Here is a 221,891-nt window from a genome sequence, read left to right as displayed (position 1 = left end):
CTGACCTGAATTCCTCACGCGTCGGCCGCCTTGGCGTGACGTCGACCATTTCCGGACTGTCGAGATCACTGTTGAACGGCACGCCCATGAACAGGCCGGGCGCCGCCACGTTGGCGAAGGCGCGAACCGCGGTGTAGCAAATCTGCTGGCTCGGCCTCAGCGCCCAGAGCGTCGAGTTACGCGGAAAGCATTCGCGCATGTAGACCGTCAGTTCGCGAGGCTCCGGCTCGTTCTTGACCTTGGCCGAAACGACGACGCCCAGCCCTTCCTCGTCGGCATCTGTCCAGTCCTGAGCCGCGAAATCCCTGCCGCGGTCACCTTTCATTTTCTTCCACTTTCCGCGAATGCGATCCCAGTCACCGAAGTGGTTGAACTTGACGCCGCCCTCCAGATAGCCGCTGTTTTCAAGGATGGCCTGGACGAGCTTTCCCTCATATCCGATCTTGCCGCCCGGAGCGGCGTAGGTGCTCTGCCCCACCGCGAGCGGATCGAGCTTCCATGTGATGGCGCGCGTCACAACCGCGAAACATGCCTCGGTCTTTCCCAGCAGGTGTTCAGGTGTAAACCCCTGGGCGCGGGCCATGACTGTGGCGATCTGCTTGCAGCGCTCATAGAGCGCGTCGTTGAACATGATCGCCAGTCCCGGCGCCATGCCGGATGTTGAAATTCCGTAGCTCTTGCTTGCCTCGACAATTGCATTCATGGGCTTGATCTCCTCAGGCCACGCGGGTTTCGGTGATGGTGTAGAATTCAACGCCGCGCAGCAGGCCGTCGCGGTCGCGGCCCTTACCCAGTTCCGGGCGATGCGCATTCATGAATCGCGTCACGGCGGCGTCGATGGCGTCGGGATGCATGTAGGCGCGGAGGGCCTCGAGCGGCACGGCGTCACGATCCAGAATTCGATACGTCCAGCGCGTGGCGCGCGATCCGACGCTGCCGTATTCGCCTCTGCCGCGTGACAGGTCGGCTTCGCTCTGCTGGGCCGCGCCATCCAGCTTGTCGGCACGGCGCTCAAGGCGAACCGCGTCTTCAAGCTGCGTATTGGCTGTCTTCTCTGCGGTCTTCTCCTCCCGCTTCGCGAGGCGGGCGGCTTCCTCGGCGGCGCGGCGCTCTTCAAGAGCCTTGGCTGACGCTTCCCGTGCCACGCGGGCCTCTTCCTCGGCTTTCGCGCGCTCGGCGCGCGCTGCCTCGATGCGCTTGCGGGTATCTTCCTCCTCCGCCTTGCGGCGCGCATCGGCTTCGGCGTCGCGCTGGGCCTTGAGCTTTCGATCCTCCTCATCCCGCCTGGCGCGCTCGCGCCGTTCGGCTTCAAGACGGGCCGCTTCCTCGGCAGCGCGTTTGGCGCGCTCCTGCGCCTCGCGAGCGTCGCGCTCGGCTCGTTCGCGCTCTTCCTGGGCCTTGCGGGCGCGTTGCTCTTCGGCACGGCGCAGCGCTTCGGCCTCCTGCCGCTTGCGCTCCGCCTCCTGCGCCTGGCGCGCCAGTTCTTCGGCCCGTTCACGTTCAAGGCGTGCTTGTTCCTCGCGCCTGCGGCGTTCCTCGGCGGCCTTCTTTTCCTTGTAGACGTCGAGCCGCTCCATGATGGCCTTGGCGACCTTCTCCACTCGCTCCATGGGGATGGCGAAGGCGGCCTTGATTTCCTTCACCTTCTTGTCGAAGGGTTCCTTCTCGACGTCATGGACGCCCTTGGCCATCTTGATGACCTTCTTGCATTTCAGGGCCAGATCCTGTGCGGCGCCTTCGTCGTCGTCATTGGCGATGACGGCAGGCACCAGATCGAGCGCATCGGCGAGCGCGTCCATCTGCTGGAAAATCTCGGGGTTTCGCTCGCGCAATTCCTCCGCCATCGGAGGATTGTTGCCGCCGATCATTTCACGCGGATTCATGACGTTCATTGCTTTCGTCTCCTTTTGAGAATGTCGGCAGCGGGGCTGCGAGCCAGTCGACGGGACGGCGCGGGTTTGCTGCGGGATGATCGGGTTCGTTGGCCTGCGCGTGGGCGCGCAGGGCCGTCATGTAGAGAAACTCGTCCTCACTGATCGGCTCATTGCAGAGCCACTGCCATTCTTCCTGCGCATCGCGGCGCACGCCGTCGACCTCGCAGAGCATGACTTCCTGGCTGAGAAGTTCGCCCGTGCCGATATCAATGTCAGCGTCGATCCATATCCGCGCGGGGACGAAGACGCCGCCTTTGACAAGCTTGCGCTTGAACCAGCCGCACTCCGGCGTGTCAGGGTGGACGGGGGCGTCATTGCCCATGACGCCGCGCATGGCATTGTCATGCCAGCGGTAGAGCACATCGCGCGGTGTCGGCGTTCTCATGGCGCGTTGTCCTCGCCCGACACGGCCGCTGCAGCATGATCTTCGGCAAGCGCCGCAACGGCCGGCTCGGAGGACAACCGCTCCTGATGCGCAGGAGCCACGCCATCCGCCACCGCGGCGGAATTCTGCATGGTGCCCCGGATCACACGGGGCTGACGGCCGGTGACAGGCGCACCGTCTCGCGCGCTGAGGTATTCCAAAACTGGGTTTTGATCCGGTGCTGGCGCTACTTCATGGCAACCTCCTGTGTTGGCACGCCCCACGGCACGGCCATTCAGCGTGGCCAGACGCAAGCGGGGCGGGCTGGGAAATCGGTGCGGCGGCACGAGCGGCATGCGGCTGCGCAACGCGGCCAGTTCGAGGGCCAGTTCGCGCGCCGTGCCCTTGAACACGAGGTCGACGCCGGGGCTGGAAAGATTGATGCCGATGGTCACAGCGGCTTCCTCCAAGCAATCATGAAAAGACGGATGAGAACTCCGAACACTGTCAGCGGCCACAACAGGGCCAGAAGGCCGATGGAAATGGCCTGCACGTTGGTTTCCGGCTCACGCATTTCTGCGAGGACGTGCACGGCCAGCAGGAAACCCGAGGCGTAGGACATGAGGAGCAGGAAGGCGGTCATGCTCACACCTAGTGATGAATGATGGCCTGATCGACGCCGCGGCTGTTCTCCGCCCGAGCGGTGACATCAGCATCAAGGCTGACGTCATCCTCTGATGCTCGCGGCTTAGCCCGCCCATCGAAGCCGGGCTTGTTCGTGACAGCCTCCACGTAATCGCGGGTGTGGATGTAGCCGCTCTCGGCATAGGCCGCTGCAACATCGGGCATCGCCTTGGCCGCACGATCAACCACGCGAGCCGCGACAACGCCGATGGGCTCAAGGCTGGGGACCACTGCCCTGTCTGAACAAAGGGACTCAGGGCGACGGGCGACGGGCTTCTGTGGTGTGAATTTCGGCACCCGCGAGGACGGCACGCAACGCACCTCCTTGATCGAAAGGCTCCGCGTCGAGCCAGCGGCTTCGATCATCGCCAACACGTCATCCGCGTCGTCCTTGTTCTCGAAGGCGCAGATGACCACGGGATCGCCGTAGCCGGGCGCGGCGAACAGAAGGAACACCTTGTCCATTAGAGTGACTCCTTGCTGCCGACGTGCTTGGCTTCAGGCCCGCGACCTGCTGGTGAAGGCAGAGAGCCATCCGGCGGCGATTGCTCAGGTTGACGATGTGCTTGAGGCTCTGGACCCCACGCCGGGCTCCACCGGGCCATCTTCGCAGCGGCAGTAGCGCGCCGGTCCCACAATTCTTGAAGAGGAAGCATGTGCGTCTCCGTTGATGGAGATTATGAAAGCACAGCTTTCTTTTTAACGCAAGCAAAAAGAAAGACCAGCTTTCATATTTCTTGCGGACGATATATACCCCCTCCCAGCCAAGCCAAGCAGGAGGTTCGAAATGGACTACGCCGTTTTATGTCTGGAACTGTTCAGGGCGATTCTGGCCGCTGACCCGACGCTCACGCCCGAGGAGGCGGCAAAGAAGGCTGTCGCGGCGGCGAAGATTATTCTCACCTAGGGCGGGAGGGTGCGGGAGATGGGCGAGGTGGTTCAGGCTTTCAGGATGTTAGCCGGGGAGCTTGCAAAAGCTCGCTGGGGCCGCGACTGCGGCGACGGTGATGCGGAAACCGCATATTGCGCCGCCATGGATAATGTGCGCGAGGCGGTCAATACCGTTCTATTTATGATCGATGTTCATCCGCAGAACAATGCACTCGGGAAGATAGAACCCATTGAAGGTCGATCCGCTGATGTACACCGAGGCGATGCCATCGACGCGGGCGAAGGTTCCTAGCTGTTGAATTGCGGGGCTACTTGCTTGACGCAACTCTAGATCGCCAGCATCGAGTAGGGAAAAATCCTTTTGATTATCAATGATGATCGAAGATAGTTTGGCGTAAAATTGTTGTTTGTCCTCAAGAGGCTTGGGCGGAACAATCCACAAGCGCCATCCATCCGTTTCGGTGTTGCGGACAAGAACAGCGCCTAACGGAGCGACGCCCTTGGCGTCCATGAGCTTTATGAGCTGCTGCGCTTCGCTTACCAGTGCAGACGTATCCATCGCAAAACTCCTGAATTTGTGTCTCTCGTCGCCTGAACCATCAGTTGTGCCGTCGCGGCGTCCGTGGCGGTGTATCTGGCGGCCTCGTTCCATTCGCCAACAGCCCCCCAGTACGTGGCGAACAGACGGTCCCGCTTTTGTTCGTCCTGAAGTTCTTGCGCGAGCCCGGCGAGGCCAATCAGCGCCTTGAATTCGTGCGTGTATAGCTTGTCCACAAACTGTTTTGACGGAATCATCTGCGCTATTATTTGCTTTGAAATGCAGGCTTTAAGGCCAATCTCAATGGCGTAACCGGCGAGATAGAACGCATTGCCAAAGCGATTATTGGCCAGCAAGAGGGATGCATCCTCTATTTTCTGCTCCGCCAACTTTTGCAGATCAGCGCGCTTCATCCATCCCCTCCCAGGTGGTCAGTTGTCAGCCTTGCCGAAATGCCGGTCATCATCGTCAACCATCGCCATTGCCAGCCGGGCCAACATGGCATTGACCCGGTAGTGGCCGTCCTCGTTGCGCTGCATGACGATGGCCTTCAGGTTGCGGGAAATGCGGAGCCTGTCCTCTTCATCGCGGGCCATGCACTTGAGGGCGACGATGAGAAAGGCGGACAGGTCGCTGTCGGACAGAGTGCTGCTCATAGTGTCTCCTTCATGTCTTAGCGGCCGGCACAGAGATACCGGAGCGCCCAGCCCAGGGCGACCCAGAGAGACAGGCAGGCGGAGGCGAACGCCGCTATGCCGGGGTCAAAGCCGTTGGACGATGCCCCGTATCCCAGAACAAGAACCGCCAGACCGGCCACGACAAGAAACGTCCACCATATCACCTGCCCAAGCCTGACTGAAAAAGGCGGAGGAGGACGGGGTAGATTTTCCATAAATGCAGCCGATTCTTGCTGCCCTACCGTGTTGAGTGGCCCGGCGCTGCGGATGCGAAGAAGGTCACCTACGCATAATAGCAACCCGACGACTGCTCGGGGAAAGGCCATTTGGAAGTCCGGCGGGCCCCCGTTGGCGTTACCAAAAGCGTCGCCCAAAATTGATAGCAACGTGACAAACACCCCGACGGTCATTGCTTTTCGATATGGGGCATCGGTATTTCCCGTTCCCCAGTAAAGCAGCGAGGCGAGCAGTGCCTGCCCTAAGGCTGCTCCGATAAAAAAACCAAACATAATAGGAGGTGCCAATCGTCAATCCTCCGGTCCCAGATGCTCAAACGAGCGACACTAACGCCTCGCGATCACACCACAAACGCGGCCAATGATATGTATATCGGACAAAAAGTGCTCTTCAGGCTCATAGGCTGCATTGTCTGAAATGATGCGAACACGCTTCGGTGTAGAGCGAAAAACGTGATGAAGCCGTTTGATTTGCGGGGCAGACGTACCGTCGCTGATTGCGTAAACTGCATCTTGTAGAAACTCGTTCTGGGCAAGATCTACAAGCACTCGGTCCCCGTAATTGTAGCTTGGGAACATCGAATCGCCGACAACCGGCATAATGATTGTCCGGCTTTTGGTGGCTCGAGCTTCGGATGTGATGAATTGGTCAGGTATGAGCCACTCTGCTGTTACTCGATGACCAGAATAAGCACTATCGCCAATCGGAAATAGCACCATTTCACCAACCTGTCCCTCACCGGCGCCAAGTGCGCCATCAACCTCAGGACGGGCGCCGGGGACTTTTGCCTGATATTTCTCAACAAAAAACGCCGAGTCCTCGCCACCGTCTGACGTGTTGTTGTTGGCCGACTCCGGCACATAAAAGCGGCCGGGCACAACATCTCCAGGAACTGGCGCTTCGCCGGTCCCATTGGCCAGCCAATCCAGAGAAACCCTGAACGCCATGGCGATGCGCTGAAGGGCTTCACGGCCCACGCCCTGCCCAAGTTCCCAATTTCCCACTGCACCACGGCTCACGCCAACGGCGACTGCAAATTCAGTCTGGTTCATATCCAGCACATCGTTGCGCAAACGCTTGATGCGCTCGCCTATTAGCTTATCGAGATCAGTGGGTGCCTTTTTCATTCGCAAAAGTATGCTTTATGAAAGTGTGCCTTTCATCGAAAGAATTGCTTTCTTTTTTTGGCAAGCTATGCTTTCATGCGTCGCATGGAAAATGTGACTGCCAGAGCCAAGGGTCTTGCTGGGGGTGCGTCTGCGTTAGCGCAGGCTCTCGGCAACATTTCATCGCAAGCCGTTTCACAGTGGGAGAAAATCCCGGCCTCCCGCGTCCTCGACGTGGAACGCATCACTGGCATTTCCCGTCATGAGCTCCGCCCTGACATTTTCGGCGCCGCCCCCCACGACAAGGCGTCCGCGTGATGGGATCAGTTCGCCTTTTCGTTGGCCGGTGGAGAGAGGACCGCGAGGCCATGGTTCAGCGCGTCGCGGAGTATCTTCGCCATGTCGTTATCGAAGCGGAGGCGGGCGACGATTGCACATTGGCCCTGCAGTTTTCCGTCGGGACCGGCGCCGTAACGGTTGGTGCCCAGGAGAATGACGTGCTGGGAGCCGTAAAAGCCGCCCGAAACGATGCGGTTTATGACCAGTTCACGGCCTTCAGTCAGATCGATAAGGGGGTCTTGTTCTTCGGCCATGGTCAGGTTCCTTCTGGTTGGCATGGAAAGGTAACGGCGCGCCGGGCTACGGAGTCAACCCCGTGACCGCGCTAATCCTCCTCATCAAGATCGCCGCTGTTGTCGGCTACGTCGGGGGTTTCATCGCCTGCTGGCGCGACTTCGGCGATCAGCTCGGTGACGACCTTCTCTATCACCCCGCCGCGCATGTGCTCGTCGCTATGTTGTGGCCGCTGATCTCGCTCTACGCCCACGCCATGGCGCTGCGGGACATCCTGCTTCGGAGGGTTCTCTAATGGCATTCCATGTCGGGCAGATGGTGGTGTGTGTATTGGGCGGGAACCCCGATGGAGACGGATATGGCTGGGAAGAATACCCGGTTAAAGGGCGCTTCTATACGGTCCGGAGTGTCTTGACCGGGTTCACCGGAGAGGCGGTGCGTCTCGAGGAAATACGCAACAAAGAAGCCCTTTACGAGGTGCCGGGCGGCGTAGACCAGCATGAGATGGCGTTCTATTCCATGCGCTTCCGCCCTGTCCGCACGACTTCCATTGACCGGTTCACATCGCTCCTGAACCCCCAGCCTGACACGGTGAGTGCGTGATGGATATGGAGGTTTTGTCCTGGCTGGTGCTTTTCATCCCATTGGTGGTGGGGTGCCTTGTGATCATCATAGGCGCATGCGCCATTGTTGACGGGGCCCGCAAATGACAAGGGCCGAGACCACACGCACATATGGCCCCGGCCCCTCGACGCTGGGGGGGTCAGCGCCGTTTGATATTCATCACAATCCCATCCGCCACTTTTCCGACGGGCTGAAAGCCTGCGCGGCCTGTCCAGCGCCGCTTTCTCCGTTCCGCGTTCAGGTCGATCAGGCGTTCGCACATTTCCAAATCTCCAAAGCAAAATCCATTCGTCGCGGTTTGGAAAATAGTTTTGGAGCATTCCACCGTGCTGGAAAAATCTTCCTTCCCTACGTCAAGGCAGAAAGCCATGGCCGCGTTAGTTGAAAAGCTGAGTGTCATCGCTGGCCCTGGAAAGCTGGCAGAACGTGAGTGGCGTATCCGTTGCCGGTTGAACTGGCACACGAAACCCAAGTCGGCGGTTCGCCATCTTCTCTACGGAGAACGGCAGCCTTCGCTTGAAGAAGCAAAGCAAATCGAAGCGGCGCACATCAAGCACTGTGCGCAGAAGATCGAGGCCAACCGTGATGAAAACCGGCGACTTTACGACGCCATGCGAGAGGCTCTGTCAGCGATGGAGGCAACGGACCCGGATTTCTACCGCCCGCACATTGAAGCGGTTGGCGAGATGCTGCTTCGAGGCCGGAACGCGGCTGGTCAAGCTGGCACTGAAGATTGAGCGCCGCCCCGACTGATCCAGCTTATCGGACAGATGACCATAGAAAAGAGGAAAGCCGTCAATGGAAGCAATCAAGGCCAAGCCGTCATCGAAGAAAATCCTGCCGGACCAGACGCAGGAGCCGTTGCGCAACGATGACGCGCCGGACGGCGAGACGATTTTGTTCTTTGCCGGCCAAATCCGCCAGAAGCAGGCGCTGGTGAAGCTGGCGCAGAAAGCGTTGTCACGCACGCGCAAGCAGGCGCTGAACAGCGGCCTCGTGATGAAGGAACTTCTCGAGGTCATGGCGGACGCCGATATGGAGCCGGAAGCCGTGGCCGCGAAATACGCACGGCGCAAAGCCTATTCCGAAGCGCTGGCGGTGCCCATCGGCAAGCAGTTCTCGCTCTTCGATGCTCCGCCGCGCGGCGGCATTCCCACGTTCAAGGAGCGGGGTGAGAAGGCCTATCAGGACGGTTTGGCGCGCGGGATCATGGGCGAGAACCCCGACGATCAGGCTTATGGCGCGGGCCATGAGCACCACACCTCGCACAATGAGGGCTGGCGCGCGGGCCAGGACAAGCTTCTGGAAAAGATCGGCTGGCTCGATGCGCAGGAAGCCGCTGCGGAACAGGCCAAGGCCGACAAGGCCAAAGCAAAAACCAAACAGAGGGATGACGGCGATGACGACAGTGGTGACGGACGTAATGCCGGACACGGGGACGCCGACGGGGAAATGCCTCCAGTTCGACATTGAGGGCTGCCGCTCCTGCAATGTGGTGCATATCCGCATGAGCCAGGAGGGACAGGGCGAATATGCCTTCAGTCTTGCCGGAAATCAGGTCGATCAGCTTGTGGCCGATCTCACCGCCGAACGGCTGAAGCTGGGAGGCGTGGTGCGGAAATGGATCGTCTTTCCCCGGCCCGTCATTCTGGTGAAAGGGGGTGTCCGGCATGTGCCGGGCGCCATCGTGATCTGTCATGCGCCCGAAGCCATGACGGGCCGGGGAAAGACGATCCATTTCCGCACCAAGTTCCTCAATGAGAAGCCGCTCATGTTTCGCGTCGCCGCTCCCCTGATCGCATGCCGGGGATTGCCGGTGCACTACGACGACCTCATCATGCACTGTTACAGCGAAGACCGTGAGGAGCCTGAATTTGCCCAGCGCATTCTTCATGTCACAGTGTTCAAACTCCGGCGCGTCCTGCCCGACATCGGCGTCACGATCCAGACGCGCTGGGGATGGGGATTGCAGGCCGTCGCGCTCCCCATGGAAGCGAGGGCTGCGGCATGAGCGAGATCGCTACCGATACCGGCCTGCTCCGTGGCCCATTGCGCAAGAGGGAATCATCCCTGTGGGCGCGCCATCCCGAGGACTGGTACGTCGAACCGTCATGGTGCTCGGAACGCTTGTTCGACATTGAGCGATTCGAAGGCAATATCTGCGACCCCGCCATGGGGCAGGGGCACATCACATTGGCCGCCTTCAATCGCGGTCATGAGACCCACGGCCTCGACGTGGTGGCGCGCAATCCGCATTGGCCGCCGCTGCATGTCATGGACTGGCTCGCCTATGACGGCCAGCCCTTCGACAACATCGTGTCGAACCCGCCCTTCAAACTCTGCGATGACCGCAAGGCCGGGCGCTATCCCTTCGTCGAGCAGTGCCTGAAATATTCCCGGCGCAAGGTGGCGCTTCTCATGCCTGCCAATTGGGTGCAGGGCGATGATCGCTCTCGCTGGCTCGAAACCACGCCGCTCCGCAAGGTGCTGTTCATCACGCCCCGGCCCTCGATGCCGCCCGGTGATGCGCTCGCCGCAGGCATGAAGCCCGGCAACGGCACCACGGACTACGCCTGGTTCATCTGGCTGCACGGCTTCGACGGGCGCGCGGAAATCGGCTGGCTGAGGAGGAAGCCGTGACCTTCCGCACTGAAACCATCGGCGACTGCACGCTGTATCTCGGTGACTGCCGTGAGGTGCTGCCGACGCTTGGCAAGGTGGGCGCCGTGGTGACGGACCCGCCTTATGGGATCGCATATCAGAAGGGGGCTGGCGGCAAGGGCAAACACAAGCGCCGCAACACGGAGGCAATCCAAGGCGACACTGAACCTTTTGATCCTTCGCCGTGGCTTGCTTGGCCCTGCATCCTGTGGGGGGCCAACCACTATTCTTCCCGCCTCCCACATGGACGCTGGTTGGCGTGGAACAAGCTCGGAGAAAAGGAGCCATGGGCCGCGCGCGAAGTCGCGAAATGGAATGCGCTCAGTATTTTGAAGCCGCTGTGGCACGAGCGCAAACTTCGCAGGCATGCGTCACGGGTTTACGCCCTCGATATCGATCTGGTGTCGATGCGATCTATGTCGCTGGCGGCCCGCGTGGCTATCCAGAAGGAACGCAACTTCAGCCGCATGGAGGGTGAGACACGGCAAGACTACATCGACCAACATGCGGAGGGCGTGTTCAATGAAGCCTTCCATGGTTGACTGGGAGCATGGCGGGTGCGGCTGCGCCACGTGCGCCTCATCGCGCATGCTTGAAGACGGAATTTCGGCGCCGCGCCTCATTTGTGGGGTGTTGGGCGCCATCTCATGCTGCTTCGCCCGCGATGACCGGGGCGCATGCGGTCCCGGCGGCAAACTCTATCGCAACAAGACAGGAGCGACGTCATGACCAGCATCAACGCCATCGAACGCGCCATGAAGAAGGCCCTGGACGGCACTTTCATGCGATACAATCGCAACTTCGATGTTTTCGTGCTCGAGGATGTGCCGAAGTCTTTCATGGGGGATTATTTCACCGGGACGGGCTCCGCAGAGGACAAGCATCTGGAATGCGTATCGCGCGACGATCCGGAAGGGCTGGCGCGGGTTGCACGTGTCGTCCAGGCCGTGACGGGCATCACCGTGGACCAGATGCGGGGCCGCACCTGCGATGGAACGGTCTCGTTCGCGCGCCGCCTGTTCTGCTACATGGCCCGGCGGCACGCCGCAGCCTCCAATCTCTCCATCGCACGCTACATCGACCGCTACTCCGACTTCGTGTCGAACGCCTGCACCTCCATGGATGCGCGGCACGCCAAGAGCGTGCCTGTTCTCAGGGCAGAGGAATTGCTCACGAAGGTCCTGGCATGAGCGAACCCGAATTGACCGTGCTGGCGCTCGACATCGCCAAGAACCGCTCCGGCTGGGCCGTGGGCGCCCCTTCCTGGCGCCGGCCGCTGTGGGGCTCGCATGAGTTGCCCGTCAAATGGGACGGCAACGAGGGCCGCTGCCTCCATGCCTGGCGGCGGTTTCTCTGCGACACCATGGACCGGCACGCCATCACCTATCTCGCTGTCGAGGCCCTGTTCGTCGACATGAAGGATTTCAATTTCAACGGCACGGTTCCGATTGCCCAGCTGCACGGCATCGCCATTGAACTGGCCGAGGAGCGCAGGATCCGCGTCGGCGACGCCGCCATCGCATCGTGGCGCAAGCATTTCGTGGGCACCGGCATTCCGCCGAAATTCATTGAGCGCAAGGACCGCACCGATTGGTGGAAGCGCACCGCCATCAAGGCCTGCGTCGACCGCAACTGGTTCGTGGAGTACCACGACGAGGCCGAAGCGCTGGGGATCATGGACTACACCTTGAGCTGCTTCGACGAGGACTACCGTCACCGCAACGTGCGGTTCACCAATCGGGCCGCGCAACGGATTTCTCTGGCCAATTTCCGGGGCGACGAATCCGAAACCGTCCCGACGCATCATTCTCACCTGAAACGCGTGGTGCGGCGATGAACAGCGTTGCGCACCACTACGAACCATCTGCGGACCATCTGCCGCAGAATCTGGAAGCCGAGCAGGGGCTTCTCGGCGCCATCCTGTGCAACAATGACGCCTTCAACACGGCCTGTGCCGAGCTTGAGCCGGAGCATTTCGCCGAACCGCTGCATGCCCGCCTCTATGAAGCGGCGCGGGCCGAAATCCTGGACGGAAAGCGGGTATCGCCCGTCACCCTGCACCATCGCTTTGCCGCCGACGAAGCGATGAAGGCTATCGGCGGCACGGTGTACATGGCGCGGCTCGCTGCTTCGGCCGTGACCATTCTCAACGCGCCATCCTATGCTGCGGCGATCCGCGAGTGCTGGCTGCGCCGGCAGATCATCATGCACGCCCAGGACGCCATTGCGCGGGCCTCCGGTGCCCTTGGCGCCACGCCGGATGACACCGGGACGTCCATCGCCACCGGCTTGGCTTCGGCCGTTCTGGAGATGACGACGGCGACACAGGGGAGTGGCAGAAAGGCCCAGACAGCGGCGCATATCGCCGACACCATCATTGCCGATCTTAACGACGCCTACCGCACAGGGGCTGAGCCTGCCGCTGTCATTCCGACGGGCTATACCGATCTGCAGCGCACCCTGGGCGGCTTCCGCCGCGCGTCGATGGTGATCATCGCGGCCCGCCCGTCGATGGGCAAGACCACATTCGCGACATCCACGCTGCGCCGCATTGCAGGCTCGCAAAAGCATGGCGTGGCGTTTTTCTCCCTCGAGATGGCGGCCCGCAACATTGAGGAAATGATGCTCACGGACCTGGCGTACAGCGCGAGCAACCGACTGGAATACCGCGACATTCAGCCCTCCGAGGCGCAACACCCCGACTTTGCCAAGAGGCTGGAGCAACTCATGGAGGTCCGCCCGCTGCTGGAACATATGCCGCTCATCATCGATGACAGGGGCGGGCTCACGCTGTCCCAGATCCGCATCGCCGCGATGCAATACAAGCAGCGATTCGAGGCGCAATTCGGCTGCCCGCTTTCGGTGATCGCCGTCGACCACATGGGCAAGGTCAAGCCCTCGCAACGCTATTATGGCGACTCCACCGCAGAGATGACAGAGGTGGCGCGCGGCCTCAAGGACATCGCCAAGGAACTGGATGTCTGCGTGCTGGCGCTGTGCCAGCTGAACCGCGGCGTCGAGGGCCGGGAGGACAAGCGCCCCATGCTCTCCGATCTCCGGCAGGCCGGAACCATCGAGGAAGAAGGCGACGTCATCGGGTTTGTCTACCGCGAGGCCTATTACCTCGAGCGCCGCAAGTATGACGATATCTCGCTCGAGGACCAGCGCATGGCGCGCCTCGACAAGAAACGCAACTGCATGGAGGTGTTGATCAGCAAGAACCGCTTCGGCCCGTGCCAGCCCGTCGAATTTTTCTGCGACATGGGCGCGGGACGTGTGCAGGACATGGAGCACTGGGACAGGTACCGGTGATCATCATGGCAGGCACGATCTGGACAAAATTTTTCTGGGCGGACTGGGAGAGCGATGCCTCTCTCCGGCTCTGCTCCCTCGCTGCGCATGGGCTGTGGATGAAAATGCTCTGCATCGCGGCAAAAGCCGACCCGACTGGCTACCTCACGATCAATGGCCGATCACTTGGAGTAACGGACATCGCCCGCCTGGCCGGTGTGACCGAAACCGAGTGTAAATCCCTGCTCGGCGAGTTGGACCGGAACGGCGTCTTTTCTCGCGACCGCAACGGCACGATCTTTTCCCGCCGCATGGTCCGCGACGAAAAACGGAGCCGCGAAGCCCAGAAAAACGGCAAGAAAGGAGGAAACCCAAGCCTTGGAAAAGTCACGGAAAAATCATCGACCCTTAACCCCCCGCTTAACCCTCATCTTAAGCCACCGGATAACGGGGGGGATAAAACCCATAAGCCAATAGCCAATAGCCATAAGCCAGAAGCAGCAGCCCCCTTACCCCCAAATCTGCACGAACAGGTCTCCGCTGCGCTGCGCCAAATCCCGGAGGTCAGAAAACACCCCATCTTCGCCGATGATTTCGTCTACCCCATCACCCAACTCATCCAGCAGGGCTACGATTTGCGATCCCAGATCATCCCCATCGTCGCCAAGCGCGCCGCGACGGCCAAATTCCCCATCAAGGGCTGGTCCTATTTCGTTTCCGCCATCCAGGAGGCAACGGGGCAAAACACCCCGCCGCCACCCGTACCGGAGGACGAAACCGTCTGGGACAATCGCCTCGATGTGGCCCGCCGCCGCCGCGCCTGGGACGTCCGATGGGGCCCCATGCCGCATGCCGAGGGGTGCAGGGTGCCGCCGCAACTGCTGCTCGACAGCGATGGCGTGGACTGGACAGCATGGAGGCCGGGCGATGCCCTCTCGGCGTAGATCGATCCGCACGCCGGAAAAGCGCTCGGCGATGGCGCCCTCGCGGCGGCCGCAGCCCGACGCCGGGCCAACGGATTTTGCCCTGCTGCGCAAGGCGGAACTGATCGGTGAAACCATCGTCTGCGACGTCAGTACACGGACGGTTCGCATGACGGGGCGCAACAACGGGCAGGCGGCATTCTCGGCCCTGTCGCGGTTGCACTGGCGCGACCGGATCACGCTGCCGCAGTTCAGGGCGGGGCTGCAGTACGCGCACCTCCGCGCCGTGCTGTGGGGCAGGGCACACCCCAAGCCGGCCAGCTTCTACCGGCTGATCCACGAGCACATTTCGAGCGACATGCACCTGCCGGACGAAGAGCTGGCGGAAGAGCGCGAGGAGCGGATGGATGCAATGCGCCTGGCCTACCGGCGCGGTGATGATCATCTTCGCCGCATGCCGCATTCGACCGGTGTTCGTGTGGCGCTGCGGGCCACATGCGTGGATGATTTGTACCCCGCGAATGACGGCTGGATGGCGCGGCTGCGGCACGGTCTGCATGCCCTCGCAGATGTTTGGGAGACGGACCAGTGGTGAGGAATTCACGGCGATGACGACGATTGCATGGGACGGCAAGGAACTGGCGGCCGATTCGCGGATGACGCAGGGCGACACCATGCGGCAGAGCGCGGCGCAAAAACTCTCGCTTTCGCCCGATGCCGCTATATCGGGACGAACACCGGATCCATCACGCAGGAGACGCAGAGGTTTATCTCCTGGGTGCGGGATGGATCGATCATCGAACGCATGGTGAAAGCCGACGGAACGCCGCTCAGGATCAACAAGGACGACGAGTCGCGATGCCTGTTGTTCGACGCCCGCGACATGGCCGTCTTCGAGATCGACCACTACGGTGCGATCAGCCTTCTGATGGACGCACCGCTCGCTTACGGCTCGGGACGAGAGCATGCCATGGGTGCCATGTTGGCCGGAGCAAGCGCCTCCGAAGCCGTTGCAATCTCGGCACGGCTGGACGTCTGGACCGGACTGCCGGTCATGAGATACCGGCGTAGCGCTGATGGGCTGTGGGCAGATACCCCCTTGACGGGTCCCCTTCACGGCGGGTAATCACAAATTCCATGGTGCCAGAAGGCCCCATCATTCCCGAACCCCGGATCGCTGCCCCCAGCTCCGGGGTTTTGCCGTTTCAGGGACATCTCTCGCCATGACAGACGAAACCCAGGCCACACCGGCCAAGCGCACCGGCCAGGCCTCGCATCTCGACGCCCGCGTCGATCTCCATCCCGACAACGCGTTTTCGATGTGGATGGAGATGGACTGCCCGTCCTACGCCATTTTCGAGGCGCATCTGCGCGGCAAGGGCTTCAGCGTCTCGCGCTCCACGCTGCGCCGCTGGGCCATCCGCTACCAGTGGATCGCGGTCAAGGGTACGCCCGAGGCTATCAATTCATCGTCGCGTGTCATGCGCATCTGCGAAACCCTCAAGCGTGAGTCCGAGCGTGCGGGGCCGGAGGTTTACAGCGGCCTGCAGGCGCGCATCCTGACCACGCTGGGCGAGGCCATCCCGCGCGTCCGCCTCGACACGCCGGACGACATTTCCCGCATGATCGAGGCCGCAGAGCGGCTGCGCTCGCTGATCCACAATATGCGGGGCGACAAGTTCACCGGCCCCGCGGAATCCGGAACGGGGGCCACGCGCGACACCGACAAGGTCGGCAAGGTGCATGGCACGCTCACCGACATGCTCAAGCGCGCCGGAGTGCCGGACGGAACGCCCGTGGTCGAGATCGGCTCGTTTCGCAAGCCCAATGGCGCCAATGGCGCCAATGGCTGAGGGATACACCCCCGCCGATGCGCGCCGCGTCGAGGCTGTTTTTGCCCGAGCGCTTCCCATCGGCGCCAGCCTCGAGGTTGAACGCTATTCCGATGGCGCGGCCATCGCAGTCCGGCTCTACCGCCCCGACAGCGCCGACGTCATGAGTTCCGTCATGTTCGGCTATCAGCCGGAGCGCGCCGCTACGCTGGGCGTCCAGCCCGTGCCGGCCGACGTGGAGCGCATCGCCGCGCGTTTCGCAGAAATCTGGCGGGACGCTGCCTGATGCCATGCGGGGCACGCGATACATCACGGGCGCGTCCCGTGTCCCCGATCTGCCGCACTACATCGCGGAGATTCTGCCGACATACGATCTTGAAGAAACGCTCACGTTCTACGACGCCCTGCGCGAGATGAACCCGGCGCCGGAGGACTACGCGCTTCTGGCCTGCAACGACCGGTTCTTTCTGCTCACCGCGCTCCTGAACCGGCGCGACATGATCCACCCTTGGCTGTTCTCGCGCTGCCGGGAAGTGGAGTCCGCACCCGATGGCTATCTCGATCTCTGGAGCCGCGGTCACTACAAGTCGAGCACGATCACTTATGGCGGCACGATCCAGGAGGTGCTTTGCAATCCCGAAATCACCGTCGGGATTTTTTCGTACTCGCGGCAGACGGCGCAGAAATTCCTGGCGCAGATCGCCCACGACCTCGAGCACAACGAAACGCTGAAGACCTGCTTTCCCGACGTGCTCTACTGGAAGCCATCGTCGGAGGCGCCGCGCTGGTCCATCGACAAGGGCCTTGTCGTCAAGCGGCTCGGCAACCCGAAGGAAGCAACCATCGAGGCATGGGGCCTCGTCGAAGGCCAGCCCACGGGCGTGCATTTCCAGTTGCTTGTGTTTGACGACATGATCGAACAGCGCAACGTCACCAACCCGGAGCAGATCCGCAAGGCGACGGAGGCATGGGAGCTCTCCGACAATCTCGGCGTCGGCGACGGGACGCGTAAGTGGTACATCGGCACGCGCTACCTCATCGGCGACACCTACGAAACGATGATTGACCGCAAGGCGGTGAAGCCCAGGCTCTATCCCGCCACGCACAATGGGAGACCGGAGGGCAAGCCGGTGTTCTGGTCGCCCGAAACATGGGCGAAGAAAAAGATCGAACAGCGCTCCACCATGGCGGCGCAGTTGCTGCAGAACCCCGCCGCAGGCAAGCAGGCGATGTTCGAGGCAGCATGGTTCCGGCCCTATGAAATCAGGCCCGCCACGCTCAACGTGTACATCATGGGCGATCCGTCACGCGGCCGCACGGCGCGCAGCGACCGCACCGCATTTGCCGTCATCGGCATCGACGCACAGGGCAACAAGTATCTTCTCGATGGCGCCAGGCACCGCATGAAGCTCTCGGAGCGCTGGCAGATGCTGCTGATGCTGCACCGGAAGTGGCGGCAGGCATTCGGCGTGCAGATGGTGCGCGTGGGCTATGAGCGCTTCGGCCAGCAGAGTGATGACGAGTATTTCGCCGAGCAGATGCTGCTCATGAAGGACGACGATGACCGCTTCGCCATCGAGGAACTGGCGTGGCCCAATGAGGGCAGGGCGTCAAAGGAAGACCGTGTGCAACGCCTGCAGCCCGATTTCGAGGGCGGCAAGTTCTTCCTGCCTTGCGTGCTGCGCCACCCCGACTTCGGCGACAGTTACTGGAAATACGCCGCAGAGGACTTCAAGCTCGACTACCAGCCCGTGCGCGGCCCGACGCGGCTGCAGCGCGCCATGGAAACGCAGGGCCAGAAATGGCGCATCCCGAACGCGCTCACCAGGCGCGACGAGAACGGCGACATCTACGACCTCACCAAGGCGCTCATGGACGAAATGCTGATCTTCCCGTTCGGCTCGCATGACGACATGGCCGACGTGACGAGCCGCATCTACGACATGCAGCCCATGCCCGCGATCTCGATTGATCGCGTGAAGCCCATCGAACAGCACTACTTCGACAGCTAGGACCCAATGGCAAAAGTTGACCAGTTCATATCGGAGCTTGACCAGGCTCCGATGGCGGCGGCTGACGCCTATGCCTTGCCTGTGGAGCAGGCGTCGCAGAAGGCCAACTATCAGGTCCCGCTCTCGGGATTCATGGCCGCGCTGCAGTCATCGGCAAATACCATCGACCTGATGACGCGCAATGGCGTCGACAGCATCGCTAACGCCGTGACTGACCTGGCCGAGGCCGTCGCGTCTAACCCAAACAACATCCTGCCCATCGTGCAGTCCGCGATGTCGGGCAGCAATGGTGTAGCGGTCAACGGCAATGGCGCCGTCATCAGCGTCACGGAAGGCCCAGTGCGGGCCAGCAGTGACCAGCCCTATCCGTCGACTTCGGGAAAAGCGTTCGGAGACCTGACGGCCAATCTTGGCCTGACTGGTGTGTTCAACGGTGCGACCGCTGTAGGCAACGCTGCCTGCGGAGCAAAGGGTATCTCCGCATTTGCCTATGCCGGGCAGGATTGCACTGCGCTGCCCATGACGTTTTCCTATGCCGTGATCTATGGTTCGAACAGCGGTGGCTTCAGCTTCGGGTCCGGCGCAACCGTCACCGCGACGATCTACGGCAAGAACGGCTCACCGCCTGCAAGTGCGACCGACGGAACGGCAATCGGATCGACGACGTTCACTGACACAGCAGACGAAAGCGGCGGCCGTCTCATCCGCAGCACCGATATTCTCTCCAAGTGGGACTATGTCTGGTGCCGGTGGTCTTCGAGTGTAAATACCGCATGGCGTGTCGCTGAACTATCGCTGTTCTACATCGACACCAGTACGCTCTCTCCGCGCCTCCCGTCGCTGCGCTACCGCGACAGCATGAGCGTCAGGGAAATCGACCGCCTCGCCTTCTCCGGCCTCATTGACGATACCGCCACGCTCTCGACGATGATCGATGACATCAACTCCGGGTTCCAGAAATCGTGGAGGCTACCGGCTGGGGCGTCCTCGCTGGTATCCGGTTCATTGCCAGTCATCACGGCGAGCTACTGGTCGATCCATGGCGGCGGCTATGACACTCGCATCATTATTCCGGCCTACGCCGGAGACCTCTCCAACATCCTGACGATTGGCAATAGTGCCTCCCAGATACAGGCATGGACTATCGACGGCCTTACGTTCGAGTTCTCGAACAGCAGCAGCATCGTTACACCAAATCCGACCATTGACGTGGTCGCCGCTTCCCGAGCGTCCATTCGCAACATCCGCATTTTCAACGGCGGCGGCGGCATCAAGATTGGCGACAGCATCAAGGCTGGCGTCGTCCAAATGTTGAACCTCTTCCGCAACAATATCGTTCTCGATGCATCGCGCGGAGGCCGCACAATCGACATGCAGTCTTGGGCCGGGCTGCACATGGGCTTCTGCAATTATGGAGCCTCTGGAGTTGCGACCGCTGATTTCCGGGGGCTTATAGCGCACCCGCTCGAAGCGGACACCACAGACGCGGTCAAGATCATCAACTGCGAGTGGAACTACCCCGGACCCAACCCGCCGCACAACATCGAACTGGACGCCACGCACAATCACATTTCGTCGTGGCAGGTAACAAACGCCGTGATGGATCAGGCGGTTGGCGGTGAGAACATCTGGATACACGCCGATGCGGGTGCCTATGTCGGCAGTTACATAAACAGCATCAACTTCACTAACCTGATCTCGAACGGTTCGACAAACTCGAAAACAATTCGCCTCGATAATACAGGCGGCATTTCGTTCGATGCGTCATTCATCGGTGGGCAGGTCAGCACAGTCGGTAACGGTGTGCTGCCTGCCGTGTACATCACCGGCGGCAAGGTCGAAGCGAATTTCCGTGGAATGGGCTTCATCCGCCGCTCCACCGCAAGCACTGCAACTTCTGCTGTCGCCATTGGCGATGGTGTGTCCGGGGTTCGCCTCGACGGATGCTACATCAAGACGCGCAAGAACGACGATGGAATCTCCGACTTCGTTCCCTACGACTACCTCGTAAACTTCGAGGGACAAGCGACGGACTGCTCGATCATCAACTGCAACGCCAAGTCGGCGCGTGTTGGTTTTGTGAACGAGGGATCGAATAGCGCCGCCAACAGGGCGACAATCCTCGTGGACAATAACATTGGTCCATCTGGCCTAATCAAAGGCCGCGGTCCCATCGCCGTTGCAAGCCTCCCGTCTCCGAGCGTGAAGGGGCAGCGCGAGTTCGTGACCGACGCCAATGCCACGACTTTCATGTCAACCGTTGCTGGCGGCGGAAGCAACAACGTCCCTGTCGTTGCTGACGGCACGAACTGGAAGATCGGCTAGGCTCGTGAGCGCCTATTTCATCCTCCGCAACGGCGGCCGCATTCTGCTGAACGACGCCAGCGGCGGCGCGCTGATCATCGCGGAGAACGTTATTCCGGAGCCGCCCGTCAAAGCGATCCCTGTCCGCGTCAGGCAGCGCCCGTTCCGCAGCCTCGTCACTGAAGCCGATCCCGACTTCACGACCGAAGACTCCAACCCCATCGAATACGAATTCGGCAAGCGCATCTTCAGGGGGCGCTACCGCCAGCGCTTCCCCTACAGCGAATAGGACAGATCACCACCATGGACCGCGCCTTCAAACTCGGCGAGATCGAACATGCCCGCAGCAGTTTCGATCCCGACGGCCGGCTGCGCGCCGCCAATGAGCGGCTGATGCGCCACGTCGCCGATGTCCTGCTGCGCCACTATCCCGGGCATCCATGGGGCGTCGCCAGCGAGATCGAGCATGGCATCGTCAAGGTGTCACTGATGGGTTTCGTTCAATGGCCCTATGTCATCCACATCGCCACGCTGAAATCTGATCCCGGCATGCGCTCCGTCATCGAGGCTGGGGGACATCTCCTGGAGCGATTCCGCATGCCGCGGCAAGGGTTCTCAATGGCCGACTGGCAGAGCGCGATGCAACGCACGCCGTGGCATTTCAACCGCAACAAGAAGGCTCCGGTGTAGCCCGATGCCAGGACCGGTCAACGAAATCTGGGACACCCGCAACAACATGGAGGCTGATCCTTCATGGGCGGGCGGTGGCCAGAAGCGCGCCATGGACGTGTCCTCGCTCTATGACACCGATCCGGATCAGAGCGAGGACATGCCCGGCGATGAGGCGGACGCGGATGACGCTCTTGAGCCGGGTGCCATGAGCCTCAGTGATGCGCAACTGAAGGCTCTGGCCGTTTCGTCCTTCAATCAGGGCAAGGAGTATCAGGACCGGCTTCGCTCGGTGTGGAAGGGCGCCTATGATGCCTTCAATTCCAAGCATCCCAGCGACTCGAAATACAGCGGCTCGCGCTTTCGTGGCCGATCTCGCCTTTACCGCCCCAAGACAAGAGCCACGGCGAGGAAGAAGCAGGCGGAAGCGGCGGCGGCGCTGTTCTCGACATCCGATGTCGTCATCGTCTCGGCGCAGAATGACTCGGTGAAGGAGCAGCAGGCTTCCGCTGCGATCATTCAGGAACTTCTTAACTTCCGCCTGACGCGCGGCAACGAAAACGCCTCCATCCCATGGTTTCAGATTTCCATGGGCGCGCACCACTCCGCGCTGATGACTGGCATTTGCGGGTCGAAGCAATATTGGGACTACGCCACGGAGGATTATCCCGTCCCGGCGCAGACCGTTTCGACGCCAAATCCCGTCGATCCCGCGGGCGAGCCGATCACAGTAACGATACCCGCCACTGTGGCGCAGAAGGTGAAGCGCGACCGGCCCCGCGTGCGTCTCTATCCACCGGAAGACATCATCCGCGACCCTGCGGGAGCATGGGAAGACCAGGCGCAGGACTCGTCATACGTCATCCTGCGCAACCCCATGTCGGTTGCGGATGCCTATGAGTTCGTGACGGCGAGCAACCCAAAATCCCCGGTGCAGTTTCACGACGGCCTGACGTTCAACATGATCTCGGCCCGCGCAGGGCAGGGAACGACAGACACCAATGCGCAAGGCACACGTGCCGCGCGTGAAAGTGATAGCAGGGACCGCTATAGCGACACTTCGGCGGCGAAGGAATTTCAGACCGTCTGGCTGCATGAGGTCTTCATGCGCATCGAAGGCCGGGACTGGGTGTTCTGGACCTTCTCGGACCACACCATCATTTCCAACTGCGTCCCTGTTTCGGATGCCTACCCCGAGCAGGGCGGCTCGCGTCCCATCGTCATCGGAACGGGCGCTCTGGAGCCGTTCAAGATTGATCCCATGTCGCCCGTTTCCGCGTGGCAACCGCTGCAGCAGGAAATCAACGACGTCGTCAATCTCCGCCTCGACGCGGTGAAGCAGACCATTGCGCCACTTGCAATCGTGCGACGCGGCCGGAGCGTCGACGTCAAGGCGATTCAGAACCGCACCGCCGACAGCGTGGTCTATGTCCAGGAGGACGGCGATCTCCGGTTCGACCGCCCCGGCGATGTGGGGCAGAGCGCCTATGTCGAAATGGAGCGGCTCAACGCCGATTTCGACGATCAGGCCGGGAATTTCTCTATCGGCTCGGTCCAGACCAACCGCCAGTTGGGTGACACCGTCGGCGGCATGAAGATGATGAGCGCCAACGCCAATGCGCTCGGAGAGTTCGACCTCCGCGTATGGATCGAGACATGGGTTGAGCCCGTGCTGCGACAGATCGTCAAGTTGGAGCAGTATTACGAAAACGATCAGAACGTCCTCGCCATCGCGGCGGATCGCGCCAAGCTGTTTCAGAAATTCGGACAGCAGCAGGTCACTGATGATCTGCTGCAGGAGCAGATCACCCTCACGGTGAACGTCGGCATCGGTGCCGCCGATCCGCTCCAGAGCCTGCAGAAGTTCGGCATGGCCACGGAAATGGTCCTCAAGACCTTGGGGCCGATGGCGGCGCAGCGCGCCAAGCAGGATGAGATCATCAACGAGGTCTTTGGCAAGGCGGGGTACAAGAACGCGGCAGAGCGGTTCTTCAATCCCGAAGCGCAGCAGGATCCGCGCCTGATGCAGGCGCAGAAAATCATCCAGCAGATGCAGCAGGCCATGGCCGAGATGAAGAAGCAACTCGACGACAAGAGCGCTGATCGCCAGGCGAAGATTGAGACGGCGAAGATCAGTGCGCTGACCACCTTGGCGGCAAAGGAAATGGATCACCAGCAGGGAACGACTGCGGCATTCCGTGACGCCGCGATTGGTGCCGTCGCTGCCGATGCGGATCGAAATTTCCAGCGCGAGCAGGACCAGACGGCCCAAGGGCAGGAACGCATGCGCCAGATGCGCGACATGCTTGGCATGCAGCGGCCGCCGATGGCGCCGCCCGTGCTGCAGTAAACACAGGAGAGCAGAGACATGGCCTATTCTGGATTGAGCGACGTTCTCGCGCGGTGGGGGTTTTCAAAGCCCTCTCCGGACAAGTTCGGTGGCGTCGGCAGGATCGTGCCGACGAGCGACAGCACAGACCTAACGGCACCTTATCCCAAGAGCGTCGTCACACTCGCGGCCGGCAATATCAGCGTCATTCCGGCGCGGCAGGCGGATGATACGCCCATTCCCTTTGTCGGCGTTGCTGCGGGCTACACCGTGCCCTACACCGTTCGCCGCGTGCTGGCGACAGGAACGTCCGTCGCAGTGGCGACAATCGAAGACTGATGAGCCTTTCGCTCGCGCTCGACCTTACGGTTGGTTCACGGACAGTGAACGCTGGAGGTGGGGCAGGCGGCGGCACTGCGCCTGACGCGCCGACATCGCTTGCGCTGGCCACGCCTACCTACAATCGCACTCCGGGCTTTGATGTCTGGTTGGCCCTGCCGCAGGTTGGTGACGTGCTTCGCTGGAAGCGTGTATCCGTGACCGACGGCACGGTCACAGTCGACCACACCATCACGCAAGACGAGATAGCCGCGAACGTTTTCGCCACCGGCTTCGGCACGCTTCCGAACGAAACCTATGACTTCAGCGTGGCGCATGGGCGAGGCGGAAACTTCTCGGCCTATTCTAATGTCGTCACCACCGTCATCACCGACGCGCAAGCCGCGTTCACCTTCGGCAGCACGAGCGGGACGCAGAGCGGAACAAACCCGGCCAGCCCCTACAGCGTGGCCGGGCGAGCACTGCCCAACGGGCACAAAGCCGTTGTCCCCGTCATCTTCTACAGCGTAACCGCCGCGAACGCCGCTGTGATGACGGTCGATGGTCGCCCCTGCACCAAGATCGTGGAGCACTTCTCTTCGCATCTTCTGGCCGTCTTCATTACCAATGACGTTTGCATCAGTTCCTCGGGCACAATTGCCCTCACCTACACCGGCACGCCCTTCGTCATCATCATAGGCGATCCCATCCAGGCGGACCACGTTGGCGGACTCGGCGGCTCGGTAAGTTATTTCGCGGGGTCCGGATCGAACGTCAGCAACATCACCACGCAGCCCTCCGGCGCAGGCATGATCCTGAGTCTCGTTGCCGGGGGTACGCCTTCCATCACATGGACTGGCTCGACGGCAGGCACGTTCACCAACGGACTCAAGGTCTCGATCAAGAACTCGGGCAACACCACGGATAGCGTCACGCTCAATCCCGGCGCCTACCACTTCGACTGGTTCGTTCCATGGAGTAACTGGCTATGAGCCGAGGCAACGCAGTCGTGGGCATGGACTGGGCCGATTTCGGCTCGTGTCCCTATCCCATCAACATCGCGAAGATGTCCTACAGCCATCAGGCTCCAGCAGCACCCGCGAGCTTTGCGTGGACGCAGGAGCTTGATCAGTACGGCTTCCCGAATGTCGCGCTGCCTACCTATCGCATTGATCGTTACCTTCAGACCTTCAACACCGAAAGCGGCTATGTCGGCAAGCATCGCCTGAAATGGGACAATCAGCTCGGTCAGACCACGGTCAGCTTTTCCGGGGGCATCACCAACCTTCAGGTTTTTTCCGGCACGATCACTCAGGCGGGTGGCGACCTTCAATGCTCCGGCTCGAATGGTTACGCCGAGTTCAACATCGGGCCCACACAGCAGGCCACGATCAAATTTGAAACCGCTGGTGCGACATGGAACGGCACAGCGAGAAATTTCCGCATTTTCCGCTCCGACGACGCGACGGATGAAGCGGCGGAAAAATTGGTTCGTCAGGAATTCATCGACAAGGCTGTCGCCTTGGGCATCACCGCCCTGCGTTTCATGGACGGCAACGGCGTGAATAACGGATGTCAGGCCCTGTGGAAATATCGTCGCAAGACCACGGACTTTGCTTGGTTTGGCGACAACCGCATTCCTGCAGGGGTCTATTCCGGCGCGGTCAGCGGCACGAACAATTACACCGCGAACCTTGCTCCGGACAACAATTCCACAACATGGACGGACGGCGAAAGCAACTTCGGCATCTACGCCAATCAGCAATCCAACAATACGCAGGCTACATTCAAAGAGGGCACCAAGTCTCAGAAGAACGTCGTCTCCATCGGCGGCGGCCTGATGAACAATGCATCCGGCGCCGCTTCCGATACCATCAAGGCCAACATCAACGGAATGCAGTATTGCGCCAAGCTCGACGCCTGCATCTGGCTTGCCACCAACTTTCAGCAGGGCTTCGGCATGGTGGAGAGCATGCCCTATGAGGTGTGCGCCGAAATCTGCATCCGCGCTGGGATTGACTGCTACATCTGCATTCCCACGCTTTACACCTCGGCCTCAATCCAATCTCTTGGCGCGCTCATGGGCGGCCTGTTCGCGGGCACGGGCATTCGTTGCTTCATCGAGTTGGGCAACGAACTGTGGAACGGTCTCTTCGGCCAAGCACAGCTTATGTACGCGATTGCGACAGCGCTGGGCTTCACCGCTGCAGCTCCGGCCAATGGCGATGTGAACCTCGCCCGCTTCTCGGCGCAGGGCCTCATGCACCGGCAGGCCATGGAAGCCTTTGCCACGGGCTGGGTCGGCGCAGGGGCGTCGATGAACTATCTCAAGCGTGTCCTCGGCGTGCAGAACGCCGGGTCTGTCTCTGCGCTCAAGACCTACTGCTTTGAGGGCGTGCAGCTCGGCAGCTATGGCTACAACACTGTCGGCAACCGCCCCATCGACTACACCGACATCGTGGCAACCGCTCCCTACGATTGGGGCGGCACCATGCTCGCAGACTACCATTGGACCGCCACCAACCTTAACTCCACCATGCTCACCGCCGTTTGCGCGGCGGCGGACGCTTATGCTGGTGGAGACACAACGACAGGCATCAGCTATGTCGATGGGCAGATGCGGAATGGCAACGCCATCGGCGGCAGCATCGATACCAACTCCCTCGATTACGTCATCCCCACGCAGATGAAACTTTGGGATGACCTCATCAAAACATACAATCCCACGCGGACGAGCCCGCTGCGGATTGGCTGCTACGAGGGCTTCACCCAAATCCGGTGGCCCAGTGTCGATCAGCTTTCCAACCTCGGCGTGGCCCCGGGCTACGGTACCGGCACGGGCACGGCGCAGACCATCTGGGAAACCGGGAAGGTTGTTGGGATCGGGGCCTATCGCACTAATGCCAGCAAGGTCTACATCTCCACCACCTCGGGCACCACGGGACCGACGGCCCCGACGCACACGAGTGGCACGGCCAATGACGGTGCGGTCACGTGGCAGTACATCGGCCCCGCCAACATCGGCACCGTGGGCGGAGACAAGATCAAAAACATGGTCTTGGGCTGGCGCGCTTCTTCCCTCGCAAAGGATTTTGCCAAAGCCTACTACGACCGCCTTATGGCGCTACCCAACATGGTGCTCCCCGGCCAGTACACCCACTTCATCGGCGTAGGCGGATCAAACTGGTACAATCAGGCCGGCTTTTATTCCGCCGTCAGTCCATTCACCCAAGCCCTCATGGACTTCAACGCGAAGCCCAAGCGGCTATTCCGCGCCAACGGATCATAGGAGACAGCGATGCGCTATCAGAATGAAGGCCACTTTGTCGAGGCGTGGAAAACCGGATCAACCCCGGACTATCCCGAGTGGATGGCACAGTTCCAAGAGGGCAAGCACTACATCATCGCCTCGGACGGCAGCATTGACTTGCTTGGCGGGCCGAACGTCACCGCCGCCGATCTCGATCCCGGCGACTGGCTCATCTACGACAACGGCTATCTCACATGGATGCCGGATGTGAAGTTCCGATCGGTGTACGTGCCGGTAGGTTGATGACCATGAAAATCGTCACCGAAGCCACGCACCTGCCGGAGGACTATGATCCTCTCATCGGGATGGTCGTGCTGGGCGACAATATTGAGCGCGCCCTCATGGACGAGACCAGCCCTCTTGCGGCTTTGCTCTCGCATGCGCGGGAACAGATGATTGCGGCCATTCATGGGCTGCTCTCCGCCGACTTCTCAAGTCAAAACGGAATTTCGGATGCGCGCCGCTGGCAAGCCGACGCGCTCCGCTATCGCGACACGTGCAACTGGCTCGGACAAGCCTTGGACAACCGTGACCGCGCGGAAGAAACCGCCGCCGATGATGAATTGGACGGCGAATCCTCCGTGCAGGAACTCAGGGAACAGATGAATGGTACTCAACGCCAGCAATACCCAGACGCCTGATCAGATCGTCGACGAGGCGCCGGACAGCCCCGTCGCGGAAGATACCACGGCGTCAATTGATCAGCAGTCCTCGTCCGGCGTCGACCTCCAACCCGCCAAGAAGGAGCTCGACCTTGAGGACGGCGAGGGGAAATCACAAGCGTGGCGCGACGACAAGCGCAACGCCATCTTTGCCAAGGCCAAGGCGAAGCGCGAGGAGTCGGTCATCCCGTTCGAGGGCAACAACAACGACCCAAACGTCCTTTATGGCTCGACGGCGGATCAGAGCGAACTGAGCGACCTTGAGCGCCAGGCCGTTGACCGCGCAAAGCAGGTGCGCCAGCGCGAGATCGACTCTGCCACGGGCCAGCAGTCGCGTGATGATCAACAGCAGGACAACACTGAACCCGCGCGCGCCAAGCGCCTCGCGGACATGGACCCCAATTTCGCACGCCAGCGCGTCACCGTCGTCATCGACGGGCAGGAGCGTGAGGCGACAATCGAGGAATTGGTTCGCAGCGCCCAGATGAATGGCGCAGCGGACAAAAGACTGACGGCCGCCGAGGAAGTTCTTCGGCGCGCCCAGGAACTCCGGCACGCAGCGGAAAACCAGCGCCGCGACGCCGGACAGCACGAGCAGCATCAGGATCAGGCCCAGCAGCAGTTGCAGGAGCGGCAAACCAGCGCCCCTGACTTCCGCACGCTGGCGGAGAAGATCCAGCTCGGAACCGCCGAAGAGGCGGCAGAGGCCATGGAGCAGTTCGCAACAGCGACGCGCGCCAGTGCCCAGCCGTCCCCGTCACATGGCGAGGACGACTCCCAGCGCTTGCGCCGCGTGCTTGAAGAGCAGGCTTCGGAAGAGGCCTTGATGAAATTCGGGAACGAAAACCCCGATGTCGCGCAAGACCCGATGTTCCAAAGTGTCGTCGCCAACTTTACCCACCGGGCGATGATCGAGGACCTGGCTCGCGCGGGAGTGCCGCAGGACACCTTGAGGACCATCGTTCAGGACCCCGTAACCCTGACCGATACCCACAAGAAGGCCCGTGCGATGCGCATCCCAGGCATCAGGGGAGCCGGAGAATTGCTGCAAGCGGGCCTTGCAGGCGCCCGCGACTGGCGCTCCGGCCAGAGAGGCCAGCCGCAGGCGCAAAACCAGCGCCCAGCGCCGCAGGCCCCGATGTCCCAGCCGTCGCGCGAAGAACGCCGCGCGGCGATCCAGACCCAGCCCGCGGCTCGCCGGATGATCCAGCCCCAGGGACAAGGCGCGGTCTCGCAGGAGCAGAACCGCTCCCGCTCCGTCGCCGAAATCCGCAAGGCGCGCGGACAGCCGGCTTAACCCCCAACCACCACTTTCTCAGGAGAAACGACAATGCCAGGCCAGATTTGGTCGGTGGCCGCCGAGGGCGGCTATCTGTGGAGCCCCGAACTGAGCGACTACCTGCGTATCCAGGTGCAGCCGCTCTGCAAGATGCGTCAGTTCTGCGATGCCGAGGACGGCACCGAAAAGGGAACCGGCGCGGGTGATACCTTCACGTGGGACATCATCTCGAACGTCCAGCGTCAGGGCCGCCGCCTTTCCGAAACCATGCCGATCCCCGAGACCAACTTCACGATCTCGCAGGGCTCGCTCACGGTTGTCGAATGGGGACAGTCCGTTCCCTACACCGGCAAGTTGGAGACGCTGGGCAAGCACAAGGTCCAGAACATCATCGACAAGGCTCTGAAGCATGACGCGCGCAAGAGCTACGACATCGAAGCGTGGATGCAGTTCAACACAACCCCGCTGCGTGTCGAACCCGCTGGCGGCAACTCCGCCACGGCGGTCAACCTTGATACCAACGGCACGGCCTCCGTCACCAACAATGCGGCGCTGGGCACGGGCCATATCAAGGCGGTGTCCGACACCATGAAGGAGCGCAATATCCCGCCATATGAGAACGATTCCTACTTCTCGATCTCTCATCCGTCGACCTATCGCACCTTCAAGAACAGCATGGAGTCGATTCATCAGTATACCCAGGAAGGGTTGCAGATGATCCGCTTCGGCGAAGTTGGCCGCTACGAGGACTTCCGGTTCATCGAGCAGAACAACATCCCGAAAGGCGGCGCCGCGAACTCCACCACCTTCGACCCCGTCGAAGGCGTGGCTTCGGCGTGGGCCAACGGCGTTTCCTCCTGGGCATTCTTCTTCGGCGCCGATACGGTGACGGAGGCGATCATCATCCCCGAGGAAATCCGCGCCAAACTGCCCGGCGACTACGGCCGCTCCAAGGGCATCGCGTGGTACGGGCTGGGCGGCTTCGGCGCCATCCACACCACTGCCGCCAATGCGCGCATCCTGAAGTGGGACAGCGCCACCTAGGCGCTGTTCTCTCAATCATCACCCTGAAACCCTGAACAGGAGAGCATTCCAATGCCCACCTATGACGATCCGGTCCTTGAGACCTATATCCAGCCGTCCTCGGCCTTCGGCGCGACGACGGAAATCCAGACCTATGTCGGGCCGAAAGGCAAGCGCGGCATGGTCCTCGACATCGATCTCGACATCACAGCGGACATGGTCGGCACCACGACCGTCCCCGAGATCGATGTCGGCACCGCGTCCGGCGACACCACCTATGGCCGTTTCCGTCTCGGAACCACAGCCACGGCGGGTTACACCGTAGCGCAGGGCGCGGCCCGGCGCGCATCGCAGGTCGGCGGCAATACTGTGACGGACGATACGCCGTCCTTCCAGGATTATGTCGGCCACGTGATGCTGCGCACCGCCTACATCCCGGCCGACACCCCGTTCGTGATCACGCGAAAGGCGGGCGTTGGCGGTACCCCGGCAGGCACGGCCCGCAGCCGTGTTGTCATCGGCTGGTTCTGATCTGATGCCGGGCAACTTCGACAACACGATCAAGTGCGAGCCGCAGAACGAGCGGCAGGCCAAGCGCACACCGTATGAACGGGCTGGATCCGGCGAGGAGGGTGCCCATGCGGGCTATACCACGCTCGATCTCGCCTCGACGTCTCCCTACGGAGACAAGGAGCGCAAGGGCCTCGCTCCCAACGCCAACTATCCCCGCCGCTACAGCTAACCCCCGGCGGGGTCCTCCCTTCACCCTGAACCCACGTTCCATTGAAAGGACTGACCCCCATGGAACTTTCCAAAAAGAACCACGGCGTCGTGAAGACGACCGTTGATGGCACCAAGTTTCTCGAGAGCTATGGCAAGGACGATTCCGACGTGACCGGATCGGCCCGCGACGAGCGCAAGATGAACATTGGCGGCGGCATCAACGACCTCTCCCGCTCCCTGATCGGCGCGACTGCCAATCAGAAGGGCGGCGAGTAAGCCGTTTCACATGAAACACAGGGCCCGGCTTCACCGCCGGGCCTTTTCCATTTCAACAGGAGAACAGAGCCATGGCATTGGCACCGCGATTCAACCGCCAGAAATATTTCTCGACCGTCCACGGCATGCCGGGCGCCGAGTTCTACCAGAACGACACGTTCTACAACTCCGAAGGGCTTGCCGTTTCGGAGCATGGACAATTACTCGAAATGGAGCCTGATACCGCACCGAAGAAATCGAAGCCAGCGCCGACGCCCGCGGCTCCGCAGCCGGACGATGACGCGCTCGATGCCCAGGCCGACGCATCCGATGATGTCGATCTCCGGGCCTATGCCGACGGGGCCAAGTCATACCCGTTCCAGGCGGTTGTGGCCGCCATCGCGCGCCAGTTCGATGAGCAGGTGACGTCGAAGAAACAGGCCATCGACATCATCAACGCCAAGATCCCCGCTGCACCGGCGCAGTGATCAAGAAAGAGCCGGGATAAAGCGCGATGGCGATGTCCTTCACCACCCTCATGGGCGACAAGTCCACCGAGGGGTCGATCAAGTATTATGTCCGCCATTCCGAGGTGCCCTCGGCGTCCATTCTCGAATCTGCGCAGGGGTATATCTATTCCAAGCTGCGCACCCGAGAGATGAAGAAGCTGCTTGCGGGTGTGACCATTGCCTCCGGCGATACCGCCATCGCGCTTCCCGCCGATTTCCAGGACCCGATCTCGCTCTGGCTCGACAGGGATTACAAGCAAGCGCTTTCAATCCTGGACGAAGAGCATTTCGAAGAGCGCGTCGACAGGGACAGCAGCGGCAATCTCTATCAGGGGACGCCATGCCAATGCACCATGGACGCCACCACCATCTATCTCGATGTCGCGGCTGACCAGACCTACTACTATCGCATGTGGTACTACGCCACGCCTGCAGCGCTCTCGGTGAGCAACGAGACCAACTGGCTCACGGCGCGCTATCCCCAGCTTCTGGAAGCGATCTGCAAGGCATACGCCTATCGCCACCGCGAGGACGATGCCAGCGCCGATAAATGGCTGCAGATCGGCGTCGCCACGATTGAAGACGCCAATGCGCAATACGACCAATTCCAGCAGACCATCCGGCAAGAAGCCTATTGGAGCCGTCCATGACGACGACAAGCTATCTCGAACTCGAAGATCAGGCCACGGGCGCCAACAACAATACGTGGGGCGACGTGGCCGATGCCAATTTCGCGGCGCTGGAAGAGGCCATTGCGCGGTTCGTCGCCATCTCGACCACCGGCGGAACGACGGTCCTGACATCCTCTCAGAACCGCCGCGCCATCGTCATCGTATCAGGAGCGCTGACGTCTAATGCCATCATTCAGGTCCGCACGGCGGAAAAGAACTGGGTCTTCATCAATCAGACCACAGGCGCTTTCTCCGTCACTGTGAAGCCTGCCAGCGGCAGCGGCAAGACGATCCCGCGCGGCCTTGCGGTGCAGCTTTATTGCGACGGAACCAACGTCCTGACCGCCCGGCGCGGCGTTCCGCATGCCACGGCGACGGGGACCGCCGATGTGATGGTGGCGGCCTTCGACCCCGCCTTCACCGCCTCCGATCTGATTGACGGAACGCTCTTCATTGTCGAGGCCATGGGTGCCAATACCATCACTGGCGTCACCTTGGCCATCGATGGCATGGCGGCCAAGACAGTGACCAAGGGCGGCGGGCAGGCGCTGGCCGTGGGCGATATCCGCGCTGCGGGGCAGAAACTGCTCATGAGCTACGACGCCGACAACAGTCGCGTCGAATTGCTGACGCCATACATCAATTTTTCGACCCTTGCCGTCCTTGCCACGAGCAACGTCTTCACAGCACTTCAAACCGTGGCGGTCACGGATGCGGTGACAAATGCCCTTACCAACCTGATGATCCTCCGGCACCTTTCTTCGGCAACAGTGGCTGCGGGATTCGGACTTTCCATCCTGGGCCAGTTGCACAACGCAGCCGGCACGCAGAAGAACGCCGCGTCCATCGACATGGACTGGGTGACAGCGACGGACGCCGCCGAGGATTCCCGGGTCACGTTCCGCACCATGATTGCGGGCGCCGCAAAGGCCATCCGGGGGTACTTCGCCAAGGGATTTGTCGTCGGCGCGCCAACCGGAGGCGACAAGGGCACCGGGACCATCAATGCCGAAGCCCTCTTTACGAATGGAAATGGCGTGCCGCCCGGGACAAGGCTCCAGCGCAATTCCACAAACAACATCACGTCAAACACGACACTCACATCAGACAGTACGCTCACCTTTGCCATGGCGGCGAACACCAATTACGCCATTCGGGCCAAGATCATCGCCCGCGCTACCAGCGCGGGCGGCCTCAAGATGGCCATTGATGGCCCGGCATCGCCTGGACTTGTCGTGGGATCAACCATCGGCCCCCAACTGTGGGGCAGCAACAATGAATCGCTAGACAACAGCATCACGGCCTATGGCTCCGTGGTGTCTTTCACTCCCGGCAGTTCCGGTACGGCGGTCATCACGCTCGACCTTGTCATTCAGAACGGGGCCACGGCCGGAGCATTTGCGCTGCAATTCGCGCAGGCCACGTCTTCCGCGACGCCGACACCGATTTATCTCGGATCCTATCTCGACTACTGGACGTTCTAGCGATGGCGTCGCAGGCAAGAAAAATCCCCATTCCCCTGGCCAGCGGCGTTACGCTGGCTGCGACGGAATATGAGGCCCAGGGACGGTATATCAGCACGGACAAGGTGCGTTTCGTGCAGGGCAAGCCCGAGAAGATCGGCGGCTGGCAGCAATGGAACTTGAGCGGAGACGATCTTGACCGCATCTGCAGGTCAATCCTGTGCTGGCAGGATTTCAACTACAATTTCTGGCACGCCTTCGGCACATCGGGGCGCCTGTGGGTCTTCAATCAGGAGAAGGTGAAGACCAACATCACACCATGGGAGACGACGGGCACGATCTCAAATCCGTTCTCGACTACGAGCGGAAGCGCCGTCGTGACAGTGTCCCACACCGCGCATGGCGTTGTTGTGGGGCAGTATGTGAATTTCTCTGGGGCCACCGTAGTAGGCGGCGTCACGATCAACGGCGAATACGCCGTCGCCGCTGTCATTGATGCCAATAGTTACACCATCGTTCATTCCGCCCCTGCGGCTTCGACAGCAGGGCCAGGCGGCGGCGCTTCGGTGGCATTTTCCTATGAGCTCGAGGAAGGCTTTGTCAATCTCACCCTTGGCGGAGGTTGGGGCATCGGCACATGGGGCACCGGAACATGGGGCACGATCCGCTCCTCGCCGACCTATGCCCAGTTCCCGCGCCTCTGGAGCCTTGATACCTACGGCCAGTATCTTCTCACCATGCCGTCGGGCGGCAAGCTTTACCAATGGGCGCTAAATCCCGCCAATCGGGCCGAAGCCGTTGCCAATGCGCCCTACGGCAACTTCATGTTCGTCACATCGGAGCGCATGGTCGTGGTGCTCGGTGCCAATGGCGCTCTCATGGATGTAGCGTGGTGCGACGATGATGACCCGACGGACTGGACCCCCACGGCGCTCAACACCGCCAACCTGCGCCGACTCCAGGAAGGCGCGCGCCTCGTCGCCGGAGCACGTCTCGCGCAGCAGGTTAACCTGATCTGGACCGATACCGCCGTCTATCTCATGCAGTTTCTCGGGACCAATGAAGTTTATTCCACACGTGTTGTGGGAACCAATTGCGGCCTGATTGCTCCCACTGCCTTCATCACCGTTGACGGCGCGGCCTTCTGGATGGGGCCAACCGCATTCTATATGTACAACGGCGCGGTGCAGAAGGCGCCGAACATGGATGACATCGCGGATGTATTCCTTGATCTGTCGCCCACTCAGCGCGTCAAGGTTCAGGCGACATACAATTCGATCTTCCGTGAGGTGTGGTGGTTCTATCCCTCACTCAATGCCGAGGAATGTGACCGCTATGTCATCCTCAATCTGGATGATCTCCGGTGGACACCAGGAAGCATGGCGCGCACGGCGTGGGGCGGTCGCACGCTCACCGGAATTACCAGCCTGTTCGCCACTGGACTTGATGGTATCATCTATGAACACGAAACCGGGAAAGATGCTGATGGCGCCGCGCTGGATTGGCACATCGAGAGCGGTTACTTCGACATCGACAGCGGCAATGAAGGCGTCAATGTCGATGGATACATCCCGGACTTCAAGCGGCAGACGGGCGAGATCAGCCTGACATTTGTCTCACGGGATTACCCCGAAGACGACGCGGCAATTGACACCGTGATCAAGAGCATCGCCGAACGCCAGTCTATGGTTGATGTGCGCCACTTTGGCAGGCAGTCCAAATTCCGGCTCTCGCAGGAAGGTGTTCTCGGCGGAGATTTCCGCGCCGGGGCGCAGCGTCTTGAGGTCGGCACCACGGGCAAGCGGCGGTAAAGACATGCGCCCGGTCTCTCTTGGCCAGCCGCCGCTCAATGACAAGGCGGCGATGAACAGATGGATGCTGGCTGCTCTGCAGGAGATCGAGCGTTCGTCGCACGACGATATCCCGCAAATGTTCAGCGGATATGCCGTCACCAATTACACCGAAACGCGCACTCTCGATGCAGGTTCAGCCACTACGGCGGATATCGCAAACGTGCTTTGCACCCTGATCACCGATCTCAAGGCCCGCGGGCCGAAACGCACACGATAGGAGGACAGACATGGCAGCGACCTATGAGCAGATCGCTTCGCTTTGGAACCAGATTTTCCCGGGCCAGAACGTGCCGACGAGTGGAACGGGAACGGACGCCATCAAGGCGCTGCTCGAGGGTCTGAAGGACTACTCAAAGAACAAGAAGAACAGCGACACCGTAGGCAACCCATTGCCGACATGGGCGACGCGTCAGCCCGTCGATACGACTGAGCTGTTGCGGCAGTTGTCGGGAAACGTGGGGCAGTCCGCGATGCCGGGTGGATACGTGGGCGCGGTCCAGATTCCGGCATGGAATTCCGGTGGCGTCGCCTCTCAGGGCATAGATCCGCTCACATATGGCCAGACAGGAACGGGGCAGCCTAACGGAGCGGCCACGTTCTTCCAGCAGACCGTGAATGGAGGCATGGCGCCGGTCTCTGCGCTGTCGCCGCTTGGCGTCACCAAGGGCTGGAACCCCTTTGGCCTATCCACTGAGAAGACCAAAGACAAGGACGATGGCAAAAACTCGAATTCAACAACTCATGCTAATCTACGGTAAGGAGGCTTAGCCATGGGAATTCTTGACAGCCTGTTCGGCTCTGGCAGCAGCAAGAGCACGACGGAGGTCAAATATCCGGACTGGGTAAACTCGGCTGCGCAGGGAAACTATGATCTCGCCTCGCAGATCGCATCACGCCCCTATACGCCATATCCTTATGCGCGCATCGCCGGATTCACAAATGACCAGGACAGCGCGCGCGACCTGCTGCGCGGCTACATGCCAAATGTCGAGGCCAACACCTCCGACATATCCCTGCCGCGCCTGATCGACAATATCGGCGGATCGGGCGGTGGCATCAGCGACTATATGAGCCCGTATCTGGACGATGTGCTGGGGTCGACGCAGAAGCAGATCGGCCGCGCCTCCGACATGGCCAAGCAGTGGCAATCGAACATGGGCGCGCATAGCGCGGGTGCTTTCGGCGACAGCAGGCATGGCGTAGCCGACTCCGAGATCGACAAGTCGGCCACCGATGCGATGAGCAGTGCCGCGTCGACCCTCACCAACCAGGCCTATAGCACGGCAATGTCGGAGCGGGATTCGGATATCAACCGCCTTTTCGACACGGCGCAATTCAACAGGGAAGGGCTGAATAGCCTTTTGAGCTATGCTGACAGCCTCTATCGCTCCGGATCGAATGAACAGAACCTCAATCAGCAGAGTGCCAATCTCGGATATCAGGATTTCCTCGACCAGCTGAATTATCCGATCACGCAATACAACCTGCTGACGTCGGCTTTGACGCAATCTCCGTATGGAAACTCCACGACGTCTTCGCAGCCCACGTCATCAACTGCCGGGTCTATTCTTGGCTCGCTAGGAAGCCTCGCTTCCCTGTTCATCTAAAAGGAGGACACCATGCCAGATACCGATATGGGCGGGGGCAACAACAACAACGGCGCCGGCACAGGCGGCACCAAGTCGAACTCGACATCGACATCGAACGCCGGAGGCGAGGGCCGTGGTGGGAAAGGCAGCGGCAGCGGCGGTTCGCAAACCTCGAATGCAGCGGGCAAGAGCGATCTGGGCGGATCGTCGGCTTCGAAATCCACCGCGTCGGCATCGTCCCAGACATCGAATTCTGCGGGGAAAAGCTCTGCTCCTGCTGGATCAATCACCGGCGGCAGTGCCAAGGCCACGACGCCACAGGGAACGAGCGCGGGCGTCGCACGTGCCGCTGCCAGCAAGGCGCAGACATCAAATACCGCAGCCAAGGGCGATTTGGGAGCCCAGCAGTCGTCCACCCAGCAGACCGTCAACGCGGTTGGAAAAACCTCTCTGCCAATGGGTGGCATGGCACAGAAAAGCCTGCAATCCGACGTTAATGCAGCATCAGCGCCTGGCCTCGCATCCGGTGTGAACTCCTCTCCGATCCGGAGTGCGATGTCAGATCCTCTTGGCAGCACACCCGGCACTTCGTCACTTGCTGGAATCGTTGGAGGCACTTCGCCGTATGCCTCATCCGTCGACAGCATTGCAGCGGTAAATCAGGCTCTCAGCAACCTTGCGGGACCTGCCGCGCCTGTCGGCAAAACAGAGACGGCTCGCCTGGGCCACCCGAAGGATCAATCCTCCATATCCGGCGTCGGTTCACCCATGGCAGGTCAGGGCACGATAAGCCCCGCCGCAGCTGCCGCGACCGTCGCTTCGCTCAGTCCTCTTCGCTCCGTTCTTGGCGCGCCTACACCCCCGAATATGACAATAGGGGCGGGTCAGGACGATGCCTTTCAGGCGTTGCCGAGCGCTCCGCCTGTACGCACAGCGTCCTTGCCGAATACGAACATCAGCGACCAGCCTGAAGGTGGAATTGTTACCAATGGCGGCAGCACATATAGCAGCCCGTCGAGCGGCGTCGGGACGGGAACCAGCCAGTCTCCCTCTCAAGTCGCAGGCCAGCCCGATTCGCTGCGCTCCCTCGCCAACCGGGTCAGCTATGAGGCCAATCAGGCAAAACTCGGCCTCAAGGGCCTTGGCGGCCGTCTCGCCGATGCTGTGGCCAATGGAGACTTTCGCTCCCCGACGGGCCGATCCGAAAGCCATAACGACGACAATTCGCGTTACCAGCGGCAGCAGCAGCAACAGCAGGAGCAGGCCGATGCGCTTCTGGCCCAGATCAAGTTGATGCAGGCCTTGGGGCAGGCCGACCCGAGCGGCGATCAGCTGCGTCTTATCTTGTCCACCTTCGTTTGAGGACCGCGCCATGGCTATAAATTTGCAACCGCTCTACCAGGCCCTGATCGGTACGCAGGGCGGCGGCGCGTCTCCCGATGCTGCGCCGTCACAGGCAACGCCCTCGTGGCAGGACGAGCTTCTGAAATCCGTCAATCCGCAGGAGCAGCGCCGCCAGAACATCCGCACCGCCCTTGCAAAGGCGAGCGCGGCTCTCGCAACCACACCTGGGAATTTCCTGCAAGGCATCGCCGCCGCATCTTCCACGGGCGCGAATTCTTACCTCACCGGACAGCAGCAGGGGCAGGATGACCGCGTGAAGGTGCTACAGGCCATCCAGCAGGCGAACCAGCTTCAGCAGGACAACCGCATGAAGCAATTGTCCATGCTGATCGGTGCCGGCCGCGACATCAATGCCGATGAGCGGCAGGTGTCACTCGACAAGCAGAACCAGTCGAATGCGGATCGCACCTACGCGCTGCAGAAGCAGATCGCCGACCAGAAGGCCGAGACCGTTGGCGATGCCGTGCGCCAGCGTCAAGATGCTGCGGCGCAGATGGGTTTGAAGCCTGATGATCCTGCATATCGCTCCTACGTCCTCACCGGGAAAATGCCGCGCGAGGATCAGGCCCCCCTTACCGCCATCGACAAAAAGGCAATTCTGGAGGCCGAGGAAAACGCCCAAGCGGCCGAGATTTCCGCGCAGCAGCTCCAGTCTCTCATCACACCAGATGAGAGCGGAAAGTCTTTGAATGACAAGGCCGGGTATGGCGCGACTGCCGGGGTGCAGGCCTTTGCCGCGCGCAACGACCCATTCGGCGTCTTCGATGACGCAAAGGGCGAGGCTACCACGAATTTCCAGAACGTCGTCTTGGGGCAGGCGCTCGCCAATCTGAAGGCGACGTTCGGCGCCGCGCCGACGGAAGGCGAGCGGCAAATCCTTCTCGAAATGCAGGCATCAGTCGACAAGACACCTAAAGAACGGGAAGACATTATCAAGCGGGCCATTAAACTGGCCCAAGCGCGTGTGAAATTCAATCAGTCGCGCGCCGATGAATTGCGCGGTGGCGACTACTACAAGCCTGGAGGCGGCGCGGCAGGAAGTGCTGCGAATTCATTGTCGGGCGTTCCACAGGCCGCAATCGACTTCCTCAAGGCCAATCCCGACGCTGCTGCCCAGTTCGATCAGAAATATGGCGCCGGTCTTTCGCAAAGTGTTCTCGGAGGCCAGTAATGGCAAATGTGTTTGACCAGTTTGACGCCCCGCCGACGCGAAGCGCGACGCAGCCCGCAGCAAACAGCGGAAACGTTTTCGATCAGTTCGATTCGCATCAGACCACTGATGTTGCTTCGCCCAAGCCCAACGTCTCGCAGTTTGATCTCATGTCCTCACCGGAGGCCAAGGTCGAAGCTCCAACCCAAGGCATTTCGGCCTTTCCAGACAGGCTGGCGCACGCCGAGGCGCAGGTGAACACGGACCCCACCCCGGCGCAGAAAGAAGATGGCAACTACCGCAAGGGCCACGTTTCATGGAACGGCATCGACCTCTCGATTGAAAACCCCAAGGGTTCGGTGCGCAGCGGCACCAATGCCGATGGCACGGCCTGGCAGAGCGAAATGCCCGCGACATACGGCTATGTTCGCCGCACACAAGGCGCTGACGGCGATCAGGTCGATTTCTACATGGGCGGCAACCCGGACAGCAAGCGGGTCTATGTCATCGACCAACAAGATCCGAAAACTGGCAAGTTCGATGAGCACAAGATCGTTGCGGGCGTGAACTCGAAGGAGGAAGCCGAGGCAATCTATAACGCATCGTTCTCCGACGGCAGCGGCTCTGATCGCCGCCGCTCCGTCAAGGAAATGGACGTCGGGCAGTTGAAGCAGTGGCTTGCTGACGGGGATAAGTCAAAGCCTGCATCGTTCCGCCGCTCTGCCTTGAATGCCGGAGAGACTGCGCCGCAGATGATGGATCGCCTTCAACAGGCGCATGACCAATTCGGCGAGGCCCGCGAATATCAGGACGCGGATGCTCTGCATCAGGAGGTGAAGGCGGATCGCCGCGTCGCCGATGAATCCGGCGTTGTCCAGTCCGTGGATGACCGGGTGCGCGCCGTCGCGCGCGGCGTGCCAGTCATCGGTCCCTACATGGACGAACTCGCCGCCAATGTGAACACGCTGGGCGGCCTTGCCGGGGACTATGATCAGGCGCTCGCTTATGAGCGTGCCCGCGACCGTAACTATGACAAGAACCACCCCACGGAATCGACTGTGGAACAGATCGGCGGCGGTGTTGCCGGTGCCGTCGCGGCGACGCCCGCGAAAGTCGTTCAGGCATTCGGTGCCATGGGGCCGGTCGCCAAGGTTCTGACAGGCGCAGCCACGGGCGGCGCGCTTGGCGCGGTCGAGGGCTATGGGCGTGGCGAAGGGGGGGCTGATCAGAGGCTGCAGCAGGCCGCTTCGGACGCCAAGTTCGGCGGGGCCATTGGTGGTGCAGCCCCCGTGCTCGCCCCGGTCGTTGGCGCTGCGGGCCGCAAGGTTGCCGATTTTATCAATCTCAGGAGCGCGATTTCCGAACTTGGAATCTCAAAGCCTGCTGCAAAGCGGCTTCTGACCGCCATTCAGGACGATATGTCGACGGGTCAACTGGCGGACGCCACGCCAGGAGACATGCTGTTGAACAGGGGGCCGCGGCTCAATGCAGCGGCTGAGGTCATCGCCAATTCGCCAGGACCGGCCGGAAATGTGATCTCAAGCGCCGTGCGGTCTCAGAGTGAGGCAGAGGGCGGTCGCATCAAAAGTGTCATCAACTCCGTACTGGGGCGCGATGCTGGCCGCGTTCAGAACTCGGCTCTGATCGACGGAGAGAAGAAGGCCGTCGGCCGTATGTATGAGGCAGCCAAGAAGTTCGACGGCCGCTTCGATGTTTCTCCGGTCAAGGCAGAACTCGACGCCATGGTGGCGGATGCCGATGGGCCGGTGCAGTCCGCCCTGAAACAGGTTGCCGATCTTCGTGTTTTTCGTGGCGGCCCGGTCACAGCGTCTCAACTGCATGCCTCCCGCATGGCGCTGGATGACATGATCGAAAAATCCGGGATGCCTGGCACATCGGCGGGCAGAAATGCCATCGGCGCCATGCGTGACGTGCGATCCATGCTCGACGATATGCTCAAAAAAGACGTGCCGGGATGGAAAGATGCCGATGCTGCATTCAAGATTGTGGCGCAGAAAAAGGATGCTCTGATCGAGGGCCGCGCTGTGTTCCAGCGATCCTACGGCTCTCCGGATGAACTTGCGGCTGAGGTGAAGGCCATGGACCCCGAAGTGCGCAAGGCGTTTCTGTTCGGGGCCCGAGATGCGATTTCCCAATTGATGGGGACGGCGCGCAAGGAATCATCCGCCGTCACGCGCGAACTGCTCGATAAGGGCTGGAACCGTGAAAAGCTGCAAGTCCTCTTGGGCAATGAGAAGGCGTCTCAGATCGGTGCCGCTCTGGAGGCGGCCTCACGGCGCAATGCGCAGGCGGATCGTGTCCTGCAAAACTCGCGCACGGCCAAGCGCACCGCCGAAATGAAGTCTTATCCCATCGGGGAGTCGACGGACGTAAAACTGGATCGTATCGCGCAACGAGGTCTTGCTGGAAACGCCATTCATCTCCTCGGCCGCATCGTCAATTCGGTGACGGGAGACGCCCTGACAAAGCGCCAGCAGAAAGTCGCACTTGACGCGGCGCGCATGCTGACGCGCTCCGGTATCGATCAGCAAAAGCTTCTGGACATTCTGGGGGCTGAGGCAAAGAGGCGGGGAAGGGCGCTGAACGCCAAAGAGGAGGTGAAGGCGATTATCTCAGGCGTGTCCGCCCTCGCAGCCACGCGAGGGCGCGCCGCGCTTGAGCAAAGGTAGGCCAGCCAATGCGGCTCTCTTGGTAGATGGCAACGACGAGGCAGGACGCGAATACCAGAACCAGCGTGGCGTCGCCGAATGAAGACACGGCGCGGTGCAGCAGAAAGCTTAAAACCTTCATGACCAAGAGGAATGCAACGACCACGCTGATCATTTCGAGGAGGCTGGGGCGGCGAGACGTCACGGGGTAATCCTGTCGCTGATTTCCTTCACCGAACCAGGCGCCAGTCTTTCGTGTATTTCCTTCACGGAATATGGCGGGATCTGATCGTAGAATGTCTTTGTCTGCGCTGCCCTTGGCCCAAGGTGTGTCTCTCCGGATTCCCATTGCCGGATCACTTTCATGGCGTCGTCGCCGGCTGGCAGGGCGGGGTCAATGACGACAGAAGGAAGGGCCGGGTATCTTATCGCTTCCATAGGCGCAGGAGGCGTTGTGCCGATATCCCAGTATGTCTGTTCTCCACGCGTCGAGAGCATTTGACCCGGTTCGACCAAGATAATGACAGTTTCACGATGGCCATAGTTGTACGTGCCGGACGGCCACCAAAAATATGGGTCGCCGGGGACGCGGAGATTTGTTTTGGATTGAGGTGAGAAAAGGTCCGACTTTTGAGTGATTATGTCATGCAGATGTTTGTTTTCCGTCGGAACGGCTGGGTCTTGTTCGGTCTTCATGTCCATGGCGGCTGCATTGGCCGCAGCCATCAAGACGGCATCTGGTTTCTGTCGTGGACGAGGAATGATCTCTTGCCCGCGCGGTGGTGCCTCAAAAGAAACGGCTATACCAAGTCGTAGAGTATTTTGTTTCGTCAGGTAAAACAGGCGCTTGGGCGGCTCGGATGTCAGAGCAATGACCGCATCGTAGTTGAGGCCGAGACCGGCATAGTAGGCCCCGACAATTGCATTGGCGACGCCGCTTTCGGGCCTCCCGCGTGTCGCATTGTATGCGGCGTGAAAACCAACGCTGCCACCTGGCTCAATGTAGCGCTCAATACCGCCAAGCCACGCTATGGCGCACGCAGAGAAACATTTGCTGCGGCGGGCAACGACGGATTTGAGTCCGTGTTTGCGAATTGATTGGCCGATCAAGACGGCATCACCGACGGTGCCGCCTTCACTGTTGAGGCTAACAATTCCGTTTTCAACGCCCCATGTCGCGGATTCGAACCGGGACGCATCACCAGGGGTTATCTCGCCGGTGAGGGTGATAGACCATAATCCCGTCGAGGAATCTCGAGAGGCAAAAATATGGGCAGCACGGGCTTCGGAGTCCGAGAGCAAGGCCCCGCCGCACACCGCCGCCACTATCGCCCAGAACCGCCATCCGCGCATGGGGGCACCCTACGCCTGCCGCCGTATCGCCGTCCAGACCCGTCCCAACCCGCCCGCCGCAAGGCGGGTTTTTTATTGGAGTGCCGCCTGATGAACCCGCCGCGGAAGCATCGCTACGAGGACGACGAAGAAGATTCCCATGCGCCTCGCCCCCAGACCATGGGGGAATTCATCCGCGAAATGGTTTCCCTGAAAAGCCTCGTCGAGCAAGGAGTGAGCATCGTGGTTGCCCTGGGCGCGATTGTCAGTTTTGCATGGATTTTCGCCGATCCCGTCATCGAGAAGTACGTCGACAAGGTGATCGAGCAACATCAGCTCTCGACGCGGCGGGAAACACAGGACCTCAAGGACGACACCGTAGCGGCGACGGCGGCGCTGGAGCGCCGTGTCAACCGCGTCGAGGACGTGACGGAGCGGGACAACGCCGCGATCATCAAGCTGCAGAGCCAGATGGAGACGCTTGAGGATCTGGCCCGCGAGCAGCGGCAGGACACCAAGATCATCCTCCAGCGCCTTCCCCCGTCGAAATAGGAGCGCACACCGTGAGCCGCCATGCCGCCGTCCTGGCTCTGCTGATCGCGGGCGCCGCGCTCTGCCTTGTCGTCATTTTTGCCCTGACCACACCGTGAAAGGACCGAACCCATGAAAGTGAATGCTGCAGGCCTTGCCATCATCAAGACGTACGAGGGCTGCGAAGTGAACGCCTATCCCGATCCCGCAACAGATGGCGATCCATGGACCATCGGCTACGGCCACACCAGCGAGGCAGGGCCGCCCAACGTCAGGAAGGGCATGAAGATCAGCAAGGCCCGCGCCGATGAGATCCTGACTGCCGATATCGGGACTTTCTCGCGCAGCGTGATGCGTTATGTCGGCCGCGAACTGACGGACAACCAGTTTTCGGCGCTCGTGTCTTTCGCCTTCAATGTCGGGACGGGGAATTTCGCCAAGTCATCCGTTCTCAAAGCGGTGAACAGGGGGGATTTCAAGTCGGTTCCGTGGCGCATCCAGTTGTGGACCAAGGCCAATGGGCGCACCTTGCCCGGCCTGGTGAAGCGCCGCGCCGCTGAATCTCACCTCTTCGAAAGCATGGAGGACGCCCATACGCTGTTCGCCGCGCCGCCGGCACAGCCAACGCAGGCGGAATTGCTCGAGATGCGCGAGGCGCGCGGGCTGATTGGCCCCGATCTCGGAAAGCCCATTGCGAAGACCGGGACCTTCTGGGGCGGGCTCGCTGCGGGCGCAGCTGGCATCTTCGGCGCCATGAAGGACACGCTTTACCAGATTGGCGATCTCCGCGCCTATCTGCCGTTCGATGACCCGACATGGCTCTCCATCACCCTTGCGGCCATTGTCGGCACGGCGGTGGTCTGGATCATCCATGCGCGCATGAAGCGGAGCCGGGAAGATGGCGTTTAGCTTTCTCGCCTTCGCATGGGAGTGGCGGAAGCCGTTGGCCGTCCTGGCGCTCGCCATTGCGATCTGGAGCCACGGCTACCACACCGCATCCCGCCACTGCCACGACGCCGAACTGCGGGTGGAGATTGCAAGCCTGAAACGCGATCTCGCCGCGGCGGAGGCCGCGAAGGACGTGGCGGACGTCATGATCAAAAACATCAATGCGGAAAATGAACAGTTGGAGCGCGAGAATGCCGACGCCGAAAAAGCACGTCCTGCCGATCCTCAGTGCCGTTACGATCCTGCTGATCTTGAATGGCTGCACAAGCACGGGCGCTAGATTGCAACCCGTGAACCTTCCTGCGGCGCCCGCCTGCATGGATCCAGTGCCGTTGCCGCCCGTCAAGACCGACCCGCGCGATGATGCGCGAGCCGTGACGGCCGCGCTCATCCACGCCAACGGCAATCTCAAATGCTCCGCTGCCTGGTACGCCAAGGTGCGGGCGGGATATGCGAAGCGATGACCACAAAGCCCGCCGACACGGACAGGGATCATTCAAGAGAGGGGCATCGGTAGTGGCCAAGATCGAAGGCATGATCGAACAGACCGTGGGCTGGCTTCGGGAGCATCGCGCGGAACGCCGCCGGGAAGAAATGTTCGCCTGCGGAATTCGTCTCCATGCCCTGTGTGACGCCTATGTCGCCGTTGGTGGCAACGACAAGCGCTGGCGCAAAGACTGCAAGGTGCTTCGAAAGGATTTGTGAGTTTCCTGATCCTCAGGAAAGCGTCCCGGCGCTTCCGGGCTTTCTCCATGTGTCAACTGGCCCTGCCTTAACCGGCGGGGCCTTTTTGCGTTATACCGTTCAGCATGGACGACGATCTCATCAGCTTCCGGGACATGTTTGCGCAAGGCAACAAGTGGGCGTGGCTCTATTGCATAGGATGCAATCGTGGCGTTCCGGTAGCGTTTGCTCCGTTTGCGATCCGCTGGGGCATGGATGCTTCGGCGGGGCTGCTACAGCGGAATTTCAGATGCACGGCCTGCGGGCGCAAGCGGGGAATGCTGAGGCTCCCAACGAACCACCATATTGACGGGCCTCCTGGGTGGCCGAAATAGGGTCAGGAGGGAGAGGAAGGGCTGGCCGGAAACTCCGCGCCGAACAGGCCCAGCAACTGGTTCACCGTCAATTCGGGATAACCGTGCACGTTGAACAGGCCCGGAATGTCGGCGTGGCTCGCGGGAATGCCCTTGGCATTAAGACCACGGAGTATTCTGTTGATTGCTTCCATCTTGCTCATATCGTCTCCGTGAAGGGCTGGCGGGCCGGGCTCCGGTTTTCTCCAGATCGTCGCACGTGCACATGCGATGGAACCAGATAGCGGCCTTGCACCGCTGAAACCGGAAAATCTTGCCAGCGAGTGGGGCCTGCCTGTGAACCCCACAATGCGGACCGCCTTTCGGCGACCTACGGCAGGCAGAATTTCACCGTGTCATCGCCAGCATCCCCTTCTACCACAGATCAGGGTAGAGGGGGAGTTCTTTGCACTTTTTACAAACAAGTCACTCCTTCTGTTCGGGGAGTGCGGGGAGGGGACGCCAGTGGGTGGGACGGTTGTAGCCGTCGGGTTCGTTGTCATGGTCATCAAGGGTGTATCGGGTTGTGTTCCAAGCTCCGACACTCTTGTTGTAAGAGGCAATGTCAATTTCGACGCCGAGGCCGCCTCCTACTGCCAGAAACCATTCCCCATCCCTCGGCGCGCTCTCCATCGTCTGCCATCCCGGCTCGATGCTATACCCCGCCTTCTCAAGGGCGGTGAGGACGTTGGCCACGTCTTTCCGGGCGGCATTGCGCACGTGGTCTGTTGTCGCGCCCCATGCGCTGGAGCCAAAAGCACCGTTGATAGAGGCTTCTGCCATCACCTCCACGATCTCATCCCTTGTCATCGGTGATCTCCTTCAAGGTGGCGGCGGCGTTGAGAACGGGAATGCGATCCCGCGATTTACGAAAATTGCCCAAGCTGAATGCTGCCGAGTTGAGCAATGCGGTGGCGTGGCCATCCTTCATTCCGGCGGCGTATTCGTGCAGCCAAGTGATGGCGTCCTTCCATGCCATGGAATAACCCTGCTTGAATGGCTCGCTCCTATCCATTCGCTGCGCTTTCCAGCCGGGCACGGAACAAGGTCCGGAAGGCTTCCGGCGGGAATGCCCCGCCCGTGCGTTTCATTGCCTGTGCTGTGAACCATTCGAGCATCTGCGGCTTGGCAATTACCTGTTGCCACTTATCGCCGTGATCTTCGATCAGGCTGGCCACTACCGCCTCCACCGCTTTCGCAAGCTGCGCGCGGAGAGCGGTTTCAATTTCCGCCCTCGTGGCGTGGACTCCTTCTTTAGAGATTTTCTTCGGGCCTTCTTCGTAATGTTTGTGATTAAATACCTTGGTGTTTTTTCTAGTTTCACACATCTTTAGTCCTCCAGTTTGATGATGAGGGCGTTAGAGTATGGCTTGCCGATCTGCTGCGCGCCCCAGCAGCCAGTTTGTGATTGGATCAGCGCAGCTTCCCGCGCCGCCCCGCTATCCAGAAGCGCGGAGAGGAAGCCAGAATAGCTTCGACAAGCATCTTCGATGATGCTTTCCTGTGTCATGCGATCCAGTGTGTTCCACTGAGCTTCGGCAGGGAAATGAAAATTCCAATCAGCCATCGCCGCTTTTTCCGCCGCTTCGCGCATGGCCTTGGTTAAGTGGATGGTCATTAGTTAGTGATCTTCGTTGGCTGAAGCATGTTCGGGTCCAGTAGGTGAACTGGCAGTGCCCCGTGCTTGTTCAAGTGCTCCGCGAGGGCCTCCGCTGTCAGGTCGCGGATAATGACAAGACCATCACGGAGCGAAACGAGGGCCAGATTGCCGTCCGCTGCGTCTCGGATCAAATCATAGCCGATGATACTGCGTTCGGTTCGATTGCTAGTATCTACCAAGCGACCCACAATAATGTCATCGCGTTCCCACGTATATTTCATCATTTCTCTCCTTCCGGCAGCGTAGGTTTCATGATCTTGACAATTTCCCGCTCGGCCTCGAAACCAATGCTGCGCACGGTGTCGTGCATCTTGTGGGCCGTGGCATAAAGCCCGCACTCGACAAGCCGGTGATGGATCATCGGAAGTTCAACGCACAGGGCTTGAATAGCGGCCAATCGGGCTTTGGGCGTTAGCTTCATCTTCCCTCTCCTTCCGGCAGCAGATACTTGAGGCAGTTGTCGCGGGGCGGATTCATCGGTGGATCATCCTTTGTCACCTGTAATGTTCCGTAGGGCATCGAGCGCAAGTTGACGTGGGTCGTTATGCCCGCGCGAGATTTTCAAGAGCGCTTCAAAGAACTTCTCGCCCTGCCATTTCAGGTCAGAGAAATGGCGCTCTTGAGCGTAATCCAACTGCTGGCGCTTGCATTCCTCGGCCCGCCGGTCCGGAGAGTGCTGCTTGCAGTAACCCTTGCCTTCGATGGTAAGGACGGCCTTTCGGGCGCACTGGTGGGACTGCCAGTAGCCGCGCGTGGATACCTCAACGCTGCAACGCTCCATCCTCACGCCCCTCCCTGTGCGGTGGGGGAGATGTTCGGGTGGCAACTTTTGAAGGCGGAGTAGTCGTCGCCGTTGTGTGCCGGTTCCAACCGCCTCAGCCAGTCAAGGCACTCATCCAGGCATTGAGCGGCCATGTCCGGCGTAACGGGAATATTGCTTGACGTGCCGCGCCCGCAATGCTTGTACCAGCTGATCCGCAAATCCCGCCAAGCGAAGTTATAGGGCTGCTCATCATCGTTCCATGAATAGGCGCAGACCTCGAAGATCGGGCTTTTGAAGTTGGCGCGTGACCCGCTGTTGCTGAATGGCGAGGGACATTCTCCCTGCATGCAGTTCCACCATATCCGGTCATGTTCCTCCCGGATGGCTGCAAGCGCCGCCTCCATGATTGCGGGGACGGCGTGGGCCTGCCACGGCTGGCCGAACGCCGCCTGTCCGATTTCTGGCTGATATGCTTCCATCATCCCCTCCCACAGGCGGGGCGGGGGAGGGTGCGGGGAGCGCTGAAAATTCCCTTTACTTTCCAAAGGTGCGTATTTGCCCGCACCTTTGGGCAAGGTATTGATTTAACGATTATTTCGCAGAACTGGCGGGCCCACCAACATATTTCTTGGGCTGGCGGTCAGCCCATGCACGGATTGCAGGTTATGACGAAAGATGGCCGCCCTTCCCGGATTCAGGACATCCGGTACTTTCATGGGGATATAGATAGCTATCTCAAAGGCAATGAAGAGGCCGTCGCATTTGGCAGACGCCTCGCATTGTATTTGAATGGAGATGGATTCAGCCTGGGCGCATATACGGCTCTCTATATTTTCCTCACGCCATCATTGGAGCCTGGAGCGATCAGGATCACCGATACAGGCGGAGACTGGTGGCAACGTTACGCGCATGTCGGAGTTTCTAAGGACTTTCCAAACCTGAGCAACGCATTCGAACTTGTGATGGATGCGACGGTCGCAGTTTTGAAAACAATCCGCCCTGATCTGGCGGCAACGGTTGAGGCTGCCGACCGCATTGTAAGAGCCCATGGCGAAGAGTTGAGATTTCTCCTCAAGTCTCGCAAAACGAGGCGTTTTAACGTCGAAGTCTCTTTCAACGTTGCGGTCTGGCCGCAAACCTCAAGTGTTATTACGTCCCTGACCGATCTTTCCAGCGGAGAATTTTTCGACGCCCCGCCGCTACCGGTAGGCTCCCACTATGACGCCTTCCATTATAACGGCCCGATCAGAACTCTCAGACATAGAAGACAGGCCGGATTTTGTCAGCAAAGCGAGACCTCCAATGTCAAAATTGATAAAGCGGCGTGGTTGATCTGCGAAGGTCTCTTCAATCCGGGCGATTTAAAACCCTGCCTTAGGGTTCACCATTTTCTCTGTGGACTGAAAGATCACTCCAGCCAGTTTTCGAGGCGGAGTTTGGGAATACGCGAAAATTCGTTGATATTCGCAGTGACCAACACTGCACCCATGGCGCGGGCGTGCGCGGCAATCAGGAGATCATTCGGTCCGATTGGCTTTCCTGCCCTTTCCAGTTCGGCGCGGATGCTGGCATATTCGGTGTCGGCTGGAACATCCAGCGCAAGAATCTCAAGACCTTCAAGAATCGCATCAATTTGACGGCGCAGCTTTTCCGATCCGCGCTTGGCGCAACCGTAGCGCAGCTCGGTAGCCGTGATGATGCTGACACATACGGCTTCCGCTCCGGTCCTGCCTATTCCGTCGAACACTTTTCCTTGTGGATTCCGAACAAGGTCCGACACGATGTTCGTGTCGAGCATGTAACGGATGGTCAAAGTTCGGCATCCCTAAGCGGGAGCAGGCCCGCGTCGATATCTTCAGGAAAGGAGTCTTCCGGTCCCAGTGGCTTCAGGCCGGACAGGATTTCGAGAAGGCCTTTCCGTCGGACAGGTTCGATGATCAGACGGTCGCCTTCACGATGGATCAGCACACGGTCGCCCGGAAACTCGAATTCGACGGGAATACGCACAGCCTGACTTCGATTGTTTCGAAACAGCTTGGCTTCTTTCGCCTGAACAATGCCTTGTTTTGGGGCCATGACTACCTCTTGTATATGCCATTGTATATGTCAAACAAGAGGGAAAGTCAATTGCCTGTGATTCCTACTCATCCTTCTCAATCGCCGTCACATTCACCTTCGGCTTTTTGCGCTCCTTGGCGCGGTGCTTGCCTGCGAGTGTCACGAAGGTCTTGCGGATTTCGTCCAGTTCGCCCTCGGGCAGGCTTTCGAGGTCGAGCATGCTGTTCCTCGCGCCGGAGACGGCGCGGATCAGTTCGTCGAGCTTGATCTGCAGCGCCGCGCCATCGCGGTTCTGGCTGTTCTGAATGATGAACACCATGAGGAACGTGCAGATCGTGGTGCCGGTGTTGATCACCATCTGCCAGGTGTCGGAGAAGTGAAACATCGGGCCTGTCACGGCCCAGACGATGACCGAGAGCGTGGCGATCGCGAAAGCCGCCGGGCTGCCGCACAGCCTCGCGACTTCGGATGCGAAACTTGAGAACCAGCCCGATATGCCGCCGCTTTTGCCCATAACCATCCTCCCTGAGACGTTTGCGGCTCAACGCAAAGTCACGTGTGATGTTCCACTTTTCGACATTACATCGGAACTTTCAGCCCAAGCCCGCATTGCATCTACAGAAAACCGCGAGGGCACATGGTTCAAACCCGCTTGATCTATACGCTGATTTGCCTCGGCCTGTCGGCGGCAACGGCGATCGCGGCGAGCGAGACGGCCAATGCGGCGCTCGTCGTTTATAAAATACTCTGACGTAAAGGAGGGAACAAACATGGCGGCGGCGTTCCCATCGGTCAGCCCGGCAATAGGGATGTCAGATCACAGGCCTGCTTTCTCCAATAATCTGCTGAATTACCTGCGTATGGACGACGCGGAGCTGTTACAGCCCTATCTCAAGCCATTCACCGCCAAGCCTAATGCGGTGCTCTATCATCACGGTGATCATGTGGGCACCGTCTATTTTCCTTGTGGTGCGACGCTTGTTTCATTCCTCATTTCCATGGAAGACGGTGGCGCAGTCGAAACCACCATGGTTGGCCGCGAAGGTGCGGTGGGCGGCATCGTCAGCCAGGGCAAGCTTCCAGCATTTTCGCAGATCATGGTTCAGTTCGGCGGGGAGTTCCTGGCGATGCCGGTTGATGCGCTGGATGCCGCCAAGGCGAAATCGCGCTCGCTCGACAATCTGTTCTCGCGCTACGCCGATTGCCTGATGGCGCAAATGTTCCAGTCCACCGCCTGCAATGCCGCGCATGGCATCGAGCAGCGCGCCGCGAAATGGATTTTGGCGGCGGTTGACCGCACGGGCGAACTCGAAGTGCCGCTCACCCAGGAGCGCCTCGCCTCCATGCTGGGCGTCGGGCGCAGCTACATCAGCCGCATCATCCAGCGCATGAAACGCGACGGCATTCTGAGCGTCAGGCGCGGCAAGCTGAAGATCCATGATCCCAAGCTGCTGGCCGGCAAATCATGCGGCTGCAACGATGCGGTCAAGGCGCATTTCGAATCGATCCTGCAAGGCATTTATCCGGCGGAGCTGGAGCAGGTTCCGCATCGCGTAACAGGTGGAACCTGAATCTCCTGCCGGCGTTATCGCAACGCCAATCAAACGAAAGGGCACATCCATGAAGTCATTCCTCGCAGCAGCCGCATTGGCTTTGCCTTTGGCTTTCACATCTGTTGTCGCGACCGCTCCCGCAGCAGATGCAAAGACGAAGGTCAGAATCTATCTGGGCGTTCCCTATTACGCCTATAATCCCGGCCCCGGCTATTATTACCGCCATGGCTATGGCTGGTATCGCCCGGGGAAGCCGAAGCCCGGCCCGGTTTATGGTAAGATGTCATGCGGGCAGGCGGCGAGTGTGGTGCGCAGCAAGGGCTACCGCAATGTGCAGGCCAGGAACTGCAACGGCTCGACCTACGTGTTTCGCGCCACCCGCAATGGCAACGTCGTGCAGGTGCTGGTGAACTCCAGGACCGGTGCCGTGTGGCGCGGCTAAAAACACAACATCATTCAGGAGGAAAATATGCGAGGCGTTTTACTTTGGCTGATCGGCCTTCCAATCCCGGTCATCATCCTCTTGTATGTGTTCCACGTCATCTGACGAAACATCAAAATAAAAGGCCGGGAAATCCCCGGCCTTTTATTTTGCGTGGAAGAGAAAGATCATGCCGCCTTGCGCGACCGCATGTCGAAGAACAGGGCCTGCGCGATAAGCGCCTTCACCATGTCGGGGGAGAACGGCTTGGTGATGAGGAAGGCAGGTTCGGGGCGTTCGCCGGTCAGCAGGCGTTCCGGGAAAGCGGTGATGAAAATGACGGGCACGTCGATTTGCTTCAGGATGTCGTTTACCGCCTCAATCCCCGAGCTACCGTCGGCAAGCTGGATATCGGAGAGAACGAGCTGCGGCGCGTGCTCACGCACCATTTTCACGGCTTCCTGATGGGTGCGGGCAACGCCAATGGGGCGATGGCCCAGAGATGAAACAATGTCTTCCAGATCGATGGCGATCAGCGGCTCATCCTCGATGATCAGGATGTCGCTGGAGATCATCTCGGAAATCTGGCGGCTCGCTTCATCATGAAGGGTCGCGACATCAACTTCCGACCGATCGAGGATTTCGGCGGTTTCCTGCCGGTTGAACCCTTCAACGGCCTGAAGCAGGAAGACCTGACGGGCAGGACCGGGAATGCTGCTCAGCCGGCCCTGCACGGTCGTTTCCCAGCCGGGCTGGGCGGTTTCCCCATGCCGGTTGATGCCGATCGAGCCCCACAGCTTGCTCAGGGACCGGTAGAGGGCAATGCGCGGGTTAGCATTGTCGCGGATGGCAGCAGGATCGGCAATCAACGCCTCCAGAACCGCCGCGACATAGCTGTCGCCGCTCGCCTGGGACCCGGTGAGGGCTCTCGCATAGCGGCGGAGAAAGGGAAGATAAGGCGCAACGTTCTTGGAAAGACTCATATAAATCAATGGCCTGGCTTTAACCCGGCCTCTCCCTGCAGCTACAATTTGGTCAATAAACGTCTAATGCTCATTGCAGTTCCAAAGTTTCGAAAAATTTTTTGGAACAAAGCCTTTCCGGGCACGTTACCAAGGCGCGGCAGGGGTAGCAGATGAGCGAAGCGAAGAATGATTAGTCACCACGACAAGGGCAAGCGCCCGATACCGGCAACACGAAAATCCACAAAAATCGTCGAAGCCGCGGTCAGCGGAAAGCTGAAAGCCTATTATGACGACATCAGCAGTCAAGACGTGCCGGACCGGTTTCTCGACCTGCTGAAGCAGCTTGATGAAAGCGCCACGCAGGACAATGTGTAATGGGCCAGGCGCAGCAGCCCGACACATCGCACGCGGATGACCGGCAATTCAAAAGCGATCTGGTCGCTTCGATTCAGTCGCTCCGCGCCTTTGCCATTTCGCTGGTGGGGCGTACTGACCGTGCCGATGATCTCGTGCAGGAAACGCTCACCAAGGCGTGGCAGCACCGGCGCAGCTACCAGATGGGCACCAACATGGCGGCCTGGCTGTTCACCATCCTCCGCAATGAATTCTATACGCAAATCCGCAAGCGCAAGCGCGAAGTGGAAGACGCGGATGGCGCCATCGCCGCCAAGGTCGCCTCGCATCCCGAACAGCACGGTCACATGGATCTGACCGACATGCAGACGGCATTGCAAAAACTCCCCGTCGATCAGCGTGAAGCCGTGCTCCTCGTCAGCGCGTCGGACATGTCCTACGAAGAAGCTGCGGCGATCTGCGGCGTGGCGGTGGGCACCATCAAGAGCAGGGTCAATCGCGGCCGGTCGAAGCTGGCGGAACTTTTGAAACTGGGATCGGGCGGCGAGTTCGGCCCGGACGCCGATTTTCAGGCGGCAGTCGCGGCCAGCGCCGCGGAATAGAATTTGATGCCGCGCCGGAACCGGGCCGGGGGACCGCCGTTTCCCCTGTGCTTTACATTTCTGGAAGGATATCATCATGCGCAGCAATACCGTTTCCAATATCTCCGATACCGCTCACCGCGCGGCATCCGTCTCTGTCGAACATCTCCGCGCGGCAGGGCAATCTGCTCTCGATGGGTTCCGTGATGTGCGAGACCAGGCCGCCGAAGCGGCACAGGGCAAGTTCGATGATGCCAGCCGGGCAGGGAAGGCCGCATATCGGCAGGCCGTCGCTGCGAAAGACCAGTCTCTCTCATCCCTTGAAGATACGGTGACCCGCAATCCAGTCGGCTCCGTTGTCGCAGCTTTTGGCCTCGGCATTGTGCTGGGCTTCATGGCGCGCCGGTAACGCCGCCCCACCCTAAGTAAAATTTTTTTATTGTAAGCAAGGCGGCAGGAACCATTGGGTTTCTGCCGCATTGTTGACACAGGGGTGGTCATCGCCCTGTTTCAAGGGAGTGTGAAATGAACTTCTCGAATCTGCTGCACTGGGCGGTGATTTTTCTGATCGTCGCAATCGTTGCCGCGCTGCTGGGCTTCGGCGGCGTTGCGGGCACGGCGATGGCCGGCGCCAAGATCGTTTTCTGGGTCGCCATTGTCCTGGCGGTGCTGGGCTTCATTTTCGGCGCCATGCGGCGCGCGTGAACGCAAACGCCTGAAAACAAAAAGAGCGGGCATGGCCCGCTCTTTTTTTATTTTGTATTTCTCAACCGCCTTACATCCGCTCTTCCAGCTTGTCGATCGCCTTGCGCACATCCTCGAGGCGGGAGGGTTCGCCGCCCGACATGCTTTCTTCGGTGGCGGTTTGGAGTTGATGCGCTTCGTCTTCCCAGCTTTTCAGGATCGACAGCTTTTCCGCGTCGGTCAGATCGGCGCGCAAAACGTCAGCGGGCGAATCGAAAGTCCTGGTGGGATTAGCCTGCACTTTCTTCACTTCCGAAATGGTCGCCATTGCTCTCTCCATTGCACATGAAAACCGGGCGGCGAGGGGAGCGCCGCCCGGGCTGGCTTCAGCTCTTTCAGAACCCGTTCAGCCAGGTATCCACCTCGGCCTTCGCCTTGTCCTTGCCGTAGCCGTAATTCTTCTGGAGACGGCCTTCCAATTCCTCACGCCGCCCCTTGATGACCGTCAGGTCGTCATCGGTCAGCTTGCCCCACTGGGCCTTGGCCTTGCCGCTGAATTCCTTCCAGTTACCTTCGATGCGATCCCAGTTCATGATTCACCTCTTTGGCATTGATAAAGCGAGGGATTTCCCGCTCTTTTTAGAAGCCATAACGGGCCGGAAAGTTCCCCGGTTTCATGCTGCGGAAATCGCTTCAGGCTGTGCCGCGGCCGCTTCTTCCGCAGCAGGTTTGGGAGGCATGGGGAAACGCGCCGCCGCCTCTGGCGCCGAGAGGATGTGCTCGTGTTCGGACGATCCGCTCCACGACATGGTGTAGAATTTTCCCTGTCCGGCCTGCGCCAGAATGCGGCGCTTCAGATAGGCATGCTGCGCTTCGCTTGGAACGGAGAGATAGCACAGGCACAGCGCGGCATCGGGGGCATCCGGCACATCATGGAGCTTACCCGGCTGGATGGCGTCTTCCGGCAGCAGCCGGTGCGCGATGCCCATGTCCGTCAGATAGGCGGAGAATGCCAGCGCCGCCGCAAAATTGAGAGCGCCGTTGCCGGCGATCAGCGTCACTTTGGGTGCGGCGGCAGTTTCGGGCTGTTCATCCCAGATTTCATCGAGGGTTTCCGAGAAGGTGTGCGCAATGGCGGTCTGGTTTTCTTTCGTCAGAACGCCGCGCCGCTGGTCATGCTGCGCCAGCAGCAGGGCAGGCACCGCCACATCGGTCAGGAATGTGCCCAGCGTTCCGGCCTTTTCGTCCTCATGCGCCTGTTCTGCCGCCTCCAGCGGATCGCCCGCCAGCATGCGCTGGTAGAACACATGATCGGGCGTTAGCACGGGCTCGCTGCCCAGCATGACTTCGAGGAACTGAAGCTGTTCGATATGCCGCCCCACCACAAGCACGGCGATGGTCAGCGGCGTTGCCAGCACCAGCCCGATAGGCCCCCAAAGCGCCGTCCAGAAGGTGGCGGCGGCCACCACGGCAACAGGCGACAGGCCGCTCGATTTCCCGAAGAACAGCGGCTCCAGCACCTGGCCGACGATCAGCTCCGTCGTCAGCACCACCGCAATGGTGGCGATGGCCAGTGTCCAGCCGTCGCCCACCGCGGCGGCGATGATCAACGGCACCACCGACGACATGAGCGTGCCGATATAGGGCACGAAGCGCAGCACGGCTGTGAGCGCGCCCCACAATATGCCGCCCGGCACACCGATCAGCGTCAGCGCCGTGCCGATGAAGGCGCCGGTCAGCACATTGATCATCAATTGCGTGGTGAAGAGCTTACTCAGGCGGCGCACCGCCTCATCGATGGCAATCGTCGTGCGGTGAATGTCGCTCGTCCCCGCCAGGCGCAAGAACCGGTTCCGCAAATCCTCGCGGTTGAACAGGATGAAAAACACCATGATGATCACGATGCCAAGCTGCGCTACCGGAAAGGCCAGAATGCCCAGCACCGAAATGATCGGCTCCAGCGGCCCGAAGGACGAGTCCCGCATTTCCACCAGAATGGGCTTCTGCTCCGCGGACTGGGGTGTTGCCACGGCCGGCTTGTCGGCAAGTTCGATCTGCAGGTCCTTCAGCACATTGGCGGCCTTTTCCATGGTGCCGCCGCCTGACGTGAAGACCCGCAGCGTCTTGGCCTTCTCGCGCAGGTTGGTTTCATATTGCGGAAGATCGGCCGCCAGCCGCGTCAGCGCGGTGGCGATCATGGCGGCACCCGCCAGCAGCAGCACCAGCGTCAAGCCGACCACCATGCTGATAGCGAGCGATTTCGGTATGCTCCAGCGTTGCAGCGCGCGTACGCCAGGGGCAAGCAGGAGCGACAGGAGGACAGCCAGCACCACCGGAATGATGATTTCCCGGCCAAAATAAAGGATGACGCAGATGGCCAGAAAGACCACCAGCCCCACCATCAATTGCTGGCCGGGCACAGGCCTCAGCACGTTTTCCCCGAATACCTTGGGTGGCAATGGCCGCATCGAACAACTCCCTTGGGTTTCCGCGCCTGGCAACACCATGGCATTTGCGGCTTGTGCAAACGTCCCGGACAAGCCCGGGTTCCGCCATTTTCCGCGGGGATTGCAAATTATGCCGATTTGAAGGGAACTTACCGGGTTGGCGGGTGTTCTCCGCTCGCCTGTATCAGGTGCAGTGACGTTTTTCGTTTGTGGGCATGAATGCTTGTCTCGCTTTATAAAACCGCATGGACGGCAGGCGCGGGCCTTGCGGCCACCGTATTTTTGGCGGGCGCTGCCTATTATCTCGAAGCGCGGGACCTCGAAATGGCCTCCCGGCAGGCTGCTGACCAGCAGATTGACCTTGTTGAGCGCTCCCTGCGCGGGGCCCGGACCGAAAGCTATGCCGCCGGCGCTTTGATTGGCGGCGGGTCGCCCACCATTTCCGTCGTCAGCGACTTCCTCACCCGCCTCGCCGGGCCACGGGAAACGGATGCGCGGTGGATCTGGGCGCGCGTCATACCGGCGGGCGATGTCATGTCGCTTGAAAAGGATATCCAGGCCGAAAGTGGAAACGCCGATTATCGTGTCCATGGCCTTCCGGCTGAAAGCCCCTTTGCAGCCCCGGTCATTTTCATGTCCGGCAAGCAGCCTCCGGGCGTCCTCGGCCTCGACCTTGGCGGGATCACCAGCATGTCCGGCGTCCTGAAAGAGGAAGGCAAACAGAGCGAGTTTGTGATCTCCGCCAAGGATGGCCCGTTGGACGAGCCAGCCCTGCTGATCGGCGTCCGCACGGCAAATCTCACGCCCGGCACTGAAACCGTGTCGCGCAACCTGCTGTTCAAGGCGATCCCCTACAGCGACTTGCTGCGCGGCGCATCGCTGATGCCGGATCAGAGTTTTGTGCTGTCGGAGATCAATAATGGGCAAAGCACATCGCTCTACACGGCAGGCCCGCAGCTGACCGCAGACCCGTCTCTGGTGCAGCGGCGAAGCATGTCCATCGGGCCTTACGCGCTGGGGGTATCTCTCACCCCGTCAAACGATGGGCCAGGCCCCCGCAGCTGGCTGATCGTGGCGCTGGCCGGCATTCTGGCTACCGGTCTTGCCTGGGTGGCGCGCGCATGGGCAAATCTCGGAGGCCGGGCCAATACGCTCTCGCATGAACTGTCCTACACCGCCGCCGAACTCAGCACCGTGCGCGTCAGGCAGGAGGCGTTCTTTGAAAATTCCGGCACGGCCAATTGCGAGGCTGACGTAACGAACGGGCGCATCCTGCGGGCCAATGACGAAATGGCCTCGCTCCTCGGATACACGCCGGAAGAGCTGGAAACGAAGACCGTCGCTGGCCTTACCCATCCCGATGATATCGCCAGAAGCGCCGCACTCCTGCGCGGTGGTGACGGCACGCCGCGCGAACAGGTGCAGTTTGAAACGCGTTTCATCCGCAAGGATGGCAAGCCGGTGTGGTGTCTTGTCAATGGCAAGCTGATCGAGAGCCAGCCCGGGGAACCGGCAGCCTATGCCATCGTGGTGATCGACATCTCCAAGCGCAAGCAGGATGAGGAAACGCAGTCCATGCTTTTGTCGGAACTCGCGCACCGGGTGCGCAACTCCGTGCAGCTCACCTCAAGCCTGGCGCGGCAGAGCGCCAGCACCGCGCGCAGCGTGGAGGATTACGAGCGGAAATTCCACGGACGGCTGATGGCGCTCAAGGCCGCGCAGGATTTGCTGTTCGATACCGGCTGGACGTTTGCGTCCCTCCAGGCCCTCGCACAAAGCACGCTCCGGCCCTACATGCCGCTGCAGGATGATCTGGCGCGCATCCGCATCGACCTGCCGCATGTGGAACTGCCAACCCAGCATGCCCAGACGCTCGGCATTGCCTTTAATGAACTTGGCGCCAATTCGGCGCGCCATGGCGCGCTTGCGCATGGCGGCACCGTCAGTCTGAGCGGCAGGCTCGAGCGGGAGGATGCGGGTGCCTTGCTTTATCTGCGGTGGGAAGAAAGCGGGCTTCGCAATGTGCGGCCGCCGCGGCGGTCGGGATTTGGCCTGACCATGCTGGAAAAAGCGGTCCCCGACCAGTTTCAGGGGCGGGCAAAACTCTCCTGGCAGCGCACCGGCCTGATTTACGAGGCATGGCTGCCGATAAACGCCATTACATCCTGAAAGCTGTTCCATGAATGTGCTGTTGTGGACAGACATAAGCGCCCGTGTGTGTCACGGTGCACATATTCCCGGCTGGATGCTTGCGTGATTTATGCCGGTCGCTGCGGGCCATCCGGCTGCAGGTAACTGGTCTTGCCCGGCCTTGGCCGGGCTAAGACCACATTCTTGGCGGTATGCGGATCATGGCGGGGCAAAGGCTTTCTGACGAGATTCTCGAACGGCTTCAGCCTTGCCTGGTTCTCGAAGACAATTCGATCGTGCTTCTCGACCTTGAACAGTCGCTGATCGAGTCCGGTTTTACGCGCTTGCATACGGTATCCACCATCGCTCAGGCAGAGCGGACCGTTGCGGCGCATCCCATCCGGTCGGCCATTCTGGATTTCCGCATCAATACAGCAACCAGTGTGGAGATCGCTCTGCGGCTGGCGGAAACGGGTGCGGTGCTGGTGTTTCTCACGGGATATGGAGCTCATCTCAATGTGCCGAAAGCTCTGGCGCATGTGCAGATCCTCTCCAAGCCTGCCGATGCGGCCGCCGTCATCCAGGCGCTCGCGGCGGCCCTCGGAGACTGAGCTTCGTCTCTTGCTTGATTGTGACAATCGAACTCCCCAATCTGCCCGGGGAGCAAGGGCATGGCAGCCCCGGGGGGCGTCGAAACAGAGGTGAAGTTCAGGGCCAGCGCGCAAAGCTTGCGCGATCTTCTGGCCTTGCCTCTCTTCGCGGGGCTTGCAGCCGGCCCCTCAGCGCTGCTCAAAACCACTTACTACGATACGGCGGACGGCGATCTCATCGCCCGCAAGATCGTCCTCAGGGTGCGCCGCGAGGGGCGGGGCAGGCCGGTGCTGTGCGTGAAGCTGCCGCCCAAGGACAATCCGTTCAAGCGCGGCGAGATCGAAGTGCCGTCGCCCAAGGGCCTGGCCGACATCCTGTTGTTTGACGATGAGGTTTCGCAGAAGCTGGCGGACATCCTCAACGGCAAGCCGCTTGTCAGCCAGTTCGACACGGTGGTGCGGCGCCAGCTTCTGCATGCCGGAACGGACGCCGCCGCCATCGAAATGGCGCTGGACGAGGGCGAGGTGGTGGCAGGGCGGAAACGCCAGCCGCTGGCCGAAGTGGAACTCGAGCTGAAGTCGGGTGAAGAGGCCAGCCTCTATGCGTTGGCAATCCAGCTCGCCCGCGAAGCGCCGCTCCGCCTCGAATTCTTGAGCAAGTCGCAGCGTGGCTTCCTGCTGGCGCAGGGAAAGGTTCCCAGCCCCGTCAAAGCGAGTCCACTCAGGCTTGAAGCTGGCGCAGTGGATGATGGCATTGCGGCCATTCTCGGCAACGGCCTTGCGCATTTCACCGCCAACTGGGCGGCGCTGCGGGCGGGCGAAGACGTGGAATCGGTTCACCAGTTGCGCGTCGCCCTGCGGCGCACGCGCTCGGCGCTTGGAGTCTTCAGTAAATTCATTCCGTGTGCGGAGTTTTTATCCTTCCGCGAACGGGCTGGCGGAATTGCCGCGCAATTCGGCCCGGCGCGCGATTGCGATGTGTTTGAGGAGCGCCTGCGGGCCGGGCCTTTGAGCAGCGGCGACCGTCCATCATCCGCCGATGCGGTGATGGCCCGCCTCAAGCTGGCGCGCGAAAAGGCCTATGCGGATGCCCGCGCGGTGATCGAGGGCGAGGAGGCGACCTGTTTCGTCCTCGACATACAGGCGTTTCTGGCGCGGCGCGGCTGGGCTTCCGCGCGTGAGGAATCGCTGGGCGGCATCACAGCGGAAGGCTTCGCCGCATCGGCCCTGGAAAAACTCCACAAGCGGGTGAGGAAGCGCGGCAAGGGCTTCGCGCAGCTTGATGACCATGCCCGCCACCGCCTGCGCATCGCGCTCAAGAATCTCCGCTACGGCATCGAGTTTTTCGGCGGGCTGTTCGGCCATGCCAAGCGCCAGCAATCATGGCTTGCGGTGATTTCCGATCTGCAGGACAGGCTGGGCGCGCACAATGATGTGGTCACCGCGCGCCGCCTGCTCGGGGAGTTGACAGCGGGCGGCGGGGCGGAGATGTCTGAGGCCGCCGGATTCATTCTCGGCTGGGAGGCGCGCGAGGCCATTCTGGCGGAGAAGGAACTGGGCGAGGCGTGGGACACTCTCAAGGCGCAGGAGCCATTCTGGACAAAACCCAAAGACTGAATGCCGTGCTCGCCGCCATTGATGTGGTGAATGCGGCTGATCCCGTGAAGGACGCGGACGGTCAGCCGCGCGCGCTGCTTTATGGCCAGCGCATGTCGAAGGCTTTGGCAGCGTTCCGGCCCGGCGCATCGGAAGCCTTGCAGATTGCATCCCGCGCCCAGCATATCGAGCGCTGGATCAGTCCCCGCGAAAGCTATGACGAAGGCCGCATCGGCTATCTCAAATGGCGCAAGGATTTGCAGCAGCATCACGCCAGCCGCACCGGCCGCCTGATGCGCGATGCAGGCTACAGCGAAGATGAGATCGCCCGCGTCGGTTCGCTTCTGAAAAAGGAGCGCCTCAAGATGGATGAAGAGGCGCAGGCGCTGGAGGATGTGATTTGTCTTGTCTTCCTCGCCCACGAAGCGCCGGAATTCATCGCCAAGCATCCCGACGACAAGGTACGCGACATTCTCGCCAAGACAGCCCGCAAGATGTCGGCCGAGGGCTTGGCGGCCGCAAGCCAACTCACCCTCGATCCGCGCCTGTCGCGCTTGCTTGGAGAGGCGTTGCAGTAGCTGCATCACCTGTCATTCCGGCGCATGCCAGGACCCAGACTTTTACATTCGCAGCTGTTGATCCATGCGCCCCGGCTTTCGCCGGGGTAACAGGCAAGGGAATGTCACTGTATCCGCACCATCGCCGTCGCCGTGGCCCCCGTGGCGTCGATCACCGAGAGGCGCGAGAAGCCGTGGCCCGGCTGGTCCCAGTAGGATTCACGCCGCTGGTCCTTGGTCACCACAGGCACGCCATCGACGAGCCATGTGAAGGGCGGCACGCCGCCCAAGGCCTTCAGCACCAGCATCGCATCCTCGCCCGCGCCGTCGAGATCAATCTTCGCGCCATCGGGCGGAAAGGCGATGGCGAGCGGCGGATTGCCCGGCCCCGCATCGGCCACCTGCGGCAGGCCGTTGGGGCGGAAGCGCTGGAGATTGGCTGGCAATTCGCTGGTGCGCGCGAAGATCACGCCCTCGGGCGGCGGCGGCAGCTTGGCGCGCGTGGCGCTCACCCTCTGGAAGGCGTCGAACAAGATGGGTGCTGCCGCGATGCGGCCCACCAGCCCCGGCACCGCCGCGCCATCGGGCCTTCCCACCCACACGGCAATGGTGTTCGCCCCGTCATAGCCCACCGACCACGCATCGCGGTAGCCGTAGGAGGTGCCGGTCTTGAAGGCGATGCGCCCCGACATGGCGTTGAGCGGCGCTGGCGAGCCCAGCAGCACATCGCTCACCATCCACGCCGCCTGCGGCTCCATCAGGCGGCGGAGGTGCGGCATGTCAGGCGTTGCTCCCGGCGGCTGCCATGACAGGCGCAACGGCTCGCCGCCGCGCGCAAGGGCGGCATAAAGCGTCGCCAGATCGGTGAGCCGCGTTCCAGCGCCTCCCAGCCCCACGGCCAGGCCCGGCGCTGTGCCCGAGGGGAGTACCAGATCGACGCCGGCATTCTTCAGCCGCGCCACCAGCCTGTCCGGCCCCACCGCATCCAGAACCTGCAGGGCCGGCACGTTGAGCGATTGCTGGAGCGCCGTCCGCACCGTCACCGTGCCATGAAAACTGTCATCGAAATTCTGCGGCGCGTAAGCCCCGTAGCGCACGGCGCGGTCATCCACCAATGTCTCGGTGTGAACGATGCCATCCTCGAAGGCGAGCCCATAGATGAAGGGCTTGAGCGTCGAGCCCGGTGAGCGGATGGCATTGGCCAAATCCAGCATGCCGCCGCGTGAATCGAGAAAGCCGACGCCGCCCACATGGGCGATCACTTCGCCGGTGTCGTTCTTCACCACGATGATCGCCGCCGAAACGCCGCCGCCGATGGCGGTCGCCTTCTCGCGCGCCAGATCTTCCAGTTGCGATTGCAGGGAGCGGAGCAGGGTGGTCTTCACCACGCGGCCATCGGCCAAAGGTTTCGCGAGTTTCTCCGCCAGTTGCGCGGCCAGCATCGGGAAGGTCTGCCGCCCGCCCGGTGCCGCTTCGGCCTCGGCGGCTTCAGCCTGATCGCTGTTGATGATGTGCGCCGCCGCAAGCCTTGCCACCACGCGGTTGCGCGCCGCCTTGGCCGCTTCGGGGAAGCGGTCGGGCCTCCGCGTTTCCGGCGATTGCGGCAGCGCCACCAGAAGGGCTGACTCGGCGGTGGAGAGATGTTTCGGCTCCTTGCCGAAATAGGCCAAGGACGCGGCGCGGATTCCCTCCACATTGCCGCCCGCAGGCGCAAGCGCCAGATAAAGGTCAAGGATTTGCGCCTTGCTCAAGCGCCGCTCGATCTGAACGGCGCGGATCATTTCCGCCAGCTTGTCGGAGAACGTGCGGGCGGGGCGCGGCTCCAGCAGGCGTGCCACCTGCATGGTGAGTGTCGATCCGCCGGAGACGATATGCCCATGCCACAGCGCCTGCCCCATGGCGCGCAGCATCGCATAAGGGTCAACGCCCCTGTGTTCGTAGAAGCGCTTGTCCTCATAGGCGAGCAGCATGGCGAGATAGCGCGGGTCCACATCCCTGGCGCTCAATGGCAATCGCCAATAGCCATCGCTGGTGGTGAAGGGGCGCAGCAGCTTGCCGTCGCGGTCCACAACCAGCGAGGAATAGGTCACGCGCTCGCCCAGAGGCGGCGGGCCCAGGCGGCGGATGAATTCGCTGAGCGGAAAGCCCACCGCATTCACCAGCAGGAAGGCCCCCAGCACGCACGCATAAAGCGCATGCGCCGGGGGCCGTTTCAGCGTGAGCCGCATGTTTAAGGTTCCGTCACCACCACCGTGGAGGTGCCCGTGCTGGCGTTGATCTCGGGCCGGTACATGTCTTCCACCGTCACACCGGGATGCGCGTAGGTTCCGGGCGAAACGGCGCGAACCATATAAGCGACTTTCAGCGGCGTGCTGCCAAAGGCGGCGGTGAAGCGGTCATCGCGGAACTCGGTATAGGTCGGCGATCCCGATGTTTCGAGCCAGCTCAGGCTCGCCGTGCTGCCCGAGGCGACGAGCGAGGGATTCTCGATCTCGAAGCCCGCAGGCAGACGGTCGGAGACGAGGAAGCGCCCGTCCATGCTGCCATTCCCGGCGGAGTCCACCGTGATGACGGCCACGAGCCGGGTGTTCTGCGCCACGCTGGCCGGATCAACGGGCTTCCCGTCGGGCGTGAAATAGGCGCGCGTCACCTTGAGGCCGTTGGACGCCGCAGGATCCGCTACCTTGGGCGATCCCGAGACGGCGACCACAGCGCGGAGTGCCGAAGGCCCGGTGTTGGCCACCCGGTAATTGCCGGTGAAGTCGCCTTCGCCGAACAGCTTGTAGAGCGCACCCTGTTGCGGCGCGCCGTTCACATCGAGGCGGATGGTCTTGGCATCGTTCTCGATGGCCCTGGCCGCCAGCACCATCCACGACATTTCCTGCGTCGAGGCATAGCGGCTGCGGGTGCGTTCGGTGCTGATCGCTTTGGCCGCCACGCGGATCACCTTGTCGCTGGCCTTGCCGTCAATGCCCAGCGCCAGAAGGGCCGAGGCATCGCGGAGATTGCTGCCGTAATCCTCGCGATATTCCGTGGACGGATTATCCTCGTTCTCGCCCAGTTCGTCGGCGGCGGAGGAGAAGGCCGTTTCGGCGCGCTGGCGGTCGCCGAGGATCGCCAGCGCCGCGCCGATATGGGCGCGCCCCATCACCGTGCCGAAGCTCTCGAGCTTGGTGTCGGCGAGATATTTGAGATCGCCCACCGGCGCCCGGCCCGCGCGCGCCAGCACATACAGCGCATAGGCCATGTCCTCGCCCTTGCCGTCCTCGATGTCCGGCGCATTGCCCACGCTGTTGCGCAGGTAATTGATCGCGTCGGTCAGATTGTTCTCCGGCACGTCGAAGCCTTTTTCGCGGGCCCTGAGCAGGAAGTCGGTGACGAAGGAGGAGAGCCACAGATTGGCGTCACCATCGCCCGCTGACCACAGCCCGAAGGAGCCATTGGCGCTCTGCCGGTTCAAAAGCCTTGCCACGGAATCGGCGAGGCGGCGTTTCAGCTCGTCATCGGCGAAATCCTTGCCCGCCTTGAGATCGCTTAAATAGAGCAGGGGAAGGGCGCGGCTCACCGTCTGTTCGGAGCAGCCATAGGGATAGCGGTCGAGATCGCGGATCAGCCCCGCCGCGTCGAGTTCCGGAATGGTCGAAACCGACAGCGACACGGCGCTGGTGCCCGGCACCATTTCGGAAATGAGATCGGGGCTGAGTGTGATCGACCCGCCATTGGCCGCAAGGTCCATGGTGGTGCGGCGCGTCACCAGCGGGTTGGCGGGCACCACATGCAGCGTATAGTCCTGCTCGATCACGATGTCGGGGCCGACGAGCCTGGCGGTGATGTGAGAGTCACCCGGAGCCGTGGCGGTGATCGGCACGAAGGCCGCCACGCGCGCACCCGCCGCACCGATCGTCACTTTCTGCGTCAGCTTGGCGGCGTCTCCCGTCACCGGGCCATCCACCGTCACGCCCAGCGAATAGTCGCCGGCCGGGGCTTCGGTGTTGATGATGTCGAGCCTCAGGCGCGACTGGTCGCCCGCCGCCATGAAGCGCGGCAGCGTGCCCGCCACCACAATTGGGTCGCGCACGATCACATCGGCCTGGGCATGGCCCACCTTGCTCGCGGTCCAAGCTACGGCCATCACGCGCACCGTGCCGTTGAAGCCGGGGATCGCGAAGGACACATCCGCCGTGCCGTCATCCTTCACCTTCACGAGGCCGGAGAATAGCGCCAGCGGCGGCTGGGTTGGCGGCGGCGAGGTGAAGGCCGCGCCCGCATCACCGCCCGAGCGGATGGCGCCAGCCGCGCCCTGCATGCCGTCGATCAGCGAGCCATAGAGATCGCGGAACTCGGCGGTCAGGCGCGTCTGGTCGTAATAATAGGATTCAGGTGCCGGGGCCTTGTAGCGGGTGAGGTTGAGGATGCCCACATCCACCGCCGCCACGGTCACATAGGCCTCTTCGCCGGGGGGGAGATTGGAAATCTTCACCGGCACGTCGAGGTTCTGGCGCGGCTTCATCACTCCCGTGGTGCTGAGCTTCACATCAAGCGTGCGTGCTGCACGATCGATGCCAAACCACGCCACGCCAATGGCGCGGGCGGGCATGCGCTTGGCCTTCACGTCCATCGGGCGATAGAGCGTGGCCACCGCATAGGCGCCAGCCCCCCAGTCCTTGCCGATGGTCACCGGCACGCTGATGCCGCCCGCCGGAACGTCCACCATCTGCATCGCCAGCAGCCGGTCGCCGACGATCTGGATCGACGCCTTGCCGGCATTCTTCGAGTCGATCTTCACGTTCAGCGTGTCGCCGGTCGCGGCTGTGGTCTTGTCCAGCGCCACGCTCAGCGTGTCGGGCGTGTCGGATTTGGAGGTATCGCTCCAGTAATATCCGGCGGAGAAATCGATGCTGGCCGGCGTCATGCCGTCCGCGCCAATTTCGAGGCGGTAAAGGCCCCAGTCGAGCGTGCGTGTCAGATGGGCAGGCGTCTTGCCGTCGAGGTCGAGCGTACCGCCCGCCAGCTTGGAGGAGCGCGTCACTTCCTCATAGCGCCAGTCGCCATCGACGTTGAACCACTGGTAGTCATAGGAAAGCTTCTTCAGCGTCCATGCCGCATGTTTCACGGCAACCGGATTGCCTTTGGGGTCAAGCGCCACGATGTCGAAGCCGGAGGATTGTCCCTGCGGCGCATAGTCGGCGTCGAAATCGGTCTTGATGCCGAACATGGCCTGCGTCGCTTCCACGGGAAGCGTCGCATCGTTTTCCACGGCACGTCCGCCGGGCTCGCGCATACGGATCGAGATATCGGCCTTGAGAGGCCGCGTGGTGGAGGGCAGTTCCGGCAGGCGCACCACGAGATCGGCATGGCCGTTGATGTCGGTCTGCGGCAGCGGCGTAATGGTGTTTTGCACCGTGTCCACGCGCTCATCCGTCAGGCCGAAGCTGTAGTCCTTCCATTGCGGGAAGGGCGTGTCATTGGCTGTAACGGAAATATCGCCTTCGAGATCAAGCCCGGCACCCGGTGCGCCGAAGAGATAGCGGCCATCCACCGTGAACGGCGCGCCATTGCCGGTGGTGATCACCGTGGCCTGAGTTTTCAGATCAAACTCGATGCGGTCCGGCACATAGTCTTCGACGAGGAAGGACGTCTGCCCCACCGGGTCGGATTTGGGATCGGTATAGGCCTTGATCGACCAGGTGCCGCCCTGCGCCGCCGCATTGATGGTGAAGTCATAGGCGCGGCCGCCCGCACCCTGATCGGCCAGCTGGGTGCGGCTGTATTCAACGCCGTCCGGGCGCTCGACGATCAGCGTGATCGGCAGGCCGGTGATGGCATTGGCCTTGCCGTCCCGCAGCAGCACGGCGGAATGCACCGTCTCGCCTCGGCGGTAGACGCCGCGTTCGGCATAGACGAAGGCATCGATGGCGCCCGGCGGATCGCGGCCTTCAACGCCACGGTCGGTCAGGTCGAAGGCGGGTTGGGTAATGTCGATGAAATCATAGTCGCCGTCTTTCGTGCTGGCGACGAGAAGGGCGGGGGCGAGGCCGCCCGTTCCCTTCACAAGGCCGGGCGCGAACAGGGCGGCACCGCTGTCATCGGTCGTGGCTGTGCCGAGGATTTCATTGTTATGCGCGACGAGGCGCAACTCCACATCCTTCAGCGGATCGGCGGAAGCGATGGAGCGCACGAAGGCGCGCATCCCGTCCTTGCCGTTCATGGTGGTGAGGCCCAGGTCGGAAATCACAAACCATTGCGTGGCGACGTTCTCATACGTCTCGCCCTCTGGCTGCGACGCGGCGCGCGCCGTCATCACGTAAAGGCCGGGGTCGAGCTTGCCCAACGCGGCATCGACGGGGAAGCCGGTCGTCACTTCCTCGTTCAGCGGCGAAGGCGTGTCGAGCGTGCCCTCCCACACCTTCGCGCCCTTTTCATCGGCGATCGAATTGGCGGCATAGCCGTCGATCTGCGACAGGAAATTGGAATCGAGCACGCTGTTGACGAGCCCACGGTCGCCAATGCGATAGAGCGCCAGCTTCACGCCCTTGGTGTTGACGGTGAGAACGGGAATGCCGGATTGCCCGGTGCGCGGCAGCACATAGGCCTTGCCCGCGAAGCGCACGCCGGCCGCCCGGTCCCTCACATAGAAGGTGAAATCATAATCCTTGGGCAAATCCTCATCGACGGCGGAAGGCAGTCCCTTCCTCACCGTGATGGTGTAATTGCCGCCATGCTTCAGCCCTTCGACGCACAGCTTGCTGCCATCTGCGGTCACCGCCGAGACGGGGCCGGGGTCCTGCTTGAAATAGGGCGAGAAGTCGGTGACGGTGCGCGACAGCGGATCGCTCAGCGTGAAGCAGGCGCGGGGCGGCGTTGCATCATTCTCCACCTGATAGTCGGTGACGCGGAAGCCGTGGTCCTCGCGCATCTGCTCGTACGTGGTGCGGATATCGGCATTCTCCACCAGCCTCAGGCTTTCCTTGTAGGCCTGGAGGGCCGGCCGCCAGTCTTCGCGGCTGGCAAATCCGCCCGCCGCCAGTGACAGCGCCTTCGCTTCGTCCTCGCGCGTGGTCACGAGTTGATAGGCTTTGAGACTTCGCGCCGATCACCTTGGAGGGCAGGCGGTATTTGTCCTCATCGTTGATGGGTTGCGCCACGGCGAGGCGCTCGGCCAGTTTCAGCCACAGGGCGGCGTCCTTGGGCTGAAGGGTAATCATCTTCTCCAGCGTCACGGCGGAAAGCCGGGGATTGTTGGCGGCGTCGGAGGCGGCAAGCTCGGTGGCGAGATCGGCCATCGGCTTGTTCACCAGCTTGGCGACGCCCTTCAGGTCGTTCTCGTAATCGCTGATGTAATAGGAGAAGGAATTGAGCGGAAACAGCTTCGCCGCCTGCGCCGCATGCGCCGCAAACAATGCGCAGAACAGCGCGAGAAGAAGCTGGAAGGTGCCGGAATGGGGGATGACACGCCTGACATTCGCCGATGCCATAGCAAACTCCTGAATCGCCGCGTTGTGCCCCCGCGACTTCAACATGCCGTGGCCCCAAGAGGAGTCAAGCGGCACGCATCAGTTCTCAAACGGAGTCGTCCGCCAACATTGCGGCGAATTCAGGTTCAGCGCCCGCGAATTCCGTTGATGGCGAGATAAATTGTATAGATCGACGTGGTGCCGCAGATGAACAGGCGGTTGAGCTTGGGCCCCCCGAAGCAGACATTGGCCACGAGTTCGGGAATCACGATCTTGCCCAAGAGCGTGCCATCGGGATCATAACAGTGAACGCCATCGCCTGCGCTGGTCCAGATGCGGCCGTCGCGGTCGAACCGGAAGCCATCGAACAGGCCTGCCGTGCAGTTGGCAAATCCCGTTGATGCGCCCAGCGATTTTCCATCCGGCTTCACCGCCACGCGGCGGATGTGCTTCGGCCCGTCCTTGGTGTGGGTGATGCCGGTGTCGGCGATGTATAAAAACGTCTCATCGGGTGAGAACGCCAGGCCATTGGGCTTTTCGAAATCATCGGCCACGATGGTGATGGCGCCAGTCTGGGGATCGACGCGGTAGACGTTGCAGCGGCCGATCTCGCTGTCGGCCTTTCCGCCTTCATAATCCGCAAGGATGCCGTAGGAGGGATCGGTGAACCAGATCGAGCCATCGGATTTCACCACCACGTCATTGGGCGAGTTGAAGCGCTTGCCCTCGAAGCGGTCGGCGATCACGGTGATCGATCCGTCATGCTCGGTGCGGGTCACCCGGCGCGCGCCATGCTCGCAGGTCACGAGCCGGTATTCCCGGTCCACCGTATTGCCGTTGGAATTGTTGGCGGGCTGGCGGAACACCGAGACGGAGCCGTCGCATTCGTCCAGCCGCAGCATGCGGTTGTTGGGAATGTCGGAGCAGATCCAGTAGCGCCCGGCGGGAAACCATGCCGGCCCCTCCAGCCAGCGCGCCCCCGTCCACAGCCTTTCGACGCGGGCGTGGCCGATCAGGCAGGCTTCAAAGCGGGGGTCGAGGGTTTCAAAACCGGTCCCCTCCGGCGTGCCGTAAAACATTGCCGTCTCCCATTTTCTTGTTTCTTATGTCCCGATCCGCGCGGCGGGCGGCGGCTGGTCCAGCCGCTCCATGGCGGAGGTGAAGCTCTTGCGCATCCACGGCACGTCAGGCGCATCCCAGTTGGGCTCCTGGCCGCAGACGATATCGAAGAAGGCGATGGCCGCCGCCGGGCTTTCCAGCGCGTTCTCGCGGAAGCTGTCCCAGAATTTGGGGTCATCGGCGGCGCGCGAGGCTTCAGGCCCGGCATCGCCCATTTCGGCCAGCACGGCGCCCGCCACGGAAAGGCAGAAGCTCGTATAGGCATAGCCTTCGGGCCAGCGGGCCAGCCGGTGGTCGAGCGTTGCGGGCAGGCGCGGCAGATCATTATCGGCGTCGGGCACGGCCTTGAGGGGGGCCGCCGCCACCAGTTCCTTCAGCATCAGCCCCGCCGCATAGATCACGAAATCATGCCGGTCGGCGCTGGCGAAATGCTTGGATTCGTCAAAAACCCGCCGCCAGCGCGAAAAGGCGGTGGCCAGCGCTTCATGGTCGACGCGGGGCGCAAGGCCCGTATCGCGGAACAGGAGATCGAGATTGCGCTCGAAGGACCAGAGAATGGTGCGGAACCGCCGCGCCTCATGGGCGAGATCGTCCACCTTCAACACTTCCGGCTTCAACGGCGTCAGCATGCGCCAAATGTAACAGATGGCCTCACGGATGCAATCTTACCTGTCATCCCGGCGAACGCCGGGACCCAGACTTTCAACCTGCACGCTGGCGGCCAGGACTGGGCCCCGGCGTCCGCCGAGGTGACAAGCGGAAGGCGGCCCCCCACCATTCACCTTGATTTTTCGCGGCAAATCATCCTCATGGCGGCCAGTCTCGAAGGAATTTGCCATGGCCGCACCGATTCATGCCGATCTCAAGGCGGGCGCACTTGCCTACCATGCCGAACCGACGCCGGGAAAACTCGAGGTCACGGCCACCAAGCCGCTCGCCAACCAGCGCGACATGGCGCTGGCCTATTCGCCGGGGGTTGCCGCCGTGTCGCAGGCCATTCACGCCAACCCGGCTGATGTCGCCCGCTATACCTCACGCGCCAATCTGGTGGGCGTGGTCAGCAATGGCACCGCCGTCCTGGGCCTGGGCAATATCGGTCCGCTGGCGGCGAAGCCCGTCATGGAAGGCAAAGCCGTTCTCTTCAAGAAATTCGCCGGCATCGACGTCTTCGACATCGAGGTGGCGGAAAATGACGTGGACCGCCTGGTCGACGTGGTGGCGGCGCTCGAGCCCACCTTCGGCGGCATCAATCTGGAAGACATCAAGGCGCCTGAATGTTTCGAGGTGGAAGAGCGTCTGCGCCAGCGCATGCAGATTCCGGTCTTCCATGATGACCAGCACGGCACGGCGGTGATCGTCGCGGCGGCGGTGCTGAACGCGCTGAAGCTGGCGGGGAAAGACATCGGGGCCATCAAGATCGTGGCGTCCGGCGCGGGGGCCGCCGCATTGGCCTGCCTCAACCAGCTCGTGGCGCTGGGGGCGAAGCGCGAGAACATCTGGGTCAGCGATCTCGAAGGAGTCGTCTACAAGGGCCGGGAAAAGCTGATGGACCGCTGGAAAGACGCCTTCGCGCAGGAGACGCCAGCGCGCAAGCTGCCGGACATCATTGCCGGCGCGGACGTGTTCCTCGGCCTCTCGGCGGGCGGCGTGCTGAAGCCGGAGATGCTCAAATCCATGGCGGCCGATCCGCTGATCCTGGCGCTTGCCAATCCAAACCCCGAAATCATGCCGGAAGAGGCGGTTGCCGCGCGACCCGATGCGATGATCTGCACCGGGCGCTCCGATTATCCCAACCAGGTCAACAACGTCCTGTGCTTTCCCTATATCTTCCGGGGCGCGCTGGACGTGGGCGCCTCCACCATCAATGAGGAGATGAAGCGCGCGGCGGTCGAGGCCATCGCCCAGCTTGCCCGTGAAGCGCCGTCGGACGTGGCGGCGCGTGCCTATGGCGAGGAGACGCGGCTGTTCGGCAAGCAGTCGCTCATTCCGGCACCCTTCGATCCGCGCCTCATCCTGCGCGTTGCGCCTGCCGTGGCGAAGGCGGCGATCGAGACCGGCGTCGCCACGCGCCCCATCGCCGATCTCGCGGCCTACGCCGAAAGTCTGCAGCGCTTTGTGTTCCGCTCGGGCTATATCATGCGGCAGATTTTCGCCGCCGCGAAACGCGCGCCGAAGCGCGTCATCTATGCCGATGGCGAGGACGAGCGGGTGTTGCGCGCCGCGCAAGTGGTGCTGGAGGAGGGGATCGCGGTACCCATCCTCATCGGCCGCCCGCAGGTGGTGGAAACGCGTCTCGCGCGCTATGGCCTGTCGATCCGGCCGGGCAAGGACTTCGACATCATCAACCCCGAGGATGACCCGCGCTACCGCGACTATGTGGCGACCTATGCGGACGTGGCGGGCCGCCGGGGCATCACGCCCGATTCCGCCCGCACGCTGGTGCGCACCTCCGCGACAGTCATCGCGGCCGTGGCCGTGCGCCGCAACGAGGCGGATGCGATGATCTGCGGGCTGGAAGGCCGCTTCCGCTCCAAGCTCCGCCACATCCTCGATGTCATCGGCCTCGCGCCCGGCGTCACCCAGCTTGCGGCCATGAGCCTGCTCATCACCTCGCGCGGCATCGTGTTCCTCAGCGACACGCATGTGCAGTCCTCGCCCAGCGCCAGGGCCATTGCCGAAACGGTCGTCATGTGCGCCAAGCATGTCGAGCGCTTCGGCATCACGCCAAAGGTGGCGCTGGTGAGCCACTCGGATTTCGGCCAGTTCGATACGCCGTCATCTACGAAGATGCGCGAGGCGCTGGCGCTGGTGCGCGCCATGGCTCCTGAACTCGAAGTCGACGGCGAGATGCAGGCAGATACGGCGCTGGTCGAGGCGGTGCGGCTGCGCAAGCTCCCCTCGACATCGCTGAAAGGCGAAGCGAACCTGCTGGTGATGCCCGATCTCAACTCCGCCAACACGGCGCTGCAATTCGCTAAGGTGTTCGGTGATGCGCTGCCGGTCGGCCCCATCCTGCTCGGCACGGCGAAGCCCGCCCATGTGCTCACCGGCTCCGTCACCTCGCGCGGCGTCGTCAACATGACGGCCATCGCGGTTGCGGAGTTTTCGGCATGAGCCAGGCCAATTACCTGATCGGCGTCGATACCGGCGGCACCTATACGGATGCGGCGGTGATCGAGGCGAAGGGCCATCGCGTCATCGCCTCCGCCAAGTCGATCACCACCAAGGGCGATCTGGCGATCGGCGTCACCGGAGCCATCACGGCGGCCATCGCCTCGCTGCCCGAAGGGTTGAAGCCCGAAGACATTTCGCTGGTCTCCGTGTCAACCACGCTTGCCACCAATGCGGTGGTGGAAGGCCATGGCAGCGCCGTGGGCGTAATCCTCATTGGTTTTGACGATGGCATGGCTGAGCGCACCGGCATCGCCAGGGCCTTTCCCGGCATGCCCATCGCGCGCATCGGCGGCGGCCACAATCACAATGGCGAGGAGGTGCAGAAGCTCGATGTAGCGGCTCTTCAGGCTGCGGTGACAGCCATGCCGGTTGACGCCTTCGCCATTGCGTCCGCCTTCGCGGTGCGCAATCCCGCCCATGAGCATCAGGCGCGCGAGCTGATCGCCGGGTTCACCGGCAAGCCCGTGACGCTCTCCACCGAACTCACCTCGTCGCTCGATGCGCCGCGCCGGGCGCTCACGGCGGTGTTGAATGCCCGCCTCATCTCGCGCGTCTCCATGCTGATCGAGGCGGTGCGCCGCGCCATGGCGGGATTGGGAATCGTCTGCCCGCTGATGATCGTCAAGGGCGATGGCACGCTGGCGCTGGCCGAGAAGGTGGCGCTCCGCCCCATTGAAACCGTGCTCTCCGGCCCCGCCGCCAGCATGGTCGGCGCGTCATGGCTGAGCGGCCTTGAGAGCTTCATCATGTCCGACATGGGCGGCACCACCACCGATCTCGGCGTGCTCGAACAGGGTCGCCCGCGCGTTGCGGAGCAGGGGGCGGAGGTGGGCGGCTGGCGCACCATGGTCAAGGCCATCGACGTCAAGACGGTGGGCCTTGGCGGCGACAGCGAAATCGGCGTTGGCCTCAATGGCGTCTTGTCCATCGGCCCGCAGCGGGTCGCTCCCATTTCATTGCTGGCTTCGCGCTACCCGGAAGTCATCGCCATGCTGGAGGCCGATCTTGCCGATACGGAGGGCGGATCACTTCAGGGCAAATTCGTGCTGCGCCCCTTCGGTGCGGCGCAATCTCTCTCCGCCGAACTCAATCCCCGCGAACGCGAGATGCTGGACATGGTGGGCGAGCGGCCAGTCTCCATCCGCCGCATCGCCGTCTCATCCGCCGCCCAGCGCGCCGTGGCCTCGCTCAAGCGGAAAGGACTGGTGCAGACCGGCGGCTTCACGCCGTCGGACGCCGCGCATGTGCTGGGCTTGCAGGCCAACTGGCCGGGCGAGGCGGCGCGATTGGCCGCGAAACTCATGGTGCGCTTCCGCGACATGAAAGCGGGCGATGATGCCCGCATCGAAGCCTTCTGCCGCGATGTGTGGAGCCTCACGGTGGACCGCACCTGCCGCGTCATCCTCGATACGGCCTTTGGATCGCCCGTGCCGCCCAGCGCACTGATCGACAGCGTTTGTTCGGGCGCCGGCATCCTGGGCCTTGCGCGCGTGGCGATCTCGCCGATTGTGCCGGTCGTCGCGGTGGGCGGGCCGGTGCGCGTCTATTATTCCGAAGTGGCGAAAAGGCTGTCCTGCGAGATGGTGTTTCCGCCCTTCTTTGATGTGGCGAATGCGGTGGGGGCGGCCACCGGCGTGGTGGCGCAGACCGTCACCGTCACGGTTGAGGGCGATGGCAGCGGGCTGTTCCGTGTGCATGGGCCTGATGGCGTCAGCCAGTTCACCGATGGCGGCAAGGCGCTCCTCGCCGCGCGGGAGATGGCGGAAGCCCATGCGCTCACCGCCATCGCCGGCATGGGCGCCGAAGCTCCGCAGGTCACGCTCACCGTCGAGAAGAAATTTCTTCCCGACGCGCTGGACGACAATGGCCTGCTTGGCGCCACGGTGAAGGCCGAAGCCATCGGCCGACCCAACGCGGCGCGCTAAGCAAGATACTTACACGCACTCCAGACTCTGCTATAAGCCTGCCGCCCGCAAGAGGCAGCAACCATAAAAGGCAGCAACCGGGAGGGAAGACATGACAGGGGCGGCGCGTTTGTTTTTCGGGCTGGCGATCATTTATGCCATTTGCGGCATGGCGCTCGGCATCCACATGGCGGCCAGCCATGACCACATTGAAATGCCCGCCCATGCCCACATCATGGTGGCGGGCTGGGTGATGTCGGCGATCTTCGCCTTCTTCTATCACCTCTTTCCAACGATCAATGCCAGCCGCATGGCGATGGTGCATTTCTGGGTGCAGGCGGTGAGCGGCATCGTGCTGGTGGTCAGCCTCTATATTCTTTTGCAGGGCAATGACGGCGTCGAGCCTGTCACCGCCCTGGCCTCCATCGGCTTCCTTGTGGGCATGCTGATCTTCGCCTGGAACGCCTTGCCAGTCCTGCGCAGCAAGGTTTGATTGCGCGGCCTCTCTGCTCTACGGTCCGGCACGTGAACAGAGAGGCGTGAGGCATGGACCGCGCGGAATTCTGGTGCCGGATACTGGGCTGGCTGCAAATGGCGGGCGGCTTTGTTGTCGCGCTGACGATCATTCTCGTCTGGAAGCTCCTGTTCGCCTGGATGGAGCAGGACAATGGCGCGCTGTTCGCCATCCTGATCTCGATGCTGGTGTTCGTCTTCGCGGCGCCCGCCTTCCTGTCGGGCCTTTTCACGGTGATCTTCGCGCGCAGGGTGGAGCAGGCACGGAATGGCGCGAACGGCGGCAGCAACGTGGTGCTGCGGGTGCTGATGGTGTTCGCAGGCCTGTGGGCGGCGGGCGTCATCGGCATCGGCGCGGTGACGCTGCCGCATCTCGGCTTCTTTGCCGTCATGGGATTGATCACTGCCTTCCTCGGCCTCATGGGGGCGGAGTGGCTGGCGGGGCAGGGCTGATGACTTTCCTGAAGCGCATAGCGGGCGTCCTGCTGGTGCTGTTTGCCGCAGCCATCACGTTATTTTTTATTCCCATGGCGTGGCTGCAATCGCCCGGAACCTTCAGCGTGATGGACACTGGCCTGCCGATGTTCGCCAAGTTCGCGGTGATCCCGTTCATCGCCGGTGTCTATCTCCTGCGCAGCGCCAAACGGGGGAGTGCGGCGTAAGTGGAAGTTCCGCTCATCCTTGGCATCCTGTTTCTCTGGGCCGTGCTCTGGGTGCTGCTCGACCGGCATGAAAAGCGCCGCGCCCGCAATGGCAAGCCGCGTCATTCCCGCGTCCGGCTTATCGCCGCCTCCGCCGCGCTGTTGGTCATGCTGTTCGCATGTGGCCTCGCGTTTCTCATCGTGGCCCATGCGGGTACGGCGCAATCGCCGTGGAAGGCCATCGGCCTCTCCTGCGCGCCGCCTTTTATCGGGGCGCTCTTGATCTGGCGGCTGGCGATGCGGCGCAAGGCGGGCTAAGCAGGCTCGAGGCACAATTCCGGGGCGGGCATGGCCGATCTTTTCACCGTTGAAAACCTGATGACCTTTCTGGTGCTGACGGCACTCGAAACCGTGCTGGGCTTCGACAACCTTCTCTATATCTCCATCGAATTCGAAGCGGGTGGCCCCCGAGCTGCAGAAATACGTGCGGCGGCTGGGCACCTTCCTCGCCATCGGCCTCCGCATCCTGCTGCTCTTTGTGGTGCTGGAACTGATCGAGATGTTTCAGGAGCCCCTGTTCGGCTTCAGCCTTTCCTTCATGCACGGCAGCTTCAACGGCCACAGCCTCATCGTGCTGGCGGGCGGCGCGTTTCTCATCCACACGGCGATGAAAGAAATCTTCCACATGCTGGTGGTGGAGCAATTGGGCGAGGGCCATGGCGCGGACGTCACGCACCGCAGCGCCGGATCGGCGATCTTCTGGATCCTCGTGATGAACATCGTCTTCTCGTTCGACACGGTGCTGTCGGCGGTGGCGCTCACCCATAATTTCATCGTCATGACGGCGGCGATCATCGTGTCAGGCATGCTCATGGTGTTCCTCGCCGAACACGTGGCGCGCTTCCTGCAGCGGAACCGCATGTATGAGGTGCTGGGCCTGTTCGTGCTTCTGCTGGTGGGCGTGATGCTGCTCGCCGAAGGCGGCCACATCGCGCAACTGGGCTTCTTCGGCTATGATGTCGAGCCGATGGCCAAGACCACCTTCTACTTCGTGGTCGGCATTCTCCTCTGCGTCGACATCGTGCAGGGCCGCTATCAGAAAAAGATCATGCTCGAACAGCGCACCGCCCAGCCCACGGCAACAGACGCGCCGGGGCATTCATAGCTCCTCGCCTGTCACCCCGCCTTCTTCGCCAGCCATTCGCGCAATGCGGCGTTGATTCGTGATTGCCAGCGGGGGCCGCGCGCCTGAAACTTCGCCAGCACATCGGCATCGAGGCGGATGGTGGTGGATATTTTCGGATTGGCAAGCCTGGGCCGCCCGCGCTTCACCGCTGTGGTCGCGAGTTTCTTCTGCCACTTCGCCGCCGAGAGATCGGGGGCATCATCAGGATCATGCCAGTCTTTTGCCATAGAGAACCTACTCCCTGTCATTCGCCTTGCGCAAGCTGATGATGCGGCGCGTTCCGTTCCGCACCGTCCACACCGTTACCACCATCCTGCCTGTCGTCCTGCGTGGTCAGCGTATTGCCTGCGAAAATCATCGCCGCATCCGCCATGTCGAGTCCGCGATGTTCAAGTGTCGCGGCGCGTTTCACCGGATCGAACGTGATCTTCATAATTATTGTTACTACAATAAATTGGCGCCGTCAATGCCGGACAAACCCCAAGCCAATTGAACTCCCCCCTCAAAGCCACTAGAAGCCCAGCCCGAAACATTCCAAATTCATCAGGATTTCCAGCGCACATGGCACGCCAGTTCATCTATCACATGCAAGGCCTTTCCAAGTCCTATGCCGGCGGCAAGAAGGTTCTCGACAACATCCACCTCTCTTTCTACCCCGATGCCAAGATCGGCGTGCTGGGGCCGAACGGTTCGGGCAAATCCACGCTGCTGCGCATCATGGCGGGGATCGACAAGGAGTGGAACGGCGAGGCGTGGCTGGCCGATGGCGCAACCTGCGGCTATCTCCAGCAGGAGCCGGAGCTTGATCCCGCCCTCGATGTCATGGGCAATGTGATGGAGGGCGTGGCCGCCAAGAAGGCCATCCTCGATGAATACAATGCGCTGATGGCCGACTACAGCGACGAGAACGCCGAGAAGGCCGGCAAGCTGCAGGATGTGATCGACGCGCAGAATCTGTGGGATCTGGAATCGCAGGTCGAACAGGCGATGGATGCGCTGCGCTGCCCGCCGGGCGACGCCTCGATCGACAATCTCTCGGGCGGTGAAAAGCGCCGCGTGGCGCTCACCCAGCTTCTGCTGCGCAAGCCCGACCTGCTGCTGCTCGACGAGCCCACCAACCATCTCGACGCCGAGTCGGTGAACTGGCTCGAGCATCACTTGCGCGATTATCCCGGCGCCATCCTCATCGTCACCCACGACCGCTACTTCCTCGACAATGTGACGGGCTGGATTCTCGAGCTCGACCGCGGCCGCGGCATTCCCTACGAGGGCAATTACTCGGCTTATTTGAAAGCCAAGGCCAAGCGGTTCGCGCAGGAGCAGCGCGAAGATGCGGCGCGCCAGAAGGTCATCGAGCGCGAGCAGGAGTGGATTTCATCGAGCCCCAAGGCGCGGCAGGCCAAGTCCAAGGCGCGCTTCAAGGCCTATGACGAGCTCATCACCGCCAACGAGAACCGCCTCAAGTCAACCACGGCGCAGATCATCATTCCGCCCGGCGAGCGGCTGGGCTCCAATGTCATCACCGTCGAGGGCCTGTCCAAGGCCTATGGCGAGCGGCTGTTGATCGACGATCTCTCCTTCAAGCTGCCGCCCGGCGGCATCGTCGGCATCATCGGGCCGAACGGCGCCGGCAAGACGACATTGTTCCGGATGCTGACGGGTCAGGAAAAGCCCGATGGCGGCACAGTGACGATCGGCGAGAGCGTGCAGCTTGGCTATGTCGACCAGAGCCGCGACTCGCTCGATCCGGAGAAGACGGTGTGGCAGGAAATCTCCGGCGGCAATGACGTGCTATATCTTGGCAAGCGCGAGATGAACTCGAGGGCCTATACCGGCGCCTTCAACTTCAAGGGCGCGGACCAGCAGCAGAAGGTGGGCACGCTGTCGGGCGGCCAGCGGAACCGCGTGCATCTCGCCAAGATGCTGAAGAGCGGGGCCAACGTGCTGCTCCTCGACGAGCCCACCAACGACCTCGACACCGAAACCCTGGCGGCGCTGGAAGAGGCGCTCGAAGATTTCGCCGGCTGCGCCGTCATCATCAGCCACGACCGCATGTTCCTCGACCGCCTCGCCACCCACATCCTGGCCTTCGAGGGCGACAGCCACGTGGAATGGTTCGAGGGCAACTTCCAGGACTATGAGGAAGACAAGAAGCGCAGGCTGGGCGAGGACAGCGTGATGCCAAAACGGATCAAGTACAAGCAGTTTGCGCGCTAGCCGTCCTCGCACCGCGTGAGCGGAGAGAGGAAGAGACCCGTTGCGAAGCAACGGGGAGCTGAGGGCTAACGGATGTTCTGGCAATGACCTAACGGACCGCTTCTCCACCATCCGAGAGGAAGTGGCGCGTTTGAATTCGATTTGATAGGCTTTTGCGGAGATTGGAGGTTTCATGGGTCTCGGCATAAGCCTTATTGCGAAAAAGCCTTCACGTAGATTTTTCGGCGTATTTGCCCGCGAAACCGACTGGAAGCAGGTTTTTGAAAAATCGCTGCGCGAAGCTGCACAGGAGTCCGGCGTGGCGATTGTGGTACCGCCATCCGTGGACTCTCCGGACCGGATTGCCGCGCATTACTGTGAGGAATGGCTCGATTTCATCCAGCGGGACGATGCAATCATCCTTCAGGCAAGGACGTCGAGTTGCGGACCGGGATATCATGCGTTTCTGGTCGATGCTGTCGACCGTTTGAAGTCACAAGCCCTGATCGAATTTGGAGAGGATGAAGATTACTTCGACGAGACGGGTTATTTTTCCAGCCGTGATTATGAGGCGTTGCGGGGCCATCACGCCAGTTGGCTTCAGGCTGTCGCAAAGCAGGTTTCGGGCCACGCGGTTTCAGAGGGAAGCATTCAGATGGTATCGCTTTCCCTCGACGGCATTTATCCAAACTCCAGCGACGATTTCGTACTTACTCCGCGTGGGCCTGTGGCACGGGAGCAATTTGAAAAGATAGCCAGCGCAGGCGATAAGACACTTCTTGAGTTTGCATCCAATTGGTTTCCATGGTGGGACAGAACACCAAGCGCGGAAGATTGGATTAGAACAGCCCGGACACTGCTGTGGGTTGATGTTCCTTGGCATGTCCCCGCAGGCGACAATGAACGGAGGGTCATGGAAGCTGCCGTCGAATGTTGCAATCGCGCACATAAAGCAAGCACATCGACAGATTTTCCAGCTACGGAAATCCGTGAGATTACCGCACTTCTTGCGGAGGGTGCGGCATGGGAAACGGTGCCTTCGCCGAAGGGCATTGGCTATCGCCGGGCGTTATGTAACCGGCATCTCGGTTACGGGTGGAGCATCGCGTTGCCCGGGTATTGGTACGAGATGCAGGATGGAGATAGCAGCGGATTTACTTTCGCGGGGCAAGAAGTCTGGTATTCGTCATTCACCGTGAAGAAAAAGCCGGAATTCGCCGGGTCCGATGCGCCGCTTGACCTTCCCGCCATGAAAGAAAATGAAGTCGTTCAGTTCGAATTCACCCGCGACAAGTTGAATATCCGTTTGGAAAAGTTGCGCGATCAACCACAAGGGCAGCAGTTTGGCTATCGCCTTGTGGCATCCAGGTCTGATGGTTTGCTGGTTGTTACATTTTCCGGCTATTTAGCGGATTGGGAAAAGACGATCCCCGAAATCTCCCGAAGCGTACGCTCGCCACCCACGGGCTGAGCGAGGGAATCCTCCCATAAAGAAACCGTAACGCGCTGCCTTGAGATTGCCGGGAATGCGCTGCACGTTCGGCGCATAACCTTGGGGGGATAGGCCCATGAACAGGCGGCGGTTTGGGGTTGGTTTGTTTTCGGCGCTGGTGCTGCCGCAGGGCGCGGCCTTGGCGGATGACGAGCCGTTCCCGATCTTTGCCTCCGACGCGCAGCAGGTTGAGTACCGGTTCCGCAAGCGCACCGTTGCCTATGACACGGCTGAAACGCCGGGCACCATCATCGTCGATAGCCGGCAGCGCTTTCTCTACTTCGTGTTGGGCCAGGCCCATGCCATTCGCTATGGCGTAGGCGTGGGGCGGGAGGAGTTCGGCTGGTCGGGCGAGGCGGTGATCGGCCGCAAGGCCAAATGGCCAAGCTGGTCTCCCAGGCCGGAACAGAAGGCCCGCAGCAAGGTCTCGGCCTCATGGGCGCAAGGCATGCCGGGCGGGCTGGGCAATCCGCTGGGCGCGCGGGCGCTCTATCTCTACCAGGGCGGCCGCGACACCTATTACCGCATCCACGGCACCGACAGCCCGGCGACGATCGGGCATAAATCGTCAACCGGATGCATTCGCATGCTGAACATGGATGTGGCCGATCTTTATGACCGCGTGGCGGTGGGCACCCGCGTGGTGGTGCTGCCGGGCGCGAAGATGGGCTTGTTCTGAGAAGCGGCGGACGCCGTGCCCGCCTGCTGCAGCAGATGCATGAAACCGCGCGCCGTTACGCGCGGTTGACGCGGGGGGCGCGGCGTTCGGTGGGCTGGAACTTCTCCACCACCAGCGAGAGGTTGGCGGCGGCGGCGTCCAGCTCCTTGGCGGCAGTCACGCGGGCCTCGATGGCGGCGGGCACGCCGCTGTCGGGGCTGAAGCGGCGGATCGACACTTCATGCTTCTGGGCGTCGGTCTCGCATTCGGTGATCATGGCGCCGAAGATTTCCGAGATCGCCGTCTTCTGCGCCTCGGCCCAGCGCTCGACGCGGCGCAGTTCCTCGTCGCGCTTCACATGCAGTTCGCGGGCGCGGGCGCTGGCCACGTCGCGCATCATCACGCGCTCGATCATGAGCTGCTCGTTTTCGTCGGCCAGGCGGCCGCGGAGCTCTTCGTACTGCTTGAGAATATCGCGCATGCTATACTTCCTTTCCTGAACTCTGCACACTGATCAAAACCAGTGCAACTAACCGTGGAGATTGCACAGTATACGGATCAATACAATTCGAGCGATTTGTCGTAATGAATATTTAACTTTAACGGATGTGGTTACCGCGGGAGAAGAGATACATGGCAAGCGACTGGAATCCCGGGCTTTATCTGAAATTTGGCGATGAGCGAAGCCGCCCGGCGAGGGATCTCCTGGCCCAGGCTCCGTTAACCAACCCGCGCATTATTTATGATCTGGGGTGTGGGCCGGGCAATTCCACGGAATTGCTGGCGCGGCGCTTTCCCGAAGCCCGGATCACCGGCGTCGACAATTCCCCGGCCATGCTGAAGGAGGCGCGGGCGGCGCTGCCGGCTGCGCGTTTCGTGGAAGCCGATCTCGCCCACTGGATGCCGGAGGAGAGGCCGGATCTTCTCTTTTCCAACGCCACCTTCCAGTGGGTGCCGGATCATCTGAAGGTTCTCACCCGCCTCATGGGTACGCTGGCGCCCGAGGGCGTTTTCGCCGTGCAGATGCCGGACAACATGGGAGAGCCCAGCCATGCGCTGATGCGCGAGACGTCCAAGGATGGTCCGTGGGCGGAGAAACTGGCCAAGGCCGCGCGCCCGCCGCTGCCGCCGGTGCGTGACTACTACAACGCGCTGAAGCCGCTTGCCGCGCGCGTGGACATCTGGCGCACCGCCTACAATCATCCGCTGAAAGGCGCTGAAGGCATCGTCGAGATGGTGTCGTCCACGGGCCTCAGGCCCTTCCTGGCGCCCCTCACAGAAGCCGAGCAGGCGGCCTTCCGCGCCCAATACACGGCGCGCATCGCCAAGGCCTATCCGCCGAATGTGGATGGCACGGTGCTGCTCAGCTTCCCGCGCCTCTTCATCGTGGCTCAGCTATAGGTTTTGAGATAGCGGAACAGCGCCCCCAAATCACCGTCGGCGCGTTTCAGCGTGCCCACGAAGTTGGAGCGCAACTGCTGCGCCAGCCAGATCGAGGAGACGTTGAGGTCGCGCACCTTGAAGCCGCCGCGCGTGCGGCTGAGGCGGAAGATCACCTTCTGCCCGCCGGAGAGCTTCGCGGTGACGGTCATGTTCGCGCCATCGCCGGTGCAGGAGATCACCGTCAGTCCGTTGCCGTTGAAACGCCCGGCGTGGTTGGCCATGAAGCGGCCAATGAAGCTTAAGGTGAGAGACACATATTCGCCTTCCTGCGCCTTGGGCAGCTTGCCGCGATAGGGGCCAAGCGCAAAGAAGGCGAGACCGCGCACATCGGCATAGCGCTGCACCATGCCGGAGAAACTGGCGGGCGAATTGGAGCGCGCGGCGCGCATCAGCACGGCGCCGGCACTTTTCACGAATGGTTCGGCGGGGCAGGTGGCGGCATCCGCCGCAGCGGCGCCAAACAGCAATGAAACAGCCACGACGGCAATGCGCAAATGTGCACGCATGATGATCTCCCAAGTCGCCCGATATTTGGGCACGCTCTCAGAGATTCGCAATCGCTCAGTCCTGGTCCTTGTGTTTCACGCCCTTGATGCGGGCTTCGCGGAGATGCAGGTCGGTCGAGACGCCATCGATGTCGTCGGGTTGGGCCAGTGCAAAGGTGCGCTTGCGCAATTCCTTCACCAGTTCGCCCCTGTCTTCGATATGGGCGATTTCGGAGAAGGGGATGGGCTTGCCCACCCGCACCTTCACCTTGGTGCCGATGCGCCTGGCCGTTTCGCGGAACACCAGCGACAGCCTCAGCGTAAGACTCAGGTGACTCGCCAGTTGAAACAGCCGGCTGTTCTGCCCCACGAAGAAGATCGGTACCACGGTGGCTTTCGACATGCGCAGAAGCTTCGCGGTGAAGGGCGCCCAGGGCAAGTCCACGGCGGGGCCCTTCAATGGCCGCTCGGACGTTGAAACACCGCCGCCCGGAAAAATCCCCACCGCATGTCCGTCGCGCAACCAGCTTTGCGCGGAGAGGCGCGACTGCACATTGGTCTCGCGCGCCTCGCGGGTGGGCGCAAAGGCCACCGGCAGAAGATTGGCCGCAGCTTCCGGCGCCTGGCACAGCACGTCATTGGCCAGCACCTTGGTGTCGGGGCGCACATGCGTCGCCAGCCAAGTGAGGGTAATGCCGTCCAGCACGCCATAGGGGTGGTTGGAGATGAACAGCACCGGGCCAGACGCTGGGGTGAGCGCCAGTTCCGCCTGGTCGAACTCCACATTCATGCGCAGCAGGCGCAAAGCGGCGGCAAAGAAATTCTCGCCCGCCGCCACGCTTTTCTGGTGCTGGAAATAGAGCTTCTTCAGCTTGCGCTGGCCGCCGATCCGCTCGATCGCCTGGATCACCGCGCGCTGCAGCACCGGCTGGTCGGGCGTCGAATAGGAAAAGCGCACCCGCTTTTTCTTGCCGGGAAGGGGCGGCGCGCTGCTGGAATGGGTGGGCATGGCCTGAGGCGAAGGGTGAAGACTGCTCACCGGATGGCTTTCCATGGCTTGTCCCACAATGCAAGGGGCTTCTCAAACGGGCTCAAGGGCGGGTAGGAAGGCGCATCAACCGGGAGGAAAGAATGTATAAGCTCATGGGCCGCAAAGGCACGGGTTCCGCGGCCGTCGAGGCGCTGCTGGCGCTGGTCGGCGCGGAATACAAGGTCGAAGACGTGGAACGCGACGCCCAAGGCGCAATCCCTGCCATTTACCGGCGCATCAATCCGCGCGGCGAAGTGCCCAGCCTGATTCTCGGTGATGACAGTGTGATGACGGAGAGCGCCGCCATCATGATCTATCTCGCCGACCTGCATCCCAAGGCCGGCATGGCGCCCGCCATCGCGTCACCCGAACGCGCCCGCTATCTGCGCTGGATGACCTATCTGGCGACGACGCTCTACATGAGCGACCTCCGCTATTTCTATCCCGAGCGTTATTCGGTGGACGAAAGCGCTGCCCCCGGCATCAAGGCGAAAGCCGTGGCCGACATGGAGAGCGAATTCGCCGTGCTGTCGGAAGGGCTGGGCAAAGGCCCATGGTTCGTCGAAAACCGCATGACCGCCCTCGATATCTACGCCGCCATGCTTTTGAGCTGGGCGCCCGACCAGAAGGCGCTGTTCGCGAAGCACCCCAATCTGGGCGCGCTGTCGCAAGCCGTCGCCGCCAATCCGGCGGTGGCCAAGGTGTGGGCGCGGCACGGGATGTAACATTCTCGACAGCGGAAGACCAAACGCCAACTCTACATTATCCGTCATGCCTGCGCAGGCAGGCATCCCGCTCCTTATTTTATTTGACAAATAAACTGCGGTACCAGCTCTCGTTGGCGGGGCATTTTGTTTTTATGCACGGTGTTACGCCGCCGCCTCATCCGGTCTGGCATTGAGGTCCAGCACGCGGCAGATGGCGTAGACGAGGTCGGCGCGGTTCAGGGTGTAGAAGTGGAAGTGCTTCACGCCCTCGCGCCGCAGCGCCGCCACCTGTTCCGCCGCCACCATGGCGGCAACCAGGTTTCGCGTTTCGGGCTCCTGATCGAGGCCGTCGAACCGCCGCGCCAGGGCAGGGGGAATATGGGCGCCGCATTTGCCTGCGAATTCCGCCACGCGCGCGAAGGAGGTGATGGGCAAAATGCCCGGCACCAGATCGATGTCGATGCCGCGCGCGAAGATACGGTCACGCAGCCTGAGAAAAAACGGGTTGTGGAAGAAGAATTGCGAGATGGCCCGCGTCGCCCCGTGGTCGGCCTTGTCGGCCATGAAGGCCAGATCCTCCTCGATCGATACCGATTCGGGGTGCCGCTCGGGATAGGCTGACACGGAAATCTCGAAGCCGCCGATCTCGCGGATGCCGCGCACCAGATCGGCGGCGTTGCGATAGCCTTGCGGATGCGGCTCGAAGCGCGTGCCAACGCCCCCCGGCGGATCGCCACGGAGCGCCACGATGTGGTTCACGCCCGCCTGCCCGTATTGCCGGATCACCGCGTTCACTTCATCCTTGGATTTGCCCACGCAGGTGAGGTGGCCTGCCGGTTTCAGCGTGGTTTCACCGGCGATGCGCGCCAGCGTCTGGATGGTGCGGTCCTGCGTAGTGCCGCCCGCGCCATAGGTGACAGACACGAATTCGGGATGCACGGTTTCAAGCTTGGCGATGGTTGACCAGAACGTCGCTTCCGCCTCGCCAGCCTTCGGCGGAAAGAACTCGAACGACACGGTGATCGGATCGGCGTCGCGGGTGGAGAGGGTCATTCGGCCTGTTCCAGTCGTGCGGGTGAATCCTGGTGCGTGGGGCCGGGCTTCTGCGCCAGCCACAGCGAGACGGTGAGCCCGGTTTCGCCCTTCCGCCATGGCGGCGGCAGAACGTCATGGCGCAGCAGGGCCAGCCCGGTGCGCTGCAGCCAGGCGGCCATGTGTTCGGCGGCGATTCCAAGCCTCCGGTGGGCATGGCCGGTGCGCAACTGCTCCAGCTCATGGGGGGCGAAATCGGCGATCAGCAGGCGGCCCTGCGGCGAGAGAATGCGCGCCGCTTCCATCAGCGCCCGTTGCGGATCGTCGAGGAAGTGCAGCACCTGATGCAGGGTCACGAAATCCGCCACGCCGTCGCCAAAGGGCAGGGCATAGATATCGCCATGGCGCACCTGCACGGCGCGGAGGCCTGCGGTCTCCAGATTGGTGCGGGCCAGGGCCAGCATGTCGCGGCTCGAATCAAGGCCAATGGCCTGCCTTGCCTGCGGCGCGAAGAGGCGAAGCAGGCTGCCGGTGCCGGTGCCGAGGTCGATATGGAGCTTCACGGCCTCGGGGCCTGCCAGCCGCAGCATCGCCTGTTCCACATCCTCCTCGCGGATGTGAAGCTTTCGCAATTCCTCCCAACGGGTTGCATTTTCACGGAAATATTCACTTGCGGCTTCGGCGCGGCGGGTGCGGATATCCTCCAGCCGGGCAAGGTCGCGGGCGAGTTCGGGATCGTTTCCCGGCAGCAGGTCGACGATGGCGCGGGCCAAAGCGCCGCCTGCATCCTCATCCCGCAGGCGGAACAGCACCCAGTTGCCTTCCTTGTGGCGGGTGATCAGCCCGGCCTCGCTCATCAGTTTCAGGTGGCGGCTGACACGCGGCTGGCTCTGGCCCAGAATCTGCGTCAGTTCGCTGACATTGCATTCGCCATGCGACAGCGCGAACAGGATGCGCAGCCTTGTCTCTTCCCCCGCCGCGCGCAGGCCTTCCAGCAATTCATCCACGGCATCGCACCTCTATAATCATATAAACAAATCTTTATGTGATTGGCAACCATTGATCGCATTTGGCCCCCACTTTGACCTTTGGCCTTGTTTTCTACATACTCTCCCCATCTATTGCGCTGCTTCGCAGCACTCTTGAGTTGTGGGTTGGAGGAACGATGTCGGAACAGAAAGCGGGCGGTTTTGGCCGCCGCAGGTTCATGCAGATTCTGCTCGGCGGGGCGCTGGCACCCGCGCTTGGGCATATTCCGGCGGCTTTTGCAGCGTCCGGCCCTGAAGATTACGTCAACGGCATTGCCGATCAGGTGATGGCGCTGGCCAACAGCGGCTCCACCGGCAATGCGCTGCGCGGCAAGTTTGCGGCTTTGCTCAACCGCTACATCAACCTGCGCGCCATCGCCAATTATGCGCTGGGGCCGTACCAGAGCAAGCTTCCGGCCGGAAAGCGCGACGAGTTCTACCGTCTCGTCAGCAATTACGCGGCGGCGCTCTTCGTCTATTACGTCGATGACTTCAAGGGCTCCGACCTTGAGATCACCTCGAGCAGCACGCAGGGCAATTTCGTCACCATTCTCAGCGCCATCAAGCAAAAGAGCGGCGGGCGCGAGCAGGTCCGCTGGCGGCTCACGCCGGCGGGCGGCAGCTACCGGGTGAGCGACGTCAACATCAAAGGCGTGTGGCTCACCATTTCGATGAAGGACCGCTTCAGCAAGGTGCTGAAGAAATCGAATGGCGATTTCGGCCCGCTGTTTGATGAGTTGCGTTCCGCCGATACGTGGTGATAAGGCGGGTTTGATTTTCAACTTCTGACGGTGCCGCAGCGCATGACGGACAGTTCCGCCCTTTCAAAACTGACCCGGCGCGGACTGCTGGGCTTGGGCCTTGCGGCTGCGGTGGCAACGCCCGCCCATGCCGAGCATCCGGCACTCACCTATATGCGCAAGGTGGCGCGCGATCTTTTGAACGCCAGCCGCCAGGGCACCATCGGCAGTTTCAAGGCATCGATCGAGAAATATGCCGATGTGGCGCAGATCGGCGATTATTCGCTGGGGCAATACAAGGCCAAGCTCCAACCTTCGCAAAAGGGCGTCTATTACAGCGGCGTCGTGCAGTTCATGGCGCGCTATCTCGCCGAACAGTCGCGGCAGTTTCCGATCGCCAAATACGAGATCGGCGACGCCACGCAGGACGGCAAGGATGTGGTGATCGCCAGCAAGGTCTACCTGATGAACGGCCAGACCTATAATGTCGGCTGGCGGCTGGGCTGGCGGCGCGGTTCCTACAAGGTGACGGACGTCAAAGTCCTCGGCTTCTCGCTGATCTTCATGCAGCGTGGGCTCTTTACCTCCTACATCACCAAAAAGAACGGCGACGTGAGCCAGCTCGTCCTGGCGCTCAACCGCTAAGTTTGCCTTAACCCCCGCGCGCCTAATCTGCCCGGTGGACGGCCGGTGGAGTAGCGTCATGCGTAAGGTATCGGGTGCGCTCGCCCTGATGGGGGCGGCAGGGCTTTTGGCCGCCTGTTCGTTTTCCGGCCACACGAATTTTGAAACCGAAGGGCTGATCGCCCCGCCGCAGCAATGCGCCGTGCCGCCCTCCACGCTCGGGCAGGCGGAGAAAATTTCTCGCATCGATGAGGGCAATGGCTGCGAGGTTCCCAATCCGTGGCGCGTCTATTCGCTGTCAACCGTGCAATTCAGCCAGCCCGCCACGCTCAATTGCAGCATGGCCAATCCGCTCAATGACTGGCTGAACAACATCGTGCAGCCCGCAGCAAAGACGAGCTTCGGAGAGCGGGTGGTGGCGGTGGATGTCCTCGCCTCCTATTCCTGCCGCCCGCGCAACAATGTCAGCGGCGCCAAGATGAGCGAGCATGGTTTCGGCAATGCCATCGACATCGGCGCCTTCACGCTGGAGGATGGCCGCAAGGTGACGGTGCTGGATGGCTGGTATGGGCGGTCCGACGAGCAGGCTTTCCTGCGGGAGGTGCGGAAGGATGCCTGCGGCGAGTTCATGACGGTGCTGGGGCCGGGGTCTGATTCAGAACACCGCAATCACATTCATCTCGATCTCCAGCAGCGCCGCAACCACAGCACCTATTGCCATTGAAAACAGGGGCTTGGCCGAGGGGCCTGAGACTTTGAATCAGCACCAAACGGGGCTGGCGTTGCAATGCCGCCCCTGAACGGGCATATGAGAGGCATGGATCAGGAAATCTTGAAGCCCGACCCCAACCCGCCGCAGGGCAAGCATGCCTTCGGCACCTTCGGCTGTTTTCTCGCGGCATCGGGCGTCACGCTGCTGGCCTTCTGCAAGCTGGGGGCGGCGATGGTCGCCACCGTCTGGGCCTTCTGCAAGCTGTTCGGCCTGCCGGATATGGTGATGTATGGGCTGATGGTGCTGGGCGCTTTGCCGGTGCTGTGGGCCACGATCTGGACGGCGGGGCGCGCCTGGCATGTGGAGCGGCGGCTGGCCGAACATCTCGACATTGACCGCCCGGTCTTCAGCCTCGGCTATTATTTCAAGCGCGGCTGAGTTCCGAATCCGCTAGGCTTTTCCGGCCATGTCAATCTGGACACGCATCGCGGACACGGTGTCCGCCATCGGCGATTCCGTTTCGGCCTTCCTGCAGAAGGTCACGCGGGCGCGCGCCACGCCGCCCGAGCGTTCCCTCGCCTTCACCATCGGCATGATCGCGCTGGGCGCCAAGATGGCGAAGGCCGATGGCATCGTCACCGAACAGGAAGTGCGCGCCTTCAAGCAGGTGTTCCAGGTGCCGGAGGGCGAGCTTTCGGCGGTGGCGCGGGTGTTCAACCTCGCCAAGCAGGATGTGGCCGGTTACGACACTTACGCGAAACAGATCGCCCGGCTCTTCCACGCCAAGGCGGCGGTGCTGGAAGACGTGCTGGACGGGCTGTTCCACATCGCAAAGGCCGATGACGCCGTGCATCCCGCGGAGCTCGAATTCCTCCGCTCGGTGTCGGAGATTTTCGGATTTTCCGCGCAGGATTTCGCGCGCATTTCATCGCGCCACGTCATGCAGGCGAAGGACGATCCCTATCTGGTGCTGGGGCTCAACCCGGCGGCGACGCCGGAGCAGGTGAAACAGGCCTATCGCCGCCTGGTGCGCGAGAACCATCCGGACCGCCACATCGCCGCCGGCGTGCCGCAGGAAATGGTGAAGCTCGCCACCGAGCGGCTGCAACGCATCAATGAGGCCTATGGCCGGATCATGAGCGGGGCGGCAGCGTGATCCGCTCGCCGCTGACCAGGCATTTCGTGCTGTCGCCCAACATCGGCGTGCGGGTGAATGAGGCCAAGCCGGACATGGTGATCCTTCACTACACTGGCATGAAGAGCGCCGAAGCCGCCCGCGCGTGGCTGTGCAATCCGGAGTCGGGCGTTTCCTGCCATTACCTCGTCGATGAAGACGGTTACATCACCCAGATGGTGGGCGAGGAGATGCGGGCGTGGCATGCCGGTGCCTCGTCATGGGAGGGCGAGACGGACATCAACTCGCGCTCGATCGGCATCGAGATCCAGAACCCCGGCCACACGTTGGGCTATCGCGCCTTTCCGGAAGAGCAGATGAAGGCGGTGATCGCCCTCGTGCATGACATCATGGCGCGCAACGATATTTCCTCCTCGCGGGTGCTGGCGCATTCCGATGTTGCGCCGGGCCGCAAGATCGATCCCGGTGAATTGTTCGACTGGGCGTGGCTTCACCGCGAAGGCATCGGCGACTGGATTGAGCCCGCGCCGCCGGACGACACGCCTGCGGAGATCACGCCGCTGCAAGCTGCTCTCGAACGCTTCGGTTATGGAATTGAGGTGACGGGCATTGCCGATGCGCGGACGGAAGCCGTCGTCTCAGCCTTCCAGCGCCATTACCGCCCGGCGCGCTTTGATGGTGTGGCGGATATGTCCACGCTGCAAACGCTTCAGCGCCTGCTCAGGGCTTCCGGCAAAGATCGAGAAGGCCGCTAAGGTCGGCGTCACCCAGCGGAAACACGTAATTCTGCTTTCCCACATGCACCTTGAAGCGGTCCGCCGCCAGAAGTGCGGGGAAGATCTTGCTGGTGGCGGGCATCGAGGCTTCGATGCTGGTGGTGGCGCCTTCCTCATTGTCCGACACCTTGCCCGAGAGCGTCACCGTGGTCTTGCCCGCCGTCACCGTGATCGGAGCGTTGCGGCCCACCTTCAGATGCGGATCGGCTTCGGCCAGCATGATCTGCACTTCGTTGGTGCGGATGGTGCACCAGAAGCTCACTCCCACATCGTCGGTCTCCGGCACGCCGAACACCAGATAGGCGTCGCTGTCGCCGGCATCGAGCGACCATTGGCGCTCCTGCGCCACAGCCGTTGCGGCGGGGGCGGCAGCCAGAAACAGGGCCAGGGCGAGGCGGGGAAACATCATGCGGGGAAGGTCCATGAGGGCCAGCCTTCTATCGCCTCGCCGCGCAAGGGGGAAGGGCTAATATGGCGCAGCGCCCCTCATTTCAAATGCCGCGCGGCTCTGCTACCTCACGTGCCAACCGGAGTGCACACATGACCGCCGATCTCATCATCATCAATGGCAAATTCCTCACGCAGGACGAGGCAAACCCGAAGGCCGAGGCCATGGCCATCCGGGGCAATGCCATCCTGTCGGTCGGCACCGTGGCGGAGGCCAAAGCGCTGGCGGGGCCTGAGACGCAGGTGATCGACGCCCAGGGCAAGACGGTGCTGCCGGGTTTCGTCGAAAGCCACATGCACCTCTTCGGCGGCGCCTCGGAACTCGACCACATGCAGTTCTTCGGCGTGCATGGCCTCGAGAACATGCAGAAGGTGGCCAAGGCCTATCTCGCCACCCATCCCGGCGATGACATCGTGTTCGGCCAGCAGTGCGACTATATCATCATCGGCGAGCATGAGCCGCTCACCCGCCATCACCTCGACACGCTCTCGAAGGACAGGCCGCTCCTCGTCTTCTCGCCCGATCATCACACGGCATGGGCGAACACCATCGCCCTTGAGCGGGCGGGCATTCTCAAGGGACGCAAGCTCGGCCCCGGCAATGAGATCGTGATGGCGGCGGATGGTCTCGCCAGCGGCGAATTGCGCGAGGGGCAGGCCATCGATCCGGTGCGCGAGCTTTCCAGGGTGGGCGACCGCAGCCATCTCGGAATCGTCACCGGCGGTGAGCCCGATCCCTATCCCACGGCGGAAGAATTCGAGCATGACCTGGGCGTCATCAAACAGGGCCTCGCCCATTGCGCCCGCCACGGCATCACCTCCATCCACAACATGGACGGCAACATCTACCAGCTCGAACTTCTGGAGGAACTCGAACTGCGGGGCGAGCTCACCGCCCGCGTGCGCGTACCCTTCCACTTCAAGAATTTCATGAAGATCGCCGACCTCGAAAAGGCCAGCGCCATGGCGCAGCGCTGGCGCTCGGAGATGCTGAGCGCGGGCTTCGTGAAAGTCTTCGTCGATGGCGTCATCGACAGCGCCACCGGCGTGATGGTCGAGCCTTATTCCGATAATCCATCATGGCGCGGCGAGCCGCTGTTCACGGCGGAGCATTTTGCCGAAGTCGCCGTTGAGGCGGACAGGCGGGGCCTGCAGATCGCCGTTCACGCCATTGGCGATGGCGCTGTCAGGATCGTGCTCGATGGCTATGAGAAGGCGCTCAAGGCGAATGGCAAACGCGACAGCCGCCACCGCGTCGAGCATATCGAGGTGATCCACCCCGATGACATTCCGCGCTTCAGGGAGATGGGCGTCATCGCCTCCATGCAGCCGCCGCATCCGCCGGGCAATCACGGCCTGCCGCTCGAGCCCTATCTCTCGCGTATCGGGGAGAACCGCTGGCAATATGCCTTCGCCTGGAACACGCTCCGCGATGCCGGCGCCCGCATCGCCTTCGCCACCGACTGGCCGGTGTCGGACATCGATCCGCTGTGGTCCATCCAGTCGGCGATGACGCGGCCGATGTGGAAGCCCGGCCTTCCCGACCAGCGCCAGACGCTCACCCAGTCGCTCCGCTCCTACACCCATGACGGCGCCTATACGGAATTCATGGAACACCGAAAGGGCATGCTGAAACCGGGCCTTCTGGCCGACGTGGTGATCCTCGACGCCGACATCGAGAAGACCGATCCCGCCAAGCTCAAATCAGTCAAACCCGCTGCCACCATCTGCGATGGAAGGGTGGTTTACCGCGCCCACAGTTGACGTCCCCCCCTTGAACGCCTAGGTCCGGTCGGCCAGCTGGCCGGATGACCGCTGCCGCAAGTCCCGAAAGGGCGCGGGGGAGGAAAGTCCGGGCTCCACGGAAATACGGTGCCGGGTAACACCCGGCGGGGGCGACCCCAGGGACAGTGCCACAGAAATGATACCGCCCGCGTCCGCTTCGGCTGATGCGCGGGCAAGGGTGAAATGGTGCGGCAAGAGCGCACCGCGCTTCCGGCAACGGCGGCGGCAAGGCAAACCCCACCGGGAGCAAGACCGAATAGGGGCAACGCGAACCTTCGGGTTCAGGGCCGTTTCCGGCCCGGTTGCCCGGGTAGGTCGCGCGAAGCCGCCAGCAATGGCGGCTCCAGATGAATGGTCATCCCGCTTTCGGGCGGACAAAACCCGGCTTACAGGCCGGCTGGCATTTTCGCCGCTCCGGAGTGCGGCAATGAATCAAATTTGAAACGATTTGTTAAGCCTCGGCGCGGCATTGTCGGCATGAGTCTTAACCCCTTGTTCACCCTGATTTTGCCGTGACGCAGCCTGCCACATCGAGAGCCCAGCCGCCGCATGTGCCCGTCATGCTGGGCGAGGTGCTGGCTGCATTAAAGCCGTCCGATGGCGAGGTGCATGTGGATGGCACCTTTGGCGCGGGCGGCTATACGCGGGCCATTCTGGGGGCCGCCGATTGCCGCGTCATCGCCATCGACCGCGACCCGCAAGCCATCCGCAACGGGCAATCGCTGGTCTCCGAGTCGGAAGGCCGCCTGACGCTCATCGAAGGCCGCTTCGGCGACATGGAGAGGCTTCTGGGGCAGGCGGGCGTTTCGCATGTCGATGGCGTTGTATTGGATATCGGCGTCTCCTCCATGCAGATCGACGAGGCGGCGCGCGGCTTTTCCTTCATGAAGGATGGCCCGCTCGACATGCGCATGGCGCAGTCCGGCCTTTCCGCCGCCGATGCCGTCAACACCATGGATGCCGAAGACCTGTCGCGCATCATCCATATCTTCGGCGAGGAGCCCCGCGCCCGCGCCATCGCCCGCGCCATCGTCCGTGCACGGAGCGAGGAGCCGATCAATACGACGCTCGGCCTCGTTAGGGCGGTGGAGCGTGCCACCGGCCGCCAGCGCCCGCAGGACCGCACGCATCCCGCCACCCGCACCTTCCAGGCGCTGCGCATCCATGTGAACGGCGAACTCGATGAACTGGTGCAGGCCCTTCACGCCGCGGAGGCGCTGCTGGCGCCGGGCGGCAGGCTGGTCGTGGTGACGTTCCATTCGCTCGAAGACCGCATCGTCAAGCGCTTCTTCACCTCGCGGGCGGGAAAGCTGCCGCATGGCTCCAGGCATCTGCCGATGGCGGGCGAGGGGCCCAAAGCCTCCTTCACGCTGCCCTTCAAGGGCCACCTCGAAGCCACTGAAGCAGAATCGAAAAACAATCCGCGCGCCCGCTCGGCGAAACTCCGCTGCGGCATCCGCACGTCCGCACCACCGCTTCCATCCATCGCCGCCGACATCGGCGTTTCCGCCTCGAGGGCCTGATGCACAAGCTGTTCAATGCTTTTCTCGTTCTCACGGTTCTGGTCTCGGGCTTCCTGCTCTATTCGATGGAGCATGAAACGCGGGGGCTCGAACGGCAGATCGCCAAATATGAGCGCAGCATGGCGGTGGACCGCGAGGACATGAAGCTGCTCAGCGCCGAATGGAGCAGCCTCACGCGGCCAGACCGCATCGAGCAGCTGGCGGAGCAGCATCTGAAGCTCCAGACGATGCAGGCGATCCAGATCGTTCCCATGACCGAAGTCGCGTCAAAGGTTCCCGCCGAGCCGGTCATCAAGCTCGAGGCGCAGGACAAGGATCCGATCGGCGACATTCTCCAGAAGATGCAGTAGGCCCATGAGCGAACCCGCCCCCTCTGAAACAGACAGCGCCGTTCCGGCCACCCCGCGCAGGCTCGCGGGGCAGAATCGCATCCGGCTCATCAGCCTGTGCTTCGGCGCGGCCTTCCTCGCCATCGCCGGGCAGCTTGCGCATCTGACGATGCTGTCGCCCAAGGCCGACACAGGCCCCGTGGTGCAGGACGACAGCATCCCGCGCCCCGACATCGTGGACCGCAACGGCGTGCTGCTGGCCACCGATGTGGCCGTGGCCTCGCTCTATGCCGATCCGCGCAAGATCATCGACGTGGACGAGGCGATTGAGTCGCTCACCGCCACGGTGCCCGATCTCGACGCCAAGTCGCTGCGCCAGAAGCTCACGGCACCGGGCCGTGCCTTCGTGTGGCTGAAGCGGCAGGTGACGCCGCAGGAGCGCGATGCGGTTTACAATCTCGGCCTTCCCGGCATCGGCTTCGTGAACGAGCGCCGCCGCGTCTATCCGATGGGAAGACTTGCCGCCCATACGGTTGGCTATGTCGATCTCGACACCAAGGGCATCGCCGGCATCGAGAAATATCTCGACGATCAGGGCGCTCTCTATACCGCCTCGCTGGCGGGCTCGAAGGACGAAAACCCGGCGCCCGCGCAAATGTCGATCGACATCCGCGTGCAGGCGGCGATCTACGACGAACTCAGCAAGGCCATGGACAAGTTCAAGGCGCTGGCGGCGGGCGGCATCCTTCTCGACATCAACACGGGCGAGGTGATCTCGCTCGTTTCGCTGCCCGATTTCAATCCCAACCAGGAAGACAAGCGCTTCCGCTCCGACCAGCAGAACCGCATGATGAGCGGCGTCTATGAGCTGGGCTCGGTCATCAAGGCGGTCACCTTCGCCATGGCCTTCGACTATGGCGTGGCCAATCTTTCCTCAAGTTACGACGCGCGCTTTCCGCTGATCATCGGCAATGCGCGCATCACCGATTTTCACGCCGAACGGCGCGTGCTCACCGTGCCCGAAATCTTCAAGGTGTCGTCCAACATCGGCACGGCGCGCATGGCGCTGGATGTGGGGCTGGAGCGCCATCTCGAATTCCTGCGCCGCGTCGGCCTGTTTGATCGTCTGGTGACCGAGCTTCCCGAAAGCGCCAAGCCCATCCTGCCGAAACGCTGGAGCAAGCTCACGGAAGCCACCGCCGCCTTCGGCCATGGTTTTGCCGTACAGCCTCTGCAAGGAGCGGCGGTGGTTGCAGGACTGATCAATGGCGGCAGGCTCATCGAGCCGACCTTCATCAAGCGCGACAGGGCGGAAGCGGATGTCGTGGCGCGGCGGATCGTCAAGCCCGAAACCAGCCAGATGCTGCGTACGCTGTTCCGGCTCAATGTCGTCGACGGCACGGCCAGCAAGGCTGACGTGATCGGCTACCGCATCGGCGGCAAGACGGGCACCGCCGAAAAGGTCGAGAACGGCCGCTATTCCAAGACAAAGAATCTCACCTCCTTCATCGGCGCCTTCCCGATGGAGAATCCGCAATATCTCCTGCTCATCATGCTGGACGAGCCGAAGGCGACGCCCGAAACCTATGGCTTTGCCACCTCGGGCTGGAACGCCGTTCCGACCGGCGGCAAGGTTCTGGAGCGCATCGCGCCGATGCTCGGCGTCGAACCCAAATTCACGGCGGATGATCTCGACAAGCTTGCCAAGCAGGCGAAGAAAAACAAGGCGGGGTGAGGCTTGTCCATTCCGTTGCTGCGATTGATCCACACCGATGCGGCGCTCCCGGAGGGCGCAGGGACCATCGCCGTGTCGGGCCTCACCGCCGACAGCCGCGAGGTGAAGCCCGGCTATGTCTTCGCCGCCTTGCCCGGCACAAAAGTTGATGGCAGCAGCTTCATCGGAAAAGCCATTGAAGCGGGCGCCGTGGCCGTCATCGCGCAGCACGGGGAGTCCGCCTCCGTGCCCGTCATCACAACGGATAATCCGCGTCGCCTGTTTTCGCTCATGGCGGCGCGCTTCTTTGGCCGCCAGCCCGACACCATCGTCGCCGTCACGGGAACGAGCGGCAAGACATCGGTTGCCACCTTCGTGCGCGAAATCTGGACGGAGCTGGGTTTCCGCGCCGCCAGCCTCGGCACGGTCGGCGTCGTCTCGCCATCGGGCGTCATCGAACTCGATCACACGACGCCCGATCCGGTGCGCCTGCATCAGGTGGTGGCTCAGATCGCCGATGACCACGTCAAGCATCTGGCCATCGAAGCCTCGAGCCACGGGCTCGACCAGTACCGCCTCGATGGGTTGCACATCGCGGCGGCGGCGTTCACCAACCTGTCGCATGACCATCTCGACTATCACCCCACGGAAGACGCCTATTTCAACGCCAAGATGCGGCTGTTTGAAGAACTGCTGCCGAAGGGCAGCCCCGCCGTCATCAATGCCGATACGCCGCGCGGCAAGCTGGCGGCTGAGCGCTGCAAGGTGCTGGGCCTCGATCTGTGGACGGTGGGCCGCGACGGCGAAACCATTCAGGTGCGCGATGTAAAGCGCGAAGGCTCGGGCCAGCATGTCACGCTCGAGGTGAAGGGGCGGGCCTATGCCATCGACCTGCCGCTGGTCGGCGATTTCCAGGTGTCGAACGCACTGGTGGCGGCGGGCCTGGTGCTGGCCACCGGGGGCGATGAGAAGATCGTCATGCACGCGCTCGAAATCGCTGAAAGGCGCCAAGGGCCGGCTGGAGCTTGTGGGGCGCAGCAATAAGGGCGCCGCCATTTTCGTCGATTACGCGCACAAGCCCGATGCGCTGGAGAATGCCATCGCGGCGCTCAGGCCCTATACGACCCACAGGCTTTCCGTGGTGTTCGGCTGCGGTGGCGACCGTGACCGCGCCAAGCGGCCGATCATGGGCGAGATCGCCACACGGCTCGCGGATGCGGTTTACGTCACCGACGATAATCCGCGCACGGAGGATGCCGCGTCGATCCGCGCCGCCATCATGGCTGCGGCTCCGGGCGCCACTGAGATCGGCGACAGGGCCAAGGCCATCCGTACGGCGGTTGATGCGCTTAAAGCGGGCGACGTGCTGGTGGTGGCCGGCAAGGGCCATGAGGAAGGGCAGAAGGTGGGCAAGACCGTGCATCCGTTCAGCGACCATGAGGCCGTGCGCGCGGCGATTGCCGGAAAGGATTATCATGGCTGATCTGCCGCTGTGGAGCCCTCAAGAATTGATCGCCGCCACCGGCGGGCGCATCGAAGGCGTGGTGAGCAAGCCGCTGAACGGCGTCGCCATCGACAACCGCGCCATCGCGCCCGGCGATATTTTCGTCGCCATCAAGGGCGAGAACCATGACGCGCATGATTTCGCGGCCTCGGCGCTCAAGGCGGGTGCCGGCATTGCCATGGTCTCGCGCACCACGGAGGATATGAAAGACGCGGGGGCCTTGCTGATCGTCGCCGACGATCCGCTGCGCGGGCTTGAGAATCTCGGCATCGCCGGGCGGCAGCGCAGCCACGCGCAGATCATCGGCGTCACCGGCAGCGTCGGCAAGACCAGCAGCAAGGAAATGCTGAAGGTGGCGCTCTCGGCGTCGGGCCTCACCCATGCCTCCGCCGCCTCGCTCAACAATCACTGGGGCGTGCCGCTCACGCTCGCCCGCATGCCGCGCGAAACCGCCTATGCGGTGATCGAGATCGGCATGAATCACGCCGGCGAAATCACGCCTTTGGTCGGCATGGCGAAACCGCACACCGCACTTGTTACGTCGATTGCCGCCAGCCATCTCGGGCATTTCGCGTCACTTGGCGAGATCGCCGATGCGAAGGCGGAAATCTTTTCCGGCGTCGAGCCTGATGGCAACGCCGTCATCAACCGCGACACGCCTTATTTCGATCAGCTTGCCGCCGCGGCGAAGAGCTTCGGCATCCGCAACATCGTCAGCTTCGGCCGCCATGCCGATGCCGATGTGCGCCTTGAAAGACTCGTGCTGCACACCGAATGCTGCTGTGTCACCGCGAAGGTGATGGGCGAGGATGTGATCTACAAGCTGGGCCTTCCGGGCGAGCACATGGCGCTGAACAGCTTAGGGGTCTTGGCCGCCGTCAAAGTGATGGGCGCCGATCTCGCCCGCGCGGCGCTTGCATTGGCCACCGCCAAGCCCGCCAAGGGCCGTGGCGTGCGCGAGCATCTTGCCGTTCCGGGCGGCGACATTCTGCTGATCGATGAAAGCTACAACGCCAACCCCGCCTCGGTGCGCGCCGCCCTTTCTCTGCTGGCGCAGGCGCAGCCGAAAAAAACCGGCCGCCGCATCGCCATCCTGGGCGACATGCTGGAGCTCGGCACGCAAGGCCCCACGCTTCACGCCGAGCTCGCACCTGTGCTCGACGAGGCGAAAGTCGATCTCGTCTATGCCGCAGGGCCGTTGATGGCGAATCTGTGGGCGAAGATTCCGGCGGCCAAGCGCGGCAATCACGCGCCCACCATTGCCGAGCTCCGCGACGAGATCGTCAATGCGATGCGGCCCAATGATGTGGTGATGGTGAAGGGGTCGCTCGGCTCCAAGATGGGGCCATTGACCGACGCGCTGCGCCGCGCCTATCCGCCTGTCAGCAAGGATGTTTGAGCAATGCTTTATTACCTTCTGACCAGCCTCACCGACGAATTTTCGCCCTTCAACGTGTTCCGCTACCAGACGACGCGCACCGGCGCTGCCATCCTCACGGCACTGGTGTTCGTGTTCCTGTTCGGCCAGCGCATCATCGCGCTCCTCAAAGTGAAGCAGGGGCGCGGCCAGCCGATCCGCAGCGATGGGCCGCAGCGCCATATCGTGGAGAAGGCGGGCACGCCCACCATGGGCGGTCTGATGATGCTGTTCGGCATCTGCTTCGCCACGCTGCTGTGGGCGGATCTGTGCAATCTCTATGTCTGGGCGGTGCTGTTCGTGACCCTCGGCTTCGGGGCCATCGGCTTCTATGATGATTTCCTGAAGGTCACCAAATCGACGACGCGCGGCTTTTCCGGCAAGCTCAGGCTCGGCGCGGAATTCCTGATCGCCGGCATTGCGGTTGCCTGTTTCATGTGGATCGGCGAGCGTCCGCTTTCTACCTCGCTCGCCGTTCCCTTCTTCAAGGATGTGCTCATTCCCTTCGGCATCTTCTTCGTGTTCGTTGGCATGTTCGTGGTGGTGGGGGCGGGCAATGCGGTGAACATGACGGATGGGCTCGACGGCCTCGCCATCGTGCCGGTGATGATCGCCGCCGCGAGCTTCGGCCTCATCGCCTATCTGGTCGGCAACTTCAATTTCTCGGAATATCTGCAGCTGCATTTCGTGAAGGGCACGGGCGAGCTGGCGATCATCTGCGGCGCCATCGTTGGGGCGGGCCTGGGCTTCTTGTGGTTCAACGCGCCGCCCGCCATGATCTTCATGGGCGATACGGGTTCGCTGTCGCTCGGCGGCGCGCTGGGGGCCATCGCGGTCGCGGTCAAGCATGAGATCGTGCTGGGCATCATCGGCGGCCTGTTCGTTCTCGAAACGGCCTCGGTCATCATCCAGGTCGCCTCCTTCAAGATGACGGGCAAGCGCGTCTTCGCCATGGCGCCGCTGCACCATCATTTTGAGCAGAAGGGCTGGAAAGAACCAACCATCGTCATCCGCTTCTGGATCATCGCCTTCGTCTTGGCGCTGCTCGGCCTCTCGACGCTGAAGCTGAGGTAGGCGCATGTTTCCCGCCGCCAGTTTCAAGGACAAGAGGGTCGCCGTCTTCGGGCTCGCGCGCTCGGGCACGGCGATGATCGAGGCCCTGCGTCTCGGCGGCGCTCACGTTTTTGCGTGGGATGATTCCGAGCCCGCCGTGGAAAAGGCGAAGGCGGCGGGGCTTCCCATCGCCAATCTGCATGAACTCGATTTCTCGACGCTCGATGCGCTGGTGTTGAGCCCCGGCGTGCCGCTCACCCATCCGGAACCCCACTGGACGGTGAAGAAGGCCCGGCACGCGAAGATCGAGATTATCGGCGACACGGAAATTTTCGCGCGCGAGGCGAAGCGGGCGGGCGCCAAGACCGTCGCCATCACCGGCACCAATGGCAAATCGACAACCACCGCGCTCACCGGCCATGTGCTGAAAGCGGCGGGGCGCGACGTTGATGTGGGCGGCAACATCGGCACCGCCGTGTTCCTCATGCGCCAGCCGGTGAAGGACCGCATCTATGTGCTGGAACTCTCCTCGTTCCAGATCGATCTCATGCCGGGGCTTTCGCCCGATGTTGGCATTCTCACCAACCTCACGCCCGATCATCTCGACCGCCACGGCAGCATGGAACATTATGCCGATGTGAAAGCGCGCATGTTCGCGCAGCAGACCACAGGGCAGACAGCGCTATGCGGCGTTGACGATGACTGGTCGCACGCCATCGCGGAGAAGATTTCAACCGGCGCGGATGTGCGGCGCGTTTCCGTCCTGCACCCGCTCGAAGATGGCATCTCGGCTCCCGATGGCATCCTGCGCGACAGGCGCAACGGCAGCGAAGCGGCGCGTATCGATCTCCGCGCCATGCCGTCGCTCAAGGGCGCGCATAACTGGCAGAACGCCTGCATGGCCTATGGCGCGGCGGCAGCACTTGGCGTTCCGGTGTCCGCCATCGAAGCGGCGATGAAAAGCTTTCCCGGCCTCGCGCACCGCATGCAGGAGGTGGCGCGGCTCGGCAGCGTCGCCTTCATCAATGACTCCAAGGCCACCAATGCCGATGCGGCGGAGAAGGCGCTGTCCTCCTTCGAGAACATTTACTGGATCGCCGGCGGCATCGCCAAGGCGGGCGGCATCGAACCGTTGAGGCCGCTGTTTCCCCGCATCGCGCGGGCGTATCTGATCGGTCAGTCGGCGGGCGAGTTCGCGCAAACGCTCAACACTGTGCCCCATACCGTGTGCCGCACACTGGACTACGCTGTCAGGCTTGCGGCGTCTGATTCAAAAGTAAGGCCCGGCTCCGTCGTGCTGCTTTCCCCGGCCTGCGCGTCGTTCGACCAATATCCCAATTTCGAGGTGCGCGGCGATGCCTTCGTCAAGGCCGTCTCGGCACTTCCCGGCATCACCATGAAACACGAGGATCAAACCCATGCTGCTCGGCCGTAGCGATCGCGGGCTTCTGGCCCAATGGTGGTTCACCGTGGACCGCGTGCTGATGTCGGCGGTGCTGCTGCTCATGGCGGCGGGCGTGCTGATCTCCATGGCGGCGAGCCCGCCGGTGGCCGAGCGCATCGGGCTCGACTCCTTCCACTTCTTCAAGAGCCAGCTTCTCTATCTGCTGCCTGCCGTCATGGTGCTGGTCACGCTCTCCTTCTTCACGCCGAAGCAGGCGCGGCGCACCGGCTTCGCGCTGTTCTTCGGCGGGCTGGCGCTGATGGTTGCCGCCGTTCTATGGGGGCCCGAGATCAAGGGCGCGCACCGCTGGATCTATATTGGCCCCATCAATCTGCAGCCCTCCGAACTTGCAAAGCCCGGTTTCGTCATCATCGCCGCGTGGTTCCTGGCCGAACACACCAAGCGGCCGGACATGCCGGGGCAGGTCATCGCCGGCCTGCTGTCGCTCGTCTTCATCGGCCTGCTCGTCATCCAGCCCGACTTCGGGCAGACGGCGCTCGTCGTCCTCACGCTCGGCTCGATGCTGCTGATCTATGGCATCCCGTGGATCGTGGTGATGGGGCTGGCGGGTCTCGTGAGCGTGGGCATTCTCGCCTCCTATCTTCTCGTGCCACATGTCGCCTCGCGCATCGACCGCTTTCTCAATCCCGACAAGGGCGACACGTTTCAGGTCGACACGGCAACGCAGGCCTTTCACAATGGCGGCTTCATGGGCACCGGCCCCGGCGGCGGCGAGGCGAAGCTCGTGCTGCCCGACGCGCATACGGATTTTGCCTTCGCCGTGGTGGGCGAGGAATTCGGCTTCATCGCCTGCGTGCTGCTGATGCTGCTCTTCGCCTTCGTGGTGCTGCGCCTATTGCAGCGCGCCAAGGAGGAGCCCGATCCGTTCCGCGCGCTGGCGGCAAGCGGCCTTGCCATCATCTTCGGCTTTCAGGCGGTCATCAACATGGGCGTGAACGTGTCGCTGCTGCCCGCCAAGGGCATGACGCTGCCGTTCATTTCCTATGGCGGCTCGTCGCTGATCGGCATGGCCTTTGCCATGGGGCTGGCGCTGGCGCTGGGCCGCAGGCGGGCGGGCATCGTGTCCTCCGTGGCGCTCCAGCCTGTTGCGGCATAAGCGATGGCAGGTGAACGGCCCCTCATCGTCCTTGCCGCGGGCGGCACGGGCGGGCATCTCTTTCCCGCCCAGGCGCTGGCCGAAGAGTTGCGGCGTCGCGGCTATGACATTCATCTGATGACGGATGAACGGGTGCGTGACTATGGCAAGAACTTCCCCGCCAGCGCCACACACGTTGTTCCCTCCGCCACGCTGTCACTGGGCAAGCCGCTTCAGGTGCCGGGCCGGGCATTCCGGCTTTACAGGGGATACCGGCAGGCGAGGGGCATTCTCGCTTCAGTGAAGCCCAAGGCCGTGGTGGGTTTCGGCGGCTATCCGTCCTTCCCGCCCATCCTTGCGGCGTCGCGCCTTGGCATCCCGTCTTGCGTGCATGACCAGAACGCCGTAATGGGCCGCGCCAACCGCATGCTGTCGCGCTTTGCCACCAGGGTGGCCTCGTCGTTTCCGGTGCTGATGGGATTGCCGGAGCAGGCAAAATCAAAACTCGTGGTCACCGGCAATCCGGTACGCGACATCGCGCTTCAGGAAAAGGCAGCGCCTTACCCTTCGCTCACGGCTCAGGAGCCGTTCAACCTTCTGGTGTTCGGCGGCAGCCAGGGGGCGCGCTTCTTCGGCGAATTCATGCCGAAGGTGATCGCCGCGCTTTCACCTGAAATGCTTGCAACGCTTCATCTCGTGCAGCAGGTGCGCCCCGAAGACATGGAGCAGGTGAAGAGCGCCTATGGCAGCCTCTCCTTCAGCTTCGATTTGCAGCCCTTCTTCATGGACATGCCGAAGCGCATCGCCGCTTCGCATCTCGTGGTCTGCCGCTCCGGCGCTTCGACCATCGCGGAGTTGGGCGTCATCGGCCGCCCGGCCATCATGGTGCCGCTGCCGCATGCGCTCGACAATGACCAGCTTCGCAATGCCGAGAGCTTCGCCAAGGCGGGGGCCGGGTGGATTCGTCCACAGGCGGAGCTTGAGCCGAAAGCGTTTGCCCAATTTCTGACACGCCTCCGGTATCAGCAGGGCGAACTGGCCGAAGCAGCCGAAAAGGCGCTCGGCCACGGCAGGCCGGATGCCGCATCCAGGCTCGCCGATCTCACCGAATTTCTTGCAGGGACGCATTCAAAATGAAATTGCCGCGCGACGTAGGCCCCATCCATTTCATCGGCATCGGGGGGATCGGCATGAGCGGCATCGCCGAAGTGATGGCGACGCTGGGCTATACCGTGCAGGGCTCGGACCTTGCCGACAATTACAATGTGGCGCGGCTGCGCAAAGCCGGAATCGCCGTCGAGATCGGCCACCGCGCCGAAAACGTCGGCGACGCGCAGGTGGTCGTCGTGTCCTCCGCCGTGAAGCCCGACAATCCGGAATTGGTGGAAGCGCGCAACCGCTATCTGCCCATCGTGCGCCGCGCCGAAATGCTGGCCGAGCTCATGCGCTTCAAATCCTGCGTGGCGGTGGGCGGCACGCATGGCAAGACGACCACCACCTCGCTTGTCGCGGCGCTTCTCGATGCCGGGAGCTTCGATCCCACCGTCATCAACGGCGGCATCATCAATGCCTATGGCACCAACGCGCGTCTCGGCAAGGGCGACTGGATGGTGGTGGAGTCGGATGAATCCGATGGCACCTTCGTCAAGCTGCCCGCCGATATCGTGATCGTCACCAACATCGATCCCGAGCATCTCGATCATTACGGCACCTTCGAGAAGGCGAAGGAAGCCTTTCTCGCCTTCGTCGAGAACATTCCCTTCTATGGCTTCGCCGTGCTGTGCATGGATCATCCTGTCGTGCAGGAGCTGATCGGCCAGGTGAAGGACCGCCGCGTCATCACCTATGGCCGGAGCCCGCAGGCCGATGTGCGCCTGCTTGATGTGGGATACAGCGATGGCGAAACCCGTTTCTCGGTGCGCCTCACCAACCGCCGCACCGGCGTCACGCATGACATTGAAAGCTTGAGCCTCGCCATGCCGGGCGATCACAATGCGCTCAATTCCACGGCGGCGCTGGCGGTGGCCAAGGAACTGGGCATGAGCGATGATGCGATCCGCTCTGGCTTCAAGAGCTTCACCGGCGTCAAGCGGCGCTTCACGCGCACCGGCGCCCATGACGGCATTACGGTGTTTGACGATTATGGCCATCACCCGGTGGAGATCGCGGCGGTGCTGAGTGCCGCGCGGCGCGTCACCCAGAACAATGTTGTGGCCGTCATGCAGCCGCACCGCTACACGCGGCTTGCGAGTCTTTTCAATGACTTCTGCACCTGTTTTAACGATGCGGATCAGGTGATCGTGGCGCCCGTCTATGCGGCGGGCGAACAGCCGATCGAGGGCGCCACCCATCTCAATCTCGTCGAGGGCCTCAAGGCGCGCGGCCACCGTGCCGTTCATTCCATCGACACGCCGGAGCAGTTGGCGCCCCTCGTCAAATCCATCGCCAAGCCGGGTGATATCGTGATCTGCCTGGGTGCCGGCACCATCTCGCAATGGGCCTATGCGCTGCCGGGCCAGCTTGCAGCGCTTGATGGCGCGGATGCCGCCTGATGGCGAAGCTCGATGGCGATACGCTCTTGAAGCGCTTGCCCACTGTGCGCGGGCGGCTGGAGGCCAATGCGCCGCTCGCCGATCTCACATGGTTCCGCGTTGGCGGCCCGGCGGAGGTGCTGTTCGCGCCTGCCGATGAGGATGATCTGGCGGCGTTTCTCTCCGCCACGCCGAAAGATGTTCCCGTCTATGTGATCGGCGTGGGATCAAACCTTCTGGTGCGCGATGGCGGCGTGCCGGGCGTGGTGATCCGCCTTGGCCGCGGCTTTGCCGATGTCACGGTGGAAGAGGGCCATCGCGTGCGGGCCGGAACGGCGGCGCTGGATGTGCGCGTGGCGCGCACGGCAGCGGAGGCTGGTATCGATGCATTAACCTTTCTGAGAGGTATACCGGGCACGATTGGCGGCGCGCTGCGGATGAACGGCGGCGCCTATGGTGGGGAAACCCGGGACATTCTCGTGGAAGCGCGGGCGGTGGACCGGTCAGGGACGCGTCACGTGCTGAGCAACGCCGATATGCATTACAGCTACCGCCATTCGGGCGCGGCGGATGATCTGGTATTCACCGAGGCGCTGTTTCAGGGAAAGCCCGGCGGCAAGGCTGCAATTCAGGCGGCGATGGACAAGATCACCGAAAGCCGCGAGGCCACACAGCCGATCAAGAGCCGCACCGGCGGCTCCACCTTCAAGAATCCGCCGGGGCACAAATCCTGGCAATTGATCGACAAGGCGGGCCTGCGCGGCTTCGCCATCGGGCCCGCAAGGATTTCCGATCTTCATTGCAACTTCCTCATCAACGAAGGCGGAGCGACTGCCGCGCAGATCGAGGAACTGGGCGAAACAGCGCGCGCCCGCGTGCTTGAGACGTCGGGCGTCACGCTCGAGTGGGAGATCAAGCGCATCGGCATTCCGGCGGAGGCGCACTGAGATGGCAAAGCGCATTCCGAGAGACACAACGGTTGCGGTGCTGATGGGCGGCTGGTCGGCCGAACGGCAGGTGAGCCTGTCCTCCGGCGAAGCCTGTTCCGACGCGCTCCGCGAAGCGGGCTTCAATGTCGTTCCGATCGACGTCAAGCGCGAGCGCATTGTGCCGATCCTGCAGGACCTGCAGCCCGATGTGGCCTTCAATGCGCTGCACGGCAAATGGGGCGAGGATGGCTGCGCCGCGGCGATCCTCGAGACGCTGCAAATCCCCTATACGCATTCGGGCGTGCTCGCCTCGTCGCTGGCGATGCACAAGGAAAAATCCAAGATCATTTTCCGCGCCGCCAATATTCCGGTGGCGGAGAGCAAGATCGTCGATCTCGAAACCGTCGCCGCCCAGCATGCGATGCCGGTGCCCTATGTGGTGAAGCCCATCGCCGAAGGCTCGAGCGTCGGCGTTCACATCGTCACGCAATCCTCGAACGGGCCGCCTTCCATCGTGCTTGAGCAGCGCGAGATTTTCGGCAGCCACGCGATGGTCGAGCGTTTCGTGCCCGGCCGCGAACTCACCTGCGCGGTGATGGGTGACGTGGCGCTGGGCGTCATCGACATCGTATCGAAAGGCACCTTCTACGATTACGTGTCGAAATATGCGCCGGGCGGTTCGCAGCATATTCTCCCGGCGGATATCCCCGTGGAAATCTATCGCAAGTGCCAGCAATATTCGCTGATGGCGCATGCCGCGTTGGGCTGCCGGGGCATCAGCCGCTCCGATTTCCGCTACAACGATCAGGCGGGCGGCGAGGGCGAGCTGATCCTTCTCGAAGTGAACACCCAGCCCGGCATGACGGGCACCTCGCTAGTGCCGGAGCTCGCGAAACACGCCGGCCACTCCTATCCCGAACTCGTCACCTGGATGGTCAATGACGCGAGTGTGGATCGATGAAAAAAAATCACCGCAAGCCGCGCCTGAACATTGCCGGATTCCTCCAATGGGGTGAGCAGGGGCGGGTGCGCTTCGCGGCGCGCAGCAGTGCCGTCCTGTTTCTCGGCATCACCATCGTCCATGCCATCGTGATCGGCGATTATCTCAACTATGACGGCAGCCCGTGGCTGAAGCTGCCGGGCAAGATGGCGGGCGTCGTCGGCATGGCGGCGGAAGACATCACCATCAAGGGCCTCGTGCATCAGGATGCCGAGACGGTGCTGGGCGCCATCGGCGTGTCGCCGGGCGGCTCGCTTCTGGGATTTGACGCCGCGCAGGCGAGGCGCACGCTGGAGGGTCTCGACTGGGTGCAGCAGGCCAAGGTGCAGCGCCTGTTTCCCAACCAGCTTGAGATTTCGCTGGTTGAGCGCGTGCCGGTCGCCATCTGGCAGCACGACGATACCTATTCGGTGATCGACAAGGAAGGAACGCCGATGAGCGGCTTCACCGCCGCGCAGGTGGTCACGCTGCCGCTCGTCACCGGGGCTGGCGCCAATACGGCGGCGGCGGAATTGATTAACCAACTTTCAGCCAATCCGGATTTATCATTGCAGGTGAAGGCGGCGGCGCGCGTGGGGAACCGGCGCTGGACGCTTTATCTCGACAGCGGCGTGACCGTGCTTCTGCCGGAAAACGGCATGAAGGATGCGCTGGCGCAGCTCAAGACCATGGATGAGACGCAGCAGATTCTCTCGAAAGGCATCCGCTCCGTCGATTTCCGCATCGCCGATCGGGTAACGGTGGCGGTGGCGGAAATTCCCGCCGACGATCCGGCGGTGAAGAAGAAAAAATAGTGTGTTCGCGTTAGGGGACTGGGGACATGACGGTGGTGCAGTTGCACACGAAGACGGGAGCCAAGAATAATGCTCCTGCGAAAGGCACGGTGGTGGCGGCCCTTGATATCGGCTCCACCAAGATCAGTTGCCTGATCGCCGAGGTCAATCCGCCCAAGCACCGCACCGGCGACGCTGAGGAGCGCAATGTGCTGCGCGTGCTGGGCGTCGGGCATCAGGCGTCGCGCGGCGTGCGCTGTGGCGCTGTCGTCAATGTAGACGAGGCCGAGCGCGCCATCCGCATGACGGTGGACCAGGCCGAACGCATGGCCGATCACACGATTTCCGAAGTTCTGGTCAGTGTCTCGGGTGGCCGCCCGCTGTCGCGCATCCATGCCGCCGCCATCCAGACGGTGACGGGGCAGGTCGGCCCCAACGACATGCGCGCCGTTCTCGACACGGTTCTGGCTGATGTCGATCCCGGCCGCCGCACCATCCTGCATCTCTCGCCCATCCAGTATCACCTCGATGACGCCAAGGGCGTTCACGCGCCGCTCGGCATGTTTGGCACCACGCTGGGGCTGGAGCTTGGCGTCGTTACCGTCGAGCCCGCGCATCTACAAAACCTGTCGCTCGCCATCGAGCGCGCCCATCTCGGCACGGCGGGCTTCGTCGTCTCGCCCTATGCCGCGGCAAAAGCGGTTTTGGCCGACGATGAAATGACGCTCGGCACCATTGTCATCGACATGGGCGGGGCGACGACCAGCTTCGCCATCTTCCACGATGGTGCGCTGGCTTTTTCCGATGTCGTGCCGCTGGGTGGCCAGCACATCACCAACGACATTGCGCGCGGCCTCTCCACCACCATTGCCCATGCCGAGCGCATGAAGACCATGTGGGGCTCGGCACAGGCGCTCCAGGCCGATGAGCGCGAGATGATTGCCGTGCCGCTGCTGGGTGAGCGTGGCGTCGATACGGTGCAGAAAGTGCCGAAGTCGATGCTCACCAACATCATCCGGCCCAGGCTTGAGGAAATCTTCGAGCATGTGCGGAGCCGCATCGACGCGGCACCCGCAGCCCATCTGGCCGGTCATCGCGTGGTGCTGACGGGCGGCGCAAGCCTTCTCACCGGCATGCGCGAGGTGGCGATGCACCTTCTGGGCCGGCAGGTCCGCATGGGGCTTCCCGCCCATCTCCAGGGCATGCCCGAGAGCGCCCACACGCCGGGCTTCGCGGTGGCGGCGGGTCTCCTGAACCACGCGCTCAAGCCGGACGTCCATTACGCATTGCCCCAGCACAAGGCGCGGCAATTGTCGGATGCCCAGCACGGCTACATGCGCAAGATGGGCCGCTGGATCGCCGACAGCTTCTGAGATTTCGCATCACGCAGCGTCATCCGGCGGGCTGGTTTTCCGGCCTGCCGGTGCGCGTCCTTCAAAGTGAACCGAACCTTTCCAGAACGGATCAATTCGATTCAATTTTGAGTCTCTTCCGAGGGGGTTGGTTAGCGCTTGTTAACCATTTGTTATGGTTTGGGTAAGAAACATGGATTCGGGCAAATCATTCACCGGGCGCCAAAAAATGACAATCAATCTTACCGTTCCGAACCTGCAGGATCTCAAACCCCGTATCACGGTGTTTGGCGTCGGCGGGGCGGGCGGCAATGCTGTCAACAACATGATTGAAAGCCGCCTCGAAGGCGTTGAATTTGTTGTGGCAAATACCGACGCACAGGCCCTCATGCAAAGCGCTGCGCAGCGCCGCGTGCAGATGGGAACGGCCCTCACGCAAGGCCTGGGCGCGGGCTCCCAGCCGCAGATCGGCGCCGCCGCCGCTGAAGAGGCGCTGCCGGAAATTCTCGACCATCTGGCGGGAGCGCATATGTGCTTCATCACCGCCGGCATGGGCGGCGGCACCGGCACGGGTGCGGCTCCGGTCATTGCGCGGGCCGCCAAAGAGCAGGGCATCCTCACCGTCGGCGTGGTCACCAAGCCGTTTCATTTTGAAGGTGCACGCCGCCAGCAGACGGCGGAAAAGGGCATCGAGCTTCTCGCCAAGCATGTCGATACGCTGATCGTCATTCCCAACCAGAACCTGTTCCGCGTGGCGAACGAGAAGACCACCTTCGCCGCCGCCTTCGCGATGGCCGACCAGGTCCTCTATTCGGGCGTCGCCTCGATCACCGAACTGATGACCAAGGAAGGCCTCATCAATCTCGACTTCGCCGACGTCCGCGCCATCATGAGCGAGATGGGCAAGGCGATGATGGGCACCGGCGAAGCCACCGGCGAAAAGCGCGCCATCGAAGCCGCCGAAGCCGCGATTTCCAATCCGCTGCTCGACGACGTGTCGATGCGCGGCGCGCGCGGCCTGCTGATCTCGATCACCGGCGGTCCCGATCTGACACTCTATGAAGTGGACGAAGCCGCCACCCGCATCCGCGAGGAAGTGGATCCGGAAGCCAACATCATCCTCGGCGCCACCTTCGATGAATTGCTCGAAGGCACCATGCGCGTGTCGGTGGTCGCCACCGGCCTTGCCATTGAAGGCGCGGTGAAGGCCGATGGTGAAGCAGCCGCCGAGCAGGCTCCCGCTGGCCCGGTTTTCGGTTTCACCGGCAAGAATTCGCTGCCGCCCAAGAAGCCGGTCGTTCAGCCCGCACCCATGGTGGCACGTCCCGCCGCCATCCAGCAGCCGGTGATCCAGCCTGTCGTGCAGCCGGTCATGCAGGCCGAGCCTGACTATGTCGAAGAGGCGCAGCCCGAGCCGGTGCGCCAGCAGCAGCCGCAGCGCCCGCGGATGCCTGCGGTTGAGGAATTCCCGCCCCACGCGCAGAAGCAGATCGCCGCCCAGCAGAACCGCATTGCCAGCATTGCCGAGCATGCCGAGCGCAAGAAGGCGACGGGCTTCTTCGGACGCCTCGCCAATGTCGGCCTTGGCCGCAAGGACGATCCCGTGCCGCAGCACCGCGAACCGGTGATGTCGGCCCCGCAGCAGCGCCCGCAGATGACGGCGCCCGCGCCTGCGCCCCGTCAGGCGCCGCCGCCGGCACCCGTTCATTCGCATATCGATCCGGGCCTTGACGATGACCAGCTGGAAATTCCAGCCTTCCTGCGCCGCCAAGCCAACTGATTGACGGATAAAAAGATTTCGGAACCCGGCGGTCACACTTCTGCCGGGTTTCGTGCATCTATAGAGGCTCATTCCCGGGTCTGGCGGCGGCTGCGCCGCCACGATTAGAGCGGGACCAGATGGCTCCGGGGGATTCGGAAGACTGTGGCTGATCGGACAGCAATGACGGGACGTGGACGGGCGTGGCGCACCGCCGCGCTGATGGCTCTGGCGCTTCCGCTGTCAGGCTGTGCATCCGGCCTGATGGACGGGTTGCTGGGCGACAGCACAACCTCGACTTCCGCCGCCTCATCGCCAAGCGGATTGGGAGGTGCCGTCTCTCCCGATCTCGGCATGGCGGGCGAGGGCGATGCCGTCGCCAAACTTTACAACGACGGGTTGGCCAGCCTGCAAAAGGGCGAATTCAGCAGCGCGCTGAAAAAGTTTGCCGAAGTCGAGCGGCAATATCCCTATTCCGCTGCCGCCACCAAGGCGATCCTGCTCGAGGCCTACGCGCATTATCAGACCGGCAAGTTCGACGACACCAAGAACGATGCCAACCGCTTCATCACGCTGCATCCCGGCCACAAGGATGCGCCCTACGCCTATTACCTGATCGCGCTCTCCAACTATAACCAGATCAACGACACGAAGCGCGACCAGTCGGCCACCAAGGATGCGCTCACCGCGCTCGAGGAGGTGCAGCGGCGCTATCCCGGCACGGCTTACGCCGAGGATGCGGGCCGCAAGGCGCTGATGGCGAAGGACCATCTGGCCGGTCAGGAAATGGAAATCGGCCGCTACTACTACAATCACGGCTCCTATCTGGCCGGCATCAACCGCTTCAAGCGCGTGGTCATCGAATACCAGAACACAACGCAGGTGCCGGAAGCGCTCTACCGCCTCTCGGAAGGCTACATGGCTTTGGGCGTGGTGTCGGAAGCGCAGACGGCGGCGGCCGTGCTCGGCCACAACTATCCCAATTCCGAATGGTACAAGAGCGCCTATCAGCTCGTCTCATCCGACGGGCAGGCCCCGCAGGAAAATCAGGAAAGCTGGATCAGCAAGGCGTTCCACAGCCTCAATCCGCTTTAATGTGCCTGGCGCCTGGCCGCGCCGTATGTGCTCATTATGTTCTGGTCAGGAACAGGCTGCATTGGTTATAATGTGCCATGCTCACAGCCCTTTCGATCCGTGACATCGTCCTCATCGAGAAGCTCGATATTGCACTCGAAACGGGCCTCACCGTGCTCACGGGCGAGACCGGGGCGGGCAAATCCATTTTGCTTGATTCGCTGGGGCTGGCGCTGGGGGCACGGGGCGACTCCGGCCTGGTGCGGGCGGGGGCCCAACGGGGCGTCGTCACCGCCAGCTTTGCCTTGCCGCCCAGCCATGAAGCCTTCGCCATCCTGAAGGAGCAGGGCATCGATTGCGATGGCGACCTCGTCATCCGCCGCATTCAGAACGCCGATGGCCCCAGCCGCGCCAGCATCAATGACCAGCCCGTCAGCCTCAATCTCCTGCGCCAGATCGCCGTGGCGCTGGCCGAAATCCATGGCCAGCATGCGGACCGGGCTTTGGTTGATGTCGCGGCCCACCGCAGCCTGCTTGATGCCTTTGCGGGGCTCGAGGGGCAGGCGGATGACGTCGCGCGGCTCTGGGACGCGGCAAGCACCGCCGCCGAAGAATTGTCATCCCACCGCGAACTCATGGCGCGCGCCGAAGCGGAACGCGATTATCTCGAACATGCGGCGGAGGAATTGCGCGCCCTTGATCCCGAACCCGGCGAGGAGGCGAAGCTCGCCGAGGCGCGGCAGTTGATGATGTCGTCGGAACAATATGCCGATGCTTTGTCGGAAGCCGAGGACGCGCTGGGCGGCGACGGCACGGCGATTGCCCGCCTCAATGCGGCGCTGCGCAAGCTGGAGCGCCGCAAGGAAGGGGCGGGCGGGCGTCTCGATCAGGTCTGCGCGGCGCTTGACCGTGTGCTGGCCGAAGTAGGCGAGGCCGATCACGCCATTGCCGAAGCGCGGCGCAGCTTCGTGTTTGATCCTCAGGAACTTGAAAAATCCGAGGAGCGCCTCTTTGCGCTCCGCGCCGCGGCGCGGAAGTTCAAATGCACCGTCGATACGCTCGCCGATGTGCGCCAGCGCTTCGAGCAGGAGTTGACGGCGCTCACCGATGGCGGCGCGAAACTCAGGCAGCTTGAGGCAAAAGCAAAGGACACGCGGGCGCAATTCGATTCCGCCGCCGAAAAGCTCAGCGACAAACGGCGCAAGGCGGCGAAGGCGCTCGACAAGGCCGTGATGGCCGAGCTTCCGCCGCTCAAGCTTGAGCGGGCGCGCTTTGAAACCCGGATCGACACCGACGCCGGAAAACCCGGCCCCACCGGCATTGACCGCATTGAATTCATGGTGGCCGCCAATCCCGGCACGCCGCTGGCGCCTTTGATGAAGGTCGCTTCGGGCGGTGAGCTGGCGCGCTTCATGCTGGCGCTCAAGGTCATCCTCGCCGCCAAAGGCTCAGCCCCCACGCTGATCTTCGATGAAATCGACACGGGCGTGGGCGGTGCGGTGGCCGATGCGATCGGCGGAAGATTGTCGCGCCTCGCCTCCGGGCTTCAGGTGCTGGCCGTCACCCACAGCCCGCAGGTGGCGGCGCGGGCCAGCCAGCACATGCTGATCTCCAAGATGGAGGAGGTGGGCTCGAAACGCATGGTCACACGCGTGCAGCCGCTCTCGGCGCAAAGCCGCCGCGAGGAGGTGGCGCGCATGCTCTCGGGCGCTCAAGTCACCGATGCGGCGCGCGCCCAGGCAGATGAATTGCTGCGGAGCCGGGGCTAGGCATGGCCAAGCTCACGCGCGCCGAAGCGGCCCGCGAGCTGGAGCGGCTTGCGGCTGAGATCGCAGGCCATGACCGGCGCTATCACCAGGAAGACGCGCCCAGCATTTCCGATGCCGATTATGACGCGCTGGTGCGCCGCAATCTCGAGATCGAGGCGGAGTTTCCCGATCTTGTCCGTGAGGATTTGCCGTCACGCCGTGTTGGCTCGAAACCCGCCGAGAAGTTCGGCAAAATCCGCCATGCGGTGCCCATGCTGTCGCTCTCCAACGCGTTCAGCGATGAAGAGGTGGCGGAGTTTCTGGGCCGCATCCGCCGCTTTCTCAACCTCAAGCCCGAGGAAGAACTGGCCGTCACGGCGGAACCCAAGATCGACGGGCTCTCTATTTCGATCCGCTATGAAAACCACAGGCTGGCGGAGGCCGCCACGCGCGGCGATGGTTTCGAGGGCGAGAATGTCACCGCCAATGTGCTGACCATTGCTTCAATCCCCCGCAGGCTTCCTGCGGACGCGCCTGAACTGATTGAAGTCCGGGGCGAAATCTATATGTCGCACAAGGACTTCGCGGCATTGAATGAGAAACAGAATCAAGCCGGCGACAAGGTCTTTGCCAACCCGCGCAATGCCGCCGCAGGCTCGCTCCGCCAGCTTGATTCCGCCATCACGGCTGCGCGGCCCCTGCAGTTTTTCGCCTATGCCTGGGGCGAGGCGCCGCAGCTTCCGGGCAAGACGCAATGGGACGTAGTCAAGGCCTTCAAATCCTGGGGCCTGCCCACCAATCCGCTGATGAAGCTATGCCACAGCGCCGAAGAGTTGCTGGCGCACTACCATGCCATCGAGGCGCAGCGCGCCAGCTTGGGCTATGACATTGATGGCGTCGTCTACAAGGTGAACCGGCTGGACTGGCAGGAGCGGCTGGGCTTCGTGTCGCGCAGCCCGCGCTGGGGTCTTGCCCATAAATTCTCCGCCGAAAAGGCCATGACGGTTCTGGAAGGGATCGACATTCAGGTGGGCCGCACGGGCGCGCTCACGCCGGTGGCGCGGCTCAAGCCCGTCACGGTCGGCGGCGTCGTGGTGTCGAATGCCACCCTCCACAATGAGGATGAGATTGCGCGGAAAGACATCCGCATCGGCGACACGGTGATCGTGCAGCGGGCGGGTGACGTGATCCCGCAAATTCTTAGCTTCGTGGCGGAGCAGCGGCCTTCGTCCGCGAAGCCCTATCATTTTCCGCATGTGTGCCCCGCCTGCGGCAGCCATGCCGAGCGCGAGGCGCGCGAGACGGGCAAGACCGACGCGGTGCGCCGCTGCACCGGCGGCCTCATCTGCCCGGCGCAGCGCGTCGAGCGGCTCAAGCATTTCTGCTCGCGCAATGCCTTCGACATCGAGGGCCTTGGCGACAAGATCATCGCCGAATTCTATGCCGACGGGCTGATCGCCTCGCCCGACGACATCTTCACGCTGGAAACCCGCGATGGCCGGGCGCTGAAAAAGCTGAAAGACCGCGACGGCTGGGGCCAGGCCTCCGTCAGGAAACTGTTCGACGCCATCGACGCGCGCCGCACCATCGCACTCGACCGTTTCATCTATGCGCTGGGCATCCGTCATACCGGCGAAACCACGGCGCGCGTTTTGGCGCGGGCCTATGGCACAATCGAAAACGTCCGTGAACAGATGATCGCCGCGGGCGTTGAAGGCAGCGATGCGTGGAATGAGTTGACCGCCCATGACGGCATCGGCGGCGTGGTGGCGGAAGCCATCGTGCAATTCTTCGGCGAAGAGCATAACCTGAAGGTGGTCGATGATCTCCTCAAGCACGTCACCGTCACGGAGCTTGAGGCGCGCAGCACCACGTCACCCGTGGCGGGCAAGACGGTCGTCTTCACCGGCGCGCTGGAGCGCATGACGCGCGAGGAAGCGAAAGCCATGGCCGAGCGCCTCGGCGCCAAGGTGGCGGGCTCGGTGTCGAAGAAGACCGATCTTCTCGTGGCCGGCCCCGGTGCGGGCTCAAAGCTCAAGGACGCGGAAAAATACGGCGTCGAAGTGATCGACGAAAACGCCTGGTTCACCCGCGTGGGCGAGGGGTGACAAAATCCCGCGAATTCCTCTCCGGCGTAGGTGTCATCGCGCCGGTGCTGGTGGCGGCCATTCCCATCGGCCTTTTGTGGGGCACGCTGGCGGCGGGGAAGGGGCTGTCGCCCGCTGAGGCGCTGCTCACCAGTGCGCTGGTCTTCGCGGGGGCGGCGCAATTCGTGGCGCTGGAACTGTGGAAAGACCCCGCGCCCATCCTGCTTCTCACCTTCACGGCGCTGATCGTCAATGTGCGCCATGTGCTGATGAGCGCCTCGCTGGCGCGGCATCTAAAAACCATCCCGCAGCGGTTCTATCCGCTGATGGCCTTCCTGCTCGTCGATGAAAGCTGGGCGCTCAGCGAGAGGCGCGTCCTCAAGCAGCCGATCACCCTTGCTTACTATCTCGGTCTCTCCTTGCCGATGTTCGCGGCCTGGTGCCTGTCAACGCTTGTGGGCTCGGTGGTGGGCCGCTCCATCGGTGATCCCGCCATCTATGGAATTGATTTCGCCTTCTCGGCCTTGTTCATCGCCATCCTGATGGGCTTCTGGAAAGGCCCGCGCACGGCGGCGGTGCTGGCGGTCAGCGGCGTGGTGGCAGCACTCACCAAGCTGTGGCTGGGCGGTGCGGCTTTCATCGTGGCGGGTGGCATTGCAGGCGCACTTTGCGCGGCGCTGCTGGCGGAGGAGGAGCGATGATCCACACCGCCACGCTGCTCGCCATCATCGGCATGGCGCTCGCCACTTACGCCACGCGGCTGTCCGGCTTCTATCTGCTCTCCGGCATCACCATCAGGGGCAGGCTCAAGGTGGCGCTTGATGCGCTGCCGCCCGCCATCCTGATGGCGGTCATCGCGCCCACCGTTCTCACCACCGGCAAGGCGGAAACGCTGGCGGCGGCGATCACGGCTGTGGCCGCCTTCTTCCGCCTGCCGCTGGCGCTCACCATCGTCATCGGCGTGGCGAGCGTGGTGGCGCTGCGGCATCTCGTGCCCTAGACTATGACGAACTGGTCGCCAATTCTTCAGTATCCCTTTCCAGGAGCTGGAGATTAAAAATGGTCCGCAAATTTTTGTCCGTCCTGGCGCTGACTTCTCTTCTCGCCGCGCCCGTGGCGGAAGCGTGCTCGCGCGTCGTCTATCTCGGTCCAGAGGGCCGCATTCTCACCGGCCGGTCCATGGACTGGAGCCTGCCGATGATCAGCAATCTCTGGGTTTTCCCGCGCGGCATGGCGCGTGATGGCGCTGCGGGGCCGCAATCTCTCAAGTGGACATCGAAATACGGCAGTGTCGCCGTCTCGGGCTATGACATCGCCACCACCGACGGCATGAACGAGAAAGGCCTCGTTGCAAACCTCCTTTGGCTCGCGGATTTCGCAATATCCCAAGGACGACGGCAAGACGCCGCGCATGTCGCTCGCCATCTGGGCGCAGTTCTTCCTCGACAATTTCGCCACCGTCGACGAAGCCGTGGCCTATATGCACGAGCACCCCTTCGACACCGCCACCAAGGACGTGCCTATACAGCCGGGCCGCCTCACCACCGTGCATCTTTCGCTGTCCGATCCCACCGGCGACAGCGCCATTCTCGAATGGATCAACGGCAAGCTGGAAATTCATCACGGCCGCGAATACCGCGTGATGACCAATGATCCGGTCTATGGCCAGCAGCTCGCCATCGCCGCCTACTGGAAAGGCGTCAATGCGCGGGAGGCTTTGCCCGGCACCACCCGCCCCTCCGACCGCTTCGTGAGGGCGGGCACATTCATCGACATGGTCACCCAGACCGCCGATGCGCGCACGGCTGTGGCGGCGGTGTTCAGCGTCATCAGGAATGTCTCGGTGCCACTGGGAGTCAGCGTGCCGGACGCGCCCAATCTTTCCACCACGCGCTGGCGCGTCGTCGCCGACCAGAAGGCGCGCGTCTATTACGTGGAATCCGCCGTCTCGCCCAACACCTTCTGGGTCGATCTGGCGAAGCTCGACTTCTCGCCCGCCTCGCATGTGCGCAAGCTCGATCTCGGCATGGATATGTCGGTGATCCAGTCCGGTGAAGTCTCGGCGCAGTTCAAGCCGGCGCAGCCCTTTGCGTTCGAGCCGGTGGATTGAGTTAGAGCGGCGCGCACATCTTCTCGAGCCAGAGGAGATCATCGCTGTCGAGCAACGCGCCAACCTCCTTCAGCACGCGGGCGTGATAGGCGTTGAGCCACACCAGTTCTTCCGGCGCGAGCAGGGACACCTCGATCAATCGCCGCTCGATGGGGCACAGCGTCAACGTCTCGAAGCCCATCATCCTGCGTTCGCCGCCTTCGATCTCTTCCGGCTCCGTCACCAGCAGCAGGTTCTCGATGCGGATGCCATATTCGCCCTGCCGGTAGAAGCCCGGCTCGTTGGAGAGGATCATGCCGGGCTCGAGCGGTGTCCGGTCTGACTTGTTGATGCGCGCCGGACCTTCATGCACGGAGAGATAGGAGCCGACGCCATGGCCCGTGCCATGGTCGAAATCGAGCCCCGCCGTCCACAAGGCCCCGCGCGCCAGCACGTCAAGCTGCGAGCCGCAGGTGCCCTTGGGAAAGCGGATGCGCGACAGATCGATCATGCCCTTCAGCACGCGGGTGAAGCGGTCCTTCATGTCATCCGTGGGCTGACCAATGATCGTCGTGCGGGTGATGTCGGTGGTGCCGTCCTGATACTGTCCGCCGGAATCGATCAGGAAGATCTGATTTCTTTCCAGCGGGCGGCTCGACTCCTCCGTCACATGGTAATGGGGGATCGCCGCATTGGGGCCCGCACCCGCGATGGAGCTGAAGGAGAGATCCATCAGCACGCCGGTCTCTTTGCGGAATTCGGCGAGCCTCTCCGCCGCCGACATTTCGGTCACGCCGCCTTGGGGCGCCGTCTCCTCGATCCAGCGCAGGAAGCGCGCCATGGCCGCGCCATCGCGAAGCTGTGCGGCGCGCGCGCCCTGCTGCTCGGTGCGGTTCTTGCGCGCCTTGGGCATGATGCAGGGATCGGTTGCATTGACGATCTTCGCGCCCGCCTTCTTCAGAACGTCGCGCACGCGGGAGGGGGCGGTGTTCACGTCAATCGCCACCGTCTTTTTCGCAGTGCCAAGCTTCTTCAGCGAAGCTTCGATGTCGGACGGCTTGCGGATGGTGACCAGCGCCTTCAGCTGCGCCGTCACGTCTTCAGGCAGCTTTGCGGAATTGATGAAGAGTTCCGCCTTTCTTTTCCGGTGCAGGATGGCATAGGCCAGCACGACCGGCGTATAGGGCACGTCGAAGCCCCTGAGGTTGAACACCCAGGCCACCGAATCCGGCAGCGCCAGCACCACCGCGTCGGCTTTCAATTTGGTGAGGTCGGCGGAGACGTCTTCCAGCTTCTCCTTGGCCGAGCGGCCTGCGAATTGCGTGGGCTGGGCGGCGATCTCCGCCATCGGCCGCGCCGGCTGGTCTTTCCAGATCGCATCGATGGGGTTGTGCGTCACGCTCACGAGCTTTGCGCCAACGCCGGCGCAGGCTGCGGCGTAACGGTCGGCATCGGCGGCGGTGAGCAGCCACGGGTCGACGCCCAGCACATCGCCCTTCTTGAGAGTTTTGGCGATCCATTGCGCGGGCGGTTCCTCGGCGAGGTGATTTGGCACGAAAGTCTTGTCGTCCACCTGCTGGCGCACTTGGATGGTGTAGCGGCCATCGACGAAAATCGCGCCTTTGGTGAGCGTCAGGATCGCCGTGCCCCATGATCCGGCAAAGCCCGTCAGCCAGCGCAGCCGCTCGGCGTAAGCGGCGACATATTCGCCCTGAAACTCATCCTGCCGGGGAATGATGAGGCCGGTGAGCTTGCGCTTTTTCAGTTCAGCGCGAAGCGCCGCAACGCGGGCGGAGGAGGGGGAAGACGGCATGACAAAAAACTCCGGAAAAACCCGCGCGGCGCAGCACCGGGGGAGGCGAGGCGCGCGGGGATGAATATGAGTTCTTCATTGCCGGTTTGCCGGCAAAAAGGCAACCTGCCGGAAGATGCTTGGCAATTGCAAAAGGTGGAACGATGCGAAAAGCTTTAGGCGCGGTTGTGCTGGTCCTCTGCGCTTCCTGCTCGCCGCTTTATACAATGGAGTCGCAGAGGAAATTCTTCGATGATCACAAGGCGGAATTCCTTGAGATGTCCCGTATTCTGGGGACGTATCCACCCGACTCGAACATCTCCATATATATCGACCGGAAATCAAACGGCATTTCTCAAGAAGAGAAAAATTATGACCGCCTTGTGAAGATCATGGGCGATCTCTCGCTTGAGAGAGTGCGCACATTCAAAGACTTTGCGAAACCCAAGGGGCCGGACTTTCCATATGTCGAGGACTATATATTTAGCGGGCGATTTGGTGAGTTTTCCGAACGGTCTCCCATCATCATTATCAGGGAGGTGAAGACCGACGATTTCACAGTATATTACAACGAAAAAAAGTGCGAGGAACTGAGTGAACCGGGCTGGCACGTTTGTGAACTCAATGAATAGCATTGAAATTTTGAAGACCGGTTTTCGCGGGTCAAGCGCCGCCCGCAGGCAAATCTGACATTTCAACTGGCGAATGGAAGCCATTGAAGACGGCGCTACGCAGCGCCGTGGCAAAGAGTTGCAAGGGGAATGATCACAAAGTCTTCATCGCCGGTTTGCCCTCAAAACGCAACCGGCCCGGACGCGCCGCCGTACTCCTCATATCCCGATCAGGGGACTTCAAAACAGCAGGAGACGCAGATGACACTTCGCCGGACATTCCTCACCGCTTCCGCCGCTTTGGCACTTTCGCTCACCACCTTCACGCTTCCCTCCTTCGCCGAAGACACGGTGATGGTGGGCGGCGCTGCCATGTATCCGTCAAAGAACATCATCGAGAACGCGGTGAATTCCAAGGATCACACCACGCTGGTCGCCGCCGTGAAGGCGGCGGGCCTTGTCGATACGCTGTCGGGGCCGGGGCCGTTCACCGTCTTCGCGCCCGTCAATGATGCCTTCGCCAAGCTGCCCGCCGGCACGGTCGAGATGCTGCTCAAGCCCGAGAACAAGGACAAGCTCGTCAAGGTGCTCACCTATCACGTCATCGCCGGAAACATCATGGCGGCGGATGCCATGAAGATGGTGATGGATGATGGCGGCAAGCACACCGTCAAGACCGTCGAGGGCGGAACGCTCACCCTCACCTCCAAGGACGGCAAGCTGATGATCACCGACGAGAACGGCCAGATGGCCACCGTCACCATCGCCGATGTGAAGCAGTCCAATGGCGTCATCCATGTGATCGACACCGTTCTGCTGCCCAAGTAAGGGCCGGCGGAACACCCGGCGCGCCCCCAGCTCCCTCTCTCACGGCGCGCCGGGCTTTCAGTTTTTGAAGCGGAGCCTAACGCTCGTAATAGGCCTTATAGTCATCATGGCTGGAGAAAAGCGCGTCAAAGTCGTCACTATTCTCGAACATGAGACTGAGCTGCTTGCCTATGCGCGGATCGCTGTCATCCTCGATCAGGTTTGAAGCCGTCTTGAGAGGCGTATTCTCATCGGCATAAACCAGTAATTGCCGCCCATTGTCGCCTGCATATTGGCCATCGATGACATTGGCATCGCGCCCGCGCTCATAGTGATCTGATGCGTCAAAGGGGCCGAAGGCCACGCCCATGGGTGGATCGAGGTGTTCAAGATTGGCCGTGCCGATCAGCGTGCCTTCCCGATAAACCCTCACCTGCATGAGGCCTCTCATTCTTTCCATTCCGGATGATGGCTTTATACAACTTTTATCTGCGCATAACCGCGCGTCTGCGACATTGCCGCGCTTTGAGATTTCTTTAAGCCGTGCCAGCATACTGTGATTGCTCGTCACGATTTCCAGCGAAAACCGCGCGCACGCCTCTTGTGTGACGCGGCGATGACGTTTGGGAAATGAATTGGCTTGCATCCGAAGCGAAGCTGATCCATATAGTTTGCCATCGACACTTGGGCCGGACGATTGGCCGCTTCGCTCTCCTTCAAGGGTGCGCACGCAAGACTCCTCCAATTATCGAGACCGGGTCCTGCTGTTGCCGAAACACCATCAGGGCTTATTGCAAACCTAATTGAAGGGCATCCCATGAATACGGGTACAGTGAAGTGGTTTAACGAGCAGAAGGGCTATGGCTTCATTCAGCCGGATAACGGAAACAAGGACGTGTTCGTCCACATTTCCGCTGTCGAGCGCGCCGGAATGCGCACGCTGAAGGAAGGCCAGAAGATCTCCTTCGAGATCGTCACCGACAAGCGCACCGGCAAGAGCTCGGCGGGCAACCTCCAGGCCGCCTAAGCGTCCAACCATTTCTCACGGAAATGCCCGGTCTTTGACCGGGCATTTTCTTTTTGCGCTGCAAAATCAGGCATGCTCTGCTTCATGCAAGAAATGCATTCATATTTCCCCTTTCCGCGTAAATCCGTGGCTTTGCGCCAATAGGGCGTATTCCTTCGGGCTTCAAAATAATCACTTTCGCGCAAGAAATTGTCATATTTCAATTCTATACGCCTCCCGCAACAGCGAACGAGGTGATTAACAAGAGATGAACGAGATATGCATACATCGCATATCGTCGTGCCTCTCGCAGGGGTGGTTTCCGGAAATAGGTTCAATTATATCCACCCTGCAAATTGTGCGATGCACAAAGAAACATCACCTCGGGCCAGGGGGCAGCATTGCCTGAGTTCGAGACGAAACATGAATTGGAGTATGAAAATGACCACGATCACCTATGGCCGCGAAGCCGTCCACAACAGCGGCGTCCGCACCGGCTCGGGCCTCGTTGACCGCCTGCGCAACTACATCGCCCGCAGCCGCGCCGAGCACCAGCTCGCCCAGCTCGACGACCGCATGCTGGCCGACATCGGCCTGAAGCGTTCCGAGATCAGCCGCATGGTCTGGGGCGAATAAGCCCAACTGAAAAACGGGGCCTGACGTTTCAGGCCCTTTCCGGCGTGGGCCAGTCGCCCCCGCCGCCAAGCGCCCGGGAGAGTTTCCTCCCTCCCGGGCGCTTTTTGTTTGCGGGTCTTTGTTGCCTGTCATTCCGGCGCACGCCGGAACCCAGACTTTCAACCCGCACGTCGTTTGCCAAAACTGGGCACCGGCTTTCGCCGGTGTGACAGGTGATGACAATCAGGGTCCCGCTTGCTGGCGGTTGAAGCGGGATTTTGGCGTGCGCCAGAGTGACGGGAGGAGGGAGAGCCGCTTCGCCGTCTTCCCCTGCGAAGCGGGGGAAGAAGGGACCCGCTGCGGAGCAGCGGGGAGATGAGGGCCCTTCGTTGCCGTGTGAAAGACCCTCACCTCCCCATCGCTCCGCGACGGGTCCCTTCCTCTCCCGCTTCGCAGGAGAGGACGAGTTAAGAAATTGACAGAGTCAATTTGGGTGGCGTCAATTTGGCAACTTAAACGCACCTTACACCTACGTAAAAACCACCCCGCGCCACGCGTTTTCACGCCAAAATGCATCAAAAACCTTGTGTTTTCAGACCTAGGAAATGTTTCACATGAAACATCATCGGCGAAAAATTCCGGGTGGTTTTCAGCGCGATTTTTGACCTGGGCGCGGCTTGGTCAGCACCAATGCGGCCCAGTTGCCGCGGGTGATGCGGGCGGCCGGAACCAGTCCCCGGTTGCGGTAGGTGGCGAGGATCCAGCGCGTCTGGTCCAGCGTCAGGCCGGAGAGGATCAGCGCGCCGCCGGGCATCAGGATGCGGCTCAGGCCGCTGGCCAGGCTCACCAGCGGGCGGGCCAGGATGTTGGCGAAGATCAGGTCGAACGGCGCGGCGGCACTGATGCGCGGATCCTCGAGGCCCGCCGCCGTCACGCCCCGGATCATCGGCTTCACGCCATTCAGGCGGGCATTGAGCAGGCTCACCCGCACCGCTTCGGGGTCGATGTCGGTGGCGAGGGCCGCGGTGCCACACGCCTTCGCCGCCGCGATGGCGAGGACGCCGGTGCCGCAGCCGAGATCGAGAATGCGCCGGGGTTTTGCGCGTTTGGCAATTGAATCAAGGGCCAGCAGGCAGCCCTCGGTGGTGCCGTGGTGGCCGGTGCCGAAGGCCGTTCCGGCGTCGATCTCCAGCGAAATGCCGCCCGCCCGGCGGCGGTGGCGGTCATGCGCGCCGTGCAGGTAGAAGCGCCCCGCCGCCACGGGGGCAAGGCCTTCGAGAGACTGCTTCACCCAGTCGGTATCGGGCAGGGGTGAGATCAGGGCCTCTGGCCGCTCCAGAAGAGCGCGCGCCGATTCAGCCTCGGATTCCTGAGCGAAATAGGCCACGGTTTCCCAGAGCGAGGCCGCCTCATCCGTTTCATTGATGGTGACCGCCATGGCGTCGAGGCGCGGGTCGGCGTCGATCCGGTCGGCCAACTCCTGCGCCGCATCAAGCGTAAGCCCCGGAACGGCAAGCGTGAAACGCGCAGCACTCACTCCGCCGCGTCCATGGTTTCCGCCGCCAGGAAGCCGCCGGATTGCCGCTGCCAGAGGCTCGCATAAAGCCCGCCTTTCCGCAGCAGATCGCGGTGCGAGCCTTCCTCCACGATGCGGCCCTGGTCCATGATGACGAGGCGGTCCATGGCCGCGATGGTGGAGAGACGGTGCGCCACGGCGATCACCGTCTTGCCCTCCATCAGCGCGTAGAGGTTCTCCTGAATCGCCGCTTCCACCTCGGAATCAAGGGCGCTGGTCGCCTCGTCGAGCACGAGGACCGGTGCGTTCTTTAGCAACACGCGGGCGATGGCGATGCGTTGCCGCTGGCCGCCCGACAGCTTCACGCCGCGCTCGCCCACATGCGCCTCATAGCCCTTCCGCCCCTGCGGATCGCTCAAGGTGGCGATGAACTCATCGGCATGGGCCTTGCGCGCCGCCGCCTCCACCTCGGCCATTCCGGCTTCCGGGCGGCCATAGCGGATGTTGTCGATCACCGAGCGGTGCAGCAGCGAGGTATCCTGCGTGACGACGCCAATGGCGGCGCGGAGCGAATCCTGCGTGACCTTCGAGATATCCTGCCCGTCGATCAGGATCCTGCCCTGTTCGAGATCGTAGAAGCGCAACAACAGGTTGGCCAGCGTGCTCTTGCCGGCGCCGGAGCGCCCGACGAGACCCACCTTTTCGCCGGATGCGATGGACAGCGTCAGGCCATCCACGACATTACGGCCCGCCGAGAGCGGCTTGCCATAGTTGAAGCGCACATTGTCGAAATCGATCCGGCCATTTGAAACCACCAGCGGCTTGGCCTCCGGCGCATCCTGAATGGTGCGGTCGCGCGCAATCGTCGCAAGGCCATCCTTGATGGTGCCGATATCCTCGAACATGCCCGCCACTTCCCAGATGATCCATTGCGACATGGCCTTGAGGCGCAGCGTGAGGCCGATCGAGAAGGCGATGGCGCCGGTCGTCACCGCCCCCACATACCAGAGCCAGATCGACAGCCCCGCCATCATGAAGATCAGCGCGCCGCTGAGGAATTGCAGCGTCGAGGTCATCAGCGTCGACATGCGCATCGAGGCATTCACGCTGTCGAGCATCCAGCCCATACCTTCGCGCGCGTATCGGTCCTCGCGGTCTGCGTGGGCGAAAAGCTTGACGGTCGGGATGTTGGTGTAGCTGTCGACGATGCGGCCGGTTACCAGCGAGCGCATGTCGGCCTGCGCCTCCGAGAGCTTGCCCATGCGCGGCACGAAATACCAGCAGGCAAAGGCATAGCCCACCAGCCAGATCAGCAGCGGCGCGGCCAGCCACAGGTCGCTCGACGCCACCAGCACCAGCGCGCCCACGAAATAGACGCAGACATAGACGACCACTTCGGTGAACTTCATCATGGCGTCGCGCACGCCAAGGGCCGTCTGCATCACCTTGGTGGCGACGCGGCCGGCAAAGTCATTCTGGAAGAAATCCATGCTCTGGCGCAGCACATAGCGGTGCGCCACCCAGCGGATGCGCATGGCGTAGCTGCCGCGCATGCCCTGATGCGAAATGGTTTCCGACAGGAAGGCAAGGCCCGGCAGGATCACCAGCACAACGGCGCCCATGAAGGCCAGCCATGCGCCATTCTGCTGCCAGAAGGTGGCGCGGTCGGCCTTCGAGAGCAGGTCAACGAGATGGCCCAGAAAGGCGAAGAGATAGACCTCGATGAAGGCAATCGCCGTCGAAAAGGCGATGGAGAGCGCCAGCAGCCAGCCGAAAGGCTTCGTGTAGTGCCACACGAAAGGAATGAAACGGGCAGGGGGCTGTTCGGGCGCTTCCGGCGGAAAACTCTCCACCCGCGTCTCGAACCAGCGGAACAGGCTGTCAAACACCAAACGGTCTCCTCGACGCGCCATATAGGCGTGTTTGCGGGCGTTTCCTAGACGGCGGGAGATAACGTCTTGGCGAGCAATGCCCAGTTGCCGCCATAGTCCAGCAGCGGATGAGGCGCGATGGCGGCGGTGCCGATGATCTCAAACCCGTTGCGCCGGTAGAACCGGATGAGGCTTTGATCGGCCTCGAAGGTGCTGAGCGTCAGGACGTCAAACCCCGCTGCCCGCGCCAGACGCTCGGCTTCGGCAATCAGCAGTGCCCCCGCGCCCTTGCCGCGCATTTCGGGAACGACGGCGATCATGTTCAGATAAAAGGTGCCCTTGGCGCTGGCTTCAAGCGCCGACAAGGACGCGACGGAGTTGAGCCGATCAGCCGTCAGGAGTTCGTCAGGGGGTGACGCATCAAAGACGTCATGCGGAAGGACATTCAGCCCGCCGAGTGCCCGCCCATCGCCATCTTCCAGCACGCGCCAGCGCCTGTATTCGGCGAAAGCGCCACGCCGCAAAACGCGCCGTTCCGCCACGATTTCCTGCGTTGTCTTGCCGGGGATGAGGCCGCCGTAGAATATCTCCATCAGCCCATGCCCCGCCGCGATGGCGAAGCCCGCCAGCATCATGGCGTCTTCCGGGCGGCCATCGCGGATTGCGGCATTGTGTAGACTGGTCATCAGTTCTTCCCCGCTTGGCCTTCGGACGTGGGCTGACGGATTAGCATGATCGGTCCAGAATGGCTGTGCTATCTGACCCGCCATGCCGCGTCCCGCCCGCCTGATCCCGCTCATCATCGCATCCGCGCTGTTCATGGAGAACATGGATTCGACGGTGATCGCAACCTCTCTTCCGGCCATGGCGGCGGATCTTGGCACCGATCCGATCATCCTCAAGCTGGCCTTCACCACCTATCTGCTGAGCCTCACGATCTTCATTCCGGTGAGCGGGTGGTGCGCCGACCGCTTCGGCGCGCGCAACGTGTTCCGGGCTGCGATTCTGGTGTTCACCGTCGGCTCGGTGGCCTGCGGTTTCACGGATTCTCTTATGGGCCTCGTTGCCGCGCGCTTCGTGCAAGGCGTGGGCGGCGCCATGATGGTGCCGGTGGGGCGCATCATCCTCCTGCGCACCGTGCCCAAGGCCGAACTTGTTGATGCGCTGGCATGGCTGACAATCCCCGCGCTTGTGGGCCCCTTGGTGGGGCCACCAATTGGCGGCTTCATCACCACCTATTTCCACTGGCGGTGGATATTTTGGATGAACGTGCCGTTCTGCATCATCGCGCTCACGCTTGCCACGCGCTTCATGCCGGAACAGGAGGTGGAAACCGTGCCGCCGCTCGACTGGCTAGGATTTCTGCTCTCCGGCACTGGGCTCTCTCTGTTCGTGTTTGGCGTCACGCTGGTGGGGCGCAATTTTGGGCCTGCCTACCTGCCGGGGCTTCTGCTGCTGATCGGCATGGCCTTGCTGGCGGCCTATTATCTTTACGCCCGCACCGCGAAGGCCCCGATCCTCGATCTCAAACTCTTGCGCTATGAGACCTTCCGCGCCGGGGTTCTGGGCGGTTCGCTGTTCCGCATCGGCGTCGGGGCCACGCCGTTCCTGCTGCCGCTGATGCTGCAGCTAGGCTTCGGCCTGACACCTTTCGAATCCGGCCTTCTCACCTGCGTCACGGCTTTGGGCGCCATAACCATGAAACTCGGCGCGGCAAAGCTCATCCGGCGCTTCGGGTTCCGTAACCTGCTGATCATCAACGGGGCACTGAGCAGCGTGGTTTTGGGCATGAACGGGCTTGTCACGGCGCAAACGCCCTATGCGCTGTTTCTGGCGCTGCTGCTGTTCGGCGGTTTCCTGCGGTCGCTGCAGTTCACGGCGTTGAACGCAATGTCCTATTCCGAGGTCGATCCCGCGGATATGAGCAAAGCCACGAGTTTTTACACCGTCGCTCAGCAGCTCTCGCTGTCCATCGGCGTTGCAGTGGCGGCATTCGTGCTTGAAACCACCCAGCGGGTGCGCGGCGATACATCCATCACCGCCAATGATTTCGCCATCGCCTTTTTCGCCGTCGGGGCGGTGGGTCTGCTGTCGATCCTGCAATACTGGCGGCTTACACCCGCCGCCGGTTCGGCGGTCTCGGGGCGAACGGCTTGAGCTCAACTCCGTTCCACGAAGCTGTCCAGTACGCGTTTTTCACCGGCCTTTTCGAAATCGATGGTCAGCTTGTTGCCTTCCACAGCGGTGATTTTGCCGTAGCCGAATTTCTGGTGGAAGACGCGCTCGCCAGTTGAGAAATCGCCGCCTTCGGTTTCGCGCGCCGTCAGCTCGCCTTCGATCAGCCGGGGCGTTGAACGTGTAGCGCCGCCACTGGCCCAGCGCTCCTGCGCGCGCTGCCAGCCGGGCGTCGCGTAGGTATTGGTGAAGGGCTTTACATTCTCAAAGCGGCTGCCGCTGCCAAAACCGCCCAGCCCGTGGCCGCCATAGCTGTTGGCCAAGGGCGCTACCTCGACGTGGGCTTCCGGCAATTCATCGATGAAGCGCGAGGGCAGGGCGGATTGCCAGAGATTATGGACGCGGCGGTTCTGGGCGAATGAAATAGTGGCGCGGCGCTTGGCTCTTGTGATGCCGACATAGGCGAGACGGCGTTCTTCTTCCAACCCGGCGCGGCCCTTCTCGTCGAGCGATCGCTGATGGGGAAACAGGCCTTCCTCCCAGCCGGGCAGGAACACCGTGCCGAACTCCAGCCCCTTGGCGGAGTGCAGCGTCATGATGTTCACCTTGTCATCGTCGGGCTGCTGCTCCACGTCCATGACAAGCGCAATGTGCTCAAGGAAGCCCGTCATGTTCTCGAATTCACCCATGGAGCGCACGAGTTCCTTGAGGTTGTCGAGGCGCCCCTGCGCCTCGGGGCTCTTGTCGTTCTGCCACATCGATGTGTAACCCGACTCATCCAGAATGATTTCGGCAAGTTCGGTGTGCGGAAGGCCATCGATCTGTTTGCGCCAGCGGGCAAAACTGTCCATCAGGTTGCGGAGCGCGGTGCGTGTCTTGGCTGGCAGTTCGTCGGTTAGGCTCAGCGTTTCGGCGGCGCGATAGAGGGACACGCCTTCCTTGCGCGCCACGGCGTGCATGCGCTTCACCGACGTATCGCCGATGCCGCGCTTGGGCGTGTTGATGATGCGCTCGAAGGCCAGATCATTGTCGGGCTGCGCCGTCACTTTCAGATAGGCAAGCGCGTCACGGATTTCGGCGCGCTCATAGAAGCGCGGGCCGCCCACCACGCGATAGGGCACGCCCAGCGTGATGAAACGGTCTTCAAAGGCGCGCATCTGGAAAGACGCGCGGACGAGGATGGCAATATCGTTCAGCCGTTCCTTCTTGCGGTGCAGGTTTTCAATGTCATCGCCAATGGCGCGGGCTTCCTCATCGCCATCCCAGTGCGAGCGCACGGTAACAGGCTCGGTTTCCTCGCGCGTGGTGCGCAGCGTCTTGCCAAGGCGGCTTTCGTTTTTTGCGATCAGGCCCGATGCGGCGCCGAGAATATCCGGCGTCGAGCGGTAGTTGCTTTCCAGCCGGATCACTTTCGCGCCGGGGAAATCCTTCTCGAAGCGGAGAATATTGTCCACCTCGGCGCCGCGCCAGCCGTAGATCGACTGGTCATCATCGCCCACGCAGCAGATGTTCCTGTGGCCCTGGGCGAGCAGCCTGAGCCAGAGATATTGCGCCACGTTGGTGTCCTGATACTCGTCCACCAGCATGTATTTGAAGCGGCGCTGATACTCCTTCAGGACGTCCGGATGCTCCTGGAAGATGCGCAGCACCTCCAGCAGCAGGTCACCGAAATCGGCGGCATTCACCACCTTGAGGCGTTGCTGATATTCGGCATAGAGCTTGCCGCCCAGCCCATTGGCGAAACTGCCCGCCTCTCCCGCAGGGACTTTTTCCGGCGTAAGGCCGCGGTTCTTCCAGCCGTCGATCAGTCCGGCCAGTTGCCGGGCGGGCCAGCGTTTCTCATCAATGTCGTGAGATTCCAGAAGCTGCTTGAGCAGGCGGATCTGGTCGTCCGTGTCGAGGATGGAAAAGCCGGATTTCAATCCGGCCAGTTCGGCGTGGGCGCGGAGGATCTTGACGCCGATGGCGTGGAAGGTGCCGAGCCATGTCATGCCTTCGACAACGCCGCCGACCAGCGCGCCGATCCTGTCCTTCATCTCGCGCGCGGCCTTGTTGGTGAAGGTGACGGCCAGCATCTGCCCCGGCCAAGCGCGGCCGGTGGCGAGGATGTGGGCGAGCCGCGTGGTGAGTACGCGCGTCTTGCCAGTGCCCGCACCTGCCAGCACGAGCAGGGGGCCATCCGTCGTTTCAACGGCAGCGCGCTGTTCGGGGTTCAGGCCTTTGAGATAGGGCGGTTCGCCCCCCGCCATGGCGCGCGCGGACAAGCTGCCCGGCCTTGCCGCCGGCACATCATCGTCATCGCCGAAATCACCAATATCGATAGGCTTGATGGCCATGGGGCTCCGAATCCTCGAAGCCTCTATATAGGCGCTGCGGAACGAATGCGAAACTCAGGCGGCTTTTTTCAACCGCCGGGCTTTTAGGCTTTCCTGCACCTTGCGCCAGGTTTTGGCGAATTCCGCTTCGCCAGCCGACTCACAGACGAGCGCCTGCCGCGCGGCCTCGTCTTCGGCCCTGCAGCCGTGAACGAAAACAAGAGCTTCTACAACCTTGGTGTGAGCGTGATTCATCATCTCTGCCTCCCCGGTTAAGCGCGTCTTGAGTGGACCATGGCGGAGAATTGAGTCGGCAATGTTGCAGCCGGATGAAGAAATCCCCTAAATTTTTTCGTTGCGGTGCGGCAGGATTGAAAACGTCTTAGTTCGCGGATGGCCGATAAGGCCCAACATAGATCGTCGCGCGCTGGAATGGCGTATTTCCGAAATGCTTCATGCCGCCAGAAAACGTGAAATGGACATCGCGCCTGGGAAGGGCGAGACCGATGGCTTCTTTCAATTGATGCTCGGTATATGCCCAGTTCATCGACGATGTGCGCACCGTTTTCGATGCAACATCGCAGGTGATGAAAGCGAAAGAAGAAACGGACATCAAATCGGCGATGTTTCGCCAATATTGTTCCATCTCCGCAAAGGGAACATGCTTCAGGACGGCGATAGAGAAAACCGCAGCTGGATGCGCTGAGCGGGCTTCAGCGATGCCGTGCAAATTGATCAGACGAAGATTTGGGCGTTTGTCCGCGACCAAATCTCCCGGCAGAAGAGATAGCCCATCGCGATAAAACCGCTCGGTGACATCGAGGCCCCAATAGGCACCGGGGCGAAGGTAGCGAATAAAATGTTGTCCCACACGCAAACTGCCGCAGCCGTAGTCAACGACTGTGGCACTCTCGGTCAATCCGAATGACAGGATCTGCTCAAAATAATTCCGCCCCTCCTTGTCAAAACTGATTTCACGGTTTTGATCCTGAGGCGCAAATGCATCGTGGGTGAACAGAAACCGTCCAAGCGTCCGGTGCGCCTGTCCCTTGTCCAGCTTTCTGCTTATGCGCGCTGCATAAAAATCGGCATAACTCGCTGTGGGATGTGCGATCCGCCACATTGGCCAAGCCAGTGCAGACCATCCAATTCCAATGGCGCGCGCCGGCGAGAGTTCGGAAATCCTGCTGAGCAGGGGCATTGCCGCGCCGGGCCGACCGAAAGGCAAAGACATGGCGATCAGAAGCAGCCCTGCCAGATAGGCAGCGAGATAAAAATTCGAAAATTGGTCTTCGACGGCGGCGAAATGGAAAAGACCGCCGCGCCCAAAATCGAGAAAAAACGCCAGGCTTTGGAGAATCAGCCCCACGCCCAGAAATATCCGGGAAGACGCCAGCAAACGGCTGTTTCTCAATGCAGGAATGATGGCCGCGGCGGTGATGCACCATGCGAGCGCAGTGCCGACGCGGTCTCCCGTAAACCGATCGGCCAATACGTCATCGAAGCCATTTGCTGCTGCGGCAAACCACGCCCACAAAACGACGCTGAGGCCTGTCCAGAGAGCAACTTGTTTTGCGGTTGTATGAAGCATTATTGCCGCAATGCCACTGGCGACGAGCGCGACGGTAAAGGTGAATGCGGTTTCTCCCAGTTCGACCGGACTTCCCGGAACGGCGGTCAATCCGCTGCGGAACTGAAAGATGGCAATAACCAGGGCGACCGTGAAGGTTGCCGCCGCAGTGATGAGTGCAGGCAATCTCTCCGATTTTGACAACCCAAAGCCCCCTTTTGCTTTCGGCAAAGAAGCGGTCCATGACAGGGGGGTCAAATGAATTTCAGGCAAGCTTAGGTTTTGCGCGGAATGCCGATGCGGTGGCCCACCTGCGGCGGGACGGGGAGTTTCCGGTGTTCCGCCGTCATCGCCTGCACGTTTGCGAGAACATCTGGCGGGAAGGGCGATGACTTCCGGAGATTCATATCAATATGCATGACGATGTTCTCGCTCACACAGGCTAGCCAGCCTTCGGCGGCGTGAAACATCTGCTGCACATAATGCACGCGCTTGGCGTCGCAATCGAGGAATTGCGTTTCGATCCGCACCTCGTCTCCGGCGTGCAATTCACGGATATAGGTGATGTGGACTTCCAGGGTGAAAAACGAGGCGTTGGCGGATTTCACATAATCCGGCCCCAGCCCCACCGCATCGAAGGCCTCATCCCCGGCGCGGTCAAACAGCACATTGTAATAAGCCATGTTGAAATGGCCGTTGTAATCGATCCATTGGTCCTCGACCTTCTGGATGGTGCTGACATAGGGGGAAGGGAAGGCCATACCGGAATCCTCAAATCCTGCTAAATTCGACGATCATGGATACACCGGACAGAAGAAACAGCACAACGCAGGCCTTAGGCGAACTCTGCTCCCTGCTCGGCGACAGGCTTTCCACGGCACCCGCCGTGCGCGAGGCGCATGGCAAGGACCAGACGTGGAATCCGGGAGCACCACCCGATGCGGTCGCCTTCGTGCGCGATACGGGCGAGGTCCAGAAGATCGTGAGTATCTGCGCGCGCTACAAGACGCCGGTGATCGCCTATGGAACCGGAACATCATTGGAGGGCCATTTCAGCGCGCCCTTTGGCGGCATCTCGGTTGATCTTTCGGGCATGAACCGCATCATCGCCGTTCACGCCGATGATCTCAACGCGACGGTGGAAGCGGGCGTCACCCGCAAGCAGCTCAATGCCTACCTGCGCGACCAGGGGCTATTCTTCCCCGTTGATCCGGGGGCTGATGCGAGCCTTGGCGGCATGGCGGCCACGCGGGCATCCGGCACCAATGCAGTGCGTTACGGCACGATGCGCGAGAATGTGCTGAATCTCACGGCGGTGATGGCCGATGGCACGGTGATCAAGACCGGCAGCCGGGCGCGGAAATCATCCGCCGGCTATGATCTCACGCGGCTTCTCGTCGGTTCGGAGGGCACGCTTGGCATCATCACCGAAGTGACGGTGAAGCTCTACGGCATTCCGGAATCGATCGTGGCGGGCGTGTGCCCGTTTCCATCTGTCGAGGCGTGTTGCAAGGCCACCATTCAGGCGATCCAGATGGGCCTGCCGGTGGCGCGCATCGAACTCGTGGATGCGGAGCATGTGAAAGCGTTTAACGCTTATTCGAAGCTCGACCTCAAGGTGACGCCGACATTGTTCCTTGAATTTCATGGCACCGAGGCTTCCACGCGCGAACAGGCGGAGACTTTCGGGGCGATTGCGGAGGAACTGGGGGGCGGCCCTTTCTCTTGGGCCTCGAAGGAAGAAGACCGGCAGAAGCTCTGGCAAGCCCGGCATGATGCGTTCTGGGCCACGCGGGCGCTCATGCCCGGCAAGGAGTCGTTTGCCACGGATGTCTGCGTGCCGATCTCGCGGCTTGCGGAGTGCGTGACGGAAACGCAGGCCGATCTGGCGGCGAGCGGGCTTTACGGCCCCATCGTCGGCCATGTGGGTGACGGGAATTTCCACGTCGTCCTCTATTGCGACAGGTCCGATCCGGACGAGGTCCAGCGGGTGAAGGAAGCCTATGGCCGCCTTATCGACCGTGCCATCGCCATGGAGGGCACCTGCACGGGAGAGCACGGCATCGGTTCTGGAAAGGTGGCCTATCTCGAACGCGAGCATGGGCCTGCGCTTGGCTATATGAAAGCGGTAAAGCGGGCGCTTGATCCGCAGAACATTCTCAACCCCGGCAAGAATGCCGCCATCTGAATGACCAAATGGTAATGCAAGCGAGAGCGCCATGACGGTCTGGAAATCTCCCATCCTCTATCTTGGCATTCTGCTGCTCGTGGCCGTTTTGGGCCTTCTGGCGGCCCCATACGTGGTAGACTGGAACAGCTATCGCACTGACCTTGAGGCCTATGGTCACAAACTCACCGGCCGGAAGGTGAGGATTGCCGGCCCCATTTCCGTCCAGCTTTTTCCATGGCCGAGCCTTACCGCGCAGGATGTTCATCTGGCCGATGCGGACGGGCGCACGGATTTTGCCAGCGCCGGGCAGATGAAGGTGCGGATGCAGCTGGCCGGGCTGTTCAGCGGCACCATCCAGGTGGAAAGCGTCGAGATCGAGAAGCCGGTCATCACCATCGAGCGCAGCGCCGAGGGCCAGGGCAACTGGCAGTTTTCGCCCGCCGCCGATCTCGCCGCCAATGAATTGCTCGGGCGTGTGAAGCTGGACCAGATCAGCCTCACGGATGCGGTGGTTCATATCATCGATCACCGCCGGGCCAACGGGGACGTCAAGCTGGTGATTCCGCGCGCCGATGCTTCCGCGCCCGGTTTTCAGGGGCCATGGCGCATCCGGGCGAGCGAAGTCGATTCCGGCGGGCGTTCATTTTCCGCGGCATTTTCAACCGGCATCTGGCGGTCCGGCGAACCATTCCGTGTCGGCCTTACCGTGACGGGGCTCGAAGGCGCCGTTCCAGCCTACAGTTTCGACGGGCAAATGCAGGATGGCGGCATTGTCGGCGACGTGACCATTGCCACGGGCTCGACGGAGGGAAAGACAGACGCAGAGGGAACGCTCCGTGCTTTGACGATCAAGTCGAAGCTCACCGCAACCTTCAATGCCGTGGCGCTCGACAGCATCGAGATCGCCCCGCTTGATCCCTCCGCTGGCGGCACGTTGATCACCGGTGACGCCAAGCTGGCATTGGGCAGTCATATCGGTGCCGAGATCAATCTCTCCGCGCCTAAGCTCGATTTTGCGGAATGGGCTGGCGCCAAGGCCAACACGCTGCTGCGGCAGGGCGGCACCCTTGCGGTGGCTGACGGGTTTCTGAAACTGCTGCCCAAGGATATGGATGTTGCCGGGTCGCTCAAGGTCACGGCGCTGACGGCTGGCAGCGATACGCTTGAAAACGTGACGTTCCGGGCCGAGGCAAACAGCGAGGCGATCCGGGTGAAGGAGATTTCTTCGTCACTGCCCGGCCGCTCGCGCGTGCTGTTCAATGGCGTGTTTTTCCCCGGCGCGTCCGGGGCCGAACTGGCGGGCAGCCTAGCGCTGGAGGCGAATGACTTCCGCCAGCTCGTGACCTGGGGGTGGCCTGAACAGGCCGGCGCGCTCAAGGCGCTGTGGACGGGGCAGCGCGGGCATTTCAAAATGCAGACGGACGTGAGCCTGACTTCAAGCCGCTTGCGCCTCAGCAGCACGCAATACGAGCTGGACGGCATCCTAGGCTCGGGTGAAGTCGAGGCGGCACAGGGTGGCCGGGGCTCCATCGATGTCACGCTCAAGACAGACCGGCTCGATATCGACAGCTATGTGAAGGGCGGCCTGGCTGCGTTGCTTGGCGGCGGAAAGGATGGTCTCGGCGGCGTCCTCACATTACTCTTGCCGCATCCTGACTCCCGCGATCTCCGCTTCAACATCACCGCCGGGGAGATGGCGCTGAATGGTGTGACGGCGAAGACTGTCTCGCTCGATGCGGCATCGGGTGCCAACGGCCTCGATTTGCGCAAGCTTGAAATCGGCGACGTGAGCGGCGCGAAATTTTCTGCTTCGGGCCTCATTCTTGATGCGGGATCGGGGCCTGATGGCACCATCGGCATCGACACCTCTGCGGATGATCCCCGGGGCCTGCTGCGCCTGGTTGGCCTGCTGCCACAGGATCATGATCCCGCGTGGGCATCGGCGCTCGGCGTTTCGGCATTCAAGGGAATTCTCGGCGTAAAAATGCGTGACGGGTCGCCTGCTACTTCGCTCACTGTAGACGCAACAAGCGGGCCTCTGGTCCTGAAGGGAAAATTGACGGGCACCGGGCGCGGAATCCTGACCGATATGAATTTCGATGGATCAGGCGATTTGACATCCAAGACGAGCGCTGACATGGCGCGCCTGTTGGGGTTGACCGCTGCATCAACGGATGGGTTGCCTGGGCATTTTTCATTCAACGGATCGGGAAATTGGGCCAGCGGATTCCATTCTCTACTTTCCCTCGAGGCCTATGGTAACCGCGTTGATTTCGTGGGCACGCTTGGCGGCGTACAGCCGTGGTCCGGAAAGCTGGCGATCAGGTCCACCGATGTTTCGCCCGCATTTGCCGCGATGGGGCTGCCACTGGCAACGATTCCCACGGGCGTGTTGGTACTGGATACGCCTGTCACGGTGCAGGAGGGTGGAATTTCCCTCGACGCTCTGACGGGGCGCTTTGGCTATGCGCCATTGAGCGGCAAGCTGGCCATTGACGGCAAAGCCCATGTGTCTGGCACGGTCGCCACGGGTCCGATCTCGCTGGCAGAGGCGCTTGGCGCGCTGTTCCTCGACTGGACAGGCGCTGCGCCAGATGCAGAAGCGCCACTGGCCGCGCGTCTGCCGTTCGGATTGACCGGTGAAGTGTGGGTGAAGCCGCAGCAGCTCATTCTCGGGAACGGCCTGGTCGCCAATGAGGCGCAGATCGGGATTACGGCGTCCGCTGATGAACTTCGGCTGGCGATGTTCGGCAAGGATGTGGATGGCCACGATGCCTCTTTTGAACTGGGATCGAAAGTGCAAGGCGATAGTCGCGTGATTGATGGGAAGATGACGTTTCCCGTCAATCTCGATGATGATCTCAAGCTTGCAGGCGGTAATAGCATCGCGCAAGGCAGTGGCACGCTCACGCTCACCTTCAACGGGCAAGGGCGCACCCCCGCAGGCGTGCTGGCCGGATTGAAAGGCACTGGCGCATACGACCTCAAGGGCGTGACGCTGCTGGGCGTATCACCGCAAGGCTTCGGCGCGGCGCTGGACAAGGCTGGAGATGCAGCCGGGGTGAACGCTGCGTTCGAGGCACTTCGTACGGGAACGCTGGCGCTTGGAGACCGCAGCGGCAGCATTGCTGTCGACAATGGCGTCGCCACCTTGCAGCCCATCACATTTGCCGACACCTCAGCAAGGACGGACATCAAGACCACAGCCGAGCTTTCCAATGGGTTGATCGACATCGGCATCAATCTGGAGCTGTTGGCGCGTGACGGCCTGCCGCCCATGGAAATTTCCTATGCGGGTCCACCCTCCGCTTTGGCGCGCGCCGAAGACAAATCGGAGCTTGCCGCCAAGCTCGGCTACGCGATCATGCAGAAAGGTGTCGCGGAGCTTGAGCGTCTTCAGCAGGAGCAGGCGCGCTTGGCCGCTGAGGAAGAAAAGCAGCGCGCCGAGGATGAGGCGAAGCTTGCCGACTATTACGCGCAGCGCGACGAGTTGCTGGTGCGGCGGCGCGAATTGAAAGTGCAATCGGACATGCGCGTGATGGCGGCGGAGGCGCTGCGGCAGCAGCTTCTGGCCGAGCAAAATGAAAACGCCGACATGAGCAAGGCCGAGTTGAAGCAGCGTGTCCGCGAGCTTCGCGTGCAGCGCCGGATTGCCAGGATGGCGAGCGGCGATGCGGCGCCAGTACAGGAAGCCAAGCCAAAGCCCGCTGCGAAGCCGAAGCCCAAACCGCAAATCCAGGTGCCGGTGATCCTCGTTCCGCAGCAGCAGGAATCGCCCACTCAGCAGTGATGTCAGTTTTGCTGGGCGGCTTTCTGGAAGAGCCAGACACGGATGGCGCTGGAGAGGTTGCGGCCGCCGCGTGTTGCGTCGATCTCGCCTGCAAGCGACGAAACACTTTGGCCGCGGCGTTCCGCCTCTTTCACGAGCGCCTCCCAGAACTCAGGTTCAAGGGACAGCGAGGTGCTGTGGCCGGCGATGGTGAGGGAGCGTTTGAAGCCGCTCATCACTCCTCGCGCTTGTGCCCGTCGAGAGTGCGGTTTTCCTGCTTTGCTCTCGCCTCAGCCAGCGTGCGCTCTTCCTTCGTCTGGCCGAATTTCAAGCGATTTTCAGAGGCGCGCGCGTCTTTCTCATCACGTGCCTTGCGCTTGCGGGCAAGTTTCAGGCTGACAATCTCGCCCATTATTTTGGGCCGATCATGTCTTCAGGTCTGACGATGCGGTCAAAGTCATCGGCATCAATGCCATCCTTGATAGCTTCCTCGCGCAGCGTCGTGCCGTGCTTGTGGGCCAGCTTGGCGATCTTGGCCGCGCGGTCATAGCCATATTTGGGCGCCAGCGCCGTGACCAGCATGAGTGAGCGGTTGAGCGCACCCTTGATATTGTCCTCACGCGCCTCGATGCCCACTACACAGTTATCCGTGAAGCTTACGGCCGCATCGGCCATGAGGCGCACCGATTGCAGGAAATTATAGGCCATCACGGGATTATAGACGTTGAGTTCAAAGTGGCCCTGGCTTCCCGCGAAGGTGAGCGCGGAATTGTTGCCGAAAATCTGCACGCAGACCATGGTCATCGCTTCGCACTGGGTGGGGTTCACCTTGCCCGGCATGATCGAAGAACCTGGCTCGTTTTCGGGAAGCGAGAGTTCGCCCAATCCTGAACGGGGCCCCGACCCCAGCAGGCGGATGTCATTGGCGATCTTAAACAGCGAAGCCGCCACCGTGTTGATGGCGCCGTGGCTCATCACCATTGCATCATGGGCGGCCAGCGCCTCGAACTTGTTGGGGGCTGAGGTGAATTTCATGCCGGTGATGGCGGCAATGCGCTCGGCAACCATTTCCGCAAATCCCACCGGCGCATTGAGGCCGGTGCCCACGGCGGTGCCGCCCTGCGCCAATTGCATCAGCATCGGCATGGTCTGCCCGATGCGGGCGATGCCGTTTTCCACCTGTTGCGTGTAGCCGGAAAATTCCTGGCCCAGCGTGAGCGGCGTTGCGTCCTGCGTGTGAGTGCGGCCGATCTTGATGATGTTTTTCCAGCTCTGCGCCTTGTCGTTCAGGGCATTGCGGAGCTTCTGAAGCGCGGGGATGAGGCGGTGTTCGATTTCCTCGGCGCAGGCGATGTGCATGGCCGTGGGATAGGTGTCGTTGGACGACTGGCTCATGTTCACATGGTCATTGGGGTGGACAGGTTTCTTGGACCCCATCTCGCCGCCCAGCATCTCGATGGCGCGGTTGGAGATCACCTCATTGGCATTCATGTTGGACTGGGTGCCGGAGCCGGTCTGCCAGACGACGAGCGGGAAATGCGCGTCGAGCTTGCCTTCGATCACCTCTTGCGCGGCCTTGACGATCGTTTCGCCGATTTTCGGATCCAGCCGCCCGAGCGCCATGTTCACCTCGGCGGCTGCGCGCTTGACGATGCCCAGCGCCCTGACGATGGGAAGTGGCTGCTTTTCCCAGCCGATCTTGAAGTTGCCGATGGAGCGCTGGCTCTGCGCGCCCCAATAGCGAGAGGCGTCCACCTCGAGGGGGCCAAAGGTATCGGTTTCGGTACGGGTCTTGGTCGGCATGATACGGTTTCCGGGCGTGGCGTTCAAAAGGTGAGGGGACTTAACATTGTTGCGGGGCTGCCGCCAGCCATCCCCGCGTCATGAGCTAGCGTGGGAAAAGCCGGGCCAGTGCCGCCATGGCAAACGCAGACAGAAGCGAGATGGCGAGGACCATCGCGATGCCGCCGATGGAGCCCCAGTGCTGAAGCACGGCGGCGAAAAGCAGCGGCGCGGCGGCATTGAGTGCCAGGCTGGGGACCGAGAGCGTGCCCAGCACCTTGCCGTATCCCTTCGGGCCGAAGAGTGACAACGCCACCGCGCCCTTGACGATTGTGACCAGCCCGTTGGACGCGCCATAGAGCAGCGCGAAGATGAGCACTCCCCACATCGAGATGCCGCCCAGCATAAAGGCGGCCAGTGACAGGGGAAGAAGCCCCAATGAGATCAGACCGATGCTCGTGGCGCGGAGATTCTTCCCCATCAGGATTTCGCCGAAGCGGCTCGCCACCTGCGCCGGGCCGATCAGCGCGGCATAGGTGACAGCTTCTGCGCCGTCATAACCCAGCCCCCGGAACAGCGGCACCACATGGGCCGAGATCGCGGAAAAGATGAAACCGTTGAACGCCAGCGCGGCAGAAAACAGTGCCATGGCAATCAACCGCTCGCGCCCCTCAAGCGGCCGGATGGTGACGACTGGATCGGGTAACGCTCTTTCGGAAGCGCCTACCTGCTTCCCGAGAACCGTGAGATGGACGGGCAGGCAGATCAGGATGTGGAGCAGGGCGAAGACAAGAAACGTGCCGTTCCAGCCGATACGCTCGGATAGCAGATGGCCAATCGGCCAGAACACCGTGGATGATAGACCGCCAAACAGGGAGAGATAGGAAATGGCGCGCCGCGCGCCACCGCCGGTGATCTGTGCCAGCGATGCAAATGCCGCATCATAGGTGGCGAGCCGCATGGCGATGCCGAGGATCAGCCAGCCCGCGGTGTAAGTAACGGGATCTTGGGCGATGCCAAGCACGCCGCATCCGGCGGCGCAAAGAAGGGAACCCGCCGCCATCATGCGCCGTCCGCCCCGCGTATCGACCGCATGTCCCAGCCGCCGAGACAGCACGCCGCCGAGCAGGAGCGCTGCCGAGAAGGCGCCGAAGATCAGCGTCGTGCTCCAGCCGGTGCTGCGGGCGATATCTTCTGACAGCGCCCCCAGCGCATAATAGGTTGTGCCCCAGCCGATGATCTGGGTGATGCCGAGGCCGGTGATGATCCGCCAGAGCGGCAAGGTCAGGCCAACTTGTCCCACCAGAAGGGATTGCTCCAGGCGCGCTTGCCCGCATGATCGATGGCAACAACGCGGAACCACGGGCTTGGCTTTTTCAACAGCCAGCCGCGCTCCAGTGACTTGAGATCGAAGGTGGCGCTGGTGATGGCCTTTCCGTTCCGAACGCAGGTGCGTGAATGGCCGCACACCACGGTGATGGTGTCGACGGGCGATGTTTCGATGTGCAGTTCCTTGCCTTCGAGCGTAATCGCATGGAATTGCGGGCCCTGGCTGGAATAATAGTGCCCGGCCTTCAGGGCGGTGAGCAGTTCATCGGGGTCGAGGCTTTGCGCTTTCACCTGCACCCAGCCGCCGAAATGGTCTGGCGTCTTGAAATGCGCGTCATCGGTGGCGAAAGCGGTGAGCCGTTTTCCTTCGGTGAGCAACTGGTCGAGCAAATAGAAGCCTTCTCCGCGGTCATTCTCGATGGCGCAGCCATGATTGTAGATTTCAACGGCATGGGCGCAGTCGATGGCGCGCCCGTCTTCGATGGTGAGTTGAGACCAGGCGGGGTGGGCGATGCCGATGAAGGCACCGGCCTCATGCGCGCGCCGCGCGATTTGCGCTCCCGTTTCGCCTTCTGCGGCTTTGGGGAAATCCAGCGGAAGCCCTGCGGCCACGATGTGCCAGAGTTCGCCCACGCTGGTTTCGGGCGCATGCAGTTCGCTGCCAATGATGGTGGTGAAGCTGTTGGAGCGGAATGGCCGGGTATCGGCAATCGGCCAGTCGAAATTGCCGATGAAATGCTCTGACAGCATCATGAAATCATAGCCCGCCGCCTTGTAGCGGTCGACGACCTGGCCCGGTGGCAATGCCCCATCGGACAGATTTGAATGGGTATGGAGGTTGCCGCGCCAGAAACGGCCCGGACGCGAGAATGGCGAGAGCTGCATGATCTGATCCTAGACGCTCATCTGCATGCCGAGTTCGACCACGCGGTCGGGCGGAATGCGGAAGAATTCAACGGCGCGCGCCGACTGGTTGGCAAGCATGATGAAGATGCGCTGCTGCCAGAACGGCAGTTCGGAATGATCCGATGTCTTGATGACACGGCGGCCAAGGAAATATGACGCCTGCCGCGGATCGATGGCCAATCCATGCGGCTCGCAGGCGCGCAGGGCGGCCGGAACATCCGGCTGTTCCATATAGCCGAAGCGGGCTTCCACCAGCCAGGCGCCAAGCGGAAGCTGCTTGACGGTGACACGCTCCTCGCTGTTTTCAAGCCGCGGCTCGTCTGTTGTTTCAACGGTGACGAACACCAGAATGTCGTGCAGCACGCGGTTGTGCTTGAGGTTGTGCATGAGCGCGCTGGGTGCATAGACCGGATCGGTCTGCATGAACACGGCGGCACCAGCCACGCGGGTAGGCGGGCGGCGCTCAAGGCTTTTCAGCAAGCCTTCAAGTTCAATCAATTCACGGCGGAGCTTGGCGGCGAGAGCATGACGCCCTCTCAGCCAGGTGACCATGAGCATGATGATGGTTGCGCCAATCAGGGTCGGCATGTAGCCGCCATTTAACAGCTTGAAGCCATTGGCGGCGAGGAATGTGAGTTCGATGGCGACGATGGCAAACAGGGCCGGAAGCACAATCCAGCGGGGCAGCGTCGCAGCCTTCCAGAAGAAGACGATGGCCAGAATGCTGTCCACCACCATCGACGTGTTGACGGCAATGCCGTAGGCCGATGCGAGATTGCTGGATGATTTGAACACCAGAACCAGAATAATGACGCCGACAAGGATCAGCCAGTTGATCTGGCCGATGTAAATCTGGCCCTGTTCGGTTTCGCTGGTGTGGGTGATGTTCATGCGCGGCAGGAGGCCGAGCGACATGGCCTGCTGGGCAATTGAAAACGCCCCAGTGATGACGGCCTGCGATGCAATGACCGTGACGCCTGTCGCCAACAGGACGAGCGGGATGATTCCCCAACCCGGCGCCATAAGGAAGAACGGATTTTCGACGGCACCGGGATGGCTGATGATGAATGCGCCTTGTCCCAGATAATTCAGCACGATGCCGGGGAATACCACGGCCAGCCAGGCGATGCGGATCGGCGTTTTGCCGAAATGGCCCATATCGGCATAAAGCGCCTCGCCGCCCGTCACCGCCAGGAAGACGCCGCCGAACACATGCAGGGCCAGATTCGGATGATCCAGCAGCATCTGCACGCCATGCATGGGATTGAAGGCGCGGAAGATCGTGAAGTCATCGGAGAGGTGATAGAGACCCATCGCGCCGATAATGAAAAACCACACAGCCGTTACCGGCGCGAAGAGAGACGCCACGCCGGCCGTGCCGCGATATTGAAACACAAACAGCGTCACCAGCACGGCGACGGTCAATGGCACGACGAAGTCGGCGAAGGCCGGGTTGATGACATTCAGGCCCTCGATAGCAGAGAGAACCGACATCGCAGGGGTAATCATCGCATCGCCGAAGAAGAACGCCGCGCCGATGATGCCAAGCCCGAGCACGACACCGCCCTTGCGCTTCAGAACCGATTCTACCAGCACGACGAGCGAGAGAATGCCGCCTTCACCGCGGTTGTCGGCGCGCATCAGCAGGATCACATATTTGAGCGTGACGATCAGGATCAGCGCCCAGAGCAGAAGCGATGCAACGCCCAGCACGGCGCTGGTGATGTCGCCACCCGCCTTGTGAACGGGATGCAACGCTTCGCGCATGGCATAAAGCGGGCTGGTGCCGATGTCGCCGAACACGACACCGATCGATGCGAAGGCGAGTTTCAGTTTGGCGGTTGACGGAGCGTGGTCCGGTTGATCCGAGTGTGCCATGGCCGCCCTCTGGAGGGCGCTCCTTCAACAACTGACGTGCGTGCGCCTCAGGGGGCGGTCACGACGGCGCGGCATTCAGCAGGAAGGCCCGCGAGTGTCAAGGGGGGCGCGGGCTTGGGCGGCGGCGCATTGGGATTGGGCTTCGGCTTCTTCCACGGAATGTCGCCCATCCAATAGGCAAGCTCGGTTCCGCAACCGGTTCCATCGGCCGGGCGGGCAGGCGGCTGGTTCTTGCAGAATGGCGATCCGGCCGGGCAGTTGATGCGCATGTGGAAGTGGAAGGTGTGCCCGAAATAGGGGCGGATCTTTGCGAGCCACGCGCGGTCGCCGGTGGCCCACTGGCACAGCGCGGCCTTGATCGGGGGATGCACGAAAATCCGCGCCACCTGCGGATAGGAGGCCGCGCGCTTCAGCAGACGCATCTGCGCCTCACCGAAATTGGCAGGGTTGATCTGCTTGTTGTTCTTGACCATCTCCTTCGGCACCATGGTTTCGCGCTCCTGCGCGGTCAGCACATGGTCGGGCATGGGGGTCAACCAGATATCGGCGTCGAGTCCCACCTGATGGCTGGCATGGCCGGAAACCATCGGACCGCCGCGCGGCTGCGCCATGTCGCCCACCAGAAGGCCGTTCCAGCCGTCATACTTCTTAGCGTCCTCCGCCAGTTGTTCAACCAGCGACACCATGGCGGGATGATCCCAGTTGCGGTTGCGCGACAGGCGCATCACCTGCCAGGCATTGCCGGTGATCGGCAATTGCTCGGCCCCTGCAAGGCAGCCCTTTGCATAGAAGCCGATGGCTTGCGCCTTCGTTTGGGTGGGCAGTTTTTCGGCGCCGAACAATTTCTTGGCCGGCATCCGCAGCAGGGCCGGATCAACGGCGGTTGGCGTCGCGGCTTGCGCGTCATCAGCCCGTGCGGCGGGTGCGGCACAAACCAAAAGCATGGCGATCAGCGGCAGGGCATGGCGCAGCAACATGGGCAAACTCACTTCTTGCGAAAGGCGTCCAGCGAAACGACTTTGGGGCCGTCACCTTGCGGCTCGCTTTCGGGCTTTTTTTCGGCCTCGGGCTCTTTTGTTGGCACAGCCTCAAGCTTGGCGCGCGGTTTTTCGGCGGGCGTCAGTTCGGCAGGGGCGGGAACCGCTTCAAACTGAAGGCCAAACTGCACGGAAGGATCAAGAAATCCCTTCACGGCCTCGAACGGCACGATCAGCTTTTCGGGAATGTTATCGAAGGACAGTTCCACCTCGAAGCGCTCATCGTAAACCGTGAGGCCCCAAAACTGGTGCTGCAGCACAATCGTCATTTCGCGGGGGTAACGGTTGGCGAGGCGCTCACCAATGTCCACGCCGGGATGCTTGGTGTTGAAGGCGATATAGAAATGATGTTCGCCGGGAAGGCCGGATTTCTCCACGATGCGCAGCGCATCGCGAACCACGCCACGCAGCGCGTTCTGTGCGAGCTGGTCATAGCGCATCAGGTCTTCTGGCATCGCGGGTACATCCCAAGGTTTCGACTCGGGGCGGATATTAGCCGCCCCTGCCACCGGAAGTCACGCCCTGGAAAGGAAGTGCCGGCTTCTGTTGCCAGGTGCCGGCGGACCCCGCCTGAAACGGCTAAGCCTCAGGACTTTGATTTCGGTTCTCGCACCGCATTAAGCGGCGAGAGCGACCGGAGCATAGTTGTCGTTGGCAACTATATGTTTAGCCCGATAACGCCGGTACCATCGCGGGCAAAAAGCCTTCCTTTACACCCTCGTCGATCCTGTTTCGCCCCCATTACCGCCGCTTGGCGTGCAACCCCAAGCGGCTGTGGTGGAGGCGCCGGGTACTGCCCCCGGGTCCGAATGGTTTATTACGAAAGCCGTTTATCACCATAGTCATGCCTTGCGGCGTGACGGGTTCAATATAGGGGCCATCGGCCTTCATGGGAAGTGGCCGTCATAAATTCCAATTAATGAAGATTGCCATTACCCTGCCAGGTTGCGGGTGCTAACCTTAATCTCCAACGAATCCAGAGGAGTTCCAGATATGGCTGCCGACTATTCCGCTGACGTGAAGAAATACGCTTCCAATGTGAACGAGGCAGCTGTGGCGGCCATCGTCAAATATTGCGGCATCGCGCTGCGGAATCAGGATTCGCAATATGTGTCGATGACTGACCCAGCGGAGGTGAAGCGGGTGGTCGACGGCTTCTGCGCCAAGAAGCTGGGGCTCGACGCCAAGACGGCGGAAGCCGCCGTGCTCGCGGCGGGCGAGAAGATGAAGGCGGACAGGACGAAGCACCGCGTGACGGTTTATTACCTGATCGCCGAAGCGACCGGCACCATGGCGAAGCTGGTTTAATTCGGTTCAGATGGAATTACGGCCGGCGCTTTCAGCAGCCGGCCGTTTGTTTCCCATCACTTATAGAACGGGCCGTAATATCCCTTCGGATAGGGCCCGGTTCCGAACTTGTGGCAATCGCCATAGGGCCCACGATAGCGCCCGGCGCCGCAACCGTGATTGACCGCAAAGCTGTGGCCGATGGGGCCATTATATCCTTTGGGATATGGGCCTGTCCCAAACGGATGGCAGGCGCCGTTGGGTCCGCGGTATCTGCCCGCGCCGCACCCATTGGCGGCGAGTTGAACTTGATCCGCCTGGATGGATTGGTGCGCTACGGGCATCGCCAAAGCCGGGATTGAACCAGCGCTGGCTGCGATCACCGCAACTATGGCGGTTTGCCTGATGAATCTGAAAAACATTGGATGTTTCCCCCTGCCGCCCGATGCGGCATTTTGAGTGGATGTCGCTGTTTTTGTGTGACGCAGAAACAAAAAAGCCGGTGGCCCTTTGGAACCACCGGCCTTTTCAGGTGCTGAATGTCAGATCAGGCGGCGCAGCTCTTGTCAGCCTTGATCGCGGCTTCGGCCTTGGCCTTGGTCTTGAAGCCAGCCTTACCGATCATCATGATGGTCTTGCCATCGGGCTTCGTCTCGGAAACCGAGCACTTCTTCGAAGCGGAATCCATCGTCGCATAGAAGGTGGTGGCGGCCATGGCGGGGGCCGACAGGGCAGCGACAGCGGTGCCGATGATGAGGATGTTGCGGATCATGATGGTATCTCTCTCTTGATCTTGGGTTTCTCGATCGTGCGGTTCGTCCGGCGCGATGAGGAGAGACTAGGGGCTGAGCTTTTCCCGCGTATTTCCCCCGGCGGCCCTTGTGTAACAAGTTGTTTCTGGATCGCGGCAAAGCCGTGGCAGACCCGCCCGGAATCGTCTATCTAGGCGCCATGCAGCAATATCTCGACCTGATGGCCCATGTGCTGGAACACGGGCACCGCAAGGAAGACCGGACCGGCACGGGCACGCTCTCCGTGTTCGGCCATCAGATGCGGTTCGACCTGGCGAAGGGCTTTCCGCTGCTCACCACCAAGAAGCTGCATGTGCGTTCGATCATTCATGAGCTGCTGTGGTTCATCAAGGGCGACACCAACATCCGGTATCTGCAGGAAAACAAGGTGCGGATCTGGGATGAATGGGCCGACGAGGCGGGCAATCTTGGCCCGGTCTATGGCGCGCAATGGCGCTCGTGGCCGGCGCGTGACGGGTCCACCATCGACCAGCTTGCCGATGTTATTTCCCGAATCAAAAAGACGCCTGACTCGCGCCGCCTCATCGTCACGGCATGGAATCCGGCTGATGTTGGGGAGATGGCGCTTCCGCCATGCCACTTGCTGTTCCAGTTCTACGTGGCGGGGGGCAGGTTGTCCTGCCAGATGTATCAGCGCTCGGCTGATATTTTTCTCGGTGTGCCATTCAACATCGCCTCCTATGCGCTGCTGACCCACATGATTGCCGAGGTGACGGGCCTCAAGGCGGGCGAGTTTATCCATACGCTGGGCGACGCCCACATTTACATGAACCACATCGCGCAGGCGCGCGAACAGCTTCAGCGCCAGCCCAAGGCGCTTCCGCGCCTGGTCATCAAGCGCGAGATATCCAGCATTGATGATTTCCGTTTCGAGGATTTCGAGATCACCGGCTACGAGCCTGACGCCCACATCGCAGCGCCGGTGGCGGTTTAGTGGCGCTGCTGGGGGAAGGCTTTCGCGCCGGGCTGAAGGCCCCGCAATTTTCCGCCGTCAATCCGGCGGGGCCGGTTGCGGGGGTGATCTTCGGGCTTGTCCTGCTGGCAATCAATCTTTTCCTGCAGGTCTTTTTCGGCAGCGTTACACAGATTTCGCTCTTTGGAGCATTTGACCAGAAGAATCTTGAGCAGCTTGTCCGCTCGATGCTGCTGGGTGTCCTGCCGGCTGCGGCGGTGACGGCGTTCATGGCGTGGGTATTGGCGGGCGTCTATCGGGGCGCCCCCGCGCGTGATGTTCTCAATCTGCGCTCGCCACGGCTGGGAATTCTCGGATGGCTGCTGGTGGTGCTGGGATTTTTCATCATGATCATCGTGATGTTCATGGCGATCACGAAGATCGTCGAACTCGCGGGATTCAATCCCAAAAGCGGCGGCCTTGTTGAAGAAACCATGTCGGGCATGACCGGCAACCGGCTGATGTATCTTCTGGCGCTGCCATCCATTATCATCGGCGCGCCATTGGGAGAAGAGCTGATCTTCCGGGGGCAGATGTTCGTGGCGTTGAGCCAGACGCGGATCGGGTTCCTGGGGGCATCGCTCCTCACATCCGCAGGCTGGGCATCGCTGCACTGGTCGGGCAACTGGATGCTGGTGATCCTGATCTTCTTCATGGGGCTGGTGCTGTGCTTCATGCTCAGGCGGTTCGGCAGCCTGTGGGTGACGATGGCCTGCCACGCGGCATGGAACGCTTCGACGGCGCTGCTGATTTTCGCGGCGGGCAGTTCGTCTTGATCGATGGCGTTACGATCCGGCCGGCCCGTCCGGGCGACGGTTCTGCACTTCAGGAACTGGTCAAGTCGCTGGCCATATCTCACGGATATGAAAAGGAATTTTTTGGCACGCCTGAGCTTTATGAGACGGCACTATTCTGTCCAAATCCGGTGATTGGAGCATTTCTGGCCGAGGTTTCAGGCACACCGGCGGGATGCGCGATCTGGCACCGCAGTTTCAGCACGTTCAGGGGCAAGGAGATCATCTATCTTGAAGATTTGTCGGTGCTGCCGGATTTCCGCCGCCGTGGAATCGCCAAGGCCCTTCTCAAAGCCGTGGCGCAACTGGCGGCGGCGCGCGACATTCCGGAAGTGTTCTGGCTGATGATGGACTGGAATGATGGGGCCCGCGCCCTCTATGAAAGCGTGGGTGCGGAGATCGAAGGCGGCAACAGCTTCTGCCGCCTTTCCGGCGATGCGCTGGCGAGGCTGGCACAATGAGCAGGCTGACCTTCGTCGTGGCGGTGTCGCGCAATGGGGTGATCGGTCGCGATGGCGGTTTGCCGTGGCATATCTCCTCCGATCTCAAGCGCTTCAGGGAACTGACCATTGGGCGGCCCATCATCATGGGCCGGAAAACCTGGGAGAGCCTGCCGAAGCGGCCGTTGCCGGGGCGCACCAATATCGTGATCACGCGGCAGAAGGACTATGCAGCGCCCGGTGCTCATGTCGTTGCAACCGCTGATGACGCCCTCGCCGTAGCCCGGCGCGAAAATCCCGCCGAGATCGCGGTGATTGGCGGCGGGGAAGTCTATCGCATGTTCATGGACAGGGTGGACCGCATCTATCTGACCGAGGTGGATGCGCAGGTGGATGGCGATACGCGGTTTCCGGCGCTGGACCCCGGCGAGTGGCGGGAGGTTGCGTTTGAGGTTCACCCCAAAGGTCCTCGGGATTCTGCAGGGTTTACGCTCCGAACACTGGACCGGCAAAAACCCTGACGGTCTGTGGACATAATCCCCGGCGCTACCTATATCGGACGCCATATCAACCACGAAACAGGTGATTTGCATGCCGTGGAACAAGGAAGGCGGGGATGGAAACAAGGGAGGCCCATGGGGGCAGGGCCCTTGGGGCAATGGCCCGAAACGCCCACAGGGCGGGGGCCGGGGGCCTAACCAGACGCCAGACCTTGATGAGATGCTGCGCCGCGCGCAGGACAAATTCCGCGATGTGATGCCGCAAGGCGGCAAGGGTGCATGGGTTTTGCCGCTCGTGCTTCTTCTGTGTGTCGTGGCCTACAATTCCGTTTACAAGGTGCAGACGGACGAGCGTGGCGTTGTCCTGACGCTCGGCAAATATACCCGCACCGTGGGCGATGGCCTGCGCTTTGCCTTCTGGCCCATCGAAACGCTGGAGAAAACCAAGTTCGGCGCCGTGAACCAGATCAATTTCGGCGGCACCGATGACGGCCTGATGCTGGCGGGCGACCAGAACATCGTCGACATACAGTTCACCGTGCAATGGCAGATCGTGAACCCTGAGCAATATCTCTTCACGGCGCAGGCTCCCGATGATCTGGTGCGGGCCGTTTCCGAAAGCGCGATGCGCGAGGTGGTGGGCCGCACCAATGCGGAACTGATTCGCACCACGGGGCGTCAGGCGGTGCAGGATGAAGTGCGCGACATCATCAAGACGACGCTCGACAGCTATCAGATCGGCGTTCAAGTGAATGCTGTGAATCTGGAAAAGGCCGATCCGCCAAAACAGGTGATCGCCGCATTTGAGGAAGTGCAGCGCGCCGAACAGAACCAGGCGCAGCTCATCAACCAGGCCGATCTCTACCGGAACCAGCGCCTGCGCAGTGCTGAGGGTGAGTCCGCGAAGCTTCTGGAAGATGCCAAGGCCTACAAGTTCCAGACCGTGGCGGATGCCCAGGGCGAAGCCCAGCGCTTTCTCTCGATCTATAATCAGTACAAGGACGCCAAGGACGTGACGCGCGAACGCATGTTCCTCGAAACCATGCAGCAGGTGCTGTCGCAATCCAACAAAGTGATCCTCGGAACATCGAAAGATTCCGTGGTGCCTTACCTTCCCCTGCCGGCGATCCAACCCAAACCCGCGGGAGGAACGCAATAATGGGCAGCGGCAAGACCATCGGGCTGATCGGCCTCGCGATCGTGCTGATCGGCGCATATATGTCCTTCTTCATCGTGGACCAGCGCGAAATGGCGATCGTGCAGCGTTTCGGGACCATCAATCGCGTGATCAAGGACCCCGGACTCTATTTCAAGGTGCCCTTCGCCGATGAGGTTGTGCCTGTAACCACCCAGATGATTCTCTGGCAGAGCGAGGACAAGGTGGTGCAGGTGGTGGATGGCCGCCGCTACAAGGTGGACACCATGACGGTGGCGCGCATCACCGATCCCACCAAGTTCCGCCAGACGGTAGGCGCCGACATCAGCATCGCCCAGCGCAACATCCAGACCTGGCTTGATGCGGCCCTGCGGCAGACCTATGGCCGCCGCACCTTTGAAGCCGCGCTTTCAAAGGACCGTGACGTGATGATGAAGGAAATCCGCGATCAGGTGCGGACCCTCGCGCTTGCCAACGGCATCGAGATCGTCGACGTCCGCATCCGCCGCACTGATCTGATGGATGACGTGCTGGACGATACCTACAAGCGCATGGCATCCGAGCGCGAGGCGGAGGCGCAGGACATCCGCTCCAAGGGCGAGGCGACGAAAACGCAGCGCATGGCGGAAGCCGACCGCAGCTATACGGAACAGCTTGCCACGGCGCGCAAGCAATCGGAAATCATCCGCGGCGAAGGCGATGCTGACCGCAACAAGGTGTTTGCGCAGGCCTATCAGCAGGATCCCGAATTCTTTGCCTTCTACCGCTCCATGCAGGCCTATATCGCCAGCCTTGGTGACAAGGGCACGACGATGGTGCTTTCGCCGGATAGCGATTTCTTCCGCTATTTCGGCAAGCCAACAGGCAATCAGGCGCCAGCGCCCGCGCAATGACGCCTACATTCATCATGGCCCTCGGTCTCGTCTTCGTGATCGAGGGCCTTCTTTATGCCTTGGTTCCGGGCAAGCTCAGGGGCATGCTGGTGCAGTTGCAGCAGGCCAGCGACGAGCAGCTTCGCATGGGTGGCGCGGCCGCCATCGCGGTTGGTGTTTTCATTGTGTGGCTGGTGCGGGTTTTCACGGGTTAGGAGAGCGGCATGAATATCGTCCTTCGTGGTCTTCTGGGCGGAACGGCGCTGGCCTTTGCCGTTGTGGCGTTGCCTTTGCCCATGACGGTGCCGCAAGCGCAGGCCCAGGCAGCCGAACTTCCTTCTGTTGCCGATCTGGCGGACCGGCTTCTGCCGGCGGTGGTTGAGATTACGGTCGAGACCAAAGGCCCCGGTGGTGACGCGCCGCCTGTCAAGGTGCCGGATATTCCCGACAATTCGCCGTTCAAGGATTTCTTCGACGATTTCTTCAAGCGGCAGCAGCAGAATGACCAGCCGCGCACCATGACCTCCATGGGCTCTGGCTTCATCATCGACAGCGCAGGGCTAATCGTCACCAACAACCACGTTGTCGACGGCGCCACGGGAATCGAAGTGCATCTGCATGACGATACCAATTTGAAGGCCGAGTTGGTGGGCCGCGATCCCAAGACCGATCTCGCCGTGCTGCGCGTGAAGCCCACGCATCCGCTGCCGACGGTCGCGTTCGGTGACAGCGACACGCTGCGCATCGGCGAATGGGTGATGGCGATTGGCAATCCGTTTGGCCTTGGAGGCTCCGTGTCGCTCGGCATCGTCTCGGCGCGCAACCGCGACATCAATGCGGGGCCTTACGACGACTACATTCAGACCGATGCCGCCATCAACAAAGGCAATTCCGGCGGGCCGCTGTTCAACCTCAAGGGCGAGGTGGTGGGCATCAACACCGCGATCTTCTCGCCCACCGGTGGATCAGTGGGCATCGGGTTCTCGGTGCCGGCCAACACGGCGAAATCCATCGTCGATCAACTTGTCAAATATGGCGAGACGCGGCGAGGATGGCTGGGCGTCAAGATCCAATCGGTGACTGACGATATTGCCGAGAGTATGGGGCTTGATCACCCGCGCGGCGCGTTGATTGCCGACATCACCAAGACAGGACCGGCGGAAGCAGCGGGCATCCAGGCGGGCGATGTGGTGATCGAATTCGACGGGCACGCCGTGAACCAGATGCGCGACCTGCCGCGCCTCGTGGCCGAAACCGAAGTTGGCAAGACGGTGGTGGTGAAGGTTCTGCGCAAGCGTGAAGAGGTCACGCTCACCGCCAAGGTGGGCCGTCTTGAGGATGGTGAAAAAGTCGTGGCGCAGCAGGATGGCGGGAATGACTCCGCTCCTGCCACGGCGACCCTGCTGGGCATGACCGTTTCATCCATCAGCGATGAGCTGCGCGCCAAATATTCGATTGACAAGGACATCAAGGGCGCGGTGGTGACCGCGGTCGATGCCTCGGGCGCAGCGGCTGAAAAGCGGCTGGCGGCGGGCGATGTTATCACCGAGGCGGGCGAAAAGCCCGTTACTGGAGCTTCCGACATCAAGGACAGGCTGGAGGAAACCACCAAGGCTGGAAAATCCTCGTTGCTGCTGCTGATCGCCAAGGGGGGCAAGTCGGCGGACATGCGGTTTATCGCGCTGAAGGTCAAGTAAACCACTTATCCGGCCCGGAACTTTACAAAGCCCGGCGTTCGTCGGATGATCCGGCATGGGATCTCCTGTCCGGATCATTGCCGTTCTTGCCGCGCTCATCGTGCTGAGCGGCGCTGCGCCAAAAGGCGGGCGCGTGGCGCTGGTGATCGGAAACGGCTCCTATGAGGCGGCGGGCACCCTCTCCAATCCTGTGAATGATGCGGAAGACATTGCCGCCAAGCTGCGCTCGATGGGCTTCACCGTGGTTGACGGTTATGACCTCGGAAAGCGCCAGCTTGAGGCGAAGATCGGCGAATTCGCCGATGCGCTGGATGGCGCGGACGCGGGGCTGTTCTATTATGCGGGCCACGGCATCGCGGTAGATGGGCGCAATTTCATCATTCCCATCGACGCGCATCTCGACATTCCGGCCAAGCTGAAGCTGGAAGCCATTCCAATGGATGACGTGCTCGATCTCATGTCACAGCAGGTGAAGACCTCCATTTTGATTTTGGACGCTTGCCGCAACAATCCCTTCGCGCGGGGCTTGCGCAGCGCCTCCACGACACGGGCCGTCACGGCAGCGGAAGGCCTGGCGCAATTCGATTCAGCCAAAGGGTCATTCATCGCGTTTTCAACCGCGCCGGGGGCCACGGCGATGGACGGCACCGGGCGCAACTCGCCCTTTGCCGCGGCCTTGCTGAAACATCTGGACGAGCCCGGCGCCAGCATCAATGACGTGATGACCGAAGTGCGCGGCGATGTGGCGGAGTCGACAAAGGATTTCCAGACTCCGATGGCCTGGGATTCGCTGACCAGCCGGTTTGAACTGGTGCCGGGTGCCCCAAAGGCGGCTGAAACCGCACCCCCGGCACAGGTGGCGAGCGCGCCCGATGCAAAGGATTCTCTGGAGAATGAGGTTGGCGCGCTTGTTGTTGGGCAGTATCTGAAGCCCAACCCCGCCGATATTCCGGGCGCGGTGCGGAACCTGTTTGCGGATCAGGTCACATCTTTCGGGCGGGAATATAGCCGTGACGAGCTGGTTGCGCTCAAGGCGCAGTGGTTTGCGAAATATTCCAGATGGAAACTGCAACTGGTGCCGGGAACCCTGAAGGTGACATCATACGACGCCGGTTCAGCGATGACGACGTTCGACATGCGCTACAAATACTGGCCGAAGGAGGCGGGCTATTCGCCCATTGCCGGAACCGCGCATGTCACGCTGGAACTCATGCGCGACGGCAACGCGTGGAAGATCGAATCTGAGAATTCGGCGGTCGATCAGTAGTCAGACGATGAGACGCCAGAGAAGATAGAGGATGGCCGCTGCGAGGACCGCGCCAATAGTGATAATCGCGTAAGCTCCCTTGGTGATGGCGGACAGCGCCTTTTGAATTTCCTTGCGGTCATTTACATTGGGGAACGGCGTTGCGGGCACTGGCACCCGAAGAAAATCGCAAAGCGGTTTCCAGCCGTCGGTGACCTTGAAAACGAGCAGCCTGTCCGCAGGAACAGCTGCTTTCACCTCTTCTATGTGGCGTTGATACTGCTGAACGGCGCGGGCCTTGTCCGGCATGGTGTTGCGCAAGGATCGCTGCCAGATCAGCTTGCGTGACATGTCGCCAAAGGCGCGGGCCCATGGGGTGACGGCCTCCAGCACCTTAAACTGCCACCTGTTCTCCGTGAAATAGATTGTTTCGATTGTGCTCTCGAACCAGGCATTTGCGTCTTTGGGATGGAGCGTCAAAAGCACTTTCGCGTCAGGACTTGCTGCCAGCAATTCGCGCCAGACGCAGCAAGCAGGATTATCGACAGCGGCCGTATAGTTTGCCAGCACCTTGTCCCAGTCATGTTGTGTGCCTTCGGGCGCATTGGCAACGCGCCGCCAAAATCCAAGATGGCTTTTGTTTGCCTTGTTCATGATGACTTCCACCATGTGGTAGCAAGGGAAGCCAAGCTGGTTCAGGGCGGTATAGACCGACAAGGTTCCAGTCCGGCCAAAGCCGGCGCCGATTACTTTGAGTGCCATTTTGATGATGCTCCCCCGCGTTCGAGGCTGGCACATCACGGCGAACTTATCAAATTAAGTTGGTTTGTGGACGTATAAAATCGCTGCGGGCGTAGCCTTGCAGATAGAGCAGGGAGGTCAGGTCGCCGTGATTGATGGCGATGCTGGCCTGCTGTTGCACATGCGGCTTGGCGTGGAGCGCCACGCCCATGCCGGCATGGAGAAGCATGGGGATATCATTGGCGCCGTCTCCCACGGCAATTGCGTCCACAGGCGTGAGGCCTGCCTTCTCGGCGTAGCTGTTCAGGAAAGTGACCTTGGCATCCTTGCCGAGTATCGGTTCGCGCACCAGTCCCGCCAACTTTCCGTTTTCGATCACAAGATCGTTCGCCTCATTGGCGTCGAAGCCGATGTGCCCGGCCACCTTCGCCGTGAACTGGCGGAATCCGCCCGAGACCAGGATTGCCGTTGCGCCGTGGGCTTTCATGGTGGCGACCAGGATTTTCCCGCCACTGGCGTAGGTGATCCGTTCACGGATGATGGCATCGATGAAGGCGGCGTCGAGCCCTTTCATAAGGGAAACCCGTTCCCGCAGGGCATCGGCGAAATCAAGCTCGCCCCGCATGGCGCGGAAGGTGATGTCCCTGATGCGGGGGCCAAGACCGGCGGCCTCTCCCAACTCGTCAATGCATTCTTGGTCGATCATGGTGGAATCCATGTCGGCCACCAGCAGGCGCTTGCGGCGGTTGGCGGCAGGAACGGCAGCCACGTCGATCGGGTGGCCGCTCACGGCGAGCCGTGCTTCTCCGGCTGACAATGCGCTTTCTACCGCTTCTCCCTCCGCCAGCACGCGGGTGATGGCCAGTCCCTTCGCGAGCGCGGGCGTGATTGCGCCGGACCCCGGGGCTGCTATGAGAACGGTCAGAGACGTCATGATGGCAAACTCTTCAGGAAAACGCGCGCTGCTTATTGCAGGCCCCACCGCCAGCGGCAAGTCCGCGCTGGCATTGGCGCGCGCAAGAGCAGAGGGCGGCGTGATCGTGAATGCCGATGCGCTGCAGGTTTACCGGGAACTCCGCATTCTCTCGGCGAGGCCATCGCACGGCGAAGAAATGGAAATGCCGCATCGCCTTTATGGGCATGTTTCGGGCCGCGAGGCCTATTCCGTTGCGCAATGGCTTGCCGATGCCTCGCGCGTGATGGGCGAGATATGGCGTGATGGCGGGCTTCCTATTCTCGTGGGCGGTACCGGGCTTTATTTCCGGGCGATTGAGAAGGGGCTGGCGGATGTTCCGCCTGTCAATCCAGCGATCCGCAAGGGATGGCGGGATTTTACAGGTGATCTGCATGCTGAGCTTCAGCGGCGCGATCCCGCCATGGCGGCGCGGCTTCACCCGTCAGACCGGCAGAGGCTGGCGCGCGCGCTGGAGGTGATCGAGGGCACAGGCCGCTCCCTGCTGGCGTGGCAAGAGGAGGGCGAGGCCAACGCGCTTTTGCAGGGCGTTCGCGTGGAGCGCATTCTCGTCGATGTGCCGCGCATAGAACTCTATGCCCGCGCCGAATCACGATTCGATGCCATGATGGCCGCAGGCGCGCTGGACGAGGTGCGGCCGCTTCTGGCGTTCGATTCCGCGCTTCCCATGATGAGGGCGATCGGCGTGCCGGAGCTTTCCGCCTGTCTCAGAGGTGACATAACGCCGGATGAGGCCGTGTCCCGCGCGAAGCAGGCGACCCGGAACTATATCAAGCGCCAGCTCACATGGTGGCGGGGGCAGGGACATGATTGGAGCGGCAATGGCCCTTCGCCCCATGCCGGGACTTGACAAAGCGCCGCCCAAAATGCAGAACCGCGCCCCATGAACACCATTCTCGTAGTAGCACCGCGCAGCGCCGGGGAGGCTTGAAGCCTCCAGGAGTTACGGTGTTGCGCGGAAAACAGGCTCCCTCGGGGGCCTTTTTTATTGCCTCGGGCGGCATGGTGTGTTTGACGGAACGGGAAAGCGAAGAGGACCAAGAGATGGCTGGCAATGCGGAAATGACAGGCGCCGAGATCGTGCTGAAAGCCTTGGCGGATCAGGGAGTTGAGCATGTGTTCGGCTATCCCGGCGGGGCCGTTCTGCCGATCTACGACGAGATTTTCCAGCAGGAGAAGGTGAAGCACATCCTTGTCCGCCATGAGCAGGGGGCAACCCATGCGGCGGAAGGCTATGCACGCTCGACCGGCAAATGCGGCGTCGTGCTGGTCACCTCCGGCCCCGGCGCCACCAATGCGGTGACCGGCCTGACCGACGCGCTGCTCGAACTCGATCCCCATGGTCTGCCTCACGGGCCAGGTGCCCACCCATCTGATTGGCATGGACGCGTTTCAGGAATGCGACACCGTTGGCATCACCAGGCCCTGCACCAAGCATAATTACCTGGTGAAGGACGTGAACGATCTGGCGCGCATCCTGCACGAAGCCTTTTACGTGGCGACGCATGGGCGGCCTGGCCCGGTCGTGGTCGACATTCCGAAGGATGTGCAGTTCGCCAAGGGCAAATATGTCGGTCCCAAGAACATCGAGCACAAGACCTATCGCCCCAAGGTGAAGCCGGAGCAGGAGGCAATCCGCCGTGCTGTCGAGTTGATCGCCATGGCCAAGCGGCCCATTCTCTACACTGGCGGCGGCGTCATCAACTCCGGCCCCACGGCCTCGCAGCTGCTGCGCGAATTCGTGAGCCTCACCAACATTCCCCTCACCTCCACGTTGATGGGGCTGGGCGCCTATCCGGCTTCGGGCAAGAACTGGCTGGGCATGCTGGGCATGCACGGCACCTACGAAGCCAACATGGCGATGCATGATTGCGACGTGATGATCTGCGTCGGCGCGCGCTTCGATGACCGCATCACCGGCCGCATCAATGCGTTCTCGCCCAACTCGAAGAAAATCCACATCGACATCGATCCCTCGTCGATCAACAAAACGGTGCGAGTGGATATTCCGGTGGTGGCCGATGTCGCGCATGCGCTGGAAGACATGATCCGGGTGTGGAAGGCCAAGTCCTACGCGCTCGACAAGCAGGCGCTGGCGACGTGGTGGAAGCAGATCGATTCCTGGCGCGCCCGGGACAGCCTGCGCTATCGCGCCAACCGCGACGTGATCATGCCGCAATATGCGATCCAGCGGCTTTACGAGGCGACAAAGAGGAAGGACGTCTACATCACCACCGAAGTGGGCCAGCATCAGATGTGGGCGGCGCAATTCTTCAAGTTCGAGGAGCCAAACCGCTGGATGACGTCAGGCGGGCTCGGCACCATGGGCTATGGCCTGCCGGCGGCAGTGGGCGTGCAGATGGCGCATCCCAAGTCGCTGGTGATCGACATTGCGGGCGATGCCTCGGTGCAGATGACGGCGCAAGAAATGTCCACCGCCGTGCAATACCGGTTGCCCGTCAAGATCTTCATTCTCAACAACCAGTATATGGGCATGGTGCGCCAGTGGCAGCAGTTGCTGCATGGGAACCGGCTGTCGGAAAGCTATTCCGAGGCACTCCCCGATTTCGTGAAGCTGGCGGAGGCTTATGGCTGCGTGGGCATGCGCTGCGAGAAGCCCGCCGATCTCGACAGGCAGATCAAGGAGATGATCGAGACGCCGCATCCCGTGATCTTCGATTGCCATGTGGCCAATCTCGCCAACTGCTTCCCGATGATTCCATCGGGTAAGGCGCATAATGAAATGCTGCTGGGCGACGATGTGGCCGATGAAGACGTCGGCAATGTCATCGATGCCAAGGGCAAGATGCTGGTGTGATGCAGCAGGAGTCCGCACTCGCTGGTTCCGAAGAGGCGCTTCCGTTTCCGCGGCGGCTGGCCTTGGCGGTGGCCAATGCTGGAGCGGAGCGCGCGCAATTTTTCCTGCCGCTGGATGATGCCGTTGATCATTTCCGCGAGGCGCTGGTCGCCGATTTCGATCCAAGGTCCATCACGCAACAGTTCAAGGTGGAACTGGGTGCCGTGGATCCAACCCTGTGGTTCCTTGGCAAGGGTGAGTGGACGCGATTTTGCCGGTCAATCGAGATTACGCGGGTGTTTGGAGAAACGCGCGAGGTTCTTGAAGCGGGCGATGGTTTCCGGGGTACTGAAGCCTATCAGGCGTTTCTGGCGCGAATCCGGTCTGGCGATATTCCCGTGCTGAACCATGTCAGAATGGAAACGGCGGAACTTCTTGACGGGTATTTCCAGCATTCGGTTCAAATGATCGCCCGGGCACGTGCGCGGGGAATCGAACGGCACACCGAAGCCGATGTCAAAGTGTCTGCTTCGCGGCCGGAATGGCTTGAGCGCATGGAGCGCAATGCCGGCCTCGCCATCGATCGCGACGGGAGTTTCATTCGCATCGGGCCCGGAAAGCACCGCATGGCCGTAGCCAAGCTGCTGGGGCTTTCGTCCATGCCATTTGAAATCCGCCTGGTTCATGTGGCCTGGCTCAGGCAGCAGATGGCGAAATACAAATTGCCGGCCGCGCGTGCCTTGCGCGCGGCAGTATCAGAACTGACTCAATCCGCTCATGGAGCAAAAACATGAACCAGCCCGCTTCCGCCTATTTTCTCGAGGAAACGAAACCCGCCGTCGAAACCCATACGCTGGCGGTGATCGTCGACAACGAACCGGGCGTCCTCGCGCGGGTGATCGGCCTGTTTTCGGGACGGGGCTACAACATCGACTCGCTCACGGTGTCCGAGACTCAGCATGAAAAGCATGTGTCGCGCATCACCATCGTGACCACCGGCACGCCTTCTGTGATCGTTCAGATCAGGCACCAGCTTGAGCGCATGGTGCCTGTGCATTCGGTGGCCGATCTTACCGCCTCCGGCAATTCGCTGACGCGTGAGCTGGCGATGGTGAAGGTCGCGGGCTCGGGCGAGAAGCGCGTCGAGGCGCTGCGTATTGCCGAAGCCTTCCGGGCGCGCATCGTCGACACCGGGATCGCCAGCTTCATCTTCGAGATCACCGGCAAGCCCGACAAGGTGGATCAGTTCATCTCGCTGATGGTGCCGCTCGGCCTCATCGAAGTGGCGCGCACCGGCGTTGCCGGCATCACCCGCGGCGCCGATGGCATGAAGGTGTGAGTTGAACTGGTGGCGCGGCAGCGCTCAGGGCTACAAGCAAGCAGGCCTGTTAGTGGGCTGCTTGAAACGGCTGGAAGGTGGCATCGATGATGGTGACGATATTCGGCACGGCGCTCCTGGCGCTGGTGCTGGGGCAGATTGGATGGCGGCAATGGGCGCTGGCATGCCTGACGCTGTGCCTCGGGCTTTCACTGTATCTGTTTCTGTTCGAGGTCTACAGTAACGAATATGGGTTCGCCATGCCGTGGCTGCAACTGTGATGGAGACGTCCCAAGCGCGCGCTCTGGCGCTGCTCAATCATCTTTACCTGATTGGCATGGTAGTAGTGATCTCGGGCATTCTCACCGCCGCCATGGTGATGCAATACGCTTTTGGCGAACTGCCGTGCCCGCTTTGCCTGCTGGAGAGGCTGGCGCTGTTTGGCTGCGCCTTCGGCATACTGCAAAATCTGCGCGGACCTTTCTCCGACCGCAATACCGGCTGGACGCTCCTGTTCGCGCTATTCCTGCTGATCGTTTCGGTTCGGCAGAGCCTACTCGATATCTATGTTCGGCCAGGCCACGCCTATATCGGCAGCGCCGTGTTCGGGCTGCACATGCCCGTGTGGGCGGTGGTAATTGCGCTCTGCCTGATGATTGCCATTGGGGTAAGGCTCGCTGTTCTGGGCGGCAACGTCCACATGCAGGCCAATGACGTGGCGAGCTTTCCTGTTGTGCAACAAGCCGCGCGGCTGGCCGGATGGTACGTGATCATTCTCTGCGCCATCAATTTTGTGTCGGTCATCATTCAGTGCGGACTTGGGCAATGCCATACAATGGGATATGCACTACTCGAAAAAGCGGTATAATGTAATTCTGGGAAACCGGATCAATTTTCCGGTCCACATGGCGGCTATAGGGAGGTTCCTGAGGGAGTTTCCGCTTTGGCCTGCAAGCTGTCCGTCAATGTCAATGCCATCGCCTATCTGCGCAACCGGCGCGATTTGCCGTGGCCTTCGGTCGAAGAGCTGGGGCGGGTGGCGCTGGATGCGGGCGCGGTGGGCCTGACGATTCATCCGCGCCCCGATGAGCGGCATATCCGGGGGGCCGATGTGCCGGTGCTGCGCGATCTGCTGCGGAAATCCTATCCTGGCCGGGAATACAATATCGAGGGCTATCCCGACGAACGCTTCCTGAAACTGGTGGAGGCGAATGCGCCGGACCAGGTGACGCTAGTGCCGGATGATCCTTCGCAGGGCACATCGGACCATGGCTGGGACATTGCGAAGAACCGGGCGCTGCTCACCGATGTGATCGCACGGCTGCACAGGGGTAACATGCGCGTGTCGCTGTTCATTGACCCAGATCCTGCGGCCCCGGCTCTGGCGAAGGCCGTGGGTGCGGATCGTGTGGAAATCTATACCGGCCCCTATGGCGGCGCGCTTGAGCCGCACGCGGCGCGGCGCGAGTTTGACAAGGTGGTGGCGACCGGCAAGGCAGCGGAGGCCGCAGGCGTGGGCCTGAATGCAGGACACGACCTCACGCGCGCCAACCTGCCGGCGCTCGTCAAGACGCTGCCCAATCTGGCGGAGGTATCGATCGGCCATGCGGTGGTTGCCGATGCGATGATGCTGGGCATGGCGGAAACCGTGCGCCAGTTCCGCATGGCCATTGGCGATCGCTGATCTCTACGGCAGAGGAAGCGGTGGGTTGGCGCTGCCGATTTTCAGCTCCACGGTGGTGAAGCTCAGGCGGGTGCTGCCAATATTTTCAAGATCATGCACCATGCTTTCGCCGGGGCCGAATGTGTAATGGCGGGTAGAGCCTTCCACATATTCGGTGTCCGCCACGCGCCCGTCCGCATAGGTAGAGCGCGATTTTCTGGCACTCGTCGCCGTCCAGAAATAGTTGAGCACATGGGTGTGGAAGGCCACGCGCTCGCCGGGTGCGAGATCGATGCGCCACACCCGCACGTCAGCGGTTTCAGACACGAGCTTCTGCCCCACCATGCCAAAGCCTTTGTTGGCGCGGTCAAGTTCGGCCTTGCGCTGGTCATCCATGGTCAGATCTCCGCGAATAGAACGACAAGCGAGGTGCAATCCAGCGGCATCACAGGATTGGTGTAGATCATGCGCGTGTGGCGGCCCCTGTCACCGAAGACGGTGTTGATCAGGTCCGATGCGCCGTTCAGGCATTTGGGATGGTCCTTGTAGGTTTCATCCACCCACATGGTGCCTTCCAGCCGGATGATGCGCTTTACCTTCGCGAGTTCCCCCACCGCCTCCTTGATCTGCGCGATGGCATTGAGGCAGGAGAGCTGGCAGGACTTGTAGCCATCCTCGCCCGAAAGCTCGCGTCCGATGCGGCCGGCATAGACGAGCTTGCCATCGCGCCACGGCAGGTTACCGGAGGTCATCACGACATTACCGGAGATGGCCCATGGCACGTAATTGGCGACTGCGCCCGCGGCGGGCGGCAGCGTGAGGCCCAACGCGGCGATCCTTTCTTCCGGCGTCATCGCCTTACTCTGCGGACGCAGCATCCAGTGCTGCCACATCGGCGGGCGTGAGTTTGAGCGCCATGGCGCCGGCCAGATCATTCACCTGCTGAAGGCTGGTGGCGCTGGCGATGGCGCGCACGCGGGGCTTTGCGGCAAGCCAGGCCAATGCCACCTGCGCGTCCGTCGCCTTGTGCGCCGCCGCCACCTGATCGAGCGCCGCCAGGATTTTAAGGCCGCGGGGAGTGAGATAGCTTGTGGCGTCACCGCCGCGGATGGCGCTTTTCTTCGCGTCTCCAGCACTCCGGTATTTGCCGGAGAGGAAGCCCTTGGCGAGTGAGAAATAGGCAAAGACATCGAGATTGTAGCGATCGCACACCGGCTTCAGCGTGGCTTCAAAGGGATTGCGGTCATAGAGATTGTACAGCGTCTGCAGACAGGAGAAGCGTGGCAGGTTCTTGCTGTGAGACGTCTCCATCGCCGTGGTCAGGCGATCGGCCGCGTAGTTCGATGCGCCGATGGCCTTGATCTTGCCTGCCGCGAGCAGTTTCTGGAACAGGCCCAGCGTTTCATCGAGCGGCGTCACCTTGTCATCGTAGTGGACGTAATAGAGATCGATGCAATCGATGCCGAGGCGTTTGAGCGAATTGTTCACGGCACCTTCGAGATATTTCGCTGTGGCATTACCGTTGGCAAGCGCGCCGGGAGCACCCGGTGCGCCGCCCTTGGTGTGAATCTGCAAACGCGAGCGATTGCCGCGCGCCTTCATCCATTTGCCGATGATGGTTTCGGATTCGCCGCCCTTATTGCCGTTGCCCCAATAGGAATAGACGTCGGCCGTATCGATGGCGATGAGGCCCTTTTCCGCCGCGGCATCGAGGATGGCGAAGGATTGCTCCTCGTTGATGCTCCAGCCAAAGACATTGGCGCCGAGAATGATCGAAGGGGTTGCCGGTGAAGTCATCATGCGTCTCCTGTTTGCCGGGACGATAGCGGGCGGAAAGAATCGGCGCTAGGCTTCCCGGCATTCCATGGGAGCAACCTTGCATATCGCGATTTGCGGCGCCGGCCCGGCCGGGCTTTCCGCTGCGCTGGCGCTGAAGGCGCAAGGCCATCGCATCACGCTGTTCGAGCAGTTTGAGACGCCGAAGCCCTTGGGTTCCGGCCTGATCCTGCAGCCCACGGGATTGGCCGTTCTCGACGCGCTGGGCGTAGGGTCGCGCCTTCGGGGTCTGGGGGCGCGGATCGACCGTCTTTATGGACGGGCGGCGGGTTCAGATCGGGTGGTGCTGGACGTGCGCTATCAGGCGCTGGGTGAGGAACGCGGGCTGGCGGTGCATCGTGCGGCACTGTTTAATGTTCTCTTCGATGCGGTGAAAGCTGCTGGCATCAGTATCGAAACCGGGAGTCAGATCAGCGGCTTGGAGGGGCGCGCCGTCATCCTGAATCAATTGCGGCGGGCAGGGCCGTTCGATCTCATCATCGACGCACTGGGCTCGCGTTCGCCGCTGATCCCTTATGCATCCGCGCCAGATGTCCGGCGGTCCTTGCCCTATGGCGCCATCTGGGCCAGCCTGCCGTGGCCCGGCGCCCCGTTTGATCCGCATGCACTGGAACAGCGTTATGACGGCGCTTCGGTGATGGTGGGCGTCCTGCCCATCGGGCGGCAGATCGAAGGCGGCAATCCGCAGACGGCGTTTTTCTGGAGCCTCAAATGGGCGGCATTCGAAGCGTGGCGCAAGGCTGGGCTTGGCCTCTGGAAAGAACGCGTACGTGCATTGTGGCCGGAAACTGCGCCGCTTCTAGAGAGCGTCACCATGCCCGAACAGATGGTGCTGGCGCGCTATGACCATCACACGCTGCCGCTGCCCTATGGCGAAGGGCTGGTGTTCATTGGCGACAGCGCACATGCAACAAGCCCTCAACTGGGGCAGGGCGCGAACATGGCCCTGCTCGATGTCCAGGCGCTGACGGCGGCGCTGGCCGCGCATGACGATCTGGCCGATGCGCTTGCCGCCTATGCGCGGATGCGGCGGTTGCATGTGCGCGTCTATCAGGGTTTGAGCCGCATGTTCACGCCGTTCTACCAGTCGGATTCGCGCGCGCTGCCTCTGATGCGCGATACGCTGGTGGCGGCGGGAAGCCGATTGCCGCCGGTGCAGAAACTGCTGGCCAGCATCGTGAGCGGGCGGTTGGTGCAGCCCATCAGGAGTCAATCCTAGTGGCGCGAGTCATGATCATCGGAGCATCCGGCGTGTTCGGTTCGCGCCTCGCCGAGCAACTGTCTCTCGTGGGCGGGCATGAGATCATCCTCGCCGGACGGGATGTGAACAAGGCTGCCCAGCTGCTCAATATGCTCCAGGCACGGAAGATTGTGGCGCGTTTCGTGGCATTTGACCGCACGCACCCCGATGCGGCGCAATTGCGGGACGTGGCACCCGACGTGGCGGTGGATGCGGCAGGCCCGTTCCAGCACGGAAGTCTTGCGTTGCCGGAAGCCTGCATCGCGGCAGGCGTAAATTATCTCGACATTGCCGATGCGCGGGATTTCGTGGGCTCCATCCGGCGGCTTGATGCGGCGTCGAAAGCCGCGAAGGTCTTTGCGCTGTCAGGGGCTAGCTCCACGCCCGCGCTCTCCCATGCGGTGATCGACAAATTCACGGAAGGCTGGCAGCGGCGGGATGCGATCTCGGTGGCCATCATGCCGGGCAATCGCACGCCGCGCGGATTGTCCGTCGTGCAGGCGATCCTCAGTTATGTGGGCCGTCCGGTGCGCGTGTTCCGGGAGGGGCGGTGGCAAGAGGCAGCGGGCTGGAGCCTTGACGAGAAGTTCAATCTGCCGGGGCTGGGAACACGCCATGCTGCGCTGTGCGACACGCCCGATCTGGACCTGCTGGCGGAGCGATACGCGCCCCGGGCGCGGGCGGAATTCAGGGGCGGGCTTGAATTGGGCATCCTCCACCATGGGCTCCGGGCGCTGTCCTGGCTCAGATCAAAGGGCCTGCTGCCCTTTGCGGAGAGGCTGGCGCGGCCGCTCAGGGCCATTGCCGAAAGTCTCGACAGGTTCGGGACTGATGCAGGCGGCATGGTGGTGGAGGTTTCGGGCCGCGATGCAAAAGACCGGCCGGTGCGCCTGCGCTGGAGCCTCGTGGCGCGGGACGGCATAGGGCCGAATATTCCCATTCTCCCGGCGCTGGCGCTGATTGAGCGGCTTGCTTCGGTTGCGCCCGGTGCCAGGCCCGCGGCGGGTGAGATCGGCTATAATGCAATTCTGAATCATCTGAATCGGTTAGGCATCGAGACGCATGCAATGGTTGAAGACAGTGGGCCGCCGTTCCAGTTCCAGAAAGCGTTGGGCGCGGCATGGCAAGGACTCCCCGCCATCACCCGCGCCATTCATACCGTCGATCTCTCGATCATTCTCCAGGGTGAGGCCGAGGTGGAAGGGGCGCGGACGGCCATCGGGCGCGTGATCGCCAAGGCTTTTGGCTTTCCCGAGGGTGCTGCCAATGTGCCGGTCCGGGTGGTGAGCGAGAATGACGGGGTGGGAGAGCGCTGGGCGCGGATTTATCCCACCCGCACCATGCGGAGCTATATGACCAACGCTGATCCCGCAGCGGGGACTATCGAAGAGCACATGGGTCCGTTCCGATTCGTGCTGAAGTTGGCGGGCACGGCGCAGGGCATCGATCTGGTGCCTGTGAGGGTTTTCTGGCACAGCTTGCCGCTGCCCCTCTGGCTGCTTCCCGCTATCGACGCCACCGAGCGAGCCAGCGCGGATGGCCGGCACCTGTTCGATGTGCGGGTTTCGCTGCGGCCGTTTGGGCTTCTGGTGCACTACAAGGGCTGGCTCAGGCCCGTTTCCGGCGCATAGAGCGGCCACCCTCATGCCGCTTGCCTTGAAGCCCCCGGCCCGCTATGCCGCGCGCCAACGTTTTCAATGGGAAAAGCAGGGGAATACCATGCGCGTCTATTACGACCGTGATGCCGACGTCAATCTGATCAAGGGCAAGAAAGTCGTCATCGTGGGGTACGGCAGCCAGGGCCGCGCCCATGCGCTGAACCTGAAGGATTCGGGCGCCAAGAACATCGCCGTGGCGCTCAAAGCCGGGTCCGCCACCGCCAAGAAGGCGGAAGCCGATGGCCTCAAGGTGATGACGGTGGCCGAGGCCGCCAAATGGGCCGACCTGATGATGATGGCGACCCCGGATGAGCTTCAGGCCGACATCTGGCGCGACGAGATCGCCCCCAATATCCGCGACGGCGCGGCGATTGCCTTCGCCCACGGCCTTAACGTGCATTTCAACCTGATCGAGCCGAAGAAGACCATCGACGTGGTGATGATCGCGCCGAAGGGCCCCGGCCACACGGTGCGCGGCGAATACCAGAAGGGCGGCGGCGTGCCTTGCCTCATCGCCGTCCATCAGGATGCCTCGGGCAATGCGCATGACCTGGCGCTCTCTTACGCTTCGGGCGTGGGCGGCGGCCGCTCCGGCATCATCGAGACAACCTTCAAGGAAGAGTGCGAGACCGATCTCTTCGGTGAGCAGGTGGTTCTGTGCGGCGGCCTCGTGGAACTGATCCGCGCGGGCTACGAAACGCTGGTGGAAGCGGGCTATGCGCCCGAGATGGCCTATTTCGAGTGCCTCCATGAAGTGAAACTGATCGTCGATCTGATCTATGAAGGCGGCATCGCCAACATGAACTATTCGATCTCCAACACGGCGGAGTGGGGCGAGTATGTCACCGGCCCGCGCATCATCACCGACGCCACCAAGGCCGAGATGAAGCGCGTGCTGAAGGATATCCAGACCGGCAAGTTCACCTCCGAGTGGATGCAGGAATACCGTGCTGGCGCTGCCCGCTTCAAGGCCATCCGCCGCAACAACGACAGCCACAACATTGAAGCAGTTGGCGCCAAGCTCCGCGAAATGATGCCGTGGATCGGCAAGAATAAGCTGGTGGACAAGGCCAGGAACTAAAGCGTTTCAATCATTTTTCGTAATTTTGCGGGGGCGGTGTTTACACCGCTCCCGATTTTTTTGTTGCGTGTCCCTCGGAAGTGTGACATAGGCCCCGCCCCAAGTAACTAAACGGATTTCACGTGTCTTTGTTTGCCAGCCATAGCGCATTTGCGCCAAGCACCGCCCGGCCCGCAGGCCGTTTTGGCGGTTGCGGATGGCTGTGCTCCGGAAAACCCCGGAATTACGGGATGATTTCCAACATATCATAATCCGGCGGCGGGCATGGTGTCCTCCGTCTTAACACGGAGGGCAAAATGCCAATTCTAAGTAATCCCAGATCATCGCAATTCATTCCCGCAATGGGACCCGAACCGCAGGCGCATTTACGTGCCTGCGCGCGGTCTCCGTCACGTTCATTTTACGATTCACAGGATCTTTCCCATGACCACCAGGATCATCTACGGCGATCATGACGATCGCACGCTCGCGCAGTTGGACCGCTGCCTCGCTACGGGCAGCGCCGCCTCCGGTGTTTTGTGCGCCGACGGGCATCTGGGCTATGCCCACCCGATCGGCGGCGTCGTCGGCTACACCGATCACATCTCCATCAGCGGCGTAGGCTTCGACATTGCCTGCGGCAACATGGCGGTGCGGCTCGACACGCGCTATGCCGACATCAAGGAGCAGGCTTCCGCCATCATGCGCGACGTGGCGAAGCATATCAGCTTCGGCATCGGGCGGAAGAACGCCGAGCGCGTCGACCATGACCTGTTCGACAGCGATCTGTGGCTTGCCGCCGAGGTCGGCCATCTCAAGGAGATGGCGCGCGCGCAGCTTGGCACCGTCGGCTCCGGCAACCACTATGTCGATCTCTTCGAGGACGAAGAGGGCTTCGTGTGGATCGGCGTGCACTTCGGGTCGCGCGGCCTCGGCCACAAGACCACGACCAAGTATCTCGAACTGGCGGGTGCCAGGGACGGGATGGAGGTCGACCCGGCCTTGCTGGACGTAAACTCGGATCTCGGCCGCGGCTATATCGCGGGCGTGGAGCTGGGTGGCCTCTATGCCTATGCGGGCCGTGAGTGGGTGGTCGAGAAGGTGCGGTCGATCATCGGCGGCGCCGTGACCTTCAGCGTGCACAACCATCACAACTTCGTCTGGCGTGAAACCCATGGCGGCGTTGACATGTGGGTGGTGCGCAAGGGGGCGACGCCGGCCTTTCCGGGCCAGATGGGCTTCGTGGGAGGCTCGATGGGCGATGATGCGGTGATCCTGCGCGGGGTGGAGAGCGAGGCGTCGAAGGCGTCTCTCTATTCCACCGTGCATGGCGCGGGGCGCGTGATGTCGCGCACCAGAGCGACCGGGCAGACCAAGTCCATCGCGCGCTGCACGGCCAAGGACTGCCTGTTCGAAGTCTCCTGGCGCGGGTTTGAACACGCGCGCAAGGAGGCGGGCCTGAAGCATGGCGCCCAGTTCACGCTGTGCCCGGATCATCCGGGCACCACGATGCGGAAGCTCAAGCTCCGCAGCGAGGGCGCCATCCGGCATGACGAGATGAAGGCCTGGGTGCAGGAGAAGGGCGTGATCCTGATCGGCGCCGGGGTGGATGAGGCCCCGCAGGCCTACCGCCGCCTGCCCGAGGTGCTGGCCGCTCATGCCGGCACGGTCGAGATCATGCACCGGCTGCGCCCGTTCGGCGTGGTGATGGCGGGCGAGAACGAGTTCGACCCGTTCAAGGACTGACAAGAAAGGAAGAGGGCCCGCGAGGGCCCTCTTTTGTGTTTGTCACCGCGCAGGCCATTCCCATGGCACGCGTTCATTGTCTTCGATGATGGTTTCGCCAAACTGCTTTTCCAGGCGGATGCCGCGGCAAGAGGCGAGGGATGCAAGTTCATCGGCCAGCGGCTGCGCATGGGTGACGACGATGATCTGCGTGCGGCTGGAGGCGAGCGCAATAAGTCGGGCCAAAGGCGCGAGAAGATCGGGATGCAGGCTCGTCTCCGGTTCGTTCAGCACCATCAGGCGGGGCGGCCGGGGCGAGAGCAGGGCGGCGGTCAGCAGAAGATAGCGCAACGTGCCGTCCGACAATTCGGCGCTGCGCAGCGGGCGCAGAAGGCCATGCTGCTGCATGACCACTTCGAAGAAACCGTCATTCGCCGTGATCTCGATGCTGCTGCCGGGAAAAGCATCGTCAATCGTGTCCGAGAGTTCCGTGGCGCTGCCGATTTCGCGGATGGTCTGAAGGGCGGCGGCAAGATCACCGCCATCGCCCGCCATCACGGGCGTGCGCGTGCCCACCTGCGGCTTGCGCGCCAGGGCGTCACGGTCGGTGCGGAAATGATCGTAGAAGCGCCAGTCGCGCATGCGCTCGCGGAGGACCAGCAACTCCGCGCCCTGGCGGGGATCGGCGCAGTGCGTCATCATGCTGTCGAAGGGTTGCAGCGTGGTCATCGCCTGCTGCCATGTGCCCGAGGCACCGCGGATGCGCGCCGAGGGGCCATGACGGGAGGCAAACTCATTGGAGCGCCCAAGCTTCTCCCCCGTCCATACGCTCTCCGTCTTGATGACGGGATCGCTGCCAAACATCGTTGAATCCGGCACAGGCAATCCGATGTCGATGGCGTAGCCATAATCGTCGCCGGAAAATCCGAGCCTGAGGCTGACGGGATTCTTCCGCCGTGTTCCTTCCACGGCGTGGATACCCTGCTTCACGCTGCGCGCGATTGTTTCAGGGCCTGCCCAGAGCGTGGAGGAAAGACCGCCTTCACGGGCGAGCGACGGAATGATGCGCCCCTGCGCCACCTCGGCCAGAAGCCGGATGGCGCGGTAGAGGCTGGACTTTCCAGAGCCGTTCGCCCCGGTGACGACATTCAGCGACCCGAGGGCAAGCCTCACATCACGTAGCGAACGGTATCCGGCAATGGCGAGGGTGTTGATCATCGGGCCAGGAAGGATCGGGTTCGATCCTTCCTAGCAGAGATTTCGCTTACCCCGCAAAAGCGGCCTTGTTGGCGGCAAGCCACGAGTTCGAAGCTTTGCGGCTCCTTGCCGGTAAGCTTCTTCACATCATCCGTCACCATGGCGAGGTCACCCTTGCGGGCGGCGGTGTCGAAGGAGGCGAAGACGCGGGCCACGGGCTCGGGGATGCCAGCGCCCGTCATGCCTTTCACGAGGCCTTCTTCCGGTACATCCACCACGGCGAGCGGCTTGCCAACGGCGGCGGACACAAGCGCCGCAATCTCTCGCGTGGTGAGGCCCTTGGTGCCGGTGAGGGTGTAGGTGGTCTTGCCTGTTGCCTTCGCGGCGAGTGCGGCAGCGGCGGACTTCGCCTCATCGGCGCGCGCCACATAGGCGATGCGGCCATCGCCCGCGGCGGAATACCAGGCGCCGGAGGCCAGTGCGTGGGGCAGGGAATGGAGGAGATTTTCGGCGTACCAGTTGTTGCGCAGGATGGTCCAGCCGGGAATTTTCGAGGCGGCGATGGCCTGCTCGGTGCCGAGATGATCCGGCGCGAAACTGACGGCCGATGTCTCCGGCACGGGAAGGGAGGTGTAGACGACGTGCGTCACGCCCGCTTTCTCCGCCGCAGCCACGGCGGTCTTGTGCTGGGCAAGGCGAAGGCCGGGCTTGTCCAAAGCATCGGTGGAGATGAGCAGCAGGCGGTCCGCGCCCTTGAAGGCGGTGGCAAGCGTTTCAGGATCATTGAAATCGGCGGCACGCACCTGAATGCCTTTCGCCGCGAGATCGGCGAGTGTCTCCGGCTTGCGGGTGGTGGCGATGATCTGGCTGGCTGGGATTTTCTGATCGTTCAGCAGGCTGCCGATCACGAGGCGGCCGAAATGGCCCGCAGCGCCGGTGACGAGATACATGGGAAAACCTTTCCTGTTGCGTTAATCTCATTTGATGAGTAAGTCTCAATTAGAGACTATTGAAGATAGCGCAAGCAGGCACTTTTCCCATGGCTGGTTCCCTTGAAGTAACCATTGAGACGCCCCTTCGCATTGCCCGGCGGCGCGATGCCGGGCTGGACGGACGTTGCCCCATCCGTGACGTGCTGGACCGGATCGGCGACAAATGGAGCGTGCTGCTGATAATGGAATTGCGCGATGGGCCATTGCGCTTCGGCGAATTGCGGCGGCGGGTGCCGGATATTTCGCAGCGCATGCTCACCGAGACGCTGCGCCATTTGCAGCGTGACGGATTTCTGTCACGCACTGTCTATCCCACCGTGCCGCCCAGCGTGGAATATGCGCTGACGCCGCTGGGGCAATCGTTGCTCGATCCGCTGGGGGTACTGGTGGCGTGGTCATCCAATCACCATGACAGCGTGCGCGCCGCGCGCATCGCATTTGACGGGAAGGGGTAGCCCGGGCGGTTTCGCGCCCGGGCTTCGCATCAATGCGGCAGGCCGGGGATGGCGTTGCCGATGTCCCTCGCGAGGCCTGCGCCGCCATTCTGCCTGATCCATGCGACAAGCGCCGTGCTTGCCGCTTCGATCTGCGCCATGGTGAGGCCAGATGCCTCAAGCTGGCTGAAGCCCGCGGCCAGCACGCCGCCTTTCGTGCCGAGCACGCTGGTGGCAATGGTGCCGAGGATGCCGCCGCCCGAAGGCGTGACGCGATTGGCCGCGGCAAGATCTGACGCTCCCGGAATGGACTGGAAGATTTTCGTAGCGATTGCGGGATCAACTTCCTGCTGTATCACCGAGAAAATGGTGCCTGCCGCGCGCTCCGCAGCGGCGGGTGGAAGTCCCGCCTTCTGCGCAACGGCGTCGACAACGGATTGTGCGTTCAGGGCCATGGCGATCAGCCCTGATTGCTCTTCAGCCGCGTATTGCAGGTGGACCAGAACTGCGGCCACTTCGACCCTGCGGGAAGCGTATTCGCCGCCTTGTCGGCGCGCCATTCATTGCCGCATTCCTTCATGCGCTGGTGCAGCGCGATCTGGCCCGGTGTGAAGGGTTTGCCGTTCTTGTCTGTCGTCTTCACGGCGATGTCCGACCAGTCGCTGCCGGAGCCCGGTTCAGACGGCGTGGTCTTTTCATCCGCGGCGCTTGCCGAATCCTGAACATTGCAGCCGCCCTTGACGTAGGCTTTCCAGGTCATGCCCGAAGGAACCTCGTTGGCATCCTTGAGCTGTTTCCAGCTTGCGCTACAGGTCTGCATGAAGCTGCCATTGGCATCCGTTGTTTTGGTGGTGGAAGCGGGGGCAGCCGTGGTGGCGGTGGTTTTCTTCTTGGTTGTTGTGGCAGGAGCAGGGGCCGCCGCCGTGGTGTTGTCCGCAGGCTGGGCGTCAGAACTGGCCTTGAGATCGGCGCACTGCGTCTTCATGTAGTCAGTCCACTTCGTGGCGTCGGTGACGGTGCCCGCCGCCTTGGCCGCCTTATAGCGGGCCGAGCATTCGGTCATGAAGTTTGACTTGGCGTTGGCCGAGGCCGGCATCAGCGCAACCGATGCCGAAACCAGTGCGAGGCTCATCAGAGAAGCTTTGAAAAGTGGTGACATGTCCGTCCCATCCCCATGGATGCGTTACAATTCCCGGAAAATTCCTGTGGTTTTTCCCGGAGGTTAGCTGCCATCAGCCTCGGTGACTCGGCGGATCGGCTTGTCAACGGTTGGGCGCGGTTCATGGTGCAATCGTGTCAACTAAATGAATTGCGCGTAATGTCGGGCAACATTACTTGGAATTCACATCCGGGCATGCGCACTGGAATTCTGTTGCGTTTTTCACGGGGCAGGGTTTTGAATGGAATGATGAGACACCTGCCGGTCTATCTGGGGCTGATTTGCATGCTTGGCGGCTGCCTGCCGGGGGATGGCCTGCGGGTGAGCGAATGCATGGCTTCGCTTGCCGCCGTGGAGCCCGATGCGAAGCCCCTGGCCGTGACACCCAATGCAACGGAAATCGACCGTGTGGCGCTGGACTACCGCCGCCCCGGAGATGGGGATGGCCATTGGATCGTCTGCAAATACGACTCGCCGTGGTGGGGGTTCGGCGGGTCTGAGCTTGCGGGCGTCGTGGTGGATGGAAATGCGCTGGGGCCGGGCCGCCTGACATTTCTCAAGACCCACTGGATCGGCACGCCAGGTGCCGCCCAGGATGTGGCTGCGCGGCTTACGGCGCAGGGTTGAGGTTCTGAATTTCCTGCCAGCGCCTGTCGTCAATTTCGACACCATCCGTCAGGGCGCGCTGGCGATGTTCCCAGCGGATTTCGCCGGGAAACAGAACTCCATCTCCCGAGGCGCGAAGAAGAGCGGTGAGGGTTTCAAAGCGGTCGAAATAATTGTCCCGGTCCATCCAGCGTGAAATATCGAGCGCGAGCAGAAACTGCCCATTGCTGCCGCTGCGGGAAAAATCGCTGTACATCGACGCGACGCCGGGGCCGATGCCAGCGCCAGTGAGCACGCCGCTCAGGATTTCCACCAGCAGAGAAAGGCCGTAACCCTTGGCGCCGCCGAAGGGGAGAAGCGCCCCATCCGCCACTTTTGAAGGATCAGTGACCGGATTGCCGTTTGTGTCGATCGCCAGGCCTTCCGGCAGCGAAATGCCCTTTGCTATATGTTCGCGCACGGTCGAACCTGCCAAGGCCGAAGTCGCCATGTCGAACAGAAGATGACGGCCATTGCGTGCCGGGGCGCCAAACGCAAAAGGATTGGTGCCCAGCACAGGCTTGATGCCGCCATGCGCCACGACTTTTGGAAAAGAGTTGGACAGGGCAAGGCTGATCATGCCCTCGTCGGCTGCGCGGCTTACATAATAGGCACCGCAGCCGGAGAAATTGCTGTCCTTCACGCCGACAACGCCGATGCCCGTGGCCTTTGCCAGTTCGACAGCGCGGCCCATGGCGCGTTCCGCGGCATCGAATCCGAAGCCTCCGGCTGCATCAAGGCGGGAGATAGAGGGTGCGAGGGACTCAAAGGCCATTTCACTCTGGCCATCAAGAACGCCTTGGCGCATGCGTTTGATCAGGATGGGAATGCGCTCGATCCCGAAATTTGCGCGCCCCACGCTTTCGCACCAGGCCATGTGGCGCGCAACGGATGCGGCCTGCGTTTCGCCCGCGCCATTCGTGAGAAACAGATCGCGGATGGAGGTTTCAAGCGCCTCGAGGCTGATGCGCACGGGCTAGACCGAGAGATGCTGCAGGATGGCGTAAGCGGCGCCTGCCATCGGCACGGGATCGCGGAGGGACAACAGCGGAAAAACATGCGATGCAGTGGCGATGCTCTTCAGCCAGCCGAGCAAGGAAAGCTGTCCGGCCTTCCTCATCTCGCGAAAGGCCAACAGATCGCGGATGGGATACCAGAAATAGAGGCGGCGTTTGCCCTGCTTGGCAGGCGGAGGCGTCTGGCCCGTCAGGCGGCTGTAGACGATGAGATCAATCGGAACGCCCGCGCGGCGCACCAGTTCCTGCGCGGCGGTAAAGCGTGCGTTCACTTCAATGACTTTCAGTTTGCCATCACGCGTATCACGCTTGAATTCGATATTGCCAAGGCCAAGAAGGCCTGCGGCATCGAAAAACTTGCGTCCCGCCTCGGCTGTTTCCGGCAGGATTGCGGTTGCGTGATAGCAGGCGTTGCCGCGGTTCACGGGCCAGCGCCTGATGATGCATTTCGTGAAATCAAACAGCCGCTGCCCATTTGGCAGACGGTAGGTGTAATAGCTCGACAAAAGCGAATCCGGCCCTGGAATCATTTCCACCACAAACACAGGCACGCCATGCGCCCGCGCCAACATGAGCTTCTGCACCAGGATTTCGGGGCTTTCCTTGACGATGAAGAGCTTGGTTCCAAATATCTTCGCGAAGCTGTGTGACTCGATGGGCTTAACCGCCACCGGGAACGAGACAGAGCGGGCGAGCGCTTCGAGATCGGTGTCTTCAGCAACGTCCCAATGCCGAGGAGCGCCGACACTTGCCGCCTCGGCGATTTCCAGCGTGCGTTTCTTGTCCAGAAAATCACGCTGCAATTGTGGATCGGCATCGTCAAGGATGAAACGGGATGAAAGATCAGCGCGGTGCTCATTGACGAAAAGCAACGCCTCATCGCTCATCGCCAGCACGATATGCCCGTCCAGTTCACGCTTGTTGCCCAACAGCAAGCGCTTCCAGAAGTCACGCGAGTTTTCTTCGACGGGTATGCGGAACGCTTCCACGCAATAGCGCGAATGCAAGGCCCAGCAGTTTGCCGGCCCGCTCACCCGCACGGCGATTCCCTTGCGGCCAAGGCTGCGCGTGACGGAAAGCGCATTCTCCTTTCCGCCCAGGATCAGCACCGGGGTCGCGGTATTCAGGCTCATCCTGCCACCATGTGCAGCATGGGTGAGGTTTCCGTTAAGGCGGCCTCCCGCATCAATTGTTCGATGATCACGGTGCCGATCATCCGCCCATCCGACCGTGACGCGACGAGATCGTGATGGTGAAGCCCCGGCGTGGTGTTTATTTCGCCGATCACGCCGTTGGCAGGGCCCAATGGCTGGGAGATATCGCGCGCAATGATATCGACGCCAGCGAATCTCACGCCCAGTGCGTTAACCATCCGTCTGCCGAGACGGGCGGTGGCGGGATGCACGTCCCGCGTTACCACGTGATTTTCATTTGCCGCGTTCTGGTTGGCGGCGTGTTTTACAATGGCCTTGTGGCGCGCTTGCAGGACGGTGGAGGGTTTCAAGCCCTGGGCATCCAGCGTATTGCGTGCTTCCCGGTCGAGCCGCAACGGGCTTAGCGCGGTGAAAGGTTCCCATTCAAGACGCCGGGCGGTTTCCATCCGCATCAGATCGCGGATGTTGCTTCTGCCGTCGCCTGTCACCGAGGGGGGATCACGGCGGATGGCATCGAGCAATAAGCCATCGAGGTAGAGCAGGCGATGGGACTGACCTTCAATTTGTTTCTCCGCCAAAAGCCTGGTATCGAAACGGCTGGCAAGGAAGGATGCGGCTTTCAGAGCCTTCGTATCGCGGATGCCGGTGATGACGCCGTTTCCGCCGCCCGTTCCCGAAGCAGGCTTCACCACCAGCGGGCCGCCGGTTGTCTCAAGTAAAGACAATGCGGGTTTCAGGTCGCGGAATGTGAAGGCCGCATATTGCGGCACGGCGCAACCCTGTTCCATCATGAGACGGTAGGTGAGCGGCTTGTTCCCCATCATGTCGAGCGTCAGATGGTCGTCCAGGCGCATTTCGCCCTGGCGGACGATGGCGGAGCGGCCCCCGTTCGTGATGCGAATGAACCCTGCGCCAAGTTCTTCCGTGCGCCCACCGATGTCGCGCGCCACCCGCCGCCAGTATTCGCGGTAGTAACGCTGGCGGAGGGCGCGGAACTGCAGATGCTCGCGAAGTGCCGGAACATCCGCCAAGCGCAGTGACCGGAAGGCCAGCTTTTCGATATGGTCAACCGCCGTCATTACTCCACCAGGCACTGATCGGCTTGGAGCTGGCGGTCCACCCATTCGTTGGAGAAGCGGCCCGCCTTCACGTCGGCCACATATTGCATCATGCGGGCGCGGTGGGCGCGGAGCCGCATCAGCGTGTCTTCCGCCATTTCGCGGCGGATGACGGCAATGCCGCTCTGGTCGGCCACGATGACGTCGCCGGGGTTCACCACGATGCCGCCACAGCTCACCGCGTAGTTCAGTTCTCCGGGGCCACGGTGCAGCGGGCCAAACGGCGTGATTCCACGCGCGAAGACAGGCAGGCCCGCATCCTGCAATCCCGGCAAATCGCGCACCAGCCCGTCGACAATGAAGCCCGCGATGCCACGGTGTTTCGCCTTGTTGGTGATGAGATCACCCAGCACCGCGTTGCGCTGGCTGCCTGACGTGTCAATCACCACAACGTCGCCCGGCTTTGCGGCATCGAGCGCCTTGTGCACCATGAGATTATCGCCGGGAAACACCTTGACGGTGAGAGCAGGGCCAACCAGCATCTCCGCGTTCACCACGTTCCGGATTTCCGGGGTCATGGTGTACATGCGGTTCAGGATGTCGGAGATATCCGGCGTCTCGAAATCGCGGAAGCTCGCGACCAGCCTCGGGTCGGGCCGCTCAATCTCCATCTTCACGCGAAAGCCGGGGCCGGGCGTCATTTCTGCGGATTTCGGCCGCGTTGTCGCCCCATCGCCGGGCTGCATGCGGATGGCGCTAACACGCTGATGGGCAATGGACATGGGGGCTGCTCCCGAAATGCAGTTGTTTTCCGGTCTCAGCCAATGCAGTTTGAATGCCACGGGGAAAGCAGCCGCAAGACCTGCTTAACGGCGCGTTAACAAGACAAATAAACTGTTTCAAATGGGGATCGTCACGTGTCAACGGCCGAAGACATCGCGCAGTTGAAGCTGCAGGAAAAACGCCTGCAATTTCCCCATTTCAACGAGGCGGATGCATGGGCTTTGGGAACGCTCATGCAGGCGGAAGCGCTGGCGCGCAAGCTGCCCATCGTGATCGACATCCGCCACGCCGGACGGCAGTTGTTTTACGCAGCCCTGGCGGGAAGCGAGGCTGACAATCCGAACTGGGTGAGGCGCAAGAGCAACAGCGCACTGCGCGCCCACAAATGTTCCTACCGCATCGGGCGCGAACTTTTGCAGAAAGGCGAAAGCGTTTTAGACCGCGGCTGGGACCCGATGGAACATGCGCCGCATGGCGGCAGCTTTCCCATCCATGTGATCGGCACGGGGGTGATTGGCGCTGTCACGGTGTCTGGCATCCCGCAGCGCGAGGATCATAATTTCACGGTCGAGATGCTGTGCCGCTTTCTCAACGTGGACCACGAGACAGTGCGCCTCAAGCCCGAGTCTGATGCATAATGACCGGCTGGCTGTTTTACGCCCTGGCGATCCTCGCCTCCTTTACGGTCGGATTGTCGAAGGGCGGTCTGCCGATGGTGGGCATTCTCGGCGTGCCCCTGCTGGCACTGGTGATGCCACCGTTCCAGGCGGCGGCGCTGCTGCTGCCGATCTATATCGTCAGCGACTGGTTTGGCCTGTGGTTCTACCGCCGCGAATATGATCTCAGGAACCTGCTGATCCTTGCGCCATCAGCGACGCTCGGCGTGGCGCTTGGGTGGGCCACGGCGTCGTTCACCAATGAGCGGATCGTCACGGCGCTGATCGGCCTGATCGGCCTCTGGTATTGCATCAATGCGGTGATCAAGCGCGGCAATATCCCCAAGAAAGACGCCGATGTGCCGCGCGGCATGTTCTGGGGCACGCTGATCGGCTTCACCAGTTTCGTCTCGCATTCCGGCGGCGCGCCATTCCAGATGTATGCGCTGCCGCAGAAATTGCCGAAGATGGTGTTCGCGGGCACCAGCACGATCCTGTTTGCCTATGTGAACCTCATCAAGCTGCCGCCTTACTGGGCGCTGGGCCAGTTCAACATTGGCAATCTGGAATTGGCGGCGTGGCTGGCGCCCGCCGCGATCATCGGTGCGTGGATCGGCTATCACGCCACGCGCATCATTCCGGAAAAGCTGTTCTTCCGCATCGTGGAAGTGGCGCTGGCGCTGGTGTCCATCGAGCTCATTTACAAGGCCATCGCCGGGTGATGGATGGAGCCGTGCCGCTTCGGGGTCTTGACCTTCGCATGGGTGGAGGCCGCTGGGCCTTTGCGGATGCTGAACGCGGAAAAATTCTCGGGCACTGGCAGGCGCGAGTGGCTGCCAATCCCGCACTGTGGAACGGCGAGGTGCTGATTTGCACCGAGGCCGAGGTTGAAGACGGCATCCTGCGTGCCCGTTTCGCCGTGACGGATTTTGCCAGTTTCGTCGCCTGGCGCGATTGGGATTGGCCCGACCGCGCCGTGCGCAATTGCTTTGGCGTTCCCGCTGCCATCACGTCCTGCGGCGCGCTCTTGTTCGGCGTGATGGGCTCTGCCACGGCGAATGCCGGCAAGGCCTATCCGCCATCCGGCTCGCTTGAGCCCCGCGATGTGCTGCCGGATGGCCGCGTCGATATTTACGGATCCATGTGCACCGAGCTTCTGGAAGAGACAGGCATCGATCTTCGCGCGGCGGAGGAGGGCCGTCTCTTCGCAGTATTTGAAGGCCAGCGCCTGGCCGTGATCCGGATTTTCCGGTTTGCGGAAGATTACGCAACTCTGGCGCGACGGGTTCAGGCTCACCTTGAAACCGACTCATCTCCCGAACTGGAAAGCATCGAAGCCTTGCGTTCTGTTTCACAGATCGATTTAAGAATGCCGGGCTATGCACAAGTGATTGCTCGAGAAATCCTGTCCAGCCGGATTGAGAGTTGACGCCGCGCAGGCTTGCTGCGACCTTCCCGCCCGCCTGTTTGACGGAGCCTTCCCATGCGATTCTCCCGAGTTCTCTGCCTCACCGTCCTGTCCCTGTTTGCGCTCTTGCAACCGGCGCGCGCCGATGAGGGGCAGCGGGTCATCCTCGTGCTGGATGCCTCGGGGTCCATGCGGGCGAAGATCGATGGCAAGTCCAAGATGGATATCGCCAAGGAGGTGGTAGGCAAGATCGTCGCCAACTGGAAGCCCGAAGACGAACTCGGCCTCATCGCCTATGGCCACCGGCAAAAGGGATCATGCGACGACATCGAAGTGCTGAGCGAGCCGGGCACGCTGGATGGCAAAGCCTTCATGGCAAAGGTCAAGAGCCTCAGCCCCAAGGGCAAAACGCCCATGACGGCGGCCGTAAAGATGGCGGCGGAATCCCTTCAGTATACGGAGAAAAAGGCCACCGTCATTCTCGTCTCGGACGGCATCGAAACCTGCGGGCTGAACCCCTGTTCGGTGGCGGAGGAATTGAAGTCAACCGGCGTAAATCTCACGGTACATACTGTTGGCTTCGGCCTTGATGATCCGGCAGCAGCGGGGCAGCTCAAATGCCTCGCGGACAAAACCGGCGGCATTTCCATTGTCGCCAGCAATGCGGATGAGCTTGAGAAGGCGCTGACCAAGACGGTGGAGGTCACGGAAACCCAGCCTGCGCAGCCGCCGGCCGAGCCGGGCATTACGATGAATGGCCATGTGTGGCTGGCTGACAAGGCCGAGCTGATGAATCCCTTCACGCAACCCGGATGGACCATCCGCAAGGCGACAACGGACGGCAGCGATGGCGAAGCGGTGTCCACGGACTACGCCGTCGACCTCAAGAAAAATCTTCCGCCCGGCGATTATGTTGCGGACATTAGCGTCAGCTATGCGCGCGTGAAAACGCCGTTCACCGTCACGGCGGGAAAGATCGTGGACGTGGAGCCGGTGTTGAACGCGGGTACCCTCACGGCCGCTGGCACAATGGACGGCAAAGTGCCAGCCGATTCAAACCGGCTGTCGTGGGAGATTTTGGCGCCGAACGGTGATAACGTCGCGACGTTGTACGACATCCAGCCGCGCCTCCTGCTGAATGCGGGGGACTACACGCTGGTGCTGAACCTGGGAGAGGCAAAGGCAAGCCAGTCTTTCACGATCACGGCGGGGAAAGACACTGATCTCACCCTGGCCCTGAATGCGGGGCAAGCCGAACTCACCGCCCAGTTCTCCGACAAGGGGCCTGCGGCGTCGAAGGACGTGACGTTCGAGGTGCATCAGGCGGTTGCGGATGTTGATGGCCAGCATCCGCGCATCACCACCAGCTATGAACTGCCGGCGCGCATCTTCCTGCCGGCGGGCCATTATCTCTTCACTGCCGACACAGGCTATGCCCATGCCGAAATGGAGGGAGACGTGTCCGCCGCGCAGGTGAGCAAGATCGCGTTCAACCTCAACGCCGGCTACCTGAACGTAAAAGCCGGGAATGCAACGTCTTTCGAAATTTACAGCAGCGAGAAAGACATTTCAGGCGAAGCGAAGCGCATCGGCACGGAATATGGCGCCGAGTTCAACAAGGCCTTCAACGCAGGCATCTATCACATCAAAGCCTATGGAGATGGCGGCGCGGTGATTGGCGAGAAAGACATCGAAGTGAAGGCGGGGCAGCGGACGGAAGCCACCATCCCGTGAATCTCGCCTTCGCTACCTATGATGTTTTCACGGCGCGGAGGTTTGGCGGCAATCCGCTGGCCATCGTGATGGAGGCAGACCGTCTGTCCACGGAGCAGATGCAATCGATCGCGCGGGAGTTCAATCTCTCCGAAACGATTTTTGTGATGGCGCCGGAAAGCCCTGTGAACACGGCGAAGGTGCGGATTTTTCTGCCGCAGGTGGAAATCCCGTTTGCCGGCCATCCGACCGTGGGATGCGCCATTCATTTGGCTGCGCGGAAATACAAGGCCGGATGTTCCTTTGAAACGGAAGTCCGGCTGGAGGAGAAGGCTGGCGTTGTGCCGGTGAAAGTCTCGCGCATTGGCGATGTGCCCCACGCGATGTTCACAGCGCCCGTCACACCGTTTGCGCTCGCACGCGCCGTGCCGGAACAGGCTGATATCGCTGCCGCACTTTCACTTGCCCCGGAGAAGATCGGCTTTGAGGGGCATGCGCCGGGACTTCATCAGGGAGGCCCCAGTTTTCTTTTCATTCCGGTGTCCGGCGGGGATGCGCTGGCGAGCGTGTGCGTTTCGGAGCCGCATTGGTCGAGGCTCATGGAAAAATCGGGCGTGCTTGGCGCATATGTTTATGCGCGCGGCGGTGAGCAGGAAAAAACGGCGTTTCGCGGCCGCATGTTTGCACCCGGCTCCGGCATCCCGGAAGATCCCGCGACGGGCGCCGCAACGGCCTTGCTGGCATCTCAGCTTCTTGCCTGCGGGGAATGGGCCGATGGCACGCATCGTCTCTGGCTGGAACAGGGCTATGAGATGGGCAGGCCTTCCCAGCTCCGGCTTGAATTCGATGTAAAAGGCCAAGCCCTGGTTTCCGTGCGCGTGGCAGGGCAGGCCGTGCAGGTGATGGAAGGAACGATCGAGCTCTGAAGAGCTCTATTGAATGTTCAGCATCGCCTTGGCCTCGCCTGTCACGTCGAGGCCTTCCTGCGTATTGCCGGCGCCGCACAATTGAACAGCCTGATTGCGCATGTCTTCCAGCTGCGCGCGGTCCTCGGGTTTTACAGCGTCAGGCTTCGCCATCGCCTGGTCAATCTTTGCGATGTCCTTGGCGCAATCGTCGGCCAGGGCAGGGCATATTCCCGCAACGAAAATAAAAAGGGCGGCAAAAGCAGCTTTCATAAATCCTGTCCTTGGGCAATCGCCACACCTTGGCGCGCAACTGTGTCGGAACTTTATCCGTGTTTGGTCAGCACGGCGGTTGGCGCCTCATTCCGGATGGGCAATAGGTCAAATATACATACGGCGTCAACATCACGCGCGGACGTCCGCATTCTGCTGCCAAGTGCGTTGACCCCCTGACCTGATTGCCACATATTTTCACCATGACAGACTGGAACCCCGCGCGTGGATAAAACACAGCCTGCCGAAGCGGCGGTTCTGGTCATCATCAACCGGCAGTCCGGCACGGTTCGGACCATGGGTGAGGATGCCGTGGCGCAGCGGGTTGAAAAGGGCTTTTCGCAGAAGCAGCCGGTTGAGGTTTCACTCGTCAAGGGCGGGGAAATTGCTTCAACAGTGGCGTCGGCGATTGCGGGACAGCGTTATCAGACAATTGTCGTGGGCGGCGGGGATGGCACGGTGGCCAGCGTAGCCGGGCAACTGGCGGGTACCGGCATCACCATGGGCGTATTGCCCTTGGGCACAATGAACATGGTGGCGCAGGCGATCGGCATTCCCGCCAATCTCGAACAGGCGGTAACGGCTTTAGCGGATGGGCATGCGGTGGCCATTGACGTTGGCCGGGTGAACGGCAAAGCATTTCTGCATCAGGTATCTTTCGGCATTCAGCCGCGCGTCGTCCGCATCCGCGAGCGCATCGGCTATTCCTCGCGCCTTACAAAAATGCTGACCGGCCTGACAGCGATTTTTGCCGTTCTCGCGCGGCCGCGGACCATCCGTATGATCGCCGAGGAAGAAGGAACATTGTCGCGCCTGCGCATCCCCGCGCTGGCGATCTCAAACAATGTCTACCGGTCGGACAAGCCGGGCATTCCAGTGCGGCTTGATGGCGGGGTGTTGGGAATCTACGCCGTGAGCGCCAAACGCTGGCGTGACTATATCCGCATTGCGCTGGCCACCCTGCGGGGAACATGGAAGGAAGAACGATATGGTGGAGGCGCGCGCCGGTTCCGCGATCAGATTGTCACCGATGAAGCGCCGGAAGGGGAGCAAGATTCAGGCGTCGGTCGATGGCGAACTCGAATATCTCACCTTTCCCATCGATATTTCCATTGAGCCCGGCGTGTTGCAGATGATCGTGCCGAAAACCCAATAGTATTGCCTACTGCGGGCGCGCGCCGCCCGGCGTGAACAGGGGAACGGCAACCTGCCTGAAAAAATCACCCACAAAATGCGCCGTCATCTCCTGTGTCCGCCCGGTGAGCACGGTGATGCAGCGATCAATCGCCGATCCTGAAAGCTGCGCCAGCGCACAGACGCGGGCATGAAAGGCGCCATAATTCTTGGAATGGAAGCGCTTCCAGCTTTGGAACCAGTAGGGTGGCGTCCGCCTTGCAGCCATATCGCGGTTATGAATGCCGGTTGCAGCGCCTTCGATATGCGCGATGCGCGAGGAGGGGCAAAACCAGACCTGCAATCCCAGCTTCTTGAGCGCGAACATCATGTCGGTTTCTTCAAAGTAGAGAAAATAGCCGGGATCGAAAAATCCCACGCTGCAGATGGCATCAAACCGCGCCATGAAGCCGGAGCCTGAAACCCAATCCACCTCGCCTTCAGCCATGTCCGGCGGCAGGGCAATCATCCAGCGGGAGAATACTCTCGAAACCGGCCCCAGCCGCGCCGAGCCAAAGAAGGCGGAAATCACACCGGGAAATCGGAACGCAGAATAGGCCGCTCTTGCCCGCGCCGGATCGTCCACGCCGCAACCTGCAATCGCGGCCTGTGGATGCGCCTCAAGGAACCGGGCCAGTTCGCCGATGCAATCGGTTTCCAGCCGCGCATCGGGATTGAGAAAAAAGATATAGCGCGGCGGCACGGCGCGCTCCGCCAGCCTCTTCAGCACCACATTGTTGCCGCGTCCGAAGCCGTGATTTTCAGTCTCGGGATAGAACGTTACGCGGCTGCCCCAGCCCTTCGCGGCGTCCGCCAGAACGGCGCGGTCGTTGCCGGGCGAGTTATTGTCAACCAGATGGATTTCGACGCTGCGCCCGCCATGCTGGCGTGCCAGCACGCTTTCAACGGCGCCGATCGCCAGCGTGGCGGTTCCGTAGTTCACGATGATGACGGCAATTTCGGACATCTGGCCCCGGATATTGCTCATTTGCCGTTAATTCATTCTTCCCGTGCAAGGTTGCGCATTGCCAGGCAATCCCCTATAGAGCCTTCCCATGTCCAACGCGCGCGCCATTCTGGTTCTGACCTCCGGGCCCCAAGCCCTGAGCGCGCTTGGGCTTCTCCTTCTTAGCTGCCCCTGAGGGCCGGCCGGGCTTTGCCCTGGCTCTCCGGGGACTGACGCTTCAAACCCAGCTAAGACCAGGCAAGAGACCAAAATCCCATGATGATCGCTCCGCAAGAGAAATACCGCCCGTTTCCGGCCGTGAACCTGCCCGACCGGCAGTGGCCCAGCCGCACCATCACCAAGCCGCCGGTCTGGTGTTCCGTCGATCTCCGTGACGGCAACCAGGCCCTGATCGAGCCCATGGGGCAGGACCGCAAGATGCGCATGTTCGATGCGCTGCTGGCCATGGGGTTCAAGGAAATCGAGGTCGGCTTCCCCTCCGCCTCGCAGACGGATTTCGATTTCGTCCGCTATCTGATCGAGAACAACAGGATTCCCGATGGCGTGACCATCCAGGTGCTGACGCAAGCGCGTGAGGAGCTGATCCGCCGCACCTTCGAGAGCTTGAAGGGTGTCAAAAGCGCCATCGTCCATCTCTATAACTCCACCTCTGAACTGCAGCGCCGCGTGGTGTTCCGGCTGGACCGCAAGGGCATCATCGACATCGCCGTGAAGGGAGCTTCGCTCATCTGCCAGATCGAGCGCGAGATGGGCATGGAGAAGGTGATCCGGCATGAATATTCGCCGGAAAGCTTCACCGGCACGGAACTCGATTTCGCCAAGGAAATCTGCGAGGCGGTGATCGACGTTTACAAGCCCACACCGGCCAAGAAGCTGATCCTCAACCTGCCGTCCACCGTCGAGATGGCGACGCCCAATGTCTATGCTGACCAGATCGAATGGTGCATCCGCAACATCAAGAACCGCGAGTCGATCCTCTATTCGCTGCACCCCCACAATGACCGGGGCTGCGCTGTCGCCGCCACCGAACTGGCGCTGATGGCGGGGGCGGACCGTGTGGAAGGCACACTGTTCGGCAATGGGGAGCGCACCGGCAATGTGGATGTCATCACGCTGGCGATGAACATGTTCAGCCAGGGCATCGATCCGGGGCTGGACTGTTCCAACATCAACGACCTGGTGCGCATGGCGGAATATTGCAACCAGCTGCCGGTCCATCCGCGCCACCCCTATGCGGGTGATCTGGTGTTCACGGCCTTCTCGGGTTCGCATCAGGATGCCATCAATAAGGGCTTCAAGGCCATGGCGGCTTCCAACCGGCCCCTGTGGGAGGTGCCCTATCTGCCCATCGATCCGCTCGACCTGGGGCGGAGCTATGAGGCCGTCATCCGCATCAATTCGCAATCGGGCAAGGGCGGCATCGCCTATATCCTCGAGAAGGAGCACGGCATCGAATTGCCGCGCCGCCTGCAGGTGGAATTCTCCAAGGTGGTGCAGGCCATCGCCGACGGGGAGGGCGTGGAGCTTCCCGCCGACCGGCTGTGGAGCGCCTTCGAGAAAGAATATCTCGACGGCAACGGCCGCTATGGCTTCCTCGAATATGCGACGAAGGAAGACCATGGCAACCAAGCCGTGACAGCCAAGGTGACGGTGGATGGCAAGCTCAAGACCATTCACGGCAAGGGCAACGGGCCGATCGACGGCTTCGTGGATGCCATCCGCAAGGAGAGCGGCCTTGCCTTTGAATTCGCCGATTACCGCGAACATGCCATGGGCACCGGCGCCAATGCAACGGCGGTCGCCTATGTGGAACTGAGGCTGCCGGATGGTTCCACGATCTTTGGCGTGGGCATCGACAAGAACATCGTCGTGGCTTCGCTGAAGGCGGTGGTGAGCGGGGTCAACAGGGCGGGGAAGAAGTAACCAAACAGGGCGAAGATCTGCTGGACCTTCGCCCGCCACCAGACACACCTCTTGATAGCAATGTAAATCTGCCTTACATTCTTGTCGGAAATCATCTGGAAACCGGACCATGGCACAGCTCTCCATCACCGCCAAAGGGCAGGTGACGCTAAAAAAAGACCTGCTCAGGCACCTCGGCCTCAAGCCGGGGGAGAAAATTGATGTTGCGCTGTTGCCCAATGGCCGGGTCGAGCTGAGAGGGGTTGAGCCGGCAGGTTCCATTGACAGCTTCGTCGGCTTGCTGGAGGGCAAGGTCAGGCAGCCGCTCACGGTTGAGCAGATGAACCGCATTGCGTCCGAAGGCTGGGCAAAAGCCCATGAAGATCACCGCTGATACCAATCTTCTCGTGCGCGCCGTCTTGATGGACGACGCACGGCAGGCCCGGGCAGCGGCCCGGCTGCTTCGCGAGGCAACACTTATTGCCGTGCCACTACCCGCGCTCTGTGAATTTGTTTGGGTGTTGCGGCGTGGCGCGGGGCTCGCCCAAGAAGACATCGTGGCTGCCATCGAAGCGCTGTTGCGCGCCAGCAACGTCACTATGAACCGCCCGGCTGTGGAGGCGGGCCTGGCCTTATTCAAGGCAGGAGGCGATTTGGCCGATGGCGCGATGGCGCATGAGGGGCGATGGCTTGGTGGCGAGGTTTTCGTGTCATTCGACAAGACGGCGGTAAAGCTTTTGAATTCCCTGGGGCAGGCCGCGAAGCTTGCCGTATGAGGTTGCGCGAATTTCGCTCCGCGTCACGGCTTTTGCGGCATCAACAGGGCGCTCAAAAAGGCATGGACAAGCGGCGGCGGGGCACGTATAGACCCCGCCGTCGGCTCCGGTTTCGGAGCCGCGCGCCATTTGGAATGGGCGATTAGCTCAGGTGGTAGAGCAGCTGACTCTTAATCAGCGGGTCGAAGGTTCGAGTCCTTCATCGCCCACCATTCCAGATTTTCAGGGCCGGTCTTGAACTGTTTTGCGCACGTGGCATGTTCACGTGGTCGCGTAGCACTTTGATGGACCGGTCATGGTTTCCAGCCTTCCTCCTCCCGTCTCACAATCCGTCGCCAGCAGGCTCACGCGGGCGGCGATCTTCCTGGTGGTGACCATCAATCCGGGGGCGGCTGCCGAAAAGCCGGTGCGGGAACTGTGCGCCGATCTGTCGAGCCTGATGCGCGGCGTCGGGTTCCGCAATCTCAATGGCCAGTTGTCGTGCGTCATGGGCTTTGGGTCTGAGGCGTGGGACAGGTTGTTTGGCGCGCCAAGGCCCAAAGACCTTCACCCCTTCCGCGAGATCAAGGGCGCGCACCACGCGGTTTCGACGCCGGGCGATATCCTGTTCCATATCCGCGCGGCCACCATGGATCTCTGCTTTGAACTGGCGACGCACATCATGTCACGGCTTTCCGGCGCCGTTTCCACGCAGGACGAGGTGCACGGGTTCAAGTTCTTCGATGACCGCGACCTGATCGGCTTCGTTGATGGCACCGAGAATCCCGCCGGTCAGGCGGCGGCAGACGCCACCCTCGTCGGCGATGAAGATTCCGGTTTTTCCGGTGGAAGCTATGTGATCGTGCAGAAATATCTCCACGATCTTGCGCGCTGGAACAAGGTGGCCGTGGAAGAGCAGGAGAACATCGTCGGGCGGCACAAGCTCTCGGATATCGAGCAGCCGGATTCGCAGAAGAAGCCCTATGCGCACAATGTCCTTACGTCGATTGAGGAAAATGGCCAGCCGCTCCAGATCCTGCGCGACAACATGCCCTTCGGGGAAGTGGGGAAGGGCGAGTTCGGCACCTATTTCATCGGCTATGCGCGGACGCCGCACCGGATCGAGCGGATGCTCGAAAACATGTTCATCGGCAATCCGCCCGGCACCTATGACAGGCTGCTGGACTTCAGCCGTGCCGTGACAGGCACGCTGTTCTTCGCGCCGACGTCGACGTTTCTCGACAATGTTGATCCTGATGGCGGGGCAAACAAGGCTTGAATCCTACTTCCGGCTGAAGCGGACAAATTCTGCCATCACGGTGACCAGAACGCTGGCCGTCCATCCGAAGGCGAACAGGCCGGATATGGCGATCACCGGCCCGAAGAGGCGCCAATTCTCCGGGAGCGTGACGTTGCCCGCGCCAAGAGTTGTGTAGCTCTGTAGCACGAAATAATAGGCGTCGCGCAGGGATGGCAATATTCCCGAGACATATATCGGCACGGCCCACAGGAGCGGCTCAAGCAAATGCAGGACGGCCAGTGAAGCGACAACGCAGGTCAGGATGAGATCGGCGCGCCAACTCTCGGCGAACGGTTTGTTCTCGGACCATGCCCTGTGAAACCACCTGCCGATGAAGCGAAGGCCTACGCCGTGCGCGAAAATCGTGGCGGTGAGCAATCCGGTTCCGGCGATCAATTCCCACGGCAGATTTGACTCTGGCAAAGTATCCTCCGGCAAAACAGTTCGCCTGTTTTCCTGCCGGATACTGCGGCGGGTTACAACATCACGCTGGCCGGCAAAATTTAAGGCCGGGCAGAATGCCCGGCCTTTTGACGCGATTGATGCGAAACGTGTTACTTATGGGCGTTGCCGCCACCGTTCTCCGAGTTCTCCAGCACGCGCTGATAGTTGCTCACATAACCGCCGTCATTCGCAGCCGTTTCCTTCACAACGGAAAGGGGCTCGGTGCTGGTGTTGTGCTGGGTGTTCAGCTGCCAGGCCGGGGGCGGGGAATCAAAGGAACGATCCGGTTCGGCCAGGGCAACGGTCGACAGCGCGCCAAGGGCTGCGAGAGAGATGATGAGCTTGTTCATGATATGCACTCCACATTGTCTTTTCGGACTTTCGGTGAGCGCGACCATCGCGCCTCCGATGAGTCCTATGTAATCGTAACAATGAGAGGTACCAATCAACTGTGTGGCTTCCCGTGCATTTTTTGTATCCCAATATAATCAATTGGTTATGTCTGATGAGTGGGCTTGTGATTCACGTCTCGCGCACCGTTCAACACAGTGTTTCACGAGGCCGTGAGGCATATTGAAAACGTGCGGGGGCGCACTATTCGCGCGTCTGGCCGATCTCTTTCAGCATGGCCTTGAACCAGCCGGTGGATGGATCGAAATGCTTGCCACCCTTGATGCGCGGGAACTCGATGGCGCGCAGTTCACCTACGCGTTCCTCGTCATGGCCGGTCACACCCGAAACGCCTTTCAGGGCTGAATCAACGGCGACATGCACCATGGTGCGGATCAGCGCCAGGTCGGCGGCGTTGGCGGCGGCTGAGCGCGCGAAATAGCCGGATTTTTGCACCAGAGTCTTGTCAGCGCCGATCTTCTGGCCGAACTGTTTGCCGAACCAGTCTCCCACTTTCACCGTGTCGAGTTTCACATGGCCGAAGGCATCGCGCTCCACGCTGCCGCCCTTGCTTTCGATCTCGGCCACGATTTCGGCAACGCAAGCCCCTTCGCTGACGAAGATGCAGACGGAGTCACGCTCGTCCATCACCTTGCGCAGGCGTTTCGCCTCGGCCTCGATGTCGATGGGCATTTCAGGGATGTAGACGGCGGCGATGTCCTTGTGAGCGCGGCTCAGGTTGAACTCGGGCAGGAAGTGAAGATGCTGCAGCCGTTCCCGCCAGGCCTGCGCCGTGGCGGCGGTCAGCCATCCGCAATTGCGGCCCATCACCTCATGGATGATGAGTTGCCGCGATGATGTGGATTGTTCGTTGACGACGTTCTCGAAAAAGCGCGCGCCTTCCTGCGCGGCGGTCATGGCGCCGAGCGTCTGGCGGATCGGCACCACGTCATTGTCGATGGTCTTGGGAAGCCCCACGACGGTCAGGCCGTAATTGTTCTTCGCCAGATAGGCCGCAAGGTCGGCCGCTGTGGTGTTGGTGTCATCGCCGCCAATGGTGTGAAGAATGGTGATGCCGTCCTTCACCAGTTGCTTCGCCGCCACCTCGAGCGGCACCTCGCCCTCTTTCACCAGACCGCGCTTCACGCAGTCCTTCACATTGGTGAGCTTCACGCGGCTGTTGCCGAGCGGCGATCCGCCATGTTCATGAAGGACGTGCGCCTTGGCACGCACGGCGGCTGTCACGGGAATGGAGCGGCCTTGCAGAAGCCCTTTGTAACCGGACAGGTAACCGATCATCTCCGCATCGGGCAGAAGTTCGGTATAGCGTTCGATCAGCCCGCCCACAGCGGACGACAGGCAGGGCGCAAGACCTCCGGCGGTCAGCATGGCGATCTTGTGCTTGGGCATGGCGGTCTCCTCGGGTTGCAGGGCAGAGCTAATCCAACGGCGGGCGGTTCGGCAAGCGCTCCGATTTGCCATTGAAGTGAGGCCAAGGGTTCCTATCTCATTGCTGTCATTAACCAGGAGGACAGGCACCATGGCCGAATCGGCAACGGGTACCTTTGAAGACGGCATCAACTCTGGCGCATCGCGCCGCGGCTGTGGGCGCCTGTCGCGCAATCCATGGTCGGCATGGGAAATCGGCGCAATGGTCGGCGGTTTCGTAGTGTTTTGGCCGATCGGTCTTTTGGCCCTGTTCGTGAAGTGGAAGAACGGCGAAATGTGGAAGGGTTCCTCAGAAGGCAACGCCCCATGGAATGCCATCCAGTTCAAGAAACAGCAGTTCGAGGGCTGGAAATCATCTGCCTCGTCGTGGCGTGCGGGGAATTTCGGCGGTGGCTTCGGCACCGGCAATGCAGCCTTTGACGATTACAAGCGCGAGGCGCTCCGCAAGCTCGACGAGGAGCGCCGCCGCCTTGATGAGGAACAGCGCATGTTCCGCGATTTCGTGGACAAATTACGCCGCGCCAAGGATCAGGACGAGTTCGAGCGCTTCATGGCGGAGCGCCGCCAGGTGATCGATCCTTCCAACACGTAATAAAAAGCCCGGCGGAAGCCGGGCCTCTTTTTATGGCTGGTCCGGGTCACGCCGCGGTGTGATGGGCGGCGGCGGTTCAACCGTGCGCAGAGGCGGCGGAGCTTTCCGTTCCGCAAAAACCGGCGCGCGCGGCGCGGTTCGCATGGGGATGGGGCCGGAAGGGTCCGAGGCGGGCGCGTAGTTCTGCACTGGCGCTGAGCCGATGCCGCTTTCCACCAGCATGTCATTGGGCCCACCGATCAGCAGCAGATGCTCCACGCCGTCGCGCCGCACGAGCACCAGTCGGCGGGTCTGGTCCAATTCCTGATATTCACTGATGCCGAGGCGCTGGCCATGGCGGCCGCGCACGCGCTTGCTGAAGGCACGCCAGACGATCAGCACGAGGATCAACAGCGCCAGCACCACCAGTGCGGTGATGATGAGGTTCATATATTGGTTGATATATTCCATTTTCCCCGTCCGGCTGTTGCGGTCCGGGCAGCCTAGCACAGATTGCCGCGATGCAAACCGCTTCAGGCGCTGGCGGATTCCGCGCCGGGGCAAATGCCCTATACTGGCCTTGATTCGGGGTGGGATTGATGGCGAAGAACGAAGGTATGGGCGAGGTGGCGCGGCCACCGGGGGCCACGGCAGGGCGTGGCCGCCCATTGCTTTCGTTGCTGATGGCGCTGGCGCTGGCGGTCGCCGTGGCGGGGCTCATCCACCTCGGGCGTGACATCGCACCTGTGTGGCTGCTGCTGATTGGCGGCGTGCTGTCTTTGATTGGTCTGCTGGCGCTGTTCGGGCTGGGCGCGGGCATCCTGCAATTTGGGTCGCCGTCGCGCCACCGGGCGTTTCTGGATGGGTTTGCTGATGCAGTCGGCGATCCTCTGGTGGTGACGGATGCCAAAGGCCGGGCGGTCTATGCCAATGGCCCCTATATCACCCTTGCCTCCAACGCCGGGGCAGGGCGGCTGGTGGGCATGGATGTGCTCTATGCCGGCTATTCGGAATTTGCAGGGCCGGTTTATCAACTGGCGCAGGCCGTATCCGACGGGCGGCGCGAGGAGCGCGAGATCCGCGTGCCAGCAGGTTCCTCAGCACCCGGCGCCAGGGCCGACAGGCCCGTGTGGCTGCGCATCAAGGCAGCGCCTGCGATGCTCGAAGGCAGCGCCAATTACCGGCTGTGGCAATTGCAGGATATCAGCGCCGACCGGGCGCGGCAGGAACAGGCCTTCGCAAGGCTTCAGTTCATCATCAACTATCTTGATTTGGCGCCCGCCGGCTTCTTCTCCACCCTGCCGGATGGACGGATCGACTATCTCAATGCCACGCTGGCGGGATGGCTTGGGCTCGATGTCGCGCAATCGCAGAGCGGAGGCCTGCTGCTTGCCGAACTGGTGGGCGAGGCGGGGGCCAAGCTTCTGTGCGGGCTGGAGCCTGCGGCAGGCACGGTGACTGAAACCTTCGACATGGATCTGCGCGACAAGGCGGGCAAGGCCTTGCCGGTTCATATCATCCATCGCGTGGATTTTGACGGCAACGGGCGGCCGCTGCCCTCGCGTTCGCTGGCCGTGCCGCGCGGGGCTGGCGAGTCAGGCACGACAGACAGTGTGTCTTCCCTGCGGCTCATGCGGTTCTTCAATGGCGCGCCGATTGGCATTGCCGAAGTAGCAGCCGATGGCACGGTGAGGCAGGGTAACTCGGCGTTCCTCGCGCTTTCGCCCGCCATCCGGCGCGGTGCGAAACTTTCCGCGGCGGTCGTTCCCGCTGACCATGATGTGCTCAATCGCGCCCAGTCCCAGGCGTTTGCCGCCGAGGGCGCGCTGTCTTCCGCCGAAGTGACGCTGGCCGGAGACCCGCAGCGCGCCGTGCAGCTGAGCTTCATGCTGCTGGCGCCGGGCGATGACGGCTTGAGCGTCTTCGCCACCGACAAGACCGAGAGCAAGGCGCTGGAGGTGCAGCTTGCCCAGGCGCAGAAAATGCAGGCCGTGGGCCAGCTCGCCTCCGGCATCGCGCATGACTTCAACAATGTGCTCACTCCCATCATCGGCTTTGCCGATCTTCTGCTGGCCAAGATGCGGCCCACCGACCCGTCCTTCTCGGATGTGATGTCGATCAAGCAGAACGCCAACCGGGCGGCCAATCTGGTGCGCCAGCTTCTGGCGTTCTCGCGCCGCCAGACGCTGCAGCCCAAGGTCCATTCGCTGACGGAAGCCATGTCGGATCTGCAAAACCTGCTCAGCCGCGTGCTGGGCGAGAAGGTGGCGCTGAAGATCAGCCATGGCCGCGATCTGGGCCTCGTGCTGGTTGATATTCACCAGTTCGAGCAGGTGATCATCAACCTCGCCGTGAACGCGCGCGACGCGATGCCGAATGGCGGCACGCTGACGGTGCGGACGTTCAACGTCTCCGAAGAAGAATCGCGCACGGTGAAGGCAGACCTGATGCCGCCGGGCGAATATGTGGCCTGCGAGGTGGAGGATACAGGCACCGGCATTCCGCCGGAAATCCTCAACAAAATCTGGGAACCGTTTTTCTCCACAAAGGATGTGGGAAAAGGAACGGGATTGGGCCTCTCCACCGTCTATGGCATCGTCAAACAGACCGGGGGATTCATCTTCTGCGACTCCACCGTTGGCAAGGGCACCACGTTCCGCATTTTCCTGCCGCGCCACTATCCCGATGTTTCCGCGGTTGAGGCTGTGCCTGAACCCGCGGCGGCGCCGCCGCGTGCGGGCCACACCGGAAATGGCCGCATTCTCGTTGTCGAGGATGAGGACGCGGTACGGGCCTTCGCGGTGCGCGCGCTCACCTCGCGCGGCTATACAGTGGTTGAAGCGGACTCGGGCGAGAGCGCGCTCAAGGTGATCGAGGCCGACGACACGGGCTTTGAACTGATCCTCTCCGATGTGGTCATGCCGGAGCTCGACGGCCCGGCATTGCTCCGTGAACTGAGGAAACGCGGCATCACGACGAAACTCATCTTTGTTTCGGGCTATCCCGGCGACCAGTTCGAGAGCGATCTCGAAGGCCAAACCGACTATGATTTCCTGTCAAAGCCGTTCTCGCTGAAACAGCTTATCGAGAAGGTAAAGGACGTGATGGAGCGCTGAAGCGGGCGTTGTCCGGCGGTGGAAAACTGCCCTATGCTGCCATTTGCCTGATTGAGATGGAGGGACGCGGCCATGGATTTCCTCGGAACCAGCAACGCCAACACCCAGGACGGCACGGACGGCGATGACCGGTTTTTCGCCCGGGGCGGCGCTGACACCGTGAATGCGGCGGGCGGCAACGACCGCATCTTCGGCGGCGAAGGCGCCGATGTGCTGAATGGCGGCGCGGGCAATGATCTGATGTTCGGCTGCACCGCCAGCGACAGGACGGCGGGCAGCGGTGACATCATCACCACGCTCGTCACCAATCAGTTGAACACGCCGGTGTTTGCAACATCCGCCCCCGGCGATTCCGACCGCATGTTCGTGGTGGAGAAGGGCGGGACGATCCGCATTCTCGATCCGGGAACCGGAACGCTGACGGCCACGCCATTTCTGGACATATCCTCATCGATCTCGACAGACAGCGAGCGTGGCCTGCTTGGGCTGGCGTTCGACCCGGACTATGCGGCGAACGGCAAATTCTATGTCTGCGTCACCAATGCCGATGGCAATATCGAGGTGCGCAGTTATTCGCGCTCATCCGGCGATGCGGATGCGGCGGATGCCGCGAGCGGCACCGTGCTCATCACCATTCCCCATCCCGGACAAAGCAATCACAATGGCGGGTGGATCGGCTTTGGGCCGGATGGCTATCTCTATATCTCCACCGGCGACGGCGGTTCGGGCGGCGATCCGCCGAACAATGCGCAGAACATGGATGTGCTGCTGGGCAAGATGCTGCGCATCGACGTGAGCCATGATGGCTTTCCCGATGACCCGTCGCGCAACTATGCCATTCCTGACGACAACCCCTTTGTGGGTGTGGCGGGAGCTGATGAAATCTGGGCGCTGGGCCTGCGCAATGCCTGGCGGCCATCGTTCGACCGGGTAACCGGCGACCTTTATATCGCCGACGTGGGGCAGGGCGCCCATGAAGAGGTGAACTATCAATCGCATCTGAGCCATGGCGGGGAGAACTATGGCTGGAAGGTGAAGGAAGGTTTCGACGTTTACGACGATACGGTGCCGGGCAATCCGCCCGCCACCACGCCGCCCCTGACCGATCCGATCTTCGCCTATGATCACACGGGCGCGCCTGATGGCGGCTATGCCATCACCGGCGGATATGTGTACCGCGGCCAGTCGGCGGGAATGCACGGCGTTTATTTTTATGCCGACTATCTTTCCAACCAGCTCTGGAGCTTTCGCGTCGTCAACGGCGTCGCCGTCGACCAGGCAAACCGCACCGCGCAACTGGTGATTTCCGGTGGCACTGTGGATGGCATCTCATCCTTTGCAGAAGACGGCCACGGCAATCTCTATGCCATCGGCCTTGATGGCGAGATGTTCCGCCTGTCGCCCAATGTGAATGCGGGCGATGGCGCGGATCTCATGGATGGCGGCGCGGGCAATGACAGGATGTATGGCGGCGCCTGCAATGACCAGCTTCTGGGCGGCGGCGGCAACGACATGCTGAACGGCGGCTCGCAGGATGATACGCTGATCGGCGGGCCAGGCGCTGATACGCTCTATGGCGGGACGGGACGCGATGTGCTGCGGGGCGGGACCGGAAATGACCGCCTGACCGGAGACGCGGGAGAAGACACGTTCGTCTTCGTCAAATCCGGCGGCCAGGACACCGTTACCGATTTTGAAGACGATGTAAATTCCATCCGGCTGTCGCGCAATCTCGGCATCAGGAGCGTTCAGGATGCGCTGGCGCTTGCGGTTGAAACGGATGGCAATGTGATATTCACGTTTTCCGGCGGAGAAACGCTCACTGTCCTGCATGCCACCAAGGCCATGCTGGCGGATGACCTGCTGGTGTGATTTTTCGGGAAGGCTTTGCATGGCGCGGCTGAAATTGCGTGAATTGGCGGATGATCTGGACTCTGGCCGGGCAGCCGCGCGCGGGCTGGTGGAAGCCTCGCTCGCCGCCATTGCCGATCCCGGCGGCGAAGGCGCGCGGGCTTTCATCTCCTTGGACCCTGCAGGGGCACTGGCCGCGGCGGATTATATCGATGGCCTGCGCAAGGCGGGCCGCGCCCTATCGCGCTTCGCCGGCATTCCAATCTCGGTGAAGGACCTGTTCGATCTGACCGGACAAGTGACAACCGCAGGTTCGATGGTGCTGAAAGGCGAATTGCCCGCCACCGCCGATGCCACGGTGATCGCGCGGCTGAAAGCGCAAGGCTTCATCGTCATCGGCCGCACCAACATGACGGAGTTCGCCTATTCCGGCGTCGGCCTCAACCCGCATTACGGCACGCCCAGATCGCCGTGGGACCGCAGGGTGGGGCATATTCCCGGCGGATCATCGGCGGGCGCTGGCGTCTCGGTGGCGGATGGCATGTGCGCACTGGGCATCGGGTCCGATACCGGCGGCTCGTGCCGCATCCCGGCGGCCTATTGCGGGATCGTGGGCTTCAAGCCGAGCTGGGGGCGCATGCCTTCTACAGGCGTGTTTCCACTGGCGCCAAGCCTCGATTCCGCCGGGCCGCTTGGCCATTCGGTGGCCTGCTGCGCTCTGGCCGATGGCATCATGGCGGGCGAGGGGATCGCACCCTTCACGCCGCGCGAAGCGGGAACGCTGCGGTTGGGCGTTCTCCGCGATTTCGTTCTGGACGGGCTTGAAGCGCCGGTTGCCGAGGCATTCGATGCGGCGCTGGCGAAGCTCGGCTCTGCGGGTGTGCAATTGGCCGACGTGGCATTTCCGGAATTGCATGAACTCCCATCGCTGAACGGCAAGGCCAGCATCGTGGCGGTGGAAGCCTATGCCGTGCATCGCGCCCGGCTGGCGCAGCAGGCGGATGCCTATGATCCCCGGGTGCGTTCCCGGCTGGACGCTGGGGCAAATCTGCTGGCAGCGGATCTTCTCGCCACCATCGCCCGGCGTCGGGAACTGATTGCCCTGTTTGCGCGGCGCATGGAAGGCTTCGACGCGCTCCTCCTTCCGACAACGCCCAACCTGCCGCCCGCCATCTCCGCCCTTGCCGAGGACCGCGACTATGGCCGCCTCAATGCCGTGGCGCTCCGGAACACGGCGGTCGGCAATTTCCTCGACAGTTGCGCGATTTCGATCCCGATGACCAGGCCGGGTGAACCGCCCGTGGGCCTTTCCCTCATGGCCCCGTCCGGGCGGGACAGGGCGCTGCTGGCCGTGGCGGCAGGGGTGGAAGGGGCGTTGATGTATCAAGAGAGCAAGGCATGATTCACGAGTTGGGTCTCTCGGCGGAAGATGAGGCAGAACTTAAATCCGCGCGCGATATGATGGGGAAAGGCGAATTCGCGCCCGCTGTGGAAAAGCTCGTCCCGCTTTTCAACCGTTTGCCTGATGGAGATGCCCGCACTTATGTGGCCAATAATCTCGGGTTCGCGTTCAGCAGGGAAGAGTTTTCCGGTTATGACCGGGAGCGGGCCATCCAATATTACTCTGTCTCTGCCTCGGCCCAGAGCCCTTACGGCTATCGCGGCATTGTCGGGTGTTTACATAAAATGGGCCGCACCCCGGAGGCAATCGACTGGGCGCGCAAGGGAAGTGAAGACGGTGTTGGGATATGCTCCTATTATCTCTACAAGGAACTTATCAAAAAACCGGATTGTGAGCAGGCCAAGGCTGCCCTTGCCAAATCGGCAACCCAAGGATTTGTGATGGGCGTGCAACGCTACGCGATGCGGCGGATACTCGGGCAATATGGGTGGCGCCAGATTATCCCCGGCATCGCCGCCTACTTCGGGAACATGAGGGCCTTATGGACTTATATTAAGGAAAATACGCCGGACTGAGACCTCTCGTTCCATTTCAGTTCTTTTTGCGTTCTCCCTCTTGCGTCGGAAACAAAAATAGAACATATTGAAAACACCAACGCAACAGCACGTGCATTTGCGTCGGGTGGACCCATATGGAATAAGGAGTTGGCAATGGGGCAGGCGAATCTTCGGGTCATCGAGAACTCTTCCATGGACAAGAACAAGGCGCTCGACGCCGCTTTGAGCCAGATCGAACGGGCGTTCGGCAAAGGTTCAATCATGAAGCTCGGAACCAGCAAGGCTCTGGAGATCGAGTTCGATTTCAACAGGTTCCCTCGGGCTCGATATCGCGCTGGGGATCGGCGGCCTGCCCAAGGGCCGGGTCATCGAGATTTACGGGCCGGAATCCTCCGGCAAGACCACGCTGGCGCTGCAGACCATCGCCGAGGCCCAGAAGCGCGGCGGCGTGTGCGCCTTCGTCGATGCCGAGCATGCCATGGACCCGGTCTATGCCCGCAAACTCGGCGTCAACATTGACGATCTTCTGGTGTCCCAGCCCGATACGGGCGAGCAGGCGCTGGAAATCGCCGACACGCTGGTGCGCTCGGGCGCTGTCGAAATCCTGGTCATCGATTCGGTGGCCGCACTCACGCCGCGCGCCGAACTTGAAGGCGAGATGGGCGACCAGCTTCCCGGCCTTCAGGCGCGGCTGATGAGCCAGGCGCTGCGCAAGCTCACCGGTTCGATCTCCAAGTCGAACTGCATGGTGATCTTCATCAACCAGATCCGCATGAAGATCGGCGTGATGTTCGGCTCGCCCGAAACCACGACGGGCGGCAATGCGCTGAAATTCTATGCCTCCGTGCGCCTCGACATCCGCCGCATCGGCTCGATCAAGGAGCGCGACGAGGTGGTGGGCAACCAGACCCGCGTGAAGGTCGTCAAGAACAAGGTGGCGCCGCCCTTCAAGCAGGTGGAATTCGACATCATGTATGGCGAGGGCATTTCCAAGGTCGGCGAGCTGATCGACCTTGGCGTGACAGCCGGTGTCGTCGACAAGTCCGGCTCCTGGTATTCCTACAACGGCGACCGGATCGGGCAGGGGCGCGAGAACGCCAAGACCTTCCTCCGCCAGAACCCCGATGTTGCGGCCTTGATCGAAGCGCAAATCCGCGGCAATGCCGGGCTCATTGCCTCGGCCCTCACCAAGGGCGATGCGGGCGACAAGGATGATGGCGACGGCGAATAAAGCGCCGCTGCTCCCTGATCCCATTCCGGCGCTCCCACCCCAGGAGCCCCGGTATCGCAGGTGTGGCCCCACACACCGGTAAGCGAGACGCCCTCCGTACCCCCGGAGGGCGTTGTCCCGTTTCGAGGGTTGCGCACCCCTCAAGAATTCTGGACAGGGGCGGGAGAGGCCCATAAAAGGGCCGTCCGCCATTCCACCCCTTTCCTTCGGACACGACATGACCGGGCTTGCGCAAATCCGCTCCACCTTCCTCGATTTCTTCCGCCGCCAGGGCCATGAGATCGTCGCCTCCTCGCCGCTCGTTCCGCGCAACGATCCGACGCTGATGTTCACCAACTCCGGCATGGTGCAGTTCAAGAACGTGTTCACAGGCGCCGAGAAGCGGCCCTACACGCGCGCCACCACGGCGCAGAAATGCGTGCGCGCCGGCGGCAAGCACAATGACCTCGACAATGTCGGCTATACCGCCCGCCATCACACCTTCTTCGAGATGCTCGGCAATTTTTCCTTCGGCGATTATTTCAAGCCCAACGCCATCGAATGGGCGTGGGAGCTGGTGACGAAGGAATACGGGCTTCCGAAGGACAAGCTGACCGTCACCGTCTTCTCCGAAGACGATGAAGCGCATGGGCTGTGGAAGAAGATCGCAGGCCTCCCCGACAGCCGCATCATCCGCATTCCGACCTCGGACAATTTCTGGGCCATGGGCGATACAGGCCCTTGCGGGCCCTGTTCGGAAATCTTTTTCGACCATGGCGACAAGATTGCCGGCGGCCCCCCCGGCTCGGCGGACGCCGATGGCGACCGCTTCATCGAAATCTGGAACCTCGTGTTCATGCAGTTCGAGCAGGTGTCGAAAGAGGAGCGCATCAGCCTGCCGCGCCCGTCGATCGATACAGGCATGGGGCTTGAGCGCATCGCCGCCGTGCTGCAGGGCAAGCACGACAATTACGACATCGATCTCTTCCGGGCGTTGATCTCAGCCATCGTCGAGCAGACGGGCGTTCCCGCCGAAGGCAAGGCCAAGGCGTCGAACCGCGTTATCGCCGATCATCTCCGCGCCTCGTCCTTCCTCATCGCCGATGGCGTGCTGCCATCGAACGAAGGCCGCGGCTATGTGCTCCGCCGCATCATGCGCCGCGCCATGCGCCATGCCGAACTGCTCGGTATGCGCGAGCCGCTGATGTGGAAGCTGGTGCCCGCGCTCGTCCGCGAAATGGGCGCTGCCTATCCGGAACTGATCCGCGCGCAGGGCCTCATCACCGATACGATGCTTCTGGAGGAAACCCGCTTCCGCAAGACGCTGGAGCGGGGCTTGCGCATTCTTGATGACGAATCGGCGAGCCTCACGCAGGGAGATACCTTCTCCGGCGAAACCGCCTTCAAACTTTATGATACCTATGGCTTCCCGCTCGATCTCACGCAGGATGCGCTCCGCCCGCGCGGCATCAAGGTCGACACGGAGAAATTCGAAACCGCCATGGAGGCCCAGCGCGCAGATGCGCGGAAAGCCTGGAAAGGCTCTGGCGAGGCCAAGACCGACGCCATCTGGTTCGATCTCCGCGAGCGGCTGGGGGCGACGGAGTTCCTGGGCTATGACACCGAGACGGCGGAAGGCGTGATCCGCGCCATCGTGGCGGATGGAAAAGACGTCAGCACACTGACGAAAGGCCAGCAGGGCACGGTGATCCTGAACCAGACGCCATTCTACGCCGAATCGGGCGGCCAGACCGGCGATCACGGCGTCATCCGCACGGCGGATGGCGCGCTCTTCCGCGTCACCGATACGCAGAAGCGGGTGGGCGACCTGTTCCTGCACCTGGGCGTCGTGGAAGAGGGCACGCTCAAGCCGGGTGCTGCCGCCGAACTCATCGTGGATCGCGCGCGGCGCGGCGGCAACCGCCAGCATCATTCCGCCACCCATCTCCTGCATGAGGCACTGCGCATCACGCTGGGAAGCCATGTGGCGCAAAAGGGCTCGCTGGTGGAGCCGAACCGGCTGCGCTTCGATTTCTCGCACAACAAGCCGCTGAGCGATGATGAGCTTTCGCAGGTGGAGCAGATGTCCAACGAGATCGTGCTGCAGAACGATCCGGTGACGACGCGCCTGATGTCGGTTGATGCGGCGATTGCCGAAGGCGCCATGGCGCTGTTCGGCGAAAAATATGGCGACGAGGTGCGCGTCGTTTCCATGGGGCGGAATGTGCATGGCGCCGGCAAGCCCATCTATTCGCTGGAGCTGTGCGGCGGCACGCATGTGGGCCGCACCGGCGACATCGGCCTGATCAAGGTCGTCTCCGAGGCAGGCTCGGCTGCCGGCGTCCGCCGCATCGAGGCGCTGGCCGGCCCCGCGGCGCGCGCCTATCTCGAAGAGCAGGACAAGCGCGTGCAGGCCGTGGCGGCGGCGCTCAAGTCTTCGCCATCCGAAATCGTCACCCGCGTCGAGGCGCTGATGGACGAGCGCCGCAAGCTCGAGCGCGAACTGGCGGAAGCCAAGAAGCAGCTGGCGCTGGGCGGCGGATCGTCATCGGGCGATGACGGCATCAGCGAGGTGAACGGCATCAAGTTCATGGCGCGGGTGCTGAAGGGCATCGCCCCCAGTGACCTCAAGGGCCTGATCGATGACGGCAAGGCAAAGCTCGGCTCGGGCGTCATCGCGCTGATCGGCGTCAATGATGAGGGCCGCGCCGGCCTGATTGTTGGCGTCACGTCCGATCTCACATCGCGGTTCAACGCGGTTGATCTCGTTCGCGCGGGCACGGCGGTGCTGGGCGGCAAGGGCGGCGGCGGCCGCCCCGACATGGCGCAAGCCGGCGGCCCCGATGCCGCAAAGGCGGATGAGGCGATTGCGGCGATCAAGGCGAAGCTTTCGGCCTAACGGCTGCGCAGAAACGGACCGGCTTTCGCTTCCAGCAGCCGCACCAACTCCGGCTGCATGAAGCCGTAGTCATCGGGAATATCGAGGCATACGATGCGTTTGCCGTTGAGGTGGCGGCGGAAATTCCGCCCTAGCCGGCTGCGGTGAGCCTTCTCCATCACGAACACCACGTCGGCCCAGTCCAGTTGCTCAGGTGAAAGCGGAGAGATCGCGTCGGCATTGAGACCTGCAGAGTCCGTCTCGACATCCGGCCACGCGGAAAACACCTGTTCAGCCGTTGGGCTTCGCAATTTATTCTGTGAACAGATGAATAGTGCCTTGATCACGCTGCATAGCCCAATGGCAGTTCGGTGGTCTCCTTCACCTTCTCCATGACGAAGAAGGAGGAGACATCGGTGAGCGGCACCTTGGCGATCAGGCGCTTGTAGAGGCGGTCATAGCCCTGCATGTCCGGCACCACGGCCTGCAGCATGTAATCGGTTTCACCCGTTGTCCGGTAGACGCCGGTGATTTCGGGAATGTCCTTTACCGCCGCGCTGAAACGGTCGAGCCATGTCTGGTCGTGGGCCGAGGTGCGGATGGCGATGAAGGCCGTGAGGCCAAGGTTGAGCTTTGCCGGATCGAGCAGCGCCACGCGGGCGCGGATTACGCCCGTGTCTTCCAGTTGCTTCACCCGCCGCCAGCAGGCATTGCGCGACAGGTTCACCCGCGACGCCAGATCCTCGATAGAGAGGCTGGCATCCCGCTGAAGCTCCCGCAGAATCGCGTTGTCACGGTCATCCATAGCCATATTTCCGATTTTTATGGGATATTTTCTCAATTCTGATTAGGAAGCAAGGGAGATTTGGGAGCCTGTTTCGCCGCATTCGTGGCATTCTGCGCGAATTATCAAAAGGGGAAAACGCCATGGCCAGCTTCAAGCAGATTTTCCACGATCACCCCGCGGCGGTGGGCGAGAGCTATTTCGAGCACATGGCCTTTGCGCTGACGTTTTCGGCGAGGCTGTTCCGCGCTGCGTTCGCCGCGTTCGCTCATGGCTTCGTGCCCGCCGTGTGCGAGACCACCGCGTCTCAGGCCGTGCTGGACATGCACGATGAAATCCGTGCCCGCCGCGCCGCTCTGGCGCATGGCATCGCGGCTCGATAGTCTTGCGGCCTCCCGCAGGAGGCACACATGAAAAAGCCGGACGGACATGCGATGTGGCGGGCGCTGAATGACGCCAACAAGGCGCGGGCGCTTGTCTATGTGGAATTTTTCCGCGCCATGGAGCGGCGGTTTGGCCATGAAGTCGCAGTCCAAGTCACGCGCGAGGCAGTTTATAATTGGGGCCGCACGCTCAGCGGAGATTTGGGAACCCATTTGCCCTCGGACTTCGCAGGGCTGTGTCAAAGCTTTGCCTATGCGCCGGATGGCGGCGCCATGTTCACCCCTGATGTCGAATCGTGTTCGGAAGAGGGATTGAATGTCCAGTTCATGACATGCCCGCTCAAATCGGCGTGGATAGAGGCGGGGCTTTCCGATCAGGAGGTCGCCCTGTTCTGCAGCATGGCCGCTTGCGCGGATTATGGCACGCTGGAAGGCGTGGGATACAAAGTTGATATCAAGACCTGGCAGCCGGGCGGGGAAGGCTGTTGCAGCCTGTCCATTTCAATTCCAGACGCTCATCGCCGCTAGACGACCGCTCAATCGTGATCCGGGTGCTGGAGGCTCTTGAGCTTCTGGCGGACATCGGCGGGAATGTCGTCCTCGGTGCGCGATCCCGGCAATTCATGCAGATGCGCGAAGGCGGGAAGGGCGGATTCGAGGCCGTACTGCTGCTCCGGAGTTACCGCCTCCGGGTGATCGAGCGAGCCGATGGAAAGGCCGATCTTGTCCTTGGTGTCATAGGCAAAGGTCAGCGGCGTGCCGCATGTGGGGCAGAAGCCGCGCTCGACGATGGATGACGAGCGGAAGAAGGAAGGCTTGCCCTTTGTCCACTCGAGGTCCGAGCGCGTCACGCCCACCAGGGCCGCGAAATAATTGCCGAACGCCTTCTGGCACATGCGGCAATGGCAGATGTGCGGATTGTCGAATGCTCCGTACACGGCATATCTGACGGCGCCGCACTGGCAGCCGCCGGTGGCGCGCGGTGTCCTGGTCATGGCCAATGTTCCGTATCGTGATCGGGATGCTGGCGCGTGGGATATCGGCCCTCGGCGGCGAGCGGGTTGTTCTCGTTCGTGGTCTGTTTCGGCAGATGCGGCATGCCGTCAAACCAGGCGAGCTTGCTTTCCACGCCGACCTGCGTTTGCGGAGGGGCCGCGTTGGGATCATCCAGCGTGCCGATGGCGAGTTCAATGTTGGGATCGCCGTCATCGCGCATGTAAAGCGGCGTGCCGCAGGCGGCGCAGAAGCCGCGCGCCACGATGGGCGAGGAGCGGAATTCGGATGGCCTTCCGCGCGTCCAGGTGAAGTGCTCCACGGGTGCGCTCACCAGCGCCGCACCAAAACTGCCGAATGCCTTCTGGCACATGCGGCAATGGCAAATCCCGGCGTGGCCCAGCGGGCCTTCGATGTGATAGCGCACCGCACCGCATTGGCACCCGCCGCTTGCTCCTGTCACGCTCTCACTCCTCTGGCCGAACAACGGCACTCTAACTGAACTGTTCCCGCGCCAAAAGCTGTCAGCTTCGCGCCGCAATTACCAACGCCGCGCCTGCGATGGCGGTGCCCGAGACGCGGTTGAGCGTCTGCATGGCGCGGGGGTTGCGAAAGAACCCGCGCGCCTTGTGCGCGGCGATGCCGACCAGCCCGAAGATGCTGGACAAGATGACCAGAACGATCACAGCGCCAGTGAGATAGCCATTCAGCGTGAGCCTGCTGAAATCGATGATGGCGGGGAGAACGGCGAGATAGAAGACGATGGCCTTGGGGTTGGACAGCGTCACCAGCACGCTGGCCGTGAAAAGCTGCAGGTGCGACAGCTTCTTTCTGTCCGCGGTGGCGTCGAAGGACACAGGCTTTGCCCGCCACATCTTCACCGCGAGATAAAGCAGATAGGCGACGCCCAGCCATTTCACCACCATGAACACGGTGCCGAAGGTGTGGGCGAGGGCGGCGAGGCCCGTCGCCGCCAGCGTGTACCACAGCATGTCCCCGGCATAGATACCCAGCACCTGGGCGGGCGCGGCTTTGAGCCCGTGGCCCAGAACCTGCCCCACATAGGAGGCAAGGCCGGGGCCCGGCGAGATCACCGCGATCGCATAGGCCAGCGCGAAGACGAGGATGCCGTCCGCCGCCACAACCTCACGCCATGGCTTTCTGCAAATTGGCGTCCACAGCATCGAGGAAACCTTCGGTAGAAAGCCATGTCTGGTCGGGGCCTACGAGCACGGCCAAGTCCTTGGTCATCTGGCCGCCTTCGATGGTGGAGACGACGACCTTTTCCAGCGTATCGGCGAAGCGGGCCAGGGCTGCATTTTCATCCAGCTTGGCGCGGTGCCTGAGGCCGCCCGTCCATGCGAAAATCGAGGCAGCGGAGTTGGTGGAGGTTTGCTTGCCCTGCTGGTGCAGGCGGTAGTGGCGGGTCACGGTGCCATGCGCCGCTTCCGCTTCCACCGTCTTGCCGTCGGGTGTCATCAGCACCGAGGTCATCAGGCCCAGCGAGCCATAGCCCTGCGCCACGAGATCGGATTGCACGTCGCCATCATAGTTCTTGCAGGCCCAGACATAGCCGCCCGTCCACTTCATGGCGGAGGCCACCATGTCGTCGATCAGGCGGTGCTCATAGGTGATGCCCGCCTTCTCGAACTGCGGCTTGAACTCGGCATCGTAAATCGCCTGAAAGATATCCTTGAAGCGGCCGTCATAGGCCTTGAGGATGGTGTTCTTGGTGGAGAGATAGACGGGGTATTTGCGCGACAGGCCGTAGTTGAGCGAGGCGCGCGCGAATTCCTTGATCGACTCGTCGAGGTTGTACATCGCCATGGCGACGCCCGCACCCGGCGCCTTGAACACTTCCTTCTCGATCACCTTACCGTCATCGCCCACGAACTTGATGGTGAGCGTGCCCTTAGAGGGGAAGGTGAAGTCGGTAGCGCGGTACTGGTCGCCGAAGGCATGGCGGCCGATGATGATGGGCTGCGTCCAGCCCGGCACAAGGCGCGGCACGTTGCGGCAGATGATCGGTTCACGGAAGATCACGCCGCCCAGAATGTTGCGGATGGTGCCGTTGGGGCTCTTCCACATCTGCTTGAGGTTGAATTCCTTTACGCGCGCCTCGTCGGGCGTGATGGTGGCGCATTTGACGCCGACGCCATATTTCTTGATGGCGTTGGCGGCATCCACCGTCACCTGGTCGTCGGTCTTGTCGCGGTATTCGACGGAGAGGTCGTAGTAGTGGAGATCAACGTCGAGATAGGGGTGGATCAGCTTGGTCTTGATGAGGTGCCAGATGATGCGGGTCATCTCGTCGCCATCGAGTTCGACCACCGGATTCGCGACCTTGATCTTCGCCATGTGAAAAGCCTTCCGTTGTGCTCTGATAATTCCGGCAGCGGCTATAGCAGCCGGTGGCGCGAGCGGCAATTTCAGACTGCTGGATGATCCGCCGTTTGCGCGGCTTCGCGCAGCAGCCAGTCAACGGCGGCGCGGGCGGCGGGGCTCAACGCCTCACCGGCGCGGTAGCCTAAAAAATGACCATTGGGGCTCGGCAGGTCGAGGCTGGAAAGGCGCAGCAATTCGCCTTTGCGGATTGCTGCATCGACAAGGGGCCGCGAGCCCAGGAGAACACCCGCGCCCGCCTTGGCCGCTTCCAGCGCCACGGCGAAGGTGTCGAAGCTGTGAAAGCGGCGGAGCCTCACCGTCATGCCTGCCATGCGGAACCAGTCGTGCCACATCTCGCGCGCCCCGCGAACCGTGAGAAGCGGCAATTCGCTCCAGTTCGCGGCGTCGAGCGAGGGCGCACACAGCGGCGTCATGTATTCGGTGGTGAGGCGATGGGTTTGCAGCCCCGGCCATTGCCCCGCGCCGAAACGGATTTCGAGATCGGCGGAGGCCGCCGCATAATCCCCTGGCGCTGTCATGGTGGAGATGGCCAGCGCCACGCCGGGGAGCGCCGTGGTGAAGGCCGGCAGACGGGGTGCCAGCCACAAGGCACCGAAGGACGCTGGGGTGATGAGGCTGATCTCGGTGCCCGCCGTGCCGCCGAACAGTTCACCCGTGGTCTGCGACAGGCTGGCGAAGGCGGCCTGCACATGCGGCAGATAGGCAGCGCCTTCGGACGTCAGCTCCACGCCGCGCCGCCCGCGCCGGAACAGGCTTTTCCCCAGCGCCTGCTCCAGCGCCTTCACTTGCTGGCTGATGGCCGCTTGTGTGAGGCCCAACTCCTCGCCCGCCAGCGTGAAGTTCAGCCGCCGCGCCGCCGCCTCGAAGCTGCGCAGCCATGGAAGCCAGGGGAGATGATCAGTCATAAGAAAAGCGGTGTCTCACATCGAAAATTGATGATTTGCATCATGTCTTGCGAGGGGAGATGGTGCAACATCCAAATTTGAGGATTCTCCGATGCTCGATCTCGCTCCCAAACTTCTTGACGGCGGCCGGGCCGTTGAGCTGTCGCTCGACGGCAAGCGCCACCGTTTCCACGCCCTATGGCTGCGCGACAATGCCTGCGATGCCGCCACCCGCAGCCCCGGCAATGGCCAGCGGCTGATCACCATTCTGGATATTCCCGGCGACACGCGCATTGCCTCCGTGAGTGCCGCCAATGGCACGGTGCAGGTCCGGTTTGAGCCCGAGGGCAAGGACGTCACCTACGATGCCCGCTGGCTCGCGGCGCACGCCTATGATGGCAAGGCCCGGCACGATGCGGGCTGGACGGGGCCTGACATCATCCGCTGGGATTCGGGATTGCAATCGCAGGTGCCGTCCGAAGACTGGAAAGACGTGACCACCAGCCGGCAGGCGCTGGGCCGCTGGCTGGCCGCCGTGCGCCGCTATGGCTTCGCGGTCATGACCGGCACGCCGACCGACAGCGGCACACTGTGCAAGGTAGCGGAACTGTTCGGCTATGTGCGCGAAACCAATTATGGCCGCTGGTTCGAGGTGCGGGCCGAGGTGAACCCCAACAATCTCGCCTACACAAACCTCGGCCTTCAGGCCCACACCGACAATCCCTACCGCGATCCGGTGCCGACGCTGCAAATCCTCGCCTGTCTCGAAAACTCCGTGGACGGAGGAGATTCGATCGTCGTCGATGCCTTCAAGATCGCCGAACGCCTCAGGGCCGAGAACCCGGAAGGCTTCAGGCTGCTCGGCGGCAACCCGGCGCGTTTTGAATATGCGGGATCGAAAGGCATCAGGCTCAGGTCGAAGCGGCCGATGATCGAACTGGGGCCGGATGGCGAACTGATCGCCGTGCGCTTCAACAACCGCTCCGCCGCCGCCTTTACCGACATTCACTATGATGACATGGAGGCCTATTATGCGGCCTACCGGCGCTTCGCCGAACTGATCGAAGACCCGTCCATGGAAGTGACGTTCAAGCTCAAGCCCGGCGAACTGTTCATCGTCGACAACACGCGCGTCATGCATGCGCGCAAAAGCTTTTCGGGCACCGGCAAGCGCTGGCTGCAAGGGTGCTACGCCGACAAGGACGGGCTTTATTCAACGCTCGCGGCAATTGAGGAAGAAGAGGGCCATCGCCAGTGAAACCTGAACTCGACAAGACCAATATCGTGGCCTTCATCGCCGATATTTTCGAGCGGCGCGGCGCTGAATCCTATCTGGGCGAAGCGGTGACAATGGCGCAGCACATGCTGCAGGGCGCGGTTCTGGCCGAAAAAGCAAAGGCTCCGGAAGACCTCGTGGCAGCGGCGCTGCTGCACGACATCGGCCATTACACCAGCGAATTCGGCACGCTGTCGCTGGGCGACACGCGCGACAATTATCACGAGGAGTCCGGCGCCAAGGTGCTGGAGCCGTTTTTCCCCGCTGTCATCACCGAATGCGTGCGCCTGCATGTGCCGGCCAAGCGTTATCTCTGCGCCACCGATCCCGCCTATTACGGCAGGCTTTCCGAGGCATCAAAGCACACACTGTCGCTGCAGGGCGGGCCGATGTCGAAGGCGGAAGTGGCGGAGTTCGAGAAACCCCCTCTACCGCGAGGCTGTTGAAGTGCGCATCTGGGATGATGAGGGAAAAGATCCGGACATGCAGACGCCGCCCTTCCGCCACTACATGCCGATGCTGCAGCGGGTGGTGGACCGGCACTTCGCGGCGTAGCGTTACGGCCGCCAGAAGGGCAGTGGCGTCACGGTTGCCGCATGGCGCGCGCCATCGGGTGTTTCGAGCGTGAGCTTCGTTCCTTCTTCCCAAACCCCACGCTCCAGCATCGCGTAGCCGATGCCCTTGCCGAACATCGGCGAGATGGAGCAGGAGGTGAGTTCGCCCGCTTTCGTGGAACCGGCCCACACCGGCCACGGGCTGTCGCAGGCGGGCAGGGCCTTTGCGTCGATGAACAGTCCCATCATGCGGCGCGCGATGCCCTTCGCGTTGATCCTTTCCAGCGCGGCGCGGCCGAGAAATTCGATGGGCCTGTCGAGATGCACATATTTCTCAAGGCCGATCTCGAAGGGATTGTTGGCGTTGGTGAAATCATTGCCATAGGAGAGGAGGCCGCCTTCAATCCGCTCGGTGTTGTGCGGCGCGCCCGGCCCCACGTTGAAGGCTTGGCCCTGCCGCATCAGTTCATCCCACAGCGCGCCGCCCAGATGCCAGTCATTCACGTAAATCTCGAAGCCGCCCTGCTTGCTCCAGCCCGAGCGGGCCACGATGAAGCGGTGGCCGCGCCATTCGATTTCAGCGAAATGGAAGAACGTGATGGCGCGCACCTCTTCGCCCAGAACCTTTGCGCATAGGTCTTCGGCCTTCGGGCCTTGCACGGCGAGCGGCCACACATCCGGCTCGGCGCAGGTGACATCGAGCTTCATTCCCGCAGCCAGGCCCTTGGCCCACAGCAGCACATCGCTGTCGGCGATCGACAGCCAGAAGCGGTCCTCCGCCAACCTGATAAGGATGGGATCGTTGATCATGCCGCCCTTCTCATCCACCAGCGGCACATAGAGGCACTGGCCGGTCCGGCATTTTGAAATGTCGCGGCAGGTCATCAGCTGGGCGAGGCGCGCGGCGTCCCGTCCTATCAGTTCCACCTGCCGTTCGCAGCCGACATCCCAGACCTGCACATGGGTCTTGAGGTGATGATAATCCGCCTCATCGCCCCGGAACACTTCGGGCAGCAGCATGTGATTGTAGACCGAGAAGACGCGGCACCCCAGCGCCTCGACGCGCGAGGTGAAGGGCGTGCGGCGCATGCGGCGGCCCGCCGCGAGATAGGGCGTAGTGGCGGCAATGATGTTTGAGGGAGACTGTATCATGGAGCTTTCACGGCAAATGTCTGTGCGCGCCTCTGGTAAAGGCCAAGGGCGGCTTTGACAATCGCCTGCGGGCATGGCACGGCTCCGCGCCATGTCCGCATTGACTGCGCCCAAAGGCTCCGCCAACGCCCTCCATCACCGCACCTTCGTGTTTTACTGGCTCACGACCTGGGCCACGTCTTTCGCGGTGCAGATCATGTCCGTCTCGGTGGGGTGGGAGATTTACGATCTCACCCGCGATCCGGCCTATCTGGGATTCGTGGGGCTGGTGCAATTCCTGCCGCCCCTGCTGCTGGTACTGGTGACGGGGCTGGTGGCCGACAAGTTCAACCGCCGCTTCATCATGGGCATCTGCCTGCTGCTGGAAGCGGCCTGCGCGGCGGGGCTTCTGGTGTTCACCCTCTCGAAACCCGAGCATGTGTGGCCGGTGTTCGTGATTCTCGCCTGCCTCGGCCTGGCGCGGGCCTTCTATAATCCCGCCGCCGATGCGCTGGCGCCAAACCTCCTGCCCAAGGAAGCCATTGCGCATGGCATTTCGCTGAACTCGATGAGCTGGCAGATCGGCAGCATCGTGGGGCCGGTGGTGGGTGGGCTGCTCTATGGCCTCGGCGGCGCCATCGCATATTCGGTTGCCGCCATATTGATCGCGGTTTCCGTGCTGTTCGTGCTGCTGATCGGCAAGGTGCCGCAGCCCAGCCGCGATGAAGAGACAAATCTGCAAACCATGCTGGCCGGATTCGGCTTCATCCGGCGCGAGAAGATCGTGCTGGGGGCCATCTCGCTTGATCTCTTCGCGGTGCTGCTGGGGGGCGCCGTGGCGCTGATGCCCGTCTATGCGCGCGACATCCTGCATGCCGGGCCTTCGGCCCTTGGGTTTCTTCGCTCAGCGCCCGGCGTGGGCGCCATTGCCATGGCGCTGTGGCTGTCAAAGTTTCCGATCCGCGATCACGCCGGCATCATCCTGTTTGGCTTCGTGGCGGGCTTCGGATTTTTCAGCGTGGTGTTCGGCCTTTCCACATGGCTGCCATTGTCCGTGGCGGCGCTGGCGATGATGGGCGCCTGCGACATGGTGAGCGTCTATGTGCGCGAGACGCTGATGCAGCTCTGGACGCCCGATGATGTGCGCGGCCGCGTCAATGCGGTGAACCGCGTGTTCATCGGCGCATCGAATGAGCTGGGCGAATTCCGCGCCGGCATGGTGGCGGCCTGGCTGGGGGCCGTGCCCGCCGTGGTGGTGGGCGGCATCGGCACCATGGCGGTGGCGTATCTCTGGTCGCGCTGGTTTCCGCAGCTTCGCACGGCCAGACGTCTGGACGGGCGGAAAGACGGATAAAGCCACCCCTTCCGGTTTTCCCTGCTTCCCGCTATCGCAGGGCGCATGGCAGGAACCGACAAGACGCGCAATCAGGTGCTGGGCGCAGCGCCCATCGCCATTCTGGTCAACCCGCAGCTTGGCGAGAATATCGGCACGGCGGCGCGGGCGATGGCGAATTTCGGCATCCATGAATTGCGGCTGGTGGAGCCGCGCGACGGCTGGCCCAACGAAAAGGCGCTCACCTCATCCTCCGGTGCGCACTGGATCATCGAAAAGGCATCTGTGCACGGGACGCTTGAAGATGCGCTGAAGGACGTGAACTTCGTCTATGCCACCACCGCAAGGCCGCGCGGCATGATCAAGGAAGTCATCACGCCAGAGCAGGCAGGCGATGACATGCGGGCCCGCGTGGGGCGCGGCGAGCGGGTGGCGATTCTTTTCGGCCGTGAACGCTGGGGCCTCAACAATGACGAAGTTTCATTGGCTGATGTGATCGTGACCGCGCCCGTCAATCCCGCCTTTGCTTCCATCAACATCGCCCAGGCCGTGCTGCTGATGGGCTATGAGTGGTACAAGGACCAGGCCGAGACGCTGGGCCAGCAGACGCCCGAACTTGCGGCACTCGAGGGGCCGGGCCTTCAGACGCCCGACACGCGGCTCGCCACCAAGGAAGAACTCTATGGTTTCTTCGGCCATCTCGAACGCGAGCTTGACGAGGCGGGATTCTTCAAGACCGAGGACAAGAAGCCCGGCATGATGCGAAACATCCGCAACATCTATTCGCGCGCCGGATTGACGGAGCAGGAGGTGCGCTCGCTGCGCGGCATGGTGGCCTCGCTCACCCGCGCGCATGAGAAGCGGAAGCTCAAGGAATGACCACGCCACGCATCCTGCTGTTTGATTCCGGCATGGGCGGGCTCACCGTGGCGCGCGCCGTGCGGCAGCAATTGCCGGGTGCGCATCTCACCTATTCCGCCGACAATGCAGGATTTCCCTATGGTGCGTGGAAGGAAGACGCACTCACGAAGCGCATCGTCATGGTGATCGGCGAACTGATCGCCCGCACCGAGCCGCATCTCGTTGTGATCGCCTGCAATACCGCGTCCACTATTGCGCTGGCGCAATTGCGCGAGGCCTATCATCTGCCGTTCGTGGGCACGGTGCCTGCCATCAAGCCGGCGGCGGCGCAGACGAAATCGGGCATCATCGGTGTGCTCGCCACGCCCGGAACGGTGTCGCGCGAATATACGCATTCGCTGATCCACACCTATGCCTATCATTGCAAGGTGTTCCTGCATGGCGCGAAGCGGCTGGCGGAGATCGCCGAACTGAAACTCAAGGGCAGAGCTGTTGATCCGGACGAGCTGAAAGAGGAAATCGGCCCGGTGTTCCGCCGCCGGGATGGCAAGCGCACCGATGTGGTGGTGCTGGGTTGCACGCATTACCCGCTGCTGATCGAGGATATGCAGAAGGTGCAGCCGTGGCCCGTTTCCTATATCGATCCGGCTCCGGCGATTGCCCGGCGGGTGGCCGATGTGCTGGATGAAACGCCGCTCCGGGATGCCGCCCATTCCGTCCCGCCGCATGGCACGGTGATCCTGACGTCGAACCGCGGCAGCGCCGCCGAGTCGCTGTCGGCCTATGCGGCGATGGGTTTTCCGGCCCCGGAATTCATCGATCTGCCGGTTTGACAGGGGCCGGATCGTCCTCTATACGGCCCCCATTCGCGGGCTGCCCATGGCGGCCCGTGTTTGCTTGCCCGTGGGCCTTTGATGGCCCTGTCGGCCGGGAAACCGGTGTCCAGGAGGGTGGGTTCTCATCATGTCTTTGGAGACCGTAAATGACAAAGCGCGCGACCGCGAAATACAAGATCGACCGCCGTATGGGCGAAAACATCTGGGGCCGCCCCAAGAGCCCCGTCAACAAGCGTGAATATGGCCCCGGCCAGCACGGCCAGCGCCGTAAGGGCAAGATGTCGGACTTCGGCATCCAGCTCAAGGCGAAGCAGAAGCTGAAGGGCTATTACGCCAATATCTCGGAGCGCCAGTTCCGCAAGGTGTATGAGGAAGCCACCCGTCTTACGGGCGACTCGTCCGAACATCTGATCGGCCTGCTGGAGCGCCGCCTCGACGCGATTGTCTATCGCGCCAAGTTCGTTCCCACCATGTTTGCGGCCCGCCAGTTTGTGAGCCACGGCCATGTGAAGGTGAACGGCCGCCGGGTGACCATCCCTTCCATGCGCATCAAGGTGGGCGACGCGATCGAGCTGACGGCCAAGGCCAAGGAACTGGCCGTGGTGCTGGAAGCCACGCAGCTCGCCGAGCGCGACACGCCGGATTATATCGAAGTGAACCACACCGCGATGACCGCCAAGCTGGTGCGCATCCCGGCGCTGACCGACGTTCCCTATCCTGTGCAGATGGAACCGCACTTCGTGGTGGAATACTACTCGCGTTAATCCGCGAGCCACTGGAATCGGAAAGGCCCGCTGCGAAAGCAGCGGGCCTTTTGTTTTGGATGGTATGTCGCTCCGCCCCGGGAGGGGCGGAGCCGAAACGTCAGTAGCAATAATCCCAGTATCCGCGGGTCTTGTGCGAACTCGCCCAGTACCAGCAGAGGTCACCCGCCGGTGCGGGCGGCACGCGGTTGTACGGCACGGCGATGATGAGGCCGAGCTGGATGCCGGAATAGTAGCCGCCGTAATAGGGCTGGTGCACCCATGGGCGGTAGAAGGGAATATAGATCACCGGACGCCAGTGCCAGTGGGGCGGCCTGTGATGGTGAGGCGGCTTGTGCCCCGGCGGAGGTTTATGCCCCGGTGGCTTATGCCCCGGTGGCGGCTTGTGCCCCGGTGGCGGCTTGTGCCCCGGTGGCGGCTTGTGGCCATGCGGCGGCTTGCCGGGCTTTCCCGGTTTGCCATGCGGCGGCGGCTTCGGCTTTTTGGGCGGCTTGCCGGGCTTGCCCATCGGGGGTTTGCCGGGTTTTGCAGGCCCGCATTTCTTGCCGGGCGGGCATTGGAAACCCACCGATTCCACCGTGGTGACGGTGGTGGCTTGTGTCTGGGTGGAACTCGCAGCGAAGGCAATATCAGGCGCGATCAGGCCTGTTGAAATCAGGATTGCAGAAGCAAGTTTTGTAAACCGCATGAAGAAACTCCCCCATTACGTCTGGCAGACTAAGAGGTAAGCCCGCCATTGCAAAATGAATTTGCCGTATGGCTCAGTGCAGGCTCCATTCCTGCCCGACATGGCGGAGTTCCACCGGCCTCAGGATACCGGAATGGGCGACGCGTACTGAGGCGAGCGTGCCCTCCAGATTATGCGACCAGAAATCGAGAAACTTGATGAGCTTGGGGAATTTCGGCGCCAGATCATAGTCCTGCCAGATGAAGGTCTGCAGGATGCGGTGGAAATCCGGCATGTGATACATGATCTCGGCCGTCGTGAGATCCAGGCCACGCAACTGACTCGAAAAATCCCGGTCGATCATACGTTCCTCCTTGCCATGAGCGGCAACCAGAATTTGAGAACGCCCTGATGATCGCGTCAAGAAGATGAAAGATAAATTAACGTGGAATTTCAGCGCTCTAGCACTTGTCCTTAAAGAGTGCTGCTAAGGTGCCAGATAATTCGACACCTTGGCGTCCGCCAGGGCGAAACATCCGGCAATCGTCGGGCTGATGGGCAGGTCGCGGTAGGAGCCGATGGCCCCTTGCGCCTTGAGGCGGCCCGCGAGGCCCGGCTCGTCGCCTGCCACCACCCAGATAAAGGGGAAGGCAGTAGGGCGAATCGGGCGTCCCTGTGCCTGGGTAATGCGGGCGAATGCCGATTCGGATGGCGTGCCCGGCTCGAACACGGCAATCAGCGTGCCCGATGCGTCAGGCGGCAGCGCACCTTCGCGCATCAGCAGGGCCATCACGGCGATCCACATGGCCAGCACACTGAAGAACAGCGTGAGCGCCAGCCGGTGGCCTGGCCATTTCATGCCGCTCACGCGGTGGCGAAGGCGGGCGCGCGCTGTTCGCGGATCGGCAGGTTGATGAGCGCCGCGAAGACGCCCAGTGCCACGCTCATCCACCACACCGGCGCATAGGTGCCGAACTGGTCATAAAGCCTGCCGCCCAGCCAGACGCCGAGGGACGAGCCGATCTGGTGGCTCAGGAACACGAAGCCATAAAGAGTTGCCATGTAACGGGTGCCGAACATCACCGTCACCAGCCCCATGGTGAGCGGCACGGTGGAAAGCCACAGCAGGCCCATGCTGGCCGTGAAGGCGAAGGTCGAGGCTGTCGTGACCGGCATCACCACGAAGACGGCGATGGCGAGCGAGCGGAGAATATAGATCACGCTCAGCGGCACGCGCTTGCGGTATTTTCCGCCGATCATGCCGGCGGCGTAAGACCCAAACACATTGAACAGGCCAATGGCGCCCATGGCGAAGCCCGCCGTTTCCTTGGGGATGCCGAACTGCCCCAGATAGGGTGGCAGATGCACGGTGATGAAAGCGAGCTGAAACCCGCAGACGAAGAAGCCCGCCACCAGCAGGAGATAGGAGCGGTGGCCAAAGGCGCGGGAGATCGCCTCGCGCATGGTGATGTCGGCTTCATCCACAGGCCTTGCACCCGCCGTCTTGTTCTGCACGAAGAACGGCAGCGCAAAGGGAATGATCAGCAGGCTGCAAACGCCCAGGATGACCAGCGCCTGATGCCAGCCATAGGCGGTGATGAGGGCTGCACCCAAAGGTGCGAAGATGAATTGCCCGAGCGAACCCGAAGCGGTGGCGATGCCAAAGGCCCAGCTTCGCTTTTCCGGCGGCACGATGCGGCCGAGCGCTGCCATGACGATGCCGAAGGATGAAAGTGCAATGCCCGTTCCAACCAATATGCCGCCCGCCAGATTGAACATCAACCCGGTTTCGCTGAAGGCCATCAGAATCGTGCCGAGCGCGTAGAGGATCGCGCCGCCGATCAGCACCCGCGCCGCGCCATATTTGTCGGCCAGCGCACCGGCGATGGGCGTCGCGATGCCCCACAGCAGGTTCTGCATGGCCATGGCGAAGCTGAAGATTTCACGCGGCCAGCCGTGGGCTTCGGAAACCGGCTGCGTGAACAGCCCGAAGCTGGACCTCACGCCGAAATTCACGATGGCAATGAGGCAGCCTGCAACAACCAGCGTGGCGGGCAGGAAATACCAGGGAGTCGGGCGCGTTTCGGAAATGGCTGTCATGGCCGGGCTTATAATTTAGCCGGGTTGAGCCGCCAAATGACTTCTCTTGATAGGTGCATTGATGAGTGGGCCGAACTGCGCCACCGCCACGCCTGCGATGATCAGCGCGCCGCCTGCCAGCAGCGGCCATGTGAGTTGCTCGCCCAGCAGCAGCATGCCGCCCAGCGCCGCCACGATGGGCTGCACGTAAAGAAAGATTCCGGCAATCGAACTTTCCATGTGGCCCAGCGCATAGTTCCAAGCCGAAGTGGCGAGGAAGGTGCCGAAGATCACCACGAAGCCGACGGCCAGCCATTGCGTGGTCTGCATCGAAGCAACCGCCTGCGGGAATTCCGGCGTCACGAAAAACACCATCGGCAGGGCGGATAATCCCATGGCGAGGCATGCCACCTGGAAGGCCCCGTATTTACGCGACACCGGCCGGATGACGACGGTGTAGATTCCCCATCCCATGGTGGAGAGTGTCACGAGGATCAACCCCGTCAGGCTCACGTCACCCGTGGGCACGAAGCTGCTGCCCAGCATTAGCGCCAGCGTGCCGAGCAGCGCCAGCCCCATGCCGGCCACCAGCCATGTAGTGAGTTTCTCGCCCGCGAGGATCACGGCGAAGAGGGCGATGAACACCGGCTCCAGCCCGAACAGCAAACCCGTCCAGCTGGCGGGCACGGATTTCATGCCGAAGGCGGCCAGCACCTGATAGCCGAGATTGCCCGCAAAGGCGGCAATGGCGATCCGGCCCCAGTCGCGCCACTCGATCCTCCGTACACCGACGATCAGCAGCACGGTGATGGCGATCAACCCGGCGGGATAGAGCCTCAGCACCATGGCCGTCTGCGGCGAGAGGCCGAGGATCAGATAGCGCATCGCCACCGGGATCAGCCCCCACATGGTCACGGCGAAGATGATGGCGGGAAGGCCCATGGCCGATCCCTTGAGCCGCAGCATGGGCCCGAATTGCGCCAGTGCCACGCCCGCCAGAATGAGCGCGCCGCCCATCAGCATGGCCGGCGTAATGGTCTCGCCCAGCATGAGCGCCCCCGCCGTGACGCCGATGATGGGAACGAGATAGATGAAGGCGCCTGCCGTGGCGGCGGGAAGGCGCGATGAACCGTAGTTCCAGCTGATGGCGGCGATTAATGTGGAGAGGCCTGCCATATAGGCCATGTCCA

At 61.9% G+C, this 221,891-nt stretch carries 244 protein-coding genes, 1 tRNA gene, 2 other RNA genes and 3 pseudogenes (2 of these 250 running past the window's edge); 155 read left to right on the top strand and 95 right to left on the bottom strand.

Translation table 11 applies throughout. The features are described from left to right. The 11 genes from QM694_RS06380 to QM694_RS06330 all read right to left on the bottom strand — a co-directional run. A protein-coding gene (locus tag QM694_RS06380) for a recombinase RecT (protein WP_415006116.1) crosses the window boundary here: on the bottom strand, positions 1 to 703 show its 5' portion. It extends 326 nt beyond the left edge of the window; 703 of the gene's 1,029 nt are visible here — the first part of the coding sequence; the start codon lies at positions 701 to 703; its stop codon lies off the left edge, out of view. A gap of 13 nt (positions 704 to 716) precedes the next feature. Next, positions 717 to 1,892 carry a hypothetical protein gene (locus tag QM694_RS06375; protein WP_415006115.1) on the bottom strand — a complete coding sequence of 392 codons (1,176 nt, stop codon included), beginning with the start codon at positions 1,890 to 1,892 and terminating at the stop codon, positions 717 to 719. After that, the gene (locus tag QM694_RS06370) at positions 1,870 to 2,319 is read right to left on the bottom strand and encodes a hypothetical protein (protein WP_415006114.1); all 450 of its coding nucleotides are present in this window, start codon (positions 2,317 to 2,319) and stop codon (positions 1,870 to 1,872) included. Before QM694_RS06370 ends, QM694_RS06375 begins: the two co-directional genes overlap by 23 nt. Next, complete coding sequence (locus QM694_RS06365) at positions 2,316 to 2,753, bottom strand: hypothetical protein (protein WP_415006113.1); 438 nt, start codon at positions 2,751 to 2,753, stop codon at positions 2,316 to 2,318. Before QM694_RS06365 ends, QM694_RS06370 begins: the two co-directional genes overlap by 4 nt. Beyond that, complete coding sequence (locus tag QM694_RS06360; protein WP_415006112.1) at positions 2,750 to 2,941, bottom strand: hypothetical protein; 192 nt, start codon at positions 2,939 to 2,941, stop codon at positions 2,750 to 2,752. The genes QM694_RS06365 and QM694_RS06360 overlap by 4 nt, the downstream gene beginning before the upstream one ends. A gap of 8 nt (positions 2,942 to 2,949) precedes the next feature. Beyond that, positions 2,950 to 3,447 carry a hypothetical protein gene (locus tag QM694_RS06355; protein ID WP_415006111.1) on the bottom strand — a complete coding sequence of 166 codons (498 nt, stop codon included), beginning with the start codon at positions 3,445 to 3,447 and terminating at the stop codon, positions 2,950 to 2,952. Between the two features lie 601 nt (positions 3,448 to 4,048). Beyond that, entirely contained in the window at positions 4,049 to 4,432 is a 384-nt protein-coding gene (locus QM694_RS06350; protein WP_415006110.1) for a hypothetical protein, read from the bottom strand. Then, positions 4,411 to 4,824, bottom strand: a complete 414-nt coding sequence (locus tag QM694_RS06345) for a hypothetical protein (RefSeq protein ID WP_415006109.1) — start codon at positions 4,822 to 4,824, stop codon at positions 4,411 to 4,413. Before QM694_RS06345 ends, QM694_RS06350 begins: the two co-directional genes overlap by 22 nt. 18 nt (positions 4,825 to 4,842) lie before the next feature. Then, positions 4,843 to 5,067, bottom strand: coding sequence for a hypothetical protein (locus QM694_RS06340; RefSeq protein ID WP_415006108.1), 225 nt, complete (start codon positions 5,065 to 5,067; stop codon positions 4,843 to 4,845). 17 nt (positions 5,068 to 5,084) lie between these two features. Continuing rightward, on the bottom strand, positions 5,085 to 5,612 hold the full coding sequence (locus QM694_RS06335; protein ID WP_415006107.1) for a hypothetical protein: 528 nt from the start codon (positions 5,610 to 5,612) through the stop codon (positions 5,085 to 5,087). A 39-nt stretch (positions 5,613 to 5,651) separates the two neighbouring features. Beyond that, positions 5,652 to 6,452, bottom strand: coding sequence for an XRE family transcriptional regulator (locus QM694_RS06330; RefSeq protein ID WP_415006106.1), 801 nt, complete (start codon positions 6,450 to 6,452; stop codon positions 5,652 to 5,654). 75 nt (positions 6,453 to 6,527) lie between these two features. Between QM694_RS06330 and QM694_RS06325 the strand changes: the two genes are divergently transcribed. Next, positions 6,528 to 6,749 (top strand): transcriptional regulator, encoded by a 222-nt coding sequence (locus tag QM694_RS06325; RefSeq protein ID WP_415006105.1) that lies wholly within the window; start codon positions 6,528 to 6,530, stop codon positions 6,747 to 6,749. 5 nt (positions 6,750 to 6,754) lie between these two features. Here the strand turns inward: QM694_RS06325 and QM694_RS06320 are convergent, their stop codons facing one another. Further along, on the bottom strand, positions 6,755 to 7,024 hold the full coding sequence (locus tag QM694_RS06320) for a hypothetical protein (RefSeq protein ID WP_415006104.1): 270 nt from the start codon (positions 7,022 to 7,024) through the stop codon (positions 6,755 to 6,757). A gap of 62 nt (positions 7,025 to 7,086) precedes the next feature. On the opposite strand from QM694_RS06320, the gene QM694_RS06315 reads away from it, so the two are divergent. The 41 genes from QM694_RS06315 (at position 7,087) to QM694_RS06115 (ending at position 42,548) form a co-directional block, all read left to right on the top strand. Further along, the gene (locus tag QM694_RS06315; RefSeq protein WP_415006103.1) at positions 7,087 to 7,299 is read left to right on the top strand and encodes a hypothetical protein; all 213 of its coding nucleotides are present in this window, start codon (positions 7,087 to 7,089) and stop codon (positions 7,297 to 7,299) included. Further along, the gene (locus tag QM694_RS06310; RefSeq protein ID WP_415006102.1) at positions 7,299 to 7,607 is read left to right on the top strand and encodes a hypothetical protein; all 309 of its coding nucleotides are present in this window, start codon (positions 7,299 to 7,301) and stop codon (positions 7,605 to 7,607) included. The genes QM694_RS06315 and QM694_RS06310 overlap by 1 nt, the downstream gene beginning before the upstream one ends. 103 nt (positions 7,608 to 7,710) lie before the next feature. Then, the gene (locus QM694_RS06305; protein ID WP_415006101.1) at positions 7,711 to 8,013 is read left to right on the top strand and encodes a hypothetical protein; all 303 of its coding nucleotides are present in this window, start codon (positions 7,711 to 7,713) and stop codon (positions 8,011 to 8,013) included. Beyond that, on the top strand, positions 7,997 to 8,365 hold the full coding sequence (locus QM694_RS06300) for a hypothetical protein (RefSeq protein ID WP_415006100.1): 369 nt from the start codon (positions 7,997 to 7,999) through the stop codon (positions 8,363 to 8,365). Before QM694_RS06305 ends, QM694_RS06300 begins: the two co-directional genes overlap by 17 nt. A gap of 61 nt (positions 8,366 to 8,426) precedes the next feature. Then, complete coding sequence (locus tag QM694_RS06295; protein WP_415006099.1) at positions 8,427 to 9,101, top strand: hypothetical protein; 675 nt, start codon at positions 8,427 to 8,429, stop codon at positions 9,099 to 9,101. Next, the gene (locus tag QM694_RS06290) at positions 9,052 to 9,639 is read left to right on the top strand and encodes a hypothetical protein (RefSeq protein ID WP_415006098.1); all 588 of its coding nucleotides are present in this window, start codon (positions 9,052 to 9,054) and stop codon (positions 9,637 to 9,639) included. Before QM694_RS06295 ends, QM694_RS06290 begins: the two co-directional genes overlap by 50 nt. Then, positions 9,636 to 10,268, top strand: coding sequence for a hypothetical protein (locus QM694_RS06285; protein ID WP_415006097.1), 633 nt, complete (start codon positions 9,636 to 9,638; stop codon positions 10,266 to 10,268). The genes QM694_RS06290 and QM694_RS06285 overlap by 4 nt, the downstream gene beginning before the upstream one ends. Beyond that, complete coding sequence (locus QM694_RS06280; RefSeq protein ID WP_415006096.1) at positions 10,265 to 10,831, top strand: hypothetical protein; 567 nt, start codon at positions 10,265 to 10,267, stop codon at positions 10,829 to 10,831. Before QM694_RS06285 ends, QM694_RS06280 begins: the two co-directional genes overlap by 4 nt. Positions 10,832 to 11,014: 183 nt before the next feature. Continuing rightward, entirely contained in the window at positions 11,015 to 11,479 is a 465-nt protein-coding gene (locus QM694_RS06275) for a hypothetical protein (RefSeq protein WP_415006095.1), read from the top strand. After that, the gene (locus QM694_RS06270; RefSeq protein WP_415006094.1) at positions 11,476 to 12,126 is read left to right on the top strand and encodes a hypothetical protein; all 651 of its coding nucleotides are present in this window, start codon (positions 11,476 to 11,478) and stop codon (positions 12,124 to 12,126) included. The genes QM694_RS06275 and QM694_RS06270 overlap by 4 nt, the downstream gene beginning before the upstream one ends. Further along, positions 12,123 to 13,601: a replicative DNA helicase gene (locus tag QM694_RS06265; RefSeq protein ID WP_415006093.1), complete on the top strand. Its 1,479-nt coding sequence runs from the start codon at positions 12,123 to 12,125 to the stop codon at positions 13,599 to 13,601. Before QM694_RS06270 ends, QM694_RS06265 begins: the two co-directional genes overlap by 4 nt. A gap of 5 nt (positions 13,602 to 13,606) precedes the next feature. Beyond that, complete coding sequence (locus QM694_RS06260; RefSeq protein WP_415006092.1) at positions 13,607 to 14,524, top strand: hypothetical protein; 918 nt, start codon at positions 13,607 to 13,609, stop codon at positions 14,522 to 14,524. Then, positions 14,508 to 15,098 (top strand): hypothetical protein, encoded by a 591-nt coding sequence (locus tag QM694_RS06255; protein ID WP_415006091.1) that lies wholly within the window; start codon positions 14,508 to 14,510, stop codon positions 15,096 to 15,098. The genes QM694_RS06260 and QM694_RS06255 overlap by 17 nt, the downstream gene beginning before the upstream one ends. A 210-nt stretch (positions 15,099 to 15,308) precedes the next feature. Continuing rightward, positions 15,309 to 15,629 (top strand): hypothetical protein, encoded by a 321-nt coding sequence (locus QM694_RS06250; protein WP_415006090.1) that lies wholly within the window; start codon positions 15,309 to 15,311, stop codon positions 15,627 to 15,629. Between the two features lie 97 nt (positions 15,630 to 15,726). Continuing rightward, positions 15,727 to 16,356, top strand: coding sequence for a hypothetical protein (locus tag QM694_RS06245; RefSeq protein WP_415006089.1), 630 nt, complete (start codon positions 15,727 to 15,729; stop codon positions 16,354 to 16,356). Next, positions 16,349 to 16,621 carry a hypothetical protein gene (locus QM694_RS06240; protein ID WP_415006088.1) on the top strand — a complete coding sequence of 91 codons (273 nt, stop codon included), beginning with the start codon at positions 16,349 to 16,351 and terminating at the stop codon, positions 16,619 to 16,621. The genes QM694_RS06245 and QM694_RS06240 overlap by 8 nt, the downstream gene beginning before the upstream one ends. Positions 16,622 to 16,625: 4 nt before the next feature. Next, entirely contained in the window at positions 16,626 to 18,347 is a 1,722-nt protein-coding gene (locus tag QM694_RS06235) for a hypothetical protein (RefSeq protein WP_415006087.1), read from the top strand. A gap of 6 nt (positions 18,348 to 18,353) precedes the next feature. Next, a complete protein-coding gene (locus QM694_RS06230) occupies positions 18,354 to 20,672 on the top strand; it encodes a hypothetical protein (protein WP_415006086.1) in 2,319 nt (772 codons plus the stop codon). A gap of 4 nt (positions 20,673 to 20,676) precedes the next feature. Beyond that, positions 20,677 to 20,940 carry a hypothetical protein gene (locus tag QM694_RS06225; protein ID WP_415006085.1) on the top strand — a complete coding sequence of 88 codons (264 nt, stop codon included), beginning with the start codon at positions 20,677 to 20,679 and terminating at the stop codon, positions 20,938 to 20,940. A 14-nt stretch (positions 20,941 to 20,954) separates the two neighbouring features. Continuing rightward, a complete protein-coding gene (locus QM694_RS06220) occupies positions 20,955 to 21,341 on the top strand; it encodes a hypothetical protein (protein WP_415006084.1) in 387 nt (128 codons plus the stop codon). A 4-nt stretch (positions 21,342 to 21,345) separates the two neighbouring features. Further along, positions 21,346 to 23,670: a hypothetical protein gene (locus QM694_RS06215; RefSeq protein ID WP_415006083.1), complete on the top strand. Its 2,325-nt coding sequence runs from the start codon at positions 21,346 to 21,348 to the stop codon at positions 23,668 to 23,670. 18 nt (positions 23,671 to 23,688) lie between these two features. Beyond that, positions 23,689 to 23,988 carry a spike base protein, RCAP_Rcc01079 family gene (locus tag QM694_RS06210; RefSeq protein WP_415006082.1) on the top strand — a complete coding sequence of 100 codons (300 nt, stop codon included), beginning with the start codon at positions 23,689 to 23,691 and terminating at the stop codon, positions 23,986 to 23,988. A gap of 44 nt (positions 23,989 to 24,032) precedes the next feature. Further along, complete coding sequence (locus QM694_RS06205; protein ID WP_415006081.1) at positions 24,033 to 24,959, top strand: hypothetical protein; 927 nt, start codon at positions 24,033 to 24,035, stop codon at positions 24,957 to 24,959. Between the two features lie 23 nt (positions 24,960 to 24,982). Next, on the top strand, positions 24,983 to 27,256 hold the full coding sequence (locus QM694_RS06200; RefSeq protein ID WP_415006080.1) for a hypothetical protein: 2,274 nt from the start codon (positions 24,983 to 24,985) through the stop codon (positions 27,254 to 27,256). Between the two features lie 9 nt (positions 27,257 to 27,265). Then, complete coding sequence (locus QM694_RS06195) at positions 27,266 to 27,520, top strand: hypothetical protein (protein ID WP_415006079.1); 255 nt, start codon at positions 27,266 to 27,268, stop codon at positions 27,518 to 27,520. Between the two features lie 5 nt (positions 27,521 to 27,525). Beyond that, a complete protein-coding gene (locus QM694_RS06190) occupies positions 27,526 to 27,918 on the top strand; it encodes a hypothetical protein (RefSeq protein WP_415006078.1) in 393 nt (130 codons plus the stop codon). Then, entirely contained in the window at positions 27,884 to 29,236 is a 1,353-nt protein-coding gene (locus QM694_RS06185; RefSeq protein ID WP_415006077.1) for a hypothetical protein, read from the top strand. The genes QM694_RS06190 and QM694_RS06185 overlap by 35 nt, the downstream gene beginning before the upstream one ends. A 33-nt stretch (positions 29,237 to 29,269) precedes the next feature. Further along, entirely contained in the window at positions 29,270 to 30,262 is a 993-nt protein-coding gene (locus tag QM694_RS06180; protein WP_415006076.1) for a hypothetical protein, read from the top strand. A gap of 51 nt (positions 30,263 to 30,313) precedes the next feature. After that, complete coding sequence (locus QM694_RS06175; RefSeq protein WP_415006075.1) at positions 30,314 to 30,772, top strand: hypothetical protein; 459 nt, start codon at positions 30,314 to 30,316, stop codon at positions 30,770 to 30,772. A gap of 4 nt (positions 30,773 to 30,776) precedes the next feature. Then, positions 30,777 to 30,983 (top strand): hypothetical protein, encoded by a 207-nt coding sequence (locus QM694_RS06170; protein ID WP_415006074.1) that lies wholly within the window; start codon positions 30,777 to 30,779, stop codon positions 30,981 to 30,983. Positions 30,984 to 31,042: 59 nt separating this feature from the next. After that, entirely contained in the window at positions 31,043 to 31,240 is a 198-nt protein-coding gene (locus tag QM694_RS06165) for a hypothetical protein (RefSeq protein ID WP_415006073.1), read from the top strand. Positions 31,241 to 31,311: 71 nt separating this feature from the next. Then, positions 31,312 to 31,707 carry a hypothetical protein gene (locus QM694_RS06160; protein ID WP_415006072.1) on the top strand — a complete coding sequence of 132 codons (396 nt, stop codon included), beginning with the start codon at positions 31,312 to 31,314 and terminating at the stop codon, positions 31,705 to 31,707. A 26-nt stretch (positions 31,708 to 31,733) separates the two neighbouring features. After that, complete coding sequence (locus QM694_RS06155; RefSeq protein ID WP_415006071.1) at positions 31,734 to 32,378, top strand: hypothetical protein; 645 nt, start codon at positions 31,734 to 31,736, stop codon at positions 32,376 to 32,378. Then, the gene (locus tag QM694_RS06150) at positions 32,375 to 33,883 is read left to right on the top strand and encodes a hypothetical protein (RefSeq protein ID WP_415006070.1); all 1,509 of its coding nucleotides are present in this window, start codon (positions 32,375 to 32,377) and stop codon (positions 33,881 to 33,883) included. The genes QM694_RS06155 and QM694_RS06150 overlap by 4 nt, the downstream gene beginning before the upstream one ends. A gap of 2 nt (positions 33,884 to 33,885) precedes the next feature. Beyond that, entirely contained in the window at positions 33,886 to 35,673 is a 1,788-nt protein-coding gene (locus QM694_RS06145) for a hypothetical protein (RefSeq protein ID WP_415006069.1), read from the top strand. 4 nt (positions 35,674 to 35,677) lie between these two features. After that, positions 35,678 to 35,932, top strand: a complete 255-nt coding sequence (locus tag QM694_RS06140) for a hypothetical protein (RefSeq protein WP_415006068.1) — start codon at positions 35,678 to 35,680, stop codon at positions 35,930 to 35,932. Between the two features lie 10 nt (positions 35,933 to 35,942). Further along, positions 35,943 to 36,473: a hypothetical protein gene (locus QM694_RS06135; RefSeq protein ID WP_415006067.1), complete on the top strand. Its 531-nt coding sequence runs from the start codon at positions 35,943 to 35,945 to the stop codon at positions 36,471 to 36,473. 12 nt (positions 36,474 to 36,485) lie between these two features. After that, on the top strand, positions 36,486 to 37,322 hold the full coding sequence (locus tag QM694_RS06130) for a hypothetical protein (protein WP_415006066.1): 837 nt from the start codon (positions 36,486 to 36,488) through the stop codon (positions 37,320 to 37,322). Positions 37,323 to 37,334: 12 nt separating this feature from the next. Beyond that, positions 37,335 to 38,666 carry a hypothetical protein gene (locus QM694_RS06125; protein WP_415006065.1) on the top strand — a complete coding sequence of 444 codons (1,332 nt, stop codon included), beginning with the start codon at positions 37,335 to 37,337 and terminating at the stop codon, positions 38,664 to 38,666. 10 nt (positions 38,667 to 38,676) lie between these two features. Beyond that, on the top strand, positions 38,677 to 39,879 hold the full coding sequence (locus tag QM694_RS06120) for a hypothetical protein (RefSeq protein WP_415006064.1): 1,203 nt from the start codon (positions 38,677 to 38,679) through the stop codon (positions 39,877 to 39,879). Further along, positions 39,879 to 42,548 (top strand): hypothetical protein, encoded by a 2,670-nt coding sequence (locus QM694_RS06115; RefSeq protein WP_415006063.1) that lies wholly within the window; start codon positions 39,879 to 39,881, stop codon positions 42,546 to 42,548. Before QM694_RS06120 ends, QM694_RS06115 begins: the two co-directional genes overlap by 1 nt. 180 nt (positions 42,549 to 42,728) lie before the next feature. On the opposite strand, the gene QM694_RS06110 is transcribed toward QM694_RS06115, so the two are convergent. Continuing rightward, entirely contained in the window at positions 42,729 to 43,880 is a 1,152-nt protein-coding gene (locus tag QM694_RS06110) for a hypothetical protein (RefSeq protein ID WP_415006062.1), read from the bottom strand. Positions 43,881 to 43,970: 90 nt separating this feature from the next. Between QM694_RS06110 and QM694_RS06105 the strand changes: the two genes are divergently transcribed. The 5 genes from QM694_RS06105 (at position 43,971) to QM694_RS06085 (ending at position 46,043) form a co-directional block, all read left to right on the top strand. Then, positions 43,971 to 44,411 carry a hypothetical protein gene (locus QM694_RS06105; protein WP_415006061.1) on the top strand — a complete coding sequence of 147 codons (441 nt, stop codon included), beginning with the start codon at positions 43,971 to 43,973 and terminating at the stop codon, positions 44,409 to 44,411. A gap of 111 nt (positions 44,412 to 44,522) precedes the next feature. Further along, positions 44,523 to 45,299, top strand: coding sequence for a lysozyme (locus tag QM694_RS06100; protein ID WP_415006060.1), 777 nt, complete (start codon positions 44,523 to 44,525; stop codon positions 45,297 to 45,299). Beyond that, positions 45,289 to 45,618: a hypothetical protein gene (locus tag QM694_RS06095; RefSeq protein ID WP_415006059.1), complete on the top strand. Its 330-nt coding sequence runs from the start codon at positions 45,289 to 45,291 to the stop codon at positions 45,616 to 45,618. The genes QM694_RS06100 and QM694_RS06095 overlap by 11 nt, the downstream gene beginning before the upstream one ends. A gap of 10 nt (positions 45,619 to 45,628) precedes the next feature. Continuing rightward, complete coding sequence (locus QM694_RS06090; protein WP_415006058.1) at positions 45,629 to 45,802, top strand: hypothetical protein; 174 nt, start codon at positions 45,629 to 45,631, stop codon at positions 45,800 to 45,802. 52 nt (positions 45,803 to 45,854) lie between these two features. Next, on the top strand, positions 45,855 to 46,043 hold the full coding sequence (locus QM694_RS06085) for a hypothetical protein (protein ID WP_415006057.1): 189 nt from the start codon (positions 45,855 to 45,857) through the stop codon (positions 46,041 to 46,043). A gap of 355 nt (positions 46,044 to 46,398) precedes the next feature. On the opposite strand, the gene QM694_RS06080 is transcribed toward QM694_RS06085, so the two are convergent. The 12 genes from QM694_RS06080 to QM694_RS06025 form a co-directional block, all read right to left on the bottom strand. After that, positions 46,399 to 46,578: a hypothetical protein gene (locus QM694_RS06080; RefSeq protein WP_415006056.1), complete on the bottom strand. Its 180-nt coding sequence runs from the start codon at positions 46,576 to 46,578 to the stop codon at positions 46,399 to 46,401. 262 nt (positions 46,579 to 46,840) lie between these two features. Further along, positions 46,841 to 47,224 (bottom strand): hypothetical protein, encoded by a 384-nt coding sequence (locus QM694_RS06075; RefSeq protein WP_415006055.1) that lies wholly within the window; start codon positions 47,222 to 47,224, stop codon positions 46,841 to 46,843. Further along, complete coding sequence (locus QM694_RS06070) at positions 47,211 to 47,393, bottom strand: hypothetical protein (protein WP_415006054.1); 183 nt, start codon at positions 47,391 to 47,393, stop codon at positions 47,211 to 47,213. The genes QM694_RS06075 and QM694_RS06070 overlap by 14 nt, the downstream gene beginning before the upstream one ends. A gap of 28 nt (positions 47,394 to 47,421) precedes the next feature. Then, positions 47,422 to 47,742, bottom strand: coding sequence for a hypothetical protein (locus QM694_RS06065; RefSeq protein WP_415006053.1), 321 nt, complete (start codon positions 47,740 to 47,742; stop codon positions 47,422 to 47,424). Positions 47,743 to 47,744: 2 nt separating this feature from the next. Continuing rightward, a complete protein-coding gene (locus tag QM694_RS06060) occupies positions 47,745 to 48,032 on the bottom strand; it encodes a hypothetical protein (RefSeq protein ID WP_415006052.1) in 288 nt (95 codons plus the stop codon). Continuing rightward, the gene (locus QM694_RS06055) at positions 48,032 to 48,295 is read right to left on the bottom strand and encodes a hypothetical protein (protein WP_415006051.1); all 264 of its coding nucleotides are present in this window, start codon (positions 48,293 to 48,295) and stop codon (positions 48,032 to 48,034) included. The genes QM694_RS06060 and QM694_RS06055 overlap by 1 nt, the downstream gene beginning before the upstream one ends. Then, complete coding sequence (locus QM694_RS06050; protein WP_415006050.1) at positions 48,295 to 48,495, bottom strand: hypothetical protein; 201 nt, start codon at positions 48,493 to 48,495, stop codon at positions 48,295 to 48,297. Before QM694_RS06050 ends, QM694_RS06055 begins: the two co-directional genes overlap by 1 nt. Positions 48,496 to 48,558: 63 nt before the next feature. Next, positions 48,559 to 48,855 (bottom strand): hypothetical protein, encoded by a 297-nt coding sequence (locus QM694_RS06045; RefSeq protein ID WP_415006049.1) that lies wholly within the window; start codon positions 48,853 to 48,855, stop codon positions 48,559 to 48,561. 2 nt (positions 48,856 to 48,857) lie between these two features. Continuing rightward, positions 48,858 to 49,319 carry a hypothetical protein gene (locus QM694_RS06040; protein ID WP_415006048.1) on the bottom strand — a complete coding sequence of 154 codons (462 nt, stop codon included), beginning with the start codon at positions 49,317 to 49,319 and terminating at the stop codon, positions 48,858 to 48,860. Positions 49,320 to 50,245: 926 nt separating this feature from the next. Then, the gene (locus QM694_RS06035; protein WP_415006047.1) at positions 50,246 to 50,650 is read right to left on the bottom strand and encodes a type II toxin-antitoxin system VapC family toxin; all 405 of its coding nucleotides are present in this window, start codon (positions 50,648 to 50,650) and stop codon (positions 50,246 to 50,248) included. Then, positions 50,647 to 50,913: an antitoxin gene (locus QM694_RS06030; protein WP_415006046.1), complete on the bottom strand. Its 267-nt coding sequence runs from the start codon at positions 50,911 to 50,913 to the stop codon at positions 50,647 to 50,649. Before QM694_RS06030 ends, QM694_RS06035 begins: the two co-directional genes overlap by 4 nt. Positions 50,914 to 50,977: 64 nt before the next feature. Beyond that, complete coding sequence (locus tag QM694_RS06025) at positions 50,978 to 51,409, bottom strand: low affinity iron permease family protein (protein WP_415006045.1); 432 nt, start codon at positions 51,407 to 51,409, stop codon at positions 50,978 to 50,980. Between the two features lie 256 nt (positions 51,410 to 51,665). Between QM694_RS06025 and QM694_RS06020 the strand changes: the two genes are divergently transcribed. Next, on the top strand, positions 51,666 to 52,466 hold the full coding sequence (locus tag QM694_RS06020; RefSeq protein ID WP_415006044.1) for a Crp/Fnr family transcriptional regulator: 801 nt from the start codon (positions 51,666 to 51,668) through the stop codon (positions 52,464 to 52,466). A 49-nt stretch (positions 52,467 to 52,515) separates the two neighbouring features. Continuing rightward, positions 52,516 to 52,890, top strand: a complete 375-nt coding sequence (locus QM694_RS06015) for a hypothetical protein (protein ID WP_415006043.1) — start codon at positions 52,516 to 52,518, stop codon at positions 52,888 to 52,890. A gap of 167 nt (positions 52,891 to 53,057) precedes the next feature. Here the strand turns inward: QM694_RS06015 and QM694_RS06010 are convergent, their stop codons facing one another. Beyond that, on the bottom strand, positions 53,058 to 53,852 hold the full coding sequence (locus QM694_RS06010) for a response regulator (protein WP_415006042.1): 795 nt from the start codon (positions 53,850 to 53,852) through the stop codon (positions 53,058 to 53,060). Positions 53,853 to 54,020: 168 nt separating this feature from the next. Between QM694_RS06010 and QM694_RS06005 the strand changes: the two genes are divergently transcribed. From QM694_RS06005 to QM694_RS05990, 4 genes are all read left to right on the top strand, one after another. Next, positions 54,021 to 54,209 (top strand): NepR family anti-sigma factor, encoded by a 189-nt coding sequence (locus tag QM694_RS06005; RefSeq protein WP_415006041.1) that lies wholly within the window; start codon positions 54,021 to 54,023, stop codon positions 54,207 to 54,209. After that, positions 54,209 to 54,790: a sigma-70 family RNA polymerase sigma factor gene (locus tag QM694_RS06000; protein ID WP_415006040.1), complete on the top strand. Its 582-nt coding sequence runs from the start codon at positions 54,209 to 54,211 to the stop codon at positions 54,788 to 54,790. Before QM694_RS06005 ends, QM694_RS06000 begins: the two co-directional genes overlap by 1 nt. A 76-nt stretch (positions 54,791 to 54,866) precedes the next feature. After that, complete coding sequence (locus QM694_RS05995; RefSeq protein ID WP_415006039.1) at positions 54,867 to 55,178, top strand: hypothetical protein; 312 nt, start codon at positions 54,867 to 54,869, stop codon at positions 55,176 to 55,178. A gap of 116 nt (positions 55,179 to 55,294) precedes the next feature. Further along, positions 55,295 to 55,474, top strand: a complete 180-nt coding sequence (locus QM694_RS05990) for a DUF1328 domain-containing protein (protein WP_415006038.1) — start codon at positions 55,295 to 55,297, stop codon at positions 55,472 to 55,474. Positions 55,475 to 55,544: 70 nt separating this feature from the next. Here QM694_RS05990 and QM694_RS05985 read toward each other — a convergent pair whose 3' ends face one another. From QM694_RS05985 to QM694_RS05975, 3 genes are all read right to left on the bottom strand, one after another. Then, a complete protein-coding gene (locus QM694_RS05985; RefSeq protein WP_415006037.1) occupies positions 55,545 to 55,781 on the bottom strand; it encodes a hypothetical protein in 237 nt (78 codons plus the stop codon). A gap of 67 nt (positions 55,782 to 55,848) precedes the next feature. Continuing rightward, complete coding sequence (locus QM694_RS05980) at positions 55,849 to 56,046, bottom strand: CsbD family protein (protein ID WP_415006036.1); 198 nt, start codon at positions 56,044 to 56,046, stop codon at positions 55,849 to 55,851. 81 nt (positions 56,047 to 56,127) lie between these two features. Further along, positions 56,128 to 57,921, bottom strand: a complete 1,794-nt coding sequence (locus tag QM694_RS05975) for an AI-2E family transporter (RefSeq protein WP_415006035.1) — start codon at positions 57,919 to 57,921, stop codon at positions 56,128 to 56,130. 198 nt (positions 57,922 to 58,119) lie between these two features. Here QM694_RS05975 and QM694_RS05970 point away from each other — a divergent pair, with 198 nt between their 5' ends. The 4 genes from QM694_RS05970 (at position 58,120) to QM694_RS05955 (ending at position 62,794) form a co-directional block, all read left to right on the top strand. Then, positions 58,120 to 60,069, top strand: coding sequence for a sensor histidine kinase (locus QM694_RS05970; protein ID WP_415006034.1), 1,950 nt, complete (start codon positions 58,120 to 58,122; stop codon positions 60,067 to 60,069). A gap of 182 nt (positions 60,070 to 60,251) precedes the next feature. Continuing rightward, positions 60,252 to 60,641 carry a hypothetical protein gene (locus QM694_RS05965; protein ID WP_415006033.1) on the top strand — a complete coding sequence of 130 codons (390 nt, stop codon included), beginning with the start codon at positions 60,252 to 60,254 and terminating at the stop codon, positions 60,639 to 60,641. 60 nt (positions 60,642 to 60,701) lie between these two features. Then, positions 60,702 to 62,237 carry a CHAD domain-containing protein gene (locus QM694_RS05960; RefSeq protein WP_415006032.1) on the top strand — a complete coding sequence of 512 codons (1,536 nt, stop codon included), beginning with the start codon at positions 60,702 to 60,704 and terminating at the stop codon, positions 62,235 to 62,237. 5 nt (positions 62,238 to 62,242) lie between these two features. Continuing rightward, positions 62,243 to 62,794, top strand: coding sequence for a DUF4202 domain-containing protein (locus tag QM694_RS05955; RefSeq protein ID WP_415006031.1), 552 nt, complete (start codon positions 62,243 to 62,245; stop codon positions 62,792 to 62,794). Between the two features lie 104 nt (positions 62,795 to 62,898). On the opposite strand, the gene pbpC is transcribed toward QM694_RS05955, so the two are convergent. The 5 genes from pbpC to QM694_RS05930 all read right to left on the bottom strand — a co-directional run bounded on the left by pbpC (position 62,899) and on the right by QM694_RS05930 (position 71,975). Then, on the bottom strand, positions 62,899 to 65,001 hold the full coding sequence (pbpC, locus tag QM694_RS05950; protein ID WP_415006030.1) for a penicillin-binding protein 1C: 2,103 nt from the start codon (positions 64,999 to 65,001) through the stop codon (positions 62,899 to 62,901). A gap of 2 nt (positions 65,002 to 65,003) precedes the next feature. Next, positions 65,004 to 69,689 carry an alpha-2-macroglobulin family protein gene (locus QM694_RS05945; protein ID WP_415008579.1) on the bottom strand — a complete coding sequence of 1,562 codons (4,686 nt, stop codon included), beginning with the start codon at positions 69,687 to 69,689 and terminating at the stop codon, positions 65,004 to 65,006. After that, on the bottom strand, positions 69,640 to 70,248 hold the full coding sequence (locus QM694_RS05940; protein ID WP_415006029.1) for a hypothetical protein: 609 nt from the start codon (positions 70,246 to 70,248) through the stop codon (positions 69,640 to 69,642). The genes QM694_RS05945 and QM694_RS05940 overlap by 50 nt, the downstream gene beginning before the upstream one ends. A 125-nt stretch (positions 70,249 to 70,373) precedes the next feature. Further along, a complete protein-coding gene (locus QM694_RS05935) occupies positions 70,374 to 71,306 on the bottom strand; it encodes an SMP-30/gluconolactonase/LRE family protein (RefSeq protein ID WP_415006028.1) in 933 nt (310 codons plus the stop codon). A 24-nt stretch (positions 71,307 to 71,330) separates the two neighbouring features. Then, positions 71,331 to 71,975: a hypothetical protein gene (locus QM694_RS05930; RefSeq protein ID WP_415006027.1), complete on the bottom strand. Its 645-nt coding sequence runs from the start codon at positions 71,973 to 71,975 to the stop codon at positions 71,331 to 71,333. A 208-nt stretch (positions 71,976 to 72,183) separates the two neighbouring features. Between QM694_RS05930 and QM694_RS05925 the strand changes: the two genes are divergently transcribed. From QM694_RS05925 to QM694_RS05895, 7 genes are all read left to right on the top strand, one after another. Then, a complete protein-coding gene (locus QM694_RS05925; RefSeq protein ID WP_415006026.1) occupies positions 72,184 to 74,460 on the top strand; it encodes an NADP-dependent malic enzyme in 2,277 nt (758 codons plus the stop codon). Further along, on the top strand, positions 74,457 to 76,445 hold the full coding sequence (locus QM694_RS05920; protein WP_415006025.1) for a hydantoinase/oxoprolinase family protein: 1,989 nt from the start codon (positions 74,457 to 74,459) through the stop codon (positions 76,443 to 76,445). Before QM694_RS05925 ends, QM694_RS05920 begins: the two co-directional genes overlap by 4 nt. 91 nt (positions 76,446 to 76,536) lie before the next feature. Further along, positions 76,537 to 76,917 carry a hypothetical protein gene (locus QM694_RS05915; protein ID WP_415006024.1) on the top strand — a complete coding sequence of 127 codons (381 nt, stop codon included), beginning with the start codon at positions 76,537 to 76,539 and terminating at the stop codon, positions 76,915 to 76,917. Positions 76,918 to 76,970: 53 nt separating this feature from the next. Further along, positions 76,971 to 77,390: a hypothetical protein gene (locus tag QM694_RS05910; RefSeq protein WP_415006023.1), complete on the top strand. Its 420-nt coding sequence runs from the start codon at positions 76,971 to 76,973 to the stop codon at positions 77,388 to 77,390. Next, the gene (locus QM694_RS05905) at positions 77,390 to 77,599 is read left to right on the top strand and encodes a hypothetical protein (protein WP_415006022.1); all 210 of its coding nucleotides are present in this window, start codon (positions 77,390 to 77,392) and stop codon (positions 77,597 to 77,599) included. Before QM694_RS05910 ends, QM694_RS05905 begins: the two co-directional genes overlap by 1 nt. Beyond that, the gene (locus tag QM694_RS05900; RefSeq protein WP_415006021.1) at positions 77,600 to 77,896 is read left to right on the top strand and encodes a hypothetical protein; all 297 of its coding nucleotides are present in this window, start codon (positions 77,600 to 77,602) and stop codon (positions 77,894 to 77,896) included. A 166-nt stretch (positions 77,897 to 78,062) separates the two neighbouring features. Next, a complete protein-coding gene (locus tag QM694_RS05895; RefSeq protein ID WP_415006020.1) occupies positions 78,063 to 78,743 on the top strand; it encodes a TerC family protein in 681 nt (226 codons plus the stop codon). Positions 78,744 to 78,754: 11 nt separating this feature from the next. Here QM694_RS05895 and QM694_RS05890 read toward each other — a convergent pair whose 3' ends face one another. After that, positions 78,755 to 78,991 (bottom strand): BrnA antitoxin family protein, encoded by a 237-nt coding sequence (locus QM694_RS05890; RefSeq protein ID WP_415006019.1) that lies wholly within the window; start codon positions 78,989 to 78,991, stop codon positions 78,755 to 78,757. Positions 78,992 to 79,008: 17 nt separating this feature from the next. Further along, entirely contained in the window at positions 79,009 to 79,197 is a 189-nt protein-coding gene (locus QM694_RS05885; protein WP_415006018.1) for a hypothetical protein, read from the bottom strand. A gap of 128 nt (positions 79,198 to 79,325) precedes the next feature. On the opposite strand from QM694_RS05885, the gene ettA reads away from it, so the two are divergent. The 3 genes from ettA to QM694_RS05870 all read left to right on the top strand — a co-directional run bounded on the left by ettA (position 79,326) and on the right by QM694_RS05870 (position 83,131). Then, positions 79,326 to 80,981 (top strand): energy-dependent translational throttle protein EttA, encoded by a 1,656-nt coding sequence (gene ettA / locus QM694_RS05880; protein WP_415006017.1) that lies wholly within the window; start codon positions 79,326 to 79,328, stop codon positions 80,979 to 80,981. A 172-nt stretch (positions 80,982 to 81,153) separates the two neighbouring features. Beyond that, positions 81,154 to 82,431, top strand: a complete 1,278-nt coding sequence (locus tag QM694_RS05875) for a hypothetical protein (RefSeq protein WP_415006016.1) — start codon at positions 81,154 to 81,156, stop codon at positions 82,429 to 82,431. A gap of 97 nt (positions 82,432 to 82,528) precedes the next feature. Next, a complete protein-coding gene (locus QM694_RS05870) occupies positions 82,529 to 83,131 on the top strand; it encodes a L,D-transpeptidase (RefSeq protein WP_415006015.1) in 603 nt (200 codons plus the stop codon). A 55-nt stretch (positions 83,132 to 83,186) separates the two neighbouring features. On the opposite strand, the gene QM694_RS05865 is transcribed toward QM694_RS05870, so the two are convergent. Further along, complete coding sequence (locus QM694_RS05865) at positions 83,187 to 83,591, bottom strand: hypothetical protein (RefSeq protein ID WP_415006014.1); 405 nt, start codon at positions 83,589 to 83,591, stop codon at positions 83,187 to 83,189. 152 nt (positions 83,592 to 83,743) lie between these two features. Here QM694_RS05865 and tam point away from each other — a divergent pair, with 152 nt between their 5' ends. Continuing rightward, positions 83,744 to 84,511, top strand: a complete 768-nt coding sequence (tam, locus tag QM694_RS05860) for a trans-aconitate 2-methyltransferase (RefSeq protein WP_415006013.1) — start codon at positions 83,744 to 83,746, stop codon at positions 84,509 to 84,511. On the opposite strand, the gene QM694_RS05855 is transcribed toward tam, so the two are convergent. Together QM694_RS05855 and QM694_RS05850 are read right to left on the bottom strand one after the other, a co-directional pair. Then, positions 84,502 to 85,059 carry an ABC transporter substrate-binding protein gene (locus tag QM694_RS05855; RefSeq protein WP_415006012.1) on the bottom strand — a complete coding sequence of 186 codons (558 nt, stop codon included), beginning with the start codon at positions 85,057 to 85,059 and terminating at the stop codon, positions 84,502 to 84,504. The genes tam and QM694_RS05855 overlap by 10 nt on opposite strands. Positions 85,060 to 85,114: 55 nt before the next feature. After that, positions 85,115 to 86,077, bottom strand: a complete 963-nt coding sequence (locus QM694_RS05850) for a lysophospholipid acyltransferase family protein (RefSeq protein WP_415006011.1) — start codon at positions 86,075 to 86,077, stop codon at positions 85,115 to 85,117. A gap of 92 nt (positions 86,078 to 86,169) precedes the next feature. On the opposite strand from QM694_RS05850, the gene QM694_RS05845 reads away from it, so the two are divergent. Continuing rightward, positions 86,170 to 86,793: a glutathione S-transferase family protein gene (locus QM694_RS05845; protein ID WP_415006010.1), complete on the top strand. Its 624-nt coding sequence runs from the start codon at positions 86,170 to 86,172 to the stop codon at positions 86,791 to 86,793. A 144-nt stretch (positions 86,794 to 86,937) separates the two neighbouring features. On the opposite strand, the gene metF is transcribed toward QM694_RS05845, so the two are convergent. Both metF and QM694_RS05835 read right to left on the bottom strand, forming a co-directional pair. Beyond that, the gene (gene metF / locus QM694_RS05840; RefSeq protein WP_415006009.1) at positions 86,938 to 87,828 is read right to left on the bottom strand and encodes a methylenetetrahydrofolate reductase [NAD(P)H]; all 891 of its coding nucleotides are present in this window, start codon (positions 87,826 to 87,828) and stop codon (positions 86,938 to 86,940) included. Then, a complete protein-coding gene (locus tag QM694_RS05835) occupies positions 87,825 to 88,814 on the bottom strand; it encodes an ArsR/SmtB family transcription factor (RefSeq protein WP_415006008.1) in 990 nt (329 codons plus the stop codon). Before QM694_RS05835 ends, metF begins: the two co-directional genes overlap by 4 nt. Before the next feature lie 158 nt (positions 88,815 to 88,972). Here QM694_RS05835 and QM694_RS05830 point away from each other — a divergent pair, with 158 nt between their 5' ends. From QM694_RS05830 to QM694_RS05805, 6 genes are all read left to right on the top strand, one after another. Then, positions 88,973 to 89,596, top strand: coding sequence for an MlaC/ttg2D family ABC transporter substrate-binding protein (locus QM694_RS05830; protein ID WP_415006007.1), 624 nt, complete (start codon positions 88,973 to 88,975; stop codon positions 89,594 to 89,596). A gap of 42 nt (positions 89,597 to 89,638) precedes the next feature. Continuing rightward, a complete protein-coding gene (locus QM694_RS05825; RefSeq protein ID WP_415006006.1) occupies positions 89,639 to 90,220 on the top strand; it encodes an ABC transporter substrate-binding protein in 582 nt (193 codons plus the stop codon). A gap of 58 nt (positions 90,221 to 90,278) precedes the next feature. Then, positions 90,279 to 90,923, top strand: coding sequence for an extensin family protein (locus QM694_RS05820; RefSeq protein ID WP_415006005.1), 645 nt, complete (start codon positions 90,279 to 90,281; stop codon positions 90,921 to 90,923). A gap of 93 nt (positions 90,924 to 91,016) precedes the next feature. Then, complete coding sequence (locus QM694_RS05815; RefSeq protein ID WP_415006004.1) at positions 91,017 to 91,349, top strand: hypothetical protein; 333 nt, start codon at positions 91,017 to 91,019, stop codon at positions 91,347 to 91,349. A gap of 28 nt (positions 91,350 to 91,377) precedes the next feature. Continuing rightward, positions 91,378 to 92,067, top strand: coding sequence for a TerB family tellurite resistance protein (locus QM694_RS05810; protein WP_415006003.1), 690 nt, complete (start codon positions 91,378 to 91,380; stop codon positions 92,065 to 92,067). Then, positions 92,064 to 92,801, top strand: a complete 738-nt coding sequence (locus QM694_RS05805) for an N-acetylmuramoyl-L-alanine amidase (protein WP_415006002.1) — start codon at positions 92,064 to 92,066, stop codon at positions 92,799 to 92,801. The genes QM694_RS05810 and QM694_RS05805 overlap by 4 nt, the downstream gene beginning before the upstream one ends. Here QM694_RS05805 and QM694_RS05800 read toward each other — a convergent pair. Further along, a complete protein-coding gene (locus QM694_RS05800; RefSeq protein ID WP_415006001.1) occupies positions 92,767 to 93,246 on the bottom strand; it encodes a hypothetical protein in 480 nt (159 codons plus the stop codon). The genes QM694_RS05805 and QM694_RS05800 overlap by 35 nt on opposite strands. 116 nt (positions 93,247 to 93,362) lie before the next feature. On the opposite strand from QM694_RS05800, the gene QM694_RS05795 reads away from it, so the two are divergent. From QM694_RS05795 to QM694_RS05685, 23 genes and pseudogenes are all read left to right on the top strand, one after another. Continuing rightward, positions 93,363 to 95,033, top strand: a complete 1,671-nt coding sequence (locus QM694_RS05795; RefSeq protein ID WP_415006000.1) for an amidohydrolase — start codon at positions 93,363 to 93,365, stop codon at positions 95,031 to 95,033. A gap of 32 nt (positions 95,034 to 95,065) precedes the next feature. Further along, positions 95,066 to 95,459: RNase P RNA component class A (gene rnpB, locus QM694_RS05790), an RNA gene on the top strand. A gap of 107 nt (positions 95,460 to 95,566) precedes the next feature. Beyond that, the gene (rsmH, locus tag QM694_RS05785) at positions 95,567 to 96,577 is read left to right on the top strand and encodes a 16S rRNA (cytosine(1402)-N(4))-methyltransferase RsmH (RefSeq protein ID WP_415005999.1); all 1,011 of its coding nucleotides are present in this window, start codon (positions 95,567 to 95,569) and stop codon (positions 96,575 to 96,577) included. Beyond that, entirely contained in the window at positions 96,577 to 96,927 is a 351-nt protein-coding gene (gene ftsL, locus QM694_RS05780; RefSeq protein ID WP_415005998.1) for a cell division protein FtsL, read from the top strand. The genes rsmH and ftsL overlap by 1 nt, the downstream gene beginning before the upstream one ends. Positions 96,928 to 96,931: 4 nt before the next feature. Beyond that, on the top strand, positions 96,932 to 98,641 hold the full coding sequence (locus tag QM694_RS05775; protein WP_415005997.1) for a peptidoglycan D,D-transpeptidase FtsI family protein: 1,710 nt from the start codon (positions 96,932 to 96,934) through the stop codon (positions 98,639 to 98,641). Between the two features lie 18 nt (positions 98,642 to 98,659). Next, a pseudogene (locus QM694_RS05770) lies at positions 98,660 to 100,103 on the top strand (UDP-N-acetylmuramoyl-L-alanyl-D-glutamate--2,6-diaminopimelate ligase). Then, positions 100,096 to 101,523, top strand: coding sequence for a UDP-N-acetylmuramoylalanyl-D-glutamyl-2,6-diaminopimelate--D-alanyl-D-alanine ligase (locus QM694_RS05765; protein ID WP_415005996.1), 1,428 nt, complete (start codon positions 100,096 to 100,098; stop codon positions 101,521 to 101,523). Before QM694_RS05770 ends, QM694_RS05765 begins: the two are co-directional and overlap by 8 nt. A gap of 3 nt (positions 101,524 to 101,526) precedes the next feature. Continuing rightward, on the top strand, positions 101,527 to 102,615 hold the full coding sequence (gene mraY, locus QM694_RS05760; protein ID WP_415005995.1) for a phospho-N-acetylmuramoyl-pentapeptide-transferase: 1,089 nt from the start codon (positions 101,527 to 101,529) through the stop codon (positions 102,613 to 102,615). Between the two features lie 4 nt (positions 102,616 to 102,619). After that, positions 102,620 to 104,029, top strand: a complete 1,410-nt coding sequence (murD, locus tag QM694_RS05755; protein ID WP_415005994.1) for a UDP-N-acetylmuramoyl-L-alanine--D-glutamate ligase — start codon at positions 102,620 to 102,622, stop codon at positions 104,027 to 104,029. Further along, positions 104,016 to 105,155: a putative lipid II flippase FtsW gene (gene ftsW / locus QM694_RS05750; protein WP_415008578.1), complete on the top strand. Its 1,140-nt coding sequence runs from the start codon at positions 104,016 to 104,018 to the stop codon at positions 105,153 to 105,155. The genes murD and ftsW overlap by 14 nt, the downstream gene beginning before the upstream one ends. A gap of 3 nt (positions 105,156 to 105,158) precedes the next feature. Further along, entirely contained in the window at positions 105,159 to 106,271 is a 1,113-nt protein-coding gene (gene murG, locus QM694_RS05745; protein WP_415005993.1) for an undecaprenyldiphospho-muramoylpentapeptide beta-N-acetylglucosaminyltransferase, read from the top strand. Beyond that, positions 106,268 to 107,686: a UDP-N-acetylmuramate--L-alanine ligase gene (gene murC / locus QM694_RS05740; protein WP_415005992.1), complete on the top strand. Its 1,419-nt coding sequence runs from the start codon at positions 106,268 to 106,270 to the stop codon at positions 107,684 to 107,686. Before murG ends, murC begins: the two co-directional genes overlap by 4 nt. After that, complete coding sequence (gene murB, locus QM694_RS05735) at positions 107,686 to 108,612, top strand: UDP-N-acetylmuramate dehydrogenase (RefSeq protein WP_415005991.1); 927 nt, start codon at positions 107,686 to 107,688, stop codon at positions 108,610 to 108,612. The genes murC and murB overlap by 1 nt, the downstream gene beginning before the upstream one ends. Before the next feature lies 1 nt (position 108,613). Then, a complete protein-coding gene (locus QM694_RS05730) occupies positions 108,614 to 109,555 on the top strand; it encodes a D-alanine--D-alanine ligase (RefSeq protein ID WP_415005990.1) in 942 nt (313 codons plus the stop codon). Continuing rightward, entirely contained in the window at positions 109,552 to 110,388 is an 837-nt protein-coding gene (locus QM694_RS05725) for a cell division protein FtsQ/DivIB (protein WP_415005989.1), read from the top strand. The genes QM694_RS05730 and QM694_RS05725 overlap by 4 nt, the downstream gene beginning before the upstream one ends. Before the next feature lie 26 nt (positions 110,389 to 110,414). After that, positions 110,415 to 111,740 (top strand): cell division protein FtsA, encoded by a 1,326-nt coding sequence (ftsA, locus tag QM694_RS05720; RefSeq protein WP_415005988.1) that lies wholly within the window; start codon positions 110,415 to 110,417, stop codon positions 111,738 to 111,740. Positions 111,741 to 111,948: 208 nt separating this feature from the next. Beyond that, positions 111,949 to 113,499, top strand: coding sequence for a cell division protein FtsZ (gene ftsZ, locus QM694_RS05715; RefSeq protein WP_415005987.1), 1,551 nt, complete (start codon positions 111,949 to 111,951; stop codon positions 113,497 to 113,499). Between the two features lie 162 nt (positions 113,500 to 113,661). Continuing rightward, a complete protein-coding gene (locus tag QM694_RS05710) occupies positions 113,662 to 114,573 on the top strand; it encodes an outer membrane protein assembly factor BamD (RefSeq protein ID WP_415005986.1) in 912 nt (303 codons plus the stop codon). Between the two features lie 77 nt (positions 114,574 to 114,650). Beyond that, on the top strand, positions 114,651 to 116,321 hold the full coding sequence (recN, locus tag QM694_RS05705) for a DNA repair protein RecN (RefSeq protein ID WP_415005985.1): 1,671 nt from the start codon (positions 114,651 to 114,653) through the stop codon (positions 116,319 to 116,321). A gap of 2 nt (positions 116,322 to 116,323) precedes the next feature. Continuing rightward, positions 116,324 to 118,408 carry an NAD-dependent DNA ligase LigA gene (gene ligA, locus QM694_RS05700; protein WP_415005984.1) on the top strand — a complete coding sequence of 695 codons (2,085 nt, stop codon included), beginning with the start codon at positions 116,324 to 116,326 and terminating at the stop codon, positions 118,406 to 118,408. Further along, positions 118,405 to 119,088, top strand: a complete 684-nt coding sequence (locus QM694_RS05695; protein ID WP_415005983.1) for an AzlC family ABC transporter permease — start codon at positions 118,405 to 118,407, stop codon at positions 119,086 to 119,088. Before ligA ends, QM694_RS05695 begins: the two co-directional genes overlap by 4 nt. Next, positions 119,085 to 119,387 (top strand): AzlD family protein, encoded by a 303-nt coding sequence (locus QM694_RS05690; protein ID WP_415005982.1) that lies wholly within the window; start codon positions 119,085 to 119,087, stop codon positions 119,385 to 119,387. The genes QM694_RS05695 and QM694_RS05690 overlap by 4 nt, the downstream gene beginning before the upstream one ends. A 59-nt stretch (positions 119,388 to 119,446) precedes the next feature. Next, a pseudogene (locus QM694_RS05685) lies at positions 119,447 to 120,497 on the top strand (linear amide C-N hydrolase). Between the two features lies 1 nt (position 120,498). Here the strand turns inward: QM694_RS05685 and QM694_RS05680 are convergent. After that, positions 120,499 to 122,289 carry an aminopeptidase P family protein gene (locus QM694_RS05680; RefSeq protein WP_415005981.1) on the bottom strand — a complete coding sequence of 597 codons (1,791 nt, stop codon included), beginning with the start codon at positions 122,287 to 122,289 and terminating at the stop codon, positions 120,499 to 120,501. Positions 122,290 to 122,408: 119 nt separating this feature from the next. On the opposite strand from QM694_RS05680, the gene QM694_RS05675 reads away from it, so the two are divergent. Then, positions 122,409 to 122,900, top strand: coding sequence for a hypothetical protein (locus QM694_RS05675; RefSeq protein ID WP_415005980.1), 492 nt, complete (start codon positions 122,409 to 122,411; stop codon positions 122,898 to 122,900). A gap of 240 nt (positions 122,901 to 123,140) precedes the next feature. Further along, a complete protein-coding gene (locus tag QM694_RS05670) occupies positions 123,141 to 123,707 on the top strand; it encodes a fasciclin domain-containing protein (RefSeq protein ID WP_415005979.1) in 567 nt (188 codons plus the stop codon). A 76-nt stretch (positions 123,708 to 123,783) separates the two neighbouring features. On the opposite strand, the gene QM694_RS05665 is transcribed toward QM694_RS05670, so the two are convergent. Then, a complete protein-coding gene (locus tag QM694_RS05665) occupies positions 123,784 to 124,125 on the bottom strand; it encodes a hypothetical protein (protein WP_415005978.1) in 342 nt (113 codons plus the stop codon). 378 nt (positions 124,126 to 124,503) lie between these two features. Here QM694_RS05665 and QM694_RS05660 point away from each other — a divergent pair, with 378 nt between their 5' ends. Next, positions 124,504 to 124,713: a cold-shock protein gene (locus tag QM694_RS05660; RefSeq protein ID WP_415005977.1), complete on the top strand. Its 210-nt coding sequence runs from the start codon at positions 124,504 to 124,506 to the stop codon at positions 124,711 to 124,713. On the opposite strand, the gene QM694_RS05655 is transcribed toward QM694_RS05660, so the two are convergent. Beyond that, positions 124,710 to 124,916: a hypothetical protein gene (locus QM694_RS05655; RefSeq protein WP_415005976.1), complete on the bottom strand. Its 207-nt coding sequence runs from the start codon at positions 124,914 to 124,916 to the stop codon at positions 124,710 to 124,712. The genes QM694_RS05660 and QM694_RS05655 overlap by 4 nt on opposite strands. Before the next feature lie 217 nt (positions 124,917 to 125,133). Here QM694_RS05655 and QM694_RS05650 point away from each other — a divergent pair, with 217 nt between their 5' ends. Further along, positions 125,134 to 125,328 (top strand): DUF1127 domain-containing protein, encoded by a 195-nt coding sequence (locus QM694_RS05650; RefSeq protein ID WP_415005975.1) that lies wholly within the window; start codon positions 125,134 to 125,136, stop codon positions 125,326 to 125,328. Between the two features lie 628 nt (positions 125,329 to 125,956). On the opposite strand, the gene QM694_RS05645 is transcribed toward QM694_RS05650, so the two are convergent. The 3 genes from QM694_RS05645 to QM694_RS05635 are packed head-to-tail and all read right to left on the bottom strand — an operon-like array spanning position 125,957 to position 129,380. Beyond that, positions 125,957 to 126,844 (bottom strand): 50S ribosomal protein L11 methyltransferase, encoded by an 888-nt coding sequence (locus QM694_RS05645; protein ID WP_415005974.1) that lies wholly within the window; start codon positions 126,842 to 126,844, stop codon positions 125,957 to 125,959. After that, on the bottom strand, positions 126,841 to 128,712 hold the full coding sequence (locus QM694_RS05640; RefSeq protein WP_415005973.1) for an ABC transporter ATP-binding protein: 1,872 nt from the start codon (positions 128,710 to 128,712) through the stop codon (positions 126,841 to 126,843). The genes QM694_RS05645 and QM694_RS05640 overlap by 4 nt, the downstream gene beginning before the upstream one ends. 47 nt (positions 128,713 to 128,759) lie before the next feature. After that, positions 128,760 to 129,380 (bottom strand): GNAT family N-acetyltransferase, encoded by a 621-nt coding sequence (locus QM694_RS05635; protein WP_415005972.1) that lies wholly within the window; start codon positions 129,378 to 129,380, stop codon positions 128,760 to 128,762. An 82-nt stretch (positions 129,381 to 129,462) separates the two neighbouring features. Here QM694_RS05635 and QM694_RS05630 point away from each other — a divergent pair, with 82 nt between their 5' ends. Continuing rightward, positions 129,463 to 130,851: an MDR family MFS transporter gene (locus QM694_RS05630; RefSeq protein WP_415005971.1), complete on the top strand. Its 1,389-nt coding sequence runs from the start codon at positions 129,463 to 129,465 to the stop codon at positions 130,849 to 130,851. A 2-nt stretch (positions 130,852 to 130,853) separates the two neighbouring features. Here the strand turns inward: QM694_RS05630 and QM694_RS05625 are convergent, their stop codons facing one another. The 4 genes from QM694_RS05625 to QM694_RS05610 all read right to left on the bottom strand — a co-directional run bounded on the left by QM694_RS05625 (position 130,854) and on the right by QM694_RS05610 (position 135,515). Next, complete coding sequence (locus tag QM694_RS05625; protein WP_415005970.1) at positions 130,854 to 133,205, bottom strand: UvrD-helicase domain-containing protein; 2,352 nt, start codon at positions 133,203 to 133,205, stop codon at positions 130,854 to 130,856. A gap of 54 nt (positions 133,206 to 133,259) precedes the next feature. Continuing rightward, positions 133,260 to 133,442, bottom strand: coding sequence for a hypothetical protein (locus QM694_RS05620; RefSeq protein ID WP_415005969.1), 183 nt, complete (start codon positions 133,440 to 133,442; stop codon positions 133,260 to 133,262). Positions 133,443 to 133,566: 124 nt separating this feature from the next. Next, entirely contained in the window at positions 133,567 to 134,940 is a 1,374-nt protein-coding gene (locus tag QM694_RS05615) for a hypothetical protein (RefSeq protein ID WP_415005968.1), read from the bottom strand. 89 nt (positions 134,941 to 135,029) lie between these two features. Beyond that, the gene (locus QM694_RS05610) at positions 135,030 to 135,515 is read right to left on the bottom strand and encodes a thioesterase family protein (RefSeq protein ID WP_415005967.1); all 486 of its coding nucleotides are present in this window, start codon (positions 135,513 to 135,515) and stop codon (positions 135,030 to 135,032) included. A gap of 35 nt (positions 135,516 to 135,550) precedes the next feature. Here QM694_RS05610 and QM694_RS05605 point away from each other — a divergent pair, with 35 nt between their 5' ends. Together QM694_RS05605 and QM694_RS05600 are read left to right on the top strand one after the other, a co-directional pair. Further along, positions 135,551 to 136,942, top strand: coding sequence for an FAD-binding oxidoreductase (locus QM694_RS05605; RefSeq protein WP_415005966.1), 1,392 nt, complete (start codon positions 135,551 to 135,553; stop codon positions 136,940 to 136,942). Positions 136,943 to 136,973: 31 nt separating this feature from the next. After that, positions 136,974 to 140,714 carry an AsmA family protein gene (locus QM694_RS05600; protein ID WP_415005965.1) on the top strand — a complete coding sequence of 1,247 codons (3,741 nt, stop codon included), beginning with the start codon at positions 136,974 to 136,976 and terminating at the stop codon, positions 140,712 to 140,714. A gap of 2 nt (positions 140,715 to 140,716) precedes the next feature. Here the strand turns inward: QM694_RS05600 and QM694_RS05595 are convergent, their stop codons facing one another. The 9 genes from QM694_RS05595 to ssrA all read right to left on the bottom strand — a co-directional run bounded on the left by QM694_RS05595 (position 140,717) and on the right by ssrA (position 148,525). Next, positions 140,717 to 140,929: a ribbon-helix-helix domain-containing protein gene (locus QM694_RS05595; protein WP_415005964.1), complete on the bottom strand. Its 213-nt coding sequence runs from the start codon at positions 140,927 to 140,929 to the stop codon at positions 140,717 to 140,719. Beyond that, positions 140,929 to 141,105 carry a DUF4169 family protein gene (locus QM694_RS05590; protein WP_415005963.1) on the bottom strand — a complete coding sequence of 59 codons (177 nt, stop codon included), beginning with the start codon at positions 141,103 to 141,105 and terminating at the stop codon, positions 140,929 to 140,931. Before QM694_RS05590 ends, QM694_RS05595 begins: the two co-directional genes overlap by 1 nt. Next, on the bottom strand, positions 141,105 to 142,496 hold the full coding sequence (fumC, locus tag QM694_RS05585; protein ID WP_415005962.1) for a class II fumarate hydratase: 1,392 nt from the start codon (positions 142,494 to 142,496) through the stop codon (positions 141,105 to 141,107). Before fumC ends, QM694_RS05590 begins: the two co-directional genes overlap by 1 nt. Positions 142,497 to 142,581: 85 nt before the next feature. Continuing rightward, a complete protein-coding gene (locus QM694_RS05580; protein WP_415005961.1) occupies positions 142,582 to 143,778 on the bottom strand; it encodes an MFS transporter in 1,197 nt (398 codons plus the stop codon). Continuing rightward, a complete protein-coding gene (locus QM694_RS05575) occupies positions 143,760 to 144,689 on the bottom strand; it encodes a CehA/McbA family metallohydrolase (RefSeq protein ID WP_415005960.1) in 930 nt (309 codons plus the stop codon). The genes QM694_RS05580 and QM694_RS05575 overlap by 19 nt, the downstream gene beginning before the upstream one ends. Before the next feature lie 9 nt (positions 144,690 to 144,698). After that, positions 144,699 to 146,588 carry a potassium transporter Kup gene (locus tag QM694_RS05570; RefSeq protein ID WP_415005959.1) on the bottom strand — a complete coding sequence of 630 codons (1,890 nt, stop codon included), beginning with the start codon at positions 146,586 to 146,588 and terminating at the stop codon, positions 144,699 to 144,701. Positions 146,589 to 146,635: 47 nt separating this feature from the next. Beyond that, complete coding sequence (gene mepA / locus QM694_RS05565; protein ID WP_415005958.1) at positions 146,636 to 147,565, bottom strand: penicillin-insensitive murein endopeptidase; 930 nt, start codon at positions 147,563 to 147,565, stop codon at positions 146,636 to 146,638. An 8-nt stretch (positions 147,566 to 147,573) separates the two neighbouring features. Next, a complete protein-coding gene (locus QM694_RS05560) occupies positions 147,574 to 148,080 on the bottom strand; it encodes an SspB family protein (RefSeq protein WP_415005957.1) in 507 nt (168 codons plus the stop codon). Positions 148,081 to 148,157: 77 nt separating this feature from the next. Next, positions 148,158 to 148,525: a transfer-messenger RNA gene (ssrA, locus tag QM694_RS05555) on the bottom strand. Between the two features lie 93 nt (positions 148,526 to 148,618). Between ssrA and QM694_RS05550 the strand changes: the two genes are divergently transcribed. Beyond that, positions 148,619 to 148,933, top strand: coding sequence for a DUF2853 family protein (locus QM694_RS05550; RefSeq protein WP_415005956.1), 315 nt, complete (start codon positions 148,619 to 148,621; stop codon positions 148,931 to 148,933). A gap of 56 nt (positions 148,934 to 148,989) precedes the next feature. On the opposite strand, the gene QM694_RS05545 is transcribed toward QM694_RS05550, so the two are convergent. Continuing rightward, positions 148,990 to 149,256: a GCG_CRPN prefix-to-repeats domain-containing protein gene (locus QM694_RS05545; RefSeq protein ID WP_415008577.1), complete on the bottom strand. Its 267-nt coding sequence runs from the start codon at positions 149,254 to 149,256 to the stop codon at positions 148,990 to 148,992. A 203-nt stretch (positions 149,257 to 149,459) separates the two neighbouring features. Continuing rightward, a complete protein-coding gene (locus QM694_RS05540) occupies positions 149,460 to 149,684 on the bottom strand; it encodes a hypothetical protein (protein WP_415005955.1) in 225 nt (74 codons plus the stop codon). 179 nt (positions 149,685 to 149,863) lie between these two features. Here QM694_RS05540 and QM694_RS05535 point away from each other — a divergent pair, with 179 nt between their 5' ends. The 9 genes from QM694_RS05535 (at position 149,864) to QM694_RS05495 (ending at position 157,402) form a co-directional block, all read left to right on the top strand. Beyond that, positions 149,864 to 150,658, top strand: a complete 795-nt coding sequence (locus QM694_RS05535) for a thymidylate synthase (RefSeq protein WP_415008576.1) — start codon at positions 149,864 to 149,866, stop codon at positions 150,656 to 150,658. Continuing rightward, a complete protein-coding gene (locus QM694_RS05530; RefSeq protein ID WP_415005954.1) occupies positions 150,658 to 151,452 on the top strand; it encodes a lysostaphin resistance A-like protein in 795 nt (264 codons plus the stop codon). The genes QM694_RS05535 and QM694_RS05530 overlap by 1 nt, the downstream gene beginning before the upstream one ends. Then, the gene (locus tag QM694_RS05525; protein WP_415005953.1) at positions 151,401 to 151,931 is read left to right on the top strand and encodes a GNAT family N-acetyltransferase; all 531 of its coding nucleotides are present in this window, start codon (positions 151,401 to 151,403) and stop codon (positions 151,929 to 151,931) included. Before QM694_RS05530 ends, QM694_RS05525 begins: the two co-directional genes overlap by 52 nt. Beyond that, positions 151,928 to 152,431, top strand: coding sequence for a dihydrofolate reductase (locus QM694_RS05520; protein WP_415005952.1), 504 nt, complete (start codon positions 151,928 to 151,930; stop codon positions 152,429 to 152,431). The genes QM694_RS05525 and QM694_RS05520 overlap by 4 nt, the downstream gene beginning before the upstream one ends. A gap of 70 nt (positions 152,432 to 152,501) precedes the next feature. Beyond that, complete coding sequence (gene hflK, locus QM694_RS05515) at positions 152,502 to 153,569, top strand: FtsH protease activity modulator HflK (protein WP_415005951.1); 1,068 nt, start codon at positions 152,502 to 152,504, stop codon at positions 153,567 to 153,569. Next, positions 153,569 to 154,459, top strand: a complete 891-nt coding sequence (gene hflC / locus QM694_RS05510) for a protease modulator HflC (protein ID WP_415005950.1) — start codon at positions 153,569 to 153,571, stop codon at positions 154,457 to 154,459. Before hflK ends, hflC begins: the two co-directional genes overlap by 1 nt. Next, a complete protein-coding gene (locus QM694_RS05505; protein ID WP_415005949.1) occupies positions 154,456 to 154,653 on the top strand; it encodes a DUF2065 domain-containing protein in 198 nt (65 codons plus the stop codon). Before hflC ends, QM694_RS05505 begins: the two co-directional genes overlap by 4 nt. A 9-nt stretch (positions 154,654 to 154,662) precedes the next feature. After that, positions 154,663 to 156,135: a Do family serine endopeptidase gene (locus tag QM694_RS05500; protein WP_415005948.1), complete on the top strand. Its 1,473-nt coding sequence runs from the start codon at positions 154,663 to 154,665 to the stop codon at positions 156,133 to 156,135. Between the two features lie 55 nt (positions 156,136 to 156,190). Then, the gene (locus QM694_RS05495; RefSeq protein WP_415005947.1) at positions 156,191 to 157,402 is read left to right on the top strand and encodes a caspase family protein; all 1,212 of its coding nucleotides are present in this window, start codon (positions 156,191 to 156,193) and stop codon (positions 157,400 to 157,402) included. Here QM694_RS05495 and QM694_RS05490 read toward each other — a convergent pair whose 3' ends face one another. After that, positions 157,403 to 158,143: a sulfotransferase family protein gene (locus QM694_RS05490; protein ID WP_415005946.1), complete on the bottom strand. Its 741-nt coding sequence runs from the start codon at positions 158,141 to 158,143 to the stop codon at positions 157,403 to 157,405. It abuts the gene before it with no gap. Between the two features lie 49 nt (positions 158,144 to 158,192). Continuing rightward, positions 158,193 to 159,056: a phosphoserine phosphatase SerB gene (gene serB, locus QM694_RS05485; protein WP_415005945.1), complete on the bottom strand. Its 864-nt coding sequence runs from the start codon at positions 159,054 to 159,056 to the stop codon at positions 158,193 to 158,195. Here serB and miaA point away from each other — a divergent pair. The 8 genes from miaA (at position 159,055) to QM694_RS05445 (ending at position 164,894) form a co-directional block, all read left to right on the top strand. Beyond that, the gene (gene miaA, locus QM694_RS05480) at positions 159,055 to 159,945 is read left to right on the top strand and encodes a tRNA (adenosine(37)-N6)-dimethylallyltransferase MiaA (protein ID WP_415005944.1); all 891 of its coding nucleotides are present in this window, start codon (positions 159,055 to 159,057) and stop codon (positions 159,943 to 159,945) included. The two genes, serB and miaA, sit on opposite strands and share 2 nt — an antisense overlap. A gap of 101 nt (positions 159,946 to 160,046) precedes the next feature. Then, complete coding sequence (locus tag QM694_RS05475) at positions 160,047 to 160,535, top strand: thiamine pyrophosphate-binding protein (protein ID WP_415005943.1); 489 nt, start codon at positions 160,047 to 160,049, stop codon at positions 160,533 to 160,535. Then, positions 160,435 to 161,913 carry a biosynthetic-type acetolactate synthase large subunit gene (gene ilvB / locus QM694_RS05470; RefSeq protein WP_415005942.1) on the top strand — a complete coding sequence of 493 codons (1,479 nt, stop codon included), beginning with the start codon at positions 160,435 to 160,437 and terminating at the stop codon, positions 161,911 to 161,913. The genes QM694_RS05475 and ilvB overlap by 101 nt, the downstream gene beginning before the upstream one ends. Continuing rightward, the gene (locus QM694_RS05465) at positions 161,913 to 162,686 is read left to right on the top strand and encodes a hypothetical protein (protein WP_415005941.1); all 774 of its coding nucleotides are present in this window, start codon (positions 161,913 to 161,915) and stop codon (positions 162,684 to 162,686) included. Before ilvB ends, QM694_RS05465 begins: the two co-directional genes overlap by 1 nt. Beyond that, positions 162,683 to 163,231, top strand: coding sequence for an acetolactate synthase small subunit (gene ilvN / locus QM694_RS05460; RefSeq protein ID WP_415005940.1), 549 nt, complete (start codon positions 162,683 to 162,685; stop codon positions 163,229 to 163,231). The genes QM694_RS05465 and ilvN overlap by 4 nt, the downstream gene beginning before the upstream one ends. 86 nt (positions 163,232 to 163,317) lie before the next feature. Continuing rightward, on the top strand, positions 163,318 to 163,491 hold the full coding sequence (locus QM694_RS05455; protein ID WP_415005939.1) for a hypothetical protein: 174 nt from the start codon (positions 163,318 to 163,320) through the stop codon (positions 163,489 to 163,491). Continuing rightward, positions 163,491 to 164,078, top strand: a complete 588-nt coding sequence (locus tag QM694_RS05450) for a disulfide bond formation protein B (protein ID WP_415005938.1) — start codon at positions 163,491 to 163,493, stop codon at positions 164,076 to 164,078. Before QM694_RS05455 ends, QM694_RS05450 begins: the two co-directional genes overlap by 1 nt. 75 nt (positions 164,079 to 164,153) lie before the next feature. After that, the gene (locus QM694_RS05445; protein ID WP_415005937.1) at positions 164,154 to 164,894 is read left to right on the top strand and encodes a pyridoxine 5'-phosphate synthase; all 741 of its coding nucleotides are present in this window, start codon (positions 164,154 to 164,156) and stop codon (positions 164,892 to 164,894) included. 3 nt (positions 164,895 to 164,897) lie between these two features. Here the strand turns inward: QM694_RS05445 and QM694_RS05440 are convergent, their stop codons facing one another. Genes QM694_RS05440 through QM694_RS05430 form a run of 3 tightly spaced genes read right to left on the bottom strand, consistent with a single transcriptional unit; the run spans position 164,898 to position 166,673 of the window. Next, the gene (locus QM694_RS05440; RefSeq protein WP_415005936.1) at positions 164,898 to 165,269 is read right to left on the bottom strand and encodes a hypothetical protein; all 372 of its coding nucleotides are present in this window, start codon (positions 165,267 to 165,269) and stop codon (positions 164,898 to 164,900) included. Positions 165,270 to 165,271: 2 nt separating this feature from the next. Further along, on the bottom strand, positions 165,272 to 165,727 hold the full coding sequence (locus tag QM694_RS05435) for an Atu1372/SO_1960 family protein (RefSeq protein ID WP_415005935.1): 456 nt from the start codon (positions 165,725 to 165,727) through the stop codon (positions 165,272 to 165,274). Between the two features lie 4 nt (positions 165,728 to 165,731). Then, positions 165,732 to 166,673 carry an aldo/keto reductase gene (locus QM694_RS05430; protein WP_415005934.1) on the bottom strand — a complete coding sequence of 314 codons (942 nt, stop codon included), beginning with the start codon at positions 166,671 to 166,673 and terminating at the stop codon, positions 165,732 to 165,734. Positions 166,674 to 166,749: 76 nt separating this feature from the next. On the opposite strand from QM694_RS05430, the gene QM694_RS05425 reads away from it, so the two are divergent. The 4 genes from QM694_RS05425 to QM694_RS05410 all read left to right on the top strand — a co-directional run bounded on the left by QM694_RS05425 (position 166,750) and on the right by QM694_RS05410 (position 172,413). Next, entirely contained in the window at positions 166,750 to 167,928 is a 1,179-nt protein-coding gene (locus tag QM694_RS05425) for an FAD-dependent oxidoreductase (RefSeq protein WP_415005933.1), read from the top strand. Positions 167,929 to 167,939: 11 nt separating this feature from the next. Continuing rightward, positions 167,940 to 169,580 carry a DUF4166 domain-containing protein gene (locus QM694_RS05420; RefSeq protein ID WP_415005932.1) on the top strand — a complete coding sequence of 547 codons (1,641 nt, stop codon included), beginning with the start codon at positions 167,940 to 167,942 and terminating at the stop codon, positions 169,578 to 169,580. Beyond that, positions 169,486 to 170,688, top strand: coding sequence for a ketol-acid reductoisomerase (gene ilvC / locus QM694_RS05415; RefSeq protein WP_415005931.1), 1,203 nt, complete (start codon positions 169,486 to 169,488; stop codon positions 170,686 to 170,688). Before QM694_RS05420 ends, ilvC begins: the two co-directional genes overlap by 95 nt. A 423-nt stretch (positions 170,689 to 171,111) precedes the next feature. After that, the gene (locus QM694_RS05410) at positions 171,112 to 172,413 is read left to right on the top strand and encodes an RtcB family protein (protein ID WP_415005930.1); all 1,302 of its coding nucleotides are present in this window, start codon (positions 171,112 to 171,114) and stop codon (positions 172,411 to 172,413) included. 42 nt (positions 172,414 to 172,455) lie between these two features. On the opposite strand, the gene QM694_RS05405 is transcribed toward QM694_RS05410, so the two are convergent. Together QM694_RS05405 and QM694_RS05400 are read right to left on the bottom strand one after the other, a co-directional pair. Continuing rightward, positions 172,456 to 173,610, bottom strand: a complete 1,155-nt coding sequence (locus QM694_RS05405) for an AAA family ATPase (RefSeq protein ID WP_415005929.1) — start codon at positions 173,608 to 173,610, stop codon at positions 172,456 to 172,458. Continuing rightward, on the bottom strand, positions 173,607 to 174,539 hold the full coding sequence (locus QM694_RS05400) for an SDR family oxidoreductase (RefSeq protein WP_415005928.1): 933 nt from the start codon (positions 174,537 to 174,539) through the stop codon (positions 173,607 to 173,609). Before QM694_RS05400 ends, QM694_RS05405 begins: the two co-directional genes overlap by 4 nt. 89 nt (positions 174,540 to 174,628) lie before the next feature. Here QM694_RS05400 and QM694_RS05395 point away from each other — a divergent pair, with 89 nt between their 5' ends. Next, positions 174,629 to 175,036, top strand: a complete 408-nt coding sequence (locus QM694_RS05395) for a winged helix-turn-helix transcriptional regulator (protein ID WP_415005927.1) — start codon at positions 174,629 to 174,631, stop codon at positions 175,034 to 175,036. Positions 175,037 to 175,065: 29 nt separating this feature from the next. On the opposite strand, the gene QM694_RS05390 is transcribed toward QM694_RS05395, so the two are convergent. Then, the gene (locus QM694_RS05390) at positions 175,066 to 175,470 is read right to left on the bottom strand and encodes a hypothetical protein (protein WP_415005926.1); all 405 of its coding nucleotides are present in this window, start codon (positions 175,468 to 175,470) and stop codon (positions 175,066 to 175,068) included. Between the two features lie 5 nt (positions 175,471 to 175,475). Continuing rightward, entirely contained in the window at positions 175,476 to 176,147 is a 672-nt protein-coding gene (locus QM694_RS05385; RefSeq protein WP_415005925.1) for a hypothetical protein, read from the bottom strand. A gap of 273 nt (positions 176,148 to 176,420) precedes the next feature. Between QM694_RS05385 and QM694_RS05380 the strand changes: the two genes are divergently transcribed. Then, the gene (locus QM694_RS05380; protein ID WP_415005924.1) at positions 176,421 to 176,801 is read left to right on the top strand and encodes a hypothetical protein; all 381 of its coding nucleotides are present in this window, start codon (positions 176,421 to 176,423) and stop codon (positions 176,799 to 176,801) included. On the opposite strand, the gene QM694_RS05375 is transcribed toward QM694_RS05380, so the two are convergent. The 4 genes from QM694_RS05375 to QM694_RS05360 are packed head-to-tail and all read right to left on the bottom strand — an operon-like array spanning position 176,785 to position 180,829. Continuing rightward, positions 176,785 to 177,792 carry an Ldh family oxidoreductase gene (locus QM694_RS05375; RefSeq protein ID WP_415005923.1) on the bottom strand — a complete coding sequence of 336 codons (1,008 nt, stop codon included), beginning with the start codon at positions 177,790 to 177,792 and terminating at the stop codon, positions 176,785 to 176,787. The genes QM694_RS05380 and QM694_RS05375 overlap by 17 nt on opposite strands. Positions 177,793 to 177,795: 3 nt before the next feature. After that, positions 177,796 to 178,968, bottom strand: coding sequence for a hypothetical protein (locus tag QM694_RS05370; RefSeq protein ID WP_415005922.1), 1,173 nt, complete (start codon positions 178,966 to 178,968; stop codon positions 177,796 to 177,798). Next, positions 178,965 to 180,068 carry a hypothetical protein gene (locus QM694_RS05365; RefSeq protein ID WP_415005921.1) on the bottom strand — a complete coding sequence of 368 codons (1,104 nt, stop codon included), beginning with the start codon at positions 180,066 to 180,068 and terminating at the stop codon, positions 178,965 to 178,967. The genes QM694_RS05370 and QM694_RS05365 overlap by 4 nt, the downstream gene beginning before the upstream one ends. Further along, entirely contained in the window at positions 180,068 to 180,829 is a 762-nt protein-coding gene (locus QM694_RS05360) for an RraA family protein (protein WP_415005920.1), read from the bottom strand. Before QM694_RS05360 ends, QM694_RS05365 begins: the two co-directional genes overlap by 1 nt. A 135-nt stretch (positions 180,830 to 180,964) precedes the next feature. Here QM694_RS05360 and QM694_RS05355 point away from each other — a divergent pair, with 135 nt between their 5' ends. The 5 genes from QM694_RS05355 to QM694_RS05335 are packed head-to-tail and all read left to right on the top strand — an operon-like array spanning position 180,965 to position 185,533. After that, positions 180,965 to 181,468, top strand: coding sequence for a heme-degrading domain-containing protein (locus tag QM694_RS05355; RefSeq protein WP_415005919.1), 504 nt, complete (start codon positions 180,965 to 180,967; stop codon positions 181,466 to 181,468). Next, positions 181,468 to 182,208 carry a sulfite exporter TauE/SafE family protein gene (locus tag QM694_RS05350; RefSeq protein WP_415005918.1) on the top strand — a complete coding sequence of 247 codons (741 nt, stop codon included), beginning with the start codon at positions 181,468 to 181,470 and terminating at the stop codon, positions 182,206 to 182,208. Before QM694_RS05355 ends, QM694_RS05350 begins: the two co-directional genes overlap by 1 nt. Positions 182,209 to 182,219: 11 nt before the next feature. Further along, positions 182,220 to 182,915 carry an NUDIX hydrolase gene (locus QM694_RS05345; RefSeq protein WP_415005917.1) on the top strand — a complete coding sequence of 232 codons (696 nt, stop codon included), beginning with the start codon at positions 182,220 to 182,222 and terminating at the stop codon, positions 182,913 to 182,915. 54 nt (positions 182,916 to 182,969) lie between these two features. Then, on the top strand, positions 182,970 to 184,628 hold the full coding sequence (locus QM694_RS05340) for a vWA domain-containing protein (RefSeq protein ID WP_415005916.1): 1,659 nt from the start codon (positions 182,970 to 182,972) through the stop codon (positions 184,626 to 184,628). Then, the gene (locus QM694_RS05335; RefSeq protein WP_415005915.1) at positions 184,625 to 185,533 is read left to right on the top strand and encodes a PhzF family phenazine biosynthesis protein; all 909 of its coding nucleotides are present in this window, start codon (positions 184,625 to 184,627) and stop codon (positions 185,531 to 185,533) included. The genes QM694_RS05340 and QM694_RS05335 overlap by 4 nt, the downstream gene beginning before the upstream one ends. A 6-nt stretch (positions 185,534 to 185,539) precedes the next feature. Here QM694_RS05335 and QM694_RS05330 read toward each other — a convergent pair whose 3' ends face one another. Further along, positions 185,540 to 185,785, bottom strand: coding sequence for a hypothetical protein (locus QM694_RS05330; RefSeq protein WP_415005914.1), 246 nt, complete (start codon positions 185,783 to 185,785; stop codon positions 185,540 to 185,542). Between the two features lie 225 nt (positions 185,786 to 186,010). Between QM694_RS05330 and QM694_RS05325 the strand changes: the two genes are divergently transcribed. After that, positions 186,011 to 186,901, top strand: a complete 891-nt coding sequence (locus tag QM694_RS05325) for a diacylglycerol/lipid kinase family protein (protein ID WP_415005913.1) — start codon at positions 186,011 to 186,013, stop codon at positions 186,899 to 186,901. A 46-nt stretch (positions 186,902 to 186,947) separates the two neighbouring features. On the opposite strand, the gene QM694_RS05320 is transcribed toward QM694_RS05325, so the two are convergent. Continuing rightward, positions 186,948 to 187,946: a glycosyltransferase gene (locus QM694_RS05320; RefSeq protein WP_415005912.1), complete on the bottom strand. Its 999-nt coding sequence runs from the start codon at positions 187,944 to 187,946 to the stop codon at positions 186,948 to 186,950. 234 nt (positions 187,947 to 188,180) lie between these two features. Here QM694_RS05320 and leuA point away from each other — a divergent pair, with 234 nt between their 5' ends. From leuA to QM694_RS05295, 5 genes are all read left to right on the top strand, one after another. Then, complete coding sequence (leuA, locus tag QM694_RS05315; protein WP_415005911.1) at positions 188,181 to 189,848, top strand: 2-isopropylmalate synthase; 1,668 nt, start codon at positions 188,181 to 188,183, stop codon at positions 189,846 to 189,848. A 109-nt stretch (positions 189,849 to 189,957) separates the two neighbouring features. Next, positions 189,958 to 190,221, top strand: coding sequence for an AbrB/MazE/SpoVT family DNA-binding domain-containing protein (locus QM694_RS05310; RefSeq protein ID WP_415005910.1), 264 nt, complete (start codon positions 189,958 to 189,960; stop codon positions 190,219 to 190,221). Next, positions 190,205 to 190,603: a type II toxin-antitoxin system VapC family toxin gene (locus QM694_RS05305; protein WP_415005909.1), complete on the top strand. Its 399-nt coding sequence runs from the start codon at positions 190,205 to 190,207 to the stop codon at positions 190,601 to 190,603. The genes QM694_RS05310 and QM694_RS05305 overlap by 17 nt, the downstream gene beginning before the upstream one ends. A gap of 136 nt (positions 190,604 to 190,739) precedes the next feature. Continuing rightward, a tRNA-Lys gene (locus QM694_RS05300) sits at positions 190,740 to 190,815 on the top strand. Between the two features lie 83 nt (positions 190,816 to 190,898). Next, positions 190,899 to 191,861, top strand: coding sequence for a Dyp-type peroxidase (locus tag QM694_RS05295; protein WP_415005908.1), 963 nt, complete (start codon positions 190,899 to 190,901; stop codon positions 191,859 to 191,861). A gap of 3 nt (positions 191,862 to 191,864) precedes the next feature. On the opposite strand, the gene QM694_RS05290 is transcribed toward QM694_RS05295, so the two are convergent. The 3 genes from QM694_RS05290 to QM694_RS05280 all read right to left on the bottom strand — a co-directional run bounded on the left by QM694_RS05290 (position 191,865) and on the right by QM694_RS05280 (position 194,126). Then, complete coding sequence (locus QM694_RS05290; RefSeq protein WP_415005907.1) at positions 191,865 to 192,305, bottom strand: ion channel; 441 nt, start codon at positions 192,303 to 192,305, stop codon at positions 191,865 to 191,867. 131 nt (positions 192,306 to 192,436) lie between these two features. Continuing rightward, entirely contained in the window at positions 192,437 to 192,676 is a 240-nt protein-coding gene (locus QM694_RS05285; protein ID WP_415005906.1) for a hypothetical protein, read from the bottom strand. A gap of 244 nt (positions 192,677 to 192,920) precedes the next feature. Then, positions 192,921 to 194,126, bottom strand: a complete 1,206-nt coding sequence (locus QM694_RS05280) for a pyrophosphate--fructose-6-phosphate 1-phosphotransferase (RefSeq protein ID WP_415005905.1) — start codon at positions 194,124 to 194,126, stop codon at positions 192,921 to 192,923. 130 nt (positions 194,127 to 194,256) lie between these two features. On the opposite strand from QM694_RS05280, the gene QM694_RS05275 reads away from it, so the two are divergent. Beyond that, on the top strand, positions 194,257 to 194,757 hold the full coding sequence (locus QM694_RS05275) for a DUF2852 domain-containing protein (protein WP_415005904.1): 501 nt from the start codon (positions 194,257 to 194,259) through the stop codon (positions 194,755 to 194,757). 30 nt (positions 194,758 to 194,787) lie between these two features. Here QM694_RS05275 and QM694_RS05270 read toward each other — a convergent pair whose 3' ends face one another. Further along, positions 194,788 to 195,207 (bottom strand): hypothetical protein, encoded by a 420-nt coding sequence (locus QM694_RS05270; protein WP_415005903.1) that lies wholly within the window; start codon positions 195,205 to 195,207, stop codon positions 194,788 to 194,790. Between the two features lie 128 nt (positions 195,208 to 195,335). On the opposite strand from QM694_RS05270, the gene QM694_RS05265 reads away from it, so the two are divergent. From QM694_RS05265 to alaS, 6 genes and pseudogenes are all read left to right on the top strand, one after another. After that, on the top strand, positions 195,336 to 197,852 hold the full coding sequence (locus QM694_RS05265) for an ATP-binding protein (protein WP_415005902.1): 2,517 nt from the start codon (positions 195,336 to 195,338) through the stop codon (positions 197,850 to 197,852). Between the two features lie 72 nt (positions 197,853 to 197,924). Then, positions 197,925 to 199,724 carry a PQQ-dependent sugar dehydrogenase gene (locus tag QM694_RS05260; RefSeq protein ID WP_415005901.1) on the top strand — a complete coding sequence of 600 codons (1,800 nt, stop codon included), beginning with the start codon at positions 197,925 to 197,927 and terminating at the stop codon, positions 199,722 to 199,724. Positions 199,725 to 199,743: 19 nt separating this feature from the next. After that, positions 199,744 to 201,105, top strand: a complete 1,362-nt coding sequence (locus QM694_RS05255; protein ID WP_415005900.1) for an amidase — start codon at positions 199,744 to 199,746, stop codon at positions 201,103 to 201,105. Continuing rightward, positions 201,102 to 201,680 carry a hypothetical protein gene (locus tag QM694_RS05250; protein ID WP_415005899.1) on the top strand — a complete coding sequence of 193 codons (579 nt, stop codon included), beginning with the start codon at positions 201,102 to 201,104 and terminating at the stop codon, positions 201,678 to 201,680. The genes QM694_RS05255 and QM694_RS05250 overlap by 4 nt, the downstream gene beginning before the upstream one ends. Positions 201,681 to 201,815: 135 nt before the next feature. Next, positions 201,816 to 202,893: pseudogene (recA, locus tag QM694_RS05245) on the top strand (recombinase RecA). Positions 202,894 to 203,110: 217 nt separating this feature from the next. Further along, a complete protein-coding gene (gene alaS, locus QM694_RS05240) occupies positions 203,111 to 205,771 on the top strand; it encodes an alanine--tRNA ligase (RefSeq protein ID WP_415005898.1) in 2,661 nt (886 codons plus the stop codon). Here alaS and QM694_RS05235 read toward each other — a convergent pair. Both QM694_RS05235 and QM694_RS05230 read right to left on the bottom strand, forming a co-directional pair. Continuing rightward, positions 205,768 to 206,097 carry a low molecular weight protein tyrosine phosphatase family protein gene (locus QM694_RS05235; RefSeq protein ID WP_415005897.1) on the bottom strand — a complete coding sequence of 110 codons (330 nt, stop codon included), beginning with the start codon at positions 206,095 to 206,097 and terminating at the stop codon, positions 205,768 to 205,770. The two genes, alaS and QM694_RS05235, sit on opposite strands and share 4 nt — an antisense overlap. Continuing rightward, positions 206,094 to 206,555 (bottom strand): Lrp/AsnC family transcriptional regulator, encoded by a 462-nt coding sequence (locus QM694_RS05230; protein WP_415005896.1) that lies wholly within the window; start codon positions 206,553 to 206,555, stop codon positions 206,094 to 206,096. Before QM694_RS05230 ends, QM694_RS05235 begins: the two co-directional genes overlap by 4 nt. Positions 206,556 to 206,677: 122 nt before the next feature. On the opposite strand from QM694_RS05230, the gene QM694_RS05225 reads away from it, so the two are divergent. Both QM694_RS05225 and QM694_RS05220 read left to right on the top strand, forming a co-directional pair. Further along, a complete protein-coding gene (locus QM694_RS05225; protein WP_415005895.1) occupies positions 206,678 to 206,917 on the top strand; it encodes a DUF6356 family protein in 240 nt (79 codons plus the stop codon). 27 nt (positions 206,918 to 206,944) lie between these two features. Beyond that, on the top strand, positions 206,945 to 207,445 hold the full coding sequence (locus QM694_RS05220; RefSeq protein WP_415005894.1) for an L-2-amino-thiazoline-4-carboxylic acid hydrolase: 501 nt from the start codon (positions 206,945 to 206,947) through the stop codon (positions 207,443 to 207,445). A gap of 8 nt (positions 207,446 to 207,453) precedes the next feature. Here QM694_RS05220 and QM694_RS05215 read toward each other — a convergent pair whose 3' ends face one another. From QM694_RS05215 to QM694_RS05195, 5 genes are all read right to left on the bottom strand, one after another. Next, complete coding sequence (locus QM694_RS05215; protein ID WP_415005893.1) at positions 207,454 to 207,918, bottom strand: GFA family protein; 465 nt, start codon at positions 207,916 to 207,918, stop codon at positions 207,454 to 207,456. Next, entirely contained in the window at positions 207,909 to 208,373 is a 465-nt protein-coding gene (locus QM694_RS05210; RefSeq protein ID WP_415005892.1) for a GFA family protein, read from the bottom strand. The genes QM694_RS05215 and QM694_RS05210 overlap by 10 nt, the downstream gene beginning before the upstream one ends. Before the next feature lie 61 nt (positions 208,374 to 208,434). Further along, a complete protein-coding gene (locus QM694_RS05205) occupies positions 208,435 to 209,094 on the bottom strand; it encodes a LysE family translocator (protein ID WP_415005891.1) in 660 nt (219 codons plus the stop codon). Further along, entirely contained in the window at positions 209,057 to 210,268 is a 1,212-nt protein-coding gene (locus QM694_RS05200; protein WP_415005890.1) for an NADP-dependent isocitrate dehydrogenase, read from the bottom strand. Before QM694_RS05200 ends, QM694_RS05205 begins: the two co-directional genes overlap by 38 nt. A gap of 71 nt (positions 210,269 to 210,339) precedes the next feature. Further along, a complete protein-coding gene (locus tag QM694_RS05195) occupies positions 210,340 to 211,221 on the bottom strand; it encodes a LysR substrate-binding domain-containing protein (RefSeq protein ID WP_415005889.1) in 882 nt (293 codons plus the stop codon). A gap of 91 nt (positions 211,222 to 211,312) precedes the next feature. Between QM694_RS05195 and QM694_RS05190 the strand changes: the two genes are divergently transcribed. Beyond that, positions 211,313 to 212,458, top strand: a complete 1,146-nt coding sequence (locus QM694_RS05190; protein WP_415005888.1) for a gamma-butyrobetaine dioxygenase — start codon at positions 211,313 to 211,315, stop codon at positions 212,456 to 212,458. Next, entirely contained in the window at positions 212,455 to 212,922 is a 468-nt protein-coding gene (locus tag QM694_RS05185) for an HD domain-containing protein (RefSeq protein WP_415005887.1), read from the top strand. The genes QM694_RS05190 and QM694_RS05185 overlap by 4 nt, the downstream gene beginning before the upstream one ends. Before the next feature lie 111 nt (positions 212,923 to 213,033). Here QM694_RS05185 and QM694_RS05180 read toward each other — a convergent pair whose 3' ends face one another. Next, positions 213,034 to 214,182 (bottom strand): dimethylsulfoniopropionate demethylase, encoded by a 1,149-nt coding sequence (locus QM694_RS05180; protein WP_415005886.1) that lies wholly within the window; start codon positions 214,180 to 214,182, stop codon positions 213,034 to 213,036. Between the two features lie 91 nt (positions 214,183 to 214,273). Here QM694_RS05180 and QM694_RS05175 point away from each other — a divergent pair, with 91 nt between their 5' ends. From QM694_RS05175 to rpsD, 4 genes are all read left to right on the top strand, one after another. Continuing rightward, positions 214,274 to 215,515, top strand: a complete 1,242-nt coding sequence (locus QM694_RS05175; protein WP_415005885.1) for an MFS transporter — start codon at positions 214,274 to 214,276, stop codon at positions 215,513 to 215,515. A gap of 45 nt (positions 215,516 to 215,560) precedes the next feature. Further along, positions 215,561 to 216,373, top strand: coding sequence for an RNA methyltransferase (locus QM694_RS05170; RefSeq protein WP_415005884.1), 813 nt, complete (start codon positions 215,561 to 215,563; stop codon positions 216,371 to 216,373). Beyond that, entirely contained in the window at positions 216,370 to 217,188 is an 819-nt protein-coding gene (gene murI, locus QM694_RS05165; RefSeq protein WP_415005883.1) for a glutamate racemase, read from the top strand. The genes QM694_RS05170 and murI overlap by 4 nt, the downstream gene beginning before the upstream one ends. Positions 217,189 to 217,337: 149 nt before the next feature. Then, the gene (gene rpsD / locus QM694_RS05160) at positions 217,338 to 217,955 is read left to right on the top strand and encodes a 30S ribosomal protein S4 (RefSeq protein ID WP_415005882.1); all 618 of its coding nucleotides are present in this window, start codon (positions 217,338 to 217,340) and stop codon (positions 217,953 to 217,955) included. 100 nt (positions 217,956 to 218,055) lie between these two features. On the opposite strand, the gene QM694_RS05155 is transcribed toward rpsD, so the two are convergent. The 5 genes from QM694_RS05155 to QM694_RS05135 all read right to left on the bottom strand — a co-directional run. Next, positions 218,056 to 218,643, bottom strand: coding sequence for a hypothetical protein (locus QM694_RS05155; protein ID WP_415005881.1), 588 nt, complete (start codon positions 218,641 to 218,643; stop codon positions 218,056 to 218,058). 73 nt (positions 218,644 to 218,716) lie between these two features. Beyond that, positions 218,717 to 218,986: an usg protein gene (locus QM694_RS05150; protein WP_415005880.1), complete on the bottom strand. Its 270-nt coding sequence runs from the start codon at positions 218,984 to 218,986 to the stop codon at positions 218,717 to 218,719. A gap of 123 nt (positions 218,987 to 219,109) precedes the next feature. Continuing rightward, positions 219,110 to 219,481 (bottom strand): hypothetical protein, encoded by a 372-nt coding sequence (locus QM694_RS05145; RefSeq protein ID WP_415005879.1) that lies wholly within the window; start codon positions 219,479 to 219,481, stop codon positions 219,110 to 219,112. Between the two features lie 5 nt (positions 219,482 to 219,486). Beyond that, positions 219,487 to 220,722: an MFS transporter gene (locus tag QM694_RS05140; protein ID WP_415005878.1), complete on the bottom strand. Its 1,236-nt coding sequence runs from the start codon at positions 220,720 to 220,722 to the stop codon at positions 219,487 to 219,489. Between the two features lie 15 nt (positions 220,723 to 220,737). Further along, a protein-coding gene (locus tag QM694_RS05135; protein ID WP_415005877.1) for a DMT family transporter crosses the window boundary here: on the bottom strand, positions 220,738 to 221,891 show its 3' portion. Its footprint extends 646 nt past the window's final position; only the last 1,154 of its 1,800 coding nucleotides appear in the window; its start codon lies beyond the right edge, outside the window; the stop codon is at positions 220,738 to 220,740.

The sequence above is a fragment of the Aestuariivirga sp. genome (genome assembly GCF_047602625.1).
GTDB lineage: Bacteria > Pseudomonadota > Alphaproteobacteria > Rhizobiales > Aestuariivirgaceae > Aestuariivirga.
The sequence above is the reverse complement of the archived record's forward strand: the minus strand, read 5'-3'. Positions and strand labels throughout refer to the sequence as shown.

Coding starts and splice junctions, on each gene's coding strand:
- QM694_RS06375 (WP_415006115.1), bottom strand. CDS start 1,892: ATGAACGTCATGAATCCGCGTGAAATGATCGGCGGCAACAATCCTCCG.
- QM694_RS06370 (WP_415006114.1), bottom strand. CDS start 2,319: ATGAGAACGCCGACACCGCGCGATGTGCTCTACCGCTGGCATGACAAT.
- QM694_RS06360 (WP_415006112.1), bottom strand. CDS start 2,941: ATGACCGCCTTCCTGCTCCTCATGTCCTACGCCTCGGGTTTCCTGCTG.
- QM694_RS06355 (WP_415006111.1), bottom strand. CDS start 3,447: ATGGACAAGGTGTTCCTTCTGTTCGCCGCGCCCGGCTACGGCGATCCC.
- QM694_RS06350 (WP_415006110.1), bottom strand. CDS start 4,432: ATGGATACGTCTGCACTGGTAAGCGAAGCGCAGCAGCTCATAAAGCTC.
- QM694_RS06345 (WP_415006109.1), bottom strand. CDS start 4,824: ATGAAGCGCGCTGATCTGCAAAAGTTGGCGGAGCAGAAAATAGAGGAT.
- QM694_RS06340 (WP_415006108.1), bottom strand. CDS start 5,067: ATGAGCAGCACTCTGTCCGACAGCGACCTGTCCGCCTTTCTCATCGTC.
- QM694_RS06330 (WP_415006106.1), bottom strand. CDS start 6,452: ATGAAAAAGGCACCCACTGATCTCGATAAGCTAATAGGCGAGCGCATC.
- QM694_RS06325 (WP_415006105.1), top strand. CDS start 6,528: ATGCGTCGCATGGAAAATGTGACTGCCAGAGCCAAGGGTCTTGCTGGG.
- QM694_RS06320 (WP_415006104.1), bottom strand. CDS start 7,024: ATGGCCGAAGAACAAGACCCCCTTATCGATCTGACTGAAGGCCGTGAA.
- QM694_RS06310 (WP_415006102.1), top strand. CDS start 7,299: ATGGCATTCCATGTCGGGCAGATGGTGGTGTGTGTATTGGGCGGGAAC.
- QM694_RS06305 (WP_415006101.1), top strand. CDS start 7,711: ATGACAAGGGCCGAGACCACACGCACATATGGCCCCGGCCCCTCGACG.
- QM694_RS06300 (WP_415006100.1), top strand. CDS start 7,997: ATGGCCGCGTTAGTTGAAAAGCTGAGTGTCATCGCTGGCCCTGGAAAG.
- QM694_RS06295 (WP_415006099.1), top strand. CDS start 8,427: ATGGAAGCAATCAAGGCCAAGCCGTCATCGAAGAAAATCCTGCCGGAC.
- QM694_RS06290 (WP_415006098.1), top strand. CDS start 9,052: ATGCCGGACACGGGGACGCCGACGGGGAAATGCCTCCAGTTCGACATT.
- QM694_RS06285 (WP_415006097.1), top strand. CDS start 9,636: ATGAGCGAGATCGCTACCGATACCGGCCTGCTCCGTGGCCCATTGCGC.
- QM694_RS06275 (WP_415006095.1), top strand. CDS start 11,015: ATGACCAGCATCAACGCCATCGAACGCGCCATGAAGAAGGCCCTGGAC.
- QM694_RS06270 (WP_415006094.1), top strand. CDS start 11,476: ATGAGCGAACCCGAATTGACCGTGCTGGCGCTCGACATCGCCAAGAAC.
- QM694_RS06265 (WP_415006093.1), top strand. CDS start 12,123: ATGAACAGCGTTGCGCACCACTACGAACCATCTGCGGACCATCTGCCG.
- QM694_RS06260 (WP_415006092.1), top strand. CDS start 13,607: ATGGCAGGCACGATCTGGACAAAATTTTTCTGGGCGGACTGGGAGAGC.
- QM694_RS06255 (WP_415006091.1), top strand. CDS start 14,508: ATGCCCTCTCGGCGTAGATCGATCCGCACGCCGGAAAAGCGCTCGGCG.
- QM694_RS06250 (WP_415006090.1), top strand. CDS start 15,309: ATGGTGAAAGCCGACGGAACGCCGCTCAGGATCAACAAGGACGACGAG.
- QM694_RS06245 (WP_415006089.1), top strand. CDS start 15,727: ATGACAGACGAAACCCAGGCCACACCGGCCAAGCGCACCGGCCAGGCC.
- QM694_RS06240 (WP_415006088.1), top strand. CDS start 16,349: ATGGCTGAGGGATACACCCCCGCCGATGCGCGCCGCGTCGAGGCTGTT.
- QM694_RS06235 (WP_415006087.1), top strand. CDS start 16,626: ATGCGGGGCACGCGATACATCACGGGCGCGTCCCGTGTCCCCGATCTG.
- QM694_RS06230 (WP_415006086.1), top strand. CDS start 18,354: ATGGCAAAAGTTGACCAGTTCATATCGGAGCTTGACCAGGCTCCGATG.
- QM694_RS06220 (WP_415006084.1), top strand. CDS start 20,955: ATGGACCGCGCCTTCAAACTCGGCGAGATCGAACATGCCCGCAGCAGT.
- QM694_RS06215 (WP_415006083.1), top strand. CDS start 21,346: ATGCCAGGACCGGTCAACGAAATCTGGGACACCCGCAACAACATGGAG.
- QM694_RS06210 (WP_415006082.1), top strand. CDS start 23,689: ATGGCCTATTCTGGATTGAGCGACGTTCTCGCGCGGTGGGGGTTTTCA.
- QM694_RS06200 (WP_415006080.1), top strand. CDS start 24,983: ATGGACTGGGCCGATTTCGGCTCGTGTCCCTATCCCATCAACATCGCG.
- QM694_RS06195 (WP_415006079.1), top strand. CDS start 27,266: ATGCGCTATCAGAATGAAGGCCACTTTGTCGAGGCGTGGAAAACCGGA.
- QM694_RS06190 (WP_415006078.1), top strand. CDS start 27,526: ATGAAAATCGTCACCGAAGCCACGCACCTGCCGGAGGACTATGATCCT.
- QM694_RS06185 (WP_415006077.1), top strand. CDS start 27,884: ATGGTACTCAACGCCAGCAATACCCAGACGCCTGATCAGATCGTCGAC.
- QM694_RS06180 (WP_415006076.1), top strand. CDS start 29,270: ATGCCAGGCCAGATTTGGTCGGTGGCCGCCGAGGGCGGCTATCTGTGG.
- QM694_RS06175 (WP_415006075.1), top strand. CDS start 30,314: ATGCCCACCTATGACGATCCGGTCCTTGAGACCTATATCCAGCCGTCC.
- QM694_RS06170 (WP_415006074.1), top strand. CDS start 30,777: ATGCCGGGCAACTTCGACAACACGATCAAGTGCGAGCCGCAGAACGAG.
- QM694_RS06165 (WP_415006073.1), top strand. CDS start 31,043: ATGGAACTTTCCAAAAAGAACCACGGCGTCGTGAAGACGACCGTTGAT.
- QM694_RS06160 (WP_415006072.1), top strand. CDS start 31,312: ATGGCATTGGCACCGCGATTCAACCGCCAGAAATATTTCTCGACCGTC.
- QM694_RS06155 (WP_415006071.1), top strand. CDS start 31,734: ATGGCGATGTCCTTCACCACCCTCATGGGCGACAAGTCCACCGAGGGG.
- QM694_RS06150 (WP_415006070.1), top strand. CDS start 32,375: ATGACGACGACAAGCTATCTCGAACTCGAAGATCAGGCCACGGGCGCC.
- QM694_RS06145 (WP_415006069.1), top strand. CDS start 33,886: ATGGCGTCGCAGGCAAGAAAAATCCCCATTCCCCTGGCCAGCGGCGTT.
- QM694_RS06140 (WP_415006068.1), top strand. CDS start 35,678: ATGCGCCCGGTCTCTCTTGGCCAGCCGCCGCTCAATGACAAGGCGGCG.
- QM694_RS06135 (WP_415006067.1), top strand. CDS start 35,943: ATGGCAGCGACCTATGAGCAGATCGCTTCGCTTTGGAACCAGATTTTC.
- QM694_RS06130 (WP_415006066.1), top strand. CDS start 36,486: ATGGGAATTCTTGACAGCCTGTTCGGCTCTGGCAGCAGCAAGAGCACG.
- QM694_RS06125 (WP_415006065.1), top strand. CDS start 37,335: ATGCCAGATACCGATATGGGCGGGGGCAACAACAACAACGGCGCCGGC.
- QM694_RS06120 (WP_415006064.1), top strand. CDS start 38,677: ATGGCTATAAATTTGCAACCGCTCTACCAGGCCCTGATCGGTACGCAG.
- QM694_RS06115 (WP_415006063.1), top strand. CDS start 39,879: ATGGCAAATGTGTTTGACCAGTTTGACGCCCCGCCGACGCGAAGCGCG.
- QM694_RS06110 (WP_415006062.1), bottom strand. CDS start 43,880: ATGCGCGGATGGCGGTTCTGGGCGATAGTGGCGGCGGTGTGCGGCGGG.
- QM694_RS06105 (WP_415006061.1), top strand. CDS start 43,971: ATGAACCCGCCGCGGAAGCATCGCTACGAGGACGACGAAGAAGATTCC.
- QM694_RS06100 (WP_415006060.1), top strand. CDS start 44,523: ATGAAAGTGAATGCTGCAGGCCTTGCCATCATCAAGACGTACGAGGGC.
- QM694_RS06095 (WP_415006059.1), top strand. CDS start 45,289: ATGGCGTTTAGCTTTCTCGCCTTCGCATGGGAGTGGCGGAAGCCGTTG.
- QM694_RS06080 (WP_415006056.1), bottom strand. CDS start 46,578: ATGAGCAAGATGGAAGCAATCAACAGAATACTCCGTGGTCTTAATGCC.
- QM694_RS06075 (WP_415006055.1), bottom strand. CDS start 47,224: ATGACAAGGGATGAGATCGTGGAGGTGATGGCAGAAGCCTCTATCAAC.
- QM694_RS06070 (WP_415006054.1), bottom strand. CDS start 47,393: ATGGCATGGAAGGACGCCATCACTTGGCTGCACGAATACGCCGCCGGA.
- QM694_RS06065 (WP_415006053.1), bottom strand. CDS start 47,742: ATGTGTGAAACTAGAAAAAACACCAAGGTATTTAATCACAAACATTAC.
- QM694_RS06060 (WP_415006052.1), bottom strand. CDS start 48,032: ATGACCATCCACTTAACCAAGGCCATGCGCGAAGCGGCGGAAAAAGCG.
- QM694_RS06055 (WP_415006051.1), bottom strand. CDS start 48,295: ATGAAATATACGTGGGAACGCGATGACATTATTGTGGGTCGCTTGGTA.
- QM694_RS06050 (WP_415006050.1), bottom strand. CDS start 48,495: ATGAAGCTAACGCCCAAAGCCCGATTGGCCGCTATTCAAGCCCTGTGC.
- QM694_RS06045 (WP_415006049.1), bottom strand. CDS start 48,855: ATGGAGCGTTGCAGCGTTGAGGTATCCACGCGCGGCTACTGGCAGTCC.
- QM694_RS06040 (WP_415006048.1), bottom strand. CDS start 49,319: ATGATGGAAGCATATCAGCCAGAAATCGGACAGGCGGCGTTCGGCCAG.
- QM694_RS06030 (WP_415006046.1), bottom strand. CDS start 50,913: ATGGCCCCAAAACAAGGCATTGTTCAGGCGAAAGAAGCCAAGCTGTTT.
- QM694_RS06025 (WP_415006045.1), bottom strand. CDS start 51,409: ATGGGCAAAAGCGGCGGCATATCGGGCTGGTTCTCAAGTTTCGCATCC.
- QM694_RS06020 (WP_415006044.1), top strand. CDS start 51,666: ATGGCGGCGGCGTTCCCATCGGTCAGCCCGGCAATAGGGATGTCAGAT.
- QM694_RS06015 (WP_415006043.1), top strand. CDS start 52,516: ATGAAGTCATTCCTCGCAGCAGCCGCATTGGCTTTGCCTTTGGCTTTC.
- QM694_RS06010 (WP_415006042.1), bottom strand. CDS start 53,852: ATGAGTCTTTCCAAGAACGTTGCGCCTTATCTTCCCTTTCTCCGCCGC.
- QM694_RS06005 (WP_415006041.1), top strand. CDS start 54,021: ATGATTAGTCACCACGACAAGGGCAAGCGCCCGATACCGGCAACACGA.
- QM694_RS06000 (WP_415006040.1), top strand. CDS start 54,209: ATGGGCCAGGCGCAGCAGCCCGACACATCGCACGCGGATGACCGGCAA.
- QM694_RS05995 (WP_415006039.1), top strand. CDS start 54,867: ATGCGCAGCAATACCGTTTCCAATATCTCCGATACCGCTCACCGCGCG.
- QM694_RS05990 (WP_415006038.1), top strand. CDS start 55,295: ATGAACTTCTCGAATCTGCTGCACTGGGCGGTGATTTTTCTGATCGTC.
- QM694_RS05985 (WP_415006037.1), bottom strand. CDS start 55,781: ATGGCGACCATTTCGGAAGTGAAGAAAGTGCAGGCTAATCCCACCAGG.
- QM694_RS05980 (WP_415006036.1), bottom strand. CDS start 56,046: ATGAACTGGGATCGCATCGAAGGTAACTGGAAGGAATTCAGCGGCAAG.
- QM694_RS05975 (WP_415006035.1), bottom strand. CDS start 57,921: ATGCGGCCATTGCCACCCAAGGTATTCGGGGAAAACGTGCTGAGGCCT.
- QM694_RS05970 (WP_415006034.1), top strand. CDS start 58,120: ATGCTTGTCTCGCTTTATAAAACCGCATGGACGGCAGGCGCGGGCCTT.
- QM694_RS05965 (WP_415006033.1), top strand. CDS start 60,252: ATGGCGGGGCAAAGGCTTTCTGACGAGATTCTCGAACGGCTTCAGCCT.
- QM694_RS05960 (WP_415006032.1), top strand. CDS start 60,702: ATGGCAGCCCCGGGGGGCGTCGAAACAGAGGTGAAGTTCAGGGCCAGC.
- pbpC (WP_415006030.1), bottom strand. CDS start 65,001: ATGCGGCTCACGCTGAAACGGCCCCCGGCGCATGCGCTTTATGCGTGC.
- QM694_RS05945 (WP_415008579.1), bottom strand. CDS start 69,689: ATGCGCGAGGACCACGGCTTCCGCGTCACCGACTATCAGGTGGAGAAT.
- QM694_RS05940 (WP_415006029.1), bottom strand. CDS start 70,248: ATGGCATCGGCGAATGTCAGGCGTGTCATCCCCCATTCCGGCACCTTC.
- QM694_RS05935 (WP_415006028.1), bottom strand. CDS start 71,306: ATGTTTTACGGCACGCCGGAGGGGACCGGTTTTGAAACCCTCGACCCC.
- QM694_RS05930 (WP_415006027.1), bottom strand. CDS start 71,975: ATGCTGACGCCGTTGAAGCCGGAAGTGTTGAAGGTGGACGATCTCGCC.
- QM694_RS05925 (WP_415006026.1), top strand. CDS start 72,184: ATGGCCGCACCGATTCATGCCGATCTCAAGGCGGGCGCACTTGCCTAC.
- QM694_RS05920 (WP_415006025.1), top strand. CDS start 74,457: ATGAGCCAGGCCAATTACCTGATCGGCGTCGATACCGGCGGCACCTAT.
- QM694_RS05915 (WP_415006024.1), top strand. CDS start 76,537: ATGACAGGGGCGGCGCGTTTGTTTTTCGGGCTGGCGATCATTTATGCC.
- QM694_RS05910 (WP_415006023.1), top strand. CDS start 76,971: ATGGACCGCGCGGAATTCTGGTGCCGGATACTGGGCTGGCTGCAAATG.
- QM694_RS05905 (WP_415006022.1), top strand. CDS start 77,390: ATGACTTTCCTGAAGCGCATAGCGGGCGTCCTGCTGGTGCTGTTTGCC.
- QM694_RS05890 (WP_415006019.1), bottom strand. CDS start 78,991: ATGGCAAAAGACTGGCATGATCCTGATGATGCCCCCGATCTCTCGGCG.
- QM694_RS05885 (WP_415006018.1), bottom strand. CDS start 79,197: ATGAAGATCACGTTCGATCCGGTGAAACGCGCCGCGACACTTGAACAT.
- ettA (WP_415006017.1), top strand. CDS start 79,326: ATGGCACGCCAGTTCATCTATCACATGCAAGGCCTTTCCAAGTCCTAT.
- QM694_RS05875 (WP_415006016.1), top strand. CDS start 81,154: ATGGGTCTCGGCATAAGCCTTATTGCGAAAAAGCCTTCACGTAGATTT.
- QM694_RS05870 (WP_415006015.1), top strand. CDS start 82,529: ATGAACAGGCGGCGGTTTGGGGTTGGTTTGTTTTCGGCGCTGGTGCTG.
- QM694_RS05865 (WP_415006014.1), bottom strand. CDS start 83,591: ATGCGCGATATTCTCAAGCAGTACGAAGAGCTCCGCGGCCGCCTGGCC.
- tam (WP_415006013.1), top strand. CDS start 83,744: ATGGCAAGCGACTGGAATCCCGGGCTTTATCTGAAATTTGGCGATGAG.
- QM694_RS05855 (WP_415006012.1), bottom strand. CDS start 85,059: ATGCGTGCACATTTGCGCATTGCCGTCGTGGCTGTTTCATTGCTGTTT.
- QM694_RS05845 (WP_415006010.1), top strand. CDS start 86,170: ATGTATAAGCTCATGGGCCGCAAAGGCACGGGTTCCGCGGCCGTCGAG.
- metF (WP_415006009.1), bottom strand. CDS start 87,828: ATGACCCTCTCCACCCGCGACGCCGATCCGATCACCGTGTCGTTCGAG.
- QM694_RS05830 (WP_415006007.1), top strand. CDS start 88,973: ATGTCGGAACAGAAAGCGGGCGGTTTTGGCCGCCGCAGGTTCATGCAG.
- QM694_RS05825 (WP_415006006.1), top strand. CDS start 89,639: ATGACGGACAGTTCCGCCCTTTCAAAACTGACCCGGCGCGGACTGCTG.
- QM694_RS05820 (WP_415006005.1), top strand. CDS start 90,279: ATGCGTAAGGTATCGGGTGCGCTCGCCCTGATGGGGGCGGCAGGGCTT.
- QM694_RS05815 (WP_415006004.1), top strand. CDS start 91,017: ATGGATCAGGAAATCTTGAAGCCCGACCCCAACCCGCCGCAGGGCAAG.
- QM694_RS05810 (WP_415006003.1), top strand. CDS start 91,378: ATGTCAATCTGGACACGCATCGCGGACACGGTGTCCGCCATCGGCGAT.
- QM694_RS05800 (WP_415006001.1), bottom strand. CDS start 93,246: ATGGACCTTCCCCGCATGATGTTTCCCCGCCTCGCCCTGGCCCTGTTT.
- QM694_RS05795 (WP_415006000.1), top strand. CDS start 93,363: ATGACCGCCGATCTCATCATCATCAATGGCAAATTCCTCACGCAGGAC.
- ftsL (WP_415005998.1), top strand. CDS start 96,577: ATGCACAAGCTGTTCAATGCTTTTCTCGTTCTCACGGTTCTGGTCTCG.
- QM694_RS05775 (WP_415005997.1), top strand. CDS start 96,932: ATGAGCGAACCCGCCCCCTCTGAAACAGACAGCGCCGTTCCGGCCACC.
- QM694_RS05765 (WP_415005996.1), top strand. CDS start 100,096: ATGGCTGATCTGCCGCTGTGGAGCCCTCAAGAATTGATCGCCGCCACC.
- mraY (WP_415005995.1), top strand. CDS start 101,527: ATGCTTTATTACCTTCTGACCAGCCTCACCGACGAATTTTCGCCCTTC.
- murD (WP_415005994.1), top strand. CDS start 102,620: ATGTTTCCCGCCGCCAGTTTCAAGGACAAGAGGGTCGCCGTCTTCGGG.
- murG (WP_415005993.1), top strand. CDS start 105,159: ATGGCAGGTGAACGGCCCCTCATCGTCCTTGCCGCGGGCGGCACGGGC.
- murC (WP_415005992.1), top strand. CDS start 106,268: ATGAAATTGCCGCGCGACGTAGGCCCCATCCATTTCATCGGCATCGGG.
- murB (WP_415005991.1), top strand. CDS start 107,686: ATGGCGAAGCTCGATGGCGATACGCTCTTGAAGCGCTTGCCCACTGTG.
- QM694_RS05730 (WP_415005990.1), top strand. CDS start 108,614: ATGGCAAAGCGCATTCCGAGAGACACAACGGTTGCGGTGCTGATGGGC.
- QM694_RS05725 (WP_415005989.1), top strand. CDS start 109,552: ATGAAAAAAAATCACCGCAAGCCGCGCCTGAACATTGCCGGATTCCTC.
- ftsA (WP_415005988.1), top strand. CDS start 110,415: ATGACGGTGGTGCAGTTGCACACGAAGACGGGAGCCAAGAATAATGCT.
- ftsZ (WP_415005987.1), top strand. CDS start 111,949: ATGACAATCAATCTTACCGTTCCGAACCTGCAGGATCTCAAACCCCGT.
- QM694_RS05710 (WP_415005986.1), top strand. CDS start 113,662: ATGACGGGACGTGGACGGGCGTGGCGCACCGCCGCGCTGATGGCTCTG.
- recN (WP_415005985.1), top strand. CDS start 114,651: ATGCTCACAGCCCTTTCGATCCGTGACATCGTCCTCATCGAGAAGCTC.
- ligA (WP_415005984.1), top strand. CDS start 116,324: ATGGCCAAGCTCACGCGCGCCGAAGCGGCCCGCGAGCTGGAGCGGCTT.
- QM694_RS05690 (WP_415005982.1), top strand. CDS start 119,085: ATGATCCACACCGCCACGCTGCTCGCCATCATCGGCATGGCGCTCGCC.
- QM694_RS05680 (WP_415005981.1), bottom strand. CDS start 122,289: ATGCCGTCTTCCCCCTCCTCCGCCCGCGTTGCGGCGCTTCGCGCTGAA.
- QM694_RS05670 (WP_415005979.1), top strand. CDS start 123,141: ATGACACTTCGCCGGACATTCCTCACCGCTTCCGCCGCTTTGGCACTT.
- QM694_RS05665 (WP_415005978.1), bottom strand. CDS start 124,125: ATGCAGGTGAGGGTTTATCGGGAAGGCACGCTGATCGGCACGGCCAAT.
- QM694_RS05660 (WP_415005977.1), top strand. CDS start 124,504: ATGAATACGGGTACAGTGAAGTGGTTTAACGAGCAGAAGGGCTATGGC.
- QM694_RS05650 (WP_415005975.1), top strand. CDS start 125,134: ATGACCACGATCACCTATGGCCGCGAAGCCGTCCACAACAGCGGCGTC.
- QM694_RS05635 (WP_415005972.1), bottom strand. CDS start 129,380: ATGACCAGTCTACACAATGCCGCAATCCGCGATGGCCGCCCGGAAGAC.
- QM694_RS05630 (WP_415005971.1), top strand. CDS start 129,463: ATGCCGCGTCCCGCCCGCCTGATCCCGCTCATCATCGCATCCGCGCTG.
- QM694_RS05625 (WP_415005970.1), bottom strand. CDS start 133,205: ATGGCCATCAAGCCTATCGATATTGGTGATTTCGGCGATGACGATGAT.
- QM694_RS05620 (WP_415005969.1), bottom strand. CDS start 133,442: ATGATGAATCACGCTCACACCAAGGTTGTAGAAGCTCTTGTTTTCGTT.
- QM694_RS05610 (WP_415005967.1), bottom strand. CDS start 135,515: ATGGCCTTCCCTTCCCCCTATGTCAGCACCATCCAGAAGGTCGAGGAC.
- QM694_RS05605 (WP_415005966.1), top strand. CDS start 135,551: ATGGATACACCGGACAGAAGAAACAGCACAACGCAGGCCTTAGGCGAA.
- QM694_RS05600 (WP_415005965.1), top strand. CDS start 136,974: ATGACGGTCTGGAAATCTCCCATCCTCTATCTTGGCATTCTGCTGCTC.
- QM694_RS05595 (WP_415005964.1), bottom strand. CDS start 140,929: ATGAGCGGCTTCAAACGCTCCCTCACCATCGCCGGCCACAGCACCTCG.
- QM694_RS05590 (WP_415005963.1), bottom strand. CDS start 141,105: ATGGGCGAGATTGTCAGCCTGAAACTTGCCCGCAAGCGCAAGGCACGT.
- fumC (WP_415005962.1), bottom strand. CDS start 142,496: ATGCCGACCAAGACCCGTACCGAAACCGATACCTTTGGCCCCCTCGAG.
- QM694_RS05575 (WP_415005960.1), bottom strand. CDS start 144,689: ATGCAGCTCTCGCCATTCTCGCGTCCGGGCCGTTTCTGGCGCGGCAAC.
- QM694_RS05570 (WP_415005959.1), bottom strand. CDS start 146,588: ATGGCACACTCGGATCAACCGGACCACGCTCCGTCAACCGCCAAACTG.
- mepA (WP_415005958.1), bottom strand. CDS start 147,565: ATGTTGCTGCGCCATGCCCTGCCGCTGATCGCCATGCTTTTGGTTTGT.
- QM694_RS05560 (WP_415005957.1), bottom strand. CDS start 148,080: ATGCCAGAAGACCTGATGCGCTATGACCAGCTCGCACAGAACGCGCTG.
- QM694_RS05550 (WP_415005956.1), top strand. CDS start 148,619: ATGGCTGCCGACTATTCCGCTGACGTGAAGAAATACGCTTCCAATGTG.
- QM694_RS05545 (WP_415008577.1), bottom strand. CDS start 149,256: ATGCCCGTAGCGCACCAATCCATCCAGGCGGATCAAGTTCAACTCGCC.
- QM694_RS05540 (WP_415005955.1), bottom strand. CDS start 149,684: ATGATCCGCAACATCCTCATCATCGGCACCGCTGTCGCTGCCCTGTCG.
- QM694_RS05535 (WP_415008576.1), top strand. CDS start 149,864: ATGCAGCAATATCTCGACCTGATGGCCCATGTGCTGGAACACGGGCAC.
- QM694_RS05525 (WP_415005953.1), top strand. CDS start 151,401: ATGGAACGCTTCGACGGCGCTGCTGATTTTCGCGGCGGGCAGTTCGTC.
- QM694_RS05520 (WP_415005952.1), top strand. CDS start 151,928: ATGAGCAGGCTGACCTTCGTCGTGGCGGTGTCGCGCAATGGGGTGATC.
- hflK (WP_415005951.1), top strand. CDS start 152,502: ATGCCGTGGAACAAGGAAGGCGGGGATGGAAACAAGGGAGGCCCATGG.
- hflC (WP_415005950.1), top strand. CDS start 153,569: ATGGGCAGCGGCAAGACCATCGGGCTGATCGGCCTCGCGATCGTGCTG.
- QM694_RS05505 (WP_415005949.1), top strand. CDS start 154,456: ATGACGCCTACATTCATCATGGCCCTCGGTCTCGTCTTCGTGATCGAG.
- QM694_RS05500 (WP_415005948.1), top strand. CDS start 154,663: ATGAATATCGTCCTTCGTGGTCTTCTGGGCGGAACGGCGCTGGCCTTT.
- QM694_RS05495 (WP_415005947.1), top strand. CDS start 156,191: ATGGGATCTCCTGTCCGGATCATTGCCGTTCTTGCCGCGCTCATCGTG.
- QM694_RS05490 (WP_415005946.1), bottom strand. CDS start 158,143: ATGGCACTCAAAGTAATCGGCGCCGGCTTTGGCCGGACTGGAACCTTG.
- miaA (WP_415005944.1), top strand. CDS start 159,055: ATGATGGCAAACTCTTCAGGAAAACGCGCGCTGCTTATTGCAGGCCCC.
- serB (WP_415005945.1), bottom strand. CDS start 159,056: ATGACGTCTCTGACCGTTCTCATAGCAGCCCCGGGGTCCGGCGCAATC.
- ilvB (WP_415005942.1), top strand. CDS start 160,435: ATGGTCTGCCTCACGGGCCAGGTGCCCACCCATCTGATTGGCATGGAC.
- QM694_RS05465 (WP_415005941.1), top strand. CDS start 161,913: ATGCAGCAGGAGTCCGCACTCGCTGGTTCCGAAGAGGCGCTTCCGTTT.
- ilvN (WP_415005940.1), top strand. CDS start 162,683: ATGAACCAGCCCGCTTCCGCCTATTTTCTCGAGGAAACGAAACCCGCC.
- QM694_RS05455 (WP_415005939.1), top strand. CDS start 163,318: ATGATGGTGACGATATTCGGCACGGCGCTCCTGGCGCTGGTGCTGGGG.
- QM694_RS05450 (WP_415005938.1), top strand. CDS start 163,491: ATGGAGACGTCCCAAGCGCGCGCTCTGGCGCTGCTCAATCATCTTTAC.
- QM694_RS05440 (WP_415005936.1), bottom strand. CDS start 165,269: ATGGATGACCAGCGCAAGGCCGAACTTGACCGCGCCAACAAAGGCTTT.
- QM694_RS05435 (WP_415005935.1), bottom strand. CDS start 165,727: ATGACGCCGGAAGAAAGGATCGCCGCGTTGGGCCTCACGCTGCCGCCC.
- QM694_RS05430 (WP_415005934.1), bottom strand. CDS start 166,673: ATGATGACTTCACCGGCAACCCCTTCGATCATTCTCGGCGCCAATGTC.
- QM694_RS05420 (WP_415005932.1), top strand. CDS start 167,940: ATGATCATCGGAGCATCCGGCGTGTTCGGTTCGCGCCTCGCCGAGCAA.
- ilvC (WP_415005931.1), top strand. CDS start 169,486: ATGGCCGGCACCTGTTCGATGTGCGGGTTTCGCTGCGGCCGTTTGGGC.
- QM694_RS05410 (WP_415005930.1), top strand. CDS start 171,112: ATGACCACCAGGATCATCTACGGCGATCATGACGATCGCACGCTCGCG.
- QM694_RS05405 (WP_415005929.1), bottom strand. CDS start 173,610: ATGATCAACACCCTCGCCATTGCCGGATACCGTTCGCTACGTGATGTG.
- QM694_RS05400 (WP_415005928.1), bottom strand. CDS start 174,539: ATGTATCTCGTCACCGGCGCTGCGGGCCATTTCGGCCGCCTCGTGATC.
- QM694_RS05395 (WP_415005927.1), top strand. CDS start 174,629: ATGGCTGGTTCCCTTGAAGTAACCATTGAGACGCCCCTTCGCATTGCC.
- QM694_RS05390 (WP_415005926.1), bottom strand. CDS start 175,470: ATGGCCCTGAACGCACAATCCGTTGTCGACGCCGTTGCGCAGAAGGCG.
- QM694_RS05385 (WP_415005925.1), bottom strand. CDS start 176,147: ATGAGCCTCGCACTGGTTTCGGCATCGGTTGCGCTGATGCCGGCCTCG.
- QM694_RS05380 (WP_415005924.1), top strand. CDS start 176,421: ATGATGAGACACCTGCCGGTCTATCTGGGGCTGATTTGCATGCTTGGC.
- QM694_RS05370 (WP_415005922.1), bottom strand. CDS start 178,968: ATGAGCCTGAATACCGCGACCCCGGTGCTGATCCTGGGCGGAAAGGAG.
- QM694_RS05365 (WP_415005921.1), bottom strand. CDS start 180,068: ATGACGGCGGTTGACCATATCGAAAAGCTGGCCTTCCGGTCACTGCGC.
- QM694_RS05360 (WP_415005920.1), bottom strand. CDS start 180,829: ATGTCCATTGCCCATCAGCGTGTTAGCGCCATCCGCATGCAGCCCGGC.
- QM694_RS05350 (WP_415005918.1), top strand. CDS start 181,468: ATGACCGGCTGGCTGTTTTACGCCCTGGCGATCCTCGCCTCCTTTACG.
- QM694_RS05340 (WP_415005916.1), top strand. CDS start 182,970: ATGCGATTCTCCCGAGTTCTCTGCCTCACCGTCCTGTCCCTGTTTGCG.
- QM694_RS05330 (WP_415005914.1), bottom strand. CDS start 185,785: ATGAAAGCTGCTTTTGCCGCCCTTTTTATTTTCGTTGCGGGAATATGC.
- QM694_RS05320 (WP_415005912.1), bottom strand. CDS start 187,946: ATGAGCAATATCCGGGGCCAGATGTCCGAAATTGCCGTCATCATCGTG.
- leuA (WP_415005911.1), top strand. CDS start 188,181: ATGATGATCGCTCCGCAAGAGAAATACCGCCCGTTTCCGGCCGTGAAC.
- QM694_RS05310 (WP_415005910.1), top strand. CDS start 189,958: ATGGCACAGCTCTCCATCACCGCCAAAGGGCAGGTGACGCTAAAAAAA.
- QM694_RS05305 (WP_415005909.1), top strand. CDS start 190,205: ATGAAGATCACCGCTGATACCAATCTTCTCGTGCGCGCCGTCTTGATG.
- QM694_RS05295 (WP_415005908.1), top strand. CDS start 190,899: ATGGTTTCCAGCCTTCCTCCTCCCGTCTCACAATCCGTCGCCAGCAGG.
- QM694_RS05285 (WP_415005906.1), bottom strand. CDS start 192,676: ATGAACAAGCTCATCATCTCTCTCGCAGCCCTTGGCGCGCTGTCGACC.
- QM694_RS05280 (WP_415005905.1), bottom strand. CDS start 194,126: ATGCCCAAGCACAAGATCGCCATGCTGACCGCCGGAGGTCTTGCGCCC.
- QM694_RS05275 (WP_415005904.1), top strand. CDS start 194,257: ATGGCCGAATCGGCAACGGGTACCTTTGAAGACGGCATCAACTCTGGC.
- QM694_RS05270 (WP_415005903.1), bottom strand. CDS start 195,207: ATGGAATATATCAACCAATATATGAACCTCATCATCACCGCACTGGTG.
- QM694_RS05265 (WP_415005902.1), top strand. CDS start 195,336: ATGGCGAAGAACGAAGGTATGGGCGAGGTGGCGCGGCCACCGGGGGCC.
- QM694_RS05260 (WP_415005901.1), top strand. CDS start 197,925: ATGGATTTCCTCGGAACCAGCAACGCCAACACCCAGGACGGCACGGAC.
- QM694_RS05255 (WP_415005900.1), top strand. CDS start 199,744: ATGGCGCGGCTGAAATTGCGTGAATTGGCGGATGATCTGGACTCTGGC.
- QM694_RS05250 (WP_415005899.1), top strand. CDS start 201,102: ATGATTCACGAGTTGGGTCTCTCGGCGGAAGATGAGGCAGAACTTAAA.
- alaS (WP_415005898.1), top strand. CDS start 203,111: ATGACCGGGCTTGCGCAAATCCGCTCCACCTTCCTCGATTTCTTCCGC.
- QM694_RS05230 (WP_415005896.1), bottom strand. CDS start 206,555: ATGGATGACCGTGACAACGCGATTCTGCGGGAGCTTCAGCGGGATGCC.
- QM694_RS05225 (WP_415005895.1), top strand. CDS start 206,678: ATGGCCAGCTTCAAGCAGATTTTCCACGATCACCCCGCGGCGGTGGGC.
- QM694_RS05220 (WP_415005894.1), top strand. CDS start 206,945: ATGAAAAAGCCGGACGGACATGCGATGTGGCGGGCGCTGAATGACGCC.
- QM694_RS05205 (WP_415005891.1), bottom strand. CDS start 209,094: ATGCTGTGGACGCCAATTTGCAGAAAGCCATGGCGTGAGGTTGTGGCG.
- QM694_RS05200 (WP_415005890.1), bottom strand. CDS start 210,268: ATGGCGAAGATCAAGGTCGCGAATCCGGTGGTCGAACTCGATGGCGAC.
- QM694_RS05195 (WP_415005889.1), bottom strand. CDS start 211,221: ATGACTGATCATCTCCCCTGGCTTCCATGGCTGCGCAGCTTCGAGGCG.
- QM694_RS05190 (WP_415005888.1), top strand. CDS start 211,313: ATGCTCGATCTCGCTCCCAAACTTCTTGACGGCGGCCGGGCCGTTGAG.
- QM694_RS05180 (WP_415005886.1), bottom strand. CDS start 214,182: ATGATACAGTCTCCCTCAAACATCATTGCCGCCACTACGCCCTATCTC.
- QM694_RS05175 (WP_415005885.1), top strand. CDS start 214,274: ATGTCCGCATTGACTGCGCCCAAAGGCTCCGCCAACGCCCTCCATCAC.
- QM694_RS05170 (WP_415005884.1), top strand. CDS start 215,561: ATGGCAGGAACCGACAAGACGCGCAATCAGGTGCTGGGCGCAGCGCCC.
- murI (WP_415005883.1), top strand. CDS start 216,370: ATGACCACGCCACGCATCCTGCTGTTTGATTCCGGCATGGGCGGGCTC.
- rpsD (WP_415005882.1), top strand. CDS start 217,338: ATGACAAAGCGCGCGACCGCGAAATACAAGATCGACCGCCGTATGGGC.
- QM694_RS05155 (WP_415005881.1), bottom strand. CDS start 218,643: ATGCGGTTTACAAAACTTGCTTCTGCAATCCTGATTTCAACAGGCCTG.
- QM694_RS05150 (WP_415005880.1), bottom strand. CDS start 218,986: ATGATCGACCGGGATTTTTCGAGTCAGTTGCGTGGCCTGGATCTCACG.
- QM694_RS05145 (WP_415005879.1), bottom strand. CDS start 219,481: ATGAAATGGCCAGGCCACCGGCTGGCGCTCACGCTGTTCTTCAGTGTG.
- QM694_RS05140 (WP_415005878.1), bottom strand. CDS start 220,722: ATGACAGCCATTTCCGAAACGCGCCCGACTCCCTGGTATTTCCTGCCC.